223 protein-coding genes and 3 tRNA genes (1 of these 226 running past the window's edge) are annotated in these 220,631 nt (G+C 62.0%); 89 read left to right on the top strand and 137 right to left on the bottom strand.

What is annotated here, in order from left to right; genetic code table 11:
* Positions 1-100 precede the first annotated feature (100 nt).
* The gene (locus ACR42D_RS08950; protein ID WP_484566466.1) at positions 101-748 is read left to right on the top strand and encodes a lysophospholipid acyltransferase family protein; all 648 of its coding nucleotides are present in this window, start codon (positions 101-103) and stop codon (positions 746-748) included.
* Between the two features lie 98 nt (positions 749-846).
* Here ACR42D_RS08950 and gcvT read toward each other — a convergent pair whose 3' ends face one another.
* Entirely contained in the window at positions 847-1,932 is a 1,086-nt protein-coding gene (gcvT, locus tag ACR42D_RS08955; protein ID WP_484566467.1) for a glycine cleavage system aminomethyltransferase GcvT, read from the bottom strand.
* A 21-nt stretch (positions 1,933-1,953) separates the two neighbouring features.
* A complete protein-coding gene (locus ACR42D_RS08960) occupies positions 1,954-3,690 on the bottom strand; it encodes a hypothetical protein (protein WP_484566468.1) in 1,737 nt (578 codons plus the stop codon).
* A gap of 275 nt (positions 3,691-3,965) precedes the next feature.
* Between ACR42D_RS08960 and ACR42D_RS08965 the strand changes: the two genes are divergently transcribed.
* Both ACR42D_RS08965 and ACR42D_RS08970 read left to right on the top strand, forming a co-directional pair.
* Positions 3,966-4,169, top strand: coding sequence for a DUF6485 family protein (locus ACR42D_RS08965; protein ID WP_484566469.1), 204 nt, complete (start codon positions 3,966-3,968; stop codon positions 4,167-4,169).
* Positions 4,170-4,235: 66 nt separating this feature from the next.
* Positions 4,236-5,030, top strand: coding sequence for an inositol monophosphatase family protein (locus ACR42D_RS08970; protein WP_484566470.1), 795 nt, complete (start codon positions 4,236-4,238; stop codon positions 5,028-5,030).
* Here ACR42D_RS08970 and ACR42D_RS08975 read toward each other — a convergent pair.
* The gene (locus tag ACR42D_RS08975) at positions 5,027-5,563 is read right to left on the bottom strand and encodes an NUDIX hydrolase (RefSeq protein ID WP_484566471.1); all 537 of its coding nucleotides are present in this window, start codon (positions 5,561-5,563) and stop codon (positions 5,027-5,029) included. The two genes, ACR42D_RS08970 and ACR42D_RS08975, sit on opposite strands and share 4 nt — an antisense overlap.
* Positions 5,564-5,649: 86 nt before the next feature.
* Between ACR42D_RS08975 and rimI the strand changes: the two genes are divergently transcribed.
* The 5 genes from rimI (at position 5,650) to ACR42D_RS09000 (ending at position 8,565) form a co-directional block, all read left to right on the top strand.
* Entirely contained in the window at positions 5,650-6,105 is a 456-nt protein-coding gene (gene rimI, locus ACR42D_RS08980) for a ribosomal protein S18-alanine N-acetyltransferase (protein WP_484566472.1), read from the top strand.
* An 11-nt stretch (positions 6,106-6,116) separates the two neighbouring features.
* Entirely contained in the window at positions 6,117-7,319 is a 1,203-nt protein-coding gene (locus ACR42D_RS08985; protein WP_484566473.1) for a phosphoglycerate kinase, read from the top strand.
* Positions 7,316-8,071, top strand: coding sequence for a triose-phosphate isomerase (gene tpiA / locus ACR42D_RS08990; protein ID WP_484566474.1), 756 nt, complete (start codon positions 7,316-7,318; stop codon positions 8,069-8,071). The genes ACR42D_RS08985 and tpiA overlap by 4 nt, the downstream gene beginning before the upstream one ends.
* A 40-nt stretch (positions 8,072-8,111) precedes the next feature.
* Positions 8,112-8,462 carry a preprotein translocase subunit SecG gene (gene secG / locus ACR42D_RS08995; RefSeq protein WP_484566475.1) on the top strand — a complete coding sequence of 117 codons (351 nt, stop codon included), beginning with the start codon at positions 8,112-8,114 and terminating at the stop codon, positions 8,460-8,462.
* Positions 8,463-8,478: 16 nt separating this feature from the next.
* Positions 8,479-8,565, top strand: a tRNA-Leu gene (locus tag ACR42D_RS09000).
* Between the two features lie 201 nt (positions 8,566-8,766).
* On the opposite strand, the gene ACR42D_RS09005 is transcribed toward ACR42D_RS09000, so the two are convergent.
* On the bottom strand, positions 8,767-9,399 hold the full coding sequence (locus ACR42D_RS09005) for a substrate-binding periplasmic protein (protein ID WP_484566476.1): 633 nt from the start codon (positions 9,397-9,399) through the stop codon (positions 8,767-8,769).
* Positions 9,400-9,837: 438 nt separating this feature from the next.
* A complete protein-coding gene (locus ACR42D_RS09010) occupies positions 9,838-10,506 on the bottom strand; it encodes a nucleotidyltransferase domain-containing protein (protein WP_484566477.1) in 669 nt (222 codons plus the stop codon).
* Between the two features lie 397 nt (positions 10,507-10,903).
* Between ACR42D_RS09010 and ACR42D_RS09015 the strand changes: the two genes are divergently transcribed.
* Entirely contained in the window at positions 10,904-12,418 is a 1,515-nt protein-coding gene (locus tag ACR42D_RS09015) for a response regulator (RefSeq protein WP_484566478.1), read from the top strand.
* A 155-nt stretch (positions 12,419-12,573) separates the two neighbouring features.
* On the opposite strand, the gene ACR42D_RS09020 is transcribed toward ACR42D_RS09015, so the two are convergent.
* From ACR42D_RS09020 to ACR42D_RS09070, 11 genes are all read right to left on the bottom strand, one after another.
* Positions 12,574-13,527 (bottom strand): glycine betaine ABC transporter substrate-binding protein, encoded by a 954-nt coding sequence (locus ACR42D_RS09020; RefSeq protein WP_484566479.1) that lies wholly within the window; start codon positions 13,525-13,527, stop codon positions 12,574-12,576.
* 82 nt (positions 13,528-13,609) lie between these two features.
* Positions 13,610-15,094 (bottom strand): betaine-aldehyde dehydrogenase, encoded by a 1,485-nt coding sequence (gene betB / locus ACR42D_RS09025; protein WP_484566480.1) that lies wholly within the window; start codon positions 15,092-15,094, stop codon positions 13,610-13,612.
* A gap of 7 nt (positions 15,095-15,101) precedes the next feature.
* On the bottom strand, positions 15,102-16,745 hold the full coding sequence (betA, locus tag ACR42D_RS09030) for a choline dehydrogenase (RefSeq protein WP_484566481.1): 1,644 nt from the start codon (positions 16,743-16,745) through the stop codon (positions 15,102-15,104).
* A gap of 20 nt (positions 16,746-16,765) precedes the next feature.
* Positions 16,766-17,542, bottom strand: coding sequence for a FadR/GntR family transcriptional regulator (locus tag ACR42D_RS09035; protein ID WP_484566482.1), 777 nt, complete (start codon positions 17,540-17,542; stop codon positions 16,766-16,768).
* 232 nt (positions 17,543-17,774) lie between these two features.
* A complete protein-coding gene (locus tag ACR42D_RS09040) occupies positions 17,775-18,209 on the bottom strand; it encodes a GNAT family N-acetyltransferase (RefSeq protein WP_484566483.1) in 435 nt (144 codons plus the stop codon).
* A 201-nt stretch (positions 18,210-18,410) separates the two neighbouring features.
* The gene (locus tag ACR42D_RS09045; protein WP_484566484.1) at positions 18,411-18,707 is read right to left on the bottom strand and encodes an AzlD family protein; all 297 of its coding nucleotides are present in this window, start codon (positions 18,705-18,707) and stop codon (positions 18,411-18,413) included.
* Complete coding sequence (locus ACR42D_RS09050) at positions 18,694-19,368, bottom strand: AzlC family ABC transporter permease (RefSeq protein ID WP_484566485.1); 675 nt, start codon at positions 19,366-19,368, stop codon at positions 18,694-18,696. The genes ACR42D_RS09045 and ACR42D_RS09050 overlap by 14 nt, the downstream gene beginning before the upstream one ends.
* Before the next feature lie 21 nt (positions 19,369-19,389).
* On the bottom strand, positions 19,390-21,477 hold the full coding sequence (locus tag ACR42D_RS09055) for a tetratricopeptide repeat protein (protein ID WP_484566486.1): 2,088 nt from the start codon (positions 21,475-21,477) through the stop codon (positions 19,390-19,392).
* 482 nt (positions 21,478-21,959) lie between these two features.
* The gene (locus ACR42D_RS09060; RefSeq protein ID WP_484566487.1) at positions 21,960-22,238 is read right to left on the bottom strand and encodes a transcriptional regulator; all 279 of its coding nucleotides are present in this window, start codon (positions 22,236-22,238) and stop codon (positions 21,960-21,962) included.
* Between the two features lie 23 nt (positions 22,239-22,261).
* Positions 22,262-22,765, bottom strand: a complete 504-nt coding sequence (gene folK, locus ACR42D_RS09065; protein WP_484566488.1) for a 2-amino-4-hydroxy-6-hydroxymethyldihydropteridine diphosphokinase — start codon at positions 22,763-22,765, stop codon at positions 22,262-22,264.
* Entirely contained in the window at positions 22,762-23,928 is a 1,167-nt protein-coding gene (locus ACR42D_RS09070; RefSeq protein ID WP_484566489.1) for an LL-diaminopimelate aminotransferase, read from the bottom strand. Before ACR42D_RS09070 ends, folK begins: the two co-directional genes overlap by 4 nt.
* Before the next feature lie 206 nt (positions 23,929-24,134).
* Here ACR42D_RS09070 and xerD point away from each other — a divergent pair, with 206 nt between their 5' ends.
* The 10 genes from xerD (at position 24,135) to ACR42D_RS09120 (ending at position 36,358) form a co-directional block, all read left to right on the top strand.
* The gene (gene xerD / locus ACR42D_RS09075; protein WP_484566490.1) at positions 24,135-25,058 is read left to right on the top strand and encodes a site-specific tyrosine recombinase XerD; all 924 of its coding nucleotides are present in this window, start codon (positions 24,135-24,137) and stop codon (positions 25,056-25,058) included.
* 25 nt (positions 25,059-25,083) lie between these two features.
* Positions 25,084-27,771, top strand: coding sequence for a CBS domain-containing protein (locus ACR42D_RS09080; RefSeq protein WP_484566491.1), 2,688 nt, complete (start codon positions 25,084-25,086; stop codon positions 27,769-27,771).
* Between the two features lie 127 nt (positions 27,772-27,898).
* The gene (locus ACR42D_RS09085) at positions 27,899-28,387 is read left to right on the top strand and encodes an HIT family protein (protein WP_484566492.1); all 489 of its coding nucleotides are present in this window, start codon (positions 27,899-27,901) and stop codon (positions 28,385-28,387) included.
* 10 nt (positions 28,388-28,397) lie between these two features.
* A complete protein-coding gene (locus ACR42D_RS09090; protein WP_484566493.1) occupies positions 28,398-28,760 on the top strand; it encodes a LapA family protein in 363 nt (120 codons plus the stop codon).
* Between the two features lie 8 nt (positions 28,761-28,768).
* Positions 28,769-29,914, top strand: coding sequence for a tetratricopeptide repeat protein (locus tag ACR42D_RS09095; RefSeq protein ID WP_484566494.1), 1,146 nt, complete (start codon positions 28,769-28,771; stop codon positions 29,912-29,914).
* Between the two features lie 45 nt (positions 29,915-29,959).
* Positions 29,960-32,566 (top strand): DNA mismatch repair protein MutS, encoded by a 2,607-nt coding sequence (mutS, locus tag ACR42D_RS09100; RefSeq protein WP_484566495.1) that lies wholly within the window; start codon positions 29,960-29,962, stop codon positions 32,564-32,566.
* A gap of 3 nt (positions 32,567-32,569) precedes the next feature.
* Positions 32,570-33,016: a hypothetical protein gene (locus tag ACR42D_RS09105; RefSeq protein ID WP_484566496.1), complete on the top strand. Its 447-nt coding sequence runs from the start codon at positions 32,570-32,572 to the stop codon at positions 33,014-33,016.
* A 95-nt stretch (positions 33,017-33,111) separates the two neighbouring features.
* Complete coding sequence (lysA, locus tag ACR42D_RS09110; protein WP_484566497.1) at positions 33,112-34,350, top strand: diaminopimelate decarboxylase; 1,239 nt, start codon at positions 33,112-33,114, stop codon at positions 34,348-34,350.
* 47 nt (positions 34,351-34,397) lie between these two features.
* Entirely contained in the window at positions 34,398-35,138 is a 741-nt protein-coding gene (locus ACR42D_RS09115; protein WP_484566498.1) for an RsmE family RNA methyltransferase, read from the top strand.
* On the top strand, positions 35,135-36,358 hold the full coding sequence (locus tag ACR42D_RS09120; RefSeq protein WP_484566499.1) for a replication-associated recombination protein A: 1,224 nt from the start codon (positions 35,135-35,137) through the stop codon (positions 36,356-36,358). The genes ACR42D_RS09115 and ACR42D_RS09120 overlap by 4 nt, the downstream gene beginning before the upstream one ends.
* A gap of 69 nt (positions 36,359-36,427) precedes the next feature.
* On the opposite strand, the gene ACR42D_RS09125 is transcribed toward ACR42D_RS09120, so the two are convergent.
* Both ACR42D_RS09125 and ACR42D_RS09130 read right to left on the bottom strand, forming a co-directional pair.
* On the bottom strand, positions 36,428-37,699 hold the full coding sequence (locus ACR42D_RS09125) for a CgeB family protein (RefSeq protein WP_484566500.1): 1,272 nt from the start codon (positions 37,697-37,699) through the stop codon (positions 36,428-36,430).
* 4 nt (positions 37,700-37,703) lie between these two features.
* Positions 37,704-38,954: a glycosyltransferase family 9 protein gene (locus ACR42D_RS09130; RefSeq protein ID WP_484566501.1), complete on the bottom strand. Its 1,251-nt coding sequence runs from the start codon at positions 38,952-38,954 to the stop codon at positions 37,704-37,706.
* A gap of 103 nt (positions 38,955-39,057) precedes the next feature.
* Here ACR42D_RS09130 and ACR42D_RS09135 point away from each other — a divergent pair, with 103 nt between their 5' ends.
* From ACR42D_RS09135 to ACR42D_RS09160, 6 genes are all read left to right on the top strand, one after another.
* The gene (locus ACR42D_RS09135) at positions 39,058-39,735 is read left to right on the top strand and encodes a precorrin-2 dehydrogenase/sirohydrochlorin ferrochelatase family protein (protein WP_484566502.1); all 678 of its coding nucleotides are present in this window, start codon (positions 39,058-39,060) and stop codon (positions 39,733-39,735) included.
* Positions 39,722-40,534 carry a cytochrome C assembly family protein gene (locus ACR42D_RS09140; protein WP_484566503.1) on the top strand — a complete coding sequence of 271 codons (813 nt, stop codon included), beginning with the start codon at positions 39,722-39,724 and terminating at the stop codon, positions 40,532-40,534. The genes ACR42D_RS09135 and ACR42D_RS09140 overlap by 14 nt, the downstream gene beginning before the upstream one ends.
* Complete coding sequence (gene hemA / locus ACR42D_RS09145; RefSeq protein WP_484566504.1) at positions 40,531-41,901, top strand: glutamyl-tRNA reductase; 1,371 nt, start codon at positions 40,531-40,533, stop codon at positions 41,899-41,901. The genes ACR42D_RS09140 and hemA overlap by 4 nt, the downstream gene beginning before the upstream one ends.
* A complete protein-coding gene (locus tag ACR42D_RS09150) occupies positions 41,901-42,248 on the top strand; it encodes a hypothetical protein (protein ID WP_484566505.1) in 348 nt (115 codons plus the stop codon). The genes hemA and ACR42D_RS09150 overlap by 1 nt, the downstream gene beginning before the upstream one ends.
* A 1-nt stretch (position 42,249) precedes the next feature.
* Complete coding sequence (gene tilS, locus ACR42D_RS09155; RefSeq protein ID WP_484566506.1) at positions 42,250-43,260, top strand: tRNA lysidine(34) synthetase TilS; 1,011 nt, start codon at positions 42,250-42,252, stop codon at positions 43,258-43,260.
* A 95-nt stretch (positions 43,261-43,355) separates the two neighbouring features.
* Complete coding sequence (locus ACR42D_RS09160) at positions 43,356-44,021, top strand: adenylate kinase (protein WP_484566507.1); 666 nt, start codon at positions 43,356-43,358, stop codon at positions 44,019-44,021.
* A 309-nt stretch (positions 44,022-44,330) separates the two neighbouring features.
* Here the strand turns inward: ACR42D_RS09160 and secF are convergent, their stop codons facing one another.
* The 8 genes from secF to ACR42D_RS09200 all read right to left on the bottom strand — a co-directional run bounded on the left by secF (position 44,331) and on the right by ACR42D_RS09200 (position 52,693).
* On the bottom strand, positions 44,331-45,395 hold the full coding sequence (gene secF, locus ACR42D_RS09165; protein ID WP_484566508.1) for a protein translocase subunit SecF: 1,065 nt from the start codon (positions 45,393-45,395) through the stop codon (positions 44,331-44,333).
* A 10-nt stretch (positions 45,396-45,405) separates the two neighbouring features.
* On the bottom strand, positions 45,406-47,001 hold the full coding sequence (gene secD, locus ACR42D_RS09170; RefSeq protein ID WP_484566509.1) for a protein translocase subunit SecD: 1,596 nt from the start codon (positions 46,999-47,001) through the stop codon (positions 45,406-45,408).
* Positions 47,002-47,130: 129 nt separating this feature from the next.
* Positions 47,131-47,496, bottom strand: a complete 366-nt coding sequence (gene yajC / locus ACR42D_RS09175) for a preprotein translocase subunit YajC (protein WP_484566510.1) — start codon at positions 47,494-47,496, stop codon at positions 47,131-47,133.
* Positions 47,497-47,537: 41 nt separating this feature from the next.
* Positions 47,538-48,299, bottom strand: a complete 762-nt coding sequence (locus ACR42D_RS09180; RefSeq protein WP_484566511.1) for a GltB/FmdC/FwdC-like GXGXG domain-containing protein — start codon at positions 48,297-48,299, stop codon at positions 47,538-47,540.
* Positions 48,300-49,397 carry a class II glutamine amidotransferase gene (locus ACR42D_RS09185; protein ID WP_484566512.1) on the bottom strand — a complete coding sequence of 366 codons (1,098 nt, stop codon included), beginning with the start codon at positions 49,395-49,397 and terminating at the stop codon, positions 48,300-48,302. It abuts the gene before it with no gap.
* A gap of 11 nt (positions 49,398-49,408) precedes the next feature.
* Positions 49,409-50,695: an NAD(P)/FAD-dependent oxidoreductase gene (locus ACR42D_RS09190; RefSeq protein WP_484566513.1), complete on the bottom strand. Its 1,287-nt coding sequence runs from the start codon at positions 50,693-50,695 to the stop codon at positions 49,409-49,411.
* Positions 50,696-50,704: 9 nt separating this feature from the next.
* A complete protein-coding gene (locus ACR42D_RS09195; RefSeq protein WP_484566514.1) occupies positions 50,705-51,151 on the bottom strand; it encodes a 4Fe-4S dicluster domain-containing protein in 447 nt (148 codons plus the stop codon).
* A gap of 12 nt (positions 51,152-51,163) precedes the next feature.
* Complete coding sequence (locus ACR42D_RS09200) at positions 51,164-52,693, bottom strand: glutamate synthase-related protein (protein ID WP_484566515.1); 1,530 nt, start codon at positions 52,691-52,693, stop codon at positions 51,164-51,166.
* Between the two features lie 506 nt (positions 52,694-53,199).
* Here ACR42D_RS09200 and ACR42D_RS09205 point away from each other — a divergent pair.
* The 16 genes from ACR42D_RS09205 (at position 53,200) to proC (ending at position 68,252) form a co-directional block, all read left to right on the top strand.
* Positions 53,200-53,334, top strand: a complete 135-nt coding sequence (locus ACR42D_RS09205) for a symporter small accessory protein (RefSeq protein ID WP_484566516.1) — start codon at positions 53,200-53,202, stop codon at positions 53,332-53,334.
* Positions 53,334-54,941, top strand: a complete 1,608-nt coding sequence (locus ACR42D_RS09210; protein ID WP_484566517.1) for a sodium:solute symporter family protein — start codon at positions 53,334-53,336, stop codon at positions 54,939-54,941. The genes ACR42D_RS09205 and ACR42D_RS09210 overlap by 1 nt, the downstream gene beginning before the upstream one ends.
* A 254-nt stretch (positions 54,942-55,195) precedes the next feature.
* On the top strand, positions 55,196-55,654 hold the full coding sequence (dut, locus tag ACR42D_RS09215) for a dUTP diphosphatase (protein ID WP_484566518.1): 459 nt from the start codon (positions 55,196-55,198) through the stop codon (positions 55,652-55,654).
* Between the two features lie 17 nt (positions 55,655-55,671).
* Complete coding sequence (locus tag ACR42D_RS09220; RefSeq protein ID WP_484566519.1) at positions 55,672-56,880, top strand: acetylornithine/succinylornithine family transaminase; 1,209 nt, start codon at positions 55,672-55,674, stop codon at positions 56,878-56,880.
* A gap of 65 nt (positions 56,881-56,945) precedes the next feature.
* The gene (locus ACR42D_RS09225) at positions 56,946-57,173 is read left to right on the top strand and encodes a hypothetical protein (protein ID WP_484566520.1); all 228 of its coding nucleotides are present in this window, start codon (positions 56,946-56,948) and stop codon (positions 57,171-57,173) included.
* 80 nt (positions 57,174-57,253) lie between these two features.
* On the top strand, positions 57,254-58,114 hold the full coding sequence (prmA, locus tag ACR42D_RS09230) for a 50S ribosomal protein L11 methyltransferase (protein ID WP_484566521.1): 861 nt from the start codon (positions 57,254-57,256) through the stop codon (positions 58,112-58,114).
* A gap of 3 nt (positions 58,115-58,117) precedes the next feature.
* Positions 58,118-58,771 carry an endonuclease III domain-containing protein gene (locus ACR42D_RS09235; protein ID WP_484566522.1) on the top strand — a complete coding sequence of 218 codons (654 nt, stop codon included), beginning with the start codon at positions 58,118-58,120 and terminating at the stop codon, positions 58,769-58,771.
* 6 nt (positions 58,772-58,777) lie between these two features.
* Positions 58,778-59,884, top strand: coding sequence for a murein hydrolase activator EnvC family protein (locus ACR42D_RS09240; RefSeq protein ID WP_484566523.1), 1,107 nt, complete (start codon positions 58,778-58,780; stop codon positions 59,882-59,884).
* A 48-nt stretch (positions 59,885-59,932) separates the two neighbouring features.
* On the top strand, positions 59,933-61,216 hold the full coding sequence (locus tag ACR42D_RS09245) for a S41 family peptidase (protein WP_484566524.1): 1,284 nt from the start codon (positions 59,933-59,935) through the stop codon (positions 61,214-61,216).
* Positions 61,217-61,234: 18 nt separating this feature from the next.
* Positions 61,235-62,479 (top strand): divergent polysaccharide deacetylase family protein, encoded by a 1,245-nt coding sequence (locus ACR42D_RS09250; RefSeq protein ID WP_484566525.1) that lies wholly within the window; start codon positions 61,235-61,237, stop codon positions 62,477-62,479.
* A gap of 390 nt (positions 62,480-62,869) precedes the next feature.
* Positions 62,870-63,847 carry a flagellar motor switch protein FliM gene (gene fliM / locus ACR42D_RS09255; RefSeq protein ID WP_371385196.1) on the top strand — a complete coding sequence of 326 codons (978 nt, stop codon included), beginning with the start codon at positions 62,870-62,872 and terminating at the stop codon, positions 63,845-63,847.
* 327 nt (positions 63,848-64,174) lie between these two features.
* Positions 64,175-65,125, top strand: a complete 951-nt coding sequence (locus ACR42D_RS09260; protein ID WP_484566526.1) for an ABC transporter substrate-binding protein — start codon at positions 64,175-64,177, stop codon at positions 65,123-65,125.
* A gap of 130 nt (positions 65,126-65,255) precedes the next feature.
* Entirely contained in the window at positions 65,256-66,155 is a 900-nt protein-coding gene (locus ACR42D_RS09265) for an ABC transporter permease (RefSeq protein WP_484566527.1), read from the top strand.
* A complete protein-coding gene (locus tag ACR42D_RS09270; RefSeq protein WP_484566528.1) occupies positions 66,152-66,946 on the top strand; it encodes an ABC transporter ATP-binding protein in 795 nt (264 codons plus the stop codon). Before ACR42D_RS09265 ends, ACR42D_RS09270 begins: the two co-directional genes overlap by 4 nt.
* A gap of 80 nt (positions 66,947-67,026) precedes the next feature.
* Positions 67,027-67,449, top strand: coding sequence for a nucleoside-diphosphate kinase (ndk, locus tag ACR42D_RS09275; RefSeq protein ID WP_319584845.1), 423 nt, complete (start codon positions 67,027-67,029; stop codon positions 67,447-67,449).
* Positions 67,449-68,252 (top strand): pyrroline-5-carboxylate reductase, encoded by an 804-nt coding sequence (gene proC, locus ACR42D_RS09280; protein WP_484566529.1) that lies wholly within the window; start codon positions 67,449-67,451, stop codon positions 68,250-68,252. Before ndk ends, proC begins: the two co-directional genes overlap by 1 nt.
* A gap of 244 nt (positions 68,253-68,496) precedes the next feature.
* Here proC and ACR42D_RS09285 read toward each other — a convergent pair whose 3' ends face one another.
* The 10 genes from ACR42D_RS09285 to rsmA form a co-directional block, all read right to left on the bottom strand.
* Positions 68,497-69,156 carry an IS1595 family transposase gene (locus ACR42D_RS09285; protein ID WP_484566530.1) on the bottom strand — a complete coding sequence of 220 codons (660 nt, stop codon included), beginning with the start codon at positions 69,154-69,156 and terminating at the stop codon, positions 68,497-68,499.
* Positions 69,157-69,285: 129 nt separating this feature from the next.
* Positions 69,286-70,239, bottom strand: a complete 954-nt coding sequence (gene cbiB / locus ACR42D_RS09290; protein ID WP_484566531.1) for an adenosylcobinamide-phosphate synthase CbiB — start codon at positions 70,237-70,239, stop codon at positions 69,286-69,288.
* 50 nt (positions 70,240-70,289) lie between these two features.
* Entirely contained in the window at positions 70,290-72,041 is a 1,752-nt protein-coding gene (rpoD, locus tag ACR42D_RS09295) for an RNA polymerase sigma factor RpoD (protein WP_484566532.1), read from the bottom strand.
* A complete protein-coding gene (gene dnaG, locus ACR42D_RS09300; protein WP_484566533.1) occupies positions 72,028-73,785 on the bottom strand; it encodes a DNA primase in 1,758 nt (585 codons plus the stop codon). The genes rpoD and dnaG overlap by 14 nt, the downstream gene beginning before the upstream one ends.
* Positions 73,786-73,807: 22 nt before the next feature.
* Positions 73,808-76,105, bottom strand: coding sequence for an endonuclease MutS2 (locus ACR42D_RS09305; protein WP_484566534.1), 2,298 nt, complete (start codon positions 76,103-76,105; stop codon positions 73,808-73,810).
* A 17-nt stretch (positions 76,106-76,122) separates the two neighbouring features.
* Entirely contained in the window at positions 76,123-76,569 is a 447-nt protein-coding gene (locus tag ACR42D_RS09310) for a GatB/YqeY domain-containing protein (protein ID WP_484566535.1), read from the bottom strand.
* Positions 76,570-76,572: 3 nt separating this feature from the next.
* Entirely contained in the window at positions 76,573-76,773 is a 201-nt protein-coding gene (rpsU, locus tag ACR42D_RS09315) for a 30S ribosomal protein S21 (RefSeq protein WP_484566536.1), read from the bottom strand.
* 183 nt (positions 76,774-76,956) lie between these two features.
* Positions 76,957-77,127, bottom strand: coding sequence for a hypothetical protein (locus ACR42D_RS09320; RefSeq protein ID WP_165610760.1), 171 nt, complete (start codon positions 77,125-77,127; stop codon positions 76,957-76,959).
* Positions 77,128-77,141: 14 nt separating this feature from the next.
* Positions 77,142-77,414: an HU family DNA-binding protein gene (locus ACR42D_RS09325; RefSeq protein ID WP_371385184.1), complete on the bottom strand. Its 273-nt coding sequence runs from the start codon at positions 77,412-77,414 to the stop codon at positions 77,142-77,144.
* Between the two features lie 273 nt (positions 77,415-77,687).
* Positions 77,688-78,473, bottom strand: a complete 786-nt coding sequence (gene rsmA, locus ACR42D_RS09330; protein WP_484566537.1) for a 16S rRNA (adenine(1518)-N(6)/adenine(1519)-N(6))-dimethyltransferase RsmA — start codon at positions 78,471-78,473, stop codon at positions 77,688-77,690.
* Between the two features lie 113 nt (positions 78,474-78,586).
* Here rsmA and ACR42D_RS09335 point away from each other — a divergent pair, with 113 nt between their 5' ends.
* The 14 genes from ACR42D_RS09335 (at position 78,587) to dapA (ending at position 92,311) form a co-directional block, all read left to right on the top strand.
* The gene (locus ACR42D_RS09335) at positions 78,587-79,108 is read left to right on the top strand and encodes an adenine phosphoribosyltransferase (RefSeq protein WP_484566538.1); all 522 of its coding nucleotides are present in this window, start codon (positions 78,587-78,589) and stop codon (positions 79,106-79,108) included.
* A gap of 12 nt (positions 79,109-79,120) precedes the next feature.
* On the top strand, positions 79,121-79,870 hold the full coding sequence (gene mtnP, locus ACR42D_RS09340; RefSeq protein WP_484566539.1) for an S-methyl-5'-thioadenosine phosphorylase: 750 nt from the start codon (positions 79,121-79,123) through the stop codon (positions 79,868-79,870).
* 3 nt (positions 79,871-79,873) lie between these two features.
* Positions 79,874-81,223 (top strand): amidohydrolase, encoded by a 1,350-nt coding sequence (locus tag ACR42D_RS09345; protein ID WP_484566540.1) that lies wholly within the window; start codon positions 79,874-79,876, stop codon positions 81,221-81,223.
* Positions 81,224-81,352: 129 nt separating this feature from the next.
* Positions 81,353-81,640 (top strand): PxxKW family cysteine-rich protein, encoded by a 288-nt coding sequence (locus ACR42D_RS09350; protein ID WP_338666914.1) that lies wholly within the window; start codon positions 81,353-81,355, stop codon positions 81,638-81,640.
* Between the two features lie 100 nt (positions 81,641-81,740).
* A complete protein-coding gene (locus ACR42D_RS09355; protein ID WP_484566541.1) occupies positions 81,741-82,964 on the top strand; it encodes a M20 family metallo-hydrolase in 1,224 nt (407 codons plus the stop codon).
* Between the two features lie 15 nt (positions 82,965-82,979).
* A complete protein-coding gene (gene mnmG, locus ACR42D_RS09360; RefSeq protein WP_484566542.1) occupies positions 82,980-84,863 on the top strand; it encodes a tRNA uridine-5-carboxymethylaminomethyl(34) synthesis enzyme MnmG in 1,884 nt (627 codons plus the stop codon).
* A gap of 131 nt (positions 84,864-84,994) precedes the next feature.
* Positions 84,995-85,816 (top strand): hemolysin family protein, encoded by an 822-nt coding sequence (locus tag ACR42D_RS09365; RefSeq protein ID WP_484566543.1) that lies wholly within the window; start codon positions 84,995-84,997, stop codon positions 85,814-85,816.
* Between the two features lie 3 nt (positions 85,817-85,819).
* Complete coding sequence (lnt, locus tag ACR42D_RS09370) at positions 85,820-87,337, top strand: apolipoprotein N-acyltransferase (RefSeq protein ID WP_484566544.1); 1,518 nt, start codon at positions 85,820-85,822, stop codon at positions 87,335-87,337.
* Positions 87,337-88,456, top strand: a protein-coding gene (prfB, locus tag ACR42D_RS09375) for a peptide chain release factor 2 (protein ID WP_484566545.1) whose coding sequence is annotated in 2 segments (ribosomal slippage) — positions 87,337-87,411 and positions 87,413-88,456 — 1,119 coding nt in all. Because the reading frame shifts where the segments join, the coding sequence is not laid out codon by codon here. Before lnt ends, prfB begins: the two co-directional genes overlap by 1 nt.
* On the top strand, positions 88,434-89,285 hold the full coding sequence (locus tag ACR42D_RS09380) for a GGDEF domain-containing protein (RefSeq protein ID WP_484566546.1): 852 nt from the start codon (positions 88,434-88,436) through the stop codon (positions 89,283-89,285). The genes prfB and ACR42D_RS09380 overlap by 23 nt, the downstream gene beginning before the upstream one ends.
* A gap of 12 nt (positions 89,286-89,297) precedes the next feature.
* The gene (locus ACR42D_RS09385; RefSeq protein ID WP_484566547.1) at positions 89,298-90,107 is read left to right on the top strand and encodes a MinD/ParA family protein; all 810 of its coding nucleotides are present in this window, start codon (positions 89,298-89,300) and stop codon (positions 90,105-90,107) included.
* 137 nt (positions 90,108-90,244) lie between these two features.
* Complete coding sequence (locus ACR42D_RS09390; protein ID WP_484566548.1) at positions 90,245-90,520, top strand: HU family DNA-binding protein; 276 nt, start codon at positions 90,245-90,247, stop codon at positions 90,518-90,520.
* Position 90,521: 1 nt separating this feature from the next.
* On the top strand, positions 90,522-91,382 hold the full coding sequence (locus tag ACR42D_RS09395) for a UshA-like (seleno)protein family 2 (RefSeq protein WP_484566549.1): 861 nt from the start codon (positions 90,522-90,524) through the stop codon (positions 91,380-91,382).
* A 47-nt stretch (positions 91,383-91,429) separates the two neighbouring features.
* Positions 91,430-92,311, top strand: coding sequence for a 4-hydroxy-tetrahydrodipicolinate synthase (gene dapA / locus ACR42D_RS09400; RefSeq protein ID WP_484566550.1), 882 nt, complete (start codon positions 91,430-91,432; stop codon positions 92,309-92,311).
* 174 nt (positions 92,312-92,485) lie between these two features.
* Here the strand turns inward: dapA and ACR42D_RS09405 are convergent, their stop codons facing one another.
* From ACR42D_RS09405 to ACR42D_RS09475, 15 genes are all read right to left on the bottom strand, one after another.
* A complete protein-coding gene (locus ACR42D_RS09405; protein ID WP_484566551.1) occupies positions 92,486-93,202 on the bottom strand; it encodes a PEP-CTERM sorting domain-containing protein in 717 nt (238 codons plus the stop codon).
* A 359-nt stretch (positions 93,203-93,561) separates the two neighbouring features.
* Positions 93,562-94,482 carry a manganese-dependent inorganic pyrophosphatase gene (locus tag ACR42D_RS09410; RefSeq protein WP_484566552.1) on the bottom strand — a complete coding sequence of 307 codons (921 nt, stop codon included), beginning with the start codon at positions 94,480-94,482 and terminating at the stop codon, positions 93,562-93,564.
* Positions 94,483-94,817: 335 nt separating this feature from the next.
* Positions 94,818-95,492: a PTS sugar transporter subunit IIC gene (locus ACR42D_RS09415; protein WP_484568457.1), complete on the bottom strand. Its 675-nt coding sequence runs from the start codon at positions 95,490-95,492 to the stop codon at positions 94,818-94,820.
* Positions 95,493-95,518: 26 nt separating this feature from the next.
* Complete coding sequence (locus ACR42D_RS09420; RefSeq protein ID WP_484566553.1) at positions 95,519-95,983, bottom strand: PTS sugar transporter subunit IIB; 465 nt, start codon at positions 95,981-95,983, stop codon at positions 95,519-95,521.
* 10 nt (positions 95,984-95,993) lie between these two features.
* Positions 95,994-96,431 carry a PTS sugar transporter subunit IIA gene (locus tag ACR42D_RS09425; protein WP_484566554.1) on the bottom strand — a complete coding sequence of 146 codons (438 nt, stop codon included), beginning with the start codon at positions 96,429-96,431 and terminating at the stop codon, positions 95,994-95,996.
* 2 nt (positions 96,432-96,433) lie between these two features.
* The gene (gene rapZ / locus ACR42D_RS09430; protein WP_484566555.1) at positions 96,434-97,315 is read right to left on the bottom strand and encodes an RNase adapter RapZ; all 882 of its coding nucleotides are present in this window, start codon (positions 97,313-97,315) and stop codon (positions 96,434-96,436) included.
* Positions 97,316-97,333: 18 nt separating this feature from the next.
* Positions 97,334-97,783: a PTS sugar transporter subunit IIA gene (locus tag ACR42D_RS09435; RefSeq protein WP_484566556.1), complete on the bottom strand. Its 450-nt coding sequence runs from the start codon at positions 97,781-97,783 to the stop codon at positions 97,334-97,336.
* 2 nt (positions 97,784-97,785) lie between these two features.
* Positions 97,786-98,328 carry a ribosome hibernation-promoting factor, HPF/YfiA family gene (hpf, locus tag ACR42D_RS09440; protein WP_484566557.1) on the bottom strand — a complete coding sequence of 181 codons (543 nt, stop codon included), beginning with the start codon at positions 98,326-98,328 and terminating at the stop codon, positions 97,786-97,788.
* Between the two features lie 36 nt (positions 98,329-98,364).
* Positions 98,365-99,774 (bottom strand): RNA polymerase factor sigma-54, encoded by a 1,410-nt coding sequence (rpoN, locus tag ACR42D_RS09445; protein WP_484566558.1) that lies wholly within the window; start codon positions 99,772-99,774, stop codon positions 98,365-98,367.
* A gap of 237 nt (positions 99,775-100,011) precedes the next feature.
* Positions 100,012-100,737 carry an LPS export ABC transporter ATP-binding protein gene (lptB, locus tag ACR42D_RS09450; protein WP_484566559.1) on the bottom strand — a complete coding sequence of 242 codons (726 nt, stop codon included), beginning with the start codon at positions 100,735-100,737 and terminating at the stop codon, positions 100,012-100,014.
* Positions 100,738-101,607, bottom strand: a complete 870-nt coding sequence (locus tag ACR42D_RS09455; protein WP_484566560.1) for an LptA/OstA family protein — start codon at positions 101,605-101,607, stop codon at positions 100,738-100,740.
* A complete protein-coding gene (lptC, locus tag ACR42D_RS09460) occupies positions 101,591-102,208 on the bottom strand; it encodes an LPS export ABC transporter periplasmic protein LptC (protein WP_484566561.1) in 618 nt (205 codons plus the stop codon). Before lptC ends, ACR42D_RS09455 begins: the two co-directional genes overlap by 17 nt.
* On the bottom strand, positions 102,209-102,733 hold the full coding sequence (locus ACR42D_RS09465; RefSeq protein WP_484566562.1) for a KdsC family phosphatase: 525 nt from the start codon (positions 102,731-102,733) through the stop codon (positions 102,209-102,211).
* Complete coding sequence (gene kdsA, locus ACR42D_RS09470) at positions 102,726-103,529, bottom strand: 3-deoxy-8-phosphooctulonate synthase (protein WP_484566563.1); 804 nt, start codon at positions 103,527-103,529, stop codon at positions 102,726-102,728. The genes ACR42D_RS09465 and kdsA overlap by 8 nt, the downstream gene beginning before the upstream one ends.
* Positions 103,530-103,532: 3 nt before the next feature.
* Positions 103,533-105,170, bottom strand: coding sequence for a CTP synthase (locus ACR42D_RS09475; RefSeq protein ID WP_484566564.1), 1,638 nt, complete (start codon positions 105,168-105,170; stop codon positions 103,533-103,535).
* A 173-nt stretch (positions 105,171-105,343) separates the two neighbouring features.
* On the opposite strand from ACR42D_RS09475, the gene ACR42D_RS09480 reads away from it, so the two are divergent.
* The 5 genes from ACR42D_RS09480 to ACR42D_RS09500 all read left to right on the top strand — a co-directional run bounded on the left by ACR42D_RS09480 (position 105,344) and on the right by ACR42D_RS09500 (position 108,787).
* Positions 105,344-106,159 carry a phosphoribosylformylglycinamidine synthase subunit PurQ gene (locus ACR42D_RS09480; RefSeq protein ID WP_484566565.1) on the top strand — a complete coding sequence of 272 codons (816 nt, stop codon included), beginning with the start codon at positions 105,344-105,346 and terminating at the stop codon, positions 106,157-106,159.
* A gap of 8 nt (positions 106,160-106,167) precedes the next feature.
* Positions 106,168-106,656, top strand: a complete 489-nt coding sequence (locus tag ACR42D_RS09485) for a nucleoside deaminase (RefSeq protein WP_484566566.1) — start codon at positions 106,168-106,170, stop codon at positions 106,654-106,656.
* A 76-nt stretch (positions 106,657-106,732) separates the two neighbouring features.
* Positions 106,733-107,128 carry a NifB/NifX family molybdenum-iron cluster-binding protein gene (locus ACR42D_RS09490; protein ID WP_484566567.1) on the top strand — a complete coding sequence of 132 codons (396 nt, stop codon included), beginning with the start codon at positions 106,733-106,735 and terminating at the stop codon, positions 107,126-107,128.
* A 198-nt stretch (positions 107,129-107,326) separates the two neighbouring features.
* Positions 107,327-107,422: transfer RNA gene (locus ACR42D_RS09495), tRNA-Ser, on the top strand.
* 198 nt (positions 107,423-107,620) lie between these two features.
* Positions 107,621-108,787: a histidine kinase dimerization/phosphoacceptor domain -containing protein gene (locus tag ACR42D_RS09500; RefSeq protein WP_484566568.1), complete on the top strand. Its 1,167-nt coding sequence runs from the start codon at positions 107,621-107,623 to the stop codon at positions 108,785-108,787.
* Positions 108,788-108,977: 190 nt separating this feature from the next.
* Here ACR42D_RS09500 and ACR42D_RS09505 read toward each other — a convergent pair whose 3' ends face one another.
* The 3 genes from ACR42D_RS09505 to ACR42D_RS09515 form a co-directional block, all read right to left on the bottom strand.
* Positions 108,978-109,295: a TIGR03905 family TSCPD domain-containing protein gene (locus ACR42D_RS09505; RefSeq protein ID WP_484566569.1), complete on the bottom strand. Its 318-nt coding sequence runs from the start codon at positions 109,293-109,295 to the stop codon at positions 108,978-108,980.
* 668 nt (positions 109,296-109,963) lie between these two features.
* Positions 109,964-110,152 (bottom strand): hypothetical protein, encoded by a 189-nt coding sequence (locus ACR42D_RS09510; protein ID WP_484566570.1) that lies wholly within the window; start codon positions 110,150-110,152, stop codon positions 109,964-109,966.
* 8 nt (positions 110,153-110,160) lie between these two features.
* Positions 110,161-110,412, bottom strand: a complete 252-nt coding sequence (locus ACR42D_RS09515) for a hypothetical protein (RefSeq protein ID WP_484566571.1) — start codon at positions 110,410-110,412, stop codon at positions 110,161-110,163.
* A gap of 438 nt (positions 110,413-110,850) precedes the next feature.
* On the opposite strand from ACR42D_RS09515, the gene ACR42D_RS09520 reads away from it, so the two are divergent.
* From ACR42D_RS09520 to ACR42D_RS09550, 7 genes are all read left to right on the top strand, one after another.
* On the top strand, positions 110,851-111,105 hold the full coding sequence (locus ACR42D_RS09520) for a hypothetical protein (protein ID WP_484566572.1): 255 nt from the start codon (positions 110,851-110,853) through the stop codon (positions 111,103-111,105).
* Positions 111,106-111,259: 154 nt separating this feature from the next.
* The gene (locus ACR42D_RS09525) at positions 111,260-112,069 is read left to right on the top strand and encodes a ZIP family metal transporter (RefSeq protein ID WP_484566573.1); all 810 of its coding nucleotides are present in this window, start codon (positions 111,260-111,262) and stop codon (positions 112,067-112,069) included.
* A 212-nt stretch (positions 112,070-112,281) separates the two neighbouring features.
* Positions 112,282-112,599, top strand: a complete 318-nt coding sequence (locus ACR42D_RS09530; RefSeq protein ID WP_484566574.1) for a DUF190 domain-containing protein — start codon at positions 112,282-112,284, stop codon at positions 112,597-112,599.
* Positions 112,600-112,731: 132 nt separating this feature from the next.
* The gene (locus tag ACR42D_RS09535) at positions 112,732-113,442 is read left to right on the top strand and encodes a DUF554 domain-containing protein (protein ID WP_484566575.1); all 711 of its coding nucleotides are present in this window, start codon (positions 112,732-112,734) and stop codon (positions 113,440-113,442) included.
* Positions 113,443-113,489: 47 nt separating this feature from the next.
* Positions 113,490-113,822, top strand: a complete 333-nt coding sequence (locus ACR42D_RS09540; RefSeq protein ID WP_484566576.1) for an MGMT family protein — start codon at positions 113,490-113,492, stop codon at positions 113,820-113,822.
* A 40-nt stretch (positions 113,823-113,862) separates the two neighbouring features.
* Positions 113,863-114,750 carry a DMT family transporter gene (locus tag ACR42D_RS09545; RefSeq protein WP_484566577.1) on the top strand — a complete coding sequence of 296 codons (888 nt, stop codon included), beginning with the start codon at positions 113,863-113,865 and terminating at the stop codon, positions 114,748-114,750.
* Between the two features lie 65 nt (positions 114,751-114,815).
* Positions 114,816-115,262 carry a DUF1499 domain-containing protein gene (locus ACR42D_RS09550; protein ID WP_484566578.1) on the top strand — a complete coding sequence of 149 codons (447 nt, stop codon included), beginning with the start codon at positions 114,816-114,818 and terminating at the stop codon, positions 115,260-115,262.
* Between the two features lie 65 nt (positions 115,263-115,327).
* Here ACR42D_RS09550 and ACR42D_RS09555 read toward each other — a convergent pair whose 3' ends face one another.
* On the bottom strand, positions 115,328-115,507 hold the full coding sequence (locus tag ACR42D_RS09555; RefSeq protein WP_338666950.1) for a ferredoxin: 180 nt from the start codon (positions 115,505-115,507) through the stop codon (positions 115,328-115,330).
* A gap of 162 nt (positions 115,508-115,669) precedes the next feature.
* Here ACR42D_RS09555 and ACR42D_RS09560 point away from each other — a divergent pair, with 162 nt between their 5' ends.
* Together ACR42D_RS09560 and ACR42D_RS09565 are read left to right on the top strand one after the other, a co-directional pair.
* Positions 115,670-116,392 (top strand): sulfite exporter TauE/SafE family protein, encoded by a 723-nt coding sequence (locus tag ACR42D_RS09560; protein ID WP_484566579.1) that lies wholly within the window; start codon positions 115,670-115,672, stop codon positions 116,390-116,392.
* Between the two features lie 169 nt (positions 116,393-116,561).
* A complete protein-coding gene (locus ACR42D_RS09565) occupies positions 116,562-118,766 on the top strand; it encodes a CHASE2 domain-containing protein (protein ID WP_484566580.1) in 2,205 nt (734 codons plus the stop codon).
* A gap of 131 nt (positions 118,767-118,897) precedes the next feature.
* Here the strand turns inward: ACR42D_RS09565 and ACR42D_RS09570 are convergent, their stop codons facing one another.
* Entirely contained in the window at positions 118,898-120,160 is a 1,263-nt protein-coding gene (locus tag ACR42D_RS09570) for an NAD(P)/FAD-dependent oxidoreductase (protein WP_484566581.1), read from the bottom strand.
* Positions 120,161-120,408: 248 nt separating this feature from the next.
* Here ACR42D_RS09570 and ACR42D_RS09575 point away from each other — a divergent pair, with 248 nt between their 5' ends.
* The 3 genes from ACR42D_RS09575 to ACR42D_RS09585 all read left to right on the top strand — a co-directional run bounded on the left by ACR42D_RS09575 (position 120,409) and on the right by ACR42D_RS09585 (position 126,557).
* Positions 120,409-121,827, top strand: a complete 1,419-nt coding sequence (locus ACR42D_RS09575) for a biotin carboxylase N-terminal domain-containing protein (protein ID WP_484566582.1) — start codon at positions 120,409-120,411, stop codon at positions 121,825-121,827.
* A 4-nt stretch (positions 121,828-121,831) separates the two neighbouring features.
* Positions 121,832-124,078, top strand: coding sequence for a carboxyl transferase domain-containing protein (locus tag ACR42D_RS09580; protein WP_484566583.1), 2,247 nt, complete (start codon positions 121,832-121,834; stop codon positions 124,076-124,078).
* 271 nt (positions 124,079-124,349) lie between these two features.
* The gene (locus ACR42D_RS09585; protein WP_484566584.1) at positions 124,350-126,557 is read left to right on the top strand and encodes an EAL domain-containing protein; all 2,208 of its coding nucleotides are present in this window, start codon (positions 124,350-124,352) and stop codon (positions 126,555-126,557) included.
* 400 nt (positions 126,558-126,957) lie between these two features.
* On the opposite strand, the gene ettA is transcribed toward ACR42D_RS09585, so the two are convergent.
* The 9 genes from ettA to ACR42D_RS09630 form a co-directional block, all read right to left on the bottom strand.
* Positions 126,958-128,640: an energy-dependent translational throttle protein EttA gene (ettA, locus tag ACR42D_RS09590; RefSeq protein WP_484566585.1), complete on the bottom strand. Its 1,683-nt coding sequence runs from the start codon at positions 128,638-128,640 to the stop codon at positions 126,958-126,960.
* A gap of 40 nt (positions 128,641-128,680) precedes the next feature.
* The gene (locus tag ACR42D_RS09595; protein ID WP_484566586.1) at positions 128,681-129,511 is read right to left on the bottom strand and encodes a thiamine pyrophosphate-dependent enzyme; all 831 of its coding nucleotides are present in this window, start codon (positions 129,509-129,511) and stop codon (positions 128,681-128,683) included.
* 15 nt (positions 129,512-129,526) lie between these two features.
* Complete coding sequence (locus ACR42D_RS09600) at positions 129,527-131,212, bottom strand: 2-oxoacid:acceptor oxidoreductase subunit alpha (protein ID WP_484566587.1); 1,686 nt, start codon at positions 131,210-131,212, stop codon at positions 129,527-129,529.
* A gap of 75 nt (positions 131,213-131,287) precedes the next feature.
* Positions 131,288-131,794, bottom strand: a complete 507-nt coding sequence (locus ACR42D_RS09605; protein ID WP_484566588.1) for a ferritin — start codon at positions 131,792-131,794, stop codon at positions 131,288-131,290.
* A 194-nt stretch (positions 131,795-131,988) separates the two neighbouring features.
* Positions 131,989-134,199 carry an SF1B family DNA helicase RecD2 gene (gene recD2 / locus ACR42D_RS09610; RefSeq protein WP_484566589.1) on the bottom strand — a complete coding sequence of 737 codons (2,211 nt, stop codon included), beginning with the start codon at positions 134,197-134,199 and terminating at the stop codon, positions 131,989-131,991.
* Between the two features lie 11 nt (positions 134,200-134,210).
* On the bottom strand, positions 134,211-134,816 hold the full coding sequence (recR, locus tag ACR42D_RS09615; RefSeq protein ID WP_484566590.1) for a recombination mediator RecR: 606 nt from the start codon (positions 134,814-134,816) through the stop codon (positions 134,211-134,213).
* 94 nt (positions 134,817-134,910) lie between these two features.
* The gene (locus ACR42D_RS09620) at positions 134,911-135,222 is read right to left on the bottom strand and encodes a YbaB/EbfC family nucleoid-associated protein (protein ID WP_484566591.1); all 312 of its coding nucleotides are present in this window, start codon (positions 135,220-135,222) and stop codon (positions 134,911-134,913) included.
* Between the two features lie 23 nt (positions 135,223-135,245).
* A complete protein-coding gene (gene dnaX, locus ACR42D_RS09625) occupies positions 135,246-137,108 on the bottom strand; it encodes a DNA polymerase III subunit gamma/tau (protein WP_484566592.1) in 1,863 nt (620 codons plus the stop codon).
* Between the two features lie 131 nt (positions 137,109-137,239).
* The gene (locus tag ACR42D_RS09630) at positions 137,240-138,163 is read right to left on the bottom strand and encodes a branched-chain amino acid transaminase (protein WP_484566593.1); all 924 of its coding nucleotides are present in this window, start codon (positions 138,161-138,163) and stop codon (positions 137,240-137,242) included.
* 218 nt (positions 138,164-138,381) lie between these two features.
* Between ACR42D_RS09630 and ACR42D_RS09635 the strand changes: the two genes are divergently transcribed.
* The 6 genes from ACR42D_RS09635 (at position 138,382) to ACR42D_RS09660 (ending at position 143,700) form a co-directional block, all read left to right on the top strand.
* Complete coding sequence (locus ACR42D_RS09635; protein ID WP_484566594.1) at positions 138,382-139,593, top strand: aminotransferase class I/II-fold pyridoxal phosphate-dependent enzyme; 1,212 nt, start codon at positions 138,382-138,384, stop codon at positions 139,591-139,593.
* A gap of 2 nt (positions 139,594-139,595) precedes the next feature.
* Positions 139,596-140,894 (top strand): homoserine dehydrogenase, encoded by a 1,299-nt coding sequence (locus tag ACR42D_RS09640; protein ID WP_484566595.1) that lies wholly within the window; start codon positions 139,596-139,598, stop codon positions 140,892-140,894.
* An 11-nt stretch (positions 140,895-140,905) separates the two neighbouring features.
* The gene (locus tag ACR42D_RS09645) at positions 140,906-142,099 is read left to right on the top strand and encodes a cofactor-independent phosphoglycerate mutase (RefSeq protein WP_484566596.1); all 1,194 of its coding nucleotides are present in this window, start codon (positions 140,906-140,908) and stop codon (positions 142,097-142,099) included.
* Positions 142,099-142,515: an acyl-CoA thioesterase gene (locus ACR42D_RS09650; protein WP_484566597.1), complete on the top strand. Its 417-nt coding sequence runs from the start codon at positions 142,099-142,101 to the stop codon at positions 142,513-142,515. Before ACR42D_RS09645 ends, ACR42D_RS09650 begins: the two co-directional genes overlap by 1 nt.
* A gap of 84 nt (positions 142,516-142,599) precedes the next feature.
* Entirely contained in the window at positions 142,600-143,385 is a 786-nt protein-coding gene (locus ACR42D_RS09655; protein WP_484566598.1) for an amidohydrolase family protein, read from the top strand.
* A gap of 93 nt (positions 143,386-143,478) precedes the next feature.
* Positions 143,479-143,700, top strand: coding sequence for a YgdI/YgdR family lipoprotein (locus tag ACR42D_RS09660; protein WP_484566599.1), 222 nt, complete (start codon positions 143,479-143,481; stop codon positions 143,698-143,700).
* Between the two features lie 46 nt (positions 143,701-143,746).
* Here ACR42D_RS09660 and ACR42D_RS09665 read toward each other — a convergent pair whose 3' ends face one another.
* The 14 genes from ACR42D_RS09665 to ACR42D_RS09730 all read right to left on the bottom strand — a co-directional run bounded on the left by ACR42D_RS09665 (position 143,747) and on the right by ACR42D_RS09730 (position 156,640).
* The gene (locus ACR42D_RS09665) at positions 143,747-144,208 is read right to left on the bottom strand and encodes a DsrE/DsrF/DrsH-like family protein (RefSeq protein WP_484566600.1); all 462 of its coding nucleotides are present in this window, start codon (positions 144,206-144,208) and stop codon (positions 143,747-143,749) included.
* Between the two features lie 46 nt (positions 144,209-144,254).
* Positions 144,255-144,725, bottom strand: a complete 471-nt coding sequence (locus ACR42D_RS09670; protein ID WP_484566601.1) for a MarR family winged helix-turn-helix transcriptional regulator — start codon at positions 144,723-144,725, stop codon at positions 144,255-144,257.
* Positions 144,726-144,840: 115 nt separating this feature from the next.
* A complete protein-coding gene (locus ACR42D_RS09675; RefSeq protein ID WP_484566602.1) occupies positions 144,841-145,551 on the bottom strand; it encodes an amino acid ABC transporter permease in 711 nt (236 codons plus the stop codon).
* 62 nt (positions 145,552-145,613) lie between these two features.
* Positions 145,614-146,375: a basic amino acid ABC transporter substrate-binding protein gene (locus tag ACR42D_RS09680; protein WP_484566603.1), complete on the bottom strand. Its 762-nt coding sequence runs from the start codon at positions 146,373-146,375 to the stop codon at positions 145,614-145,616.
* An 81-nt stretch (positions 146,376-146,456) separates the two neighbouring features.
* Complete coding sequence (locus ACR42D_RS09685; RefSeq protein ID WP_484566604.1) at positions 146,457-147,992, bottom strand: ABC transporter ATP-binding protein; 1,536 nt, start codon at positions 147,990-147,992, stop codon at positions 146,457-146,459.
* A gap of 4 nt (positions 147,993-147,996) precedes the next feature.
* Positions 147,997-148,914, bottom strand: coding sequence for an ABC transporter permease (locus ACR42D_RS09690; protein ID WP_484566605.1), 918 nt, complete (start codon positions 148,912-148,914; stop codon positions 147,997-147,999).
* 3 nt (positions 148,915-148,917) lie between these two features.
* Positions 148,918-149,979, bottom strand: a complete 1,062-nt coding sequence (locus ACR42D_RS09695; RefSeq protein WP_484566606.1) for an ABC transporter permease — start codon at positions 149,977-149,979, stop codon at positions 148,918-148,920.
* Positions 149,980-149,989: 10 nt separating this feature from the next.
* Complete coding sequence (locus ACR42D_RS09700) at positions 149,990-151,138, bottom strand: BMP family ABC transporter substrate-binding protein (RefSeq protein ID WP_484566607.1); 1,149 nt, start codon at positions 151,136-151,138, stop codon at positions 149,990-149,992.
* 128 nt (positions 151,139-151,266) lie between these two features.
* Positions 151,267-151,749 (bottom strand): xanthine phosphoribosyltransferase, encoded by a 483-nt coding sequence (gene gpt / locus ACR42D_RS09705; RefSeq protein ID WP_484566608.1) that lies wholly within the window; start codon positions 151,747-151,749, stop codon positions 151,267-151,269.
* Between the two features lie 58 nt (positions 151,750-151,807).
* Positions 151,808-153,259 carry a dihydrolipoyl dehydrogenase family protein gene (locus ACR42D_RS09710; protein WP_484566609.1) on the bottom strand — a complete coding sequence of 484 codons (1,452 nt, stop codon included), beginning with the start codon at positions 153,257-153,259 and terminating at the stop codon, positions 151,808-151,810.
* Positions 153,252-153,947 carry a TVP38/TMEM64 family protein gene (locus ACR42D_RS09715; protein WP_484566610.1) on the bottom strand — a complete coding sequence of 232 codons (696 nt, stop codon included), beginning with the start codon at positions 153,945-153,947 and terminating at the stop codon, positions 153,252-153,254. Before ACR42D_RS09715 ends, ACR42D_RS09710 begins: the two co-directional genes overlap by 8 nt.
* On the bottom strand, positions 153,944-154,906 hold the full coding sequence (locus ACR42D_RS09720) for a glucokinase (protein ID WP_484566611.1): 963 nt from the start codon (positions 154,904-154,906) through the stop codon (positions 153,944-153,946). The genes ACR42D_RS09715 and ACR42D_RS09720 overlap by 4 nt, the downstream gene beginning before the upstream one ends.
* Before the next feature lie 107 nt (positions 154,907-155,013).
* Positions 155,014-155,901, bottom strand: a complete 888-nt coding sequence (locus ACR42D_RS09725) for a motility protein A (RefSeq protein WP_484566612.1) — start codon at positions 155,899-155,901, stop codon at positions 155,014-155,016.
* A 16-nt stretch (positions 155,902-155,917) separates the two neighbouring features.
* Positions 155,918-156,640: an OmpA/MotB family protein gene (locus ACR42D_RS09730; RefSeq protein WP_484566613.1), complete on the bottom strand. Its 723-nt coding sequence runs from the start codon at positions 156,638-156,640 to the stop codon at positions 155,918-155,920.
* 206 nt (positions 156,641-156,846) lie between these two features.
* Between ACR42D_RS09730 and ACR42D_RS09735 the strand changes: the two genes are divergently transcribed.
* The 5 genes from ACR42D_RS09735 to ACR42D_RS09755 all read left to right on the top strand — a co-directional run bounded on the left by ACR42D_RS09735 (position 156,847) and on the right by ACR42D_RS09755 (position 160,935).
* Positions 156,847-157,449 (top strand): Maf family protein, encoded by a 603-nt coding sequence (locus ACR42D_RS09735; protein WP_484566614.1) that lies wholly within the window; start codon positions 156,847-156,849, stop codon positions 157,447-157,449.
* Between the two features lie 827 nt (positions 157,450-158,276).
* Entirely contained in the window at positions 158,277-159,014 is a 738-nt protein-coding gene (locus tag ACR42D_RS09740) for a substrate-binding periplasmic protein (protein WP_484566615.1), read from the top strand.
* Positions 159,015-159,301: 287 nt separating this feature from the next.
* Positions 159,302-159,730 (top strand): DUF2267 domain-containing protein, encoded by a 429-nt coding sequence (locus ACR42D_RS09745; RefSeq protein ID WP_484566616.1) that lies wholly within the window; start codon positions 159,302-159,304, stop codon positions 159,728-159,730.
* A 211-nt stretch (positions 159,731-159,941) separates the two neighbouring features.
* A complete protein-coding gene (locus ACR42D_RS09750; RefSeq protein WP_484566617.1) occupies positions 159,942-160,448 on the top strand; it encodes a DinB family protein in 507 nt (168 codons plus the stop codon).
* 64 nt (positions 160,449-160,512) lie between these two features.
* On the top strand, positions 160,513-160,935 hold the full coding sequence (locus tag ACR42D_RS09755) for a GNAT family N-acetyltransferase (protein WP_484566618.1): 423 nt from the start codon (positions 160,513-160,515) through the stop codon (positions 160,933-160,935).
* A 20-nt stretch (positions 160,936-160,955) separates the two neighbouring features.
* On the opposite strand, the gene ACR42D_RS09760 is transcribed toward ACR42D_RS09755, so the two are convergent.
* From ACR42D_RS09760 to ACR42D_RS09775, 4 genes are all read right to left on the bottom strand, one after another.
* Complete coding sequence (locus ACR42D_RS09760) at positions 160,956-161,525, bottom strand: class I SAM-dependent methyltransferase (protein WP_484566619.1); 570 nt, start codon at positions 161,523-161,525, stop codon at positions 160,956-160,958.
* Between the two features lie 71 nt (positions 161,526-161,596).
* Positions 161,597-162,085, bottom strand: coding sequence for an N-acetyltransferase family protein (locus ACR42D_RS09765; RefSeq protein ID WP_484566620.1), 489 nt, complete (start codon positions 162,083-162,085; stop codon positions 161,597-161,599).
* 101 nt (positions 162,086-162,186) lie between these two features.
* Positions 162,187-162,807, bottom strand: a complete 621-nt coding sequence (locus tag ACR42D_RS09770) for a CDGSH iron-sulfur domain-containing protein (RefSeq protein WP_484566621.1) — start codon at positions 162,805-162,807, stop codon at positions 162,187-162,189.
* 171 nt (positions 162,808-162,978) lie between these two features.
* A complete protein-coding gene (locus tag ACR42D_RS09775; protein WP_484566622.1) occupies positions 162,979-163,497 on the bottom strand; it encodes a GNAT family N-acetyltransferase in 519 nt (172 codons plus the stop codon).
* Between the two features lie 288 nt (positions 163,498-163,785).
* Between ACR42D_RS09775 and ACR42D_RS09780 the strand changes: the two genes are divergently transcribed.
* The gene (locus ACR42D_RS09780; protein ID WP_484566623.1) at positions 163,786-164,271 is read left to right on the top strand and encodes a phosphatidylglycerophosphatase A family protein; all 486 of its coding nucleotides are present in this window, start codon (positions 163,786-163,788) and stop codon (positions 164,269-164,271) included.
* A gap of 104 nt (positions 164,272-164,375) precedes the next feature.
* On the opposite strand, the gene ACR42D_RS09785 is transcribed toward ACR42D_RS09780, so the two are convergent.
* From ACR42D_RS09785 to cutA, 14 genes are all read right to left on the bottom strand, one after another.
* Positions 164,376-165,035: an IS1595 family transposase gene (locus tag ACR42D_RS09785; RefSeq protein WP_484566624.1), complete on the bottom strand. Its 660-nt coding sequence runs from the start codon at positions 165,033-165,035 to the stop codon at positions 164,376-164,378.
* Between the two features lie 196 nt (positions 165,036-165,231).
* Positions 165,232-165,786: a peptidoglycan-associated lipoprotein Pal gene (gene pal / locus ACR42D_RS09790; protein ID WP_484566625.1), complete on the bottom strand. Its 555-nt coding sequence runs from the start codon at positions 165,784-165,786 to the stop codon at positions 165,232-165,234.
* Positions 165,787-165,906: 120 nt separating this feature from the next.
* A complete protein-coding gene (locus ACR42D_RS09795) occupies positions 165,907-167,130 on the bottom strand; it encodes a protein tolB (RefSeq protein ID WP_484566626.1) in 1,224 nt (407 codons plus the stop codon).
* A gap of 89 nt (positions 167,131-167,219) precedes the next feature.
* Positions 167,220-167,609, bottom strand: a complete 390-nt coding sequence (locus ACR42D_RS09800) for an energy transducer TonB (protein WP_484566627.1) — start codon at positions 167,607-167,609, stop codon at positions 167,220-167,222.
* Positions 167,610-167,614: 5 nt separating this feature from the next.
* Positions 167,615-168,526, bottom strand: a complete 912-nt coding sequence (locus tag ACR42D_RS09805) for an energy transducer TonB (protein WP_484566628.1) — start codon at positions 168,524-168,526, stop codon at positions 167,615-167,617.
* A gap of 21 nt (positions 168,527-168,547) precedes the next feature.
* On the bottom strand, positions 168,548-168,964 hold the full coding sequence (gene tolR / locus ACR42D_RS09810) for a protein TolR (protein WP_484566629.1): 417 nt from the start codon (positions 168,962-168,964) through the stop codon (positions 168,548-168,550).
* Between the two features lie 9 nt (positions 168,965-168,973).
* Positions 168,974-169,678: a MotA/TolQ/ExbB proton channel family protein gene (locus ACR42D_RS09815; protein ID WP_484566630.1), complete on the bottom strand. Its 705-nt coding sequence runs from the start codon at positions 169,676-169,678 to the stop codon at positions 168,974-168,976.
* Between the two features lie 139 nt (positions 169,679-169,817).
* Positions 169,818-170,468, bottom strand: a complete 651-nt coding sequence (locus ACR42D_RS09820; protein ID WP_484566631.1) for a histidinol phosphate phosphatase domain-containing protein — start codon at positions 170,466-170,468, stop codon at positions 169,818-169,820.
* A 7-nt stretch (positions 170,469-170,475) separates the two neighbouring features.
* Entirely contained in the window at positions 170,476-170,970 is a 495-nt protein-coding gene (locus ACR42D_RS09825; RefSeq protein ID WP_484566632.1) for a bifunctional nuclease family protein, read from the bottom strand.
* Positions 170,964-172,310 carry a tRNA (N6-isopentenyl adenosine(37)-C2)-methylthiotransferase MiaB gene (gene miaB, locus ACR42D_RS09830; RefSeq protein WP_484566633.1) on the bottom strand — a complete coding sequence of 449 codons (1,347 nt, stop codon included), beginning with the start codon at positions 172,308-172,310 and terminating at the stop codon, positions 170,964-170,966. Before miaB ends, ACR42D_RS09825 begins: the two co-directional genes overlap by 7 nt.
* Before the next feature lie 74 nt (positions 172,311-172,384).
* Positions 172,385-172,972: an adenylyl-sulfate kinase gene (locus ACR42D_RS09835; protein WP_484566634.1), complete on the bottom strand. Its 588-nt coding sequence runs from the start codon at positions 172,970-172,972 to the stop codon at positions 172,385-172,387.
* 2 nt (positions 172,973-172,974) lie between these two features.
* Complete coding sequence (locus ACR42D_RS09840; RefSeq protein ID WP_484566635.1) at positions 172,975-174,057, bottom strand: phosphotransferase family protein; 1,083 nt, start codon at positions 174,055-174,057, stop codon at positions 172,975-172,977.
* A gap of 31 nt (positions 174,058-174,088) precedes the next feature.
* Positions 174,089-175,024, bottom strand: coding sequence for a carbohydrate kinase family protein (locus ACR42D_RS09845; RefSeq protein ID WP_484566636.1), 936 nt, complete (start codon positions 175,022-175,024; stop codon positions 174,089-174,091).
* 71 nt (positions 175,025-175,095) lie between these two features.
* Positions 175,096-175,425: a divalent-cation tolerance protein CutA gene (cutA, locus tag ACR42D_RS09850; RefSeq protein ID WP_484566637.1), complete on the bottom strand. Its 330-nt coding sequence runs from the start codon at positions 175,423-175,425 to the stop codon at positions 175,096-175,098.
* A 120-nt stretch (positions 175,426-175,545) separates the two neighbouring features.
* On the opposite strand from cutA, the gene nth reads away from it, so the two are divergent.
* Both nth and tgt read left to right on the top strand, forming a co-directional pair.
* A complete protein-coding gene (gene nth, locus ACR42D_RS09855; RefSeq protein WP_484566638.1) occupies positions 175,546-176,181 on the top strand; it encodes an endonuclease III in 636 nt (211 codons plus the stop codon).
* The gene (tgt, locus tag ACR42D_RS09860) at positions 176,181-177,299 is read left to right on the top strand and encodes a tRNA guanosine(34) transglycosylase Tgt (protein WP_484566639.1); all 1,119 of its coding nucleotides are present in this window, start codon (positions 176,181-176,183) and stop codon (positions 177,297-177,299) included. The genes nth and tgt overlap by 1 nt, the downstream gene beginning before the upstream one ends.
* 9 nt (positions 177,300-177,308) lie before the next feature.
* Here tgt and ACR42D_RS09865 read toward each other — a convergent pair whose 3' ends face one another.
* The 12 genes from ACR42D_RS09865 to lysS all read right to left on the bottom strand — a co-directional run bounded on the left by ACR42D_RS09865 (position 177,309) and on the right by lysS (position 192,805).
* On the bottom strand, positions 177,309-178,697 hold the full coding sequence (locus ACR42D_RS09865) for a YhjD/YihY/BrkB family envelope integrity protein (RefSeq protein WP_484566640.1): 1,389 nt from the start codon (positions 178,695-178,697) through the stop codon (positions 177,309-177,311).
* A gap of 82 nt (positions 178,698-178,779) precedes the next feature.
* Positions 178,780-181,935: an AsmA family protein gene (locus ACR42D_RS09870; protein WP_484566641.1), complete on the bottom strand. Its 3,156-nt coding sequence runs from the start codon at positions 181,933-181,935 to the stop codon at positions 178,780-178,782.
* Positions 181,928-182,827, bottom strand: coding sequence for a damage-control phosphatase ARMT1 family protein (locus ACR42D_RS09875; protein ID WP_484566642.1), 900 nt, complete (start codon positions 182,825-182,827; stop codon positions 181,928-181,930). The genes ACR42D_RS09870 and ACR42D_RS09875 overlap by 8 nt, the downstream gene beginning before the upstream one ends.
* 133 nt (positions 182,828-182,960) lie before the next feature.
* A complete protein-coding gene (locus ACR42D_RS09880) occupies positions 182,961-183,800 on the bottom strand; it encodes an LpxI family protein (protein ID WP_484566643.1) in 840 nt (279 codons plus the stop codon).
* A 16-nt stretch (positions 183,801-183,816) separates the two neighbouring features.
* On the bottom strand, positions 183,817-184,626 hold the full coding sequence (gene lpxA, locus ACR42D_RS09885) for an acyl-ACP--UDP-N-acetylglucosamine O-acyltransferase (RefSeq protein WP_484566644.1): 810 nt from the start codon (positions 184,624-184,626) through the stop codon (positions 183,817-183,819).
* Positions 184,626-185,084: a 3-hydroxyacyl-ACP dehydratase FabZ gene (gene fabZ, locus ACR42D_RS09890; protein ID WP_484566645.1), complete on the bottom strand. Its 459-nt coding sequence runs from the start codon at positions 185,082-185,084 to the stop codon at positions 184,626-184,628. The genes lpxA and fabZ overlap by 1 nt, the downstream gene beginning before the upstream one ends.
* On the bottom strand, positions 185,077-186,117 hold the full coding sequence (gene lpxD / locus ACR42D_RS09895; RefSeq protein ID WP_484566646.1) for a UDP-3-O-(3-hydroxymyristoyl)glucosamine N-acyltransferase: 1,041 nt from the start codon (positions 186,115-186,117) through the stop codon (positions 185,077-185,079). Before lpxD ends, fabZ begins: the two co-directional genes overlap by 8 nt.
* Before the next feature lie 3 nt (positions 186,118-186,120).
* Complete coding sequence (locus ACR42D_RS09900) at positions 186,121-186,636, bottom strand: OmpH/Skp family outer membrane protein (RefSeq protein ID WP_484566647.1); 516 nt, start codon at positions 186,634-186,636, stop codon at positions 186,121-186,123.
* 36 nt (positions 186,637-186,672) lie between these two features.
* Positions 186,673-189,396: an outer membrane protein assembly factor BamA gene (gene bamA, locus ACR42D_RS09905; RefSeq protein ID WP_484566648.1), complete on the bottom strand. Its 2,724-nt coding sequence runs from the start codon at positions 189,394-189,396 to the stop codon at positions 186,673-186,675.
* Positions 189,386-190,069, bottom strand: a complete 684-nt coding sequence (locus tag ACR42D_RS09910) for an ABC transporter ATP-binding protein (RefSeq protein ID WP_484566649.1) — start codon at positions 190,067-190,069, stop codon at positions 189,386-189,388. The genes bamA and ACR42D_RS09910 overlap by 11 nt, the downstream gene beginning before the upstream one ends.
* Positions 190,062-191,291 (bottom strand): lipoprotein-releasing ABC transporter permease subunit, encoded by a 1,230-nt coding sequence (locus ACR42D_RS09915; RefSeq protein WP_484566650.1) that lies wholly within the window; start codon positions 191,289-191,291, stop codon positions 190,062-190,064. The genes ACR42D_RS09910 and ACR42D_RS09915 overlap by 8 nt, the downstream gene beginning before the upstream one ends.
* 5 nt (positions 191,292-191,296) lie before the next feature.
* Entirely contained in the window at positions 191,297-192,805 is a 1,509-nt protein-coding gene (gene lysS, locus ACR42D_RS09920; protein ID WP_484568458.1) for a lysine--tRNA ligase, read from the bottom strand.
* 278 nt (positions 192,806-193,083) lie between these two features.
* Between lysS and ACR42D_RS09925 the strand changes: the two genes are divergently transcribed.
* Positions 193,084-193,159: transfer RNA gene (locus tag ACR42D_RS09925), tRNA-Asn, on the top strand.
* 131 nt (positions 193,160-193,290) lie between these two features.
* Here ACR42D_RS09925 and ACR42D_RS09930 read toward each other — a convergent pair.
* From ACR42D_RS09930 to ACR42D_RS10065, 28 genes are all read right to left on the bottom strand, one after another.
* A complete protein-coding gene (locus ACR42D_RS09930) occupies positions 193,291-193,713 on the bottom strand; it encodes a tail fiber assembly protein (RefSeq protein ID WP_484566651.1) in 423 nt (140 codons plus the stop codon).
* Positions 193,714-193,724: 11 nt separating this feature from the next.
* A complete protein-coding gene (locus ACR42D_RS09935) occupies positions 193,725-196,004 on the bottom strand; it encodes a DUF7483 domain-containing protein (RefSeq protein WP_484566652.1) in 2,280 nt (759 codons plus the stop codon).
* Between the two features lie 2 nt (positions 196,005-196,006).
* Positions 196,007-196,957, bottom strand: a complete 951-nt coding sequence (locus tag ACR42D_RS09940; RefSeq protein WP_484566653.1) for a phage tail fiber protein — start codon at positions 196,955-196,957, stop codon at positions 196,007-196,009.
* Positions 196,948-199,614 carry a hypothetical protein gene (locus tag ACR42D_RS09945; protein ID WP_484566654.1) on the bottom strand — a complete coding sequence of 889 codons (2,667 nt, stop codon included), beginning with the start codon at positions 199,612-199,614 and terminating at the stop codon, positions 196,948-196,950. The genes ACR42D_RS09940 and ACR42D_RS09945 overlap by 10 nt, the downstream gene beginning before the upstream one ends.
* Positions 199,614-202,265, bottom strand: coding sequence for a hypothetical protein (locus ACR42D_RS09950; RefSeq protein WP_484566655.1), 2,652 nt, complete (start codon positions 202,263-202,265; stop codon positions 199,614-199,616). The genes ACR42D_RS09945 and ACR42D_RS09950 overlap by 1 nt, the downstream gene beginning before the upstream one ends.
* 11 nt (positions 202,266-202,276) lie before the next feature.
* On the bottom strand, positions 202,277-204,250 hold the full coding sequence (locus ACR42D_RS09955; protein WP_484566656.1) for a hypothetical protein: 1,974 nt from the start codon (positions 204,248-204,250) through the stop codon (positions 202,277-202,279).
* A gap of 11 nt (positions 204,251-204,261) precedes the next feature.
* The gene (locus ACR42D_RS09960) at positions 204,262-204,711 is read right to left on the bottom strand and encodes a hypothetical protein (RefSeq protein ID WP_484566657.1); all 450 of its coding nucleotides are present in this window, start codon (positions 204,709-204,711) and stop codon (positions 204,262-204,264) included.
* Positions 204,712-206,940 carry a hypothetical protein gene (locus tag ACR42D_RS09965; protein ID WP_484566658.1) on the bottom strand — a complete coding sequence of 743 codons (2,229 nt, stop codon included), beginning with the start codon at positions 206,938-206,940 and terminating at the stop codon, positions 204,712-204,714. It lies immediately after the preceding gene.
* A 2-nt stretch (positions 206,941-206,942) separates the two neighbouring features.
* Positions 206,943-207,536, bottom strand: a complete 594-nt coding sequence (locus tag ACR42D_RS09970; RefSeq protein WP_484566659.1) for a phage connector family protein — start codon at positions 207,534-207,536, stop codon at positions 206,943-206,945.
* 56 nt (positions 207,537-207,592) lie between these two features.
* A complete protein-coding gene (locus ACR42D_RS09975) occupies positions 207,593-207,832 on the bottom strand; it encodes a hypothetical protein (protein WP_484566660.1) in 240 nt (79 codons plus the stop codon).
* Positions 207,833-207,866: 34 nt separating this feature from the next.
* Positions 207,867-208,043: a hypothetical protein gene (locus tag ACR42D_RS09980; RefSeq protein WP_484566661.1), complete on the bottom strand. Its 177-nt coding sequence runs from the start codon at positions 208,041-208,043 to the stop codon at positions 207,867-207,869.
* Positions 208,044-208,083: 40 nt separating this feature from the next.
* The gene (locus ACR42D_RS09985) at positions 208,084-208,911 is read right to left on the bottom strand and encodes a phage capsid protein (protein ID WP_484566662.1); all 828 of its coding nucleotides are present in this window, start codon (positions 208,909-208,911) and stop codon (positions 208,084-208,086) included.
* A gap of 153 nt (positions 208,912-209,064) precedes the next feature.
* On the bottom strand, positions 209,065-209,904 hold the full coding sequence (locus tag ACR42D_RS09990) for a hypothetical protein (RefSeq protein WP_484566663.1): 840 nt from the start codon (positions 209,902-209,904) through the stop codon (positions 209,065-209,067).
* Positions 209,897-210,151, bottom strand: coding sequence for a Bbp19 family protein (locus ACR42D_RS09995; RefSeq protein ID WP_484566664.1), 255 nt, complete (start codon positions 210,149-210,151; stop codon positions 209,897-209,899). Before ACR42D_RS09995 ends, ACR42D_RS09990 begins: the two co-directional genes overlap by 8 nt.
* On the bottom strand, positions 210,126-211,760 hold the full coding sequence (locus ACR42D_RS10000) for a portal protein (protein WP_484566665.1): 1,635 nt from the start codon (positions 211,758-211,760) through the stop codon (positions 210,126-210,128). Before ACR42D_RS10000 ends, ACR42D_RS09995 begins: the two co-directional genes overlap by 26 nt.
* Position 211,761: 1 nt before the next feature.
* Positions 211,762-212,877 (bottom strand): hypothetical protein, encoded by a 1,116-nt coding sequence (locus ACR42D_RS10005; RefSeq protein WP_484566666.1) that lies wholly within the window; start codon positions 212,875-212,877, stop codon positions 211,762-211,764.
* A 1-nt stretch (position 212,878) separates the two neighbouring features.
* On the bottom strand, positions 212,879-213,181 hold the full coding sequence (locus tag ACR42D_RS10010) for a hypothetical protein (protein WP_484566667.1): 303 nt from the start codon (positions 213,179-213,181) through the stop codon (positions 212,879-212,881).
* A complete protein-coding gene (locus tag ACR42D_RS10015; RefSeq protein ID WP_484566668.1) occupies positions 213,162-213,542 on the bottom strand; it encodes a hypothetical protein in 381 nt (126 codons plus the stop codon). Before ACR42D_RS10015 ends, ACR42D_RS10010 begins: the two co-directional genes overlap by 20 nt.
* On the bottom strand, positions 213,539-214,798 hold the full coding sequence (locus tag ACR42D_RS10020; protein ID WP_484566669.1) for a PBSX family phage terminase large subunit: 1,260 nt from the start codon (positions 214,796-214,798) through the stop codon (positions 213,539-213,541). Before ACR42D_RS10020 ends, ACR42D_RS10015 begins: the two co-directional genes overlap by 4 nt.
* A complete protein-coding gene (locus tag ACR42D_RS10025; RefSeq protein ID WP_484566670.1) occupies positions 214,761-215,291 on the bottom strand; it encodes a hypothetical protein in 531 nt (176 codons plus the stop codon). Before ACR42D_RS10025 ends, ACR42D_RS10020 begins: the two co-directional genes overlap by 38 nt.
* Positions 215,288-215,503, bottom strand: a complete 216-nt coding sequence (locus ACR42D_RS10030; RefSeq protein ID WP_484566671.1) for a hypothetical protein — start codon at positions 215,501-215,503, stop codon at positions 215,288-215,290. Before ACR42D_RS10030 ends, ACR42D_RS10025 begins: the two co-directional genes overlap by 4 nt.
* A complete protein-coding gene (locus ACR42D_RS10035) occupies positions 215,500-215,970 on the bottom strand; it encodes a hypothetical protein (protein ID WP_484566672.1) in 471 nt (156 codons plus the stop codon). Before ACR42D_RS10035 ends, ACR42D_RS10030 begins: the two co-directional genes overlap by 4 nt.
* Before the next feature lie 510 nt (positions 215,971-216,480).
* Positions 216,481-217,143: a tyrosine-type recombinase/integrase gene (locus tag ACR42D_RS10040; RefSeq protein WP_484566673.1), complete on the bottom strand. Its 663-nt coding sequence runs from the start codon at positions 217,141-217,143 to the stop codon at positions 216,481-216,483.
* Positions 217,144-217,317: 174 nt separating this feature from the next.
* Positions 217,318-217,734, bottom strand: coding sequence for a DUF5675 family protein (locus ACR42D_RS10045; protein WP_484566674.1), 417 nt, complete (start codon positions 217,732-217,734; stop codon positions 217,318-217,320).
* Positions 217,735-217,810: 76 nt separating this feature from the next.
* Positions 217,811-218,203: a hypothetical protein gene (locus ACR42D_RS10050; RefSeq protein WP_484566675.1), complete on the bottom strand. Its 393-nt coding sequence runs from the start codon at positions 218,201-218,203 to the stop codon at positions 217,811-217,813.
* 4 nt (positions 218,204-218,207) lie between these two features.
* Positions 218,208-218,993 (bottom strand): hypothetical protein, encoded by a 786-nt coding sequence (locus ACR42D_RS10055; RefSeq protein WP_484566676.1) that lies wholly within the window; start codon positions 218,991-218,993, stop codon positions 218,208-218,210.
* A gap of 1 nt (position 218,994) precedes the next feature.
* Positions 218,995-219,621: a hypothetical protein gene (locus tag ACR42D_RS10060; protein WP_484566677.1), complete on the bottom strand. Its 627-nt coding sequence runs from the start codon at positions 219,619-219,621 to the stop codon at positions 218,995-218,997.
* A 42-nt stretch (positions 219,622-219,663) separates the two neighbouring features.
* Positions 219,664-219,882 (bottom strand): hypothetical protein, encoded by a 219-nt coding sequence (locus ACR42D_RS10065; RefSeq protein WP_484566678.1) that lies wholly within the window; start codon positions 219,880-219,882, stop codon positions 219,664-219,666.
* A 77-nt stretch (positions 219,883-219,959) separates the two neighbouring features.
* Here ACR42D_RS10065 and ACR42D_RS10070 point away from each other — a divergent pair, with 77 nt between their 5' ends.
* Complete coding sequence (locus tag ACR42D_RS10070; protein ID WP_484566679.1) at positions 219,960-220,241, top strand: hypothetical protein; 282 nt, start codon at positions 219,960-219,962, stop codon at positions 220,239-220,241.
* 11 nt (positions 220,242-220,252) lie between these two features.
* Positions 220,253-220,631 carry the start of a hypothetical protein gene (locus ACR42D_RS10075; protein ID WP_484566680.1) on the top strand. 455 nt of this gene lie beyond the right edge of the window, so only the first 379 of its 834 coding nucleotides appear in the window; it begins with the start codon at positions 220,253-220,255; the stop codon falls past the right edge of the window.

Here is a 220,631-nt window from a genome sequence, read left to right on the forward strand (position 1 = left end):
AAGAATATATAACTCATAGACTATTTCACTACTTCTGGCCCCTTGCTCTTCGGGCCGCGAGCCGGTAGAGAAAGGAAAATCCGAAATCGAGTGACTCTGCATGAAAATACCGATTGATCCCGCCGCGTTCGCGCCCTTCATCGCCTGGCTGTTCAAGTTGTGGGTGCGGACTATCCGTTTCGAGCCGGCCGAAGGCAATACCGATTTCGTCGCCAGGAACGAACGCGGCGAGCCTACGATCCTCGCCTTGTGGCATGGTGAAATATTCCCGGTGACCGCTTTCGGCCATACCCTGACCTCGCAGGTGGTGACCTTCGTCAGCCAGTCCAAGGACGGCGAGGTGATCGCCCGGGTGTTGGAGCGTATCGGCCATACAACGGTGCGCGGCTCGAGCACTCGAGGCGGGGTACGGGCCCTGCTTCAGGCCAAGCGCGTCATGGACAAGGAAAACCGCATGGCCGTCTTTACCGTAGACGGGCCCAAGGGGCCCCGCCATAAGGCCAAGGACGGCATTATCTTTCTCGCCCAGCGGGCCGGTGCCAAGATCGTTCCCCTTCGGGCCTATCCCGTAAGCAAGAAGGTCTTTGAAAAGTCCTGGGACCATTTCGTCCTACCTCTCCCGTTCACCCGTTGTCCGGTCTATGTCGGCGAACCCATGGCCGTGACGACCGAGAAACTGACCAAAGAGGTTCTCGACCGCGAAACCGCCCGCCTCGAAGCCCGCATGCTCGCCCTCGGGCCGAAGTAGGGCAGATGCCTCCCGCGATTTCGCGGATTTTTAGCGCGAAAGAAAGCCCCCGGCTCGGTGAGCCGGGGGCTTGCGTTTTGTTGTTTGGGAGAGGGCGGTTATTCGGTCTTCACGCGGGCCGTGCCTTCCTTGTAGAAGGGCAGGGCCGTCTTTTTCGCTTCCAGCTCGGCGCGGGCGGTCTTGATGATGAAGGTGTCCTTGTCCGCGTCCTCGGCCCGCACGTAGGCCAGGGCGATGCAGTGGCCCAGGCTCGGGGCGAAGGAGCCGCTGGTGATGATGCCGGTCTTCTCGCCGCCGGGCAGGCAGACCTCGTCGTTGTGCCGGGCCGTGCGGCGGCCTTCGATGGTCAGGGGGATGAGGGTCTCGTCCACTCGGCCCAGGCCGGACTTGCCGATGTATTCGGACTCCTTCTTGAGGAAGAAGCCGGCACCGGCCTCCACCGGGGTGCGCTGCTCGTCCAGGTCCTGGCCGTACAGCGGATAGCCGATCTCCAGGCGCAGGGTGTCGCGCGCGCCCAGGCCGACCGGCTCCACGCGCTCGTCGGCCATGAGCTTTTCCCAGATCTCCAGGGCCTTGTCCGAGGGCAGGTAGAGCTCGTAGCCCAACTCGCCCGTGTACCCGGTGCGGCTGACTATCATCGGGAAACCGAGGGCTTCGGTCTGCTCGAAATTGAAATATTTCAGATGATTCCACTTGGAGCCAAAGAGGTCGTTGAGCACCTCCAGGCTTTCCGGGCCCTGCACGTCGATCTTGCCGGTTTCGTCGCTGATGTCCGTGAAGGTCAGTCCGCCGGGCAGGTTGGCCGCAATGTGGTCGAAATCCTTCTGGCGGCACGCGCCGTTGACCACGAGCATGTATTCGTCCTCGGCCAGGCAGTAGACGATCAGGTCGTCATTGATGCCGCCCGAGGCGTTGAGCAGGAATCCATAGCGGCACTTGCCCGGAGCCAGCGTGTCCAGGTCGTGGCTGACGATCTTGTTCAGCCCGTCCTTGGCGCCCTGGCCCGAAAGCCTGAACTCGCCCATGTGGCAGATGTCGAAGATGCCCGCCTTTTCGCGGGTATGCTTGTGTTCGATGATGATGCCCTTGTACTGCACCGGCATGTCGAACCCGGCGAACGGGGCCATCTTGGCGCCGTTTTCCCGGTGCCACTGGGTGAGCGGGGTGGTTTCCAGGTTTTCCAATGTATGCTCCTTGCGGTGTTGCTATTGTCCCGAACCGGCTTGGCTCGACACGCGGGACTTCCGGATGGACCGGAACTCGTCGAGCAGCATGACCAGCTGTTGGTACAGTTTCTTTATGTCCCGCCCGTAGGGCGAGAGGTCTTTGTCGTCCTGTTGAACGTACTTGCGCAGCAGGTAGGCGTCGGACACCACATCGTTGCCGATGATCAGGATTTTGACGACCAATTTGTCGAAATAGTTGACGATCTCGAACTTGAGATCATTCAGTATCTCGTTCATCAGTTCCAGCATGCGCCGGTACGATATGGCCTCGCCCTTGTACTTGCGATAGCGCAAATCTTCAAGCACCCGGATCTTCCTCGCCTGCTGGATCTGGCCGTATCGGGACCATACTTCCTGGTGCAGGTCGTGCAGTTCGTTGAAAATCTTGTAGTTGTCCGGGGCCAGGAGGTAGGCGTCCAGGACGCGGACCAACTGCGCGTAGTAGTCGTCCGAGTAGTCCACGATGCGATGCATGTGCTTGGAAAGCCAGACAAACAGCACCTTGAGGCGGTTCTCGTGGGTCTCGGTGTTCTCGATCAGTTCCTGGCGTTTGTAATTCACCGGGATACGGTACTCGCCGCGCACGATGTCGTTCAGCCGGAGGAGCATGTTGCGCACGTTCTGGATGATGTTCATGCCCTCGATGATCCGCCCGGTGACCGGGTGGATGATCTCCTGCCGGAGCACGGACAGGGCGCGGTCCTCGCGCACGTTGCGGGCGTTGTAGTCGTGCTGCTGGTAGGAAACCCGGAGGATGACCACGCGCTTCTTGCGGTCGATGAAGAATCCCTGGTCATCGAGGACCTCGCACAGCTCCTTCTGGTTCTCGTTGACCTGGATCAGGGCGATCTTCTCCACCTTGGGATATTTGATGGACCGCCTGGGCGTGCCCTTGGGCGGCGACATCAGGGTGGTGATGGTCCGGTCGCTCTGGCCGAGCACGCGGACGATGAACCGCTCGTGCTGGCGCAGCAGACGGATGGCGAACATGGCCGAGGAGGTGCGCCGCTCGGAAACGATGGGGAAGCCGTACAGCTCCATCATGAACTGGTACACGAACAGCCGGTTGCACTCGTAGAGCAGGTTGTTGCCCGGCTTGAATTTGCCGATCTTGAGCCCGAACTGCTTGAGCTCGCTGTCCAGGTTGGAGGGCAGGGAGGCGTACACCCCCTGCAGAGTGAACTCCCCGGCCGAGTTCAGGGCCAGGACGTGCGCCCGCTCCAGTTGCAGCAAAAAGGGCAACATCCGGTCGTAGTCCTGGATGGAGCAGATATCGCAGGAACCGAACTTGTTCAGGAATTCCGGATGATACCGCTTGGGAAGACGGCTTAAAAAGGTGCGGATATTGGTGCTTCGGGCATTGTCCTCCACCGCGCAGGCATCCTGCACCTGCATCTCCTCCCAGTCCGAAGGCGAGTGCAGGGCGTCGAACTGGAATATCTCCTGAAAGGAGTTGAGCAGCCGCTCGAAGACGACCATGGAGAAGCCGGGCAGGTTCTTGTGCTCGTAGAGATCGACCTCGAAGGAGGGGAGCAGCTCCCGGGCCTCCACCAGGGGGTAGTCCTGCTCCTCGAAATAGGGCCGCAGCAGGCAGTGCTTGATGTGCTCGTAGTCGATGAACTCCTTGAGCTCCTCAAGGGTTTCGAGTCTGATGCGGGATTTCTTCTTCCCTTTTCTCTTGTAGCCAGGAGCCTGGCTGAATGCTTTTTTCCACATTGAAAGCGGTTCCGGGTCGAGTCAGAGGAGGAGAGGGACAGGGCCTCATGTGATCATCGTATATGTCTATACCCATCCGCCATGAAATACAATGATTAGCGCATTATAATCACATCCAACAGCCTTTGGAGGCGCACGGCCTGATCAAAGCGTCACGAATCGCCGATTACGAAACAATGGGCCTGAATTATTGACTCTCTGCCCGCTGTTGGCTAATGTACGCAGGCTGTTGAGGCACAATCGAACCGTACGTTTCCGTGACCAGAGGGGTCGTCATGAAGAAGAAGGACCAATGCCCGCGATCGAAAATCAACGAGCAGTATTGTACCTGCACCTATAATTGCGACAAGCACGGCATCTGTTGCGAATGCCTGCATTATCACCGGCAGCGGGGCGAGCTGCCTGCCTGTTATTTCACCAAGGAAGAGGAAAAGACCTATAACAGGTCCGTGGAATTCTTCATCCAGCGCCGGGCCTGAGCCCGCGCGGCGGCACATTTTCAAGGGCGGTCGAGACCGCCCTTTTTTCTTTGAGGAGCAACGCATATGACCGGTGATTTCGACGCCACACGCGTCATGAAAGGGCTGGCCGCCATTGCGGACAAGGCCGGAGACATCGTTCGGGAAGGCGCGGCCCACGGGCGCACGATCCGCCACAAGGGACGCATCGACCTGGTCACCGAGACCGACCTGGCCGTGGAGGCCATGCTCAAGACCGAGCTGGCCACGCTCCTGCCGGGATCGGACTTCCTGGCCGAGGAGACGGCCAAGGACACGGAGCCCGGCGAGCTGACCTGGATCATCGACCCGGTGGACGGGACCACGAACTTCGCCCACGGCCTGCCTTTTGTGGCCAATTCCATCGCCCTGTGGCGTCGCGATCGGGTGGTGCTGGGCATGGTCAACATGCCGCTCACGGGCGAGCTGTTCTCCGCTGTCCTGGGGCAGGGGGCCTTTCTGAACGGCCTGCCCATTGCGGTGACCGGCGAGGCGGACCTGGAGCAGTGCGTGCTGGGTACGGGGTTTCCCTATGACATAGACACGCACTTGGAAGATATCCTCAAGAACCTGAAGACGTTGCTACCCATGACCCAGGGCATCCGTCGGGCGGGCGCGGCGGCCGTGGACCTGGCCTTCGTGGCCTGCGGGCGGCTGGACGGTTTCTATGAGCGCGCCCTGAATCCCTGGGACACGGCGGCCGGGCTGCTGCTCATCAACGAAGCGGGCGGCCGGGTGACCGAGTACGACGCGGACGTGCCGTACACCTTTGATTCAAGTTGCATCCTGGCCACCAACGGCCGGATTCACGGAGAGTTGAGCGGGCTGCTGACCCGGGATTAGGCCGGGACCAGGAAGCCGGATTCCCAGAGGATGACGAGGTTGGGCGTGAGCAACTCGCGGAATTCCTTGATCAGGCAGGTCAGCTCCTCGCGCGAGTAGTAGAATCCTTCGGAGACCGCGTCGGCGTTGGGAATCACGGGCAGGGTGTTCTTGGTCACTTCGAACAGGGAGACGTGTTCGAAGCCGGTTTCCGGCCCTGCGGGCAGTTCCCGGACGAGCTGGGGGTGGTCGATCTCCAGGTTCAGTTCTTCCCTGAGGGCGCGCACGGCCGCGTCAAAGGTGGATTCCCCGGCCCTGGGGTGGGTTCGGGCGGAGATGTCCCAACGTCCGGGAAAGAACAGCTTGTTGGGATTGCGTTTTTGCAGGAAGATCTTTTTTTCGGGATTGAAGACGAGCACCTGCACCGAGCGGTGCATCAGCAGCTGCCGGTGGACGCTGCGCTTGGAAAGCACGGCCAGCGGGCGGTTGTCCCGGTCGATGACTTCGACCAGGTGATCCGAGTCGCGTTCGAGGTTGTCTTGCTGAGAGGTCATAAGCGCAGGCTCTTTTTTTTGTCGTACGAATTCTGTATACACGCATTGTTTCAACATATCCAGCCCCATATGGCTGCGGAGGCGCGATGAGGGACGAGGTGGTCGAGTTGGGAGAACCGGATATCCGGGATCTCATGGAGCTCGAAGCGTTGTGTTTTGCCTACCACTGGACCAGGGAGCAGTTTCTGCTCGGACTGGAAGGGGAGGCGTTCAAAGTGATCGGCGTGCGCCGCGACGGCGTGCTCGCCGGGTACATGGCCTTTTCCCTCATTGCGGACGAGATGGAGATACTCAATCTGGCCGTGCACCCCGATTACCGCCGGCAGGGGCTGGGCGAGACGCTGCTGGCCAGGAGCCTCGAGATCAGCGAGGCCAACGGCACCACCAAGAGTTTTCTGGATGTAAAGGTTTCAAACGATCCGGCCTTGGCTTTGTACCGCAAGTTCGGATACAAGAAGATTGGCGTAAGGAAGAAATACTACCCGGACACCAAGGAAGACGCCCTGTTGCTCCGGTACGACTTTCCACAACACGAAGCATGAGGATTTGACGTATGCTGTTTATCGATCAGGTTGATATCGCTGGTAAAAAACTGCTGTTCAGGGTGGACTTCAACGTCCCCATCGAAGACGGCGTCATCACCGACGACAACCGCATCCGGGCGGCCCTGCCGACCATCCAGTACGCCCTGGACAAGGGGGCCTCGGTCATCCTCTGCGCGCATCTGGGCAAGCCCAAGGGCAAGGTCGTGCCCGAGCTTTCCTTGGGGCCGGTGGCCAACCGCACCGGCGAACTGCTCGGCAGGGGGGTGGCCCTGGTGCCGGGCCGCATCGGCGACCAGGCCGTGAAGATGGCCGCCGACCTTGCGCCGGGCCAGGTGATCATGCTCGACAACCTGCGCTTCAACCCCGAGGAGACCGGCAAGACCCCCAAAGAACGGGGCGATTTCGGCAAGCTGCTGGCTTCGCTGGCCGACGTCTACGTCAACGACGCCTTTGGGGTGGCCCATCGCGAGAACGCCTCGGTGGTGGACGTGCCCGGGCACGCCAAGGTCTGCTGCGCCGGATTTCTGCTCAAGCGGGAGTACGAGTACCTCGGTGAGGCCCTGAAGGACCCAAAACGGCCTTACGTCTGCGTATCGGGCGGCGCCAAAGTGTCCACCAAGCTGGGAATATTGAACAACCTGCTCGGCAAGGTGGACCACATCATCATCGGTGGGGCCATGGCCAACACCTTCCTGCTGGCCAAGGGGTACGACGTGGGCCAGTCCCTGGTGGAGCCGGACCTGGTGGACGCCGCGGCCGAGATCATGGCCAAGGCCGAGTCCATGGGCTCGGTCCTGCATCTGCCCGTGGACTTCCGCTACGCCAAGACGCCCAAGGCCAAGCAGGCCGAAGGGGAGTGCAGGGCGGACGCCATTCCGTCGGACGCTCTGGTCCTGGACATCGGGCCCGAGACCATCGCCGACTTCGTGTCCGTGCTGGAGCGGGCCAAGACCGTGGTCTGGAACGGTCCCATGGGCTTGTTTGAAACCACGGCGTTCGCCAAGGGCTCGCTGGCGGTCTGCAAGGCCATCGCCGGGCTGGAAGACGCCCTGACCATTGTCGGCGGCGGCGACACGGACGCGGTGGTGCACATGATGCAACTTGACGATAAATTTAGCTTTATTTCGACAGGCGGCGGTTCTTTCCTGGAATTCCTCGAAGGCAAGGAACTCCCGGCCTTCAGAGCTTTAAAGGAGTGCATGAACAAATGAAAAAGTTGATGGCAGCCAACTGGAAGATGTACAAGACCTGGGACGAAGCCCGGTCCACGGCGGAGGAACTGGTCGGCCTGGTGGCGGACAAGCTCCCGGCGGACCGCGAGGTGCTCGTGTTCCCGCCGTTCACCGCGCTCAAGGCCGTGGGCGATGTGTTCGGGCCTGCGGTCGGCTTCTCGGCCGGGGGCCAAGACTATTATATACAGGAAGAGGGCGCCTTCACCGGCGAGATCGCTCCGAAGATGCTCAAGGATGCGGGCGCGTCTTACGGGCTGACCGGCCACTCCGAGCGCAGGCACGTGCTGGGCGAGGACGACGAGTGCGTGGGCGCCAAGACCGCCTACGGGCTCAAGGAAGGCCTCAGCGTCATCCTGTGCATCGGCGAGCTCATCGAGGAGCGCAAGGCGGGCCGCGTCCACGAGGTGCTTGAGCGCCAACTGCGGGCCGGTCTCAAGGACGTTCCCAAGGACATTGATCCCGAGCGGTTGTCCGTGGCCTACGAGCCCGTCTGGGCTATCGGCACCGGCGAAGTGGCCGGACCGGCGGAAATTGTCGAGGCGCACGATTTCACCCGGAAAATTCTCGTTTCCATCTTCGGCGAAAAAGCCAATGAAATGAGGATATTGTATGGTGGAAGCGTCAAGCCGGGCAACTGCTCGGAAATTATTGCGCTTGACAATGTCGATGGAGTATTGGTAGGAGGCGCGAGCTTGCAGGGACAAAGCTTCAGCGAGATCGTACTGGCTTGATTTTGCAAGCGGAAAGAAGTTTTAAGAAAAGGGATTAATTGTGGAAAACATAGTCTTGGTCATCCATATTTTGGCTTGCATCTTTTTGATCGGCGCTGTAATGCTTCAGTCCGGTCACGAGGGGATGGGAGTCATCTTCGGCGGCGGTAGCAGCACGATGTTCGGCAGCACCGGCGCGGGCGGTCTCCTGGTAAAGGTAACCGCTGGACTTGCAACGGTTTTCCTGCTCACTTCCCTCGGATTCAACATCCTCAAGGGGAACAGGGTTTCCGCCGAGGACTCCATCATGCTGCAGCAGAACGCTCCTGCGGCGGAGACCGCGGCTCCGGCCGAACAGGCCAAGCCCGGTGTGACCTTCAAGGATACCGGAGACGACGCCAAGAACCAGTAGGTTCAACGCATATCGTGCCGAGGTGGTGGAATTGGTAGACACGCTGTCTTGAGGGGGCAGTGGAAGAAATTCCGTGGGGGTTCGAATCCCCCCCTCGGCACCACGATAATAAAAGGGTTGTAGCTAACAAGCTGCAACCCTTCCTCTTTTTGGGGAGAGGGGAGGAAAGGCCGTTTCATCGTGCTGACTCGGCACCGTTTGCCCAATACCTCCAAATTCTTAGTAGTCGGCATTGTCTTAGATTGACTCGACGAAAAAAGCGATCACCTTCATATTTCCATCTCCTTCTCCCTCTCCATCGCAACTAGTGCGGTACCCTCTTAGTTTCATTCGCATCAGTGGCCCTTTCGATGAGTGCGTCATAAGTACCGTCGTATTTCATGGCCCGCAATGTCTCCGCCAAGGGAGTGACAAGCTCTTTATGCTTACGGTTAAGGTAGGCATAAATCTTCAATGAAGCCAGGGGAGGTTCAATCTTTCGAATGTGGGTGATGTAATGCTGGCTTGAATTCAGAAGGTCGTCCATTCCAACTGAAGAGCCTATGCTTATGTCTGTCCTGTTCGCATCAAGAAATTGTAATAGTTGTTTGTGTGTGCTCAATTCCTGCACCTGTTTCGCATATTTGCTGGCCATTCTTGTGGCAAAGATAGACCCTCTGAGGACAGCCACTCGATATCTTTTTAGATCGCTCCACCCATTTGGAAGTTCGATGTTCCTGTTGGTATATGCACAGGTGTAAATAACCTGTTGAACTTCTGGAATTCGGATAAGGTTGTTGTAGGTCTGATCGATCCCTTCGATTCTATGCGCCTCTCCGTCGGTGAGCCCCTCGTTGGACATTTGAAGTGAACGTTTACCTGGGTAGGAATGCAATTGGAATTCGTAACCCAGCCTTTTGAACGCTTCGTGCAGAATCAGAAATGTGCGATCGAACATTGGACTTCCCTCTCTGACATGTGTCGAAAAGACCAGTACTTGCTCAGCGGCTTGGGCAGGCTGAGCAAGGAGGGAAAACGCCCACAAAACATAATAAATGTAATGTCTTATGCTGGACATGCCTGATAATAGCATACATTTTTCAAGCGGTACACCATGAACGGCTTGCCGAAAGGGGAAATCACTTACCTGTGGGCGAGACTCGTTTGGTGGTGCCTGCCTCTAGAACTTAAAGCCGTTAAGGTTCAATACCATACACAGAAGAAATTGGAAGCGCATGAGAAAAGGGCCGCACATTGAGCGGCCCTTTTCTTTATAAATCATAGCGGTACAAATGATTCGCCCATTTTCTTGTCGATGGCATCTTGCGGGCTTTAGCCGCCCCGCACGCTGTCCCCTGCGGTCTGCTCTCTTTTCCTATTCCTGGAGATGCAGGGGTCAGACCTTGCGCATCACATCCCGGCACCAGCCGAGGAGCAGTTCAAAGGCCTGTTGCTCCGAATGAATCTCCAGCCAGCCGGGGAAATCCATCCCTGCCTCGACGATCTCCCGTCTCGTTCCCTCCAGGCATTGAATCAGTTCCCCCTTGGTCGAACAGTATTGGCCGGAGTCCAGATAATGGACCACCTGCATGAGGAAGAAGGCGGATTTGAAGGCCTCCTTCAGGATGACAGGCCTGGCTTCCTTTTCGGCATAGAGATAGCTGTGGGTCAGCATGTGGAGGAGGGCGGATGCGCTAACGCGCGCCCCATAGTGGACGTCCTCGCGGCTCACGGGCGGCAGATAGTCGTCCAGTCTGCCGAAATGGTCGGTCGTGTCCTTGCCGAAGGCGAACAGTTCATGGGGCGGCCAGGCAGAGAACTCTTTGATGCCGCAAAAAAAACCGCATGCCTTGCGCCCCTCGGGCATGGCGTGGACAATGGCGCGGTAGGCGTCCAGGTCGGCCGTTTCAACAGTGTCCAACAGGACGACCAGGTCGATGTCGCTCGCTTCGGTGGCCTCCCCACGGCGATAGCTGCCCTGCAATCCGAGATAAAGCAATCGATCCCCGAACGTGTCCCGCAGGAAGGGAAGGACGTCAGACATCCAGGTCTTTGCTTCAATCATGTAGCACTCCTATGGGTAACATGTTGCGATGGTGTACCAAGAGTCGCTTTTTCGCGCCAGCCAAACATGTCTTGGCTCACGGAGATCATCACCTTTCCCGGCGCAGCACCCGCGAGGGGGATGCAGCCGTTTTTGGAAAGGATTTCATCAAGTTGCTGCCTTCAAGACTCTGTTTTGGAACATTTCCTGCTCATATTGACAAGCCATTCTCACAATGTGGCGTTTAACCATTTTTAATGATTGGTTAACTTGGCTAGAAGAAAAGGACGTCAACGGCTGTTCACTCCGGCTGAACCTGGTACACGTTGCAAAAGGCAACAGCGCCGTGATCCCTGACGACCGCGAGCACGCCGTAAACAACCGCCTGACGGGATCAGGCCCAAGCCACGGGTACACCATGACTGCCATTACAATTTTCAACGGATGTTTTTGCGATGCCCGGCCAGTGGTCGAGCGCGTGGTGGAAATCACCGGGTACCGCCTGGTTGAGGACCGGGAGATCATTGCCGATGCCGCCCGTCTTTCCGGGTTGAACAAGGCGATGTTCGCCGGGATGATCGGCGCGCGGAGGGATGATTTCGGCATGACCGGGTCGGAGCGAAACCAGGTTGTCAGTTGGTTGCGGTATGCCGTGGCCCGCAAACTGAAAGCTGAAAAAAATTTGGTGTTTTGGGGATTTACAGCATTGCTCACCCCCCGTGATTGCGCGAGCATTCTCCGCGTCTGCCTGGTCAACGAGACCAACGACCGGCTGTGGGCCGCCTGCCGGGACGGCGAGCGCAGCGAACCCGAGGCGCGTGAGTTCATGGACATGGACGACCGGGTTCGCGGGGAGTGGGTCGTGGGTGTTACGGATTGCAACGATCCGTGGTCCGAAGTCCTGTACGACATGATCGTTCCCGTGGGGGGACTCGGGGTCAGGCAGAGCGCGTACCTCATCGTCGAGCAGCTGGCCAACGTTGCGGTCCGGGATTCGGCGGCCAGTTGGGCGCGCGTGGAGGACTTCCGGCTGGCTGCCGAGGCGCAGGCGGAACTGGCGCGGTACGGGCACGACGTGGCCGTGTCCGCACGGGCCGGAGCTTTGACCCTGAGCCTGGAGAGCCATGACTCGACCCTCAAGAACGGCACCCGCTGCCTGTTCGACAAGGTATCCGAACTGAAAGGGGTCAGGGGCGTGGAGATCGGCACGGGCCAGCGCTACAACCCCAACGACGTCTTCCAGCGTGCCGCGCTTGTTCGTCCCTACTGCGTCGAGGAATCTTTGGAAGATGCATCGTGCCTGTCGGTCCACGACGAGGATGCCGCTTTGGCAGAGGCCATCCGCGCACAGCTTCCCTACGAGACATGGGGCGTGTCCGTGTTCGTCAGGGACGGCTTCGTCTCCCTGGCCGTCAACGACCACGGGAAGTTGCTGGACCGCATGGCCCGGCGCGTCTGCGGGCTGGTTGCGGATATCGACGGCGTTTTGAGCGTGGAGTTCGGCGTGGGCCGGGAATACCACCGGGGCGCGGCCTGCGCCCGAGTCCGCCTGGAGCGGTGCATGGCGCTGCTCGCGGACGACAAGCGCAAGTTCCTCCCAACCCTGTCCCCTCGTTTGCGGCGAGGCGACGAGCCGGGAGCCTTTGCCCTGTATGACGGGAGAAGCGCGTTTTATACCATGGATGAGCACGAGCCCGAGGTGGTCCTGCTCGATATGCCGGTTTCGGACGGGACCGACGTATTGCGGCAGTTCAAGCTGGATCACCCGGAGACCGAGGTCCTGGTCCTGTCCGACCGGGGAGCGGAGCAGGACCGTGAAGCCTGTCTGAGCCTGGGGGCTTTCGCCTGCCTGAATAAGCCGGTGAACACCGCCGCCCTGAGCGAGACCATCCGGGCCGCCTGTGAAAAGTCGCGGTCGATTTCCTTTCCGTAGTCCAGGCGGCTATTCCTGACACCACACGGAGATGTTCGGCTATCGAATCGGTAGAATACTGTCGCTCATGCTCGCCTCGTGATCAGGCTGTAAAAGTAAAGAAAAAGGGAACCGCGCTCGCGCGGTTCCCTTATGTTTGCAGCTGTGAAGAACGGCTACGCCTTGGAATCCAGATACGCTTTGAAGGCGGGCGCGCCGGGCTTGCCGTCCGTTGTGGTCACGTCGTCCAGCCACTTTTCGTATATCTCGGGGTGCGCCTTGAGCCAGGCAAGTCCAGCCTTGGTCAAGCCGATGGACGCGTCCTTGTGCACCAGGGTCATGATCTGGTTCATCATGGACACCGAGAAAGTCATGTTCTTGAACAGTTTCGCCACGTTGGGACGATCCTGCTCAAGCCCCTTGCGGATGTTGGTCCACACGGTGGCGGTGCCGTCGTTCGCCCCGAAGGTCGCATCGGTGCTGCCGGTCAGGTAGGTCATGTCGATACGCTCGTTCATGCTGTGCGGGGCCCAGCCGAGAAAGACGATCCATTTGTGGTTGGCGGCATCGGCCTGGACCTGGGAGAGCATGGCCACCTCGCTGGACGCGACAAGCTTGAACCGCCCCAACCCGAACATGTTCTTGTCGATCATGTCCTGGATGATCTGGTTGCCGTCGTTGCCCGGTTCGATACCGTAAATCTTCCAGTCCAGCTTGTCGCCGAACTTGGCGATATCGCTGAAATCCTTGAGCCCGGCCTGGGCGCAGAACGTGGGTACGGCCAGGGTGTACTTGGCCCCGGGCATGTTGACCGCGTATTGGATGACCTTGCCGCTCTTGAAGAATTTGTTGGCGATGGTGGCCATGGAGGGCATCCAGTTGCCGAAAAACACATCGGCGTCTCCGGTCGACAGGGCGGAGTAGCTGATGGGCACGGAAAAGACCTTGTTCTCGGCTCGATACCCCAGGCTCTTGAGAACAGCGACCGCGATTTCGGACTTGATGGTCACGCCGGTCCACGAGACGCTGGCCACGGTGATCTTGTCGGCGGCGCGCGCGGGGACGGTGGAGCAGAATATGGTTGCGATGACGAGAAAGGCGACGGCGAGCCGCCTGAAGACGGAAGACATGAAACCTCCTTGGTTGGGATTGCCGGGAGCGGGCGGCCTCTCGAGGCCGGTCCGTTCCCTGCGCCCGGAGCGGACGACTTGATTATTGGGCCTTCACGCCGAACCAATTGAGGGCTTGGGTGGCGTGGTTGCGGTATATGTGTTTGACCTCGGTGTATTCCTCAAGGCCGATGGCACCCAGTTCTCGGCCCAGGCCGGACTGCTTGTACCCGCCCCAGGGGGCCTGGACGAAATAGACGTTGAAGTCGTTGGCCCAGACAGTGCCGAAGCGAAGTCGCTTGGAGACCCGCTCGATGCGGTCGGGGTCACGGGTCCAGAATCCGGCGGACAGGCCGTAGATGGTGGAGTTGGCGCGTTCGACCGCTTCGTCTTCGGTGGTGAACCGCTCCACGGTGATGACCGGGCCGAAGACCTCCTCCTGGACGATGCGCATGTCGTTGGTGCAATCGGTGAACAGGGTGGGAAGGTAGAAGAAACCCTTTGCCAGCGCGGGATCGTCCGGCCGTGAACCGCCGAGCGCGAGGGTCGCGCCTTCCTTTTTGGCGATGTCCACGTACCCCTCGACCTTGGCCAGGTGTTCGGCGGAGATGAGCGGCCCCATCTGGGTTCCCTCGTCAAAGCCGTTGCCCACCGTGATGTTGGCCATGCGCTCGCTCAGGGCCTTGACGAACCGGTCATGTATGCCGTCCTGGACCATGACCCGCGCCCCGGCCGAGCAGATCTGCCCGGCATGGAAGAAGACCCCGTTCAGGGCGTAGTCCACGGCCAGTTCCAGGTCCGCGTCGTCGAAGATGATGTTCGGGTTTTTGCCGCCCAGTTCCAAGGCGACCTTTTTCACGTTCCCTGCGGCCGCGCGCATGATGGTCTTGCCCGTGGAGATGCCGCCGGTGAAGGAGATGAGGTCCACATCGTCGTTTTCGGACAGTTCCGCGCCCACTTCCGCGCCGGGACCGAGGACCGTGTTGACCACGCCGGGGGGGAACCCGGCTTCTTCAGCCAGTTCCGTGACCTTGAGGGTGGTCAGGGGGGTGATTTCGCTCGGCTTCATGACGATGGTGCATCCGGCGGCCAGAGCGGGGGCCATCTTCCATGAGGCCTGGAGCAGGGGGTAGTTCCACGGCGATATCTGCCCGCAGACCCCGACGGGTTCGCGGACCAGCGTGCTGGTGGAGTCGGGGTTGGGCGAGGCGATGACCTGGCCCGCGTCCTTGTCGGCCAGTCCAGCGAAATAGCGGAAGATGCCCGCGATATCGTCCATGTCCCAGCGGCTTTCCTCCACGGTCTTGCCCGTGTCCAGGCTCTCCAGGCGGGCCAGCTCTTCGCGGTCCCGCTCGATGAGGTCCGCCAGGCGAAAGAGCAGACGGCCTCGCTCGGCGGCGGGCGTCTGCGGCCAGCCGCCTTTGTCGAAGGCGGTCCGGGCGGCCTTGATGGCCGCCCTTGCGTCTTCGCGGGTCCCCTCGGGCACGGTGGCGATGATCGCGCCGTCAAAGGGGTTGATGATCTCGCGGGTCGCGTCCGCAACGCTTTTCACCCATTTGCCGTCTATATATAGCATGCTTTTTATCATTGTTAACCTACTGTGATTCCGAATGTTGATAAAACGGAGCGTGTTCCGGGGGCAGGGGCGTGTTGCCGAGGATGATGTCGGCTGCTTTTTCCGCGATCATCATGACCGGGGCGTATATGTTGCCGTTGGTTACGTAGGGCATGACCGAGGCGTCCACCACGCGCAGACCTTCCACGCCGTGGACTCTCAGCTCGGGGTCGGTCACGGCCATGTCGTGGGTGCCCATGGCGCAGGTGCAGCTCGGGTGGTAGGCGGATTCGCCCTCGCGAGCCACGAAATCAAGGATTTCCTCGTCGGTCTGGGCCTGGGCGCCGGGGGCGAGTTCCTTGCCGCGCAGTTCGTCGAATGCGGGCTGAGTCATGATCTCGCGGGTCTTGCGGATGGCCTCCACCCATTCCCTTTTCTCCTGTTCTGTGGACAGGTAGTTGAACAGGATGGACGGATAGTCGGCCGGATCGGAGGACTTGAGCTTCACGTGGCCGCGCACGTCGGTGTTCATGGGGCCGACATGGACCTGGTAGCCGTGGCCCTCGTTGGGGGCGGAGCCGTCGTAGCGGATGGCGATGGGCAGGAAGTGGTACTGGAGGTTGGGGTATTCCACTCGGTCGTTGCCCCGGATAAAGCCGCCCGCTTCGAAATGGTTGGTGGCCGCCTCGCCCGTGCCCCCGAAGAGCCATTTCATGCCGATCCACGGCTGGTTGTACCATTTCAGGCAGGGGAACATGGAGACCGGCTGCTTGCAGGCATACTGCACGTAAAGCTCCAGATGATCCTGGAGATTCTCGCCCACGCCTGGCAGATCGTTGACCACGTCGATGCCCAGGGCGGACAGCTCGCGGCCGTTGCCAATGCCGGAAAGTTGCAGCAATTGCGGTGAATTGATCGCACCGCCGCAGGAGATGATCTCGCCGCCGTAGGCCTTGAAGGTACGCTTGCCGCGGGTGTATTCCACACCCACTGCGCGCTTGCCTTCAAACAGAATGCGCGTGGTCATGGCCTTGCACTTGACGGTCAGATTGCGCCGGTTGCGCACCGGGTGGATATAGGCCCGGGCCGCGTTCCAGCGGCGGCCTTTATAGGTGTTGCGGTCGAACTTTCCGAATCCTTCCTGCTGATAGCCGTTGACATCCTTGGTCACCGGGTAGCCCGCCTGCTGCACGGCCTGGAAAAAGGCGTCGAAGAGCGGGTTGTCGCACTCGGGGGTGGTCAGGTAGAGGGGGCCGACTGCTCCCTGGTACTCGTCGGCACCGGCGGTGCGGCACTCGAAACGCTTGAAGTAGGGCAGGCAGTGCGCATAGTCCCAGTCCTCCAGGCCATCCTCTCTGGCCCATTTCTCATAATCCATGGCATTGCCGCGGATGTAGATCATGCCGTTGATACAGCTCGATCCGCCAAGGACCTTGCCCCTCGGCTGGTAGATGCGCCGGTTGTGCATGTGCGGCTCGGGTTCGGACTCGTACCACCAGTTGTAGGTCTTTCCTGCCAGGGGGTAGGTCAGGGCCGCGGGCATATGGATGCGGAAATCCAACTTGAAGTCGGGCAGCCCGGCCTCCAGAACCAGGACCTTGTTCTTGGGATTGGCGCTCAGGCGGTTGGCCAGGACAGAACCGGCGGAACCTCCGCCAACAATTATGTAATCGTAATGTTTCATGTAATCTGAACTCGTTGAATTTAAGGTTGGTCTTCCTGCAGGAACTCGGCATCCTGCGGGGACATGCCGTTTTGGGCGATGCACTGCCGAAGCAGGATGTAGTGGTGGCTGATGAAGCCCAGGGCGCGCATGAGTTGCCCGTCGCGGAGGGCACGGGCCGTGTCGCTCCAGTTGGCCGCAGCCCGTTCACGGAATTCCGGGTTCTGGTAGAGGGCGTAGTCGTGAGAGCTGAAGCCCATCTGCAGGGCGTGCATGACCCACTCGAAGAGCGGGTTGCGGGCCATGCGGGCGAGCATGATGTTCAATTGGCGGTCAAGTTCGCTGGTCACCAGCAGGTCGGGCTCTTCCTCCCGGAGCAGGATTTCGAGGCGCATGGCCTCCTCGAGCAACTCCTCCTTTTCCTTCTGTGTGCCGTGGGCCAGGGCCAGCTTGGTGATGGTCCGGTCCATGGTCTCGCGGAACTCGATCAGCCTTTCCGTGTCGATCGGGTGCTGCTTCAGGAAAAGGGCTAGTGATTCTGAAACATTGGTGACATCCAGTTCTCGGACATAGGCCCCGCCCTTTGCGCCTTTGCGGACCTCGAGAAGCCCTTTCTGTTTAAGGATCTTGATGGCCTCTCGGACAACGCCTCGGCCCGTGCCGAACTGGGACTGCATTTCCCGTTCGCTGGGCAACCGTTCTCCGGATGGCAGCCTGCCGTCCACTATGGCCGCCTCGATCTGCAATGCGACTTCTTCACTCGCCCGTCCTGCCTGAACGGGCAAAAAAAGCGATGAGGTGTTCTTGGTAGTGCTCAATGGTCGTACCTAATTTGGTTTTTGTTGGATTTTGCAGCTGCAAAAGGGCATTTAATGCCGATTTGGTAGGACCATTGTAGGCGATCTTTTTTGATCTCGTCAAGGGTGAATCTGAAGCGGTGTGGGATGATTGTCGAAGAAATGAGGATAAAATGGCGAAACTGTGGGGCGCAATGGCCAATTGCGAACGGAAAGGAGGGGAGAGAGTAAGGAAGGCTGAGAGCTGCTGGAATCAGCGCAGTGCCATGTGGAGCAACGGGAAGGGGTTGCCCTGGCCATCCAAAGGAGAGCGGTCCACGATCTTGAAGCCAAAATGCTCGTAGAAGCCCAGAGCCTGCGGGTTTTGTTCGTTGACGTCCACCCGGTTTACGCCCAGCCGGTCTACTGCCAGGCGGCACAAGGCAGTGCCGACGCCCTGGCCTCTGCTGTCCGGCGCGACGAAAAGCATCTCCAGATTCCCTTCTGCAACGCCGCAGAATCCCTTTATCTTCCCGTCTGCATCTCGGGCGCACCAGAGTTCCACGGCTTCGAAATACTGATCCCGTATCAGTGGACGCAGAGACAGGATGTCTTCCTCGGTCAGAAAGTCGTGGGTCGCGCGGACAGAGGCTTCCCATACGGAGATCAGTTCGGGGTAATCCTCTTTACCGGCCTTTTCTATGCACATGCGTGCTTCCTCGCTGATTTGAATTTGATTCCGTAGGGGAGGGGGACTTTTTGGGCATGATCGTAATCATGGCAATCAATGCCTCTCTGAGGTAGAACAGTGGAAATATAGCAGGCTTTGTATCGTCATTAGCATTGCGTGATGTTTCATTTTCACGGCAAGAAGTGGTTTAGACGCGATAAAAATCCCAGTCAGGCCTGATCACAAGAAATGGCGCAGGACCGCCAGGGAGCCGACGCCCGCGACCAGGGACAGGGGCATGTTTCGGAAACGCAGGGCCACGAGCAGAGTAATGCCCGAGGCCACTGCCTCGGCCGTGCCCACGGCAAAGACCAGCGGGGCGAGCAGGGCGGTCAGAATGGAGCCCGGAAGGCGGGACAGGCACGCCTCCACCCGTTGATTTCCCTGGACCAAACGCACCAGCCACGGCCCGCTGATGCGGGTCAGATAGGTCACGGCGGCCATGCCGAGAATGGCGATCAGACTATCCATCCGCATGGTTACCCCACAGGCCGGTCAGGCTTCCGGCCAGGCCGCCTATCACAATATACCACTTGCCGGGCAAGAAATGGTTGACAACCAAGGCGGTTACGGCGGCCACAACCCAGGGCGGGATGTCCCCCCTGCCTTTCCATAGCCCGGCCAGCAAGGAGATGAACACGGCAGTGAAGGCGAAGTCCAGGCCGAACGCCTCAGGATCGGGTATGACCGCTCCGGCCAGCCTGCCGGTGATAGTCGCCGCCATCCAGGCGGCCCAGATAAGCAGCCCGCAGCCCAGGAGGAAACTCAGGTCGGATTTGCCACGGCTCACGGCTCCGTACGTCATGGCCCAACTCTCGTCCGACAGCAGGAAGAGCAGGGGGAGGGTGGATCTGGCGGGGAGCCCGCGCATCCAGGGCGTCAGGGAGGCGCTCATGAGCACATGGCGCAGGTTGACGATGAATGTAGTGAAAATCAGAGCGGTTACAGGCAGCGGGTGGAACCACATGTCCAGGGACACGAACTGGGATGATCCGGCAAAGATCAGGCCGCTGGACAGCACAGATTCGGCCATGGTCAGTCCGGCCTGGCGGGTGAGCAGACCATAGACCATGCCGTAGGCGAATACGCTGAAGGCCACCGGCAGGGCGCGCAGCGCGCCCTGCCGGACGGATTCCAATGTCAGTCGCCCGTTCACGGCTTAGAACGGGTAGACGAGCGTGCTCTTGTCCTCGTCCTTTTCGCCCATCTTTTTGTCGATGGCTTCGATGCGCGCCTGGGCGGCCACGCGCTGCTCCTTGCGGGAGGCGTTGCGCACCACGGTGCCGAGCAACCGCTTAGCGGTCTCGTATTTGCCGCGCTTTTCATAGATCAGCGAGGCGCGATACATGGCGGTCAGGCACCAGATGTTTTCCTGGGGGTACTGCCACGCCAGTTTAAGGTAATAATCCAACGCCTTGTCCGGGTTGCGCATGGCCTGTTCGCCCTCACCGAGCCAAAACAGGGTCTCGGCCTGCAGGGCCGTGGTCATGGTAGCCCTGGCATCCCACATGGCCAGCAGCTCCTTCTGCGCGGTCTCGTATTCCCGGCGCTGCTGGTAAAGCAGGGCCATGCGCAGCCGGGTCATCACCGGCACGGGTTCGCCGGTCTTGGCCATTTCCTGATAGGTTTCAAGCGCCTGTCCCTGATGTCCGGCATCGAGTTCCAGGCGGGTCTTGATGTCCAGCCAGGCCGTGCGCAGTTCGGGCGGCAGGGCGGGTTCGTCGATGCGGTTCAGGTAAAAGGCTCCGAGTTGCAGGTCTTTGGCTCTGACCGCGTCGTCGGCCAGGTAGATCAGGCTGCGGATGCCAAAGGAGGAGTCGTCGAACAGATAGGCCGCGCGTTTGGCCAGTTCCGCACTCGGCTTGGCCGCGAAGCGTTGCTGCCAGTAGGCCAGCAGTAGGAGGCGGTCCAGAGGGTTATCGGCGGACAGATTCTTCAGCTTGTCCGAGGGGGCGGCGGTCCAGAAGGGGGCCTCGGTCTCGGGATTGGCGTTCTCGCCGGCGGCCCCGGAAAGGGCGGCCAGAACCGGGTACAGGGCAAAGGCCTGGGCCGGTTTTTCGGGCAGGACGTTGTTCAAGCTCTCCTTGAAGGACAGCATGCCCGCCAACCGCAGACAGATAGGAAGCGTCTTCTTATCTATTGAATTCCAGGTGGTTGCAGAGACATGCTCATTGCCGCCCGAAAGAGACAGGGCCAGTTTGAAGTTGCGCAGCAGGGTCGCGGTCTGTTCGGAGATGAGCATGGAGCCGAGTTCGTTGTCGATGGCCTTTTCCGCTTCCTCCGGAGTCATGGTCAGGATGTTGTTGCGGAATTTGGTCCAGGCCGCCGAGTCCGGGTTGCCCAGGAACCATTCGCTGCGCGATTTGGAGTAGGGGGCCAGGACGTTGCCCGCCCAGAAGGCGTGCGCTTTGAGGTAGTTGCCGTTGATAAATACTTCAAGGTTTTCAGGAGTGTTGCCACTGCTAAGAAAGTCGAGGATCGAGGACCAGAATGTGCGTACCGTCTCGTTGGATATCTGGGTAACAAAACCGGCTGCCTCTTCGAATTTTTCCAGGGAAACTGAAGCCATGGCGTGGGCGATGAGCTGCGTGTCCGTGGGTTGCACCAGAGACGCAACGGGCGCGGTGGTATCGCCGGACTTCATGCCGGAAGGGTTCCCGGCAGACAACTGCTCGGGATTCATGATAAAATTGACCTTATTCCAAAATTCGTTGTCCCACACTTTGCGGCCCACGCCCAGAATCATGTCCAGGGCTTCCTTCTGAGAGTCCCGGGAAAGGGTGTGATTGGCCAGATAGGACCAGTACATCTTGAGCCAAACGTCGTGCCAGATGGATTCCAGGGCGGGTTCGCGTTTGAAACGGGCGCGGATTTCGCCGTCCGACAGGTACTTGGTGGCCTGGGTATACCAGAGAACGGCCTTGGTCAGGTCCCCGAGAGCCCGGTGGGCCTGGCCGCCCAGCCACAGGCGTTCGGCCTCGTTCTTTCCTTCAAAGGCTGGTGTCATCTCTATGATTTCAAGGGTTTTATCAGGGGAGTTGAGATTCAGGTAGACTTGAGCGCGTTTGAGCACGGCCTCGGGCGTGTCCGAGGCGGACTCGTGGGCATATTCCTTTTCCAGACGGTCCCAGGCCCGATAGTGCTCAAGCCATTCCTGAAAGGACTGTTTTTCCGCGGCAAGGGCAGGGTTCAGTCCGGCCAGGGCCATAAAAACGGTCAGAAGCGAAAACGCGATGCGTGATTTCATTTTTCCTCAAATCGGCCGTAACGGCCTTTTTGTCTGTTTGTGATGGGGCATCCTTACCAGCCGCGAAAAAAATGCTCAATGGGAAGCATGACCGTTTCATCCAAAGTTTGCGTTCTCAACGTCGAAATCCTCAAGCGGCGTGAAATCAGGAAGGGCAAAAAAACAACGGTGACGATTGGGCTGTTTTGGCTTCTCGTTGTTAAAAGTTTACATAATTTACATTATGAGACAAATATATAACATCTCAAAATAGTGAGATAAATTTCTTAAAGTCTTAAAAACTGAGCAATCCAATCGGCGCTTACGATGGCTTTCCGATGCCCCGTTTCGGCTTGGCCTGCGGTAAATCGCCTGTGCCGCGTTTCCGGGGTTTAATCGATGTGGAACTTCGTCTTTGGGCGCCAAACGGCCCACGTGCGAAATTTGGGCGAGAAAAAAGGCCCTGGTTCGGGCCTTTGAATTGGTCTTTGTGGCTGGAGCGCCTATTCTTCGTCGTTTTTGGGGATTGAAGCGCCGATCCGCTTCAGGTATTTGTCCCGGCATTCGTAGGAACAAAACACGTGGACCTTGTCCCCTTCCCGGACGCGGATGTCGCCGTCCTTGTCAACGTAGGTTCCGCACGACGGGTCCTTGACCATTTCGCCGGAGGCCACCTTCTGCTTGAAGGATTTGTCTTTTTGCATGTCCTTCTTGCGCTTGTCGCCCATGAAGAGCTTGTAGACCAGAAACAGTGCAGCGGCGATGACCAGGAATTTGAGCATGGGAGCCTCGTTGGTTTGTTTTATCAGGAGTCCTGCCAGAGCTTGCGCCCTTCCTGCCGGTAGTTGATGGCTGCCAGGGCCTCATCCACCGTGGTCCCGTCCGGGAACACATAGTCCGGGGCGATCTCCTTGAGCGGCACGAGCACGAACGCCCTTTCCTTGGCGCGCGGATGCGGCAGGGTCAGGAAATCCATGTCCATGACGGTGTCGCCCCAGGCGATGATGTCCATGTCCAAGGGCCTCGGGCCGCCGGGCACGGCCCGGGTCCGGCCCATCTTGGCCTCGATGGCCGTGCAGGTGGACAGGAAACCGGGCGGCGACCAGATTTCGGCGTCGATCTCGAGCTCGATGATCTGGTTGGTGAACCACGGCTGATCCTTGATCTCCCCCTGCGGTTCAGTCTCGTAGTAGTCCGAGACCTTTTTCAGGCGGATATCGTCGCCGTAGTCCTCAAGCAGGACCAGGGCCTCATGCAGGTTGTCTTCGGTGTCTCCCACGTTCGAGCCGAGGCTCACGTAGCAGATCACAGTTTCGAAATTCTGGATACGGCCTCCTCGAGCTTGTCGTTGTGCACGGTCAGGGAAATGCGGAAGTACCCTTCCCCGGGGGTGCCGAAGCCGTTGCCGGGAGTCAGAACCACGCCGGTCTTCATGAGCACGTTGGTCACGAAATCAGCGGACTTGTACCCTTCCGGCACGTTGCACCACAGGTAGAAGGAAGCACCCGGCACGCGGTGCTTGATGCCGATCTTGGTCAGGGCGGCGCTGACCACGTCGCGGCGCTCCTTGTAGATGGCCCGGAATCCCTCGGCAAAGGGCTCGCCCTGCCTCAGGGCGGCGATGCCGGCTTCCTGAACGGCCTGGAAAATGCCGGAGTCCACGTTTTCCTTGATCTTGCCAAGGCCCGCGATGAGGCTCTTGTTGCCCACGGCCATGCCGATGCGCCAACCGGTCATGTTGTAGGTCTTGGACAGGGAGTGGAACTCGATGCAGACGTCCTTGGCGCCCTCGCATTCCATGATGGAGAGGGGCTTGTTGTCCGGATCGTAGTAAATTTCGGTGTAGGCCGCGTCGGAGACGACGATTACGTTGAATTCCTTGGCCTTCTCGATGAGCTTCTCGTAGAAGGGCTTGGTCGCCGTGGCCGCGGTCGGGTTGTTCGGGTAGCAGACGAAGATCATCTTGGCCTTGGCCCAGGTCTCGTCGGAGATGGCGTCCAGGTCCACCAGGAAGTCGTTCTCCTCGAGCAGGGGCAGGTACTCCACCCTTCCGCCGGCGAACTCGGTGGCGATGCCGTAGACCGGATAGTTCGGAGTGGCCACCAGGACCGTGTCGCCGGGGTTGACGTAGGCCAGCGGGAAGTGGGCGATGCCCTCCTTGGAGCCGATCAGGCTGACGACCTCGGTCTCGGGATCCAGGTCCGCGTTGAAACGCTCCTTGTACCAGTCGGCCACGGCCTGCCGGTAGGCCAGCATGCCGACGTAATCCGGATAGCGGTGGTTTTTGGGCTTCCTGGCGCTCTCGTACAGCGCCTCGATGATGAACTCGGGGGTGGGCAGGTCGGGGTCGCCGATACCCAGGCTGATGATGTCCATGCCCTTCTTGGCGACTTCGGCCTTGGCCTTGTCGATGGCGGCGAAAAGATACGGAGGCAGCGCCGACAGGCGGTCGGCCAACTTGAATTCAGACATGTAAGGTCTCTCCTTGAATCCGATATTGAAGCACTTTCATAATGGGGGCATGACCCTGTGTCAATGCGAACCATTGCGCTTTGACCCTCACCTTGTTAGCAAGGATGGAGGCAGCCGTGCTCGGTTTCCATGCAGTGTGGCAGATACCTTTTTCCCGTGGATATTATCCAATACTTTAATAGTATCAAACCGGTCCGGCAGAGATCATGGCGCGCCCTGAAAAAGAAAAAAACATCAATGAGTACAGCCACCCGTGGGTGGACAGGTATCTTGAGCACCTGCTGATTGAGAAGGGGCTGTCCGAGAACAGCCTGACCGGCTACGCCAACGACCTGGGGTCCCTGCTCGCCTTTCTTGAGGACAAGTCCTTCGCCCTGAAGGATCTGACGGACAAGACCCTGTTCCTCTACCTGACCCATCTGCGGGCGCGCGGCCTGAAGAGCCGCTCACTGGCCCGGCACCTCTCCTCCCTGCGCGGGTTCTTCGCCTTCGCCGTGGGTGAGAAATGGTACAAGGAGGACCCCGGCCAGCTTCTGGAAAACCCCAAGCTGCCGCGCAAGCTGCCGGAATTCCTCAGCCGCGAGGAAATTTCCCGCGTCCTCGCCCTGCCCGACACCTCCACCCCGCTCGGCATGCGCGACAAGGTCATGCTGGAGCTGCTCTACGCGGCGGGGCTGCGGGTGTCCGAGCTCATCGGCATGAAGGTCCTGGACTACGACCCGCAGGTGGGCATGCTCAAGGTCTTCGGCAAAGGGTCCAAGGACCGGCTCATTCCTATCCATTACACGGCTCAGGATTATCTCAACCGTTACCTGGAGTTCACCCGCCCCGGCTTCAAGCCGCGCGAGGACTTCATGTTCCTGAACCGTTCGGGCAAGGGGCTGACCCGCCAGGGCGTGTGGAAACTAATCAAGAAATACGCCGAGGCCGCCGGCATAAAGCGGTCCATCTCGCCGCACACTTTCCGCCACTCCTTCGCCACCCACCTGCTGGAGGGTGGCGCGGACCTGCGCACCGTTCAGATACTGCTGGGACACGCGGACATCAGCGCCACCGAAATCTATACCCACGTCGAGGCCAACCGGCTCAAGACCCTGCACCGGAAATTCCATCCGCGATCAACCATGTGATCATCGCAACAACGCAGAATACAAAATGAAAAATAAGCAGGAAAAGATACATGCCCCGACCGTGATCACGGCGCACGCCAACGCGGATTTCGACGCCCTGGGGGCCATGGTCGCGGCCAGCAAGCTCTATCCCGAGGCCGTGCTCATCTTCCCGGGCAGCCAGGAGTCCAGCCTGCGCAACTTCTTCATCGAGAGCACCACTTATCTCTTTAATTTCAAGGCCTTCAAGGACATAGATCCCGGGTCCGTGGAACTGCTGGTGGTCGTGGACACCCGCCAGCGCTCGCGCATTCCCCATGTCCGGCCCGTGCTGGACAACGAGGGGCTGCGCATCCATCTCTACGACCACCACCCTGACAGCGAAGAGGACCTGCCCGCCGAAAAGAGCGTGGTCCGGGACTGGGGCTCCACCACGACTATCATCGTGCACGAGATCAGGGAGCGCGGCCTGACCCTGAACATCGAAGAGGCCACCCTGCTCGGTATAGGCATCTACGAGGACACCGGCTCCTTCGGCTTCAACACCACTACGCCACACGACTTCGAGGCCGCGGGCTGGCTCAAGTCCCAGGGCATGGACATCGAGGTCATCACCGAACTTCTGTCCCACGAGTTGTCCGCCGAGCAGGTCACCTATCTCGGTGAATTGTTCAAGAATGCCAAGACATACGACATCCACGGCGTGGACGTGGTCATCACCGAGATGTCCACGGACAAGTTCGTGCCCGACTTCGCCCTGCTGGTCCACAAACTCATGGACATGGAGAAGATCAAAGTTGTCTTCGCCCTGGGCCGCATGGCCGACCGTATCCATCTGGTGGCCCGGTCCAGGAACCCGGACGTCAACGTGGGCCGCATCTGCGCGTCCCTGGGCGGCGGCGGGCACGACGCGGCGGCCTCGGCCACGGTCAAGGACCGCACCCTGGCCGAAGTGCGCGACGACCTGTTCGCCCTGTTCTACTCCCAGATCAATCCGCAGATCGTGGTCGACTCCCTCATGTCCCGGCCGCCGGTGGTCATTGAGGGCGATAAGGCCATGGCCGACGCCCTGGAGCTGATGAGCCGCTACGGGCTCAAGGATGTGCCCGTGGTGGAAAAGGACAGCATGCGATGCATCGGCATCATCGGCCAGCAGATCGCGGACAAGGCCGTCTCCCATCACCTAGGCGGCGTGGCCCTGAGCGAATACATGACCCGGACGTTCGAGACCGTGGAGTCCAAGACAGATCTCTATCGGGTCATGGAGATCATTCTGAACAACCGCCAGCGCATGCTGCCCGTGGTCGAGAGCGGCGAGCTCATCGGGGTCATCACCCGCACGGACCTCATGAACATGCTTATCGAGGAGCCGGCGCGCATTCCCGACTCCCTGATGCCGGACCACCGCAGGGAGCGGAACATCGCCGCCCAGGTCAGGAACCGGCTGCCCCAGCGCATGCTCGACCTGCTCAAGGAGGCGGGCGAACTGGGCGCGGAGATAGGCTGGGAGGTCTATGCGGTGGGCGGTTTCGTGCGCGACATCCTGCTCGGGCGGCCCAACCTCGATCTGGACCTGGTGGTCGAGGGCGACGGCATCGCCTTTGCCAAGCGGTTCGCGGACCGGCTCGGCGGGCGGGTCAAGGCGCACTCCAAGTTCAAGACCGCCGTGGTCATCCTGGACGACGGCCAGCGGGTGGACGTGGCCACGGCCCGGCTTGAATACTACGAATATCCCGCCGCCCTGCCCACGGTGGAGCTATCTTCCATTAAAATGGACCTGTACCGCCGCGACTTCACGGTCAACGCCCTGGCCCTGCGCATCAATCCCGGCCGCTACGGTCAGCTGGTGGACTTTTTCGGGGCCGAGCGGGACATCCGCAACCGGACCATCCGCGTGCTCCATTCCCTGAGCTTCGTTGAGGACCCCACCCGTATCCTGCGGGCCATCCGCTTCGAGCGGCGCTTCGATTTCCAGATCGGCGGCCAGACCATGCGGCTGATCAAAAACGCGCTCAACCTCAAGCTGTTCAGCAAGCTCTCCGGGCCCCGGGTCATGCACGAGCTGCAGTTGATCATGGACGAGGAGGACCCCCTGGCCTGCCTGCTGCGCATGCAGGAACTGGGCATCATGGAGGCCATCCATCCCCTGCTTTCCCTGGATAAGGAGCGCATCCAGATCCTGACCGAGCTGGTCAAGGTCCACAACTGGTACAAGCTCCTCTACCTGGACCCGGAGGTGGTCCCGTGGAAGCTCTACATTCTGGGCATGACTGCGGGCATCAAGCGGGACAAGATCAGCCAGGTGACCCGGCGTCTTCATTTTACCCAGAAGGAGGAGCGGGACTTCTTCCACCTGCGGGACATGATCGGCGAGGCGCTGATGAAGCTCATGGGCTGGAAGGAAGGGCGTTCGCGCCTGAGCCGGTTGTACAGGATTCTCCATCCCATCCCGGTGGAGGGCATCCTGTTTCTTATGGCGCGCAGCCGAAAGGAGTACATCAGGAGAAATATTTCACAGTATCTCGCACGGTTGCAATATATTCAGATCGAGGTCAACGGTAAGGACCTCAAGAACATCGGCATCGAGCCCGGGCCCATCTACACGGCCATCCTGGACAGGCTGATGACCGCCAAGATCGACGGCCGCGCCGAAACCCGGCACGAGCAATTGAATCTGGCGAAAAAATTGAATAAGGAATTGTCGGCGAGCTTCGAGGGAGAGAACGGAGACTAGACGCTTTCCCCTCTTGCCCTCGGCTGGCAAGCCGTGTAGAAAATCAAGATGTTGGTTAGTGTGCGCGGCCATCCCGGCATTGGGCCGGGAGACTGCGACCGTCGTGAATCGAAAACGGAAGTGGATCATGGATGTTTTGTGGGCGCCCTGGCGTCTTGAATATATTCTCGGACCCAAGCCCGAGGAATGCGTCTTCTGCATTCCCGAGCACACGGACGAGGACGAGGAGCGGTGCATCCTCGCCCGTGGCGAGCATTGCTTTGTGGTCATGAACAAGTTCCCGTACAACAACGGGCACCTCATGGTCACCCCCTACCGTCACGTGAGCAACCTGACGGACCTGACTCTGGAAGAGTCCAACGACTGCATGTTATGGTTAAGGCGGAGCGTCCAGGTGCTGGAAGACGCCTTCACCCCCCACGGAATCAACATGGGACTCAATCTGGGCGAGGCGGCCGGTTCCGGCATCGCCCAGCACATGCATTTTCAGATTGTTCCCCGTTGGAACGGGGACGCTTCGTTTATGGCCGTCTTCGGCGAGACCACGGTCATCCCCGAACACCTGTCCTCAACCTACAGCCGCCTCAAGCCGCTGTTTGATGCAATCACCGCTTAAGGAGAACCGCATGCGTTTTATCAAGGTCCTGTTTCTGTTAGCACTTTTCGTCTTTTCCATCTTTTTCTTCAGCCAGAACAACGATGTCCTGCTGCAGGAACTGACGCTGATCCTCGATATTCCCTATGTGGCCACCCTGCACTCCATTCCCCTGCCCTTCGGCTTTTTGATCCTGCTCGCCTTTGTGGCCGGCTCGCTGCTGACCCTGATCTATTTCGCGGTGGACAAGTTCCGCGGCGCCTCCAAGCTCAAGGAATGCCGCACCCGCATGGCCAGCCTGGAGCAGGAGCTCAACTCCCTGCGCAACATGCCCATCAGCGAGGAGCCCTCCTACGCCTCCGCCAGCGAGACCAAGGAAGAGGACAGCCTCTAGGCAACGTCATGGGCTGGAACCTCTTCAACCGCAAGAAGGCGCAAAGCGCCCTCCTGGACCGGGTCCGCTTGTCGGGCAGCGGCGAATCTCCGCCGGTGCAGGACACCCGCGCGGCCATCGAGGAGCTCAGCAAGGTCGTCCAGAACGACCCCGAAGCGGTTGAAATCTACCTCGCGCTCGGCAGCCTGTACCGTTCACAGGGCGAGATCGAGCGCGCCATCCAGATCAGAAACAGCCTTATCGTCAGGCCGGGCCTGGACCGGGAGTTCAAGGCCCGCGCCTGGTTCGAACTGGGCCGTGATTTCCGGCGCGCCGGGTTCCTGGACCGCGCGGAAAAGGCCTTCCACGAGGCCCGCTCCCTGGGGCAGGACCCCATCTCCATCCATAGGGAGATGGCCCGGCTCACGGCCGAGCGCGGCGACTACGAAAAGGCCGCCGAGTCCTACGGCCAGCTCGATCTGCCCCTGCCCCAGGCCCACTTCCTGGTCCGCCTGGCCAAGGACCGTTTCACCGAGGGCAATGTCTCCCAGGGCAACCGCGCCCTGCGCCACGCCATCCGGGCCTATCCTGGCTCCGTGGAGGCGTGGCTTGAGCAGATGACCCAGGCCTACAAGGCGGGCAACGCGGGCAAGATCGGCGACGTCCTGGCCCAGGCCCTGGAACACCTGGCCCCCGAGCTGCGCTTCGTCCTGTTCGAAGGACTGCTGCTGGCCCTCGATCAGGCGGAAAAGGCCCGGGTCAACTCCTTCGGCGAGGAGACCGAGTGGTCCAAGGCGTGTCCGGACGAGAAGGTCGTCGAGGTGGTGGTGCCCATCATCGAGACCCAGGAGCCGGACGTCCTGCTGCTCTACTACGGGGCCATGCTCCTGCTGCGGGTCGAGGACACGGACAACGCCCGGTCCTGGTTCGAAAAGGCGCTCATGCTCAACGCCGATTTCTGGCAGGCCCGGTTGGAACTCTTCGATCTTTCCAGGGTCGACCAGACCCTGACGCCCTTCTTCAAGGAACAGCTTTCCTTTTTCCTCGGCCGGGCCCGTCGGGTCCGGCGATTCTTCTGCCGCCACTGCGGCCTGAAGCGCGACCAGATATTCTTCAACTGCCCGCGCTGCCACAGCTGGCATTCCATTGCCTTTCGAACCGACATCACCGAATAAAGACACCGCATCAAAGATCTCGTGGCACAAAGAAAACTGACTCCCATGCTCGAGCAGTACCTCCGTTTCAAGGAGGAGAATCCGGGCTGCCTTCTGTTCTTCCGCATGGGCGACTTCTACGAACTGTTTTTCGAGGACGCGGAGACCGTGTCCAGGGCGGTCCAGATCGCCCTGACCAGCCGCAATCCCAACGATGAGAACCCCATCCCCATGTGCGGCATGCCCCACCACTCGGTGGAGCCGTACCTGAGCCAGCTGCTCGACAAGGGATACAAAATCGCCATCTGCGATCAGATCGAAGATCCCAAGGAAGCCAAGGGGTTGGTCAAGCGCGACGTGACCCGCGTGCTCACGCCCGGCACCGTGGTCGAGGACTCCAACCTCAAGTCCAAGGCCAACAACTATCTGGGCGCGTTCTACTGGGACAGCGCCAAGGACGCGGGCGGCATCGCCTGGCTGGACTTCTCCACGGGCCAGTGGTCCGGGCTGTACAGCCGCAAGGAGCCGGAGCTGTGGCAGTGGATGGTCAAGATCAACCCGAGCGAACTGCTCCTGCCCCAGGGCGTCAAGGTCCCGCCCCAGTTCGGCGACCTGTCGGGCCAAGTCACGGGCGTGGCCCCCGGCACCTTCTTCGACCTGGCCGGGGCGCGCAACCGCATCCTGGAAGCCCAGCACGCGGTCGACCTGGACAGCCTCGGCCTGGCGGGCAAGAACGAGCTGGTCCGGGCGTGCGGTGCCCTGCTCACCTACCTGGACCAGACCCAGAAGGGCGAGTTCGGGCACCTGGGCGAGTTCAAGCCGCTCAACCTCGGCAAGCACCTCCTGCTGGACGAAGTCACCGAGCGCAATCTCGAAATTTTCCGGCGGCTTGACGGCAGGGCCGGGCTCGGCACCCTGTGGCAGGTCATGGACCGGACCATGACGCCCATGGGAGGCCGCCTGCTGGAGGCCCGTCTGCGCCAGCCGTGGCGCAACCTCGCGCCCATCGAGAAGACCCAGGAGTGCGTGGCATTTCTGTTCGAGCGCGACCGGTTGCGCGCCGACATCCGCCACGGCCTGGACTCGGTCTACGACCTGGAGCGGCTCTCCACCCGCATCTTCCTGGGCCGGGCCAATCCCAAAGATTTCATCGCCCTGCGCCGCAGCCTGTCCCAGCTTCCCCTGCTCCACACCCTGCTTAGCGGGGAGAACCTGGAGGCGGCCCCGGAACTCAAGCGCATAGCGGGCAAGTGGGACGCCATGGACGACCTGTGCTCCCTGCTCGACGCGGCTCTGGTGGACAGCCCCCCGCCCGTGATCACGGACGGCGGCCTGTTCCGCAAGGGGTACGACCCGGTGCTCGACGAACTCATCGAGCTCAACGAGCACGGCGAGGACCGGCTCAAGGCGCTGCACCAGGCAGAGTTGGCCAAGAACGACATCCCCAAGCTGAAGCTCGGCTTCAACAAGGTTTTCGGCTACTATTTCGAGGTCTCCAAGGCCTACAAGGGCCAGGTCCCGGAACACTTCATCCGCCGCCAGACCCTGGTCAACAGCGAGCGCTACATCACCCCGGAGCTCAAGGAGATGGAGGATCGGATCATCTCCGCATCCGAAGAGCGCAAGAGCCTGGAATACAAACTCTTCCAGGAGCTGCGCGAGTGCCTGGCCAAGGCCCGCGCCCGGTTCCTGTTCATGGCCGACGTGGTCGCCTCCCTGGACTACTGGCAGGGGCTGGCCGAGGCCGCCCGGGTCAACGAGTGGACCCGCCCCGCCCTGCACGAGGGGCTCGACATCGAGATCGAACAGGGACGCCATCCGGTGGTCGAGGCGGCCATGGGCGCGTCCAATTACATCCCCGGCGACCTGCGCATGGACGAGAGCCGCCGCATCCTGCTCATCACCGGCCCGAACATGGCCGGTAAGTCCACAGTGCTGCGCCAGGTGGCGATCATGACCATCATGGCCCAGATCGGCTCCTTCGTTCCGGCCACCAGCGCGCGCATCGGGCTGGCGGACCGCGTCTTTTCCCGCGTGGGGGCCTCGGACAATCTGGCCCAGGGCCACTCCACCTTCATGGTCGAGATGACCGAGACCGCGCGCATCCTCCGGCAGGCCACCAAACGGAGCCTGGTCATTCTGGACGAGATCGGGCGCGGCACCAGCACCTACGACGGCCTGTCCCTGGCCTGGGCCGTGGTCGAGGAACTGTCCACCCGGGCGGGCGGCTCGGTGCGCACCCTTTTCGCCACCCACTACCACGAACTGACCAGCCTGGAAGGCAAGATCGAGGGGCTGCGCAATCTGAACATCGCGGTCAAGGAGTGGAAAGGGGATATCGTGTTTTTACGCAGGCTTGTGCCCGGCCCGGCCGACCGCAGCTACGGCATCGAAGTGGCCAAGCTGGCCGGGGTGCCCCGGCCCGTGGTCGAGCGCGCCCGGGAAATCCTTGCGGAACTCGAAGAAAAATCGCAGGATAGCCAGGCTGGCGGGGCCGTGGACCGGGCGTCACAGACCCTGCTGCCCGGCTTTGGCGCGCCGCCCATCAAGGTGGACCGCGAGCTGTGCGAACACCCGATCATCACCCAGCTCACGGACCTGGACGTGGACGGCATGACCCCCATCCAGGCGCTGATGCTGCTCAATCAGTGGAAAGACATGATCAAGGACTGACCCATGCGTAAATCCGTAGCCGTCACCACCCTGCTCCTCTTCGCCTTGGCCGTGCTGGCTGGGTGCGCCCTGGGCCGCAAGCAGTGGCCCGAGGCCTCCAAGAGCGAGGACCGGTTCACCCTGAAGCTCATGGACGGCGAACGCATCGACGACTGCCTGGTCCTGCAGGTGGCCGTGTCCGGCGCGGTGGAACGTCTGTGGCGCGCCAGCGTGCTTTACGAACCCGTGGGCGACGAAGAGGGCCAGGGCTGCATCGGCTGCCCGTTCGTGCCTCGCGAGGCGAAGCATTTCACCCGCGAACAGGAAGGATTCGATCTGCAGGGCAATGTCCTGAGGCTGAGTATCTGCGGGCTCGAGCCCGGCGTGGAATACCGGTTCCGGGTGTCCGGCAAGAGCGAGATCCCGACCATGGCCATGCAGTACACCGACGTGTACATGGCCGAGCCGTGAGCCGGGCGTTCCGTTTTATATTACAAAAGTATTGGATGATATCGTTTCATAAGGCGTATTGATCCCCATACATCTTTATCAGGAGATCGAATCATATGCATCATTTCGAACATCGGGACGGCGTGCTGTTTGCCGAAGAGGTGAGCGTCACGGATCTGGCCAAGCAGTACGGCACCCCGCTCTATATCTACTCCGCAGCGACCTTCAAGCGCCATTTCAAGGCCTTTGATTCCGCCTTTGACGAACTGGACCACCTGACCTGCTTCTCGGTCAAGGCCAACTCCAACCTGTCCGTGCTCAAGATGCTGGCCCGGGAAGGCGCTGGCATGGACATCGTGTCCGGCGGCGAGCTCTATCGCGCCCTGCAGGCCGGGGTGGACGCCAGCCGTATCGTCTATTCCGGCGTGGGCAAACGCGACTCCGAGATCCGAGACGCCCTGGAGGCCCGCATTCTCATGTTCAACGTGGAATCCCTGGCCGAACTGGAGCGGATCAACCAGGTGGCCGGGGAAATGAACACCACCGCGCGCGTCAGCTTCCGCATCAACCCGGACGTGGACCCGCAGACCCATCCGTACATCTCCACCGGCATGCAGAAGAACAAGTTCGGCCTGGACATCGACCTGTCCATGGAGGCCTACAAGCGGGCCGCCGAGCTCGAAAACATCGAGCCCGTGGGCATGGACTGCCACATCGGCTCCCAGCTGACCTCCCTGGACCCGTTCCTGGAGGCCCTGGACAAGCTGCTGGCCTTCCACGCCCGGCTCAAGGATCTCGGCATCGAGATCAAGTACCTCGACCTGGGCGGCGGCCTGGGCATCCCCTACAACGAGGAGGAGCCGCCCCACCCCGCCGAGTTCGGCAAGGCGCTCAGCGACAAGCTCAAGGGGCTGCAGCTCAAGGTCATCCTGGAACCGGGCCGGGTCATCGCGGGCAACGCGGGCATCCTGGTCACCGAGGTGGTCTACACCAAGTCCAACCCGACCAAGAATTTCCTGATCGTGGACGCGGCCATGAACGACCTGATCCGCCCCAGCCTGTACGGCTCCTACCACCGCATCGAGGAGGTGGAGCAAAAGGGCCGCGATCCCAAGGTCTATGACGTGGTCGGCCCCATCTGCGAGTCCGGCGACTTCCTGGCCCGCGACCGCGAGCTGCCTGCGGTGGAACAGGGCGAGTGTCTGGTCTGCTACTCGGCCGGGGCCTACGGCTTCACCATGTCGTCCAACTACAACTCCAGGCCGCGCGCCTGCGAGCTCATCGTGGACGGCGACAAGGTCATTGTCGCCCGCAGACGAGAGACGTATGATGACCTCATAATGAACGAACTCTAGCTCAATCGGCCGGGGGTTCGCCCCCGGCCTTTTTTTCGGATCCGACCATGCCGCGACTGAACACCTTTTTTCTGCCCCCGGACCAGTGGCCCGCCCGCGCGGGCGATATGGTCCGTCTGAGCGGGCCCGAGGCCCGGCACATGGGCACCATCCTGCGCACCGAAAAGTCGCAGACGGTCCGGCTCTTCGACGGCCAAGGCCGCGACGGGCTGTTCACGGTGCGCGACATCGCCAAAAACCGGGCCGATCTCGAGGCCGTGGAACTGGCCGAGCACCCTGCTCCCAAGGGCGGCCTGACCCTGGCCATCGGCTGGGGCAAGTCCAAACGGCGTGACTATCTTCTGGAAAAAGTCGTTGAACTCCAGGGTAATGGCGTGATCTTCTGGCAGGCCGCACGCAGCCAGGGCGGGCTGCCCGACGATCCCAAGGCGACATGGAACGAGAAGTTCGTCCAGTCGGCCAAGCAGTGCGGGGCCGTGCGGCTGCCCGAACTCGATACCGTGTCCGGCGGCGTGGACGGGCTCCTGTCCATGGCCGGGGATTTCGACCATTGCTACCTGGCCTGGGAGGCCGAGGAGGCCACCACGCCCCTGTCGCCCGGCATGCTTTCCAAAGGGCGCACTCTTGTAGTAATCGGACCGGAAGGCGGCTTCGACCCGTCCGAGGCGGACAAGCTGATCAAGGCCGGATTCGGCCCGGTGACGCTCGGATCCTCGATCCTGCGCTGGGAGACCGCCGCCGTGTATTGCTTGAGCCTCGCCATGTTCGGCGCACAGGATAAGTCATGAAGCTGGAAATAGAAGAAAGCCAACCACTTGCCGACAGGATTCGTCCGGCAACCATGGACGATTTTGTGGGCCAGAGCCACATCCGCAACCGGATCGACGCCTTTGCCCAGTCCAAGCGCATGCCCAGCCTCCTGCTCTTCGGCCCGCCCGGATGCGGCAAGTCCACCCTGGCCCTGCTCCTGGCCCAGCTGACGGGCAAGAAATACCTGCGGGTCAGCGCGCCCGAGGCAGGGCTGACCGCCTTGCGCAAGATGCTGCCCGGACAGGAAATTCTTATCCTCGACGAGTTGCACCGTTTCTCCAAGGCCCAGCAGGACTTCTTTCTTCCCATCCTGGAGAGTGGCGAGATCACCTTGCTGGCCACCACCACCGAGAACCCCTCTTTCAGCGTCACCAGGCAGCTGCTCTCCCGGCTGCACGTCCTGCGCCTGCGCCAGCTCAGCCGCGAGGAGCTGATGGGCGTGTCCCACCGTGGGGCCCAGGAACTGGGCGTGGAACTCGAGGAGGAGAGCCACAAGATGCTCGCGGCCATGGCCGGTGGCGATGCGCGCACCTTGCTGAATTTGCTTGAATATACGGCGGAATTGCCCAAGGAAAGGCGCTGCCCCGAGTGTCTGCGGGAGTCCCTGCCCGAGATCGTGGTCCGGGGCGACCGTGACGGCGACTCGCACTACGAACTGGTCTCGGCCATGATCAAGTCCATCCGTGGCTCGGACCCGGACGCCGCCCTGTATTACCTGGCCTGTCTTTTGGAGAGCGGCGAGGACCCGCGGTTCGTCACCCGGCGGCTGATCATCTCGGCCACCGAGGACGTGGGACTGGGCGACCCGTTCGCCTTGAACCAGGCCGTGGCATGCCACCAGGCGGTGGAAGCCATCGGCATGCCCGAAGGGCTCATCCCCATGGCCCAGACCGCCGTGTATCTGGCCCTGGCTCCCAAGAGCAATTCCACCTACGCCGCCTACCGTACCGCCCAGAAAGAGGTCCGGGAGAACGGGCCCCTGGCCGTACCCCTGCACCTGCGCAACGCCACCAGCTCCCTGCAGCGGGAATGGGGCTACGGGCGCGGCTACCTCTACCCGCACAACTTCCCCAAGGGATGGGCGGACCAGGACTACCTGCCGAGCGAACTACTGGGCCGCAAGTTCTACCACCCCAAGGATCAGGGCGAGGAGCCCAGACTCGGGGCATGGCTGCGACAGTTCAAAAAGCAGCGATAATTTCCACAATGAAAAAGCCTGGTTGAAAACTCAACCAGGCTTTTTCTTCATGAACCGCTTTAAACTTTTTCAGGACTGTTTTTTGTACAGTTTCCGCCACTCGTCCAGGAAGAGGATGGCCGTATCCAGGTCGTCCAGCCTGCCCTGCTGCTGGCGGACCGCCCAGACCAGGTCTTCGAAGGCCACGTCCTCGGGCAGTCCCAGCCGGGCCAGGAGCGCGCGGATGTCCGCCTGCAATTCGGGCGGAAAGTCCTGGCCGAAGACCGGGGATCCGGCCCGCTGTTTGGGCCAATCCGGAATCCGCTCGGCCGTGAATTCGAGCAGGGTGCGCATGCGCTGCGCATAGGTATGGTCCTTGAGGGCCCGCGTCCGCGCCCGCTCGGCATAGGCCTGGCACTCTTCGGGTCGTGAGGAAAAATATTCAATTTTATCGATGAGCTCTTCAATGGACGAGAAGGTCGCCAACTCGTCTTCAGCGAACGCCTCGTCCATGAGGGTGCGTTTGTCCACCAGCTGGAACGCGCCGCAGGCGGCCAACTCGAAAGTGCGCGGGTTGACGAAGTCGCCGAAGGTGACCAGCTCGTCGGCCTGGATGGACGAATGGAGGTTCAGGTTGATGGCGGTGGCGTTGAAGATCTTCACGCATTCCTCGGGGGTTACGCGCGCGCCCTTGAGTTGGAGCAGCGGTTCGAGCACGTGGTCGCCATCCCACTCCGTGCCCCAGACCTTGAAGTCGAAATTGATCAGTTCGTGAAACGCCTTGCGCCGGTTGGGGTAGCCCGCGCCCATGAACGAGACCTCGGAGCCGAACTTGCGGCGCTCCACCGGGCCCAGCTCCATAGGTCGGTGGAAATCCGGCTGGGCGGCCAGGGGCAGGTACAGGGCGTTTTCCTGGCCTATGGCCGCAAGATCTTCGAAGAACTTGCCTTTCTGGATCACGGCAAAGACGTCGTACAGGGGCGCAAAGGACTTCCAGTAGGTGAACAGGTCGTGGTCTTCCACGAACCACATGGCCGTGGCCACCCCGTCTCGCCGAAGCCGTTTCAGGGCCTGCGGGTTGAGCGGGGCCTGGGCCATGGCCAGAACCAGGTCCGGCTCGAAGGTCTCGACCTTGGCCAGTACGGCCTGGCTGACCACGTTCAGGAAGGAATTCTGCAAGTAATCCAAACGGTCCGTTGTCACCTTGAGGTCGTTCATGGCGGTGTAGGCCGGGTAGAAATCCGGGGCCTCGAAGACCTCGGCCAGGTGCCCTTCCTGCTTCAAGGCCGAGGCCACGTACCGGCCGATGGGCAGGGAGCCGCCGTAGAGCGGCAGAACGACGAGAATACGCAACGTTTCCATAAGGTTATTCCTGTGCCCCTGCGGGCTTTTCAGCTGTCATCCAGTCCTTTTCCCGGTAGAGCTGCTGGGCGAAGGCGTGTTCCAGCCGGTCGAAGCGCGGCTCCGCCCCGGTCAGGTGGTGGAGAAGAAAATCGCGCAGCACGGCCCGCCTGGGCGCGTCCGCGTCGGTTCCGGCAAAGGGGGCGTAGGTTTGGCCCAGTCCGTCGAACCCGGAATGCAGGGCCAGAATCCCGTCCGGCGCGTGTTCGGCCTTACCCGTGACCAGGAAGCGGCGGAATCCGGGGGCCGCGAACCCGTTCAGGCATCTGACGTTTTCCCGGCAAGGCGCGCTCTCCAGGCACGGCAGACAGTCGGTCACCCCCTGGTAGACCGTATGCCCGAGCCCATACGGGCCGGTCTCGAAGCACCAGGCAGAGGACAGGAAAAAGGCGGCCACCGGCGTGCCCAGGTGGGCGGCCAGATGCATGGTCCCGGTGTCCGGGGTGATCAGCAGGTCCAGCCCGCCGACGATGTCCACGAGCTGGCTCCAGTCCGTCTTCCCGGCCAGATTCCCGGTCACGGATTGCAGGTTCGCGGGCAGATCCTTGGTCACGGCCTGCCCTGCCGCGCGTTCCGCCTTTCCGCCCAGGAGGACGATGCGCCCGGTCTTGCGCGAACCGGCCATGGCGGCCGTGATCTGCGCGAGCAGCGGCGCGGGCAGGGAGCGGCGGGACTCGCGCCCGGCCAGGACCACGCCGATGCCGCCGCCCTTGGGCGTGGCCTCGGGGTTGACCATGGGGGCGGGCAGCATGTCCGGACAGTACGCGCCCCAGAAATCCACCAGGTTCATGCCCAACCGGCGGAAGCCGGACCAGCGCATGGCCATGGCGGGCCACCGGCCGGTGATCTCCTGGCCGTTATGCCAGGCGTACCCTTCCACCTTTTGCGGATCGAACAGGGCGGCTAGGCGGAAGTTCAGGCCCGAGAAATTGAGGTTGTAGACGGTCTCGAAGTCCGTGGCCGCCAGCTCGGCGAACACCCGGCGGTTGTCCAGGAGCATCCTGAGCGAGGCCTCGCCGTCGCTCAATCCTGTGGCGTGGGCCGTGATCGGGTGCAGGACGGCGCCGGGATAGACCAGCCGGGCCAGGGGAGCCAGGGAAGCGTCCAGGCACAGGTGGACCGTGGCCTCGGGGCGTGCCGCAAGGGTCGCAAGCAGACGCTTGGTCTGGATCAGGTCACCGAACCGGGCGAGTTGTATGACGAGGTAATTCTTCATGTTGTATCGCGCGCGTCAAAACACTAGCCTAATTCCTGTGATTCTTGCAAGAACCGGGCAATTTCCCATTTTACATGATAGCGCGCATTGGTTATCAAGACGCATGCGATATTACCCCATCTTCGTGAACCTGGAAAACAAGGGCTGCCTGGTGGTCGGCGCGGGCGAGGTCGGCAAGCGCAAGATCCAGTCCCTGATCGATTCCGGGGCTGGTCACGTGACCATCATCGACACCCGCGAGCCGGGATCGGAGTTCGATTCGGTCACGGCCCTGCCCAACGTGGATTTCCATTGCCGCGAGTTCGCGGACGCGGACCTGGACGGCAAGTTCCTGGTTATCGCCTGCACCTCCTCCGAGGAGGTCAACTGGCGCATCAGCAATCTGTGCCGCGACAGGGGCATTCTGTGCAACATCGTGGACCAGCCCGAGAAGTGCAGCTTCATCGTCCCTGCGACGGTGAAGCGCGGGGATTTGACGGTGGCCATTTCCACTGCGGGCCGCAGCCCGGCCATGGCCAAGCGCATCCGTAAGGAATTGCAGGAGAGTTTTGGCGACGAGTACGCCAACCTGCTGACCGCCATGGGCCGCATCCGGCCGCTCATGCTCTCTCTGGGGCTGACCACGGCCGACAACACGGCGGTCTTCCGCTCCCTGGTCAATTCCACACTGCTCGACGCCATGAAGGGTCACGACCTTGACGCGGCCACGGAAATTCTTAAAGAATCGTTGCCCGACCCGTTGCACGACAACATCCCGGAGTTGCTTGATGGGCTTGTTTGAATCGCTCCATATCGTGATCATCGCGCTCTACGCGCTCGGCACAGTGCTGTTCCTGACCTCCCTGTTCACGGAGAACGACAGGCTCAAGCGCATCGCCATCTGGCTGGCCGTCCTCGGCTTTTCCTTCAATACCGTGGACCTGGCGCTGACCCTGAGCCGTGATCCGGCCGCCTTGAGCGGCGGCAATTTCTATTTCAACATCATCGGCTGGTGTGCGCTGGCCCTGTATTTCTTCCTCTGGTGGCGACTGCGCCTCGAATACCTGGCCATCACCGCCCTGCCGTTCGCCCTGCTGCTGTTCATCGCCTCCCTGGCCCTGGGCGGCATCCGGGTGGTCTGGCCGCCCAGGCTGACCGCCCTGTTCTTCGGACTGCACATCGGCTCCCTGGTGCTCACCCTCGGCGCGTTGATGATGGCCTTTGGCGCGGGCGTGGCCTTTCTCTATTACAACCACAAACTCAAGACCAAGGAAGGGCTGTCGGCCATGGGGAACGCGGTCCCCTCGCTGGACAAGTTCGACACCGTCAACCGCTGGGCCGTGCTGATCGGGTTTCCGCTCTACACCCTGGGCATTTTCTCCACCTTCAGCTGGTATCTGATCGCCCCGTTCAAGCCCTTTGCCTGGGATATCATGAAGATCGGCTCCCTGGCGGTCTGGTTCCTCTACGCATTTCTCTTCCATCAGCGCGTGGTGCTCGGCTGGCGCGGACGCAAGCCGGCCATCCTGGCCATCTGGGTCTTTGCCGGGATGTGCGTCTCTCTCATTCACCACGCCATCACCTTCAGGGCGGCACCATGAACAAGCAGATAATCCTCTTAGGCCTCAACCATCGCACAGCGGGCGTGGAAGTGCGCGAGAAATTCGCCCTGACCGACGTCGAGAATTTCGAACAGGGCCTCATGGCCCACTGTCCCGTGCAGGAATGTATGGCCCTGTCCACCTGCAACCGGGTGGAGATCGTGGCCGTGGTCAGGAAGGGGCCGGTGGCCGAGGCCATGGACGCCGTGATCCAGTACTGGGCCGGGATATGCAACGGATCGGCCGAATTGCTGCTGGAGAACATCTACCAGTACTCGGACCTGGAGGCGGTCAGGCACATCTTCACCGTGGCCTCGTCGCTGGACTCCATGGTCATGGGCGAGCCGCAGATCCTCGGCCAGCTCAAGGACGCCTACCGGTCCGCCGTGGACAAGGGAACGGCCAAGACCATCGTCAATCGGCTGCTGCACAAGTCCTTTTCCGTGGCCAAGCGCATCCGCACCGAGACGGCCATCGCCTCCAGCGCGGTGTCCATCAGTTATGCCGCCGTGGAGCTGGCGCGCAAGATCTTCGGCGATCTCAAGCCCACCAAAGCCATGCTGGTCGGCGCGGGCGAGATGGCCGAACTGGCCGCCATGCACCTGCTGCGCAACGGGGTCAGGGAGATCATCATCGCCAACCGTACCCTGTCCCGGGCCAAAACCCTGGCCGCGACCCTGGGCGGCGAGCCCATCCAGATCGAGACCATGCCGGACCGGCTGCACGAGGTGGACATCGTCATCTCCTCCACCGGCTCCCCGGTGTCCGTGATCAAGGCCAAGGACGTCAAGGCCGTGCTGCGCAAGCGCAAGAACAAGCCCATGTTCTTCATCGACATCGCGGTGCCGCGCGACATCGACCCGGACGTCAATACCCTGGACAACGTCTACCTCTACGACATCGACGACCTCAAGGAAGTGGTGGACGAGAACATGGCCCAGCGCCAGGAAGAGGCGGGCAAGGCCCGCGCCGTGGTGGATCTCGAGACCGAGACATTCGGCAACTGGCTCAACTCGCTGAACATCCAGCCCACCATCGTGGATCTGGTCGGCAATTCAGAGGAAGTGGCCATGCGCGAGCTGGCCAAGACGCTCAAGAAGATCGGCCCGGTGGACGACACGACCCGCAACGCCCTGGAGCGGCTGGTCCTGTCCATCGCCCACAAGTCCCTGCACGAACCCATCTGTTTCCTGAAGCGCCGCACCCAGGAAGAGGGTTCGGCCGAGCGGTTCATCGACCTGGCCCGGCGCATGTTCAACCTGGACGACGAGTCCGTGCCGGACAACGCCCACCTGGACCGCAAGTCGGCGTCCTGTGCCCCGGAAGACATCGAGCAGTACATCGAAATTTCGAAAAAGGAACAATAATGCGCACCTATCTCGTAGAAGACCTGAGCGACAAGGACTACCAGACCGTCACCAAAGCCTTTGATGAACTCGGTCTGCGCGGCTCCATCGACGGCATCTACTATCTGCCCCTGCCCGAAGGCCTGCTTCAGGGCGAACAGAAGGCGCATCTGGGCGAATGCGGCCCCTACTTCATGGCCCTGGAGGCCGTGGAATCCCCGGACCAGAACAGCCTCCGCCTGGAGCTGCTCGTCCGCGCCCGGAACAAGATCCGCTGTTCCTGCGTGTCCTACGCCGACTCGGCCCAGCGCAAGCACATGATCGAATACCTCGACCAGTTCATCGAGGAGCTGGAAGTCTCCGTGTAGCATGACCAGCGCGCCCGCCGACATCCCGCAGACCCTGCAGGACCTCCTGCCCAAGTGGGCGCATTTCTGCCTGTACGTGGGCCGTTTCGTCGAAGAGGAACTCGCCGTCGACCTGGAAGGACGCCGCGTCCTGGTCGGCCTGTCCGGCGGGGTGGACTCCACCGCCCTGCTCCTGGTCCTGCACTATCTTTCCAAGCGCGTCGGCTTCACGGTCGGCGCGGTCCATCTCGACCATCAACTGCGCCCGGAATCCGCCGGGGACGCCCAATTCGCCCGCTCCTTGTGCGAGAGCCTCGGTATCGGCTGCTCGGTCGAGTCGCGCGACGTAGCCCTGCTGGCCGAGGAACGCGGCGTGGGGCTCGAAGAGGCCGGGCGCGAGGCGCGTTACCGGCTCTACGCCGAGCTGCGCGAATCGGACGGCTACGACTATGTGGCCCTGGGCCACCAGCTGGACGACCTGAGCGAGGACGTGCTCATGCGTCTTATCCGGGGTACGGGCTGGCCTGGCCTCTCCGGCATGCCCGGCTTTGACCCCGAGCGCGCCCTGATCCGCCCCCTGTTGCTCATCCCCAAGTCCACGCTCAGGGCGTTCGTCACCCATGTGGGCGTCGGTTGGCGCGAGGACGCGACCAACGCCGACTCGTCCGTGACCCGCAACCGCGTACGCAACGAGATTCTGCCGCTCATCGAGAAGGAGAACCCGGCCTTCTGGCAGTCCGTGGCCCGGCTGTGGCGCATCGGCCGTGTGGAACAGGATTTCTGGGGCGGCCTCGAATCAGGGGCTTGTGAAAATCTGGATAATGCCCGCCTTAAATCCCTGCACAAGGCCGAACGGCTACACCTGTACAAGGCGTGTCTGGACCGTCTCGGACCGGGCCAGGCATTAGCCGACACTTTGTTCAAGCTGGACGAGGCCTGGCGGGAAAAACGCAATACCGCGGTCTTCCAGTTTCCCGGCGACAAGACCGCCACAATCACCGCGTCGGGCGTGGTTTTCTCCTCCAAGCATTGACTTCCGGGCTGGCCCGGTATAAGAGCATGTGATCTTTTGCACAATGTGTCGGAATGGCCAGTCGGCATTTCGCTTTTTTATCATCAGGAGGAATTATGAATATTCTGATTTTCGGCCCCAACGGCTCCGGTAAAGGCACCCAGGGCGACATCGCCAAGGATAAGTACAAACTGGACCACATCGAGTCCGGCGCCATCTTCCGCAAGCACATCGGCGGCGGCACCGAACTGGGCATGAAGGCCAAGGAGTACATCAACAAGGGCGAACTGGTTCCTGATGATATCACCATTCCCATGGTCCTGGACGTGCTCTCCAACTCCAAGAGCGGCTGGCTCCTGGACGGTTTCCCCCGCTCCCTGGTTCAGGGCGAAAAGCTCTGGGAAGCCCTGCAGAAGGACGGCGTGAAGCTGGACTACGTCATCGAGATCAAGCTGCCCCGCGAGATCGCCAAAGGCCGTATCATGGGCCGTCGTCTGTGTGAAAACAACCCGAACCACCCCAACAACGTCGGCATCCCGGCCATCGCCCCCGACGGCGACAAGTGCCGCGTCTGCGGTGGCGCCCTGACCGCCCGCCAGGACGACCAGGACGAAGGCGCCATCGACGTCCGCCACAACATCTACTACGATGAAGAGACCGGCACCATGGCCGCCTGCAACTACTTCAAGAATCTCAAGGATGCCGACTTCAAGTACATCGAACTCGACGGCGAAAAGTCCATCAACGAGATCAAGGAATACCTCATCAGCCAGCTCGACTAGCCGCTGATTGATCGCCTATAAAAAGCCCCTTCAGCTTGCTGGAGGGGCTTTTTTGTTGCCCCCGCCCCCCTCTTTCCCTTCACTTTCTGTATGCGCGTTCGCGCGTGTGGTGCGTGAAGACAGAGTGTGCTTCTGTGATAATAAACCAGTACCAACGCCCTACCCCGCGAAGCGGCCACAATAAGTTTTGGAGATTCTTAAGAACCTTTTCCAAAAGGTTCTTAAGCCGTCGGAGACGCCCGCCGACGAGGCGCAAAAAAGGGAGCGGCCTTTGGCCGCTCCCTTTTTTTATAGCATATGACGAGCCGGTTAGGCTTCGGCTTCCGTCTCCCGGACTTCGCTGGGGCCGAATCCGTAGAGGATGGGGCTGGCCACGAAGATGGAGGAGTACGTACCCACGGTGATGCCGATGAGCAGCGCCAGGGCGAAGTCGTGGATGACCGAGCCGCCCATGACGTACAGGCAGAGCACGACCAGGAGCGTGGTGCCCGAGGTCAGGATGGTGCGCGACAGGGTCTGGTTCACCGACAGGTTGATGATCTTGCCGAAGGACAGCTTGCCCTGCTTGGCGAGCGTGTTCTCGCGGATGCGGTCGAATACGATGATGGTATCGTTGAGCGAGTAACCGACGATGGTCAGCAGCGCCGCGATGATGGTCAGGTCGAACTCCTTGTTCATGATGGAGAACAGGCCGACCGTGATCATCACGTCGTGTATCAGGGCCACCACCGCGCCCAGGGCGTAGTTCAGCTTGAGGTACCAGCACAGGCCCAGGGTGATGACCAGGGCGGCCAGGATGAGCCAGGCCATGTCCAGGCCGAGCAGGCCTATGCCGTAGACGCCGCCGGCCAGGGCCGCCGCCATGACCGCGGCCGCGGTCCAGCGCTGCTCGAACCGGCCGGAGATGTACACGGCGATGAGCAGGACCGCGTAGAACAGGGCCTCAAGGGCCTGGGAACGGAGGTCCGCGCCGACCTTGGGGCCGACCATTTCGAGGCGTTGGATCTCGAAGCCCGCCTTGAGGTTGTCGGTCAGGGCCTGGTTGATCTTGGTCCGGACCTCTTCGGACGTGATGCTCGAGGAGGAGGTGCGGATCAGGTACTCGTGGTCGCCTTCCAGGCCGAGGGTCTGAACGACCAGGCCGGGCAGCTTGAGTTCATCGACCGCGTCCTTGACGTCGCCCACGCCGATGGCCTTGTCGATCTTCACCTGGACGATCATGCCGCCCGCGAAGTCGATGCCGTACTTGGGGCCGCCCTTGAGAGCCAGGGAGCCGAGACCGGCCAGGATGAGGACCGCCGAGATGATGAAGGCGATCTTCCTGATGCCGATGAAGTCGAGATTGGTATCGGGTTTGATTATTTGAAGTCCCATTATCGTTCCCCTAGATGCTCAGCTTCGCGTTGTCGGCGCGGTGTTTCAGGTACATATCGAACAGGATGCGCGACACGAAGATGGCCGTGAACATGGAGGTGATGATGCCGAGCGTCAGCGTGACGGCAAAACCGCGGATCGGGCCCGTACCGAACTGGTACAGGATGATGGCCGCGATGACCGTGGTCACGTTGGCGTCGAGGATGGTCAGGGTGGCCCTGCCGTATCCCTCTTCCACCGCCTGCCTGGAGGACAGGCCGCGCCGGAGTTCCTCGCGGATGCGTTCGTAGATGATGACGTTGGCGTCCACCGCCATACCGATGGTCAGGATGATACCCGCGATGCCCGGCAGGGTCAGGGTCGCGCCGAACGCGGCCAGGCCGCCCATGATGAGCATGATGTTCAGGACGAGCACGATGTCCGCGACCACGCCGCCGAAACCGTAGTAGATGACCATGAAGGCGAGGACCGCGGCCATGCCCACCATGGCGGACAAGATGCCGTTGTTGATGGATTCCTGGCCCAGGGACGGGCCCACGGCGCGCTGTTCGAGGATGGTCACGGGCGCGGGCAGGGAGCCGGCGCGGAGCACGACCGCCAGGTCGCGGGCCTCTTCACGGGTGAAGTTGCCGGTGATGGAGGCCTTGCCGCCGGAGATGCGCTCGCGGATGACCGGCGCGGAATAAACCTCGCCGTCTAGGACGATGGCCATGCGCTTGTTGACGTTGTCCGTGGTCAGGTCGGTGAAGATCTTGGCGCCGCGCGCGTTGAAGGTCAGCGAGACGTAGGCGTTGTTCCACTGATCCAGGCGGACCTGGGCGTCGGACACGTACTCACCGGTCAGGACAGCGTCCTTCTTGAGGACGATGGGCGACTTGGTGTAGCTGCCGTTGGGCTGGCGGTGCAGGAGCTCGGAGAGCTCGCGGCCCGGGGCCAGGATGCCCTGCTGCGCCTTTTTCACATCGGCCGCGTCGTCGACCATCTTGAATTCGAGGTGCGCGGTCTGCCCGATGATGTTGATGGCCCGCTCGGGGTCCTTCAGGCCGGGCAGCTGGACCTGGATGCGGTTGCCCTGCTCCTTGCGGATGTCCGGCTCGGCCACGCCGAACTGGTCGATCCTGTTGCGCATGGTCTTGATGGCCTGATCCATGGTCAGCTTTTCGATCTCGGCGCGATACTTGGCCGGAACGGACAGGACATACTTGACCTTGTCGCCGTCGAGCGGTGTGCTCTGTTCGATGGCGAACGGCGTATAATCCTTGATCACGCTCTCGAAGGCGTCCTTCTGTTCGGCCTTGATGAGCGTGACTTCGATTTCGGTTTCATTCAGGACGGTCGGGCGCAGGACGTAGACTTCCTGCTCGCGGGCGGACGCCTTGAGGTCGTCGCCGAGGCGGGCCAGGTTGTTGTCCATGGCCGTTTTCATGTCCACGCCGAGGGTCAGGTGGATGCCGCCCTTGAGGTCGAGGCCGAGGTTGATCCCGTTGCCCGGCAGAATCTTGCCGAGGGCGGAGTCCTTGACCCCGGGCAGGGACGGGAGCATGAAGGCCAGCCCCACGAATACGATCAAGAGAGCGAGGATGGCTCTCAAACGCAAACTTTGCATGAAATCTCCCTGTAATACAAACTGGTTGCTGCCTTCCTGAGGGTTCCGCCGACAAACGCAAGCGCGGACCGGGCCACGTTATGCGTGTGGTCCGATCCGCACGGAAGTCTCAGGTACGGGTGCAAGAACCTACTTCTTCTTTTTGTCCGTCGCGGGAGCGGCGCCGCCGTTCTTGTCGGCAACGAAACCGCGCTTGATGACGACGTCGACGCCCTTGGCGATCTCGATGGTTAGGTTGTCGCCATCGATGTCGGTGATGGTTCCGAGGATGCCGCCGTTGGTCCAGACCTTGTCGCCCTTGCGCAGGTCATCCAGCATGGCCTTGTGGGCCTTCTGCTTTTTCTGCTGGGGGCGGATGAGCAGGAAGTAGAAGATGGCGAACATCAGGATCAGCATGGGCAGCGGGCCGCCCAGGATGCCGCCGAGGCCGCCCGCCTCGCCGCCCCCGCCGCCAACAGGTGCGCCCAGGGCGTAGGCTACAGAATCGAAGAACATAGGTTCCTCCAAAAGAGTTAGTGGTGTATCTTCCCCGCCGTTTAGCAAGGGACGTATAGGTTACCGTACGGCCTGTGCGAAAACGGACGAATTTTCACGAAGTTCTCGCTTAAAATTGCCTTGCTGTCCAGCTTCAATTCCTTGGCGTATTCGTTGACCAACCCTTCGATGACCTCGAGGTCGTCGGAGTCCACGGGGGTGGCCGTCAGCCCGGGACCGAGCTGGTCTTCGGGAACGGAACCGCGGACGTAGATCACGCCGCCGTGCATGCCCGTTCCGAGACTCCGTCCCGCAATGGGCGCATCAGGCTTATCAGAAAACATACCCAAGAGCAAAATAATTCCACCGGCCATATACTCGCCGAGGAAGTCTCCGGCCTTGCCGCCGACCACGATCTTGGGCTGGTGCTCCAGGTACGCCTTCATGTGGATGCCGACGCGATAGCCCACGTCGCCCTTGATGAAGATCTCGCCGCCGCGCATGGCGTAGCCGATGACGTCGCCGGCCAGACCCTCGATGATGATCCGGCCGTTGTCCATGGTGTTGCCCACGCCGTCCTGGGCGTTGTTGTGCACGCGCACCTTGGGGCCGCGCATGAACGCGCCCAGGTCCTGTCCGGGGACGCCGTAGATATCGAAGTTCAGGTCGCCGTCGAGCGCGGTGGCCAGATAGCGCTGGCCGTTGCACTCCTTGATGATGAAATCGGTCACGCCGTCCGCGACCAGGGCGCGGATTTCCTCGTTGAACTGCTTGTAGTACGTCCGCCCTGCCCACAGGGTCTTCTGCTTTCTCTTGGCTGTCATCTAATCCTCCAGGTCCACGATGACGGGTTCGCCCGCCTTGGGCATCCAGACGCGGTCCAGTTCGGGACAGACGTCGCGCACGGCCGACTCCTCGCTCGACATGAAGACCATGTCGTCCTTTTCGGCCACCAGGAGGGGCCGCAGCTTGATGCGGTCGTTGAGGCCCATGAGCCGGGTGTTGTCCGTCACCAGGATGGCGAACGGGCCGTTGAGCATGGCCGGTCCGTAGGTGGCGCGCAAGGCGGTGTAGAGCTGCTTGTCGTCCTCGTCCATGCGCTCGATCTCGTCCCAGAAAGGCGGGGCGAAGACCTTGGCGGCCATCTCCCAGGACAGGCCGTGCTTGCGGATGAGCATGTCCAGCTCGTAGGCCACGACCTCGGTGTCGGTCATCATGGTGCAGAGGTAGTCGTGTTCGCACAGGTAGCGGCGGTTGATGCCGTAGGAGGATATCTCGCCGTTGTGCACGATGGACCAGTTCAGGATGGTGAACGGGTGCGCCCCGCCCCACCAGCCCGGAGTATTGGTCGGGAACCGGTTGTGGCCGGTCCAGATGTACGCCTTGTACTCCTCCAGGCGGAAGAAATCGGCGATGTCCTCGGGGAAACCCACGCCCTTGAAGGCGCCCATGTTCTTGCCCGAGGAGACCACGAAGGCCCCGCCCACAGTGGTGTTCAGCTTCATGACCACGGCCACCACGTAGTCCTCTTCCGGCAGTTCACGGAACTCGTTGGCCGGTTTTTCGGGCACGGTCACAAAGTAGCGGTTGAACTTGGGCGGATTGGGAATGGCCAGGGTCCGGCGGGTGGGGATGGGCTCGTAGAAGTGCAGGTCGAAGTATTGCTTGAGCATCTCTTCCGAGCCCTTGATGGCCGCGTCGTCGTCGCACATCATGTGGAAGCAGTACTTCTCGGCGTGCTCGGGGTAGATGCCGTAGGCAGCGAAGCCGCCGCCCAGGCCGTTGCCCCGGTCGTGCATGCAGGTCATGGCCTGGATGGGCATGTCCCCCGGAATCAGGCCCCGCTTCTTGTTGATCACGCCGAATATCCCGCAGCCGGAGATATCCTTCTGGAAATCATAATATCTTTCAGGTGCTTTCATGGCATTGTCCTTTAGTCGGGTTCGACGACGCCGGGGTTCCAGGTTTCCTTGAAGAACTCGTCCGGCCACATGAGCACGTCGGGCGCACCGGCCAGGATCTGTTTCTTGGCGTCCTCGGGAACGGCCATCTGGAACTTGACGAAGGCGGTGTACATGCCCGCCATGTCGATGTCGCCCACCAGCACGTAACCGACCAGCCGGTCGTTGTGGAAGACGAGCTTGCGGTAGCTTTTCTTCTTCTCGTCCAGGTACACGGCAATGTCGTAGGTCTCGTCGCCCTCGGGCGGGTTGACCGTACCCACTGAGATGGTCGGCAGCCCGTAGAAGGAAATGGAGTTCATGGACAGGGAGCCGGTGAAGGGAACGTCCTCGCCGGTCATGTTCTTGCCCGCGCAGAAGCCCTGATTGTAGGCGTTGGTCCAGATGGGGATGACCCGGTCGTCGCCGAACAGCAGGTCCTTGGCCTGGGCCACGTCGCCCGCCGCGAACACGTCCGGCGCGCTGGTGCGCATGTGGTCGTCCACCTTGATGCCCCGGTCCACCGCGATCCCGGCCTCCTTGGCCAGGTTGTAGTTGGGGACCACGCCGATGGCGATGACCACCACGTCGCACTGCAGAAAGTCGCCGTCGGTCAGGTGCACGCCCTTGAGGTTGCCGTCGTGGTCGCGCTGGATCTCCTTGGCGGACACCCCGCAGCGCACGTTCAGGCCGACCTCGGCCAGGCGGGTGCCGGCCAGGGCGGCCGCGTTTTCGTCAAAGGCCAGGCTCAGGATGCGCGGCGAAAGTTCCAGGATGGTCACGTCCACGCCCCGGTCGAACAGGGATTCGCCGGCCTTGAGGCCGATGAGTCCGCCGCCGATGACCACCGCCCTCTTTATTTCCTTGGCCTTGGAGATGAGCGTGTGGGCGTGGGCCAGGTTGGTGAAATTGTACACGTCCGCCCCGTCGGAGCCCGGAATGGGCGGGGTGAACGGGATGCCGCCGGTGGCGATGAGCAGGTTCTCGAACTCGACGCTCTCGCCCTTGTCCGTGGTCACGGTTCTGGCCTTGGCGTCGATGCCGGTGACCTTGGTGCCGAGCATCAGGGAGACGTTGCTCTTTTCGTAGAACTCCCGGGGCCGCAGGGCCAGCCGGTCCGGGCCGATCTTGCCCGCCAGCAGGTAGGAGATGAGCGGACGGCCGTAGGCCGGGGCGTCTTCGGCCCCGATGACCAGGATCTCGTTTTCGGTATCGACCTTGCGGATGCCCTCGATGGCGCCGATGGAGGCGATGCCGTTGCCGATGATGACGTATTTCATGGTCGCTCCCTACCTCTCCTCGTATTTCAGGGCCTGGTTCGGGCAGGCGGCCACGCAGGCCGGGCCTTCCTCGCGCCCCTCGCACAGGTCGCACTTGACGATCTTGTTCTCGTTCGGATGCCGCTTTATGGCCCCGTACGGGCAGGCCATCAGGCAGGACCAGCAGCCCACGCATTTCTCGCGGTCGTAAACCGTGCGGCCCGTCTCCGGGTCCTTGTGCAGACCGCCGGAGATGCAGGCGGCCACGCAGGACGGCTCGTCGCAGTGACGGCAGGAGATGGCCACGCAGATGTCGCCCTTCTCGAAGACCTTCTTGCAGGCGGTCAGCCCGTCCTTGCCCTGCTCCTCCCGGAAGGCGATGATCGCGTCCTTGGACTTGGAGTGGGCGGTGATGCAGGCCACTTCGCAGAGGTGGCAGCCGATGCAGTATTCCTTGTCCGGATAGACTCTCTTCATGATGTCCTCCGTTTAGCGACCGGCATGCTTGATGCCGAGGATGTCGAGTTCGGTGTCGGAAAGGCCGATGCCCCTGAGCTTGTCGCGGTTGCCGCGCAGGGATTCGATGGAGTTCAGGCCCATGCCGCCGAGCATCTCCTCGATCTCGTGGCCCCAGGCGTGGATCAGGTTGGAGAGCTTCTTGGCCGCGATGTCCGGGTTCTGGCGCTTGGACAGCTTCGGATCGTTGGTGGCGATGCCCCACGGGCACTTGCCGGTGTAGCAACGGCCGCAGATGGTGCAGCCCACCGCGATCAGCGTGGCCGTGCCGATGTACACGGCGTCCGCGCCCAGCGCGATGGCCTTGATCACATCTCCGGAGCAGCGGATGCCGCCGGCAGCCACGATGGACACGTTGTTGCGGATGCCCTCGTCGCGCAGCCGCTGGTCCACCTGGGCCAGGGCCAACTCGATGGGGATGCCCACGTTGTCGCGGATCATGGCCGGGGCCGCGCCCGTGCCGCCGCGCATGCCGTCCACGGTGATGATGTCCGCGCCCGCGCGGGCGATGCCCGAGGCGATGGCGGCCACGTTGTGCACGGCCGCGATCTTGACCGAGACGGGGGCCTTGTATTCCGAGGCCTCCTTCAGGGCGTAGATCAGCTGGAGCAGGTCCTCGATGGAGTAGATGTCGTGGTGCGGGGCCGGGGAGATGGCGTCGGAGCCGATGGGGACCATGCGGGTCTCGGACACCTTGTCGTTGATCTTCTCGCCGGGCAGGTGCCCGCCGATGCCGGGCTTGGCGCCCTGCCCCACCTTGATCTCGATGCCCGCACCCGCCCGCAGGTAGTCGCGGTGCACGCCGAAGCGGCCCGATGCCACCTGCACGATGGTGTGCTCGCCGTATTTATATAAGGACTTGTGCAGGCCGCCCTCGCCGGTGTTGTAATAGGTCCCGCATTCGGTGGCCGCGCGGGCCATGGCCCGGTGCAGATTGAAATTGATGGCCCCGAAGCTCATGGCCGCGAACATGATCGGCACGTCCAGGGTGAGCTGCGGGGTGAGCTTGGTCTTGAGCGATGTCTTGCCGGTCTTCTGGTCCGTCTTGAGTTCCAGCTTGCGCGGCTTGGCGCCCAGGAAGGTCTTCAGCTCCATGGGTTCGCGCAGCGGATCGATGGACGGGTTGGTCACCTGGCTGGCGTCGAGCAGCATGCGGTCCCAGTAGACCGGGATGTCCACCGGGGACCCCATGCCCGCCAGCAGCACCCCGCCGGTGTCGGCCTGCTTGTAAATGTTCTGCAGGAACACCGGGCGCCACAGGCTGTTCGTCCGGAAGTCCGAGCGCTTCTTGACGATGTTCAGGGCCGCGGTCGGGCAAAGGGCCTCGCAACGGTGGCAGCCGATGCACTTGGTGTTGTCGTGCATGACCTTTTGCCGGGCTTCATCCCAATAGTGAGCCTCGTACGAACACTGGCGGACGCAGACCTTGCAGTTGATGCACAGCTCCGGGTCCCGTTCGATACAGAACTCATGGTAATTCTTGTTGATGGGCTGAAAAAGCAAGACAGGTAACCTCTCTCGTTAGTTGCCAAAAAAGTCATCTTGCGGGCAAGATGATCGGAGCGGGCCTCCGCGACTTTCACAATTCGGGCAATAATACCGAACAGCAAAGGGGTGTCACCAAAACACATCATCCTATTATCTGTCAAGATAAGTTTCAACATATTGAATTTACAGGAAATGTATATATTTGCAAAGCGTCTCGAACGATAGGCTGAACGTATTGATCCGGCGAGACCGGTCCCGCCCCCTCTCTCCGCTCGTTGACTCCGGGTTCCCCTTGACTTTCGCAGGGTTCCCGGCTAATAAGTCCTCCATGCAAACGCACCAGAACCGCATCCGTTTCTTTTTCTTTTTTAGCTTTCGCTTTTTTAGAAGCGCCTGCGGTTTCGAGGTGTGCGTGTAGCTGACCAATAGTTTCATACACAACCAGGGCCGCAGGCGACAAGCTTGCGGCCCTTTTTATTTGCGGCCCAAGCGCTTGAGACCCGCAACCGAGGGGCAAAATCATGATGCTTGGATTGGGGAGTGTGGAGATCGCGCTGGCCTTCTGGCTGTCCGTGGGGGCCACGGTTCTGTGCGTCGTTTACGGAATTGTGAACTGGAACAACAAGGGCACCGACAAAACCGGAGGGGGCAAGTAATGACCGGTAAACTCATCGGCGTCCTCATCTACCTCGGGATTATTTTTTATCTCGGCTACCGGGCCTGGCTCAAAACCCGGGAGTCCACGGACTACATGCTCGCCGGACGCAGCATGAACCCGTTCGTCCTGGCCATGTCCTACGGGGCGACCTTCGTCTCCACCTCGGCCATCGTCGGTTTCGGCGGCGTCTCGGGCATGTTCGGCATGTCCCTGCTCTGGCTGACCTTCCTGACCATCTTCGTGGGCATCTTCGTGGCCATGGTTTTCTTCGGCAAGCGCACCCGGCGCATGGGGCTGGCGCTCGACTCCCACACCTTCCCCGAATTCCTGGGCAGGCGGTACGGCTCCAAGTTCATCCAGCAGTTTTCCGGCGTGGTCATCTTTGTGTTCATCCCGGTCTACGCGGCCGCCGTGCTCATCGGCATCTGCCGCATGCTCGAGGTGGCCTTCCCGGCCGTCACCTACGGCGTGTGGCTGCTCATCGTCACCGCCATCGTGGCCGTGTACGTGGTCACCGGCGGGCTCAAGGCCGTCATGTACACCGACGCGTTCCAGGGGACCATCATGGCTGTCATGATGCTCATCCTCATCGTCACCACCTATAGCTTGCTCGGCGGTGTGACCGAGGCCCACCAGGCCTTGACCGACATGGTGGGCATGATCCCGGCCAAGCTGGCCAAGGGCGGCCTGACCGGCTGGACCACCGGGCCGAACTTCCAGTCGCCCATCGGCCTGACCGTGTACACCACCATCATCTACGGCGTGGGCATCGGCGTGCTGGCCCAGCCGCAGCTGGCCATCCGCTACATGACCGTGCCCTCCGACCGCGAGCTCAACCGGGCCGTGGCCATCGGCGGCGTCTTCATCCTGCTCATGACCGGCGTGGCCTTTGTCACCGGCGCCCTGTCCAACGTGGTTTTCTTCCAGAAGTTCGGCAAGATCGCCATCACCATGGCCGGGGGCAACTTCGACTCCATCATCCCGCTGTACATAGACAAGATCATGCCCGGCTGGTTCTCCGGCCTGTTCCTGGTGGCCATGTTCGCGGCGGCCATGTCGACCATGAGCTCCCAGTACCACGTGGGCGGCACCTCGCTCTCCCGCGACTTCCTGGAGCAGTACGTGACCGTGGGCAACAACGGCTCGTCCATGAAGCTCAACCGGCTCGGCGTGACCGTGGCCATCATCGCCACCCTGGTCTGGGCCTGGCTGCTGCCCGGCGGGGTCATCGCCCGCGCCACGGCCTTCTTCTTCGGCCTGTGCGCGGCCTCGTTCCTGCCCATCTACGTGCTCGGCCTGTACTGGAAAGGCATGACCAAGACCGGGGCCAAGGTCTCCATGGTCGGCGGTTTCTGCTTCTCCATGTTCTGGCTGCTCTTCATCCATGTGAAGGAAGCGGGTTTCATCGGCCTGTGCCAGGCCATGTTCGGCAAGGCCACCCTGGTGGCCGACGCCGCGCCCGGCTCCTGGATGTGGCTCATGCAGTGGGTCGACCCCAACGTGGTCGCCCTGCCCGTCTCCCTCGTCCTGGCCGTGGGCGTCAGCCTGGCCACTCGACGAATCGAAGAGAAGCACCTGGAACTCTGCTGGGAAGGGCTCTGCTGATCCGTGGTTGAATGATGTGATCACAAGGCGCCGTTCCGGAAGGGACGGCGCTTTTTTTGTTACGAATTTTGGAAGAATTTTATTGGGAAAGCCGCTTCGCGGCGATGTCGGGTGACTTCGCCTCCGGCGGGCAGGGGCTCGCACCCCTGCACTCCTTTAGGCACCTTCGGTGCGGACTGAGGACCGTTTATTGACAGTTGCTTTTGAAGCGAACATAAACAACCATTCGTTCAACACAAGGATAGAGACGCACAATGAACAAGATCGACGTGAACGTGAAGTTCCTGCATGAGGTTTGGCAAGAAAATGAACTGGCCTACGCCACCGAACATTCGGCGGGCCTGGACCTGCGCGCCTGCATCGACGCCGACGAGATCGAGATCGGTCCCGGCGAAAAGGTCGCCATCCCGGCGGGCGTGGCCATCGAGGTCCGCGAACCCAGCGTGGCCGGATACGTGTTCTCCCGCTCCGGGCTGGGCACCAAGGAAGGGCTGACCGTCAGCCAGGGCGTCGGCGTCATCGATCCGGACTATCGCGGGGAGATCAAGGTCTCACTGCTCAATACCTCGGGCGAGGTGCGACGAATAAGGCGCGGACAGCGCATCGCACAACTGGTCTTCATGCCCGTATTCCAAGCGATAATCAGCCCGGTGGAGGAACTCGGACAGACCGCGCGCGGCGCGGGCGGGTTCGGCTCCACAGGGAAACACTAATAGCAGAGAGAACGAAAATGTCCGATACATTCGAAGCGATAAAAGAACGGGAATCCAACCTGTTATGCAATACCTACGGCCGCTATCCCCTGGCCGTTTCCAAGGCCAAGGACTGCCGGCTGTACGACCTGGACGGTAATGAGTACCACGACTTTCTGGCGGGCATCGCCGTGTGCTCCCTGGGCCACAGCCGCGAGGACCTGGCCGAGGTCATGGCCGAGCAGGCCCGCAGGATGGTCCACGTCTCCAACCTCTTCTACCAGGAGCCCCAGCTCGACCTGGCCGAGAAGCTGTTGTCCACCTGCGCGGCGGGCAAGGTCTTCTTCTGCAACTCCGGGGCCGAGGCCAACGAGGGGGCCATCAAGCTGGCCCGCAAGTACATGCACACCGTACGCAACGAGGACCGGCACGAGATCATCACCCTGGAGAAGTCCTTTCACGGCAGGACCCTGTCCACGCTGACCGCCACCGGCCAGTTCGGCCCCATCAAGGACGGCTTCAATCCGCTGCCCGAGGGATTCGTGACCGTGCCCTTCGGCAACGTCAACGCCCTGCGCGGAGCCATCAACGCCCACACCGCCGCGATCATGATCGAGATGGTTCAGGGCGAGGGCGGCGTGCGCCCCCTGCCCACGGACTACGTCAACGACATCGTGGCCCTGTGCAAGGAAAACGGCGTCCTGCTCATCGTGGACGAGGTCCAGACCGGCGTCTGCCGCACCGGCCGGTTCTGGGCGCACCAGCACTACGGCATCACCCCGGACATCTTCACCTCGGCCAAGGCGCTGGCCAACGGGTTGCCCATGGGCGCGGTCCTGTGCACCGACGAGGTGGCCAAGGGATTCACCCCCGGCTCCCACGCCACCACCTTCGGGGGCGGGGCCGTGGTCTCGGCCGTGGCCGCCAAGGTCGTGGACATTATGCTTGAAGAGAAGATGGCCGAGCGCGCCCTGAAGATGGGCGGGTTTATCGCCGAACAGGTCGCCAAGCTCAAGGAAAAGCACCCGGAGACCATTGCCGGGACGCGCGGCCTGGGCCTGCTCTTCGGCATCGAGTTGGCCAAGAACGGCCCGGAGGTCTGGAAAGGACTGCTCGAGCACAAGATGGTCTGCAACCTGGCCCAGGGCACGATCCTGCGCCTGGTGCCGCCCTTGACCGTCACAGAGGACGACGTTCTGGCCTTCATGGACGCCCTGGACGAGGTCCTCGCCTCGGTGGAGGCGTAGCCGGGAGGCGGTCGGCTTGACCGTCCGGAGGGGAAGGCGTATTCTTTGATTTGAGGTATCAAGTCATGAGCGGCGTCGCCCCCATAGGATCCACGCCCGAGTACCTGTTCCGGCGCGAACACGAACTGGAACAGCAAAAGGAGCTGGAAAAGGTCACCCGGACCGAGCAGCCCAAGGATGAGGTCAAATCCGTGCCCGAAGTTAAGTCGGACGCGGCGCGGCAGGCCGAGCAGGCTACCCTCTACGACTTCCGGTATACGGGCAAAGGCTCGTTCATCGACAAGGTATTCTAGTTTGGCTTATTGATGGCGCAACCATTCAAGGCCGGGGCATGTTCCCGGCCTTGTCATATTACAAGGAAAGGACCCGCTTCATGTCCACCCTGCTGAAAATCGAATTCACCATCCCCGAACAGACCGCCGACGAGGCCGGGGTCTTCATCGCCTCCAAGGTCCCCCACGGCTGGGAGGAAACCCCTGCGGGCGATGGCCGCAAGATCACCCTGTACCTGGAGGACCACCCCCTGGGCCACGAAATGGTCAAGGAGTTCCAGACCCGCTTTCCCGAGTCGGACGTGACCTGGTCCGAGCAGGAGTCCGAGGACTGGGCCATGGCCTGGAAGGACTTTTTCGTCCCCGTCAATTGCGGGGAATCCTTCCGCATCTATCCGCCATGGCTGGACGACGGGGACAGCGAGCACACCCACATCGTCATCGAGCCCAAGATGGCCTTCGGCACCGGTCATCACCCCACCACCTCGCTCTGCCTGGCGACCATCGGCAGGCTGGTTCAGTCCGGGACCATCGCCGGGGGACAGACCTTCCTGGACCTGGGCACCGGGTCCGGCATCCTCGGCATCGGCTTGTCCAAGCTCGGCCTGACCGGCATCGGTCTGGACATCGACCCGCAGGCCGTGGTCTGCGCCGTGGAGAACCTGGAGGCCAACGGCGTGTCCGACGCCATGAGCTTGGCCGTGGGCTCCATCGACTGCGTGGAGCAAGGACGGACCTTCGACCTGGTGGTGGCCAACATCCTGTCCGGGCCGCTCATCGAGATGGCCGGGGAGATCATCCCCCGGGTCAAGCCCGGCGGCTCCCTGGTCCTGTCCGGTATCCTGGCCGACAAGCAGTCGGACGCGGTGGCCGAGGCGTACGCCCGGCGCGGCCTGGGCGAGCCCCAGCGGTTCGTCGAGGGCGAGTGGATTTGCCTGGTCTGGGAAAAACTGGGGGATTAGCCCATGGGGCTGAACGGTATGCTCATGGGGATGTATGAGGCCATGCTGGCCGAACTCGGTCCGAGCAAGTGGTGGCCGGGCGAGACCCCCTTCGAGATCGCCATCGGGGCCATCCTGACCCAGAACACCAACTGGAAGAACGTGGAAAAGGCCCTGGACAATCTCAAGGACGCGGGCGTGCTCGAGGCCGAACCCCTGTACGAACTGTCCATCCCCAGGCTGGCCGAGCTGATCCGGCCCGCCGGGTACTACAACGTCAAGGCCAAACGGATTCACAACCTGCTGCAATTCCTCAAGGATGAAGCGGACTTCGACCTGCTTTCCCTGAAGGACCGGGAGCTCTCGGAGTTGCGTCCGCAGGTCCTGTCCATCAACGGCATCGGCCCCGAGACCGGGGACTGCATCCTACTCTACGCCCTGGATTTCCCGACCTTCGTGGTCGACGCCTACACGGCCCGGCTCATGAGCCGCCACGGCCTGGCCTGGGAGGACATAGACTACCATGGGCTGCAATCCATTTTCATGGACGCCCTGCCGGAAGATGTGGCACTGTACAACGAATATCACGCCCTCATCGTCCGCGTGGGGGCGAACTGGTGCCGGAGGAAAGCCGGTTTGTGCGACACCTGCCCCCTTCAACCTTTCCTTGAACAATAGGCTCGCATGCGAAAATTTCTCGTCCTGACAGTATGTTGCATCCTGCTGTTTCCGGTCCTGGCCCGTGCCCAGGCTCAGGACGAGGTCTTGAGCGAGTCGCTGCAGAAGGAACACCAGAAGGCGGACGAGAATGAACGCAAGGTCAGGGCTTTGACCGAAAAGGCCGGGCAGATTTCCACTCGGTTGTCGGACATCGAGGACGACGTCAAGCTGCTCAAACGGCGCGTCCGGGACCAGGAAGCGATCCTGACCGACATCCGTAAGAGCGAGCGCCAGGCCGAACAGGACCATTTCACCCTGGAAAAGGAGAAGGAGCGCATTACCCTGGAGTTGTCCGGGCTCATGCGCACCCTGTGGCCGGTGCATTTGCAGAATGTCCGTTCGCGCTTCGAGGGCGTGGAGGACTGGGCCATGTTCGACCGCCGCTTCAACTGGCTGGCGGACATCTATGAAGCCACCAACCGCAAGCTGGACGAGGCCAGGGCCAATTCCGAGAAGATCGCCCTGAACCTGGAGAACCAGCGCCAACTGGCCGAGGAGGCCGAAAGCCAGCTGGCCCAGGTGAACCAGAGCAAGGACCGCCTGCTCCGCAACCAGTACGCCCTGCGCAAGAATCTAAAGAAAATCAACAGACAGAAGGAGAATGCGGAGGAGGAGCTGACCGGGATCCTGGCCACCATCGAGGACCTCAAGTACCAGCTCCAGTCGCAGAAGACCAAGCGGTTCGCCCTGTACAAGCGTACTCTGCCCTGGCCGGTGCAAGGCCGGCTGGAGGCCGGGTTCAACCTCAAGGCCAAACCGCCGGTGCGCGGCCTGTCCATCGGGGCCGCGGACGGCAGCACGGTGCAATCTATATTTTGGGGCAAGGTCGTGCACAACGACACCCTGCGCGGATTCGGGCACGTGGTCATCATCTACCACGGTTATAATTACTACAGTCTTTACGCCTACTTATCCGATACGTTTGTACGCAACGGACAGGAGGTGGAGAAGAACGAACCCCTGGGCACAGTAGGCTATTTCCCCAAACTGGATGGGCCTGGCCTGTATTTTGAATTGCGTTTTCATCAAAAACCAATTAACCCAGAAACTTGGTTAACAGCCCTGAGATGAATTGTCGTTAACCCAACACATTAGGACTCCGTTATTCGGGAGGCATTCATGCGTGTAACGCTTTGGATAGTCACTTTTCTGCTTCTGTTCACCCTTACCGTCGCTCCGGTCCAGACCATAGCGGCCAAGGGGGACCAATTCGAAGCGCTCAAGACCTTCTCGCAGGTGCTCGACCTGGTTGAAAGCAACTACGTCAAGCCCGTAACCAAGAAGGATCTCATCGATAATTCCATCAAGGGCATGCTCGAAGAGCTCGACCCCCACTCCACCTATCTCTCTCCCGAGGACTTCAAGGACATGCAGGTGGACACCGCCGGCAAGTTCAGCGGCATCGGCATCGAGATCAGCATGGACCAGGGACGCATCATCGTCGTCTCGCCCATCGAGGACACCCCGGCCTACAAGGCGGGCCTGTTGGCGGGCGACATCATCATGGAGATCGACGGCGAATCCACCCAGGAAATGACCCTCATGGACGCGGTCAAGCTGATCCGGGGCGAAAAGGGAACCACCGTGTCCCTGCTCATCCTGCACAAGGATTCCAACAAGCCGGTTGAAGTGGCCATCGTTCGCGGGACCATTCCCGTCGTCAACGTCAAGACCCAGTCCCTCGAGGACGGCTACCTCTACCTGCGGCTGACCAAGTTCCAGGAGTCTTCCACCAAGAACCTGCGCGAGGCCATCACCGAGTACCAGAAGAAGCATCCCCTCAAGGGCATTGTCTTCGATCTGCGCAACAACCCCGGCGGCCTGCTGAACCAGGCGGTCTCCGTGTCCGACACCTTCCTGCAGGACGGCACCATCGTCTACATCCAGGGCAGGGACCCGGCCAACCGCAAGGACTTCTTTGCAACCAAGAGCCCGGACGACGTCAAGGTGCCCATGGTCACCCTGATCAACGCGGGTTCGGCTTCGGCCTCCGAGATCGTGGCCGGCGCCCTGCAGGACCGCAAGCGCTCCCTGATCGTGGGCGAACGCTCCTTCGGCAAGGGTTCCGTCCAGCAAATCATCCCCTTGTCCGACGGTTCCGGCATCAAGCTGACCACCGCGCTCTACTACACCCCCAGCGGCCGTTCCATCCAGGCCAAGGGCATCGATCCCGACCTGCGCATCCCCTTCGAGGCGCCCCGGGAAGATGAAAACGAAATGCGCGACCGCTTCACGGTGCGCGAAAAGGACCTGAGCGGCCATCTGGAAAACGGCCAGAAGACCGCCAAGCGCAAGAAGGACGAGGACGCGGAAAAGGCCAAGGACATGCTGGCCCGCGACAACCAGTTGCGTTTGGCCCTGGAGCTGGTCAAGAGCCTGCCCCGACTGAAGGAAATCCAGTAGGGAGGCCGGACCGCGCCCATGGACGATCGCGCTCCCGACAACAAGACGGAAGAAAAGACCGGGTTCGATGGATTCCTCAAGCGAATCTATCGGCCCGGTCCTCTCATTTGCCTGTTCACTCTCGCCTTCCTGGCCCTGGCCGGGTTCGGCTGGATGGCCCTGAACGCCAAGACCCCGCCGCCCCAGGTGATCGCGCCCGTGGCCGAGGAACGCAAGGCCGAGCCCGAGCCCGACAAAACCCCGGACAAGGTCTATGAAGAGGCCACCTCCGACATGGAAGACCTGGTCAAGCAGGCGGATCTGGCCCTCATCGAGACCATGCGCGACCTGGGCCTCAAGATGCGCGACCTCGACCTGGTGGACGTGGAGCTGCGCCAATACGAGGAACGCGGCTACCACTATCAGGTGCTCCAGTTTCCCAAGGTCACGGACCGGAACCGGTTCCTGGTCACCCTGCGCAAGCGGCTCTACGAGCGGCTCCCCGATGCTGTGCTGCTGGATAACGGCGACACCGAGGCGGCCATCGAGATCAACGGCATGCGCACCCACCGGCTGCTGCTCGAAGCCACGCCGCAGATCATCGCCCTGCCCGAGGCCAAAGGGCCCAAGCTGGTGGTGGTCATCGACGACGTGGGCGAGAACTACGGTGTGCTCAAGGGGCTGGCCGGGCTCGACCTGCCCCTGACCTTCGCGGTCTGGCCCCACGCCAGCCACACGCGGGAATGCGTGGGGCTGATCTCCGGCACCCATCACGACCTGCTCGTCCACTTTCCCATGGAGCCCATGGGCTACCCCAAGGTAAAACCCGGCGACGACGCCCTGTTCGTGTCCATGACCGGCGACCAGATCCGGCAGCGCATCGAGGCGAACCTTGAGCGTATCCCCGAGGCCATCGGCGTGAACAACCACATGGGGTCGCGCTTTACGGCCAACGGGCCGGGCATGGCGGTGGCCCTGGCCGAGTTCAAGCGCCACGGCCTGTTCTTCCTGGACAGCCTGACCTCGGGCAAGAGCGTGGGCCGGGCCACGGCCAAAAACGTGGGCATCCCCTTCTACGAGCGGGACACCTTTCTGGACAACGTCAAGGACGTGAACGCCATCCTGCTCCAGCTGCGCAAGACAGAACGGGTCGCCAAACGGCAGGGCCGGGCCATAGCCATCGGCCACCCCTACCGGCAAACATTGGCCGCCCTCAGGCAGTGGCAGGACAGCCGGGACAAGTCCATTCAGGTCATTCCCCTGTCGAAACTTTCCACTCAATAGCCCTCCGTCCAGGCGGTTTTCGGCTTTGATCGGCGGGATCGTTGCCCCCTGCCCATTGCGCTGTCTTGTTCCTGCCGCGTGAGCACCATATCGATCCGGCGGATTTTATCAGACTGAATTTGTTGAAATATTCGAACATGCTGATATTGATATTTGACTATTTCCAGCACTTGTTTAAACAATCTCACGTAAAATCGGGCGAAAAATCCGCCGAATCGTTGCCAGAGGCACCCATGGCACGGTATGTACCTGTATAAGGAATTTGGGAAATCGGCCGATAAAAAACAGACGGGACGGCCCGTTTTTTGCTAACTCTTTAGCGAAGTTCAATTTTCCGGCACCAGCCGGTCAAACGGGCCGTAAGATCGGCGAACAAGAGGCTTTGTCCAGATGAGCAAAATCCTCGAACAAGATGAAGTTGATGCCCTGCTCCGGGGCCTTTCCGGAGGGGATGTCGAGACAGAGACCGAGATACCGGAGGACGATACCGGGGTAGTCTCGTTTGACCTGGCCAATCAGGACAGGATCATTCGCGGCCGCATGCCCGTGCTCGAGATCGTCAACGACCGGTTCGCGCGGTTGTGCACCAATGCGCTGGCCAACACCATGCGCAAACGGGTGGACATCAACCCCATTTCCATCGACATGTCCAAGTTCGGCGACTTCATGCGCTCCCTGCCGGTGCCGACCTCCATATCCATCTTCAAGATGGACCCCCTGCGCGGCAATGCCCTGCTGGTGGTTGATTCCCGCCTGGTCTTCGCCCTGGTCGAGAACTTCTTCGGCGGCGCGGGCAGCCAGCCCAAGGTCGAAGGCCGCGACTTCACGCCCATCGAGCAGGCCATTGTCGAGCGCGTGGTCAAGATCGCCCTAGCCAACATGGAGGAGTCCTGGAAGCCGGTACACGAAGTCCACGTGGAGCTCGTCCGTACCGAGGTGAACCCCCAGTTCGCGGCCATCGTGCCACCGTCGGATGTCGTCATCGTGGTCACCTTCGAGGTGGAACTGGAGAATGCCATCGGCTCGCTCATCGTCTGTCTGCCCTACGCCACCATGGAGCCAATCCGCTCGAAACTGCACGCCTCTTTCCAGTCCGAACGTCTGGAAGTGGACCACGTCTGGATCAACCGTTTCAAGGAGCGGCTCATGGAGACGCCCGTGGAAATGGTCGTGCGGTTGGGCCGGACCACCATCTCCGGCCGCCAGCTGCTCTATCTCCAGGAGGGCGACATCATTCTGCTCGACACCGACGAGGACGAGCTCCTCGAGGCCGAGGTCGAAGGCGTGCGCAAGTTCCAGGGGCTGCCCGGCCGGGTCAAGGGCAACAAGTCCTTCAAGGTCATCAAGGAAGAGGAAATCCGTTTCTGATCCCGTCCGTTTCACACGCATTTCAAAGGGCCGCTTCGCGCGGCCCTTTTTATGAAAAGTGATTAAAATCAGATGATGACGCCGCTTTGCGGATTTTGTCGTGTGATTTCGCCTCCGGCGGGCAGCGGCAGCTCTTGGCGAGTCTTCGAGCCCTAGAGATGGCGACAGCAGCGATAGGGTTCGCACCCTTGCATCCCGTGTGTGCGCCTTTGGCGCGGGGGGAGTAATTCCTATTGTTGACCGTTCCCAAATCAAAATGCCTTGACGAAAAGTGTGCCGTGCGGTCAAAGTTCCCTTTTGAAAAGCACTTCGAGGAGGAGTTTTCCCATGAAAAAGATATTGTTGTTCCTGGCGGCCGCCCTGCTGGTCGCCTCCACCGCCTTTGCCGGCGAGAAGTACGTCGTTTCCGTGACCCAGATCGTGGAGCACCCGGCCCTGGACGCCATGCGCCAGGGCGTGGCCGACCGTCTCAAGGAAAAGGGCATTGATTTCGACTACAACGTACACATCGCCCAGGGCAACATGGCCACCAACACCCAGATCGTCGGCCAGATCATCGGTGAACGCCCGGATGTAATCCTGGGCATCGCCACCCCCGGGGCCCAGGCCTGCGCCCAGAAGATCCACGACACGCCTATCGTCTTCACCGGCGTGACCGATCCCGTCACCGCCGGGCTGGTCAAGGACCTCGCCAACACCAATGGCAAGAATATCACCGGCATGTCCGACTTCAGCCCCATGGACCGCCATGTGGCCCTGATCCGGGAGCTCGTGCCGAACGCCAAGACCATCGGCATCATCTACAACTCGGGCGAGCCCAACGCCGTGCCCATCCTGAAGGCCCTGAAGGCGGAGGCCGCCAAGGTCGGCATCAACGTGGAGGAAGCGACCATCGCCAACTCCAGCGGCGTGTACCAGGCGGCCAAGAGCCTGGTCGGCCGGTGCGATGCGGTCTATGTGGGCACCGACAACACCGTTGTCTCGGCCATCGAGTCCGCCGTGAAGGTCTGCGAGAACAACAAGCTGCCACTCATCGTCGGCGACGTGGACTCCGTGGCGCGCGGCGCCGTCGCGGCCGAGGCCGTGGATTATTACAAGATGGGGCTGCAGACCGGCGACATGATCGCCCGCATCCTGGTGGACGGCGCCAAGCCCGCCGACATGCCCGTGGAATTCCTGCATGATCTCAACCTGCACGTGAACATGAAGGCCGCCAAGGCCATGGGCGTGACCGTGCCCCAGTCCGTGCTCGACCGGGCCAACAAGGTCATCGAGTAAACACGAAACGCATTTGCCAATCGTGCCCATAAACGATACAAGGCGCGTTGCTTCATCAACGCGCCTTTTTCTTTTTTTTCGCCGGACCCGTCAGCCGCTGTCCGGCTCGGTAACCATTTAGGATTAGTACATGACTCTCTACGCATTTTTCGGCGCCATCGAGCAGGGGTTCGCCTACGGCCTCATGGTCATCGGCGTGTACCTGACCTTCCGGGTGCTCGATTTCCCGGACCTCACCGTGGACGGCAGCCTGCCGCTGGGCGCGGCCGTCTCGGCCGTGGCCATCACCTCGGGCTACTCCCCGCTGCTGGCCATCTTCATGGCCGCAGGAGCCGGGTTCCTGGCCGGGGCGGCCACAGGCATCCTGAACACCAAGTTCAAGATTCTCCACCTGCTCGCCTCCATCCTGACCATGATCGCGCTCTACTCCATCAACCTGCGCATCATGGGACGGCCCAACATGGCCCTGCTCGGGCAGGACACCGTGGTCGACTGGTTCGTGAATTTCACCAACATGCTGCCCCAGCACTCCACCCCGCTGCTCTTCGGCCTGATCTGCTTCGCCGTGGTCATCGTGCTCATCTGGTTCCTGCATACCGAGGTCGGCCTGGCCTTCCTGGCCACCGGCGACAACAAACAGATGATCACCAGCCAGGGCGTGAACACCGACAACGTCATCATCTTCGGCGTGGGACTATCCAACGCGCTGGTGGCCGCCTCCGGGGCGCTGGTGGCCCAGAACCAGGGCGCGGCAGACGTGAACATGGGCGTGGGCTCCATCGTCGCGGGCCTGGCCTCGGTCATCGTCGGCGAGACCGTGTTCGGGGACAAGACCATCACCCGCGCGCTCATCGCCGCCCTGCTCGGCTCGGTGCTCTACCGCGTGGCCATCGGTCTGGCGCTCGGCCTCAAACTCGGCTCGTTCGCCATCACCCCCAGCGACCTGAACCTGATCACCGCCATCCTGGTGGTCTTCGCCCTGGTCATGCCCAAGATGAAGCGCCAGTTCCTGGCCGGGAGGTCCAAATGATCTCCATCTCCAACATCACCAAGGCCTTCAACCGGGGGGACGTCAACGAGGTCACCGCGCTCAACGGCGTGAACCTCGAGGTCAAGGACGGCGACTTTATCACCATCATCGGGTCCAACGGCGCTGGCAAGTCCACCTTCCTCAACGCCCTTGCCGGTTCGTTCCCCGTGGACTCCGGCAAGATCGTCCTGGACGACCATGACATCACCAAGTGGCCGGAACACAAGCGCGCCTCCCTCATCGGCCGGGTCTTCCAGGACCCGCTGCTCGGCACCTGCGGCGGGGCCACCATCGAGCAGAACCTGGCCATGGCCAACAAGCGCGGCAAGTCCCGAGGGTTGTCCTGGGGCGTCAAGGGCCGCGACCGCGAGTTTTTCCGGGAAAAGCTGTCCATCCTCGGCCTCGGCCTCGAAGACCGGCTCAAGGCCCATACCGGCCTGCTCTCCGGCGGCCAGCGCCAGGCCCTGACCATGCTCATGGCCACCCTGGTCCGCCCCCGCCTGCTGCTGCTCGACGAGCATACCGCAGCCCTGGACCCCAAGACCGCAGGCATGGTCCTGGACCTGACCGACGAGATCGTCGGCTCGCTGAACCTGACCACCCTCATGGTCACTCACAACATGAAACAGGCCATCACCATGGGCAACCGGCTGATCATGTTCCATCGGGGACAGGTGGTCCTGGACATCGAAGGCGAGGAAAAGAAGAATCTCAAGGTTGAAGACCTCCTGGAGCGTTTCTCGCGCCTGCGCGGAGACGAGGGGGTCTCAGACCGGATGTTGTTGGGTTGAGGCCGGTGCGGGCCGATATCCATATGCTGGCAAATTGCTGCCGACACGTATAAGACAGTAACAGACAAACGGAGGCATCCATGGCAATCGAAAAGACCTTTTCCATCATCAAGCCCGACGCGGTCGAGCGCGGCCTCATCGCCGAGATCCTGAAAATGATCACCGACTCCGGCCTCAAGATCAAAGGCATGAAGATGATCCACATGGACCGCGCCAAGGCCGAAGGCTTCTACGCGGTGCACAAGGAACGCCCCTTCTTCGGCGAGCTGGTGGACTACATGATCTCCGGCCCGGTGGTGGTGTCCTGCCTCGAGGGCGAGAACGCCATCGAGAAGTACCGTGCCCTCATGGGCGCGACCAACCCGGCCGATGCCGCTCCCGGCACCATCCGCGCCGCCTATGGCCAGAACATCCAGAACAACTCCTGCCACGGTTCCGACGGTCCCGACACCGCCAAGACCGAGGTGGCCTACTTCTTCAACGACGACGAGTTGGTGGGATAATGACAAAGAAAATCGGGTTCATAGGCGTAGGCAACATGGGGTCGGCCATAGTCAAGGGGCTGGCCTCGCGTGACGACATCGAACTGCACGGGGCGGACTTCAACAAGGTCAACCTCGAACGGCTCAACAAGGAACACGGGCTCATCATCCACGAGAGCGCGACCGACCTGGCCAAGGCGTGCGATTACATCGTCCTGGCCGTCAAGCCGCAGCACGCCGAACCCGTGGTCAAGGAGTTGACGCCCCAGCTCGACATGAGCAAATGCCTGACCGCGATCTGCGCGGGCATCCCCCTGTCCACCTACGAGGAGTGGACCGAGGACCGCTGCCCCGTAGTGCGCATCATGCCCAACACCCCGGCCCTGGTCGGCCTGGGCGTGTCGGCCATCTGCCTGGACAACGAAAACCTGACCGATGAGATGAAGGCGTTCGTGCCCGAGCTCTTCGCCTCCATCGGCCAGACGCACGTGCTACCGGAAAAGCTCTTCGACGCCTTCACCGGCGTGATCGGCTCCGGCCCGGCCTATGTCTTCTACTTCATGGAAGCCATGATAGAGTCCGGCGTGGCCCTGGGCCTGACCCGGCCGCAGAGTGTGGAGATGGTCAAGGGCTTGTTCCTTGGCTCCGCCACCATGGCCGACCAGAGCGAACACTCCGTGTCCGAACTGCGCGAAATGGTCACCTCCCCCGGTGGGACCACCATCCGCGCGCTTATGCACTTCGATAGGCAGGCCCTCAAAGGCGACATCATCGACGGCGTCTTCGAGTCCTACTACCGCAGCATCGAACTCGGCGACCAATAGCGAATAATAATCGGGGGGAAGGGGGAGAAAACCCTTTGAAAAGGGTTCTTCTCCCCCTTCCCCCCGTACCCCCTAACCCCCTCTTTCCCAAACTTTTTGTGTGCCTTCGGCAAGGGCGTGCGTCAGCGGATGCGTGTCTTTTTTTGCGTATGGCTATGCAGAACGTACCGAGAAGCAGCACGTACATCGGCCTCGCTCCTCACCGCGCGTAGCGACACAAAAAGTTTGGGGCTGACATAGATAACTATGCCGCGTTGTGCCTTTTTATCCATTTTTTCAGGATAGATAACTGCTCTTTTGGGGAGCCGTAATTAAACCTGAATTCGCACTCTTTCAAATACAGCCAAAAATACTTGCGAGGAATACCGTTGTACTTCCTCAGATGGCGCTTACTTTGGTTCCAGAAGTTCTCAATGCCGTTGATATGGTTATGCCCATCAACATAGCGTTTGAGATGATTAATACGATAGTGTTTAAATTCAGACACATCGAGCACCTTGTAGGATGACAAACCATCCGTATACACCACGCTGTCAGGCTGAACCTGCAAGTCGATTATCCCTTTCAAGGTCTTGGTTTTAGTGTCGGGGATTATTTCAGCGTACACCATCCCATTGCGCTTAAGAATGCCAAATACTGGGACTTTACCAGCAGCCCCCCGCCCTCGAATGCCACGGCGATAGCCGCCAAAATAACTCTCATCAACTTCTACCTCTCCGGCAAACATCTCAACGGAAGGCATCTGCTCTGCGATAATCTTCCGTAATCTCTGATAAAAAGTGATCGCGGTGTTGCGGTTTACACCTACCAGTTCACTGGCTGTGCGGGCTGGGGTGCCAGCAACGAAATGCTCAATCAGACGACCGGATATATGAGCCGACAAACGCGATCTTTTTAGCCTCATAGTCCCCCCTAATACGACGAGAGATCTATGTCAGCCCCAAAAGTTTTGAAAAAGGGAGGGATGGGGGTTCGGGGGAAGGGAGGGGAAAACTTTCTCAAAAGTTTTCCCCTCCCTTCCCCCGATTCGCCGTCAGGCGAACAACAATCGGATCAACCCGAGCACGGGAATGAGTACCAAAGCAGCCAGGAGGCCGGTCCTCGCGGTCAGCCTGAACAGCTTGCGAAGCTTGGCGTGGTCCCATGCGGCACCTGCCGGGCCGAGCTCCGGCTTGTCCTTGATCTTTCCGAAATAGACCGTGGGACCCCCCATCTGCCCTTCGAGAAGCCAGGCCGTGGCGGCCATGGGGTAGCCAGCGTTGGGGCTCTCCATCTTGCGGGCGTCGTCGCGGTAGCGTCCACGGGCGGTGGCCGCCTTGAGGCCGAGCCGCTTGCCGGCCAGGAACAGGAAAAAGGCGGTCAGCCGGGCCGGGATCCAGGCCAGGATGTCGTCGGTCTTGGCCGCGCCCTGACCGAGCTGGATGTAGCGGTCCGTGCGGTAGCCCCACATGGAGTCCATGGTGGACACCGCCTTGTAGGCCCACAGTCCGCCCGGGCCGAAGAGCGCGAGGTAAAACAGGGGCGCGGTGAAGCCGTCGTTGAGGTTCTCGCTGACCGTCTCGGCCAGCGTGCGGCGCATGGCGGGCGCGTCGAGCGTTGCGGTTTCGCGGCTGACGAGCATGGACAGCGCCGTGCGTGCCGCGGGCAGGTCGCCGGAATCAATGAGTTCGGCCACCCGCCGGGCGTCCTTGAGCAGGCAGCCCAGAGCCAGGCCCGCGTAGGCGAAATAGAGGGCCAGGAGCGGACCGAGAGACGGGATGGCCGTGAGCCGAGTCACGAGGAACCAGGCTCCCCAGGCGAAGAGGAGCACGGTTCCCCACCCTGCCGCACGGAGATTGACGCCGGTACGGCGGGCGGCCGCCTCGAAGAGATCAAGCCCCTTGCCGATGAGACGGACCGGGTGCGGCCAGCTGGCCGGATCGCCCACGAGCCGATCCAGGATTACGGCCAGCGCGGGAATGAGAAAGACGGCGACAGGATGTTCCATTGGATAGAAAAAGGGCCGGGAAGAGAGTCTCTTCCCGGCCCTGATGGTCTTTAGTTCTCGAAGTAGGACCGAAGCAGCGCGCTGCGCACGGGATGGCGGAGCTTGCGAAGAGCCTTGGCCTCGATCTGGCGGATGCGTTCGCGGGTGACGTTGAAGAGCTTGCCCACTTCCTCGAGGGTGTGGTCGGACTTCTCGCCGATGCCGAAACGCTTGCGCAGGACCTGCTCCTCGCGCGGGGTCAGATCGGACAGGACCGAGGCGATCTGCTCGCTGAGCTTGGTGGAGACCACTTCCTCGGCAGGCGCGGTAGCCTTCTTGTCCTCGATGAAATCGCCCAGGCTGGAATCTTCCTCGTCACCGATGGGGGTCTCGAGGGAAATGGGTTCCTTGGCGATCTTGAGGACCTTCTTGACCTTCTCCAGCGGGTAGTCCATGCGCTCGGCGATCTCCTCCGGAGACGGGTCGCGGCCGAGCTCCTGTACCAGGTAGCGCGAGGTGCGGATGAGCTTGTTGATGGTCTCGATCATGTGCACCGGGATACGGATGGTCCGGGCCTGGTCCGCGATGGCGCGGGTGATGGCCTGGCGGATCCACCAGGTGGCGTAGGTCGAGAACTTGTAGCCGCGCTGGTATTCGAACTTGTCCACGGCCTTCATCAGGCCGATGTTGCCCTCCTGGATAAGGTCCAGGAACTGCAGACCGCGGTTGGTGTACTTCTTGGCGATGGACACGACCAGGCGCAGGTTGGCGCGGATGAGCTCCTGCTTGGCCTGCATGGCGGTCCGGTTGCCGGATTTGATGCGCCACAGGACTTCTTCGAGGTCGTGCACCGAGTGGCAACACTTGTCCTGCAGGCGGTGCATGATCTCCAGCTTGCCCGCGAGCATTTCCTTGAAGGAGAAGAACTCCTCCACGGTCATGCCCAACTCGGTGGACGCGGCCACCGGATTGATCTCGCGGTCGTCCACCTGCTTGAAGAGCTCCTCGATCTCAGCCTTAGTCTTGCCCACGGACAGGACGTAGGCGGACAGGTCGCGCTGGCAGTTGTGCATCTGGCGCACGTAGTCGTTGACCGTCTCGATGATCCGGTCGATGAGGGTCTTCTCCAGCTTGATGTCGCGCAGCCGGGTGACGATCTCCTCTTTATAGCTGAGGATTTCCTGCTGCACGCCGTACACGCGCTTGTCCAGGCAGGCGCAGTAATCGAGCTTCTCGTAGATCTTCTTTTTCTTGCCGTAGAGTTTCTTGACTTCGGCGAGGAGGAAGATGACCCGCTGGCGCTGGTTCATCTCGTCTTCGGAGGGGTCGTCCTCTTCGATGGTCTTGACCACGTCCTTGAGCTTGATGCGACCGTCTTCCAGGTCCTCGCCCACGGAAATGAGTTCCTCGACGGCCACAGGGACCTCCACCAGGGAGTAGAGGACATCCATCTCGCCGTTTTCGATCTTCTTGGCGATGACGACCTCGCCCTCGCGGTCCAGGAGCGGCACGGCGCCCATTTCGCGCAGATACATGCGCACGGGGTCGGTGCTACGCGAGGCGTACTCGGTGGAATCGTCTTCGTTATCGTCGAATTCCAATTCCTTGTCATCATCGTCGTCGACCAGCTTCTTGTCGGAATCTTCCGAATCGACAAGGGCGATATCCATCTGGTCGAAGATGGCGTGGATTTCCTCGAGCTGGTCGGGGCTGTTGTAGTCGGAAGGCAGGGCCTTGCTCAACTCTTCGTATGTCAGGAATCCCTTTTTCTTACCTTCGGCGATAAGAGCTTTGATCTGTTGGATTTCCTTAATGTTGCTCATTATCCCTCCTACGAGACTTCTTCAGGGCCAAGAGTTCCAGCGCGCGCTTGTTGTCGCCGCTTTCGTACGCTTGCCTGATAGACTCGTTGAGCTGGCGATTATCCAAATCTGTTAACCCGCGTTCAATCTGCTCGCAGATGTAAACCCACTCATTCAGCAATTCCCGGCCAGAAAGGACTTTCGTATGCAATTCCTCGCGGCACTGGATGTAAAAGCCCTTTTCCTGTTCGTTCAGCAGGCTCGTAACTTGGCCTTGCTGCGTTGATTCGAGCTTGTTCCACAGTGCCTGCGCCCATGGGGTGCGAAGAACCTGGGTCATTCCCCTTTTGGCCAGTTCCGGCACATATTCCGGGTACTGGATAGAAAACCGTAAAAAATACCGATCATCCGTAAAGTCCTTGCCCACGCCCATACCCGGCTGCTGCTGTTGCTCGACCCGTTGCGTCTGCCGAGGCTGATGCTTTGGATTGCGCTGTTGCGGAGTGCCCACACCCGCGTCGCGCCTGAAATCAGCCTCCGACAGTCCGAGCCCGCTCGCAATGCGAGGCAGGTAGAACGCCCGCAAGGACGCGTCGGACAATTCCGACAAAAAACTCTTGGCCCACGCCATGATGTCCCTGGGGGCGTACTCCTCCCGCAGGGTGTTCATGCAAAAAGTCAAACCGTCCGGGGCCTCGCTCATGCAGGCCTCGAATCCTTCCGCTCCCTTGGTCTGGAGCAGGCTGTCCACGTCCTCGCCGTCCGGCATGAGGACCACCTTGCAGGCCACGCCCTGGAGCAGGATCATCCTGCTGGACTTCATGGCCGCTTTGCGCCCCGCTCCGTCGCCGTCGAAGACCAGGTCGACGCGCGAGCAAAATCCGGCCAACCTCTTTACCTGATCCGCCGTCAGGGCCGTGCCCAGAACGCCGCAGGAGTCGGTGTAGCCGAACTGATGGAGCGATATCACATCCATGTATCCTTCGGTCAGGATGGCCCGCTTGGTGCGGGTCATGGTGGACCGGGCCAGACTGAGCCCATACAAGTGGTCGCCCTTCTTGTATATAGGCGTATCCGAGCTGTTCAGATACTTGGGTTCTCCATCTGTAATTATTCTGCCGCCAAAAGCAATAACCCGACCCGATAAATTTTGAATGGGAAAGATCAATCTTCCACGGAACCGGTCGTAAATATTACCTTTTTCATTTTTTGACAAGAGTCCGGCCTCAACCCCCAATTCCGGGTTGCGGCCCTTGCTCTTGAGAAAATTGTCCAATCCGTGCCAGTCGTCGGGCGAATAGCCCAGACCGAACTTGGTGATCATCTCCGGGGTCATCCCCCGGTTGGTCAGGTAGCCGCGGCAATGATCCCCGGAGGCCAGGGACAGATTGCGCTGGAAAAACTGGTTCGCCTCGTCGTGCATGTCGAGGAGAATCTGCTTCTTTGCCTTGCGCTCTGCCGCGTGCGGGTCGTGCGGCACGTGGCTCAGTTCCACCCCGCATTCGGCGGCCAGCTGTTCCAGGGACTCCCGGAATTCCAGCCCGTTGATGCGCCCATAGAAATCGATGACGTCGCCCGAGGCCTGGCAGCCGAAGCAATAGAAGAAGCCCTCATCGTCGTTCACGGACATGGAGGGCTTGGTTTCCTGATGGAACGGACACGCGCCCATCCACCGGCCCGAAACCGGTTTCAGGTCAACATACCGGCGCACTACGTCCGAGATATTGATCCGGGCCTTAACGGCCTCGATACCACTTCTGTCCACCAGACGCCTCCGGGCAAAGCCGTTACTTGAGCGTTACCTCGGTCATGCCGTCCCCGCCCCGGTCTTCAGGGGCCAGGGAAAAATTCTCCACAGCGGGATAGTACTTCAAAAATTCGTGCACCTCGCGACGCAGCGCGCCGGTTCCCCGGCCGTGCACGATCTCGAGCCTGCCCGCGCCCTTGCGCAGGGCCGCGTCCATGGCCCGTTCCAGTTCGCTGATGGCCTCGTCGGCCCGATGGCCGCGCAGGTCCACCTCGACCACAAGGTCGCTCGGAGCCGCGGCCTTGGTCCCCGTGGGCTGGGACATGGGGCGTGAAGCGGTGTCGGCCGGGCCGAGATGGTCGGCCTTGACCCACATGGCCACGCCGCCGATATCGACCTTGGCCTGCTTCTTTTTCTCGTTGATTTCCAGCACGGTACCCGACTTGTTCCATGCCAAATACGACACTTTTTTGCCCGGGACAATATCCGAGAAGGAAAACACGGGTTCTTTTTTGCGCTCGGGCGCGATGTCTTCGATGCGCAACCGCGCCTGGTGGAGCTTCTTGCGGGCCTCTTTCTGGCCGATGCGCTCGGTTTTCCACTGCTTGACCACGTCCTGAGCCTTGGACTGGACCTCTTTGAGGATTTTGGTGCGCTCCTTCTCGAATTTATGTTCGAGATTGGCCCGCTTCTTTTCGATGCGCACGCGCTCGTCTTCGATGGCGTCCAATTCCGCCTCTTTCTTCACGGCCATGGCGTTGAGGCGATCCAGCACGGCGGAGGTGTCGGAACCGTCCAGCAGGAGATATTTTTCGGCCCGCTCCAGGATGGCGGCGGGCAGGCCGTGCTCGCGGGCCACGTCCAGGGCGATGGACGCGCCCACCTGGTCATAGGCCAGCCGGAAAAGCGGTTTCTTGGTGGACGGGTCGAAGAGCACGCTGGCGGCACGCACGCCCTTGGTGGCCATGGCGTAGGCCTTGAGTGCCGGAAAATGGGTGGCCGTGAACGCGGTGGCCCGCTTTTCCAGCAGGGAGTCGATGACCGCCTGGGCCAGGGCCGCGCCCTGTGTGGGATCCGTGCCCGCACCGAACTCGTCGAGTATGAACAGGGAATGGTCGTCCACCTTGTCCCAGACCCGCTTCAGGTACTGGATCTGGGCGGTGAAGGTGGAGACGTTCTCCTCCAGGGATTGCTCGTCGCCCATGATGACGAAAATGTCGTCCCACAGGGGCAGGCTGCTGCCCTCGGCGGCCGGGACCGGCAGGCCGGAAAAGGCCATCAGGCCGATGAGGCCCACGGTCTTGAGGCAAACGGTCTTGCCGCCCGCGTTGCCGCCGCTGACGATCATGGCTTTTTGCCCGTCCAGCAGCTCGATGTTCACGGGGTGGACCGATTCGTCGGTCAGGGCCAGAAGCGGATGGCGGGCCTTGAGCAGCTTGGGAGCGCCCTCCTCCGTGACCTCGATGGTCCTGCCCGCGTAGGCGTCGGCCAGGCGGACCTTGGCCATGAGCACGTCCAGGGTGACCAGACCGTCATAGGCCTCGCGGACCTCGTCCTGCTCCTGGCGCACCAGGCCGGTGAGGTATTGCAGGACCTTGTATTCCTCGGCCCGCTCCTCGCGCTTGAGTTCCTGGAGCTTGTTGTTGGTCTCCACGAGGAAGAGGGGCTCGAAGTAGCAGGTCTCGCCGGTCTGCGAGTAATCGTGGATGATGCCCTTGGTCTTGTTCTTGAAATTCGCTTTGATGGGCAGCACGTAGCGGTCGGACGAGACGGTCATGAACTCGTCCTGCATGGCCGCGCCCAGATTTTCCTGGAGAATGAAGTCCTTGACGCGCTTGGTGCAGCGCTGATGAATGGCCCGGATTTCCTGGCGCACGGACATCAGGTTCGGGGAGCTCTCGTCCTTGATCTGCCCTTCGGCGTCCAGGCAGCGTCCTATGCCGGACACGGTCTTCTGCGGCCAGCCATAGTTGAAGAGTTCTCTTTCCAGCACGTCCCAGCCGCGCCCCTCGAAACCGGCCAGGGATTCGCGGGCGTCCTTGGCCAGGTCCAGGAGGACCTTGAGCGCAAACAGCGCGTCCTGGTCGAGCACGGCCAGTTCGCTGTCCAGGTGCGGGAAAATACCGCCCAACTCGGGGAAGGCGCGCATGCGGAACCCCGACTCGCCCACCCAGGACGCGCCCTGCTCGAACAGGGTTCCTGCCCGGCGGACGGACTCAAGGGTGTCATAGGGATGGATGGCAAGACACGCGGCGGCCCCGGGTTCGGATGTGGCGAAACCGGACAATGCCCCGAGAATCTTGGGGAACTCCAATACCTGGAAAGTTCTGGACTCCATGGATGAACCTTGGAGAGTTAGGAGAGCTTGGACCGGACCAGTGCGCTGGCCTTCTTGCCGTCCACTTGTCCCGTGTACGCGGCGAGCACGGCCTGCATGACCTTGCCCATGTCCGCCATGGAGGACGCCCCGAGATCGGCGATGGCCTTGTCGATGGCGGCGGAAAGCTCCTCGTCGGACAGCTGCTTGGGAAGATAGACTTCAAGAGCGGCGAGTTCGTCGGCTTCGACCTTGGCCAGGTCGTCCCTTCCCGCCTTGGTGTACTGATCGAAGGAGTCCTTGCGCTGCTTGACCTGCTTGGCGATGAGGTCGAGCACAACCTCGTCGGCCAGAGCATCGCTCTTGTCCTCGACCATACGGTTTTTAATGGCCGTCTTGAGATGTCTCAAGACGGCCACTTTTACCGTAGCTTTGGCCTTGTAGGCCTCTATGTAGTCTTTGTCTATTTGCTTTGACAGACTCATAATCTACATGGTGCGCATCTTGCGCATTTTTTTGGCGAGCCTTTTCTTGGCGGCAGCTTTCTTTTTCTTCTTCTGCACGCTGGGCTTCTCGTAGTGCTGGCGCTTCTTCAGTTCGGACAGGATTCCGGCCTTCTCCACCTGCTTCTTGAAGCGGCGCAGAGAAACGTCGAAATTGTCGTTGTCGTCAAAATACACTCCGGGCAATGAAAATCACCTCCTCGGTGAACCGCCCGCTCATATGGCGGGCCAGCGAAATAAGAGACACTACATATATACAAAAAAGAGAAAAGGCAACCATTAAATCCAGGCAAATCTCAAAAACGCGCCACGTAAAAAGGCCTGCCCGGCAGTACCCGGACAGGCCCTTCGATGCATTGTATTCAGAGACTAATGATCAGCCTTTTTCGCGTCGCGCAGAGACTGCAGGACCGTAACCGCCAGGGCGACACCGATGACGCCGAGGACGATGTACAGGACACCGAAAAAGACGAAATGGTCGGGCATCCACCAGGGAAGATCCATGGGCAGCGGACTGTGAACGGTTTCACCGTGAATCATCGCATTATCTCCAATTATTTAACAGCGTCCTTCAGGATCTTGCCGGGACGGAACTTGACAACCTTGGTCTCGGGGATCTTGAGTTCGAGACCCGTGCGGGGGTTGCGGCCGACGCGGGCTTTGCGGAGTTCCACGACGAAGGTGCCGAAACCGGTCAGGGTCAGCTTGCCTTCGGAAACCAGGGTGCTTTCCACGGTCTCCAGGAATGCGTTCAGGGCGCGTTCGGCGTTCGCCTTGGTCAAGTTGGCCTTTTCCGCGATTTTGACAACCAATTCTGCCTTTGTCATCAGTCCTTCCTCCTCGGTGAAATATTACCTGATGGTATTTGTTAAAGCGCAGCCAGAGCACAAAACGACTTACACTTTGTTTCCGTCATCAACTCACCCCTTGGCCTTTAAATGAACTTTCGTCCCGTGTCCAGCCCGAGTGCTGAAAAAAAACGAAAAAACCTACGCTATATGGCGCTTCCGGGACTTTTGCCCCCCTATTTTTTGGGGTGCGAAATGCGCTTTTCCAGTACTGGTGGTCAGGTATTTTATAGGTCTTTGTGAAAAAATGTACTAATATATTAAGGAAAGTGTACGAAATTGCGCCGGAGTGAGGCTCTCCGGGCGCGCCGAGGGGCTGACGCCCTCATCCTGGAACCACTGCTCCACTTCCGGGGTCATGCGTTTCTTGAGGATGGTGGAGATTTGCTTGCGCCGTTGCTGGAAGAGCATCTTGATCAGCCCGGCCAGCTTCTCCGGGGCGGCCGGCCGGTCCTCAATCGGCAGCGGGTCGAAGCGGACCACGGCCGAGTCGACCTTGGGGCGCGGCCGGAAGACGGTGGGCGGCACCTTGAACAGATAGCGCGTGTCGCAGAAGTTGCGGACCCAGGCGGTCAGTCCGCCGAAGGCCTTGGTGCCGGGCTCGGCGGTCAGCCGCAAGGCCACCTCGTGCTGGACCATGAAGACCGCCCTCTCCAGGGTCTCCACCCGGCTGACGATATCCCAGATCAACTTGGAACCCACGTTGTACGGGAGGTTCCCGATGATCTTGCACGGCCCGGTTCCGTTCAGGTCCGCCCAGGGGAACTTGAGGGCGTCGGTCCGGACCACGTCCAGTTCCGGCCAGCGGTCCTCGAGCCGCCCGGCGAGGTCGTCGTCCATCTCCAGCACGCGCAGACGGCGCGCCCCGACCTCGGTCAGGTGCTCGGTCAACGCCCCCTGCCCCGGACCTATCTCAATAATATAGTCCTCGGACGCGGGGTTGAGCGCGTCCACGATCTTGCGGCAGATGTTGGGGTCGGTCAAAAAATTCTGGCCCAGGCTCTTTTTGGCCCGGTGCTGTCCGTCTTGTTGCGCCATGTGCGTTCTCCGTCGTCAGGGGATAGCGGAACCCGGTGCGGCTGGCAACAGCATTGACACGATCTCCCGGGAAAACGTATGAATCCCCGGTATTCATTCAATGAGGAGGATTCATGAATCTGCGCCATTATGTCCGGGACATCCCGGATTATCCCAAGAAAGGGATTACCTTTTTCGACATTACGCCCATTTTGAGCACGCCCAAGGCCTTCCGCCACGTCATCGACCAGTTGTACGAGAAGTACAAGGACAGCGGCGCGGACAAGATCGTGGCCGCCGACGCCCGGGGCTTCATCTTCGGCGCGCCCCTGGCCCTCAAGATGGGCATCGGCTTCGTGCCCATCCGCAAACCCGGCAAGCTGCCCTACAAGAACCGCTGCGTGACCTACGACCTGGAGTACGGCTCCGACACCCTATGCATGCACGTGGACGCCATAGATGAGGGCGACAAGGTCCTGATGATCGACGACCTGCTGGCCACGGGCGGCACGGCCGAGGGCATGGTCAAGCTGATCCGCGAAGCGGGCGGCGAGATCGTGGGCGCGGGCTTCGTCATCCAGCTCTCCTTTCTGGACGGCGACGAGGTCATGCGCGCGGCCGGCGTGAAACATGATTTTCTCATTGAAATCGACTAACAGGGAACGACCATGAGCAAAATAGGAATCATCGGCGGCAGCGGCCTGGACAACCCGGACCTGTTGCAGGACGTCCGCGACGTGGAGATGGGCACGCCCTACGGCAAGCCGTCCGCCCTCCTGCAGGAAGGAACCATCGCGGGCCGGGAAGTGGTCCTCCTCGCCCGGCACGGCCGGGCGCACACCATCCCGCCCACCTTCGTCAATTACCGGGCCAACATCAAGGCCCTGAAGGACGCGGGCTGCACGCGCATCCTGGCCACCACGGCCTGCGGCTCCCTGCGCCAGGAGATCGAGCGGGGCCATCTGGTCATCCTGGACCAGTTCATCGACTTCACCCGGCGCAGGCAGGTCTCCTTTTTCGACGAGTTCGAGCCGCACTGCGCGGTGCACACGGCCATGGCCGATCCCTTTGACGCCGACATGCGCGGCAAACTGAACGCGGCCTGCGACCGGCTGGGCCTGGCCCACCACAAGAGCGGCACGGTCATTACCATCGAGGGGTCGCGTTTCTCCACCCGGGCCGAGTCCAACATGTTCCGCCTGTGGGGCGCGGACGTCATCAACATGAGCGTGGCCCCGGAGTGCATCCTGGCCAACGAGGCGGGCATTCCGTATGCCGCCGTGGCCATGAGCACGGACTACGACTGCTGGAAGACCGACGAAGCCCCGGTGACCTGGGAGGAAATCCTCGATGTCTTCAAGAGCAACGTGGAAAAGGTCACCTCCCTGCTCGTCGAAGTGATCAAGGACCTGGACTAAGCCATGGTATCCCCCGCTACCGCCGATTCCGCGCCCCGCGCCTGCGATCTGCTGGTCCGGGCCGACGCCCTGCTGACCCAGGACGACGCCCGGCGCGTCCTGACCGACGCCGCCGTGGCCATAGGCGACGGCCTGGTCCTCGAGGTCGGCGGCTACGCCGAACTCGACGCCCGATACGAGCCCGCCCAGCGGCTGGACATGTCGGGCAAGATGCTCATGCCCGGCCTGGTCAACGGCCACACCCATCTGCCCATGTCCCTGCTGCGCGGCTTTGCCGACGACCTGCCGCTCATGGAGTGGCTGGAGGGGCACATCTGGCCCGTGGAGGCGAAGCTGGACGAGGACCTGCTCGGCATCGGCGCGCGGCTCGGCTGCGCCGAGCTCATCCGCACCGGATGCACGGCCTTCCTGAATGGCTATTTCCATGAACAGGTCACCGGCGAGGCTGCCTCGAACTGCGGCCTGCGCGCGGTCCTGGGCGAAGGGTTCTTCGCCTTTCCTTCCCCGTTCTTCCCCACGGCCGAGGCCTGCTGGCAGGCCATCCGCACCCTGGAGGAGCGTTTTCGGGACGACCCGCTGGTGCGCACGGCGGTCACGCCGCACGCGGCCTTTACCGTGCCGCCGGAGATTCTGGCGGCCAGCTTCGAACTGGCCGAGTCCCTGGACATCCCCTGGCAGACGCACCTGGCCGAGTCTCCGACCGAAACGTCGGTCTGCCTGGGCAAGTACGGCATGCGCCCGGTGGAAATCCTGCGCCGGGAGGGGCTGCTCTCGCCGCGCGTGACCCTGCACCACTGCGTGGACGTGGAGGAAAAGGAGATCGCCCAGCTGGCCTCGTCCGGGGCCAACGTGGTCCACAATCCGGCGTCCAATCTGAAGCTCTGCTCCGGCATGTCTCCGGTGCAGGCCATGCTCGACGCCGGGGTCAACGTGGGGCTGGGCACGGACGGTGCGTCGAGCAACAATCAGTTGAACATGTTCCGCGACATGGGGCTGGCCGCACTCATGGGCAAGGTCCGCCACGGCGACGCATCGGCCGTGAACGCCCAGACCGCCCTGGACATGGCCACCCGCAATTCGGCCCGTTGCCTGGGCTGGCCCGAACTGGGCCGGATTCAGGCCGGACACCCGGCGGACATGATCGCCCTGGACCTTTTCTCCCCCAACCTCATGCCCGTGTTCAACCACGTGTCCCACGCGGTCTACGCGGCCACGGGCATGGAGGTGTGCATGACCATGGTGGCGGGCGAGGTATTGTACCTGTACGGCGAGTTCAGAACCCTCGACGTCAGCGGCCTGCGAAAGGAGGCCGTGCGCTGCGCGAAGTGGGTTCGGAACGCTTCCGGAAAATGAAAAATTAGAGCAAAGAACTTGACAACACCCGCCCTGGGTGCATATCGAAGTCTGCTCTTGCACCGAAATGAAATTACGTATGCCGCTGGCATCCTGTGAGCCGCATTATTTTTAGGAGGAAGGCACGACATGGCCAAGAAAAAAGGAATCGTTTCCCTGGAAGGCGCCGTCAAGACCGATGCCGGTCTGACCTACAAGGGCGTCGTCATGGAACCCATCGTTGAAAAGTGTGAAGGTTGCGAGCGTATCGTTCCCTTCGAGGGAGAGAACTACTGCCCGACCTACGCCCAGCCCGCCCGCAAGTGGGCCGGCGGCGTGTGCAACTTCGCCACCCACGTGCGTGCCGAAGTGGACAAGACCGGCAAGGTCAAGGTCAACCCGCTCAAGGCCTCCAAGCGCGCCGCGCGCGGTCGCTAGACCACAGCAAGCAGGAAAGGCGGGGCGTTGTCCCCGCCTTTTTTTGTTTGTGTGATCCGATTTTTGGGCTAGCTTCATCGAAAACGCAATCGGAGGTCCCATGGACGCGCTCTTTTCCGAACTGGACCGCCAGACAGAGGCGGTCGTCGAACTGCAGACCAAACTCACGGCCATTCCGGCCCTCGGTCCCCGCAACGGGGGCGAAGGCGAAAAGGCCAAGGCCGATTTTCTGATCGGCCATCTCAAAGCCATGGGCATCGAGGACATCCGCGAATACAACGCTCCGGATTCCGATGTGCCCTGCGGGTACAGGCCCAACATCGTGGCCGTCATCCCCGGCAAAAACACGGAAAAGACCCTGTGGGTCATCTCCCACATCGACGTGGTCCCTCCGGGCGACCTCGACCTGTGGAACTCCGATCCCTACGTGGTCCAGCGCGACGGCGACACCCTCATCGGGCGCGGCGTGGAGGACAACCAGCAGGGCATGGTCTCCTCGCTGCTGACCGCCCAGGCCCTGCTCGACCTGAAGATCACCCCGGAGATGAACTACGGCCTGATCCTCGTGTCCGACGAGGAGACCGGCTCCGGCTTCGGCTTGGACTACATAGTCCGCGAACACGCGGACCTGTTCCGCGAAGGCGACCTCTTCCTGGTCCCGGACTCGGGCGAGCCAGCCTCGGAAATGGTCGAGGTGGCCGAGAAGTCCATGTTCTGGATCAAGGTCACGGTCATCGGCAAGCAGTGCCACGCCTCCACCCCGGCTCAGGGCGTCAACACCATGTTCCCGTCCGCGGAGTTCATTCTGCGCGTCAAGGAGCTGGAGACCCTGTATCCGGCGGAGGACACCCTGTTCAACCCGCCCCGCTCCACCTTCCAGCCGACCATGCGCGAGGCCAACGTGGCCAACGTGAACACCCTCCCCGGACGGGACGTGTTCTACGTGGACTGCCGGGTCATGCCCGAGTACGACCTGAACGACGTGCTCGGCACCATCAAGGGCATGGGGGCCGAGATCGCCGCCAAATATGGCGTCACCGTCGAGTGCGAGCCGATCATGTGGGAACAGGCCGCTCCGGCCACCCCGGCGGACAGCGAGATCGCGGTCCGGACCATGGCCTCCGTGCGCAAGGTCTACGACAACAATCCCCGCACCGTGGGCGTGGGCGGCGGCACCGTGGCCGCGTTCCTGCGCCGCAAGGGCCACAACGCTGTGGTCTGGTCCACCCTGTTCCACAACGCGCACCAGCCCAACGAGTGGTCGTCCATCAAGAGCACCATCGGCGACGCCAAGGTCATCGCCGACATGCTCCTAACCAGGTAGCGCCGCAGTCCGTTCATGCAGAACAAGACCCCGTTTCCGGCCGAGTTCGACCTCATTGTGGTCGGCGCGGGCCATGCCGGCTGCGAAGCCGCCATGGCCTCGGCCCGGCTCGGCCTGAAGACCCTGCTGCTGACCATCAATGTGGACCGCATAGGGCACCTCTCCTGCAACCCGGCCATCGGCGGCCTGGCCAAGGGCCATATGGTCAAGGAGATCGACGCGTTGGGCGGCATGATGGGGCTGTGGGCCGACGCGGCGGGCATCCAGTTTCGCATCCTGAACACCCGCAAGGGCCCGGCGGTCCGGTCCAGCCGCGCCCAGATCGACCGAGCCCGGTACATGCAGGTGGTCCAGGCGTCCGTGTTCGCCCAGGAGAACCTGTGGGTCTTCCAGGACACGGGCTCGGCCGTGCTCACCGAGAACGGCCGGGTCAGCGGCCTGCGCAGCGAGCTGGGCGAGATATTCCCGGCCCGGGCCGTGCTCCTGACCACCGGCACCTTCCTGCGCGGGCTCATGCACATCGGGCTGGAGCATTTCAGCGGCGGGCGCATGGGCGACCCGGCGGCCAATTCGCTGTCGGCCAACCTGCGCGAGTTGGGCTTTACCCTAGGCCGTCTCAAGACAGGCACCACCCCGCGCCTTTTGCGCGACTCCATCGATTTCTCGGCCATGCAGGAGCAGCCCGGCGACGATCCGCCCGTGCCCTTCAGCTTCCGCAACAAGACCGTGCCCATGCCGCAGGTCTCCTGCTGGCTGACCTATACCAACGAGGCGGCCCACGAGGCCATCCGTTCCGGGTTCGACCGCTCGCCCATGTTCACCGGGATCATCGAGGGTACCGGGGCGCGCTACTGCCCGTCCATCGAGGACAAAGTGGCCCGGTTCCCGGAAAAGGACCGGCACCAGATTTTCGTCGAGCCCGAGGGGCTGGACAGCCCGGAGATGTACCCCAGCGGCATCCCCACCAGCCTGCCGTTCGACGTGCAGAAGAAGATGATCCGGGCCATCAAGGGCTTGGAAAACGCCCAGATCGTCCGGCCGGGCTACGCCATCGAATACGATTTCGTCCCGCCTACCCAGCTGCGTCCCACCCTGGAGACCAAGGCGGTGGAGGGGCTCTACTGCGCGGGCCAGATCAACGGCACCTCTGGCTACGAGGAGGCCGCCGCCCAGGGGCTATGGGCTGCGCTCAACGCGGCCTGCAAGCTGCTTGGCCGCGACCCGTTCCTGCTCTCACGCGATCAGGCGTACATGGCCGTGCTGGTGGACGACCTGGTGACCAAGGGGACCGAGGAGCCCTACCGCATGTTCACCTCCCGCGCCGAGCACCGGCTGCTGCTGCGCGAGGGCAACGCGGACGAGCGGCTGACCCCGATGGGCCGCGACCTGGGATTGGTGGACGACGCCCAGTGGGCGCTCTTTTCGGCCAAACAGGAAAAACTTCAAGCAACGCTTGAGGCCATGCACTCCATCAAGGTACGTCCCGACGCGCCCACCCGCGAACTGCTGGAATCCATCGGCGCGTCCGTGCCGGGCAAGGCCGTGGAACTGGCCGCCCTGCTGCGTCAGCCGCAGATGGATATCGAACGGCTGAACGTGTTTTATCCCGAACTCGTCGCGCTGGACCAGGAGGTCCTGCGCGAGGCCGAGGTGCAGGTGCGCTACGAGGGCTACCTGGTCAAGCAGGAGGAACTGGTGGCCAAGTTCAAGTCCCTGGAGGACAAGGTCCTGCCCGATGACCTGGACTATGCGGCGGTTTCCGGCCTGACCCGCGAGGTGGTCGAGAAGCTGACCAATATCCAGCCCCGGACCCTGGGCCAGGCCGGACGCATCTCCGGGGTCACGCCCGCGGCCCTGTCCTGCCTGGAGATCCACCTGAAAAAACTCGGCCTATCGTAACACTCCCCGCCGCTTCGTTTGTTGACAGGTTCTCCCAGTCTGTCTAAATACATGAATATTGACACAACGTTCGCACGGCAGCGGGCCTGCGCCCGCCCATCGTTTCTGCAACCGTTTCAAGGAGTCTGGTCTTGGACGAAGGATCCGACAGTCGATTTCGCAATATATTCAAGAAAATATTCGGCAATAACGACCATCAGATAGAGGAGCACATCCTCGAAGCTCGGGCCGACGGCGAGTTGGAGAGCCATGAGGTCTCCATGCTCCTGAACGTGCTCGGCCTGGACCAGAAGCTGGTCGAGGAGATCATGGTCCCGCGCACGGACATGGTCTGCGCAGACGCGTCCAGCACCGTCAAGGACGTGGCCGAACTCATCGTCAACCAGGGCGCTCACTCCCGCATCCCCATCTACCAGGACAACAAGGACCACATCTTCGGCCTGGTCCATGCCAAGGACCTGCTCGAGCCCCTGCTCAACGGCGAGGTGGACAAGTCCGTGCTGGACCTGCTGCGTCCCGCCTTTTTCGTGGCCGAGGACAAGCCCCTGGACGAGGTCCTGGCCTACTTCAAGAAGGAAAAGCTGCACATGGCCGTGGTCCAGGACGAGTACGGCGGGACCTCCGGCATGGTCACCATGGAGGACGTGCTCGAAGAGATCGTCGGCGAAATCTCGGACGAATACGACGACCAGCGCCCCGACGAGATCCAGGACTATTCGGACGGGACCTTCATCGTCTCCGGCCGCGCCCCGCTCGAGGACGTCAACCGCAAGTTCGCGCTGGACCTGGAGAGCGAGGAAGTGGACTCCATCGGCGGCTACTTGGCCGCCCTGGCCGGGCGCATCCCGCTGCAGGGCGAGCTGTACACCTTCTCCGGCTGGCGGTTCGCGGTCATGGAGGCCGACGAACGCCAGATCTGGACCATCAAGGTCGAACCGCTGGGGAAAGTGTAAATCGTGTATCAACTGGTTCTTCTCGCGACGTTGGGGGCCTGGATCGGGTTCGCCAACCCGCTCTTCCATTTTCCGCCGGCCGTGCTGGCCTTCCCACTGGGGCTGGCCTGGATCGGCCTGTGCGCCGTGTCCGGCCGCAAGGCCCTGCGCTTCGGCTGGCTGGCAGGGACCCTGGCGGCCACGGGCTGCTTCTACTGGATGGTCATCCCGGTGCAGATATACGGCGGCCTGCCGTGGTTCATCGCCCTGCCCTGCCCGGTGCTCCTGGCCGCGGTCATTGGCCTGTATTTCGGGCTGTTCGCCTACGGCATGCATCACGCGGCCAAGCTCATCGACGGCGTGCCCCTCTGCCTCCTGGCCGGGATCGCCTGGGCGAGCATGGAGACGCTCATGGGCACCCTGTTCTCCGGGTTTCCGTGGATGAACCTGTCCTCGGCCTTCGCGGCCTGGCCCTTTGCCGTGCAGGGAGCGTCCGTGGTCGGGGCGTTCGGCTTGTCCGGGGTGTTTGCCGCCCTGGCCGTGGCCGTGCTGCTCTGCTCCACCTATCGCGGAGCCCTGTTCCTGGCCGTGGGGCTGGGGGCGCTGATCGTCGGCTTCGGTTTTTACCGCGTGTCCACCTTTGACGTGGGCAACCAGGACTTCATGGTCACTCTGGTCCAGGGCAACGTGGACCAGGGGCTGAAATGGGACCCCGCCTATCAGGCCGGAACCATCAAGAAATACGCCAAGCTGACCGTCGAGGCCGAGGCCGTGCACCATCCCAAGGTGGTGGTCTGGCCCGAAACGGCCATGCCCTTCTATCTGCAGGACCAGACCCCGTACCGCAAGGCGCTGGAAACCCTGGCCCGCGAGACCGCCACCCCGATCATCACCGGCTCGCCGGCCTACCACGTGACCGACATGAAGACCCGGGCCTACGACCTGTTCAACCGGGCCTGGCTCATGGATTCCATGGGGCTGACCACCCAATACTATGACAAGGAGCACCTGGTGCCGTTCGGCGAGTACATGCCGTTCGCCAAGTGGGTGCCCTTCAAGCAGCTGGTCCAGGCCGCGGGCAACTTCAAGCCGGGCGTGGACAACAGGCCGCTCAAACTCAACGGCGTTGCGCTGGGCATGCTCATCTGCTATGAAGCGATCTTTCCGGACCTGGCCCAGCAGCAGGTGGAGCGCGGGGCCAACGTGCTGGTGAACATCAGCAACGACGCATGGTTCGGCAACACGTCCGCGCCGGGCCAACACCTCGACCTGGCCACCATGCGGGCCGTGGAACAAGGCCGCTGGCTGGCCCGCTGCACCAACACGGGCATCACCGCGTTCATCGATCCGGTGGGCCGCGAGGCCGCCGTGGGCAACCAGTTCCGGGCCGAGAGCCTGAGCATGAAAATCGCTGCCCTTACGGCCAAGACCGTGTATCATCGCATCCACGGCTGGTTGAATATCTTCATCTACGTGATGACCGTGGCCGCCTTCGGCTTCATCGCCTTTGCGGCCAGACGAAATAAAGGAATCATTGAATAATGTTGGAATACAACGAACTGAAAGCCGCCTCCTCGGACCTGATCGAACAATACGAATCCCTCTGGGGGCGTCTTTGACTACGCCGAGACCAAGACGCGTCTCGACGAGATAGAGACGGAACTCTCCAAGCCGGGAGCCTGGGACAATCCCGAGGCCCTGACCCCCATGCTCAAGGAAAAGAGCCAGCTCTCCACCAAGCTTGAAATGTACGACGGGCTGTCCGAAGCGCGCGACGACCTGGACGCCTGGCTCGAACTGGCCCACGAGGACCCCGAGGAGGAATCCCTGTCCGCCCTGAACGCCCAGGTGGCCCTGCTCCGCGAACGGCTGGCCGGGACCGAACTGGCGACCATGTTCGCCTTCGAGCACGACAAGGGCAACGCCATCCTCGAAATCCACCCCGGCGCGGGTGGCGTCGAGTCCCAGGACTGGGCGGAGATGCTCCTGCGCATGTACAACCGCTACGCGGAGCGCAAGGGATTCAAGGTCAGCCAGCTGGATTATCAGGCGGGCGACGAGGCCGGGCTCAAGTCCGTGACCCTCCAGATCGAGGGGCTCTTCGCCTACGGGCTGCTCAAGGGCGAGACCGGCGTGCACCGGCTGATCCGCATTTCCCCCTTCGACTCCTCGGGCAGGCGGCACACCTCGTTCGCCTCGGTGGACGTCTACCCGGATATGGACGACGACATCGAGATCGAGGTGAAGGACGAGGACCTGCGCATCGACACCTTCCGGTCCAGCGGGCCCGGCGGCCAGTCGGTGAACAAGACCAGTTCGGCCGTGCGCATCACCCACATACCCACGGGCATCGTGGCCCAGTGCCAGAACGAGAAGTCCCAGCACCGGAACAAGGCCACCGCCCTGCGCCTGGTCAAGGCCCGGCTGTACGAACAGGAATTGAAGAAGATTGAGGAAAGCCGCAGACAGGATTACCAGGCCAAGGACGCCATCGCCTGGGGAAGCCAGATACGGACATACACTCTGCAACCGTATCGTTTGGTCAAGGACCACCGATCCAACAGCGAAAGCGGCAACGTGGACGCCTTCCTGGACGGCGATCTGGACGAAATGATCCGAAACTACCTATTATTCATCCATGCCCACGGACAAAAAAATTAAGTTCCCCGAGAACGAGCTCGCCTCGGAACTCACCACGCTCCAAGAGGAGTTGTGCGAGTATTCCAAGGGGGTAGGTGAAAACCTGGACCAGGCGGTTTGGGTCTTTCGGCTCATCCAGGGAGTCAGCAACGAGGAATGGGAGTCCATCGCGGCCAGGCGCGACCTCGGCCAGTGGCTCTCCCTGCCCATCAACGGCGACGCCTACCCGCATCTGAGGCGGTTCCAGGAAACCCTGGAGCGGCTCGCCTACCAGACCGACCACGACCCGCTCACCGGGCTGGCCAACCGGCGGGCCTTCGACCGCATACTGGACATCGAAATCGAACGGTCCAAGCGCGCTCACACCCCGCTCTCCCTGGCCATCTTCGACCTGGACGACTTCAAGCGGGTCAACGACACCTACGGCCACCAGAAGGGCGACGAGGTCCTGAGCACCTTTGCCCGGCACCTCAAGGCGACCACCCGGCGTTACGACCTGGCGGCCCGCTTCGGCGGCGAGGAATTCGCCCTGATCATGGCCGGGTCCGGCCTGGTCAAGGCGCAACGCCTGTTGAGCCGCCTGCTCAACGAGTTCAAGCAGATCAAATTTACCACCCCGGACGGGGACGAAACCTTTCACGTCACCTGTTCCGTCGGGCTTACCTGCTACAAGGGAAGCGTGAACCTCACGGACAAGGAACTGATCGAACTGGCCGACGGCGCGCTCTACGAAGCCAAGGCCGCAGGCAAGGACCAGGTCAAGGTCTCCAGGCTCGCGTTCGCGGACAACGTCCCCAACGAGACCCTGGTGCACGCCAACGAAAAGCAGTTCCTGTTCGGCGGGAAATAACGGAGACGGACCATGAATCAGAACACGACACTCAGTCTCTCCATCATGAGCGGCAAGGGCGGGGTCGGCAAGACCAACATAGTGCTCAACCTGGGCTACGCCCTGCACGCAATGAACATAACGTCCATGCTCATGGACTGTGATCTCGGGCTGGCCAACCTCGACGTCCTGCTCGGCATATCCCCGGACCGTAACCTGCACGATCTGCTGCAGACCGGCGTGGACGCCGAGGACGTGCTCGTGCCCATTGAGGACGGCTTCGACATGCTCCCGGCCACCAGCGGCGTGCCCGAACTGGTGGAGATGGACGAGGACCTGCAGGACATCCTGTTCAAGAAGCTCATCCACATCGCGGGCGAATACGACTTCCTCATGCTCGACCTCGGCGCGGGCATCAGCCACACGGTCCTGTCCCTGGCCGCCCTGACCCAGCTGCGCGTGGTCGTGGTCACCCCGGAGCCCACCTCCCTGACCGACAGCTACGCCATGATCAAGGTTCTGGCCACCCAGCACGACATCAAGGACTTCCTGGTCCTGGTCAACCAAGCCACCAGCGCCAAGGAGGCCAACCAGACCTTTGACCGGCTCAATGCCGCGTGCATGAATTTCCTGAACATCGAACTGCGCAACCTGGGCTTCGTGCACCAGGACCGCACCCTGGTCGAGTCGGTCCGCCGCCAGACCCCGCTCATGAAATTCGCTCCGCAGGCCACGGCCAGCAAGGATATTGTCGGCATCGCCAAGAAGCTCATCCGGTACCGCGAGGACAACCGCGAGCGCATCGCCGGCCGCCCTATTCTGAAGGATTTTCCATCGGAATGAAATTCGAGAAATAATGGTTGACGAAAAGAGTTATTTTTCGGCATAGTTAGTGAGAATTTCGGGACTGATTCCTTTTTTGTTACCTCACAGGTCCAATATCGGAACCTGCGGGAAACATATGTTTCAGGGGGAACATCATGAATAAGAGCGAAATGATCAAGGCTCTGTCAGAACAGAAGAAAATGCACGTCGACGAGGCCACCAAGGTGGTCGGCGCCTTCGTGGACTCCGTCAAGGAAGCCCTGCTTCGGGGCGACCGCGTGGAGATTCGCGGTTTTGGCAGCTTCAAGATCAAGGACTACGAAGGGTACACCGGACGCAACCCCAAGACCGGAACCGTCGTCCAGGTCAAACCCAAGAAACTTCCTTTCTTCCGTCCTGGTAAAGAGTTGAAGGAATACATCAACCAGTAGGATGCGACGACTCACATATTGCCTGTTTCTGGCAACATTGATCCTTGTGTGCGGCGACGCCCGGGCGCAGGGGCCTGTTCTGACCATCCTTTACTCGGCAAATACGTATGGCACGGTGAAGCCATGCCCTACCTGAGGCGGCAAGACCCTCGGAGGGGTGGCCCGTCGGGCCACGTATTTTATGGACAATCAACATATCGACGCACCCAGGCTGCTGGTCTCCGGCGGCTGGGAGTTCTTTCGTCACAACGGCAACCCCGGGCTGGCCAAGACCATGGTCGCCCTGAGCAAGGCGTTCAACGCCATGCATTACGACGTGGGGCTGCTCACCGCCAGGGAAGCCGAGGCCATGGCCGAGGACAATGTCCCCCGCTGGCCGTGGCAGAAGACGGCCGAGGAAGAGCCGTTCACCGTGCTTGAGATGGCAGACGGGCGCAAGGTAGGCTTCCTGCGCTACCCTTCCCTGCCCCAAGACGCCGACGGGCCGTCCAAGACCGTGCTCGCCGGACTCTCCAAGGAGATCAAGGCGTACCGGGACAAGGTGGATCTGCTCATCGGGCTGTGCGACTGGGGCTGGGTGGCCGAAAGCGACTACCTCAAGTCGAACCCGGCTCAGGTCCCGGACATGCTCTTGGGCAGCGGCAGCGGCTCCGGCATCAACGGGCGCGTCCAGGCGGACGGCCGCTGCCTCTGGGTCAGGCCCTACGACAAGGGCCGCAGCCTGGCCGAAGTGAAGGTCCTGCAATGGCCCGAAAGAGAAAATTCATTTGCCTGGCAAGAAGCGAAGAATTATACATCGACTTCCATAGGCATGAACGACGAGATCGAGGATAATCCGGAGATAGATGCCCTTTTCCAATAAAACGGCAATTTTTTCGGATGGATATTATACTTCAGGAGGAGATGACGATGGAATTACGAGGAGCTTTCACCGCTCTCTCGACGCCCTTCAAGGATGGCGAGGTCGACGAATCGACCTATCGCGATTTCATTGAATGGCAGATCGAGCAGGGTATTGACGGCCTGGTGCCGTGCGGCACCACCGGCGAAGCGGCGACCATGTCCCACGAGGAACAGGGACGGGTCATCAAAATCTGCGTCGAGCAGACCAAAAGCCGTGTGCCGGTCATCGCCGGAGCCGGGTCCAACTCCACCAAGGAAGCCATCGAGCTGACCAAGATGGCCAAGGACGCCGGGGCCGACGCCACCCTGCAGATCACGCCCTACTACAACAAACCCACGCCCGGCGGCCTGGTGGCCCACTTCAAGGCCATAGCCGAAGCGGCCTCCCTGCCTATGGTCATCTACAACGTGCCCGGACGGACCGGCCTGAACTGCCTGCCGTCCACGCTCAAGATGATCAAGGACGCCGTGCCCGAGGCCATTGCGGTCAAGGAAGCCACCGGCAACCTGTGCCAGGGCGCCGAAGTTGTCGAACTCTGCGGCCGCGACTTCAAGCTGCTTTCCGGCGACGACTTCACCGCCCTGCCCCTGCTGGCCGTGGGCGGCGTGGGCGTCATCTCCGTCATTTCCAACATCATGCCCAAGGCCATGAGCGCCATGTGCAAGGCGTTCTTCGACAAGGACCATGAAAAGGCGCTCGAACTGAGCCTCAAGATGGCCCCGGTCAACCGGGCCATGTTCATGGAGACCAACCCGATCCCGGTCAAGACCTCCCTGGCTATGATGGGCATCTTCAAGGACGCCCAGTTCCGCCTGCCCATCGTCCCCCTGCAGGACGAGAACAAACCCAAACTGGAAGCCGTGCTGAAAACCGCCGGTCTTTTGTGATATCCAAGGCCTCGGCTCACAGCCGGGGCCTTTTTTCGTCATCTCCCGAAAAAGGGACGGCTCCTGGCCGTCCCTTTTTCAATTCCGTCTCCTTCCTGGCCCGCAGTCCGGCAATTCCCAAAAAGAGAGGCGTCCTTCGCGAAGGACGCCTCTCTCATTTGTACGGCTATCACTCTATCTTGCCGATCTTTTTCTTCCAACCGCCAGCAAACCGGCAATACCCACACCGAGCAGAAGGAACGTAGACGGCTCGGGAGTGGGAGTCGGTGCGTCGACCACGCCTACATTGTCCCATAACACCGTATATTCCTGAGCTTCGGACGTTTTGGTATTTAAAATGATCTCATCGATTATCGTGGGAAGGAAAAGGGAAGAGCTGTATACTAGAGAATTATTGATGTAGTAGTCGATGGAGCTGCCGGTGACGGCCATTCCCAGTGAATACCAGGCGTCCTGGACCGTATAATCCAGTCCGACCGCGACCCAATGATTCAGGTCCCATACATGGAATCCGTAGCTGTCGGTCAGATTGTGCCAACTGATGATCGGCCACCCGGTCGCACCGCCGCCGCTCGAGGTTCCCCATATGCCTGCACGCATATCATGCCAGCCGGCGTCAACGAACAGGTCGCCGATGATCATTTTCCCTATTGCGGGCGTATCGATGACTGTCTTTTGACCTTTGGTCTGATAAAATTCCTGGCTGGGTACGGGAGGCGCGATTCCGATGGCGAGACGGCCGTCCGGAGTAGTCTTGAACTCGTCGGGAGCGGTTCGGTCGGGGGACCATGCCGAGAGTTGGGAGTCATCATCAAAGGTAAAAACGCTGGCGTTGGCCATGTTGGGAATCAACAACATGCAGATGACAAGTGATAATAAAATTTTTTTCATAGGGGTCGCCTTTGGGTAAGAGTGACCAGGACCAAATGTCATTTGACAACGTATTCACAAAGCAAGGCATGTGCCAAATACAACCCCTATGTATTTCAATACATTGATTGACTCGAACTAATCAAATTGTCGGCAGGGCTTACACAATAACGCTGTTGTCGTTGGTAAATTTTACACTTCTTTGGCCAAGACTACGGAATTCAAAACGCAAAACAAGGAAAGCGGGCAGGAGGGTTGAGAGACGAAAAAACCGAGTCCAATCTGTCGTGTCATTCAACATTGATCGAAAAGGCAAAGCAAAGGCCCGCCAGCACAACGCTGGCGGGCCCGACTTTGCGCACTAAATCAGCTGTTACAGCTTAGCCTTCGAAGGCCTTGATGAAGTTGGGGGCGACCTGCTTCTTGCGGCTCATGACGCCGTCCAGCCAGACCGGCTCGCCCTTGGTGGCGATGCCGAAGGCCTTCTCGACGACGGAAGGATCGTCGGAGGCGATGAGCATCTCGGAGCCTTCCTTCATGATGTCGGTCAGGAGCAGGAAGACGGAGTGACGGCCGTCGGCCTTGACCTTCTCGATCTCAGCCTGCAGGGCGTCCTTGTGGGCGTCGAGCATGGACAGGTCCACGACTTCCAGCTGGCCGATGCCGACCTTGTTGCCGGACATGTCGAAGTCCTTGTAGTCGCGGAAGACCAGTTCGCTGGCCGGAGCGCCGTCAACGGCGGACTTGACCTTGAACATCTCCATGCCCAGAGCCATGACGTCGCTCACGCCGGCGATCTTGGCCAGGGCTTCGACGGCGGCCTTGTCGGCGTCGGTGCAGGTCACGGACTTGAACATGACGGTGTCGCTCAGGATGGCGCACAGCAGGATGCCGGCGATGTTGGCCGGGATCTCGACGTTGTAGAAGTCGTACATGGACTTCAGCACGGTGGCGGAACAGCCCACGGGCCAGACCCACATTTCCAGCGGACCGGCGGTGGTGATGTCACCCAGCTTGTGGTGGTCGACGACGGCAAGGAGCTCGCCCTTGTCCAGATTGTCGATGGTCTGGGAAATGTCGGTGTGGTCGACCAGGATGATCTGCTTGTCGGTGGCGTCGGTGACGATCTCGGGAGCGGCAAAGCCGAACTTCTCGAGTACGAAGGCGGTCTCCGGAGCGATCTCGCCCTGGGTCACGGCCTTGGCCTCCATACCACGTTTGCTGTACAGGTCGGCGGCACCGATCGCAGAAGCGACGGTGTCGGTATCGGGATTCTTGTGTCCAACAACCAAAATAGCCATATCAAGTCCTCCTAATTGAATTATCCTGTATAAGGAAATTAAGCATCGAAAACAGAATGTGACAGATATCACAAAGCATATCCGCTGCCAAGCTAAAAGCGCAGTCCGAACGAGAAAAGGATGAAAAGAATATCGCCCGTAGCCGGATCGCCATCAAACCGCCACAAGCCGCGTTTCCCAAGGGTTCCTGCGATTGCAGCCAAGCCGATTCGCCCCGGGCGGAGGCGCGTCGAGCGCGGCACGGCCGTTCGCGACAATGTGAAGATGATCCCAAGCCCCCTTCCCTGTCCGCGCGGCCACGTGGGATGTCGGCCCGCACCGGGCGAAAACGGCTTCTACAGGGTAGGCAGGAAACGGTACATGGCGAAGAGGACGACGCCGACCGCCAGAACGGCGTAGGCCCGCTTAAGGCGAAGGGCCATGAGGCCGCCGAGGGAGGCGGCCACCCAGAGGTGTGCCCAGGTGACGCCCAGGTTCGAGAAAATGGTTGGATGCGCGGAAAAGACGAGTTCGAACCCCTGCTTGAGGATGAGCACGGCGACCAGGAAGGAAGCCCAACTCATGACCAGCCCCCGGGCCATGGAGCGCAGGATGAGCGCCCCGGGCAGGTGTTTGGAGTCGGGATTGCGGGCCCAGTTGAGTAGCGCGTTGTAGCTCCCCTGTTCCCGTTCGCGCAGCCATCCTTCGACCTTTGTGCCGATCCAGGCCAGCGGCATGCTGGCGAAGAGCACGAACATGATCCGCGACGGTTGGTCCAGGCCGAACCAGGTGGTCAGGGTCAGGGCCGCGAAGGTGGCCGCCGTGAGCTGGGGCGGGATATAGGTCCCGGCCGGGATGAGGTCGAGCCAGAAAAGTTCGAAGAAAATGGCGATGTACAGGCTGGTGGTATACTCGCCGGTGGCCGCGCCCCAGAAGAAGCCGACCACCAGGGGGCGTTCAAGCAGGCCGATGCTCAGGGACGAGCGGAACTGGGAAAAGAGGGCAAAAAAAAAGCGACCATGGCGAACCAGGCGTAGGTGTGCTGAACGACCATAACCTAGAACCTCACCTGCACGGGGTCATTGGGCACGCACCGGAAGTCCAGCTCCACGCCCTTGCGGTTCAGGTGGCGCAGGCAGGTCTCATCCTCGTCGGACAGGGCCACGCTCGGGGAGACCTGGCGCTTGCCCGGGCTGTAATGGACGTTGCCGATGTTCAGGACGTGGAAATCGAACCCGGAGTCAAAGGCGCGGCGGGCGTCGGCGCAACTGGAAAAGAGGATGATGGAGTCGTGCTCGCCGGGTACGGAGAAGAGCCTGGACACGGTCGCCGAGACCTCTTCCACGGTGACAAACGAGCTCTTCACGGCCTGGGGAATGGCCAGGGACATGATCTCCTGCTGGAGGATGTCGTGGGCCAGTTCGTCGTTGGCCACCACAACGTTCTTGGCCCCGGTGTACGGCAGCCACGTCTCGATGATCTGGCCGTGAATCAAGCGGTTGTCGATACGAACGAGAGTCACGGCATCATACCTATTTCTTTGCTTTTTTGCGCAGCATCGCCCCGGCAACCTTGATCCCCTGCTGGCCCGCGTTCATGACCTTGTCGGCCAGTTCGGGCAGCGCCATGGACCGGGCCTGGAGGGCCGCCACGACCATGGGGAGGTTGACGCCGGTGATGACTTCAAGATTTTCCGACTTCATGAGGGAGAGGGACATGGTTGTGGGGGAACCGCCGAACAGGTCGGTCAGAGCCAGGACGCCCTTGCCCTGCTCCAGGGAATGGATGGCCTTGCGCACACCTTCCAGGGTTTCGTCCACCCCTCTGTTCACGTCCACGCCCACGGCCAGGCAGTTTTCCTGCGGGCCCATGACCGTTTCCGCGGCCTGGAGCAGGGTCTCCCCGAAGGTCCCGTGGGTGACCAGCACCACGCCGATCACGCCGTCCTTTTTGTCAGTCTTTGCAGCCATGTCTAACCGAGTTCCATGTGTCGATGTTCGATCGAGGCAGCATACCCTTTTTCCTTCAGGGTTGCCAGTACCGACTCGGCCACGGAAACCGAACGATGGCGGCCGCCGGTACAACCAAGGGCCAGGGTGATCCTGTAGCGCCCTTCGTCTGCGTAAAGCGGTAAAATATAGAGCAGAAAGTCATGAAACCGTTTGATGAACCCTTGGCCCGTGGGATTGCCCAGGACATAGTCGGCCACCGCCTTGTCCAGGCCGGACATGGGGCGCAGGGACTTGTCGAAATAGGGGTTGGGCAGAAAACGGAGGTCAAAGACCAGGTCGGCCTCGGACGGCACGCCGTACTTGAAGCCGAAGGTGATGATGTGCACCCGCATGCCCATGCTCACGTCTTCCAGGGACGACCACTTGGTCTGGATGACCCGGCGCAGGTCGTGGATGGAATAATCCGTGGTGTCCAGGACCAGGACCGCCCCGAGGCGCACCGGCTCCAGGAGCTTCTTTTCCATCTCCAAGGCCTGCTCCAGGCCGAGGTTGCGGCTCTCCAGCGGATGCGGACGGCGGGTGGTGGCGTAGCGCCGGACCAGCTCCGCCATCTTGGCCTCGAGAAACAGGACCTGCGGAGTGATGCCGAGTTGGGCGAATCCCTCCTGGGCCTTGCTCCAGCCGTCCACGAACTCGAACTGGCGCAGGTCCATGCCCAGTGCCAGGCCGCGGTATTTGGTGTCGAAGGAGAGGATGAGGTCGGCCAGCTTGGCCGACATCTCGGACGGGAGCCCGTCGATGCAGAAGAATCCGAGGTCTTCGAAGACCTTGAGCGCGGTGCTCTTGCCCGAGCCGGAGAGTCCGGTGACGATCACCACCGGGAAAGGGTTGGTCGAGGTCAACGGAATTCGTCCATTCGGTTACACGCTTTTGAGCAGGGTCCAGAGACCCTCGAGGTCATCGGCCGACAGGAACGCCTTGCGGAATTCCTCGTCCTTGAGGAGACGGGAAATCTGGGCCAGGACGCGCAGGTGCATGCCCGCCACCTGTTCCGGGGCGAGCACCAGAAAAAAGATGGTGCACGGGCTGTGGTCCAGCGCCTCGAACTCCACGCCTTTGCGGCTGCGGCCCACGACCACGATGACCTTTTCCAGGTCCTCGAGCTTGCCGTGGGGGATGGCGATGCCGTCCCCGATGCCGGTGGAGCCGAGCCGTTCACGATCGAGAAGGACACGGACCGCATGGTCCGTGTCCATCTCTGGATATTGTACGCCCAGGGGGGCGACGAGTTCATTCAATACGTCCGACTTGGTCTCGGACTCGAGTTCGGGAAGGATCAGTTCCTTCGCCAGGTAATCACTGAGTTTCATGCTTAGTTTCCGGGGTCGATGAGGCCGTAATCGCCGTTCTTTCTCTTGTATATCACGTTGACGCCGTCAGTCTCCGCGTTGAGGAAGACCAGGAATTCGTTGTCACGGGCATCCAGCTGCATGGCGGCCTCGTCCACGGACATGGGCTTGGGCTCGTATGCGTCGGTGCCGACGATGGTGGGCGCTGAACCGGGAGCGATGTCCTCGTAGGACAGGTAGTTCATCTGCACCATTTTATTGGGACGCGCCTGTCTGGGGCGGTTCTTCATCTTTTCGCGCATCTTGCGCAGCTGGGCTTCCAGCTTGTCCAGGACCATGTCGATGGTGGAGTACATGTCCTCCGAATCTTCATAGGCCGAGATATGTATGCGATCCGAGTTCAGGATCACGTCCGCCTTGTGACGGAACTTGTCGACCAGCAGGTTGACCTGGAGATCGGCCTCCGCATCGGAAACGTATTTCGCTACCTTTTCAAAACGCTTTTCCGCGTAACCCTTGAGGTGATCGGAAGGCTCGAAGTTCTTGAAAGTGAAGCTGATGTTCATACGCTGCCTCCTGGTTGAGAGTGCTTCAAGCAGACTTTAGAAGTACTGCTTTCGTTTTGAAGACGAAGGAATGCCCATGGCCGAGCGGTATTTGGCGACTGTACGCCGGGCGATGTTCACTTCCAGCTTCTCCTGGAGGATCTCGCCGATTCTCTCGTCGCTGAGCGGTTTCTTCGTGTCTTCGTCTGCGATCATTTGCTTGATGAGCGCCTTGACGCTCTCCGAACCCACCTGGGACCCGTCGTTCAGGTCCAGGGCCGAGTTGAAGAAGAACTTCAGCTCGAATATGCCGTGAGGCGTCGAAACATACTTGTTGGTCGTAATCCGGCTCACGGTGGATTCGTGCATCTCGATGTCTTCCGCCACCTCCTTGAGGATGAGGGGTTTGAGCTTTGTCACGCCCTCCTCGAAGAATGCCCGTTGGAAGCCGACAATGCTCTCAACTACTTTATACAAGGTTCGCTGCCGCTGGTACAGACTTTTCATCAACCATGCGGCGGAACGCATCTTTTCCTGAAAATATTCCTTCTCCTTGTCGGCCGCGCCCTTCATGGAATCCATGTAGAACGTGTTCATCTGCAGCCTCGGCATGCCGTCCTCGTTGAGGATGATGACGAAGTCTTCGCCGTACTTGTAGACGAACACGTCCGGGCTGACGTAGTGCGGCTCGGTGCTGGAGAAATTGGCGCCGGGCATGGGATCGAGCGTCTGCATCAGGTCGAGATACGACTTGAGCTCATCCATGGTGATCTTGAACTTGCGCGCCAGGGGCTTGTAGCGGTTCTTCTCCAGATCCTCCAGGTGATCGGTGACCAGGGAGACCAGGATAGGATCGTCGTACCCGAGGACCTCCATCTGGACCAGCAGACATTCCTGCGGGGTGCGGGCGCCCACGCCGACCGGGTCCAGGTGCTGGATACGGTGCAGGACGGACTCGATCTCCTCCTCGGAGGCCTGAACCATGGCGGCCAGCTCTTCCAGGGTGGCCTGCAGGTAGCCGTTGGCGTCGAGATTGCCGAGGATGACGTCGCCGATGGCCAGTTCGTGCTCGGTGAAGTTGGACAGGCGCATCTGCCAGTTCAGGTGCCCTTCCAGCGAAGGCTTGGAAGCCAGGCGGGCCTCGAAGGACATGCCCTCTTCGGGCATCTCCATGTCGCGGGACAAAGCCTGCTTGGAAGTGGAGGAAAACTCGCCCAGGTAGTTCTCCCAGTCTGCGTTGCGGACCAGTTCCTCTTCGGCCTGGGATTCGGTCAGGACTTCCGCCTTGTCCGGGACCTCGGTATCGGTCTCGGTCTCATCGAGGAAAGGATTCTCCAACAATTCCTGCTGCACCGTCTCCAGCAGTTCAAGCCGCGACAATTGCAGCAGCTTGATGGCCTGCTGCAACTGGGGCGTCATGACCAGTTGCTGTGAGAGCTTGAGCTGTTGCCGAAGTTCCAATCCCATGATTCACTGCCTGCTTGAGGTTGTGTTTATCGGTTGCCGGATACAGAAATTTTTTTTCGGCCACCTGACATTTTTTCCGATTCAATTATGCCACAGTGAATTAAAGGATGCAACACAATTGTGTTAACACCCTGTATCTATTGATAATTCTGCGTGCATATAATGATATGAAAAAAGTGTACCAACCTTTGGGTACGGTGTAAATCGGGAAAGAGGAAAAAAAGACGGGAACAGGGATTAAAGCCGGAAATCCTCGCCCAGGTAGATCTGCCGGGCGCGACTGGATTTGACTATCTCGGACGGGGCCCCTTCCAGGATGACCGTCCCCTCGTAGACCAGGTAGGCCCGGTCGCAGATATTGAGCGTCTCCCGGACATTGTGGTCCGAGATGAGGATGCCGATGTCCATGGACTTGAGCACGGAGATGATCTCCTGGATATCGATAACCGCGATGGGATCGATACCCGCGAACGGTTCGTCCAGGAGGATGAACTGCGGGTCGAGGATGAGCGCCCGGGCGATCTCCAGCCTGCGTCGCTCGCCGCCGGACAGGAACATGGACGCCTGGTCCGCCAGCTTGGTGATGGTGAACATCTCCATGAGTTCGTCCGCCCTGGCCCGTTGCTGCCGCGAGGTCATGGAGGTCTGCTCCAGGATGATCTCCAGGTTCTGGCGCACGGTCAGCTTCTTGAAGATGGAACTTTCCTGGGGCAGGTAGCTCACCCCCAGGCGGGCCCGCTCGTGCAGGGGCTTGTCCGTGAGCACCTGGCCGCCCAGGGAAACCACCCCGGTATTGGGCTGGACGATGCCCACAAGCATGTAGAACGTGGTCGTCTTGCCCGCGCCGTTGGGGCCGAGCAGGCCGACCACCTCGCGGGCGTCGAGCTTGATGTTGATACCGTGTACGACCTCTTTCTGGCCGTACCGCTTGGACAAATTGGTAGCGCGAAGACCCTCGGCCATCTATTGCACCTTCAGGTTGCCGGGGGTCATGAACACCGCCTTGACGCGCTGCTTGCCGCCGATGACCTCGGACCGGTCGTCCTTGATGTGGAAGTTGATGACCTCGCCGGTCAGGGAGTTGGGGCCGTCCTGGAGCTTGGGATCGCGCTCCATCTTGAGCAGCTGCGGACCCACCATGTAGGTCAGCAGGCCGCAGGTCCCCTCGGTGGTCCCCTTCTTGGCCCGCACGTTGCCCTCGGCCACGATGCGGTCTACGCTGTCGGCGGAGAATTTCTTGTCCGTGCTGGATGCGAGATAGGCCGAAAGCCTGTCGGCCCACAAGGTCAACTCGCCGTGGATGGCGACCACGTGGCCCACGAAGGAGATGACCTTGCCGGTCTCGTCATAGGTCATGCGGTCGGAGGTGATCTTCACCGGCAGACGGCTCGGGTCCACGCCCACCGGGATGGGCGCGGGCGGTACCGCTGCCACCGGGGCCTTGACCTCACCCTCGCCGGAATCCTTCTTGGGGGCCGGTGCGGGCACAGGCGCGGGAGCGTGCTCGGCCTTCTCGACCTTGACAACCTTGAGGTACTTGGCGTTGGCGTAACCCACGGCCTTGGCCTGGTCGCGGTCCTTCTCGCCCAGCTCGAAAACGGCCAGCCAGCCGTTCTGGGGGAAGTCGGTCCGCACCCGCTGCCCCTTGGTCAGGGTGACCACGTGCTCGGCCCCGGGCCTGGGCGCCTTGCGCACGTTCAGGTTGACCGTGGCCTCGCGTACTTCGCCCCAGTCCTGGGCCATGGCCCGGGCCGGAACCAGCAGCAGGGCCAGCATCAGCAGCATTCCCGTCAGGCGAACCGTTTTCAGCAACGTCTTATTCCTTGTTTTCATTCAAAGGACTCCTTCCCAGCCCTTCGGGGGCCAGCAGCGCTTCCACGCCACCGGCGGCCACCATCTGTCTCGTGACCAGGTCGATCTCCAGGGCCTTGGCCTGGACGGTCATGTCCGGACGGCGTACGGTGACGCCGCCTTTGAGATATACCTTACCTATTGCGCCGACATAATCAAGGTACTGTGCGTCCAGGGCCATGTCGCCGAACCGGCCGCTGACCCCGTCGTACAACGACAGGTTGTCGTTCGCCTGATCCACCTCGCCCCGGTCGGCCTGGACATAGACCTCCTGGCGGTCGTCGCCGAAGTAGGCGGTCAGCTGGGGAAAATCCACGGCGATGATGCCGAGCTCCTGGTTGTACTTGGCGCTCTTGGCCAGCAGCTTCCAGTTCATGCTGCCCTCCTTGCCCTGGACCAGTTCGATGTCCTCGGCCGAGACGTCGGCGTCGGCGAACATGTCCTTGCGGGAGACGGGCGCCTGCTCGGCGGTATCCTGGTCCTCCAGGATGGGGTCGGAGAAAAAGAGCGCGTTGACGCCCAGACCGAGAAGCAGCCCCAAGGCGAAAATGACGAACAGAACCAGAGCCGGGCGCCCTCTCATCTAGTCCACCCAACGGCTCAGGGCCTGTTCCTTGAGCCCACGAGCCTCGAGGATGAACGAAATGGCCTCGCGAACCGCGCCCTGCCCGCCATGGCGGGTGGACATCCAGTCTGCGGCCTCGATCACCTCGGGCACCGCGTTGGGCACGCACAGGGCCAGTCCGGCCCGGCCCATGACGGCCAGGTCGATCCAGTCGTCGCCCATGTAGGCGGCCTCTTCCGGGGCGACCCCGACATCTTCGCACATCTTCTCGAACAGGGGGAGCTTGCGGTGACGGCCCGCGTAGTAGTGCTTGATGCCCAACTCGCTGACGCGCTTCTCCACCGGCTTCTGGTCCAAGCCGGTGATGACCCCGATCTCCAGGCCCACGGCCTGGGCCAGCTTGATGCCGAGGCCGTCCTGCACGCTGAACCGCTTCATCAGGATACCGTCGTCACCGTAATACAGCCCGCCGTCGGTGAGCACGCCGTCCACGTCGAGCACCAGCAATTTGATATTCCGCGCCAGGGCGGTCGCGTCAGCCACGGTTGATCTCCCACAGGGCCAACAGCCTCTTCAGCAGGGTTTCGACCTCGGCCAGGGGCAGGGAATTGGGGCCGTCGCACAGCGCCTTGTCCGGGTCCGGATGGACCTCCATGAACACGCCGTCCGCGCCAGCGGCCACAGCGGCCGAGGCCAGCACCGGGACGTATTCGCGCTGCCCGCCCGAAGCGCCGCCCAGCCCGCCGGGCAGCTGCACCGAATGGGTGGCGTCCATGATCACCGGGACGCCGAAGGCCCGCATCTGCGGGATGGAGCGCATGTCCACCACCAGGTTGTTGTAGCCGTAGGTGGAACCGCGCTCGGTCAGCCAGACCTGGTCGTTGCCCGCCGCGCGGAGCTTGTCGACCACATTCCTCATGTCCCAGGGGGCCAGGAACTGCCCCTTCTTGACGTTGACCACCCTGCCCGTCTCGGCGGCGGCCACCAACAGATCGGTCTGGCGGCAGAGGAAGGCCGGAATCTGCAGGACGTCCGCCACCTCGGCCACGGGCGCGGCCTGTTCCGGGTGGTGGATGTCCGTGACCACGGGCAGCCCCGTGGTCCGCTTGACCTCGGCCAGGATATCGAGCCCTTCTTCCATGCCCGGGCCCCGAAAACTGGTCAGCGAGGTCCGGTTGGCCTTGTCGAAGGAGCTCTTGTAGACGATGGGGATGTCCAGCTTGGCGGCCAGCCCGGCGAGCACGTCGGCGGTCTGAAGCGCTATCTCCCTGGTCTCAATGGCACAGGGTCCGGCCAGAATGAACGGGCCGGACCGGCTGGCGGTATACAGGTCTGCCATAGGCTACTTCTTGGCCTTCTCGTCTTTGGATGCCTTGATGAATTCCCGGAACAGCGGATGCGGCTTCATGGGATTGGACTTGAATTCCGGGTGGAACTGGCAGCCCAGGAACCACGGATGATCGGGCAGTTCCACGATCTCCACCAGGGACTCGTCCGGGGCGGTGCCGGAAAGGACCATGCCGTTGGCCTCGAACTGCTCGATGTACTTGTTGTTGTACTCGAAGCGATGACGGTGCCGCTCGTCGATGTTCGCGGTCTTGTACGCTTCGAAGGCCTTGGTGTCCTTCTTGAGCTTGCACGGGTAGGAGCCCAGGCGCATGGTGCCGCCCTTCTCGGACTCCTCGCAGCGGGTCTCGGTCTTCTTGGTCCTGAAATCGAACCATTCCTTCATCAGGTAGATGATATTGTGCGGGGTGAGCTTGTCGAATTCCTCGGAGTTGGCCCCTTCCAGGCCGATGACATTGCGGGCGAACTCGATGCAGGCGCACTGCATGCCCAGACAGATGCCGAAGAAGGGAACCTTGTTCTCGCGGGCGTACTTGATGGACAGGATCTTGCCCTCGATGCCGCGCGAGCCGAAGCCGCCGGGCACCAGGATGCCGTCCAGGCCCTTGAGTTTCTTCTCCACGTTGGCCGGGGTGACCTTCTCGGAGTTGACGTACTCCAGCTCCACCTTGACGTCGTTGGCCACTCCGCCGTGGATCAGCGCCTCGTGCAGGCTCTTGTAGGCCTCGGTCAGGTCCACGTACTTGCCGACGATGCCGATCTTGACCGTCCCGGTGGGGTTGTCCAGGCTGTGCACGAGATTTTCCCAGGGGGCCAGCTCCGCGTTCTTGGCGGGCAGCTTCAGGAGGATGGCGATCTTCTGGTCGACACCCTCGTTGTAGAATTCGAGCGGAACCTTGTAGATGGAATCCACGTCCACGCCGGTGAACACGGCGTCCTGATCCACGTCGCAGAACAGGGCGATCTTCTTCTTGAGGTCCTCGGGCAGCTCCACCTCGGAGCGGGCAATGATGATGTCGGGCTGGATACCCACGGAGCGCAGTTCCTTAACCGAGTGCTGGGTGGGCTTGGTCTTCAGCTCGCCGGCGGCCTTGATGTACGGGACCAGGGTCAGGTGGATGAACAGGACGTTCTCCTTGCCCAGGTCGTTCTTGAGCTGGCGGATGGCCTCCAGGAAAGGCTGGCCCTCGATGTCGCCCACGGTGCCGCCGATCTCGATCAGGGCCACGTCCTCGCCGTTGGGCAGGTTGATGACCGCTTCCTTGATGGCGTCGGTGATGTGCGGGATGACCTGCACAGTGCCGCCCAGGTAGTCGCCGCGGCGTTCCTTCTGGATGACGGAGTTGTAGATGGAACCGGAGGTGTAGTTGTTCTGCTGGCTCAGGGCGGTGCCCAGGTAGCGCTCGTAGTGGCCGAGATCGAGGTCGGTCTCGGCGCCGTCGTCCGTGACGTACACCTCGCCGTGCTGGAACGGATTCATGGTGCCGGGGTCGACGTTGATGTAGGGGTCTAGCTTCTGAATGGTGGCTTTAAGGCCGCGAGCCTGGAGAAGTGCGCCGATGGATGCCGCGGCCAACCCCTTGCCCAGAGAGGAAAGAACACCACCGGTAATAAATATGAACTTGGTTTTCATACGTCAGAAAGCCCCTTGGTTATGCTTGAATTATAAGGATATATCATAGCCGATCTCATCCGCCGGCCATGTTGACTGTCGTGCGTCGGACACGTATGTTCCCGCCCAGCACGTCGTTGCTTCGCAAATTTTGCAGGGTAATGCGACAAAGTCAATATGAAGAGGAGATTTTCATGGCCCGCGTCAACGCACTCGTCATCACCGGATACGGCACCAACTGCGAAAAGGAATCCGCCTATGCCCTGCAGCAAGCAGGGGCGGATAATGCCGATATCGTTTACTTTTCCGATCTCGCAGCGGGCCATGTCCGCATGGACGACTACAACTACCTGCTCTGCCCGGGCGGATTTCTCGACGGCGACGACCTGGGCGCGGCCCAGGCCGCGGCCCTGCGCTGGCGGTGGTCGAACGACGCGGACGGCCAGCCCGTCCTGGATCAGCTGAAAAAGTTCTTCGAAAAGGGCGGCATCATCCTCGGCATCTGCAACGGCTTCCAGCTGCTGTGCAAGCTCGGCCTGCTGCCGGGCATCGGCGGCCGCTATTTCGAACGACAGGTCTCCCTGTCCTACAACGACTCCGGCCGGTTCGAGGACCGCTGGGTGCGCCTGAAGACCAACCCGGCCTCGCCCTGCGTGTTCACCAAGGGCATCGAATACCTGGACGTGCCCATCCGCCACGGCGAGGGCAAGATCATCCCCATGGACGACGCCACCTTCCAGGCCCTGCAGGACGAAAATCTCATCGCGGTCCAGTACGTCCACCCCGAGACCAACGAGGTGACCCTGGAATACCCGTACAATCCCAACGGCTCCCCGCTGGGCATCGCCGGGCTGACCGATCCCACCGGCCGTATCCTGGGCCTCATGCCCCATCCCGAGGCGTACAACCACAAGACCAACCATCCGTCCTGGACGCGTGGCACCGATCCGAACATCCCGCTCGGCCTGACCATGCTCGAAGCCGGGGTGCGCTACCTCAAGGAGCGGTAGCCCCGGCCATGGCCGCCCCCTCCGCGCCCCAACCGCCCGCCGGGACCACCTGGCGCGACCTCATGGACGTGGCCTTCGGCGAGGCGTGCAAGGCCGGAAAGGCGGGAGAGGCCCCCATCGGCGCGGCCCTGTTCACGCCCACGGGCACCCTGCTCGCCTCGGCCCACAACCGGCCCATCGCCACGCACGACCCCACGGGGCACGCGGAGATCCTCTGCCTGCGCGAGGCGGCCCGGGTCATGGGCAACTACCGGCTGCCGGACACGATCATGGCCGTGACGCTCGAACCGTGCCTGATGTGCACGGGCGCGCTCATCCACGCCCGGGTGGCCGGAGTGGTCTTCGCGGCCCGGGACGAACGCGCCGGGGCCCTGGTCTCCAACCTGGAGGGCTGCTCCCTGCCTTTTACCAACCATCGGCTGTGGACCGTGGAAGGCGTGATGGGCACCGAATGCTCCACCCTGCTCAAGCGGTTTTTCCTGGAACGGAGAAAATAGGACCGCCCCCTTTACAACCGGGCAATCCGCCTTATTTTCTCATATTCAGACCCATTCATCCATTCAGGAGAGACATATGATCATCGCACTGCCCACCCGCGAAGGACTTATCGACGACCATTTCGGCCACTGCGACCACTACACCCTGGTGACCGTTGAGGATAACCGGATCGTTTTCAGCGAACGCATGGATTCCCCCCAGGGATGCGGCTGCAAATCCGACATTGCCCCGGTCCTGGCCGGACGCGGCGTCAAGGTCATGCTCGCCGGCAACATGGGCGAGGGCGCGCTGAACATCCTCAGGAAGGCCGGCATCCAGGTGGTCCGGGGCTGCTCCGGCCCCATCGAGGACGTCCTCGACAAATGGCTGTCCGGCGAACTGAAGGACAACCAGATCACCTGCGACCACCACGACTGCGACCATCACGAGCACGAACCCAAGCCCGTGCTGACCAAGCTCAAGCCGCTCTAGGCCGCCCCTGACGAATTACTGTCCACACGAAAGCCCCTGAACGATCCCGCTCGGGGGCTTTTCGCATGCCTGGGCCGCGCCCTTCCGGCTCTCTCCGAGCAGAACCGCCCTCCTATCCGCCTGCAAATGCCAAAAGGTGCTTGCCACTTGCCGCGAGTCTGTTTATATACCCACTTCACATTGGCGCTAGCCACCCAAGGAGAGGTAGCGAAGTCCGGCCGTAACGCGCTCGACTCGAAATCGAGTTGGCGGTGAGTAACCGTCACGTGGGTTCGAATCCCACCCTCTCCGCCAGAACTCATAAGAGGTCAGCACACAAGCTGGCCTCTTTTTTTATTGCATTAGGGGTTACGTCTTATTGCTGCATAGATAAATGAACGTCCACACGGCGAATTACCAGGCAATTTTACCAGGTTGAATAATTGGGTTGTTCTGGTATAGTCTGCTCCGCTAAGGGAAGGATATAACCGAGAGAGCTCAGGGGTGGGCCAGATGCACGAGGATTCCGGTAGCGGATACGTTATTTCCCGATTGCGCAGGTTTGACGACAAGGCGGTTTTCGTCAGGGCATCGTCGCGGTCCAAGCCCGATATTCCCGCTGAGACCAAAGAGAAATGGCAGCGGCTGGTCAACCATGTGGCCACGGCCCTGCGCCAGCCGCATGCGCTCATCACCAGGCTGGACCAGGACACGCTGTACGTCTTCCTGCACAACGAGACCGAGGACACGACGTTCATCAAATACGACAAGTTCCCTTTGGGGCTCGGCGTGTATTGTGAAACCACGCTGAGCGGCAACAGCGTGAATTTCGTGCCCGATTCGCTCAGCGACGAAGGGTGGAAGGACAACCCCAGCGTGGAATTCTCCCTGATTTCCTACATCGGGGTCCCCATCCGCTGGCCGGACGGCGAACTGTTCGGTACCCTCTGCGCCCTGGGCGACAAACCCATGGCCGGTGATCAGGCCCTGCTCGAGAACATCGCCCTCTTCAAGTCCGTAGCCGAGACCGACCTGCAACTACAGTTGGAAAAGCAGGAGACGAGCAGCCACAAGCGGCAGTTCGACACGGCCATCAGCGAAGTGCACCACCGAGTGAAGAACCACCTGAACATCCTGTGTAGCCTGATCCAGCTGGACCTTGCGTGCGATCTCTCCAAGGAGGAATTCGTCGCCTACCAGAAAAAGCTGACCAGCCAGATCAGGGGCGTGGCCGAGCTGCACACCCAGCTCGCCTACAATGGCCACGAATCGGTGGAGCTCTCGGCCTACATCAGCAGGATGATGGACAACTGGGTCAAGGCCGCCCCGAACCGGAAGGTCAGGCTCAAGGCCTCGCTGGATGAGATGGAGATATCCGGCGACCGGGTCGTGTATTTCGGCATGCTGCTCAACGAACTCGTGACCAACTCCTTCACCCACGCCTTCGGCCCGGACCACCCCGACCCGGCCATCGCCCTGACTCTTGAGGACCTGGGCGAGACCTTCCGCTTCACCTACAGGGACAACGGACCGGGGTTCCAGGCCGAGCCCGGCATCTGCCAACCGCGATCCCTGGGCATCACCATGCTTTTCGAATTAACCGAAGACCTGGGCGGCAAGGTGACCCAGGAAGCAGGGCCCGGCACCTCGTTCGTTTTTGTCCTGCCCAAACACTTGTGATGGGCACCCGGTCCGACAAGATCCGACAAAGGTGATTCGAGGCCCATGGCCCCAGGCCTACTGGGACGCGACGTCCTCACCCCGCTGCCCAAAAACCAGACAGGCTCTATGACCAACAAAGAAGCCCCGAGTCATTCAACCCGGGGCTTTTTCATGTTCCCGTTGGAGGGAAACGGCAAAGCTTGCTGCATTAAGACCGCTGCTTTGCCTTGTACTCCTGCAGAGCGTGGCAGAACTGGTCCATGCAGGAGGTGGACTTGGAGCCGCAGGTGATGCCGCTGAACCGATCCAGGACGAAATCGACGTTCATGCCTTCGATCATGGCGGCGATGGCCTTGAGGTTGCCCTCGCAGCCGCCGCAGAAGTTGACGTAGTCAATGCTTCCGTTGTCCACGATAAAGTCGATTTCCTTGGTGCAGACATCGGCTTCGGGGACGAAGTGCTCTACTTGGGCGCGGCCGCGCGGAACGGATAGCATCGGGGCAGTCTGGTGATTGGCGTTATCCATTGTATTCAATCCATTTTTCTTTAAGATTCAGACCGGATCATCCGGCTACGGAACAACTCGTCTCTCCCTTCGGACAAAGACGATTCCTCAAGGCAATTGCGGGAACACGCTGCCAATCGACGCAAACGATCAAGCAAAACGGTCCGATACCATGGGCCCGAAACATTGGGCCTGACGCGTTCCCGTTGTGGAGAGGGGAGGTTTCGAACCTCCAGTAAAATACCCCCCCCAACACGGCCATCCTTAATTGTGATTTTTTTCCCAATCAGGACATAATTTTCATGCAAACAGGACAGACGCATGTTTTGGACTCTCTCCATCAAACGGCGTGGGGAGGGGGATTCCCCCGTTCACCGGGGAGTGACCTACAAAAACTCAAAACGCATGTCAAACCCCAATTGTGAAACATGGAACATTTATTCCTCCCAATTGGGCAGGTAATTGTCGCACACCCGACATTTCGCCCCCAAAATGGCTAGTAATAGCACAAATAATCAAGAGGTTATGTACTATTATGCAAATCCATAAAATTTTCGGATAATCGGCAAAAAAAGCCCACTGAAACGCGGGCCGCCCTCCCCTTCGCACAAAAAAACCGACCGAACTCAGCGTTCGGCCGGCTATTGCTTGTCATCACGATATGGGATAGGCGACTTGCGCCCCTGCGGTCATTCTACGGTATCGGGACGGAAGTTGAGCAGTCTGCCGTACCCCTCATCCCGCATGAAGTGTTCGATGGCCTTCTTGATGGCGTCGGGCGTCTTCTGGTCCGTCATGGCGATGTAGGCCTGGAAGGCCCGCCACACGGCGGTATCCATCCCCCTGACGCTGATGATCTGGGTATCCTTGTCGTTCATCCTTCCCCCTATTTCTCGGGCGGCCAATCTATGCCGCGTTCCTGTCCGTAGCGCTGGTTCAAATGATCGATGACTTCGGCCGGAATCCTGGAGAAGACATTGTCCATGTCCGCAACCATGTCTTCACGCCTGTTCTCGACCAACAGCCCATGCTGGTCGAGGAGCTGACTGTACAGGATGTAGAGCCATTCGCTCATCCTGCAGGCCGGTTCTTCCGGCTTTTCCCCAACGTTCTTGGGGAATTCGATGACCTTTCCCATCTATACGCCTCCAATGAGGTTTTTTGCCCCTCGCCGGAGCCGTCCCGCTGTCGAAAACCGGTTCGGGAGGTTGGAGGGAAAAGTTCTCCACATGAGAACATATTGGACTCATATATCTTTTTATTCTCTCATCGTCCACCGGTCAAGTTCTTTGACCGTTCGTAAAAAAGCGCAGGCCCGGTGCCGGGGCTTTGCTTTTGGAGCCGGATACGGTATCGGAAACTTGATCGCATGATGGCTGCTCGCTGTTTCAGGATCGATTCCCTTGGTGCGCCCGACAGGCACGCATTCGGGACAGGAACCGTCATGATCATTCCTCTCCTCTCCGGCTCCCCGTTTCCGAATCTGCCGTTGTCCCGCCCTGCCGGGGGATCGTATCGCGCCCCTTCAAGTTGAAGCGAGCGCGCCTCCTTCACCCAACACACAACGGAGACAACCATGGACCCGTATATCGCGGCGACCAATGGCGTGGTCATGCTCATCCTCTTGATTCTGTTGCTTGTTCTGCTCTTCTGCCTGATTTTCGCCCCGCTGTTCATCTGGAAATGGACCAAGGCCACCAAGAACGAAGTGAACCGGCTCAACGCCAACATCATCGTGCTCGTGACCATGCTCAAGCGGTGGGAAAACCGTTACCTTTTGGTGGACGGCGAGCAGAGCCCGGACCATAAGGAGGAACGGGTTCACAGGTAGACGGCGCTCCGGAACGGCCGCGAACGGAAGATTGCGTATCGCACATGGAATTAATACTTGTCCCATGGGCGCAGAGGTCTTAGGTTTTTCAGGTCACAGCAGTATCGCGCACACTGCCCTGCCCGAACGGCCTAAGCAAAAGGAGTCTTTTCGCATGGACTGGTTCATGGAACAGAACGCCGTTTTCCAGGCATTCCTGGCCACCTTGTTCACCTGGGGAGTGACCGCGTTGGGCGCGGCCCTCGTCTTCACGGCCAGGGACATCTCCAAGAGGACGCTCGACATCATGCTCGGCTTTGCCGGGGGAGTGATGATCGCCGCCAGTTACTGGTCGCTGCTGGCCCCGGCCATCGAGATGTCAGGCTATCTGGGCGACTTCGCCTTTGTCCCGGCGGCCGTGGGCTTCGTGCTCGGCGCGGCCTTCCTGCGCCTGGTGGACATGATCCTGCCTCACCTGCACCTGAACGCGCCCATGTCCGAGGCCGAAGGCATCAAGACCAGCTGGCGGCGCAGCACCCTGCTGGTCACGGCCATCACCCTGCACAACATCCCGGAAGGCCTGGCCGTGGGCGTGGCATTCGGAGCCGTGGCCGCCGGGCTCGACTCGGCCACCCTGGGCGGGGCCATCTCCCTGGCGCTGGGCATCGGCATCCAGAACTTCCCGGAGGGCACGGCCGTGTCCGTGCCCCTGCGGCGCGAAGGCATGTCACGCACCAAGTCCTTCATGTACGGTCAGGCCTCGGGTATGGTAGAACCCATAGCCGCCGTGCTCGGCGCGGCGGCCGTCCTCATGGCCCGTCCCCTTCTGCCCTACGCCCTGGCCTTTGCCGCCGGGGCCATGATCTTCGTGGTGGTGGAAGAGGTCATCCCCGAATCCCAATCCTCGGGCAACGGGGACCTGGCCACCATGGGCGTCATCTTCGGCTTCACCTTGATGATGATTCTGGATGTGGCCCTGGGGTAGGGAAAAGCCCGTATTCGTCAAAGGAATATACAGCTATTCCAATGAGATGTAAGCATATAGTTCTTATGGGAAAGAAATAGTTGAGTCCCGCAACAGTCGGGTGTAGCCTCCTGTAACTTGGGCGGGACACCTTCCCCCCGGCCCGTCATGAACGACTCCCGTTCTCTCCCGACGGACCCGTATACAACACATTCACTTTCAGGTTTGATGCGATGCAAGGATATCTTGTTACCTTTTTTACCCAGCAGAACCGCGTGCACAAAGACCAGCCCGTGGCTTCGTGGATCGTCGATGAGGCCCGGCGTCTGGGCGTACGTGGCGCGACCCTCTTTTCCGGCAGCGAAGGATTCGGCCACGACGGCCGCTTCCATTCGGACAACTTCTTCGACCTCGAGGACGCGCCGGTGCAGGTCGCCCTGGCCCTGACGCAGGATGAATGCGACAAGCTCATGGCCCGATTCACGGAAACCGGCCTGCGCGTCTTCTACACCAAATCAGAGATCGAATTCGGCTTCACCTCGGACAGTTGACCTCGCCAACCTTCCCCTCCTGATTCGGCCATGTTTCCGCCGCGTCGCACCCGACGCAGGGCGAACACCTGTTTTTCATTCTTTTTCACCGCAACCGGACGCCGACATAGCGCCCGGAGTAAGGATTTTTATATGATTGGTCCCTTGGTAAACGGAACGGCATTGGTCGTCGGCAGCATCGCCGGAGCGGTTCTCGGCCCTAAACTCAGCATGAATCTCCGGGTCAAGATGCCCATGGTTTTCGGCTGCGCCTCCATGGGGCTCGGCGTGGCCATGATCGTCAAGGTCAAGTTCCTGGCCCCGGTGGTGCTGGCCCTGGTGGTCGGCTCCGTGCTCGGCGAACTCATCCAGTTGGAATCGCTGATCCAGAAGGGCGCGGGCAAGACCCGGAAGCTCATCGACAAGATGGTCCGGCCCAGCGGCGACCTGAGCCAAGAGGAATATCTGGACAAGTTCGTGGCCCTGCTGGTCCTCTTCTGTTTGAGCGGCACCGGCGTGTACGGATCCATGAGCGAAGGCATGACCGGCGACCCCACCCTGCTCATCGTCAAGGCCATCCTCGACCTGTTCACGGCCCCGATCTTCGCCTCGACCATGGGGTTGTCCGTGGGTATCCTGGTCATCCCGCAGCTGGCCATCCAGGCCATGCTCTATTATGCCTCGGCCCTGATCATGCCCCTGACCACCCCGGACATGCTGGCCGACTTCTCGGCATGCGGCGGTCTGATCATGCTGGCCACGGGCTTCCGCATCTGCGGCATCAAGCAGTTCCCGGTGGCGAGCATGATCCCGGCCCTGCTCCTGGTCATGCCCCTGTCCTATCTCTGGGCGCGGCTGTTCTAGCCTCCCGCGCCTTGCCTTCGGGGCACCCGGCGGTTTATCAGGTCCCAATGGCTTCACCGTTCACCCAAAAAATCATCGAGACCATCCGGGCCATCCCCGAGGGGTGCGTGACCACCTACGGCCGCGTTGCCGCCCTTGCGGGCAACCGCAGGGGCGCGCGCCAGGTGGTCCGCGTGCTGCATACCAGCTCGCGCACGGAGAATCTCCCCTGGCACCGGGTCATCAACCGTGAAGGCCGGATATCCCTGGGCAAACTCCAGGGATACGACGAGCAGAAACGCCTTCTCCTGGCCGAGGGCGTACGCTTCGACGCGACGGACCGCATCGACCTCGACCGCTTCGGCTGGCCTCCCACGGAGGCGACGCCCCCGGACGCATAGCGATTGCCAAGCGGTCAGGGTTCGACTATTTATCCCGTTTATGCTCGGCAACCGTCCACTGGGGTTCCTTTTCGCTCTGCTCGCCGTGACCATCTGGTCCGGCAACTTCCTCATCGCCAGCGGATTCGTCAACGACATCCCGCCCGTGACCCTGGCCGCCCTGCGCTGGCTCACGGCCACGGCCGTCTTTCTGCCCTTTGCGGGAAAGGATTTGCGGCGCGACATGCAGGCCCTGCTCGACAACCGCCTCGAATTGACCGTCGCGGCCCTGACCGGCGTGACCCTGTTCAACACCCTGGTCTACGTCAGCGCACGGACCACGGACGCGGTGAACATGGCCCTGTTCGCCTCCACCACCCCGGTCTTTGTGGTCATCCTGGCCCGCATCTTCCTCAAGGAGCGCATCTCCCTGCTGCGCTGGGCCGGGCTGGCCGTGGCCATCGCCGGGATGCTGACCATCGCCACCCGGGGTAACCCGGACGTGCTCGTTAACCTGACCTTCCGCGCCGGCGACATCGTCATGCTCGTGGCCGGATTCCTGTGGGCCGTATATTCGATCCTGGTCAAACGCAAGTCCGCAACCATCAGCCGGAACGCCTACCTCGGGGCGACCTTCCTCATCGGCACCGTCCCGTTGGTCCCGGCTGCGCTCATCGAACAATGCTTCGCCCCGGCCTGGACCTTCACTCCGGCCGTGCTCGGCGCGGTCCTGTACATCGGCGTCCTGGCTTCGCTGGTCGCCTTCTTCCTCTGGAATTCCGCCATTATGCACATCGGCCCGGGCAACGCGGCCCTGTTTCAGTACTTCATGCCGGTGTTCAGCGGCATCGGGGCCTGGCTGCTGCTTGGCCAGCCCGTGACCGTGGTCCACGGCGTGGGCTTCGTGCTCATCTTTTCCGGCGTGGTCATGGCCACCCGCCCGCGCTGATCAAGGCCCGATTCCCCCCGGAAAATGGTTGCCTTTTTATCCGGTTTCACAATAGATTGAAGTCCATGAAACAGCTACTTGTGACCACCCTCATCGCCGTCTCCCTGGCCGCCTTCTCCGCCTGCTCCACCAAAGTCCCGGACCTGGGCATGGCAAACGGCAAATTCGCCATCTGCCCGGCCGGAGTCGACTGCGTTTCCTCGCAGGCCACCGACGCGGAGCATAAGATAGCCCCGATCAAGGCCACGGGCGATCCCGGCAAGGTCATGGTCGACCTGGGCAAGGCCGTGGAATCCGTTTTCGGCGGCAAGGTCCTTTTGTCCGAGGGCAACTACCTGCGCGCCGAGTTCAAGAGCAGTATCCTGCGCACCATGGATGACGCCGAATTCTACTACGACCAGCAGGCCGGTCTGATCCAGGTCCACGCCCTGTCCCGGGGCGAAGTCCTGGATTTCTCCGACAGCCGCGACCGCATCGAAGAGGTTCGGGTGTTTTTTTACGGCATGCAATAGCCGGTGCAAAAGCCGCAAAAAAAGGCCGCCAATATTGGCGGCCTTTTTTTGTGCCAGGTAATGCGCTACTTGGAGATAGCCTCATTGGGGCAGGTCTCGATGGCCTCGTCCACGCAATCAAGGGTGGAGTCCGGGGCGATGACAGTGGCCTTTTCTCCGTCAGCATCCATCTCGAACACTTCCGGACAGATTTCAACGCAAGACTCACAACCGATGCACTCATCCTGATCAATAACAATGGCCATAACTCAACCTCCTGAGATACTGGAATTAGTTAAACAGGGATTTCCATTTGTAGATACCTATACCCCGCGAGCCAATTTGGTGGCAACTGTTTTTACGGCCAAATTGAAGGGTTGCGAATCCATCGTTGGCAGCCGGAGGCAAATGCAGTAGTTATCCTGCCCATGCCCGAAACCATCGCCATCATATCCATCGTGCTCGCGGCCGCCTTCCTGCAGGGGCTGACCGGGTTCGGATTCGGGCTCATCGCCCTGCCCCTGCTGGGTTTCTTCCTGGATATCAAGACCAGCGTGCCCCTGATGATCCTCCTGGCGGTGATCATCAGCATCTACCTGAGCCTGCGCCTGCGCAAAAGCATCGATCTCAAAAACGCTTTCACACTGCTGGCGGCCAGCCTGGCCGGTATCCCGCTCGGGGTCTACGCCCTCAAGCAGATCCCCACCCGGGGGTTGTCCCTCTGCGTTGGCGTGATCATGGTTGTCTTCACCAGCTACCAGTTCCTGGCCCGTCCCGAGCCGAGAAGCTTCGGCAAACGACTGACCGTGCTGGCCGGGTTCTGCTCCGGCGTGCTCGGCGGCAGCCTGGGCGTGGGCGGTCCGCCGGTCATCGTCTACACCGCCCTCCAACCCTGGACCAAGGACCGGGCCAAGGCCACCCTGGCCTGCTTCTTCGCCCTGTCCGGGGTGGCCGTCATCGCCACCCAGGCCGTGTCCGGCATGATCACGGACGAGGTCCTGCACCTCTACGGCCTGTCCCTGCCCGCCCTGCTGGCCGGCATATTTCTCGGGACCAAGGCGTACGACCGCCTCTCGGACAACGGCTACCGGCAACTCGCCATGGCCCTGGTCTTTTTGCTCGGCTGCATGATGCTCTACCGCAATATCTAGCCTCCCCTGTGCTCCCAACCATACTGAATATCGTTCATTTTTCTCATCATAACCGTCCTTCGCGCCGCCCGCCGGACGATTTTATAACCGATGTCGCTCGTTTTCCTTTATATGCGAATGGTTATCTGCGATAATAAGGAACACGTACAATCAACCACGGTCGGAAGTCATGCTCGAGCTGTTGAAACGATTGTTCAAGAAGGACCAGCTGATACTCCTGGGGGCGGGGTTGTCAGTGACGGTCATCATGGTCGCGCTGTACATCAACCAGCCGAAGTTCCTGCATCTGCTCAATCTGAAGATCTACGACAACTATCTCCGCCAGTATCACCAGCCCGCCGCCACCCGGGTCCCGGTGATCATCGATCTGGACGAGAAGAGCCTGTCCGAATTGGGCCAGTGGCCCTGGCCGCGCTACCGGGTGGCCCTGCTGCTCAAATACCTGACCTCCTACGGAGCCGTGGCCGTGGCCTCGGACATCATCTTCAGCGAACCCGACCGGACCTCGCCCGCGATCATGAAGCAGGACGTCAAGCGGGAGCTCAACATCGACATGGACTTCAAGGGGTTGCCCAAGGACCTCATGGATTACGACCGGCTCCTGGCCTACAACCTCAAGGGCGGCCCCTACATCCTCGGCTTCGACTTCAGCCGCACCCCCGTGCCCGACCACGAATGCCGGGTGCGGCCCGCCAAGGTGGCCGTGCTCTCCCCGCCGGACGCGCCGCCCCCTGACAACTTCCTGCCACAAGCCAAGGGAATGATCTGCCCCATCCCGGTCCTTGCCGAAGCGGCTCCCGAGAGCGGCTTCATCACCATCACCCCGGACCTGGATTCCGTGTACCGCCGCGTGCCCCTGCTCTACAGTTTCGATGGGCAGTATTATCCCAGCCTGGCCCTGGCCACCCTGATGCAGGCCACGGAAAGAAAGAACATCGTCCTCAAGATGTCGCCCGTGGGCATAGAATCCATCCGCTTCAACAACATGGTCATCCCCACGGACGGCCAGGGCCAGATGCTCATCAACTACCGGGGCGGCATGCGGTCCTTCGAATACATCTCGGCCTCGGACGTGCTCAACCGCAAACTCCCCCCCGGCTACCTCCGCGGAAGGATCGCGTTTATCGGCACGTCGGCCTCGGGCCTGAAGGATATCCGGGCCACCCCCCTCGACCCCGGCTTCCCCGGCGTGGAGGCCCACGCCACGGTGGTGGACAACATCCTCTCCGACCAACTCCTCTCGGTCCCGGACTGGGCTCCGGGCCTGGAGTTCCTCGGCATGCTGGCGGGCGGGCTGGCGACCACCCTGCTGCTCATGTGGGCCCGCGCCTCCTGGATCATCCTCCCCGTGCTCTGCATGGGCGGGACCATGTGGTACGGCTCCGTGTTCTTCTACCAGGAACAGAAGTTCTTCATATCGCCCATGTACTCCTACCTCACCCTGGGCCTGACTTTCATCACCCTGACCCTGATCAAGTTCTGGCGCGAGGAGATCGCCAAGCGATACATCCACGGGGCCTTCGCCCACTATCTCGCCCCGTCGGTCATCTCCCAGATCATGGAAAACCCGGAGGCCCTGTCCCTGGAAGGCCAGGAAAAGGAGATCACCATCCAGTTCTCGGACGTGCGCAACTTCACCTCCCTGTCTGAAAAGCTTTCCCCCACCCAGGTCACCAACCTCCTCCACGACTACCTGACCCCCATGACCCGGATCATCACCGAGCACGAAGGCACCCTGGACAAGTTCATCGGCGACGCGGTCATGGCCTTCTGGAACGCCCCCCTGGACATAGAGAACCACCAGGAGAAGTCGCTGCAAGCCGCTCTGGCCCAGCAGCGCAGGCTCGAGGAACTCAACCAGGTCTTCCTCGAAGAATTCGGTTTCACCATCGCCGTGGGCATCGGCATCCACTCCGGCCCGGTGCGCGTGGGCAACATGGGGTCGGAAGACCTGTTCGACTACACCCTGATCGGCGACAACGTGAACCTGGCCTCGCGGCTGGAGGGGCTGACCAAGTACTACGGGCAGAAGCTGGTGGTCAGTCAGGCCATCAAGGACGCCTGCGGGGACGGCTACTACTTCCGCATCCTGGACAACGTCCGGGTCAAGGGCAAGAAGGAGCCTGTGACCATCTACACCGTGTACTCCAATGAAGAGGCGCAGGCCCGCAAAGCCGAGCTGGAACTGTATGCGCAAGCACACCAAGCATACGTGAACCGGGACTTCGCAAGCGCTGAAAGACTCTTCCGCGAACTGCGCGACACAGGGGCGGAACCGGTTCTCTACGATCTGTACATAGAACGGTGCGAACACCTGAAGGACGACCCGCCCGATTGCCACTGGGACTGTGTGTTCACGCACAAGACGAAATAGCGAGCCCCCGCCCCCTATCCCCTTCTTCTCCCAAATTTTTTGTACAATTTTGCGGAGACGGCCATCTTTTTCCGGAGACAAAAAAAGACCGCCCACCAGGGCGGCCTTTTGCCATTCGTATGGATACCCCGTTAGGGGTTGTTCATCATGGCCTCGATAAAGCTGTCGGGCCACAGCGCCGGGGAGGGATCGCCCTCCATGAGCCGCTCCTTGCCCTCGGCGTCGAGTTCGAAGGCGTTCTTGATGAAGCTGGTGTAGAACCCGGCCGCGTCGATGTCCCCGATGAGGATGCACCCGGCCAGAACGTTGCCCTTGAAGATCAGCTTGCGGTAGACCGATTTCTCGCGGTCCAGGTACACGGCGGTCTCGAACCGGTCGTCGTCGGCCAGGTTGGTCTCGCCCACCGAGATGGTCGGCAGCCCGTAATACGTGATGGAGTTCATGGACAGGCCGCCGGAGTACAGGGTCTTGGCCCCGGCCATGTTCCGGCCGGCGTTGAGGCCCTGAGAGTAGGCGTTGGGCCAGATGGGACGGACCGTGTACTCGCCGGTCAGCAGGTCCTTGGCCTCGGCCACGTCGCCCGCGGCAAAGACGTCCGGGTCCGAGGTGGCCATGTAGTCGTCCACGCGGATGCCCTGCTCCGTGGCCAGCCCGGCCTGAATGGCCAGCCCCATGTTCGGGCGCACGCCCGCGGCCACGATGACCACGTCCGCCGGGACCATGCCCTGGTCGGTCTCCACGCCTTTGATGGTGCCGTCCTCGTAGCGGACGATCTCCTTGGTGGCCGTTCCCTGCATGAAACGGATACCGTTCTTCTCCAGGTGGCCGACGATGAGCTCCCCGGCGGTCTCGTCGAAGTAGGTGCGCATGATCCGGGAGCGGACCACGATGGTCACGTCCACGCCCTTCTCGGCAAACCCCTCGGCGGCCTTGAGCGCGATGAGCCCCGCGCCGATGACCACGACCTTCTTGACTTTGTCGACCAGCTCCTTGAGGGTCTCGGCGTGGGCCACGGTGGTGAAGTTGTGCACGCCCGGACCTTCGATGCCCGGCAGGGCAGGCTTGACCGGGGTGCCGCCCGTGGCCAGCAGCAATTTGTCGTATTTGACCTTGTCGCCGCAGTCGAGAACCAGGACCTTCTCCTTGGCGTCCACGGACAGGACGCGGGAGCCGAGGCGCATGGTCACCTGGTTGCGCTCGTAGAATTCCTCGGGGCGGAACGGCAGGGTATCGAACTTGATCTTGTCGGACAGGTAGTAGGAGATGAGCGGACGGCCGTAGGTCGGCACGGCTTCGTCGCTGATGATCGTGATCGAACCGGTCTGGTCGTGCTGGCGAATGCCCTCGATGGCGCCGATGGCTGAAACGCCGTTTCCTACAATAACGTAATCCATACGGAATTCCTCCTGGTCCGATTCTCAACGCGTTGACAATTCTGACAAACAGAGGCCGTCAAAAGTTGCCGGACCGATTTTCTACACATTTTTTAGTAAAAAATCCATACATAATAATTTAAACGGTTGTTTCATGATAACAATTTGATTTTATTTGTAAAACACCATTTTAAAAGATTTGCAAGATAGAGGAAGAAACGCTATTTAGGGCACCGCTAAAACCACACCAGAAAACGAGAATATCAAACGTGAGCATAGACGGACACAAGATACTCATCGCCAACAGGGGCGAGATCGCCGTACGGATCATGGAGGCATGTTCCGATCTCGGCCTGCCCTTCGTGGCCCTGTATACCGAAGAGGACTCCCAGTCCGGCCACCTGGACGTGGCCCGCAGGCTGGGCGGAGAAAAATCCCTGTACCGCATCCACAACTATCTCGACGCCGGGGACATCCTGTCCGTGGCCGACGAGGCGGAGGCCACGGCCATCCATCCCGGATACGGATTCTTTTCCGAGAACTACCGGTTCGCCCGGCGCGTGGTCCAGCGGGACCGCCCCATGACCTTCATCGGCCCCTCCTGGGAGGTCATCCGGGATCTGGGCGACAAGATCAACACCAAGCGCATCGCCCGCACCCTGGGCGTGCCCACCGTGCCCGGCTCGGACCGGGCCATATATGATGAATTGGAAGCCGAGGCCATCGCCGAGAGCCTCTTCGAGTTCCAGGCCAAGATGGGCATTAAGCGGCCCGTGGTCCTGGTCAAGGCATCGGCGGGCGGCGGCGGCATGGGCATCGACGAGTGCGAGGACATGGCCCGTTTCCGCCAGACCTACCGGCGCATCCGCAACTACTCCCTGCGCACCTTCAACGACGAAGGCGTGCTCATCGAGCAGCGCGTGTTCAATTTCAACCACCTGGAAGTGCAGATCGTGTCCGACCGGTCCGGGACCAACCCGGTCCACTTCGGCACCCGCAACTGCTCGGTCCAGTCGCCCGGCCTGCAGAAACGCATCGAGGTGGCCCCCGGCTTCTGGCCCCGGGGACTCTCCTACACCTTCGACGCCGGGAAGCTTCTGGACGACATCACCGGCTACTCCCTGTCCATCGCCAAGGAGATCAAGTACGACAACGTGGGCACCTGGGAGTGGATCGTCACCCCCAACGGCGAACCGTTCCTCATGGAGGTGAACACCCGCATCCAGGTGGAAAACGGGGTGTCGGCCCGCATCAGCTCGGTCAAGGGCGACCGCGACGTGAACCTGGTCCGCGAGCAGATCCGCATCGGCCTGGGCGACCCTCTGGGCTACACCCAAAACGACGTCTCCTTTGACGGCGTGGGCATCGAATACCGGCTCATCGCCGAGGACACCGCGAGCGGCTTCGCCCCCTGGGTGGGCAAAATCGAGGAACTCAATTGGCCCCGGCAGGACTGGGTGAAAATGCACACCCACGTGCCCACCGAGCGGACCTACCAGATCCCCACCGAGTACGACCCCAACCTGGCCCTGGCCATCATCTGGGGTAAGGACCTGGAGGAAGCCAAGGCGCGCGGACTCCAGTTCCTGAACGAGCTCAAGCTGAACGGCTCGGACTCCGCCGGCGGGGGCATGAAGTCGAACATCCCCTTCCTCATCGAAAAAACCGCCAACCTGCTCGAATTCTAAGCCTATGAATATAGAAAAAACCCTGCAGGCCCTACTGGGCCGGGTCAATTACGCCCGTGACATCCTGGGCAACAAGTCCCGCCCCGAGCTGGACGCGTTCGCCACGGAGATCGGTGGATTCCTGGAAAAGAACGCCGACCTTTCCGAGGAGCAGGCCCTCCGGGCCGTGGAGTCCCTGGAAAAACGGCTGTCCGCCATGGAGGCGGCCATCGACACCCAGCTGACCGCCATGGACAAGGTGCGCATCGTCCGCCACCCCCAGCGGGCCAGCCTCAAGGACATCCTCGAGAACGTCTACGACAACTACACCGAGATGGGTGGCCAGGACGAGCACTCCATCGACCCCGGGATGCTCATCGCCCGTGCCTACATCACCCGTCGGCGCGGCAAGAAGATCATCAACCAGCCGGTCATGGTCGTGGGCCAGGAAAAGGGCCACGGCGAGGAGTTCCGCAACGGCGGCTCCATCAAGCCGTGGGGCAACTCCAAGGCGCTCAAGTACATGAAGGTCGCGGCCAGGGAACAGATTCCCATCCACGCCTACGTGAACACGCCGGGCTCCTACCCCATCGAGGACTTCCCGGGCGCGGCCCAGCAGATCGCCGAGAACATTTACGAAATGGCCGGGCTCGACGTGCCCATCGTGGCCATCTTCTCCGAGGGCGGCTCGGGCGGCGCCGAGGCCATCGGCATGGCCGACAAGCGCCTCATGCTCTCCCACGGCTACTATTCGGTCATCTCGCCCGAGGGCGCGGCCGCCATCGAGGGCCGCATCCGGGGTTCCGAGCGCGCCCCTGCCGAGCTCATCGAGTCCTGCGCCATGGCCCAGCGGATCACCGCCCAGGACAACCTGGCGAACGGCTACATCGACGAGATCATCCAGGAACCGCCCCTGGGCGCGCGGGCCGACCACTTCGACTTCTTCAAGCAAGTCCGCGAGCAGGTCATCCGCGCCACGGACGAGGTCGCCCTGAACGTGCGCGGCGTGCGCCTGTTCCGCGCCGTGGCCCTGCGCCACTTCAAGAAGAACACCGACGTCATCGTGCGCTGGTCCCTCAACGAGAAGGCCCGCGAACGCCTGGTCGCCAAACGGTTCCGCAAGTACCGCCGCCTGGCCCAGCACGCATACAAGGACAACCGCTCCCTGCTGGACAAGCTCAGCGCCACCAGTTCCGGGCTGGTCTCCAACACGGCCAGCCTGATCCTGTACGGGCTGATCAAGCCGTTCAAGCACCGCGTTGAGCGCATCGTGGAGGAGGCATCGGACGAGATCCACGTGATCACGGCCAAGTTCGACTCCGTGTTCCGCAGCCTGCTCAAGAAGGTCGGCGTGAAGCCGGGCATGGACAAGCAGAAGGAAATGGAGCTGACAGGACTGTCCCAGGCCGAGCCCGAAGCGCCCGCCCTGGTCAACGACAGCGACTACGTCAGTCCCCAGGCCTTGCAGGACCGCGAGATATCCTGCCCCCACGCGAGCAAGCGCGGCTGCCTGGATATCTGGGCGCGGGACCTGTTCACCGACTATGCCGGGGTCTGCCCCAACTGCGGGTACAACTTCCCCATGGAATACCAGTGGTATCTCCACAACGTCTTCGACCGGGGCTCGGTGCGCGAGTTCAACCACGATATCGCCTCGGGCAACCCGACCAACTTCCCCAACTTCGAAGCCCGGGTCGAGGCGGCCAAGAAGAAGACCGGCCTGGAATCCAGCTGCCTGACCTTCAACGCCAGCCTCGAGGGGCTGCGCGTCACCTGCGCCACCCTGGTGGCCAACTTCCGGGGCGGCTCCGTGGGCGCGGCCGAGGGCGAAAAATTCATCCGTGCCCTGGAACTGGCCCAGACCAAGCACCAGCCGTTCCTGGCCTACATCCACGGCACCGCGGGCATCCGCATCCAGGAAGGCGTCAACGGGCTGATTCAGATGCCCAGGGTGACCATGGCCGTGCGCCGCTACATCGAGGAAGGCGGCCTGTACATCGTCCTGTACGATACCAACTCCTACGCAGGCCCGCTGGCCTCGTTCCTGGGCTGCTCGCCCTACCAGTACGCGGTGCGCTCCTCGCGCATCGGCTTCGCCGGTCCCGGCGTCATCAAGGAGACCACCGGCCTGGAGATTCCGCCCAACTACCACAACTGCTACAAGGCCCTGTCCAGGGGCCACATCCAGGGCGTGTGGAGCCGCAAGGACATCCGCAAGAACCTGCATCAGGCCTTCCTGACCATTGGCGGGCGGAACCTGTACTATCGCTAACTCCTTCCCACGGTTCGACAAAACGAGGCAGCCCCCGAGGCTGCCTTTTTTTGTGCCCTGAAACAAAAGATTCGGGAACATGTCACGAACCGGTAACAACCGAACCCGAAACGCATGTAACAGATTTCAAGCGCATGTCACCTGGCGGTGCCTGCATAGCCGATCATACGGCGAACGGTGATGACATTCCATCCATGCAACCTCGTCAACCTACTCGATCCGCCCTCGCAGCCACAGGGGAACGACGATGCACAAGGGACTTACTGCAGATATGCTGACCAATCTTCCCACAGGGGCCCTGTTGACCAGGACCCTCGTATTGATCACCATCCGGGACTACGCCAAGCTCAGGGAGATGTACGGACAGAGCTTCGTCGACCTCCTGGAAAAGGAGCTCGGCGACTCCCTGGCGTCCACGGCGGCCGGGAACAACGTCCGCAAGCTGCGCATCATCCGCCCGGCCTCGGGCAAGGCCGCGTTCATCGTTCCCCAGGACACGAACCCTGCGGACATCGCCTACGAATACAAGACCCAGGCCCAGAAGGACCTGGAACCGACCATGCTCCGCCATACCGGCCTGGGCATCGACCTCGGCATGGGCTTCGCCCCGGTCTCCTGCACCGAGGACGACTGCCAGTGGGATGCGGCCCTGAGCAAGGCCCTGGCCACCGCCCGGCGCATGGAGAGCCGCCCCCTGGACATGAACGAGCTGTCCATCACCGGCCGGTTCAACACCATCCTGGTCCAGGGCTGGGTCTCGGCCCACTACCAGCCCATCCTCGATTTCCGCACGGACACCATCCTGGGCTGGGAAGCCCTGGCGCGCGGCCCGGAAGGGTCCGCCTTCCGCTCCCCGGTCATGCTCTTTCAGACCGCCGAGGAGCTCGGCCGACTGTTCGCCCTGGAAAAGCTCTGCCGCGAGGCGGCTATCCGCAATGTGGGCGAGCTCAAGGACGGCCAGAAACTCTTCCTGAACATACACCCCAAGACCATGGCCGACCCGGCTTTTTCTCCCGGCCAGACCCTGGAACTCATGGAAAAGTACGGGCTGACCCCGGACAACGTGGTCTTCGAGATCACCGAGCAGCACTCGGTCCAGGACTTCGATCTCTTCTACCGGACCCTGGCCCACTACCGCAGCCAGGGATTCCAGATCGCGGTGGACGACGCGGGCGCGGGCTACGCCGGCCTGACTCTCATCGCCGAACTCCAACCAGACTACATCAAGCTCGACAAGTCGCTCATCGACGACATCCACAAGGACCCGGTCAAGCGCGCCTTGGTCGAAACCACGGCCGTGTTCGCGGACAAGATCGGCTCGCGGATCATCGGCGAAGGCATCGAGAGCCGCGACCAGGCGGTCTGTCTCAAGGACATCGGCGTGCACTGCGGCCAAGGCTATTTCCTGGCCCGCCCGGCCGCGCCCAAGCCGGACGTCAACGAGGAATGCCGCCATCTCAAGACCGTGGGCGACATCGCCAACAACATCATCTGCTCCCCGCCCGTGGGCGACCTGGCCAAGGCCCCCCACGCCGTGGAGCTCTCCTGCTTGGTCTCCACGGCCCACGATTTCTTCCGCAAAAACGACACCTTCACCAATATCGTGGTGGTCCGCGACAACGTGCCCAAGGGGCTGGTCATGGAGTACCACCTCAACCGCCAGCTCTCCTCCCAGTTCGGCATCGCCCTGTACCACAAGCGATCCATCGACGCGGTCATGGACAAGAGCCCGCTCATCGTGGACGTGGACATGCCCGTGGAGCAGGTCGCGCGAACGGCCATGAAACGTGAGCACATCAAGGCCTACGACGACGTCATCGTGACCAAGAAGGGGCTGCTCTACGGCGTGGTCACGGTCCAGGACATGCTCAACGTCCTGGCCAAAATCCAGGTGGAAATGGCCAAGGGCACCAATCCCCTGACCGGCCTGCCCGGCAACGTGGCCATCGAACAGGAGGTGGAGTCGCGCATCAAACAGAAGCGCCCCTTCTCGATCATCTACGGCGACCTGGACCACTTCAAGGTGTACAACGACACCTACGGGTTCAAGAACGGCGACCGGATCATCAAGCTGGCCGCGGACATCATGTCCTGGGCCACGCGCAAGCACGGGCCCAGCGACGCCCGCCTGTGCCACATCGGCGGCGACGATTTCGTGCTCATCACCCCGCCCCACGCGGTACACCGGCTGTGCAAGTCCATCACCCGCTGCTTCGGCCGCCTGGTCAAGAACTGCTACTGCCTCGAAGACCAGCAGCGCGGCTGGATTCAGGCCAAAGGCCGTGACGACAAGGAACGCAAATACCCCCTGGTGACCATCTCGCTCGGGGTCATCGAAATCGACGGCCCCTGCTCCCTCATGGAGATCGGTGAACGCGCCGCACACATCAAGAAATACGCGAAATCCATTCCCGGAAACTCCGTGGCCATCGACCGCAGGCCCGCCATCGGCAAGGTCGACCCGGCCGTGTGCAAATGATTTTTTATTAAAGCAGGACTTGAAGACCGCTACGCGGTAATAACTGAAAGAGTTCGCCTCCGGCGGCCGGGGCGCTGCCCCGAACCCCGCTTAAGAACCTCTTGAAAGAGGTTCTTAAGAATCTCCAGAACTTTTTGGCGCTCGCTTCGCTCGAAGCCGTGCGAACGAGGTATCCAGCCGTATCCTTTTCTTACCAGCAGACAACCACCCAATAACCAAAATCCTCGCCCCCTACCTCGCGAAGCGGCACCAAAAAGTTTCGGAAGGGAGAGAGGATGGGCGGTCGGGGGAAGGGGAGAGGGAAACCCTTTCCTCAAAGGGTTTCCCTCTCCCCTTCCCCCGGCCGCCGGAGGCATAAACCCAAAAAGGGGCCGGTTAAACCGGCCCCTTTTTGGGTTAACTATCGAGTGAGTTTACGGAACTTCAACCGATGCGGCTGGTCGGCGTCCGCGCCGAGACGTTTCTTGCGGTCCGCGTCGTAGTCGGAGTAGTTGCCTTCGATCATGACCACCTTGGCATCGCCTTCGAAGGCGATGATGTGCGTGGCGATGCGGTCGAGGAACCAGCGGTCGTGGCTGATGACCAGGACGCAGCCCGCGAAGTTTTCCAGGCCGTCTTCCAGGGCGCGCATGGTGTTGACGTCCAGGTCGTTGGTCGGTTCGTCGAGCAGGAGCACGTTGGCCCCGGATTTGAGCATCTGGGCCATGTGCACGCGGTTGCGTTCACCGCCGGACAGGACGTCGACCTTTTTCTGCTGGTCCTGGCCCGCGAAGTTGAAGCGCGAGCAGTAGGCCCGGGCATTGACCTCGCGGTCGCCGAGCTTGATGAACTCCGCCCCGCCGCTGATGATCTCGTACACGGTCTTGCCGGGCGTCAGGGAATCGCGGTTCTGGTCGGCATAGGCCAGCTTGACCGTGGCGCCGAGGGTCAGGGTTCCGGAATCGGGCTGTTCCTGGCCCACGATCATCTTGCACAGGGTGGACTTACCCGCGCCGTTGGGGCCGATGATGCCGACGATGGCGTTGGGCGGCAGGATGAAGCTGACATCCTCCATGAGCAGCTTGTCGCCCATGGACTTGGTCACGTTCTCGGCCACGACCACCTGCTTGCCGAGATGCGGTCCCGGCGGGATGTAAATCTGGAGATCGTCGGCCAGACGCTCGGCCTCGTGGGAGAGCATGGACTCGTAGGCGTTGATGCGCGCCTTGGACTTGGCGCGGCGGCCCTTGGGGGACATGCGGATCCACTCCAGCTCGCGCTCCAGGGTCTTCTGGCGGTCGGCCTCCTGCTTGCCCTCCTGGGCCAGCCGGTTCTGCTTCTGGTCCAGCCAGGACGAATAGTTGCCCTTCCAGGGGATGCCCCGTCCCCGGTCGAGTTCGAGGATCCAGCCCGCCACGTTGTCCAGGAAGTAGCGGTCGTGGGTCACGGCGATGACGGTGCCGGGGAAGGAGGACAGGAACCGTTCCAGCCAGGCCACGGAATCCGCGTCCAGGTGGTTGGTGGGCTCGTCCAGGAGCAGGATGTCCGGGGCCTGGAGCAGCAGGCGGCACAGGGCCACGCGGCGGCGCTCACCGCCGGAGATGACCGACACCGGGGCGTCGCCCGGGGGGCAGCGCAGGGAGTCCATGGCCATTTCGAGCTTGGAGTCGATGTCCCACGCGCCCTTGGCGTCCATGAGTTCCTGGACCTTGCCCTGCTTTTCGATCAGGGCGTCCATCTCCTCGGGCTCCATGGGCTCGGCGAACTTCTCGTTGATGGCGTTGTATTCGTGGACGATGTCCATGATCTCGGAAACGCCCTCCTCGACCACCTCGCGCACGGTACGCGTATCGTCGACCAGGGGTTCCTGTTCGAGATAGCCGATGGTGTAGCCGTCCTTGACCTGGATTTCGCCCTCGAACTGATTGTCCACTCCGGCCAGGATCTTGAGCAACGACGACTTGCCCGAGCCGTTCAGGCCGAGCACGCCGATCTTGGCGCCGTAGAAATAGGACAGGGAGACGTTCTTGAGAACCTCCTTCTGCCCGTGACGCTTGGTCACCTTGTACATGGAGTAGATGATCTTTTCCGCTTCGTTGCTCATGGATGGACCTCGTTGAAAGTGGATTTCGTAAGCAGCCGCTTTAGGTATACGACTGCAAGACCGCTTTCAAGTCGTTTTTGTCGTAGCCGTGCTCGGCCAGACGGCCGCCGTGACCGAAGACCGGCTTGTCCTCGCGGTAGATGACGCCCAGCGGGATGCGGTCGCCGAACTCCTCGCTCAGAGTCATGGCCGCCGTCCAGTCCGTGGGATCGTGATCCTTGAGGATATAGGTGCGCTCCTTGTACCAGGCAAAGGTGTTGACCTTGTTGAAGGAGACGCAGGGCTGGAGGATATCCACCAGAGAGAAGCCCTTGTGGGCCATGGCCTCCTTGATGATCGCGACCAGGTGCTCGGGCTCGCCGGAAAAGGCGCGGGCCACGAAGCTGGCGTGCATGGCCACGGAGGTGGCCACGGGGTTGAACCCGTCGGACCGGTTGCCCTCGGGCTGGGCCTTGGTCACATGGCCGCGCGCCGAGGTCGGGCTGGCCTGGCCCTTGGTCAGGCCGTAGATCTGATTGTCGTGCACGAGCACGGTCAGGTCCATGTTGCGCCGCAGCGCGGCCAGGAAGTGGTTGCCGCCCTCGCCGTAGCTGCAACCGTCGCCGGAGGTGACGATGACCGGGATTTCCGGGTTGGCCATCTTGATGCCCTGGGCCACAGGCAGGGATCGCCCGTGCAACCCGTTGAACATGTTGCATTTCATGTAGTGCGGCAGCTTGGCCGCCTGGCCGATGCCGGAGGATATGATGATGTCGTGGGGGGCGAGGTCCTGTTCGGCCAGGGCCTGCTTGAGGCATTTTATGATGGAAAAGTTGCCGCAGCCCGGACACCACGCGGTCTCGAATTCGCCGTAATCTTCGATGGAAACCATTGTCTGCTCCCTGGTCTAGAGGATGTCGGAGAGGCCCTTGAGGACGTATTCCCAGGTCATGGCCCGGCCGTCGTATCGCAGGATGCGGTCGGACATCATGAAGCCGGTCTCGCGGGCGATGAGCTGGGCGAACTGGGCCGTGGCGTTGCCTTCCACGGCGATGACCCGGCCCGCGCCTTCGAGGAAGTCCATGAACTGCTCCTCGCGCAGGGGGTAGACCTGCTTGAAGTGCAGCACGGCCAGGGACTGGTCGCCCTCGTAGCGGTCAAGGGCCTCCAGGCAGGCGCCCAGGTTGGCCCCCCAGCAGACCAGCAGCGCGTCCGGCTTGTCCGCGCCGTAGTAGTCCGGGCCGATGACCTCCTCGAACAGGCCGGATTCCTTGCGCAGCCTCTTGGAGTTCATGGCCACGCGGACCGCCTTGTCCTCGGATATCTTGGAGTTCTCGTCATGGGTGTGGGAGTCGGCCCGGACCAGGGCCTTGGAGAAACCGGGAATGAGGCGCGGGGAGATGCCGTCGTCGGTGACGACGTACCGCTTGTACTCGCCCTCATTCCATTCCAGCAGCGGCGCGGCGACCTCGGGGAGATCGTCCAAGTCGAACGGTTCCACGTCGCGGAAGCAGTCGGCCAGGTATTGCTCGGACAGGACGAAGATCGGGGTCTGGTAGGTCTCGGCCAGGTCGAAGGCCCGGTGGGTCAGATAGAAGCAGTCCTCGGGCGTGGCCGGAGCCAGGATGGCCCGGGGGAACTCACCATGGCCCGAATAGAGAACCAGATTGAGGTCCGCCTGCTCAGTACGGGTGGGCAGTCCCGTGGCCGGGCCGGGACGCTGAACCACCACGCAGACCAGCGGGGTCTCAGACACGCCGGCCAGGCTGATGGCCTCTTCCATGAGGGCGAATCCGCCGCCGGAAGTGGTCACCAATGCTTTGGCCCCGGCGTAGGAAGCGCCCAGCGCCATGTTCATGGCCGCGATTTCGTCCTCCACCTGCTCATACTGAAGCCCCAGAGGCGCGCCCTTGGCGATCAGGGTCATGGCCACCCCGGTAGAGGGAGTCATGGGATAGAAGGAGACGAAGTTGCAGCCCGCGGCCAGGGCGCCGAGGCCGATGGCCTCGTTGCCATTGAGCATCATCCGGCCTTTGGGGCCGCCGGGCTTGATGTCGCAGAAGAAATCGTGGTCCTGGTCCGAGACCCAATGGTAGGCCTTGCGCAGGACGTCGAGGTTGGCCGCGACCACCTCGTCGCCCTTCTTTCCGAAGGTCTGCTTGAGCAGCTCTTCGAGGATGTCGAGATCGAGGTTCACGGCGCGCCCGAGCACGCCGAGCATGGCCGTGTTGTTGAAAAGCGGTTTGGGGGAGAGTTCCTTGTAGGGAATGCGCAGCGCATTGAGCCCCTCGGTGTCGAGGTCGGCCCCGGCCACGACCAGGCCGCCCTTCCCCACGTCGTCCAGATGCTTTTCCAGGGTCTCCGCGTTGAGGGCGGCCAGGATGTCGATATTCTCGGTTCCCCCGAGAATATCCTCTTCGCCCATGCGGATGGCGTAGGTGTTGTGGCCGCCGCGCACCCTGGACATGTAGCGCTGGGTCACCAGAAGATGAAGTCCCGCCCTGGTGATGGCCTTGGAAAGCAGCTGGCCGATGGTGACCAGCCCCTGACCGGCCGCGCCGCCGATAACGATGTTTATGCTTTTTTCAGGCATGTCGTCCCCTGGTTGTGGGTGAAAAAAAGGCCGGAGGGAACGGTTGGCGCCCTCCGGCCGGACATGTTCGGCTGATTATGCGTTGGTCGGCGGGGTGAACACCCTGGTGCCGAGATCGCGGTCGAGCATGAACAGCCCGCCGCCATCGCCCACAAGCTTGAGCTTGCCGACCACATCGCTGACGGTGTCCTCTTCCTCGACCTGCTCGGAGATGAACCACTGCAGGAAGATGCCCACGGCGTGGTTGCGCTCGTCCACGGCCAGGTTGGCGATGTCGTTGATGCGCGCGGTCACGCCCTTCTCGTGCTCCAGGGCCTCCTCGAAAGCGGCCAGCGGAGATTCCCAATCATGCTGCGGAGCGTCGATGTTCCCGAGCTTGGCATGGCCGCCCGCCTCGTTGATGTAGTTGAAGAAGCGCATGGCGTGGAACATCTCTTCCTGGTACTGGGCGTACATCCAGGCGGAGAACCCGGCCAATCCCTCGTTGGAGAAGTGGGAGGCCATGGAAAGGTAAATATGTGCGGAATAGATTTCCCAGTTCATCTGCGCGTTGAGCGCGTCTTCCAGTTTCTCGCTGAGCATAACGGACATCTCCTTGACTTAGGTGTTCTCATATGGGTGGACAAGGCGTGCTCGCGCCATTGCCCCGATTGAAGACAATAATCATCATAAGCGAAAAGACCAGAGTATGTTACACCATTTTTTAGGAGGTTTTGCAACCACCCTGCGGTGTCGGCAAGATGCCCTTCCGGTCGGAGGGAGGGGCGGCGCGGCGGCTAGTAGAGCCGGTTTTCGTCGAAGATGGCCCGCAACCGGTAGGCGAGATGGGTGTTGCGGTTGCCCGAGGTGGCGTTGTTCAGGCCGATCCTAAAGGCCCGGTCCGAGCCGATGAGCACGGCCAGTTCGCGGGCGCGGGTCAGGCCGGTGTAGAGCAGGTTGCGCTGCAGCAGCAGGAAGTGCTGGGTGACGATGGGCATGACCACGGCCGGGTACTCGCTGCCCTGCGACTTGTGCACGCTGACCGCATAGGCCAGGCCGAGCTCGTCCAGGTCCGAGGATTCGAAGTGGACGTGGTTGCCGTCGAATTCGACCATGAGTTCGTGGCTGTCGGTATCGACCTCCACGATCCATCCCAGGTCGCCGTTGAACACTTCCTTGTCGTAATTGTTCTTGAGCTGGATGACCCGATCGCCCTCGCGGAAGGTGGCGAACTTGCGCTTGAGCTCGCGCACGCCCGGCCCTTTCGGATTGAGCCGCGCCTGCAGGGCCGTGTTCAGGGCCTGGGTGCCCACGTCGCCCTTGTGCATGGGAGTGAGCACCTGGATGTCGCGCAGCGGGTCGAGCCCGTAGCGCTCGGGGATGCGCTCGCAGACCGAGTCCAGGATGAGCTTCTGGACCTTGATCGGGTCCTCCTGCGGAATCCAGTAGAAATCGGCCTCGGGGGGCGGGCACGGGTGCTGGCGCGGGAATTGGCCCTCGTTGATGCGGTGGGCGTTGACCACGATGAAGCTCTCCTGGGCCTGGCGGAAGATGTGCGTCAGCACGGCGCACGGCACTTTCCGGGAGTCGATCAGATCGCCCAGCACGTTGCCCGGCCCCACGCTGGGCAGCTGGTTGACGTCGCCCACCAGGATCAGGCGGCAGGTGTGCGGCAGGGCCCGCAGGATGGAGACGAAAAGCTGGGCGTCGACCATGGAGGCCTCGTCCACCACCAGGACGTCGGCCTTGAGCTTCTGATCCTCGCAGTAGTGGAACCCGCCCTCGGGCTGGAACTGGAGCATGCGGTGCACGGTCTTGGCCGGATGCCCGGTGGCCTCGGCCATGCGCTTGGCTGCCCGCCCGGTGGGCGCGGCCTGCATGATCTTGAGGCCCAGTTCCTTGAGGGTCAGCAGGATCGCCTTGGTGATGGTCGTCTTACCCGTGCCCGGTCCGCCGGTGATGATGAAAACCTTGTTGGAGCACGCCTCGAAGACCGCCTCGCGCTGCTCGTCGGACAGGTTGAAGCCGAGCTTGTCCTCGACCTTGGGCAGGGTCTTGTCGATCTTCTTGCGCGAAATGGGCGTGGGATGGCTGATGAGCTGGTACAGCCGCTGGGTGGTCTCGTTCTCGTAGTGGAAGAAGTACATGAGATAGACCGCCTCGGAGATGCCCTGCTCTGACAAATTCTCGATGCGGATGCGCTTCTTCTCCTCCAGCCCGAACAGGGCCAGCTCCAGCTTGTCGTAGTCCGTGGTGTCGAGCATGCGGGCCACATCCTCGAGCAGCTTGGGCTTGGGGATGAACAGGTGCCCGTTACGCTCGCAGGAGGTCAGCATGGTGTAGGCGATGGCCGCCTCCAACCGCTGCGCGCAGTCCGGGGCGAAGCCGAGCTTCATGGCCATGTGGTCGGCGGTCTTGAAACCCACGCCCCGGATTTCGTAGGCCAGGTCGTAGGGGTTCTCCCGCAGCTTGGCTTCGGCCTGGGCCCCGTAGAGATGAAATATCTTGCCCGCGAAGGTGGTCGGCACCTGATGGGACTGGAGAAAGACCAGCAGGTTCTTGATCTCCCGCTGGCGGCCCCAGGACTCGATGATGTCCTTGAGCTTGTTCTTGGAGATGCCCTTGATCTTGAGGAGCTGGTCCGGGTCGTCGTCCAGCAGGTCCAGGACGCCGATGCCGAATTCCTCCACGATGAGGGTGGCGGTCTTCTCCCCCACACCCTTGATGGACGACTGCAGAAAGCGGATGACCCCGTTCTCGGTGGCGGGCCGGGCCTGCTCGAAGGTGGACACCTCGAACTGGCGGCCGAACTTGGGATGCACGATCCACCGCCCGGCGAGGTTCAGGGTCGCGCCACCGGCCAGTTCGCCCAGGGTGCCGACGATGGTGAGCTGGCCCGGCTCGTCCTTGGCCCGGACCCGGACGATGGCGTAGCCGTTCTCTTTGTTGTGATAGATGGTGCTGACGACTTCGACGTCGTTCAACTGGCTGAGATTTTCGTCGCTCATGGGATTCCCGGTTACATCTTCTGCCGATGAACCAGGGACTGCTTGAGGGTCTCCTTGTCCATGAACTTGACTTCGGCCCCGATGGGAATGCCCTGGGCCAGACGGGTCACCGAGACGCCGGGGAACTCGGACTCCACCAGATTCTTGACGTAGGAGGCCGTGGCCTCGGCGTCCAGGGTCGCCCCCAGGGCCAGGATCATCTCATCAAAATCGCCGGTGGCCAGCCTGCGCCGCAAACGGTCGATTTCCAGCTGACCCGGGTCAATGCCGTCCAGCGGGGACAAGAGACCGCCCAAGACCAGATACTTGCCCCGGTAGATGCCCATCTCCTCCATGGCCAGGAGCGCGTCCCATTCGGGCACCAGGCAGATCTGCCCGGTGTCGCGGGAGGTGTCGGCGCAGATGGCGCACGGGCTGGATTCGGCCAGGCAGGCGCAGTCCTCGCAAAGACAAAGCCGCTCGCGCAACTCGATGATGGACTGCCCCACCCCGGAGGCCCGTTCGCGGGGCATCTTGAGCAGGGTCAGGGCGATGCGCAGGGCGGATTTGGGGCCGATGCCGGGCAGGCTCGACAGTTGATCGACCACTTCCTTGAGCGGTCCGGGAAGATTCTGCAATGCGACTCCTTGAAGAAAAGCGGCCGTCCAAGGGCGAACGGGCGGCGCGGACGGACATCCGGGCCGCCACAATACGCCGGACAGCGGGCGAAAACTAGAACATGCCGGGGATGGACAGGCCGCCGGTCACGCCCTTCATGGCCTCTTCCATCATATCCTTGGACTTCTTGAGGGCCTCGTTGGCCGCGGTCATGACCAGGTCCTGGAGCATCTCCACATCCCCCGCCTCCATGACGGACGGCTCGATGCGCACCTCGGTCACCTCCTGGGAGCCGGTGACTTTGACGGTGACCATGCCGCCGCCGCTGGACGCCTCGACCTCCTTGGCCTTGAGCGCGTCCTGGGCCTCGGTCATCTTGCGCTGCATGATCTGGGCCTGACGGAGCATTTCGTTCATGCCTTTCATTATATTCTCCTCGAGTCGTATACTTATTGTTTTCTGTGACTTACCGAAAGCATCTGGGCGTTGAAGGCCTCCATGACCCTGATCACGCCGGGATGATTTTCCGCCTCTTCCATGAGTTGCCTGTCCGATTTGGGCTCGGCAATATCGCCTGTTTCCACGCGAACCTCAACCGTTGGGCCAAAAAATTCCCTGGTCAGCCCGTCCAGGGCCTCCAGCGTGGATTTCTCCTTGAGCTGCGCGCACATGGTCCGGGTCCGGCAGACGATCTTGAGCCCGTCCTTCTCCCGCTCTCCCTTAGTCAGGTGGAGCATGGACACCTTGACTCCGGCTTCGCCGTTGCGCGCCTCCACGAACTTGAGGAAGCCGTCCCAGTCCCGGGGGCCGGGAATGGACGCGGCCGTGACGCGCTGCGTCGCGGACTCGGACAGGGGCGTGGCGTCGGACGGACCTACAGGCTCGGGTTCCGGCTCGGGCCGGGCCGGGGGCGCGGACTGCGCCCTGGGCGGCGCGAAGCCGGATCCGCCGGGCTCGCGCGCCTCGTAGTGCGGCGGCTGGCCCGAGCGCGTGGGCGGCGCGGTCTGCGGCTGCATGGGTTTCGGTGGCGCCGATTGCCTGGGCGCGGCCTGGGGCGGCGCGAATTGCCTGCCGCCCGGGGGCATGCCCCCCTGCCCGCCCGTCATGCCCGGACCGCCCTGTACCGGGCCTCCCCGGGTCGGGCCGGATTGCCCGCCGCCCCCCATGGGGGGCTTGGACGCACCGCCGGTGCGCGGTCCCATGGACTCCAGGTTGATCAGGTCCGGCAGGCTGGTCAGGTTGAGCAACAGCAGTTCCAGCGCCAGGGCCGGTTCCAGGCTGGTCATGACCTTGCGCTGGCCGTCCAGGGTCATCTGCCAGCAGGCGTGGATGTGGGCGGCCTCGAACTTGTTCGCCCAGTCCAGCCAGTTGGCGGCCTCCTCGCCGGACAGGCCGAGCAGAGGCAGCGCCTCCTCGCCCGCCTGGCGGAGCAAAAACATATTGCGCCAGCAGTTGGTCAGCTCGCGCAGGAAGAAGCCGAGGTCGAGCCCCTGGTCCAGAACCTGGCGCAGGACGTGGCCCACGGCCACCAGGTCGCGGGCGTGCATGGACTCCATGAGCCCGAAGAAGACGTCCTGGCCCGCCAGACCGAGGAAGCCGCGCACGTCGGCCTCTTTCAGCACGTCCTCGCCCATGGCCAGGGCCTGGCCGAGCAGGGACATGGAGTCGCGGACCGAACCCGCGCCGCGCTTGGCGATGATGGACAGCGCGCCGGGCTCGTACTTAAGCTCCTCGAGATTCATGATCTTTTCGAGGTGGGCCACCAGTTCGGCCTGGGGCAGCATCTTGAAGGTATAATGCTGGCAGCGGCTGACGATGGTGGCCGGAAACTTGTGGTGCTCGGTGGTGGCCATGATGAAGGTCGCGCGCGGCGGCGGTTCCTCCAGCGTCTTGAGCAGCGCGTTGAAGGCCTCCTTGGTGAGCATGTGCGCCTCGTCGATGATGAACACCTTGTAGCGGCCGTCGATGGGCGCGTAGCCGATGTCCTCCTTGAGGCGGCGGGCGTCGTCGATGCCCCGGTTGGACGCGCCGTCGATCTCGATGACGTCCGGGGCCACGCCCGCGGTGATCTGGCGGCAGTGGTCGCACTCGTTGCACGGCTCGCCCGTGGGCGCGTTCACGCAGTTCAGCGCCTTGGCGAAGATGCGGGCGATGGTCGTCTTGCCCACGCCTCGGGTGCCGGAAAAGAGATAGGCGGGCGCGATCTTGTCCTGGGCGGCCGCCCGGGAGAGGATGGATTTGACCGCCTGCTGCCCCGCCACTTCCTCGAAGGTCTGGGGACGATACTTGGCCGTGAGGTTCGATGTGCTCATGGGTGTGCCTGGGGCTGTGGCGCGGAATCGACAATTGCCCGGAATAGTGGATGAAAAAGGGGGAAACCCGACAATCCGCGCCGGATTTCCCCTTACTTACCAGATGATGGACCGGTTTTCTAGACTTTCTATTAAACCTGGTAGCGGTGCAGCCAGTGCTCGTAGTCCGGGTTCTCGCCCTTGACGATCTTGAAGAACTCGGTCTGGAGCAGCTTGGCCACCGGTCCGGCCGCGCCGTTGCCGATGGTCCGGCGGTCCACCGAGCTGATCGGGGTGAGTTCGGCGGCGGTGCCGGAGAAGAAGACCTCGTCGGCGGTGTAGATCATGTCGCGGGTGATGGGCTCCTCGCGGACCTCATAGCCCAGATCCCCGGCCAGGGCGATGATCGAATCGCGGGTCAGGCCGCCGAGCACGCCGTCGGTGTGCGGGGTGTAGATGACGTCGTTGAGGACCATGAAAATATTCTCGCCCGAGCCTTCGGACACGTGGCCCGTGGTGTCGAGCATGATGGCCTCGTCATAGCCGTCGGCCACGGCCTCGGTCTTGGCCAGCACGGAGTTGACGTAGTTGCCCGCGGACTTGGACTTGGTCATCATGACGTTGACGTGGTGGCGGGAGAAGGAGCTGACCTTGACCTTGATGCCCTTTTCCAGCGCGTCCTCGCCCAGGTATGCGCCCCAGGGCCAGCAGGCGATGATCGTCTTGATCGGGTTGTTGCCGGGATGAACGCCCATGGCGCCGTCGCCCACGAAGACCAGGGGCCGGACATAGGCGCCGGCGAGCTTGTTGCGCTTGAGGGTCTCGATGGTGGCCTCGCTCAACTCCTCGGCGGGATACGGCAAGTCCAGGCCGAGAATCTTCGCGGAATTGACCAGGCGGACCATGTGCTCTTCCAGGCGGAAGACTTCAGAGGAGCCGTCGCCGCACTCGTAGGCGCGGATGCCCTCGAAAACGGCGGTGCCGTAGTGCAGGGCGTGGGTCAGGACGTGGACATTGGCCTCGTCCCAGGGAACCTGTTTGCCGTCGAACCAGATGGTTTCGGATTTCTGAACCATGAAAAATCTCCTTATGTATTTCGGCCTTCGGCCGGATATATTCCTGATGAAAGATGGACGCTAAAAAAAACCGGCAGTGAGGTCAAGACACAACCGCCGGGTCAGTGGTTGCACCCCTTTCCGCAGCCGACAATATCGGTCATTTTCATTTTGACAGTGCACACCGCGCAGAGTAAGAAAATTCCCTTGTACTAATACATTTTGAGGAGTTTTTCGCCATGTCCAAGTTTGCGAGAGTCGATCGACTGCCCCCCTATGTGTTCGCCCAGGTCAACGAGCTGAAGATGAAGCTGCGCCATGCAGGCGCGGACATCATCGACCTGGGCATGGGCAACCCCGATGTGCCCACCCCCAAGCCCATTCTCGACAAGCTGGCAGAGGCTGCATACAAGCCCGGCAACTCCAAGTATTCGGCATCCAAGGGAATCAAGGGCCTGCGCAGGGCCGTTCAGGACTGGTACTACCGCCGCTTTGATGTCACGCTCGACCGCGACAACGAGATCTGCGTGACCATGGGCGCCAAGGAAGGGCTGGCTCACCTGGCCCTGGCCATGCTCTCCCCCGGCGACGTCGTCCTGGCTCCGGATCCGGCCTACCCCATCCATCCGTACGCCTCGATCATCGCGGGTGCGGACGTGCGCCGTGTGCCCATCGGGCCGGGCCAGGATTTCTTCGAGAACCTGGAGACGGCCATCCGGCACACCTGGCCCAAGCCCAAGGTGCTGATCATCAATTTCCCGCACAACCCGACCACCCAGTGCGTGGAGCTGCCCTTCTTCCAGCGCATCGTCGACTTCGCCAAGGAAAACGGGCTGTACGTCATCCACGACCTGGCCTACGCGGACTTCGTCTTCGACGGCTACGTGGCCCCGAGCATCATGCAGGCCGACGGCGCCAAGGACGTGGCCGTGGAGTTCTTCTCCATGACCAAGAGCTATTCCATGGCCGGCATGCGCGTGGGCTACTGCGTGGGCAACCCGGAAATGGTCAACGCCCTGACCCGGATAAAGAGCTACCTCGATTACGGCATCTACCAGCCCATCCAGATCGCGGCCGCCTGCGCCCTGAACGGCGACCTCGACGACTGCCCCAAGTTCACCCGCGAGGAGATGGACCAGGCGGTCAAGGAGATCATGGCCGTGTACCAGGACCGGCGCGACGCCCTGTGCGAGGGCCTCAACCGCATCGGCTGGTGCGTCACCCCGCCCAAGGCGACTATGTTCCTGTGGGCGCAGATTCCGGAGGAGTTCCGGCCCATGGGGTCCGTGGAGTTCTCCAAAATGCTCCTGCAGGAAGCTGAGGTGGCCGTCTCTCCCGGCCTCGGTTTCGGACAATACGGCGACGACCACGTGCGTTTCAGCTTCGTGGAAAACCGCCACCGGACGAACCAGGCTGTGCGCAACTTGCGCAAATTCTTCTCAAAGGGGTAATCATGGATGTAATCAGACTCGGTCTCGGCGGATTCGGAACGGTCGGCTCGGGCCTGGCGAAAATACTGGATATGAATGCCGGACGCATTGAAAAGCGGCTCGGCAAGAAAATAGTGATCTCCAAGATCCTGGTCAGGGACCTGGCCAAGAAGCGGGCCTTCGATCCGGGCCCGGACGTGGTCTTCACCGACGACCCGGACGCCCTGGTCAACGACCCGTCCGTGGACATCGTGGTGGAGCTCATGGGCGGCCTGGACACGGCCAGGGACCTCATGCTCAAGGCGTTTGCCGCGGGCAAGCACGTGGTCACGGCCAACAAGCACCTGCTCGCCGAGCACGGCCTGGAACTCTTCCAGGCCGCGGCCGACAACGCGGTCGGGCTGCTGTTCGAGGCCAGCTGCGCGGGCGGGATTCCCATTGTCCAGACCCTCAAGGAGAGCCTGGCGGGCGACGAGATCGTCAAGATGCTCGGGATCATGAACGGCACGGCCAACTACATCCTGTCCGAAATGACCACGCGGGGCATGGACTTTTCGACCGCCCTGGCCGACGCCCAGGACCTGGGCTACGCCGAAGCGGACCCGACCTTCGACATCGAGGGGTTCGACACCGCCCACAAACTGTGCGTGCTCATCCGCATGGCCTACGGCGTGGACTACCCGCTCTCCGAGCTGTCCGTGCAGGGCATCACCAGCGTGACGCCCATGGACATCGAGTTCGCCCGCGAGTTCGGCTACCGCATCAAGCTGCTGGCCCACGTCATGGACGTAAACGGCCGCCTGGAGGCGGGCGTGCACCCCGCGCTGGTGCCCTACACTTACCTGCTGGCCCGGGTGGGCGGCAACTACAACGCCGTGCGCCTGGAAGGCAACGCGGTGGGACCGATCATGCTCCACGGCCAGGGCGCGGGCGACCTGCCCACGGGCTCGGCCGTGCTGGCGGACATCATGAACCTGGTGCGCAAGATCAGCGACGGCTGCACCGGCCCGGACAACACCGGCTTCCACAACCAGGCGATCCCCAAGGCGAAGATCCTGCCGCCCGAGGAATCCGAGTCCAAGTACTACTTCCGCTTCACCGTGGCCGACCGCACCGGCGTCATGGCCGCCATCACCCGGTCCATGGCCGACCACAACGTGTCCATCGCCCAGGCGGTGCAGAAAGGCGAATCCGGGGCCGAGGGCATCCCGCTGGTGATCATCACCCACGAGACCTCGGCGCGCGACGCGGACGCGGTCCTGGCCGAGATCGACGCCATGGACTTCACGGTGGAGCCCTGCGTCAAATTCCGAATCCTGTAAACGGACCATACATGAAACTTCTCTATCTCATCGCGGACGGCATGGGCGGCTGGCCCCTGGACGAACTGGGCGGCAAGACCACCATGGAGGCCGCCGTCACGCCGAACATGGACGAACTGGCCGCCACCGGCTCTGTCGGCCTGGCCCAGACCGTGCCCGAGGGCATGGCCCCGGGCTCGGACGTGGCCAACATGGCCCTGCTCGGCTTCGACCCGGCCACCTACCACACCGGACGCGGCCCCATCGAGGCCGCCGCGCAGGGGCTCGAGCTCGGGCCGGACGACCTGGTCTGGCGGCTCAACCTGGTCACGGTCTCCAAGCTGACCATCGACGGGATCATGCGCGACTACTCGTCGGGACACATCGCCTCGGAGGTTTCCCGACCCCTGGTGGAGAAACTCCAGGAAAAGCTCGGCAACGAGACCTATACCTTTTATCCCGGCATCCAGTACCGCCACCTGCTGGTCCAGAAGGACGGGGCCCTGACCGACGACGCCAAGCTATTCATCAACCCGCCTCACGACATCACGGACAAGCCGGTCAAGTTCGACCTGCGCGCCTTTTCGCGCAGCCCGGACCTGTGGGACCTGCTCTTCGAGGCTCACGACCTGCTGGCCGACCGGACCGTGAACCGCTCCGCGGCCAACTCCATCTGGCCGTGGGGCCAGGGCCGTCCGCTGAACCTGCCGGATTTCAAGCAGACCTTCGGACTCGACGGCGCGGTCATCTCGGCCGTGGACCTGATCAAGGGGCTCGGCTTCGCCTCCAATATGGCGGTGGTCGACGTGCCCGGCGCCACCGGCCTGCTCGACACCAACTACGAGGGCAAGGTGGAGGCGGCGCTGAACTTTCTCAAGGACCACGACTTCGTCTTCGTGCACCTGGAAGGCCCGGACGAGTGCGGCCACGGCGGCAGCGCCAAGGACAAGGTGGAGGCCATCTCCCGGTTCGACGCCCGCATCGTCGCTCCCCTGCGCGAAGCCCTCAAGGACGAGGAGACCGCCTGGATCGTGACCTGCGATCACTTCACGCCCATAGCGGAGAAGACCCACACTACGGACCCGGTGCCCTTCATCCTCAACGGGCCTGGCTGCGCGCCGTCGGGCGTGGACGGCTTCAGCGAAAAGACCGCCGCCTCGGGCCTGAAACTGGACAAGGGGCACGAACTGCTGGCCCACGCCCTCAAGACCTTCGGGATGAAGTGATGACGCCCAAACCGTTTCCCGAACGCGACGGCTGGTACACGCACTACGTGTCCTACGGCGAGACCGACGCCATGGCCGTGGTCTATCACGCGGAGTACCTGCACCTGTTCGAACGCGCGCGCAGCGCGTTCATGCGCGAGACCGGCATCAGCTACCGGGTGGCCGAGGAGCGCGGGGTCATGCTTCCGGTGCGCGAAGCCAACTGCCGCTACCGCACCCCCATCCGCTACGACGAACGCATCCACGTGCGCTGCGGCATCTCCAAATGGGGCCGTGCCTCGGTGGAGTTCGCTTACGAGATCTGGAACGACGACAAGGCCGTGCTCCACGCCACGGGCATGACCGGCCACGCCTGCGTCAACCTCAAGGGCAAGCCTGTGGCCATCCCGGAATGGTTGAAGGCATTATTTCAATAACCACTTCGGATCGTAACATATTTTTTTGTTTTTTGATTCAAACAACCGTTTACACCCCCGGACCTCTCCGGGTAGGCTCTCGCCATGCGAATAGACATACACACCCACGCCTTCCACAATAAGATCGCTGAGAAGGCGGTGGACCACCTGGAGGACCACTACGGCATCACCCCGGTGGGAACGGGCCGGGCCGACGACCTCATCGCTCGCCTGGACCGGGCCGGTCTGGACAAGGCCGTGGTCCTGGCCGCCGCAACCTCACCCCGACAGGTGATCCCGGCCAACAACTGGGCCATCGAATTGCAGAAGACCGCGCCCAGGCTGATCCCCTTCGGCACCCTGCATCCCGGCTACGACCGCAACGCCGAAGAGTTGGAACGGCTGGCTAAGAACGGCATCCGAGGCCTCAAATTTCACCCCGATTTCCAGGGGTTCCGCATGGACGACCCCGCGTTCTACGATCTCATGGAGCTGGTGGACGAACGGTTCATCTGCATGTTCCACGTGGGCGACGACCTGCCGCCCGACCTGAACCCGTCCTGCCCCAGGAAGATGGCCGCCCTGCGCAGGGCATTCCCCAAGCCGGTCATGATCGCGGCCCACATGGGCGGCCTCAAGCAGTGGGAATACGCCATGGAACATCTGGCGGGCCTGGACGTGTACGTGGACTGCTCCAGCGTGATGGATTTCGTGGACGACGACCTGCTGAAGCGGCTGGTGGCCGCCTTCACCCCGGACCGCATCCTCTTCGGCAGCGACTATCCCTTGTACGACGCCGGGGACGAAATCAAGCGCATCACCGAGCGTCTGCACCTGTCCGAAGAGCGTCTCGACGCTTTTTTGAACCGCGCGGGCAACCTTTTCAGCTAGAAAAAGCCATTTTTCCCATTTTGGCGTTGATAAACGAGCCGATTCAGGGCTAGGATAACCGCATTGCTTCACCAACGTTTTCCGGAGTTCAGCATGTCCGCACTGTCGAGACTGCTCGCCGCCTGCATCCTGGTACTCGGCCTGGCGGCCTGCATGACCACTAGCTACAAGATCACCACCACGAGCGGGCAGATTTACATCGCCCAAGACCATCCCGTTTACGACGTGAACACGGACACTTACGTCTTCACTGACGAGAACGGGCAAGAGGTGAAACTCGGCAAGCAGGAGATTCAGCTCATCAAGGAGCAGTAAGCCTTGAAGCAAAAAGCCCCGGTTGAAAACCGGGGCTTTTTGCGTCCTAGGTGAACAGGCACGGGTCGCATTCTCCGGCGTACTTGATGAACTCCTCGGCGGTCCAGACCTCCACTCCTTCCACAAAGTCCTCCTGCTTGAGCTTCATCATGGACATGGTCATGTGGCAGGCCACGAACCTGACCCCTTCGATCTGGGCCATCTCGAACATCTCGGCCACGTCCGGAATGTTGGCCTCGTTCATCCACTTCTTCATCATGCTGGTGGCCAGATGCGGCATTCCGGGAATGGCTCCCATGGTCCCTTCCGGGTAGTACTTCAACTTCTCGATACCGCCGTGCTTGAGCACGTCCATGCCCATGAAGGTGTAGAAAATGGTCGCGCCGTTGCCGAGCCTGACCGAGTTGAGCGCCATGACCAATGCGGGCATGGCCCCGTCCAGGGTGCCTCGGGAGGTGATGAAGGCGTGCTTCTGCTTCATCCCGCCGGTTTTGGCTTCTTCGGACATGACATCCTCCTAATTGTTAATGACATTAACTATTCCCTCAAAAAAATCAGTCCATCATATCTTTGGCCGACTTCATGTGCCGGGACAGCAGGGACAGGGCCTGGAGCAACGCACCGCGCTGCTCTTCGCTGAACGCCTCCAGCACGGTTTCATGCACCTCGAAGCGGAACAGCGCGATCCTCGCCAACAGCCGCGCTCCTTCCGGGGTTACGGACAGAAGCTTGACGCGCGAGTCCGCCGGGTCCGTCATGGAAGCCAGCAGTCCCCGTTCCACAAGGGACGAGACGAGCTTGGTCACCCTGCTCTTGGCCACGTTCATCCGGTAGGCCAAGGTCTTGGCCGTCAGGTAGCGCTCTCCCTCGAAGAGCATGAGGCAGCGCAACTCGGCATCGGGCAGTCCGAACCGTTCGCTCTGGTATTGCAGCCGCTCCTGGCAGCACTGGAAGATGTCCGCCACCAGGTGCTGGAATTCGGCCACGTCGCGCTTGGGTATGCTGGTATCGCTTCTATTGTTCATGGTATTAACCATATTCATTCCCTCCAAATTGTCAATCTCCGTGACCACAGACCATGAAAAAGCCCCTCCTCGCCGAAGCGCGGAGGGGCTTTCAAGGGCTCCGTACAAAGGGGGGTTATCCCAGGTCCGGGACGGCCCCCTTGTCCTCTCGCGCCCCGCTGCCTGCGGACAGCTTGCGTTCCAGGATGTTGAACAGGCGCGAAAAGCCGAAGGTCAGCGTCAGATAGATGCAGCCCACGCCCACCAGGAACGGCACATAGGTGTAGTACCGTGCGCCAAGGACCTTGGCGGTGAACATCAGTTCGGCCACGCCGATGGTCGAGATGAGCGACGAGTCCTTGAGCAGAACGATGAGCTCGTTGCCCAGCGGCGGAATCATCCGTTTGAGGGCCTGGGGCAGGATGACGTGGAACATGGACTGGGTGTGGGACAGCCCGGTGCCGCGCGCGGCTTCCATCTGGCCCTTGTTGATGGACTGGATGCCCGCGCGGATGATCTCGGCGTTGTACGCCCCGCTGTTGATGCCCAGCGCCACGATGCCGGTGATCAGCGGGTCCGGGGTGAACCCGTCGCCGGTGGCCAGCATGTAGAGCTGCGGAAAACCGAGGTAGAAGAAGAAAATCTGGAGCAGCATGGGGGTGCCCCGGATGACCTGGATGTAGGCGTCGGCGAGCACCCGTATCTGGACGCGGCGGCTGATGCGTCCGGTCCCGGCCAGGATACCCAGGACGAGCCCCAGTGCCAGGGCCCCGAAGGTCACCTGCAGGGTGATCCAGGCCCCGTTCAGGAGCATGTCCTGGTGTTTGAATAGGAGGGAAAAATCCATCGCCTTAACTCCTGGAGAAAAAAGGGCCGGGGACGCACGCCCCCGGCCCGGTTGCTGCTAGACTAGAGATTCCACTTCTTGACGATGGCGGCGTAGGTGCCATCCGCCTTGACTTCCTCCAGCGCCTTGTTCAGGGCCTGCAGCAGGTCGTCGTTGCCCTTGCGGGTGATCATGGCGAATTCCTCGTAGGACAGCGGCTCGCCGCCACGCTTGAACTTGCCCTGCTTGACGAACTCGTCGGCCACGGAGATGTCGGCGATGACCGCGTCCGCGACTTTGTTGTTCAGCATCATGAAGGCGATGTTGTAGCTCTCGGGCTTGACCACTTCCGCCCCCTCGATCTTGTCGGCCTCCTGCTCGCCGGTGGTGCCCAGCTGGACCGCGATCTTCTTGCCCTTGAGGTCGGCAGCGGATTTGATATCGGAGTCGTTGCGGACCACGATGACCTGACCGCTGGCGATGTAAGGGGCGGAGAAGCTGACCTGTTCGGCGCGCTCGGGAGAGATGGAGAAGCCGGACATGCCCATGTCCACCTGGCCGCTCTGGGTGGCGGTGACGATGGCCGCGAAGTCCATGGTCACCCACTTGACCTTGATGCCCATCTTGGCGGCGATGGCGTTCAGAAGGTCCACATCGAAGCCGACGCGCTCACCGCTGTCGCCGATGGCCTCAAACGGGGGGTAGTCCGGGGAGTTGCCCACAGTGATGACACCCGCTTCCTTGACCTTTTCCAGGGTGGTTGCGGCCTGGGCGAAGGTAGACAGCGTGAACAGCGAAATGATCGCGACGAACGCGAGCATCATGCGCATTTTGTTGAACTTCATATCTTTCTCCTTGCTGAACGGTTAATGGGATCAATTCGGTCGGGAAACCGGGAAATTCATTTTCTTTCGCGGAAGGCCGGGCTAGTCGACGATACCGGCCATGAGCGGGCCGACCTTGCGGGCGACGTCCTTGTCCGAGTTGTCCAGGACGCCCAGGATCTTGCCCCGGTAGATGACCGCCACGCGGTCGGCCAGTTGCAGTGCCTCGTTAAGATCGCCGGTGACCAGGAGCACCCCGGCCATGGACCGGGTCTCGAGCAACCGCTTCCAGACCTCCTCGGTTGCGGACACGTCCAGCCCCTGGGTGGGCTGTTCGGCCACGATGAGCTTGGGCTCGCGGTAGAGCTCGCGGGCCAAGACGGCCTTCTGCAGGTTGCCGCCGGACAGCTGCCAGGCCAGGGCGTGGATGCGGCCGGGCCGGATGTCGAACTTCTCGATGAGTCGGGTCGTGTGCTTGGCGGCCTTCTTCTTGTCCAGCCACAAACCCTTGGCGAACCCCTTGCGGGTGGTCAAAAGCAGGTTGTCCACCAGGTTCTGGTTGGGCAGCGTGGCCAGGCCGAGCCGGTCCTCGGGGATGTAGCACATGGACCGGTTCCAGGTGGATTCGGCGAAGAACTTGCGCCACGGCTTGCCCATGATGAAGACCGTGTCCAGGGGCGGTTTGGTCAGGCCGGTGACAGCCTCGACCAGCGCCTTCTGGCCGTTGCCCGCCACGCCCACGAGGGCCACGATCTCGCCCCGGCGCACATCCAAATCCACCTCGGTCAGACCGAGCCCGGTCAGGTTCTTGACCTCCAGGACCTTGTCGCCGATCTCGGCGGGCTGGCGGTCCACCTCGAGCAGGACCTCCTTGCCGACCATGCGCGAGGCCAGATCCGCCTTGGACTCGATGGATTCCGGGTCCAATTCGCCCTCGATGCGGCCGCGCCGCAGGATGGCGATCTCATCGGCCAGGGCGATGACCTCCTCCAGCTTGTGCGAGATGAAGATGATCGCCTTGCCCTGCTCGGTCATACGCCACAACGCCTCGAAAAGATTGCGGGTCTCCTCCGGGGTGAGGACCGCCGTGGGCTCGTCGAAGATGAGGATGCGGCTCTCGCGGTACAAAAGCTTGAGGATCTCCACCAGCTGGCGCTCGCCCATGGACAGCTCGCAGATGCGCGCGCCCGGGTCGATTTTCAGCCCGTAGCGCTCGGCCAGATCGCTGACGCGCCGCTCCATCTCGTGCGGGGAGACGAAGAAGCCCCCTTCCTGGCCGAGCAGGACGTTCTCGGCCACGGTCATGGAGTCCACGAGCATAAAGTGCTGGTAGACCATGCCGATGCCCGCCCGGATGGCGTCCTTGGAGGAGGTGAAGCGCACGGGCTCGCCGTCCACTTCGATGTACCCCTCGTCCGGCTTGTAGCGGCCGGCAAGCATGGACATCATGGTCGACTTGCCCGCGCCGTTCTCGCCGAGCAGCGCCTTGATGCGGCCCGGGTAGACGTCCAGGGTGATGGCGTCGTTGGCCAGGACCTTGCCGAACCGCTTGGTCAGCCCTTTGAGGCCGACCAGAGGCCGCGTGCCCTCTGGGATGGGTCGGGTGCGCACCGGCCGGACGAACATCTGGTCTGTCATCGCCCTACCCCTCCGGCTCGATGTTGGTGCCCAGTGCGGCGGGCGCGTCGATGCGGCGGCCCCGCCAGGCGGACAAGATCAGGACCAGGATGGTCAGCAGATACGGCAGCATGAGCAGCAGGGAGGACGGCAGGTGCGTGCCTGCGGCCTGAAGCCGCAACTGGAAGGCCATGACCCCGCCGAAAAGGTACGCGCCGACCACGGCCCGGCCCGGACGCCAGAAGGCGAAGATGACCAGGGCCACCGCGATCCAGCCGCGTCCGCCGGACAAGCCGTTGGTCCACAGGTGGGTGTAGGCGAGCGACAGATACGCCCCGCCGAGGCCGACCAGGAACCCGCCCGCGATGACCGCGAAATAGCGCAGCCGGATGGGCTTCAGCCCCGCTGCGGCGGCTGCGGCGGGCATCTCGCCCGTGGCAGCTACGTGCAGGCCGAGGCTGGTCCGTTTGAAGAAGAACCAGAACACGACCGGAATCACGAAGGAGACGTAGACCAGCATGTCGTGCTTGAAGAAAATTTCGCCCAGGACCGGAATCTGCGAGAGCAGCGGAAAATCAAACGGGTCGAAGCCGGGCGCGGCCAGGCCGACGTACGGTACGCCGAGGAAATGGGTCAGCCCGCCGCCCAGGATGGTCAGGGCCAGGCCGGAGACCACCTGGTTGCCCAGGCAGGAGACGCAGACAAAGGCGTGCAGGGAAGCCATGACCATCCCGGCGAAGCCGCCCGCCAGGAAGCCGAGCCACGGCGAGCCGGTCATGAAGCTGACCCAGAAAGCGGCCAGGGCGGACACGGCCATCATACCTTCAACGCCGAGATTGAGCACCCCGCCCTTCTCGGTCATCATCTCGCCCAGGGTGGCGTACAGGATGGGGGTGCCGGACTGCACCGTGGCCGCGAACAGCGGTATGAGGAAATCCCACATGGCCTACTCCTGCCTCGGCTTGCGGACCAGTTTGTAGGTCAGGAAAAACTGCCCGGCCAGCACGGTGAGCAGGATGATGCCCTCCATGATCGTCCCGAAGGCCGCCGGGATCTGCAATTTGAGCTGCATGTTCTCCACCCCGACCCGTAGCGCGGCCAGGAGGAAGGAAGCGAAGGCGATGTTCAGCGGCTCCAGCCGGGCCAGCCAGGCGACCACGATGGCGGTGTAGCCGTAGCCGACCATGAGGGAGGGCTGCAGCCGGTTGAGCACGGCCGAGGTCTCCACGCATCCGGCCCAGCCGGCGAACCCGCCGGAAAGGCCCATGACCAGCAGGACGAGCATGCCGTAGCGGATCTTGGCGTAGCGGGCCACGCGCGCGCCCTCGCCGCTGGCTTTCAGCTCGAAGCCGATCCGGGTGAAACGCATGAAGCCCCACAACCCGATGCCCACGACCACGCAGAAGACTATGCCCCAGTGCACGCGGCTGCCCGCGATGCCCGGGATGATCGCCCCTTGCGTGAACTCGGGGGTCATGGGGAAGCCGAAGCTCGCCGGATCCTTCCATACGCCGAAGACCAGATAGTCCAGGAGCAGGATGGCGATGTAGTTGAGCATCAATGTCGAAATGATCTCGTTGACCCGCAGCTTCAGCCGGAGCACGGCCGGGATCAGCGCCCAGATGCCGCCCAGGATGAAGGCCATGATGAACATGAGCGGCAGGAGCGCGTACCGGGGCAGGTCGGGAAAGGCCAGGGCCATCCAGGTGGCTCCGATGGCCCCCAGGGCGAACTGCCCTTCGGCTCCGATGTTCCATATCTGCATGCGGAAGGCCACGGCCACGCCCAGCGAGCAGAGGAACAGCGGGATGGCCTTGAGGAGCACGTCCTCGATGGACCAGACATTGCCGAAACTTCCCTGCCACAGCACGGTCATGCCGTACAGGGCGTCCTTGCCCTGGCCCTTGAGCAACAGGGCGCTGAGCACAAGGGAAAAGAGCAGGGCGCCCAGGAAAACAACCAGGGCGCCCCACTTCCAGGGTTCATCTCTTTTTCTGATCTTCAGCACGGTACCCGATCTAGTTGGTGGTGCCGACCACGCCTTCCACGAACCAGTCCATGCCGAGCAGCGCGCCGTCATCCGGGGTGGTGCCCTCGGCGATGACCACTTCACCGGCCTGGTTCTTCAGCGGACCGGTGAACACGGTGTCGTTGCCTGCCATGAGCTCGGCCTTCTTGGCGTTGACCATGGACTTGACATCGTCCGGGACCATGGAGCCCATGGGCGCGATGTCGACCACGCCGTCCTGCATGGACCACCACATGGACTGGTCGCCCTTCCAGGTGCCGTTGCGGACTTCCTCGATGGTCTTCACGTACATGGGGCCCCAGTTCCAGATGGCGGAGGTCAGGTTGGCCTTGGGCGCGAAGGAGGCCATGTCGGAATTGTAACCGATGGCGTAGGCCCCTGCTTCCTGGGCCGCCTCCTGGGCCGCCGGGGAGTCCTGATGCTGGGTGATGACGTCGCAACCGGCGTCCAGCAGGGACTTGGCGGCGTCCTTTTCCAGCGCCGGGTCATACCAGGTCTTGGTCCAGACCACGTGAACCTTGACATCCGGGTTCGCCTGGCGGGCGCCGATGGTGAAGGCGTTGATGCCGCGAATGACCTCGGGGATGGGGAAGGCGGCCACGTAGCCGAGCTTGTTGCTCTTGGTCATGGAACCGGCGATCAGGCCGGTCAGATAACGGGCCTGGTAGATGCGGCCGAAGTAGTTGCTGACGTTGGCGCCCTTCTTGAAACCGGAGCAGTGCATGAACTTGGTGTCCGGAAATTCCTTGGCAACCTTCATGACCGGGTCCATGTAGCCGAAGCTGGTGGCGAAAATGACGTCCATTCCCTCGCGGGCCATGTTCCGCAGCACGCGTTCGGAGTCCGCGCCTTCGGGCACCGACTCGGCGAACTTGGTGGTCACGTCGGGCAGCGCGGCCACGGCCTGGCGGCCGAGATCGTGAGCGTAGGAGTAACCGGCGTCGCCCACCGGGGAGACGTAGATGAAACCGGCCTTGAGGACCTTGGGCTCTTCGGCGGGCGCGGTGGCCTGGGCCTCTTCAGTCTTGGCGGGCTCCTCGGCCTTTTTCTCTTCCTGCGGGGCTTCACCGCAGGCGAAAAGGGACAGCGCCAGCAGCAGGGCCGCGGGCAAACCAATCAGTTTCAGCAGTTTCTTCATGAGGACCTCTCCGTTAGCGGTTAAATATCAAAAACGCATATCTCAGCTACCAGTATCGGGCAAGACCCAATTTCGCTGAGGCGGCGCTAGCGACCTGCAATATAACGTTATTTATTTTGCCCGAAAACCTATTCCGAGACCTGGACGATAGGTTCCACGAACTGGGTGCCGGCGTCCCAGGGAAAGAGTATCCAGGTGTCCTGGCTGACCTCGGTTATGAAGGTGTCCACCGTGGGGCGTCCGGCGGGCTTGGCGTAGACCGTGGCGAAGTGAGCCTTGGGGACCATGTCGCGAGCGATCTTTGCGGTTTTGCCCGTGTCCACGAGGTCGTCGATGAGCAGCCAGCCCTCGCCTTCGCAGTCCACGCCCTTGAGGATGCTGGCCTCGCCCTGGTCCTTCCAGTTGTACGAGGACAGGCAGATGGTGTCGATGAGGTGGATGTCCAGCTCCCGGGCGATGATGGCCGCGGGGACCAGCCCGCCCCGGGTGATGGCCAGGATGCCCTTCCACGGGCCCCTTTCCACCAGCCGCCAGGACAATGCGCGGCAGTCGCGGTGCAATTGTTCCCAGGAAACCGGAAACATCTTCTGGTATCGGCTCTTGTCTACCATGGGGGAATTCTCCTTGCGCGATGTCGGAACGTCGGGCTTCGTACCCGTGTCCGGACAATTAATCAAGGGTGCAGGCCCTGCCTTTGTAATCAAAGAGGAAAGAGAGCGCCTTGCGGACCCTTGGCGAGAACAGTTTGGCGGACAGGACGCGCCCCGCCACGCGCTTGTTGATTTCGGCCAGGGTGGGATACGGCATGACCGTGGAGGCCAGGGCGGACAGCTTCACCCCGCCGCCCAGGGCGGTGGTCCACTGCCCGGCCAACTCGCCCGCATGGAGTCCGACGACCTGCGCGCCCAGCGGCTTCTCCCTGTGGTCGAGGATGAGCTTGACCTTGCCGTCGATCCGCCCTTCGGCCCGGGCTCGGTCGTTGTCCGCAAAGGGCTCCTCCCAGACCCTGTACTCCACGCCCGCGGCCGCTGCGCGCTTCTCGTTCATGCCCACGCTGGCCAACTCCGGGTCGGTGTAGGTGCACCAGGGAAGCTTTGAATAGTCCGCCTTGCGCGGCAGCCGAAAGACCGCGTTGGACAGGACGATGGAGCCCTCGTATCCGGCGGCATGGGTGAACAGGTAGCGCCCGAGCACGTCGCCGCAGGCGAAAATGTGTTTTTGCGTGGTGCGCAGGCGCGCGTCCACCTTGACCCCGCGCCCGGCCAACTCCACTCCGCAGTTCTCCAGCCCGAGGCCCTCCACGCGCGGCATGCGCCCGGCGGCCACGAGCAGCTTTTCGGCCCGGACCGTATGCGGCCTGCCGTTGCGGGTGAAGACGATTTCCACCTCGCCGTTGACCCGGCGCACCCCGGAGGTGGCCGCGCACAGCTCCACGGTCACGCCCTCGGCCTCGAGCGCGCCCCGAACCACCTCGGCCATGTCCTCGTCTTCCAACGGCAGCAGCTGGCAGTTGCGCTGTACGATGGTCACCCTGGTCCCGAGACGGGCGAAGGCCTGGGCCATCTCACAGCCGATGGGGCCGCCGCCGATGACGGCCAGGGAACCGGGCAGCCTGTCCAGGCTGAAGAGGTCCTCGTTGGTCAGGTAGTCCACGTCCTCAAGCCCGTCGATGGGCGGCGCGGCCGGGCTGGAGCCCGTGGCCAGGACCCAGAACCGGGCGGACAGCCGCTCGCCCGAACAGTCGACCACATGCTCGTCCTCGAAACGCGCCTCGCCGAAAAGGACCTTGACGCCCAGCCCGCAGAACCGCTCCTCGGAATCGTGCTTCTGGATGGCCGCAATGACTTCCTGGATGCGGCGGTTGACCGACCCCATGTCCACGGGCGGCAAATCCACCTCGGGCAGGCCGTAGCGCGCCGCGCGGCGCATGTCGTGATAGACCGCCGCCGTGCGGATAAGGGTCTTGCTCGGTACGCAGCCGGTATGCAGGCAGTCACCACCGAGCGAGGGCCTGCGCTCGATGAGCACGGTCTTCACGCCGAGTTGGGCGGCCCCGGAGGCCACGGTCAGCCCGGCCGCCCCACCGCCGATCACGCCGATGTCATAGTCGTATTCAGCCATTGTTCCTCCGCTTCCGGTACCAGCCGAGCGCCTTCTTCACCGCCAGCGGGAAAAGCCCCAACGCGGCGAAGGACAGGATCAGGCTCGGGGAAAGCAGCCCGGACAGGGAATCGAGCCGCCCGAGCTCCTTGCCCGCGTTGACGTAGACCACCGTGGCCGGCAGCATGCCCACCTGGGAGACCCAGGCGTAGGAAAGCAGGCGCATGGGCGTAAGCCCCATGAGCGCGTTGACCACGAAAAAGGGAAAGATCGGGATGAGCCGCAGGGTGAAGAGGTAGAAGATCCCCTCCTCCTCCACGCCCCGGTCGATGCGCGAAAGCTTGTCGCCGAACCTGCGCCGGACCGAATCCCGCAGCACGTAGCGCGACACCAGAAAGGCCAGGCACGCCCCCAGGGTGCTGGCCAGCGAGACCACGACCACGCCGACCCACAAGCCGAACAGCGCCCCGCCCGCCAGGGTGACCACGGTCGCGGCGGGCAGCCCCAAGGCGGCCACGGTCACATATATGAGGAAATACGCGCCGAGTACCAGGAAGGTGTGGACCTCGTAGAGGTTCCGGAATTGTTCGCGCGACTGCTTGAGGTAGTCCAGGGAGAAGAAACGGCCGAGATCGAACAGGAAATAGGCGGCCACGAGCCCGGCCAGACAGGCCGCGACAAGTATCTTTCTGGCCGCCCCCCGGCTCATGCGCCCTCGCTGTGACCGGCCAGCATCTGCGCGCCGAAAAAGGCCGCGCCGAACAGTCCGCTCGCCTCGTTGGCGTTGAGTTTGACCGGAACGGTATGCAGGAAATCCTGGTACACGTGCGAGTTGTGGAACTCCTCCATGAACTCGGGAATCCGCACCAGCATGGGATTCTTGGCCGCCACCCCGCCCGCTATGAACAGGCCGCCGGTGGTCATCAGCCCGATGGCCCAGTTGCGGCACGCTCTGGCGTAGAACCGGGCATACCACCGGGCGGTCTCGCTGTCCGGGCTCAGCTTGGCGGAAATCTCCTTGGGGGTGAGGTTCTCGCCGGTCAGGAAGCGGTGCACCAGTTGCAACCCCAGCCCGGTAACCACGGAGTCGCCCTCCGGCCAGTTGCGTCCGCTCTCCATACGGTTGAACTCCGAGTATTCGGCCTCCTTGAGCCCGACAAAGGGAAAGGCCATGTGCCCACCCTCGGACGGCAGGGCCGTCCACGTGCCGCCGGTCTTGAGCAGCGCGGAATAGCCCAGCCCGGTTCCGGCCCCGATGACGCCGATGGTCTCGCTCTCAACCGACTCTCCGGCCTGGATGACCAGGGCGTCGTCCACGGCCGAGGTGCGGCAGGCATAGGCCTGGGCCGAAAAATCGTTGATCAGGCGCACGGCGGGCGTGCCGAAGTCCACCTCGCGCAGGTCGATGCCCCACGGCGCGTTGGGCAGATGCGGACAGGTGACACCGTGGTACACGGCCCCGGCCGGGGCCAGGACGGCGGCGCTGAACGAGCCCGGCCGCACCGGGAAATCGCTGTCCCAAAGCTGCTCGACGAGCTCGGGAAACGTCCGCGCTCCGTGGGTTTCCAGCCAAATGGAATCCAGCATTTCGAGGCCCTTGCCCCGCGCCTCGAACAAAGCGAACCGACTGTTGGTGCCGCCGATGTCGGCGGCCAGAATCTTGGCCATGCGCCCTTCTCCTCCGTGGAACGCACCCTATCACAAACGGCCGAAAAAAAAAGGAGCCCGAAGGCCCCTTTCCCAGCTGAATCGACCGCTTCAGCGGCCCGTTTCTATCAGGCCGCCTCGCTGGCCTTTTCCATGCCGTCCTGGCCGGACGTTCCGGCCGATTCCGCCATGTCGGCAAGTTCCACGGGCTGGTGCTTGCGCTGCACGTACTTGCGGGTGATGCGGCGCAGGGTCTCGGTCTTGCCCTCGCGCTCGGCGGGCGACAGGAACGAGGCCAGCTTGCGCTCGAGCTTGTAGGAGTTCTGCTCCTTGCTGATGGCCACGATGCCCTCCATGACCAGTTTCTGATTGAGCAGCTCGGCCCTGGTGGAATAATTGATGTTCTCCGCAATGGGCGAGAACACCAGGTGGGACAGGATCAGACCGTACAGGGTGGAAATGAAGGCCACCGGGATATTCTTGAGGATCACGGCGGTGTCGTTGATGCCCATGAGCAGGCCGATGAGCCCGATGACCGAACCGGCCACGCCAAAGGCCGGGGCCGTGCGGGCCAGGGTCTGGAAAAAACGCTCGCTCTGCTGGCGGCGCAGATTGAAGAAGGCCATCTCCGCATTCAGGCACTCGCGGATCTCGTCCTCCTTGTAGTTGTCCACCAGCAGGCAAAGGCCGCTCTTCAGGAACGAGCTGGTCGCCTTGTTGGCCGAACGTTCCAGGGAGAGCACGCCGTCCACCTTGGACTTGACCGACAGGTCGAGCAGGGTGTTGACGATCTCCTCGGCCGTGGTCCGGCCGTTGGCGTAGACGTTCCTGGCCACGGCAAAGGCGTTTTTGACGTGCCCCACCGGGTAGCTGATGAGCATGGCCGCTGTCAGGCCGGAAATGACGACCAGAAAGGCCGCCAGATTGAAATACGCCCCGGCCGCTCCGGTGAGCAGGAAGCTGCCCGCGAAAATGGTCAGGCTCAGGCCGATGCCGATGAAATTTTTTCTACCCATGAATGCCTCCGATCGATCAGCTGTTGTTGGAAATGACGATTTCGACCCGCCGGTTCAGGGTCTGGTTGGCCGCCGAGGTGTCCGGCAGCTCGGGCTGGTACGCTCCCCGGCCGGTAACCACCAGCCGCTTGGGTTCGATGCCGATGCGGTTGATAAGCTGGTCGGCCACCCCCGTCGCGCGTTCGGACGACAGGGTGAAGCTCTGCGCCCCCTGCGCCTCGCTCTGGTCCGCGAATCCGATGACGTGGACCAGCCCCACGCTCAGCCGGACCAGGTCCCCGATCTCGTCGAGGTAGGCGGCGGACTCGGGCTTGAGTTGCCCGGAATTGCCGTCGAAGAACAGGTCGCCGCGCAGGGTCACGCGCACCCTCCCCCGAGCCTCGCGGACCACGGTGATGCCGTTGGTCCGTGAGCGGTACAGGACCTCGTTCTCGGCCATGCGGACCACGTCCTGGGACCCGCCGGTTGCGGTCCGGCTGGCGATCTGCCCGATGAGCCCGATAAGCGGATCGAGCGCGTTGGCCGACTGGGCCTTCTCCGCCGTCTGCCTGCTGAACAATATTTTCACGTCCTGCCGGGTGCTGGCGTAGATGAACAGCACGGCGAAGAGCACGAACATAACCATCATCAGGTCGGACCAGGGCACGGCCCAGTCGTTCGCCCCACGGGCCGGGTCCTCCCCTTCCATCTGGTGGAACGAGGTGAATCCCGAGTCTATTTTCGTATCCGTCTTCTGCATTGTCGCTCCCGCGTTCTCGCACGCACGGTCTGTAATTCCCGCGCGCACGGTATGAAGCAAAAAACCTGCCACGAAGACAATCGCCCGGAATAACCGGAGAAGTTACAACGAGCGTCGGTTCGTGAACGCTCCTTTCGGAGAGGAACCCGCTCCGCCGTCAAGAGTCCGTCGTTGACGCGGGCCGGGATATGGGGAACATTCCGGGCATGCAAAAAGGCCCCTTCCACAACCGCTCCCCCCTTGTCCTGGCCTCGGGTTCACCCCGCAGGCGCGAACTTCTGTCCGACCTCGGGCTGACCTTCGACGTGCGCCCGAGCCCGCTCGAGGAGCCCCTGCCCGAACCGGGGGAGCCGCCCGCCCACTACGTCCTGCGCATGGCCGAGCTCAAGACACTGGATGTAGCCGCCCACTTCCGGGGCGCGACGATCCTCGGCGCGGACACCGCCGTGGTCCTGGGTGACCGGATCATGGGCAAGCCGCAGTCCAAGCTCGACGCCCTGGAGATGCTGACCACCCTGTCCGGCGCGACCCACCAGGTGGTCAGCGGATTCTGCGTGGTCCTGCCCGACGGCCAGACCGTGTCCGAGGCCGTGAGCACGGACGTGGACATGCGGCAGTCCTCCGAAGCCGAACTGATGAGCTACATCGAGACCGGCGAGCCCATGGACAAGGCCGGGGCCTACGCCATCCAGGGCGTGGGCACCTTCCTGGTCACGGCCATACGCGGTTCCTACACCAACGTGGTCGGCCTGCCCATGGCCCGCGTACTGGAAGTCTTGTTATCTTGGGGAATTGTCGTTCCAAGGTAAGGCTGAAAAGTCGTAGCCGAGCGATATTATCCAACCTATTCCCACCGGGGAAGGTGGAAACCCCACACAAACGCTGGAACATCACCATGTTTTCCCTATCTGGGATAAACCAGTCCAACGAGGTGTGCGTCCATTGGACCAAGGCTTTGAAGTGGATTCCGGACCGTCGTCGCGCTTGATACGTGTCGGCTGCGTGCGATTCAGGGTGGTCTTTACAAGAACGCCCCCTGTTCCCGCGTAATTCTCCATCCGCCTGACCTGGCTTTCTTACCACGCCGCCTCGTCGAACTCCGTCAGGAGTTCGGACCTACGGCAACCAAAAGGCATCGCCCATAAAGCCATGGACCACGCTTAGTTTGGTCGGACCGCCCTTCTTGTCGCTTCCCCCCCTTTCGACAGCGCGGAACGGAATTTGGCGTTCACCATAGCGCACCCAGTTTGCACCGATTTTTTAAACTCTCATGCGGAGTTAAGCCTGATTGACAGTCTTTGGCCCGTATATAACCCGGCCGGAAGATGCACGAGATACCGCCTGAACATCGCGCGGAGGATTTAGACTCTGGTTCAGTGGGGCGGAGCCAAGGGGAGGGGGCAGAAAATCATGTCGAGTTTATTGCTCCAAGTAATTTACTATGTTAAAAATGATTTAAAGCGAAAAAAAGCTAACATGCTTCTGAAACGCTTCTTACCATCAAAAGACAATAAGCATTAACAACCGAACCTGCTCAAGTCTAATACCAGGAAACGAAAAAGCGGGTTATCGGTTCCACCTCGCTACGATGAAACTTAATCGAAAGGGTGAAAAAAGAATGAGCTGTCAATGGAAGATGAAATCGTTCAAGATTTTACTAATCATCCTATTACTTGGTTTTACGACAACCGCGACAGCTCATAAACTGACTATCTTTGTCGACAACTGGCCTCCATATAATTTCAGTAAAGATGGCAAGATCGTTGGAATCAGTACCGAATTGATAGAGCTTGCATTGCAGAATGCCGACATTCAATACGAGCTGGTAATATATCCTTTCAAAAGAGCTTTTCTTACTGTGCAGAAAACACCTGACACTATGCTCTATACCGTAGCGAAAATTCCGCAACGCGAAGATTTGTTTGCATGGATTGGCCCCCTACATCCAAGAAAAGTATATCTTTATAAGCTGAGACATCGAACCGACATACAAATTAACAATGTAGAAGATATTAAGAAGTATCGTACCGGAGTCCTTTCGGGGGGGTCCGTTGAACAGTTCTTTATCTCCCATGGCTTTGCGACCGAGAGCTATGATTTGGTCAGCAAATCTATACAATTATTGAAAATGTTGATTGCGGAACGAATCGACCTTATCCCAGGAGACCCCTTGGATCTGGCATATCAATTGAAGGAATTGGGATATGACTCTTCAATGATTGAAACCTCATTTTTTCTCGCTGACGAGGGTGGTTACTACATGATAGCAAACAAGAATACTTCAAAGGCAACTCTCGCGAAGATACAGAAATCATTGGAAGCGCTCATGGCTACGGGCATCAGAGATGAAATTATAAATAAATATGTGAAGTAAGGTAAACCTCAACATGGGAAGTGCCGTTTCCTGCCGAGAACACAGCTTCCGCCAGCCTTGCGAACCCCACCACCTGCACAACACTAATATAAATTACTACGGATAGTTATAGAGCAATGCAGCCCTCGCCCTGGCGGCAAAAATCCAAAGCCGGTAACGGGGATTCTCCGATTGTCCCCCGTCTTCCGGCCTGACGATTCAGCCGCCTCTGTCGCGAGTGGCCCTTGGAGAGGAACCAACAGGGCATAGACCCGTTAACCGCAACGTTTATAAGCGGAAAAATTCAAATGCCGTATCCCCAAGAGTATCAAATCGCGACAATGGTCTTTACCGATTTTCTGGGTGAGGTGAAGACGAATGCGTCTTTCCAGACAAGGCATATGGCCTACACGGCGGCGCAAGGTGTATTCAACGTTTTCAGGAGAAGACTGAGCCTTGGGGATGCGATCCGCTTCTCCAATCTCCTGCCAGCGGGAATCAGGGCTCTTTTCGTGGCCGACTGGGATCCGGATGAAGAGCGGAAAGAGTTTCAAGAGCGGGAGAAAATGCTTGCGGAGGTCAGCCGGTTGCGTCCCGAACATAATTTTTCCTTCCTGACTGAAGACGCGATACGGGATGTCGCCCGAGCTCTCCGCAACCATGTTGATTGCGAAAAGCTCGATACCATGTTGCATACATTTCCAAGAGGCGCGGTTGCGTTCTGGGAAGCCGATTGATCTTTTCCGGCGACTTCCCCGATGAGTCGGACCAAGGATTCAGGAATATTGATAGCGCAACTCGAGATTATTGATCGCTTCTCGCGGCCAAAAGGGTTGCAGTTCCGGTCTGTTCGGATATCATCCTACCGGGCACGCACTGATGCCGGAGCCGCGAGCGCCGTGGCCCCAAATGTTCCACATAATGACTCAAAGGAATACGGAAGCCGCCATGAACGATACCTCGGAACAGACCGTCAAAACCATTCTCCAAGCCCTCGAAGGGTCGATGACCATCTTCCCGAATTTGCTCCGGTCCATCCCGGCCGAGTCCCTGGACAGCAAACGCAGGGAGGGATTCTGGTCCCTACGCGAACACGCCGCCCACCTGGCCGAGGTCCAGCCCATGGCGTTGGAACGGATGCGGCGCATCCTGACCGAGGACGTGCCCGAGTTCGTGCCGTTCATCCCGGATCAGGAGGAGAAGGCCGATAAGCCGCCCCTGCCTCCGGTGGAAGAGATCATCACCAGATTCAAGGCCGGGCGTAAGCAACAGCTCGATATGCTGAAGAACGTCTCCCCCGAGGACTGGCAACGGACCGCCGTCCATCCCGAATACGAGCAGTACGGCCTGTTCATCTTCGCCCGCCACGTCCTCATGCACGACCATTGGCACATGTACCGGATGGAGGAACTGTGGCTGACCAGGGACGAATACCTGTCCCGGCTTGAAGGATAATAAGACCACGAACAATGCCGCCAGCCGCTCTTTGCCGGGCATGACGGATAACCAAGGAAGATAAATGGATTTACGTTTTGAAAGCACCTGTGCGGGCGTGGACTGGCAGGTCGTCGCCGATATCCTGAAAGAGGTCGGCATGGCTCACCACGCGCCCGAGGTGCACGCCAAGGCATTTAACGCGAGCCACACCACGGTGTTCGTCTATGACGGCGACAGGCTGATCGGCTTCGGCCGGGCCCTATCGGACGGCGCGTATCAGGCGGCGGTCTACGACTGCGCGGTACTCCCGGAATATCAGGGCCACAGGCTCGGGACCAGGATCATGGACGCCGTGCTGGAGGGCGTGGGCGACTGCAACGTCATCCTGTACGCCGCACCCGGCAAGGAAGGCTTCTACGAAAAGCAGGGTTTCAGCCGGATGAAGACCGGCATGGCGCGGTTCGCCAACCCAATGATCATGCGCGAGAAGGGCTTCATCGATTAGCCGCCCTTCCCGGCCGCGCACTACTTCTTGATATAGCGCGCGAGGTAGGTGAATTCGCCCAGATCGACCAGCGCGTCGCGGACGAATCCGTGGGGCGCGGTCAGCCGATCGGCGTCCTCCGGGCCGATGCGCTTGTCCGGGTCCGACGGGCCCGGCCCCTGGGCGAACTTCTTGAACTCGATGAGCGCGAAGACGCCGCCGGGCACCAGCACCCGGCAGACCTCCTCCATGAGCCCGGGCCGGGTCGCCTCGGGCAGGTCGTGCAGCACGGTCGCCATGAACGCCGAGTCCACCGAGCCGGTGGGCAGATTAAGTGGCTTGGAGAGGTCGGCCACCTTGGGCTCGACATTGCCCAGCCCTTCCTCGCGCGCGCTCTCGGCCAGGGCGGCGATGCCGTCCTCCCACAGGTCCAGGGCATAGACAAGGGAGCCCGCGCCCAGCCTACGGGCCAGGGCCAGGGTGTAGTTCCCAGCGCCGCAGCCGAGATCGAGGTACGTGGCCCTCGATCCGACCATGATGTTGTCGAAGGCGAGATCCTGATCGATGTGGTCGATGCTGCTCTTTCCGGCAGCCTTGGGCTTCACGTCCATGGGTGCTCCCTCTCAAGCGGTCGATTTCGGCCCAGGATACGCTTTGAGGCGGACGGCGTCAAAAGACCGGCTTACGGATTGACGTGTTTGCCCAGGATGGACAGGCTGTAGCGATTGCCGTCCATCTCGGCGATGTCCGGCAGCTCGCCCCAGGTCTCGAAACCGAAGGAACGAAACAGCCGCATGGACCCTTCATTGTGGGAAAAGATATAGGCCACCACGGACCGGATGCCCAACTCCGGGGTCATGGCCAGGGACTCCTTGAGCAGCCGCTTACCCAGCCCCTGCCGCCGGTATTCCGGCCCGATGTAGATGCTGATCTCGGCGGTACGGTCATAGGCCGGACGTCCGTAAAAGGACTCGAAACTGACCCAGGCCGCCACCTCGCCGTCGATGCGCTCGACCATGATGGGCCGCTTGCCGGGCACGTGATTATTGAACCAGGCCCGCTTGGATTCCACGCTGACCGGCTCGATATCGGCCGTTGCCAGGCGCGTTGGCACCGTGGAGTTGTATATGTCGACGATTTTCGGAAGGTCTTTGTCGGTGGCGGGCTGCATGCACATACTCCTTGGTTTCCCGGCCGTGGCCGGTGGTGATCGGCGAGAAAGATAATAGCCATTCACCCGACACGCAAGGATTGATGAGCCCCCTCCCGATATCAGCCTTGAAACCCGTTCTCCTCGTGCGAGCCGTCGCACAGCGGCTTCTTTTTCGACCCCCCGCAGCGGCACAGGACATAGTGATCGGCCATGGGCAGCAGTTTGTCCGAAAGCTGGTCGTCGATCAGATCCACGCCGCCCCGGGTGTGGACCGGTCCGTTCCTCTCGATGACGATCTCCGGCTTGTCGAAGAAATTCGTATAATGCACACCCTCGATCATGTAGGTCAACGCGCCTGACGGGCACTTGCGGATGGTGGCGACGATTTCCTCCACAGACGCGCCGTCCGGCTCGTAGATGGGCGCTTCATGGGTTCCGAACACGGTTTCGAGCTCTCCGCAAAATCCGGCTCCCATGCACATGTAACGGTCGTAGACGATGGTGATTTCCTCGCCCTCGTAGTATTCCAACGGCCCCTTGGCCGAGTCCTCGCGCGTGCCCGCGAAACCGACTTTAGCGTGGGAGCCGTCGCACATGGGCTTGGCCCCGGACTCGCCGCAACGGCACAGAGAATAGACCCGGGGGACCTCCACCGCCCCGCCTTGCGCATCGGTCAGCGGCATATCCACGGACATTAGCGGGCTGTATTGGCTCAGGACGATCTGGCTTCGCTTCTTCATGGGGCCTCCGTGGGTTTACGGCATCATTGCCAGCCCATTCCTACCACATGGAATGCGGTTTGCGCACGTCCCGATGCGAAAAACGTGTGGATGTCGCCCCGCCGTCACCCGCTGCCCGCAAAAAAGGAGCGGACCTCCCGGCCCGCTCCTTGATTCAAACTCCGTTCGCGATCACTCCCCGGCGGTCACGAGGAAAGCCGGATCGGAACAAATAGCCCCTTGGGGCTCCCGTCCGTCAAAGGAGACGGCCAGGACATACTCCTGCGGCACGCCTTCCATTATGAGCCCCGGCCGCCCGCGGAAGCCGAACCGCCCGTAAAAGGCCGGGTCCCCGACCAGGACCACGCCGTACACGCTCCGATTCCGCATGATGTCCAGGGCTTCCCGAACCAGGGCGGACCCGACTCCCCGCCCCTGCCGGTCGGGCGAAACGCCCACCGGGCCGAGCATGTACCAGCCCGTCCCGTCCCGGCCCACGGAGGCCGGGGACAGGGCCACATGGCCCGCCACTTCACCACGGTATCCGGCCACCAGCGACAGACTCAAACGGCCCGATCCGCGCAGAGCGTCGACGATCAGGTGTTCGGTGGGTTCGGCTCCGGGAGCGTGCTGGGGATGGTTGCGGAAGGCCGCGTATTCGACCTCGCGGATGGCGGCGATGTCGCCAACTGTTTCCAAGCGTATATGCATCTTCATTTCCTGTTGTTGTAGTCCATGAGATAAGACCCGCGCCCCGTGCGGACGCGTCCCTCAATCGATTCCGCCCGGCCGGAATCGGCCCCGTGGGCGGGGATGGAGCTAACGAACAAGATCCGAAAGCGATAGCTTCAAACAGTCTCCTGCGGTGGTTGGGCGGCCGCCGGAATGGTGCCGCCGGGACATCGGACCGATACCCCCACCTCATGCGCCCGTCAAGACCATTGCCTGCGGCCGCTTTTCCGATTATCAAGGCCCTAAACCGCAGCCCGGAGTCCTTTCATGTCCGCATCCAATCCACTCGACAAGCTGGCCCTCGCCGTGGCCACCCTTGGTCCTGTCGGCCATTTCCCCAAGGCCCCCGGCACCTGGGGCTCCCTGGCCGCCACTGTGGCCGCGCCCTCACTCTTTCTGACCCTTTCCCTGCCCTGGCGCGCCGCTGTGCTCATCGGCGTCTTCCTCGTCGGCACCTGGGCCTGCGGCCGGGCCGAGACCATCATGGGCAAAAAAGACCCCGGCTGCGTTGTCGTGGACGAACTCTTCGGCCAGTGGCTCGCCCTGTTCTTCTTCCAGGCCATGCCCCTCTGGTACCTGGCCGCCGCCTTCGCCCTGTTCCGCGTCTTCGACATCCTCAAGCCCTGGCCCGTCCGATGGGCCGAAACAGCCTTCCCCGGCGGCTTCGGCGTCATGATCGACGACGGCGTGGCCGGACTCTACGCCATGGGCTGCCTGCATCTGCTCGCCTATCTTGTTTCCATGATCGGGTAGGGGGAATGCCTCCGGCGGCCGGGGCTCTGCCCCGGACCCCGCCAGAGAACCTTTTAGAAAAGGTTCTCTGGACTCTCCAAAACTTTTGGGGCTGACATAGATAACTATGCCGCGTTGTGCCTTTTTATCCATTTTTTCAGGATAGATAACTGCTCTTTTGGGGAGCCGTAATTAAACCTGAATTCGCACTCTTTCAAATACAGCCAAAAATACTTGCGAGGAATACCGTTGTACTTCCTCAGATGGCGCTTACTTTGGTTCCAGAAGTTCTCAATGCCGTTGATATGGTTATGCCCATCAACATAGCGTTTGAGATGATTAATACGATAGTGTTTAAATTCAGACACATCGAGCACCTTGTAGGATGACAAACCATCCGTATACACCACGCTGTCAGGCTGAACCTGCAAGTCGATTATCCCTTTCAAGGTCTTGGTTTTAGTGTCGGGGATTATTTCAGCGTACACCATCCCATTGCGCTTAAGAATGCCAAATACTGGGACTTTACCAGCAGCCCCCCGCCCTCGAATGCCACGGCGATAGCCGCCAAAATAACTCTCATCAACTTCTACCTCTCCGGCAAACATCTCAACGGAAGGCATCTGCTCTGCGATAATCTTCCGTAATCTCTGATAAAAAATGATCGCGGTGTTGCGGTTTACACCTACCAGTTCACTGGCTGTGCGGGCTGGGGTGCCAGCAACGAAATGCTCAATCAGACGACCGGATATATGAGCCGACAAACGCGATCTTTTTAGTCTCATAGTCCCCCCTAATACGACGAGAGATCTATGTCAGCCTCAAACTTTTTATCGCTCGCTTCGCTCGAAGCCGTGCGAACGCATTGCCTGATCCCAATCCGCAGTCATCACCGTCCCCCCTTCCCCCGGCCGCCGGAGGCAAAAAAAAACGCCGCCCACATGGGCGGCGTTTTTTTACGTTGGCAATATTTTCGCCGGTCTATTTAACCACGAATTCGTCGCGGCGGTTCTTGGCCCAGGCAGTTTCGTTGTGGCCGGGATCCACGGGGTATTCTTCACCGAAGCTGACGATCTTCATGCGTTCGGGCTCCACGCCGAGGATGACCAGGTGTTCGTAGGCGGCGCGGGCACGGCGCTCGCCCAGGGCGAGGTTGTATTCCTCGGTGCCGCGTTCGTCGCAGTGGCCTTCAATGACCACGTTGACGCCATCGAACTTGCGCAGGATGGTGGCTTTCTGGGCCAGGATGGAGCGGGCCTCGTCACTGAGTTCGTAGGAATTGAAGGCGAAGTGGATGGTTACGCTGGTCAGTTCCTGGACAGCCTCGGCCTTGGCGCGGGCCTGAGCCTCGACGGCCAGGTTGCCTTCATCGATATCCGCCCCCTGCTGCTTGGGCGGAGTCCACTGGGTGTCGTCCTTCACTTCGACCTGACCTTGGGTCGGCTCAGTGGTTGTGGATTTCTTTGCGCAACCGGCAAAGAGAAGAAGGGACAAGGCCATAAGGGCCACAATACCGACATACCATTTGATTTTCATGCTCACTCCTTGATAGAGCCGTCGCTCGGCTTCATTTACAGTAACCCGAGAGCGCTCGGTTTTCGCACATTTTACGGTGTACCTTTTCCCAGACAAAAATCAACCCAGAATATATTACAATCACCACTGCAGAGAGGTGTCCCAGGCGGGCGCGAAAGCGGCTCCCTTACCAGTGGATATCTTGCGCGGCGCGTCTCCGTGCCGGGTGGACAGATACAGTTGATACTGACCGGTCCGGCTGGAGGCGAAGGCCACGAAATAACCGTCCGGGCCAAACGCCGGATACTCGTCGTTGCCAGGGCCGAAGGTCAGCTGCTTTTCCCGCCCGGTCTCGAGATCGTGCAGGAAGATGCGGTGTCCATCGGAAGTCTGATGGGTGTAGGCCACGTACCGGCCGTCCGGGCTCAGGCACGGATGGGTGTTGTACTTGCCGGTGGTGGTCACGCGCCGGACCTGGCCTGACTTCATGTCCAGCAGGTAGATATGCGGATTGCCCGCCCTGCCCGAGGTGAAGACCATCTTGGACCCGGTGCGGTCGAAGCTCGGCGAGACGTCGATGTACGGGCTGGCGGCCAGTCGCTTGCCGACCTTCAGGGACTTGCCCAACTCGTAGATATTGGTCGTCCCGTTCAGATTCAGCGAGGCGTAGAGCACGTCGTTCGGGCCGTAGACCGGGCTGATGACCGTGTCGCCCAGCCCTTTGGCGATGCGGCGGATCTTCTGCGTCTTGTTGTCGTAGATGCACAGCTCATGGCGTTCGTTGCCGATATGGGTGAAGGCCAGCTGGTCGCCGTTGGCGGACCAGGCCGGGCTGAGGTTGAACCCGCCCAGATCGGTGATCTGCGTAAGCCCCCTGCCCTGCGGCAGGACGGTGAAGATCTCCTTGGTCTTGCCCATTTGCTTGACGAAGGCGATGGGCGAATCGAAGAACCCCTTCTTGCCGGTCAGGGCCTCCAGAAAGGCGGAACAGAACCGGTCGGCCACCATGGGCAGTTTGTCGTCCACATCGCGGTACGCCTTGCCCACGACCCGGCGACCGCTGAAGGTCTCGTACACGCGGGCCTCAAGATACTGGCCGTTCCAGCCGGTGGTCAGGCACAGGTCCACGCGGGCCAGCTGGAAGGGCTTGAAATCAATGTCCTGGGAGGTCACCCCGCGGCTCGGGTCGCCGCCGAGCAGCGAGCTCGCCGGGACCAGCTTGAGGAACGGGATGTAGGCCAGGTCGTTGGACACCAGCTCCGCGAACGCCTTGGCTGCGGCCTGAGGCACGGGCTGCCCGTCGAGCCCCTTGGGCGGGAGCAGGGTTAAATTGACCATCCGCTGGCCCGGGCCGTGGATGTCCACGGTTCTTGTTCCTTGGGCCGACGCGAACACGGCCATGAAACAAATGAGAACAAATGAGGCAAAAAATGTAGTTATCTGTTTCATACTATCTACTCTGATGTTTCCTGGCTGTTGAATATAATACGTAAACGCCGGTAGCGCTCATTTATCGGCTTCGCGACAAACTCGGTTTTCCGGATGGCGTGAAGGACGGAATAGTCGAAGAGAGAATTATCAGAAGAGTTCAAGAGCTTCGAGGAAAGAATCTTGCCATCTTCCGCAATGGTAATCTCGACGGTAGCCTTTATATTGGGATCTTCTGGGAATACTGGATACTGCCAATGCCTTCTGATGGCGTTCGCAACGACAAGGGCATAGAACGCTGAAATATCCCTGTCGGAAGAATGGGTGTCCTCCGCAATGGGGGCCTGGGCAAACGACGGCACAGCCATAAGGCAACTGAAGAGAATTAATGAAGAAACAGTCGTTATCCACTTCATGCCGTTTACTCAAATAGTTCCTGACTGTTAAAATTGATTCTGAATCGCCGATCTCGTTCGGTAGGCGGTTTCGTCACGTATTCGGTTTTCTTGATCGCTTGAAGAGTCGAAGTGTCGAAAATGGGATTATGTGAGGATTCCACAATTTCCGAAGATAAGATCTTGCCATCTTCCGCAATAGTTATCTCAACGACCGTCAACAGGTTATCATCCCTTGTCACGGCATAATTCCAATTTTTCTTAATGGCCAAACTGACTTGCAGATCATAAACTTCAGTCAAACCGGACCCTATGCCTCCCACCGTGCCGCCTTCCCGGCCGCCGGGCTGCCCGCCGTGAGCATAGACGTCGCTACCCTCCTGCTTCTTCAGGGCGGCCAGTTCGCTGGCCAGAGCGCTCTGCTTGGCCGCTTCCTCGCGCTTGGCCTGGGCCTTGGCTGCGGCCATCCCCTCAGCCAGCAACTGCTGGGCCGTCTTCTCGGGCTTGGGTTTCGGCTTGGGCGTGGGCTTCGGTTTGGGTTCCGGTTTGGGTTCAGGCTTCGGCTTAGGCTTGGGCTCTTCCTTCTTCTTGACCACGGTCTTTTTCTCGACCTTCTTGGGGCTGATGTCCTTGACCTCGGGCTCAGGCTCCGGTTTGGGCTCAGGCTTGGCTTCCACCACAGGCACGGGCTTGGCTTCGGCCTGTTCCGGCTGGGCCTCCACCACAGGTACGTCCGGGGCCTTGGCCGGGGTCTCGGCCTTGGCCTGCACCTTGACGGGCGGGCCGGACGGAGGCGGCGCCAGGGAGATCAGGTCCACGTTGTACACGGGCCGGTCCGTGTTCACACGCGTGGCCGTATAGTTCACGCCGTAAAGCGCGAAGACCAATATGCCCGCGTGAAACAAAAGGGAAAAGAGAAAACCGAGGCCCTGCCGCATGTCTATATCAACTCTGGAGATTTACTTGTTTTTGTCTTGCTTGGGCTGTTCGGCCACAATGCCGAGCCTGTCGACGCCCGCAGCCTTGATCTCGCCCATGACCTGGACCACGGTGCCGTAGGGAACCTCTTTGTCCGCGCGCAGGAAAAGCTGCTTTTTCTGCTTGGTCACCAGCCGCTGGATGTATGTCTGCAGCTCGTCCAGGGCCACCTGGTACTCGTCCAGGAAGATCGCACCGTCCTTGCGCACGGTCAGGACCAGGTGCTCGGAGTCCTGGGGCAGGTTGCGGACCGTGCGCGTGGTCGGCAGGTCCACCTCCACCCCCTGGGTCATGAGCGGGGCCGTGACCATGAAGATGATCAGCAACACCAGCATCACGTCCACGAAGGGCGTGACGTTGATCTCGTTGAGGAAGCCGCCGCCGGTCTTGATCGCCATGGCCCGCTCCTAGGCCCGCTCAGGCTTATCGGCCCAGGCGATCTCGCGCTCGGCGCGGTTCAGGAAGGCCCCGGCGAAGTCGACCATGCCGGACTCGACCTCGTTCAGTTTACCCAGGAAATAGTTGTAGAAAATGGTCGCCGGGATAGCCACAAGCAGCCCGATGGCCGTGGCGATGAGCGCCTCCGAGATGCCGGGCGCCACCGTGGCCAGGGCCGCGGACTGGGCCAGACCGATGGAGTGGAACGAGTGCATGATGCCCCAGACCGTGCCGAACAGGCCGATGAACGGGGCCGCGTTGGCGCAGGTGGCCAGAAACGGCAGGTTGCGGGTCAGGCCGCGCATCTCCTTGGAGATGCCCTGTTTGAGCACGCGCCGCAGGGTGTCCTTGACCAGCAGCCGTTTGCGCTCGCGGTTGACGTCGGCCTTTTCCAGCAGCCGGAATTCCTTCACGGCCAGGGACGAGACCCGGGCCAGGGGCGAGTCGTCCTTGTCGCCCAACCCCTTGATTCCCTTGGATAGATCCCCTGCAGCCACAAAAGCGTCGTAGCCCTGGATGACCTTTTTGCGGGCCGTGCCGATGGAAAAGAACTTGAAGAAGATGATGGTCCAGCTCCACAGGGACATGCACCCCAGGAAGATCATGACCAGCTTGACCGCCAGGGTCGCCCCGGCCAGCAGGGACAGGATGGAGTTGTCGGGCAGAAAGTTCATGGTTGCACCTTTTCGGGTCTATGGGCCGTCGGGCCCGCTTCATGCGAAGAAAGCCGGGCCTCGAGCTCGCCTCGGCTTTCCTGTATTCCTTTACGTGCCTACGCTTTCCTGGGCACGGATGTGCGACAAAACGGCAAAATCATTTCATGCACCGCTGCACGATCTCCCACGCGTTGGCCTCGGTCTGCCGGTATTCGTCCACCGTCAGGCCCGCGCCCAGAGCGATGGTCCTGCGCAGGTCTTCGCCCACCAGGTCGCGCGGGGCGTGGGCATCGTTGTTGACCACGAGCTTGGCCCCGTGCTTACGGGCCATGGCGGCCACGTGGCCGTTTGTGTAGCTGTGCCCGCCGCGCGTGGTGATCTCAAGCGCGACGCCTTTTTCCACGGCGAGCTTGACCTCCTCGTCGGTGATCAGGCCGGGATGGGCCAGGATGTCCACGCCCGCCTCGATGGCCGCCAAGTTGGTGCCAAGGGCCACGGGCTCCACCGGGGTCTCGCCGTGCATGACCACCAACTGCGCCCCGGCGTCGCGCGCACTCTTGACCATCTCGGCGATGAGCGCGGGCGGCACGTGGGTCAGCTCGACCCCGGCCAGGACGTTGATGTCGAAGAAGTGCCCATGTTTCTTTACGAAACGCAGCACGTTTTCGAGGATGTGGTAGGTGGTCGCCTCGTCCGCGTGGTCGGTCATGCAAAGGGCCTTGTAGCCCAGCACTTCGGCCCGGCGGACGAGTTCGGCGGGGATCAGTTCCCCGTCGCTGAAAATGGTATGGGTATGCAGATCGATCATGCGGTGCCTACATCTTGTATTTGATGTCGTCTTCGGAGAGTTTATCCAACTCTTCCTGCCACTTGTCGGCGTTCTCTGTCTTAATGACCGTTTCGGGATGGTCCGGGAACGCGCCCCCGGCCTCCTTGAGGACCGTCTCGCCCGCAAAGATGGGGCATTCCGCGCGCACGGCCAGGGCGATGGCGTCCGACGGGCGGCTGTCCAGCCGCAGGGTCTCCTCCCCGGCCGAGACCACGACCTCGGCGAAGAAGGTCCCGTTCTCGATGTCGGTGATCTCCACGCGATTGACCGTGCCGCCCATGGAGCGGATGGTGTTGAGCAGCAGGTCGTGGGTCATGGGCCGGGGGAACGGCACCTTGTTGATGGCCATGGAAATGGCCATGGCCTCCATGGCCCCGATCCAGATGGGCAGGACCCTGGTCTCTTCCTCGTCCTTGAGGACGATGATCGGGGACTTGCCCGCCTCGTCCACCGCCAGTCCGAATATCTCGACCTTTACCACGGCTCGCCCGTCCTCTCTCCCACCAGGGAGTGTTTCTTGGCTTCCACTATCTTCACCGGGACCATCATGCCGGTCAATCCGGCGGTCTCCGCCATGGAGACGTTGACGATCCGCCCGGCCGGGTCGCGCCCCTTCCAGGACACGGCGTCCCCGTCCTGCATGCGGCTCAACCCTTCAATGAACGCGTCGGTCCGCGCGCCCACAAGATTCTTTAGACATTTTCTAGTAATATTATTTTGCAGAGTCTGCAAGCGCAGCAACCGCTCGGAAGCCTCTTCGGCCGGGACCTTGGGCTCCATGTTCACGGCCGCCACGCCGGGCCTGTCGGAATACTTAAAGGAAAAACTCGACTCAAAACCGACCCGCTCGACCATGTCCAGTGTCCGCTGGAAATCCTCCTCGGTCTCGCCGGGAAAGCCCACGATGAGGTCGGTGGTCAGGCTGATGTCCGGCCTGGCCGCGCGCAACCCGTCCACGATGGAGAGGTAACGCTTGATGTCGTACTTGCGGCGCATGGCCTTGAGCACCCGGTCCGAACCGGCCTGCATGGGCAGGTGGAGCGAGGGGCACAGGTTCGGCAACTCGCCGAAGGCGCGGATGACCTCCTCGGCGATGTCCTTGGGGTGGGAGGTGGTGAAGCGCAGCCGGTCCAGGCCGGGAATGGCGGCCACGGAACGCAGAAGCTCGGCGAAGCTGACGCCCACCCCGCCCTTGTCCAGGCCGAAGCTGTTGACGTTTTGTCCGAGCAGGGTGATCTCGCGCACGCCGCTCTCCACCAGCGAGCGGCACTCATCCAGGACGGCGTCCGGGGTGCGGGATTTCTGGCGGCCCCGGGTATAGGGCACGATACAGTAGGCGCAGAAGTTGTCGCACCCCTGCATGATGTTGACGAAGGCCTGGCGGGATTCATCGACGGCCACAGGCGCGTCGGGCTGCTCGCGCTCCTCGTACAGGGTCACGAAATCGAGCAGGGCCGCGCGATCCTCCTTGCCCGCCGCGATGCGCTCCAACGCGTTGGGCGCGCCCGCGATGCCGTCCGAACCGAAGACCAGCTTGACGAAGGGGAAGCGCTCGAAAAAGCCGCGCCCGACCTGCTGGGCCACGCAGCCGCCCACGGCCGCGAAGACGTTCTCGTCTCGCGCAAGGTGCGCGGCCACCCGGCCGAGTTCGCTGTAGACCTTCTGCTCGGGCTTGTCGCGCACGCTGCAGGTGTTCAGGATGTAGACCTGGGCGTCCTCGTCGCCGGCCTCCTCCCACCCCCTGCTTTCCAGGGCGCGGGCAAGCCACTGCGAGTCGTGGACGTTCATCTGGCACCCGAAGGTGGTGATGTGAAATTTCATATCTGTTCACCCGGCCACAAGGCGGCCGGTCCTTTTCGTTTCAGGCCGATATTTCGGCACGGTTAAGGGGGCAATTAAACACTGGCGAGCCAGGTGTCTACAAAGTGCAAGGTTTTTCTCAACGTCTTTTCCCTGGTCAGTTCGGTGTTGTCGACGACGAACTCGGCCAGGGGGTCCCGCTCAAAGGGGACATCCACCCCGACAACATCACCCAACCCATCGAAATCACGCCCTGTTTCCTTGCGCACAAGGGCCTTGCGATAGAGGTCCGCCATGACCTTTCCGGCGGGCCGGGCAGCCTCCCGCGCCATGGCCGTTTCCAGGTCGCATGCAACGAAGATTTCGGCGAACCGAAATATTTTTTTTCGGGCGACGCGGCGCATGGCCACCCGGTGGGCCGAGCCGTCCATGATCACGTTGCACCCCTCGCGGACCAGCCCGGCGGCCTCCTCGACAAACATCCGGTAGGCCGCCTCGCGCTCCTCGGGAGTGTACTCGGGTTGCGGGAAATAGGCCTTGCGCCGCTCGTCCATCTGCAACAGGACCGCGTCCACGCCGCGGCTTCGCAGCGCGTCGCGCAGGCCGCGCGCCAGGGTGGACTTGCCGCTGCCGGGCAGACCGACCACCCAGATCGCCCAGCCTTCCCCGCTCCGGTCGGCCATGGCTACTCCAGGTACCGGTTGACGTGTTCCCAGTCGAAGACCTGGTCTTCGAGGACATTGGACACGAAGTTGAACAAACGGCGACGCACCGGATCGGGGTGGTCGGGATACCACTCGGGCGAGGCGATGACCAGGCCGCGAAAGACGCAGAACGGGGCCAGGACCTCCAGGACTTCGGTGTCGCCGGTGCGCTCCAGGTACTCCCCGAAATAGGCCGTGTACAGTTCCTTGAAGGGGCCGTCGAGCTTCTCGTGATCGTACAGGGACCAGAGCAGGTAGTTGACGGCCATGGAGGCCAGGTCGCCGCCCGGCTCGCCCCACTCGCCCCGGCTGCGGTCGAGCACGGAGAAATCCCCGTCGTCGGTGACCAGCACGTTCCACGGATGGAAGTCCCCGTGCACCGCGCTCAGCCGGTGGGCATATCCCTTCAGCTTCCAGCGCCAGTCGATGAGCCGCCTCTCCAGGGCCTGAAAACGGTCCGGGCCGAAAAACGGGTAGTCCCGGGGAAAGGCCTCGTCCACCAGCCCGAGGATGCATTCGCTGGCCCCGAGCAGGTTGCGGATGCGTCGGGAATACAGGGGCGGGTCGTCGAGCTTCTCGGCGTGCACCCCGGCCAGCCAGCGGGCGAACTCGCGGGCCGTGTCCAGGTCCCGGTCGAGCAGGCCGTTTTCGCGGATGCGCTCCAGGTCCAGGAAGTAGTCGTGCCCTTGAAGCTTCTCGTTGACGATGAAGAACTCCTTGGGGTCGTTCACCGGAATGAGCGCGTCCGAGCCGTCCACATAGCCCAAGCCGAGGGGATGGACGTGGCGGGCCATGCGGGCCGAGGTCTCGTACTGGAACATGAGGATGGCCGCCCGGTCCCAGTAGAACTGGTGGCCGTACTTGTCGCCTTTCATGACCGAGAACACGGCCTCCCGGATCGCCCCGCCTGCCTGAAAACGGACAAGAAGGGGCTTGCCGTAGCCGAACCCCTTCATGCCCTGGGCGTCGAGGCTGCCGATGTCGCCCGCGCCCAGAAGCCGGACGTCGTCGCCGTACACGCGCCGCAGATACGTTTCGATGGCCTGGACCTTGAGTTCGATCATGTCGCCCTCCCCGGCCCTGTCGGGCCGTAAGCTAGGTCAGTGATCCGAAAACCGATTCGTAACGCTCGGTGAATTCCTCCAGGGTGAAGGAGTGCTCCTGGGTGCCCTTGAACTCCACCGCATAGGTGGCGCAGGTGGCGCCCAGCTTGCAGGAATCGGCCACGCTCTTGCCCAGGCACAGCCCCTTGAGCAGTCCGGCGCGGAAGGCGTCTCCGGCCCCGGTGGGGTCGAGCACTTCCTTTGCCGGAACCACGCCGATGGTGGTGTCGCCGTCCTTGCAGCTGACCATGGAGCCCTGTTCGCCCAGGGTGGTGATCAGGTAGCCCACCTGGCCGACGATGTCCTCCTTGGACAGGCCCGTGGACTTCATGACCATCTCCAGTTCGTAGTCGTTGACGATCAGGATCTCGGCGCCGTTGATGGCCGCCTTGAGGTTGTCGCCGCCCAGGGCCGGAATCTGCTGGCCCGGATCGAAGATGTAGGGGATGCCGTTCTCCCGGTAGTATTTCGGATGATCGACCATGTCGCTGATGTTGCCAGGAGCGATCAGGCCCATGGCGTCGGACGGGTCGATGCGGCTCATGTCGTACTGACTGGGATATTTCATGGCCCCGGGGTTGAACCCGTTGATCTGGTTGTCGGACATGTCCGTGGTGATGTAGCACCCGGCGGTGAATTCCTGCTCGATGGTCCGGATGCCGTCCAAGGCGATGCCGTACTGCTGCAGCCGCTCGTCGTATGGGCCGAAGTCCTTGCCCACCTGGCTCAGGATGGTGGATTTCTCGCCGAGCAGGGAGAGGTTGTAGGCGATGTTGCCGGCCGTGCCGCCGAAGCGCTCGACCAGTCCGTCCACCAGGAAGGAGACATTGAGAATATGTATCTTGTCCGGCAAGATGTGATTGGAAAACTTGTCGGGGAAAGTCATGATGCGGTCGAAGGCCAGGGACCCGGAAATGTAGATCTGCATGAATACTCCTTGAAACAGATTCGGTTGACCGGAACCTACGTGCATGCCCGTCACCCTGTCAACGGGGGCCCTTATTCCTTAACCGCTCCGGCCGTTTCGGTTCTGATCCAGTCAAGGAAATCCGGGTTGCCGCCGGTGATCGCCAGGGAGACCACGCACGGGACCTCGTAGCCATGGGCAGCCTTGACCGCCTCGGTCAGCGGCTCCACCAGTTCGTCGCGGGTCTTGGCGATGAGCACCGTTTCCGCGCCACGCTCCACCTTGCCCCGCCACCAGTAGATCGAGCGCATGCCGGGCAGGATGTTCACGCAGGCGGCCAGACGGTTCTCCACGAGCATGGTCCCGATGGTTTCGGCTTCGGCCTCGTCCGCGCAGGTTATGTAGATGAACGACTTGGACATGGGTCCCTCCATTTGTATGGATGATACATGGTTCGCCAGAGGACGCAACCGGGGGGCGGAAAGTTTGGCGCTTGAGCCGAGCGGCCGCAGGTGCTAACAAGCCTCCGACACGGAGTACATATGAACAAAAAAGAACGCGCAGCCGAGATTTTCGACCGTCTCTCGAAACGGTACCCTGCCCCCAAACCGGCCCTGGACTACACCACGGCCTGGGAACTGCTCGTGGCCACGGCCCTGTCCGCCCAGTGCACGGACGAACGGGTGAACAAGGTCACCCCGGTCTTCTTCGAGCGCTGGCCGACGATCAAGGACGCGGCCGAGGCCGATGTGGCCGAGATCGAGGACGTGGTCCGCTCCACCGGATTCTTCCGCAACAAGGCCAAGAACATCAAGGCCGCGGCGAAGCGGATCATGAGCGAATACAACGGCGAGGTGCCCCGGACCATGGCCGAATTGATCACGCTCGGCGGCGTGGCCCGCAAGACCGCGTCCATCGTGCTGGCCAACGCGTTCGGCGTGAACGAGGGCATCGCCGTGGACACCCACGTCAAGCGGCTGGCGTTCCGCATGGGGCTAACCTCCAAGACCGACCCGATCCCCATCGAAAAGGACCTCATGCCCCTCTTCCCGCAGGAGACCTGGGGCGACGTCAACCACCTCCTGGTCTTCTTCGGCCGCGAGGTCTGCCCGGCACGCAAGCCCCAATGCGCCCTCTGCGAACTTTCCGACATCTGCCCGAAAAAGGGAGTCAAATAATGACCAAGCCCGGCGATTTCACCATCCACGCCACGGACAACCTGGCCCGGCGCGCCACCCTGAGCACAGCCCACGGCGACATCCAGACGCCCATCTTCATGCCGGTCGGCACCCAGGGCACGGTCAAGAGCCTGACCCCGCTCGACCTGGAGGAGATGGAGGCCCAGATCATCCTGGGCAACACCTACCACCTGTACCTGCGCCCCGGCGACGAGCTGGTGGCCCGACGCGGCGGCCTGCACAAGTTCGCCAACTGGAAGCGGCCCATCCTGACCGACTCCGGCGGGTTCCAGGTCTTCAGCCTGGAGGGTATCCGCAAGCTGTCCGAGGAAGGCGTGGAGTTCCGCTCCTACATCGACGGCTCCAAACATTTCTTCTCCCCGGAAAAGGCCATCGACATCCAGATGAACCTCGGCTCGGACATCATGATGGTGCTCGACGAGTGCGTAGGCTACGGCAACGACCGGGCCTACACCGAGAAGTCCCTGGAGATGACCACCCGCTGGGCCAAGCGGTGCCGCGCCCACTATCCCAAGGGCAGCGGAGGCCAGATCATGTTCGGCATCGTTCAGGGCGGTTTTTACAAGGACCTGCGCGACCGCAGCCTGGAACAGCTGCGCGAGATCGACTTCGAAGGGTTCGCCATCGGCGGCCTGTCCGTGGGCGAGTCCACGGAGGAGATGTACGACATCCTGCACCATATCGCGCCCAAGCTGCCCCATGAAAAGCCACGCTATCTCATGGGCGTGGGCACCCCGCTGGACATCCTGGAAGGGGTCTCGGCGGGCGTGGACATGTTCGACTGCGTCCTGCCCTCGCGCAACGCCCGCAACGGCACCCTGTTCACATCAACGGGCAAGGTCAACATCAAGCGGGCGGAATACGCCGAGGACGACTCGCCGCTGGACCCGAACTGCGGCTGCTATACCTGCCGCAACTTCACCAAGGCGTACCTGCGGCACCTGTACATGGCCAAGGAGCTGCTCTCCTACCGGCTGAACACCTACCACAACCTCTACTTCTACCTGGACCTGATGAAGCAGATCAGAAAGGCCATCGAGGAAGGCACCTTCCGCGAGCTCAAGGCGAAATACGAAGCGGCCTACGGCCAGCGGTAGGAAGCTCGGTCAGGAGCGCTGCGGGCAGCGGCCCGCCTCGTCCTCCGGGACGATGTTGAAGACCGCTCCCGGATATTCCTCGGCGCACTGCAGCAGGGTCATGTTGGCCTCGCTGTTGGCCGTGGCTTCGCCCAGGCCACCCAGTATGCGGTCCAGGAAGCCGTACTTCTGGTCGAACTCGGCGAATACCCGCTGCTCCCCCTCCATGTTCACGGCCCGGATGACGTCGAGCACGCGCACGTCCGTCAGCTCTCGGGCCGGGGCATAGACCTCGCACCCCGGCACCTCGGCCGGGACGGTGTAGCCCGCCTGCTGCAACACGTGGAACAGATCGGAGACCAGTGTGGCCGGAGCCATGAGGCCGTCGGAAATCTCCTCCACGGACGGCAGCGGGCTGCCCTCGTGGAACCGTTTGGCCAGCACGACCATCATCAGCACCGCGATCTTCTGCCGCTCGTAGGGCGTGGCCGAACCGAAATAGCGCTGTCTGACGAAGGAATTGATGTTCTGCCAGGCATGGCTGACCTGGGCCCCGAGCAGCACGATGACCCAGCTGAGATAGATCCAGACCAACAGCAGCGGCAACTGGGCGAAACTGCCGTAGATGGCGTTGTACTTGACCGCCCCGATCTGCCAGTTGATGTACAACCATTGGGCCATCTGCCACAGCACCCCGCCGACCGCGCCGCCGATGAGCGCGGCCCGGACGCGCACGCGGGTGTTGGGGATAAAGGCGTACATCATGGAAAACGCCATGATGATCAGCAGGTAGGGAACGGCCTTGAGGAAAACGGACTCCAGGTAGCCGATCGCCTGGAGGCTCATCAGCCTGGAGATGAAATCCTGGTTCTGCAAGCTGAAGTTGAAGCTCGAGGCGATGAACAGAAATATCGGACCGAAGAGGATGATCGGGAAGAAGTCCGTGATCCTGCGCCAGGCGGACCGCCCCTTGTCCACGCTCCAGATGACGTTGAAGGCCTTCTCGATGGTCCCGACCAGGGAGAGTACAGTGAGGAGGAGCGTGATCACGCCGACCCATCCCAAGGCCTGGACGTTGGTCCGGTCGATGTATTCGATGATCTTGTCCGCCACCTCGGGCTGGCCCGTGGTCAGGTGCAGGATCAGGTCGCGCATCTTGCCGGTGTTCTGGAAGCCGAACCCCTTGGAGATGGAAAAGGCCACGGCCAGGAACGGGACGATGGACAGGATGGTGGTGAAGGTCAAAGCCGCCGCGCGGATGATGGTTTGGTCCTTCACGAAGCTGAGGAACACGAGATAGAGCAGGCGGCAGGAGCCCCGCCAGGTGCGCACCAGGTACGAGGTTTCCGGGGTGTTGCGCTCCCATATGCTCTCCACCAATTGCCTCTTCAGCTGTATCGCCTTCCTCGCCAGACTCATTGACCGCTCCACCTTGGAATGAAGTTCCACACAGGTTGTCGTTTACACCCGCCCCATGCGCGCAGGCAAGCCCGCCGCCAAATCAAAACAGATCACGTAAAAACTCAAAGGATTTCTTGGGCAGGCTCAGGATGTTCAGCACCGTGTCGTTGACGATCCTGCCCGTGGGCACCGACACCTTAGGGTCGGTCAGCTTGCCGGTCAGGCGCAGGGTCACGCTCGGTACGGCCACGAAGTCGTTGCGGATGGACAGGTCGATGGAGTTGGCGGGCAGGCTGAAGCCGCCCTCTCCGTAAGCCTGCAACACGGGCGGCGCCTCGAGCCGGAAATTCTCGAGGGTGAACACGCCCTGCTTCACCACGGCATCGGAGGAGGCCCTGCGAAAGACCGTGCGCCCGTCGGTCTTGCGCTGCACGTCCGCGCCGATCTGGTTGGACCGGTTCGGTTTGGCCTGGACAAGCTGGTGTTCCCAGCCGGTGAACTTGAACGAGCCGTTGGTGATCCGCAGCGAGGCCGTGCCGTTCAGGTTGGCCAGGATGTCGTCGTCGGTCCGTCCCACGCTGCGCAGGTCCGCCTTGATGTCCGTCTCACCGCGCAGGTACTCGCGCTCGGCCATGTCCTTCATGAACGGGCCCGCCTGCATGTTCTCCACGTTCAGGAGCAGGTGCAGATCCAGGGCGTTTTCGTCCGCCTTGCCTTGCAGGTCCGCCGCAAGCTTGCCACCGTGGAGCCTGCCGCGCACATCGGTCAGATGGATGGCCCCTTGGTTGGCGCGGACAAAACCCTCCAGCGATTCGCTGCGGATGCGGGCCAGGGTGAACTCCTGGAAATGGACCTTGCCGTTGAGCTTGAGGTAACGGAGAAATTCCAGAGGCAGATTCGTGGGCGTGGATTCGGGCTCCCGGCCCTCGCGGATCTCGCTCAGAGTGGGGGCCGGCGCGGGCGCAAGATACCGGTCCAGGTTGAAGGCCCCGGCGGCCAGGGAAAAGGCGAACAGGGGATGCCCGTAGCCGGTGGCGACCACATGGCCCTTGACCGGAGTGCCGTCCAGTTCACCGCTCAGGTCGCTCAGGGTGAACCCTTCGCCGTCCGCCTTGAACTGCGCCTTCGCGGACGCGTTTCGCAAAGCATCGGCGTCCTTGGTGCGGATGTTCTCGCCGGTCAGCAGATAGATGATCCGTTTGGGGTCGGCCTTGTCCACGGACAGGCTGCCCTCCACCCGGCGGTCCTTGGCCCTTCCGGCCAGCCGCGCGTTGCCCGTCAGCGTGGTTTCCAGGGTCTGGACCACACCATCGGCCAGCGACACGCTGCCCTTGCCCGAGTTGAAGGCCACGGTGGTGGCGAAGTTCAGCCGCCTGGCCGCCTTGGGCAACAGGGGCGAATTCAGATAGCCGTTGACGGCCATGCCCGGGCTCCTGGCGCCGAGTTCGTCGACGGTGGTGGAGAACGGCCCCTCGGCCGTGGCGTTGAGATTCTCCAGGTCTCCGGCACCGCGCAGCTTCACGCCCACCGACAATATGGAATTCCAGACACCCTTGGCCCCCCTCCCGTCGGGGCGGACCTTCACTTCCAGGTCGGCCTTGGAATACTCCAGGGAGAGCGGTTCGCCCCTTTCCCGTTTGACCTCCGCCCTGCCCCGCCCCATGGAGAGCCGGACAAGGCTGGTGAGGTGCTGCAGGATGTAGATGGAACGGACCTCGGGCGGGCAGGACATGGACGGGACCGAAAATTCCAGATGGGCCGTGGCCGGTCCGTCGAAACGCACCGGGGTGCGGTGCAGGAACTCGAAACCGCGCCGCTGGGACTCGGCATCGAGCACGCCTTTCAGGGCCATGGTCGGCTCGCCCTTCCCGCCCTTGCCCAGGACCACGGTCAAGCTCCCGCCCAGTGAGGCCATGCCCTCGCGGATAGCCCCGGCGTCAAAGGCGATGCCCTTGTCCGTGGCGGCCACATTCAGGCGGATGTCCGAGACCAGGGTGTCCAGGACGTCGAAGCCGTCCGCCCGGATCGTGCCGCTTCCCCGGAAAGCCCGGAAGAACGGCAGGCTGAAGTCGTCCCAGACGAACGGGGTGCCGGTGGCGAACAGGGGTAGATAGTGGTCCAGGTCGATAGTGTTGGCTCGCAGGGCGAAATCGAAGACCGGACGGGTCCAATCCTTGAAGCCGCATCGGCCGCGCACGGTGATGTCGTCCAGGGTCAGGATGAGGTTGTCGAAGCTCGCCCCGTCCTCGGTGACGTGCACGTTGGCGGCCACTGCGCTGCTGTTCAGTCCGTCCACGTCCTTGATCGGCAGGTCCGGGGCGTAGCGGGCGATGAGTCGGCGCGGCACGAAGGGATGCACGGTGACGTGCCCGCTGAAATCCACCCCCTGACTCAGGTCGCCGGAGGTCACGTCGCCCTCGGCGCGCAGGCCGAACAGGCTGGCCTTGAAATCATCGAAGGTCACGGTCCGCTTGTCCCAGTCCAGGTCCACCTTGGCGATGAATTCGCCGGGCTCGGCCTTCGCGGGCAGAAAATCGCCGTACACCTTGGCCTGGACGCTGGCCTGGGAAAAGACCGGCGGTGTGCCGTCGTCCATGACCCGGACCATGCCCTTGAGGACCAGGTCGGCTTTGATCCCCTGGTCGGCCCAGGAGAAGTCGCTCTGTACCAGAAACGGCACGTCCTCGCCTAGGGAGACGGTCCCGGTGTGTATGTCGATGCCGGAAAGCCGGTACTCGGTGCCCGCCATCTCGTCGCGGAACAGGATCTCGGCGTCCGCGATCTCCACGCTTTCCACGGCAAAGGTCCATTCCTGTTCCGAACCCGCGCCGGATGCGCCGCGTCCGGTCCGCTCCACCAGGGACTGCCAGTTGAATACGCCCGCCTTGTTGCGGACCACGACCCCATCCAGCCCGAGGAACTCCAGGGAATCCACCTCGATATCCCGGGACAGGAGCGGAATGACCCGCACGCTGATGGCGATTTCCTCGAACCGGGCGGCGGAGCCGCCGCCGAAGTCCGGGTCCTCGCCGATGGTCAGGTCCTCCACGGTCAGGGCCAGCCGGGGCCAGACCGCGATGTCCAGGTCCCCGCCAAGGGTCACGGGTCGGGCCAGAACGCTCTCCAGCGTCTGGGTGAACCGGGCGCGGAATTCGCCGGTATCGATATAGTAGGATGCCCACAGCAGTACGGCGGTGCAGACCAGAACGAGAGCCACCAGGCACTCGACCAGGATGCGCGGCAGCCTTTTAAGCATGCTCTTCCCCGTCCCCGTTGTCCCGGCGTTCGCGGACGCTCATGCACAGGGCGCTGGCCCCGAACTCGAGCCCGGTCTTGCGGGCGATACGCGGGCACTTGACCTTGAAGGCGCAGAACACGCCGGGCCAGAGTCCGTGCAGGGCCTCGAAATTGCCCTGTCCCTTGCTCAGGATGACGTCGCTTCGGCGCATGCGCTCGATGAATTCCTCGGTACATCGGCTCAGGACCGTACCGGGCGTGTCCACGCCGGACTCCACCACGTCGCACAGCTCGGTCATGCCCACGGTCTTCGCGTCGGCCATGGTGGCGTCGTTGAGCACAGGCCTGGAGCGGACCGCGTAGGTCACCTCGCAGCCGAGCCGGTTCAATTCGCGGACCAGCAGGGTGTCCAGGACGATCTCGCCGGTGTTGTCGCCCAGGATGAGCACAGACGCACCCCGGACCAACCGTCCGCGCAGCTTTCCCAGCACATCCGGGGACACGGATTCGGCCACTTCGGCCAATTCCTTTTCCAGATCGAAATCCAGCTCCACGCCCCGGTCAATGTAGTTGCCGATGATGGCCAGCTCCAGGGCCAAGCCAAGGGGATCGCCTCCGTTACGCTGGGCTTCCACCCTCTTTCGAAGGGACGGCAGTAGCCCGAGGACGAAGTCGTTGGCCTCCCGCTTGTCCTGCGCGTACAGGTCGGTGCATCCGGAAACTTCGCGAACCAGTTCGGCCAGGCGGCGGGCGATGGCCGGCGGCGGCTCATCCATGTCCAGCCGTGGCAGGAGCGCCTCCCACCGGGTCACGATCTCTTCACGAAGCGCGGGGTCGTCGGGGCAGGCGATTAACGCCTCCCTGACCGCCATTTTCCTGAAGCAGGGCATGCATTCGAGGGCAGTATCCATGGGGCAATCCGTCTTTGAAAAGGCAATTAAGGAGCCGTGGCGATTATGGCCACCCATAACACCATGACTTCAAAGAGTAATCGCACAACGCCCCGCCATTGGCAAGACGACTTGAGGAAACATAAGGAAGATGTCAGGAAGATTCGGAAAAGGAATCCGGGGTCAGGCCGACCACGGTGATGCCCGCCTTGTCGGCGAACTCGATGGCCGATTCGCGGTCGAAGAACAGGCTCTTGCCCGCCTCCACGCCCAGGCAGGTGGCCTTGCCTTCCGCCATGATCTTGAGGGTGTCCAGGCCGAGGCTCGGCAGGTCCACTTCCTTCTGCTGGCCGGGCTTGAAGACCTTGACCACCGTGCACTCCGGGCCGCCGTAGGAAAATCCCCGGCGCAGGGTTTCGTCCGTGCCCTCCAGGGCCTCAACGGCGGCCACGATGCCCTCGCGGACCACCACGCACTGGCCCACATCAAGGCGGCCAAGCTCCTTGGCGATGTTCCAGGCGAACTTGAGATCGCCCCACTCCCGTTCGTTGGGCTGGCGGCGGGTCATGACCCCTTCGGGCGAGAGCAGGTCCGGCATGTATTCGTGGGCCGGAACCACGGTCATGCCCTCCTTCTCGAACTCGCCGGCGATGACGCCGAGCAGCGCCGAGTCGCCCTTGTCCTTGCGGCCGAGAATGAGCTTGATGGCCCGCATGTCCAGATGACGGATATCCATGACCTTGGGCTTCTCGATGGTCCCGGCCATGATGACCTTGTCCACCTTCTCGCCCTTGAGGTAGTTGATCAGCTGGTTGAGCTTGCCGAGCTTGAGTTCCCGGAAGACGTCGGCCAGGGGAACGACGTCCATATTGGTGTGGCCCGTGAATCCGGCGACCACGAGCCGGTGGCCCCTGGCTTTGACGCCACGGGCCACCAGGACGGGAAACTGTTTGCCTCCGGCTATGAGGCCGATGGTGCTGACAGGCTCGGTCATGCCGCTCCGCAAGAGGTTAGTGGCCGTTGGAGCAGCGCTGCTTGTGATCGGGCACCACGCCGTTCTTGCTCTCGCGGATGAAGGAGACGAGGCGGTCCACCTGGGGGATGCCCTTGATCTCCTCTTCCACCTGAGCCAGGCTCTGTTCCTTGGTCAGGCCGGAGCGGAAGATGATCTTGTACGCCTTCTTGAGAGCCTTGCAGGCTGCGGAGTCGAAGCCGTTGCGCTTGAGCCCGATGAGGTTGGGACCGAAGAGCATGCCCCGGACGCCGTGGGCCAGCATGAACGGAGGCACGTCGAGCTTATAGCCGCTGGCTCCGCCGAGGAAGGAGTATTCCCCGATGCGGATGAACTGCTGCACGGCGGACATGCCGGAGATGATCACGTTGCGCCCCACCTCGACGTGGCCCGCCAGCTGTACGGCGTTGGCCAGGATGACGTGGTCGCCGATCTTGCAGTCATGGGCGACGTGCGAATAGGCCATGAACATGCAGCCGGAACCGATGACGGTCTCCTGCACGCCCTGCACCGTGCCCCGGTGGATGGTCACGCACTCACGGATGATGTTGTTGTCGCCGATGCGGGTAAAGGTCTTCTCGCCCTTGAACGCCGCATGCTGCGGTTCGCCGCCGATGACGGCGTGGGGATGGATATGGTTGTTCTTTCCGATTTCGGTATTGGCCTGGATGACGCAATGGGCCTCCAGGAAGGTGCCGTCGCCGATCTTGGTGTCGGCTCCCACAACGACGTACGGGTCGATGCGGACATCGGCTCCCAGTTCCGCCGAAGGATCGATAACGGCGCTGGGATGGATCTGACTGGACATTACATGTCCCCCTTGTTGGCGATGGCGGCCGAGAATTCGCCCTGGCAAGTCACCTGACCGTCCACTTCGGCGATGCCGCGCATCTTCCATATGTTCATTTTTTGTTTCTCGAAATGCACATTCAGGATCAGCTGATCGCCCGGAACCACCGGCCTGCGGAACTTGACCTTGTTCAGCCCGGTGAACAGGAAGACCTTGTCCCCCAGGGGCTCGTCAAAGGAGTGCATGACGAAGACCGCGCCGGTCTGGGCCAGGGCCTCCAGCTGCAACACGCCGGGCATCACGGGCAGCCCGGGGAAGTGCCCCTGGAAGAACTCCTCGTTCATGGTCACGTTCTTCATGGCCTTGAGGCGGACGCCCGGCTCGTATTCGAGCACCCGGTCCACCAGCAGGAAGGGATAGCGATGCGGGAGCATCTCCATGATCTTGCGTATATCGAGTGGGAATTGATTACTCATCACTCACTCCGGCGGCCGCTTTCAGGGCGGCCAGTTCTTTCTCCATTTTCTTCACCCGCTTGAAGAGATCGGGCAGCTTGGGCATGCACACGCCCATGGCCTTGAAATAGCTCTTGGCCGAGATGGCCGGGCTGCCGGCCATCTTCGCGCCGGGCTCAACGTCGCCGAGGATGCCGCTCTGGGCGGCGACCATGGCCCCGTCGCCGATGCTGACGTTGTCCGGCACGCCGGTCTGGCCCGCCAGGACCACGCCGTTGCCGACCACGGTGGAGCCGCCGATTCCGGTCTGCCCGATGATCAGGCAGTGCTCGCCGATCTCCACGTTGTGGCCGATCTGGACCAGGTTGTCGATCTTGGTGCCCCGGCGGATGCGGGTGGTGTCCAGTGCGGCCCGGTCGATGGCCGTGTTGGAGCCGATCTCCACGTCGTTCTCGATGGCCACGGTCCCGATCTGGGGGATCTTCATGTGCCCCATCGGGGTCTGGGCGTAGCCGTAGCCGTCGCCGCCGAGCACCGCGCCGGGCTGGAGAATGACGTTGTCGCCCAGCGTCAAACCGCCCATGACCACGCAGTTGGGGTAGAGAATGCACCCCTTGCCGATGACGGTCCCCTCGCCCACATAGGCTCCGGCAAAGATGACGGTGTCCGGGCCGACGACGGCCCCCTCGCCCACGAAGGCGAAGGGATAGACCGTAGCGGACTCGGCCACGTTGGCGTCCGGATGGACAAAGGCTAGCTCATGCACGCCCGCAAGGCACCCCTGGGGACGCGCGAACACGTTCACCACCCGGGCCAGGTCCATGTACACGTTCTCGCTGACGAGCGCGCTCGGGACCCTGTCGGCATAAGAGCCGGATGTGAGGACACATCCGGCCTTGGTGCTTTCCAGCTGGTGCAGATACTTGGGATTTACCAGGAACGACAGATCGTCTGGCCCGGCTTTTTCCAGGGTGTTCACCCCGGCTATATCCCTATCCGCACCGGTGTACTCCAGGCCGATCTGCTCGGCCAGGGCGGACAGCTTGATGGACATTAACTACTTTCCGGCTTTTTTGGACTTGTCCAGTTCCTTGACAAGCGCATCCGAGATGTCCAAGCCGTCGGCCATGTAGGCCAGGCCGGGGGTCTGCTTGTCGAAGGCGATGGTGTAGCCGTGAGACTTGCAGTAGTCCAGAACAACCTTTTCAAGCATCTTCAGGACCGGCTTGCCCAGCTCGTTCTGCTCGGCCTGGATGGCCTTCTGGTAGACGGAAAAATCCTCGTTCCAGTCACGGCCGCGACGACGCAGTTCGGTGACCTTGTCCTGCAGGACCTTGCCCTGGAAGGCGTTGCTGTCGATCTGCATCTTGAGCTTCTCGAGGTCCTCGCGCTCCTTCTTGAGCTGCTCGCCGCGGGCGGTGAACTTGGCGTCGAGCTTGTCACGCACTTCCTGGCCGTAGGCGGATTTCTGCATGACCTCCTTGGTGCTGAAGACCGCGATCTTGGTTTCGGCGAAGGCCGCGGCCTGAAGCAGGAAGACGAAGCAAATGGTGAACAGACAGATCTTTTTCATTGTATGACTCCTTAACTGATTACTAGCGATGTCAGGTTAAAACTGTTTGCCCATGATCAGCTCGATGGTGTGCACCTTCGAGTCGACCAGGTCATCCAGGGCATAGGCGTAGATCACGCCCACGGGCCCGATGGGGGAATACCAGTTGATGCCGGCGCCGACGCTCTTGTACAGGCCCAGCGAGGGTTCGGTCACGCCGCCGCGTTTCACGGATTCGAACCACTGCTCCCCTTCCTTCCAGGAGTTACCGGCATCGAAGAAGCCCAGGGCCGTAATGCCGAGCTCCTTGCTGATGGGACGCTTGAGCTCCAGGTTCGTGTAGAAGGCCTTGTCGCCACCCAGGGCCGCGTCGGAATTGGGGCCTTCGGTAGGCGTGATCAAGTAGTTGGAATAACCACGGACCGTGTACGCGCCGCCGAGCTCGAACCGCTGCGCGGTGGGCACGTCGTCCCCGCCGAAGTTCTTGTGCAGGTAACCGGCCCAGAACTTGGAGTGGAAGACAACCTCTGCGAGGACAGGCTGCCACCAGTCGAACGAACCGGTCAGCTTGATGAAGTCGTCGGTGCCGCCGAGGGGGCCGCCGCCGAAGCGCAAGCTCATCTTGGTCGTGGTGCCCGAGGTCGTGTTCTGGAAGTTGTCGCGGGTGTCGCGCGTGATCTGGCCGCCGACGACCGAAGCCAGATGCGAACCTTCGTCGCCCTTGATTTTCCTGGAAGCGCGGGACTTAACGTCTTTGATATCGTAGGACTCCAGGTTGTAGTCCCACTTGAGCTTGGTATATTCGCCGACGGGGTAGAAAAAGTTCACCGTGCCGCCGGTGCCGTCGATGGAGTACTGCGAGTAGTCGGTCGACCGGTTGTAGAGCTTGACGCCGAAACCGAGGTCGGTGTCATTGATGTGCGGGTTGGTGAAGTGCAGGACGTACTCGGTGCTGGAACCGCCGATCTGGCCGTTGAAGCCCACGTCGTAGCCCCTGCCGAAAAGGTTCTTTTCAGATATCTCGCCGCCGAAGAAAACGCCGTTATAGGTGGAGTAGCCCACGCCGCCGCTAACCTTGCCGGTGGCCTTGTCCTTGACCTTGACCACCAGGTCCATCTCCTCGGGGTTGCCCGTAGGCACCGGGGCGATGTCGACCTTCTCGAAGAAATCGAGGTTGGTCAGGCGCTGGCTGGAGCGTTTGAGCTTCTCGCCGCTGAACTGGTCGCCATCGGCCAGGCGCATCTCGCGCAGGATGACGTTGTCGCGGGTGACCGTGTTGCCTTCGATGAGCACGCGGCGGATATGCACACGCTGGTGCTTGCTGATATTGTAGACGACGTTGACAATCTTGGTCTCGGGGTCGTCGTCGAGCTTCACGCCCACGTCGGCGTAGGCGTAGCCGTAATCATTGTAGTAGGCGGTCAGGGCCGAGATGTCCTTCTGCAGGACAAGCCGGTCGAAATATTCGTCCTCGGCCTTGAGTTCGTCGATCTTGGTCACCTGGAGGAGTTTGTCCGGCTCGTCCAGCAGGTCGCCGGTGAAGGAGGTATTACCCATCTTGTAACGGTCGCCTTCCCAGACCTTGTAGATGACGTCGATGCCGTCGTCCTTGATATCCACCTCGGGCTGGCCGACCTTGGCGGTCAGAAAGCCCTTGGACTGGTAGTAGGCCATGATGGCGGCGGCGTCGCGGTCGAGGAGCTCCTCCTTGAGCACGCCGGAGTCGTCGATCCAGGAAAGCCAGCCACGTTCCTTGAGGGCCAGGACGTCCTTGATGTCGTCCGGATCGAGCTGCTTGGCGCCGTCGATGATGACATGCTCGATATAGAGCTGCGGGCCCTCGTCGATGACGAAGGTCAAACGGGCGATGCCGGTGCCCGCATCCTCGATCTCCTGGGTGACGTTGGCCTTGTAGTATCCTTCCTTGCGGTACATCTCGCGGATGACGCGGATATCGTCGGACAGGACCTTGGGGTTGATGACGCTGCCCTTCTTGGTGGACACTGCCTCGAGAATGTCCTCGGAATCGATCTCCTTGGCCCCGCGCACGCCGATGGCCTGGATGCGCGGTTTCTCCTTGACCACGAAGACGACCTTCTTGCCGTCCTCGACATCGTCGACTTTGACGCTAACATCATCAAAGTAGCCGAGATCATAGATGTTCTTCAGTGCAGTGTTGATGGACTTGGCGGTGATCATGTCACCTTTCTGCATGGTCATGCGCATCAGGACCACGTCCTTGTCCAGGACTTTGGTGCCCTCCACGTCGATCTCGGACACGATGTCCAGGCGCAGGAGGTCCATGCGCATGCGGTCCACCAGGGCGTCCACCGCAGGCAGCAGATTGATCAGCCCCTGCTTGGTCACGGAAAGCTTCTTGCCCGGGTCCTTGGCGTAGGCGTCGACCAGGCGGGCGTCGATGGTCAGATTCTCCCCGATCTGGTTCAGGGAGCCGTAGACGGAAAACTGCGCCCCGGCCAACAGGGCGATCTCGCGCGCCTTGTCCGGGTCGAATTGGGCGTATCCCTTGTCGGTCACGATCCGGCCGACCTCTTCGGGAGCGATGACCTTGAACCCGGCCTCCTTCAGCCGGTCGTTCAGCAGCTCTGGCAGGCTGTCCTTGAGATAGCTCAAGTCGTCGCCCGCATTGACCTCGAAGGGCAGCACGGCGACGGAAACATCCTGGTTGAGCTTTTCGGCGGCATGGCCCGTTCCTGCGGTCAGGACAATGAAGACGACGAACATCCCCATCGCCAGGCCGCGAGCGAGATTACTGAGCATAGAGTTCTCCTGAACGCAGTTCGAAGCGCCGATGCATCATCGCTGCGAGTTCCGGATTATGTGTAACGACAATAAAGGTCATACCCAATTCATTATTCAGTGAGGTCAACAGCTGGCCGATCCTGGCGCCGTTTTCCTCGTCGAGATTGCCCGTGGGCTCGTCGGCAAGAAGGACCTTGGGACGAAGAAGAATGGCTCGGGCGATGGCCGCCCGCTGCCGCTCACCGCCTGACAGGGTCGTTACCTTGTGTTCGAGCCTGTGCGCAAGTCCTACCATATCGAGGGCCTCTTTCGCCATGCGCAACCCCTGGCTGCGCCCCTTCCCGGCGATGAAGGCGGGCATCGCCACGTTCTCCAGCGTGGAGAATTCGGGCAGAAGGTGGTGGAACTGGAACACGAAACCGATTTCCTTGTTCCGCAACTCCGCCCTGTCCCGATCGCCCAGGGTGCCGAGATCGACACCGTTCAAATAAATCTTCCCGTCGGTCACGGTGTCCAACGTTCCGAGCATGTGCAGCAACGTGGTCTTGCCGGACCCCGACGCCCCCAGGATGGCCAGGGACTCGCCCCGGGAGATTTCCAGGTCGACACCACGGAGTACGCGGACCACTTCGGACGGCCCGTCGAATTCCTTACTGACGTCAATCAGTTGGTATATCGCCTCCCTACTCATAACGCAAGGCCTCCGACGGGCTCAGGCCCGCCGCCCGCCGGGCGGGATAAATGGTGGCCACGAAACAGAGCAGGAACGCCGCTGCGCCGATGGTGAACAGGTCGAGCGCCTCCAGTCGGACCGGCAGGTAGTCCACGGGGTAGACATTGCTCGGCAGCTTGATGAACTGGTACTCCTTGAGCAGCAGGCTGAGCGGCACCCCGATGAGGAAACCTATGAGCGTCCCGGCCAGGCCGATGAACGTGCCTTGGAACATGAAGATGTTGCGGATGGTCTTCTTGTCCGCGCCCAGGGACATGAGCACGGCGATGTCCTTGGTCTTCTGGATGACCAGCATGACCAGGGTGGTGACAATGGAAAAGGAGCCGACCAGCACGATCATGGCCAGGATGATGAACATGGCCGTCTTCTCGAGTTCCAACGCAGCGAAAAGATTGGCGTTCATTTCCTGCCAGTTGCGCACGTAGACCGTGAACGAGGAAATCTTGTCGCGCAGATCGCGCGAAATCGCCTTCACGTTGTAGACGTCGTCGACGCTGATCTCGAGCCCGGAGACGAGGTCGCCCTTGAAGCCGAGCAGCTGGCGCGCGGCCGGGATGCTGACGTAGCCCATGGAGGAGTCGTATTCGAACATGCCGGTGCGGAAGATGCCGGCCACGGTGAAACGGCGCACCTTGGGCGTGAACCCGGCCGAACTGGACCGCCCCGAGGGCGACAGCAGATTGACCAGGGACCCTTCGGTCAAACCAAGCCGCTTGGCCAGCTCCGAACCGATGATGATCCCGGGAAAGTCCCCTTCCTCGCCGAGGCGGGAAACGCTGCCGCTGACCATGTCCTTGGAAAGAGACAGGACCGAGGACGAGGTGGCCGGGTCGATGCCGCGCAGAACCACGCCCTTGACCCCGGTGCGGGTGGAGAGCATGACCTCGGAATAGACGAAGGGCGTCACACCCGTGACGCCCGGAACCTGTTTCGCCTCGTCGGCCAGTTCCTGGTAGTCGCTGATCCCGCCGCGCATGGACGTGACCAGTATGTGCGCGTTGACGCCGAGGATCTTGTCCCTCAGGTCGGTCGAAAACCCGTTCATCACCCCGATGACCACGATGAGCGCGCCCACGCCGATGGCCACGCCGCAGACGGCGAACAGCGATATGACGGAAATGAACGACTGCTTCCGCAGGGCGAACAGGTATCTCAGTGCGATAAAGGTCTCAAACCGCATAGACCCTACCCGGCCTCCGGCCTGAGCAACGGGAAGAGGATGACCTCGCGTATGGAGGCGGAGTCGGTCAGCAGCATGACCAGCCGGTCGATGCCGATGCCCTGCCCGGCCGCAGGGGGCATGCCGTATTCCAGGGCGCGGACGTAATCCTCATCCATGAAGTGGGCCTCTTCGTCGCCGGCCTCCTTCTCCTGAACCTGGACCTCGAAGCGGCCCCGCTGGTCCACGGGATCGTTCAGCTCGGAAAAGGCGTTGGCCAGCTCGCGGCCGGTCATGAATAGCTCGAAACGGTCGGTTATGTCGGGGTTGTCCTCGTTTCTGCGGGACAACGGCGATATGTCGGTCGGGTAATGATAGATGAAGTGGGGCTGGACCAGCTTGGGCTCGACCAGGATGTCGAAGAGCTTGGCCTGGAGCTTGCCGAGCTTCTCGCCGTCGACAACCTTCTCGCCCTTCTCCTTCACCATGGCCGCGCATTTGTCGTAGTCGGCATAGACCTCGGGGGAAACCCCGCCGATCTTCTCCAGCGACTCGTGGAACGGCATGCGGGTCCAGGCGCCCACGGACAGGTCGATCATCTCGCCCTGGTACGGGACCACGGTCGAGCCGGTGACCTTCTGGGCCACGCGCGAGATCATCTCCTCGGTCAGGTCCATGAGGTCCTCGAACGTGGCGTAGGCCCAGTAGAACTCGAGCATGGTGAACTCGGGGTTGTGCCGGACCGAGATGCCCTCGTTGCGGAAGTTGCGGTTGATCTCGTAGACCCGCTCGAAACCGCCCACCAGCAGACGCTTGAGGTAGAGCTCAGGCGCGATGCGCATGTAGAGCTTCATGTCCAGGGCGTTGTGGTGGGTCTCGAAAGGCTTGGCCGTGGCGCCGCCGGGGATGGCCTGCATCATCGGCGTCTCCACTTCCATGAACCCCTTCTCGTCCAGGATATTCCGCAACTCGCGGATGATCGCGGTGCGGGCCTGGAAGATCTCCTTGGTCCGGGGGGTGACGATGAGGTCAACGTACCGCTGGCGGTAGCGCGTCTCCACGTCCTTGAGCCCGTGGTATTTCTCGGGCAGCGGCCGCATGGACTTGGTCACCAGCTGGAAATGCCTGGTCTTGACGGTCAGCTCGCCGGTCTTGGTCCGGAACAGGGAGCCGGTCACGCCGACGATGTCGCCGATGTCCGTCTTCTTGAAGAGCTGGTACTCGTCGGAACCCAGTTCGTCGCGTGCGGCGTACACCTGGATGCTGGCGCTGGTGTCCTGGATATGGAAGAAGGTCACCTTGCCGAAGGAGCGGTACGAGACCACCCGCCCGGCAATGGTGAACTCCAGATCCGTGTTCTCAAGGACCTCGCCGTCGGTTTCCCCATACTCATTCCAGATGGACTGGATCTCCGTATCGCGACGGAAATTGTTGGGGTACAGGGCGATGCCGCTATCCATGAGCAAACACGCTTTTTCCACGCGCGTCTTGATGACGGAATTGAGTTCGTCCTTGGCCTGAAGGGCCTCGAGCATGGGCATGAACCGGTCCGCGAAAGGCGACTTGGTTGCCAGCTTAATTTTCTTTGCTTTCTTAGTATCTTGTCCCAAAATTTGCTTCCCTGTCTCTCCAAAAATCTAGAAAAATGCGAGAGACGTTGATTCCGTAAGCCATATAACGGATGCCGTCAAGAAAATGGGAACCTTAGCCCCCGGCAAAACCTTATTTGCTTTTTCCTGAAAAAGTCTACGATTTTTGCTTGACCCCCCGAAACGATTTGTTTAAACACTCTCTCGCTTCGACGGAAAAATGTTCCCCAGTAGCTCAATCGGCAGAGCGGGTGACTGTTAATCACTAGGTTCGCGGTTCAAGTCCGTGCTGGGGAGCCAAGAAAATCAAGGGCTGGTAAGGTGCAACACCTTACCAGCCCTTTTCTCGTTTCCGACAAATCGGGACGAATCGGACATTTTTGGACGGTGCTACCGTCCAAAAACCGTCCGAAATCTGAGGGGGCTTCTTCCTACTCGGGCCACGCCACCGTCAGCGGAAATCCCTCTTGCTGCGGCACATCGCGCCACGCCTGCCGCTTCGTTGCCCACACCGCTTTTTCCTCGTCGGTCAAGGGAGCATCAACCAACTGGGTCCAGTCGCTGTCGGCCAGCAGCCGGTCGCGCTCGTTCCTGACTGTTACCGCCGCCGCCTCGTCACGGGCCGCCCCGTCCACCACGGCGCTGACCGCGACCTCGCGGTAAACCAGGTCCTCGCCCTTGGTCCATTCTGTCTCATAGACGGTGAACGGATCACGCTTTAGAGGCATGGCCTCGTTATAACCCAGCTCGTCCCGTTCGGCCCTGGTCAGGTCCGCAAAGTCACGGATGTACCCGGCGTATTCCACGCGGGCCGGGGGATTTTGGCGATAGGTTCCGTCAGGGTATTTCCACATGGTTCTTCTCCTTAGAAAGCATTGTTGTATTTTGAATTTCCCTTGACGACGAGGCCTGTGTGGGCCGCGCCGTCCTGATTCACGTATGCGGATGTCGTAATCAGCTTGATACCCCGGCTGGTGAACACAAAATTCCCGGTGGAGTACCATGCTGACGACTCGGTGGTCGTCCACCATAGGTCCACCGGATTTTCCGCATTGGCGGTGGGGGTAGCCACCTCCCAATATGCGGTTGAGGCCGTGTTGCGGACGCCGAACATGGTTAGAATCTGGCAGCCCACGTCGCAATACGGCCCGTCTGCGCTCCCGTTGCCTACGTATTCGGCCAGGGCGTACAGCCACGACTCAGCAAACAGGTAGGCTACGAAGGTTGCACCTGCATGATTTACGGAGGTATATGTACCCAGCGTGATCTCCGTATCTGTCGGTTCGGTGTTGTTCCATGCAGTGGCGTTTGTCGCTGCTGCCGCCGGGCCGTCGATGTACATGAACTTGGTAGCCGTCGTGGTTTCCGTATACGTTATCCAGCTGTGGCTGACGCTTCGGCTTCTACAGACGAACCAAATAGGCTTGGCCGCAAGGTCATGGGCAACCGTTCTTCCGGCCACGCCGTCGCCGGTGTACAGTTGGATATCGAAACCGGACTCCGGCGAGGCCCGGAACACGAAGATCTGGTACGTCGTCCCATCCAGTAACATGCTGTCCGGTATGGATATTGTGGATCCGGATACGGTAATGGGGTCCGTTGCCGTGTATTCAGACAGTGTTCCAGGGCACAATGAGTATTTGTTAAGTCCACGTTTGGTGTCTAACCACTTGGACGCCTCCCTTCCGTTTGCCCGCAGGATAATGAGCCAATCCGTATTTTCCGCGTCCCAATCGACGGTGACGGTATTGTCTTCGCCTGTCCCGGCAACGATCAGGGACTCATGGAAGTATTCAGACGGATTGCAATCCACCGGCTCGGGCCTGGACGCGTCGCACACGGGTTGAAACCCTCCGGGTGCGCCATGCAGCCACGTTGTTTCGGGGAAGTAGAAGTGAATAGGGCAGGTTGTGCCCCCACGCCCCCCGGCGATGAAGTACACCCTTCCATCCGGCGTCCACGTGCCCGCCGCGTGTGTGGTGTCACCGGCAATGATTTCGGCGTCCGTTGCCCCGTTCTCCCAGGTATCGTTTTTGCCGAACCACACCGCGCCAATATCCATATCAAGGGCAATGCGGACCCTGTCGGCATTGGTGTACCCGGTGCCCCACGTCGTTGACGTGTTATTCGTTTGCAGAAACGAACCAAGGCTTGACGAGTGCCAGCCGTATTCGTCGGCAAAGTATCCCGGATAGTATTGCCTGTCCGCATGCTTGGACACGCCGAGTACAATTTGCGAGGCGTCCACGTCCTTGGAGAACTCTGCATACCACTTGCCGGAAGACACCCCAATAGTGGCCTTTGCCCCGCCGTTTGAGTAAGTGCCGTTCCAGGTCGTGTTGCCGTCCGAATACGCGCCGGGATAGACCCCGAGACTGTTCAGAGTCGCGTGATTGTTCGTCGGCGTGTCCACGGATTGCACAGCCGTACCTGCGGCCAGAATGTGGTCGTTGCCATTACCGGAGGAGTCCTCACCAATCACAGCGGCGTTAGAGAATGACAACCGGCAACCATAGGTTCCGTAGCCAGCCGGGGCAACTGCGGTCGGAACCCACAGGCCGGGGACCTTCGAGGAGAACTCCCCGGACTCCAGAGACGTATAGCCGTCGAGCAGTATGAACTCGGCAATGTACCCCGAAAAGGGATAGGTACCGGCGTGGAAGCCACCAACGTGGTGGTAGGCGTTCTCGTAGTTTACAACGCAGGTGCGATCAAGCTCGTAGTACGTCTCCACGGCAAAGGCCGATACGTCCTCGCCGTTTACCCGCAGCTTTATCCTATCGGAGGCCGTGGGCAATGTGGTGTCCACCACTACTTGCACATGATACCAGTTCGTACAGTCCACGTAGGCGGCGTGTGTAATCACGTTACAGCGTAGACTACCTGCATACTCCTGAAAGTTAAGGTACCCAGCGGAATCAAGAAACAGCGATGTATAAATGTTCGTAGCAGTCGAGGCCGTGAACAGCATTTCCTGTGCTCCGAGACGCCCGCGCTTGAACCACATGTCTATGAGGTACTGCTTGTTGTTCGACGTTGCCGCGTTCTGTCTGTATAGGTTGGCACCCTCGAATACAGCGGAGTAGTCGATGCCTACACCGTAGACACCGACAACACTCCTCACTTCTTTGGGGGTTAGTCCCATAGTTATACCTCCACGTTCTGCAAGGACACGATGGTTTTGCGCGCGTTGTACTGTTCCACGGCGATGCGGATCTCCCCGGCGTCCGGGCGCGGGGACGGCAGGGAACCGTCGCTCTTGTAGCTCGCGGCCAGGGACAGGGCGTTGCCGCCGGGGTAGATGTGGAAGACGTAGGTCCCGTCATAGGGCAGGGATACGTCGCTGAACAGACTCGCGCCGGTCAGGGTCCAGGCCACGTGGTTGCGGGCCACGTCCAGCCCGGACAAGTCCGGTCCCGAGTGGATCTGGACATCGTCGCCGTAGGCGGCACGCAGCAGGCCGGGCCGATCCGCCTTGAGCAGGGCCGCGTCCGCGGGCTCGGCTCCCAGCGCCTCCAGCGCTTCCTCAGGCGTTTCCGCCCCGGTCCCGCCCTGCCCGATGGACAGCGGCAGGACCACCATGCCGAAATCCGTCAGGTCGCGGTTCCCCAGCTCGTCGGTGCTGACCCAGTAGAGCACCTTGCCCGCCTCGGGCTCGGGTACCATCAGATCGGCCAGGGCCGACGTGTCCGCCAGCTTGAAGCACTTGGACAGCGCCCGCCGGTGCTGCTGGTCGATCATGATCCCCAGGTTGATGTCCGTCTCGAACACCTCGGCGGGCAGCCGGTCGTCGTCGATGTACCGGCTCAACTGGGTCAGCGGCACCACGCGCTGCATGAGGATCTTGCTCCCGGCGGCGCGCCCGGCGTTGAAGACAACCTTGCCCGTCCTGGCCTCGTCGTCCGTGTGCTCCAGCGTCCAGTCCGAGCCCTCCTCCTTGACCGTCCAGGCAATGGCCCCGTCCGGCCCGGCCACCCCCTCGTAAACAGTCATGTGCGAGGCCATGTAGACGGGAAAGTCGAACACGAACTCCGTCTGGCCCTCGGTGGCCGTGTACCGGATCTCGCTCTTGTCGTCGGTGATTTGCATTATCGCCATCCTCCTCCGCGTTTGATGTGCGTTGACGGCGGGGAAATCATTTCCTGGCCGTTTTCCTTTTTCAGCCGCCGTTCCATGCGCCGCAGGTATCCGGGCGTGACCATCTCCTGCAGGTGGTAGAGAATCAGGTAGTCGAGCGGCAGCCGCGTGTACCATAGATTGATGAACGGCGTGTTGTTCTTGGCGAAATGGAATGCCCGGGCCATGGACGGCGGGTCCCCGTGCACGGTCTGCATGACCATCTTCACCAGGTCGTCCGCCGTGTTCGGGAAAGGCCCCTCCAGCGTCTTGAGCGGGCTCGATCCGAACCGGTCGAACTTGTTCAGCAGGAAGTCGCCGTAAATGCCCGCGCCGCCGCCCTGCATGAAGGCCGCGCCCCATGTGCCCACGTCTGTGATATCGCGCGGCTCACGCCCTTTGGCGATATCCTTCATGGTCATGGCCAGGTAGCCGAGCACCGTGCTCGACGCGATCAGGTGCGCCAGCCCGCCCACGTCCAGCTTGCCGCCCGGCGCGCCGCGTAGGTGGGCCATGAGCTGACGCTGGGTGAAGGCAATGGGAAAGGACTTGAACTGCATCATGAACCGGGCGGCCTCGCCCCACACCGTGCCCGGCTGCATCCCGGCGGTCTGCCAACGCCGGGTACGCTCGTCCGGCACGATGACTCCGTAGTTGGTCTCGTCCAGGAAGTACGCGCCCAGCTTGTCCTCGATCTCGGCCCGGGCCTGTTCGCGCATGGCCTTGCGGCGGCCGTGGATGTTCATCTCGATGTGCTGCCGGTAGGCCGGATCGTTGGCGGGCGTGTCGCCGCCCCGGCCGTTGTTCTTCTTCAGCCACTGGTCCTGCAGGTACGCCTCGTATTCTGCCAGCCTCGGCGCAATGTAGGCGTCCACCGCGTCGTCGGAAAGCAGCTTGGCCGCCTCGGGCGTCAGGTACTTGCGCCCGTCCACGTCCGCCTGCTCCAGGGCGCGCACCGCGTTCCAGGTCCGCTCATCTATGCCGTGCTGCAGCAGATTGGCCTTGAACCGCTCGGACAGCCCGTTCCATCCCTCTTTGGTGCGCATGGCCATGTGCGCCGAACTCATCATGGCGAACGTCGTCCGGTTCCGCTCGGTCCAGTCGGTCAGCCCGGACAGCTTAAAGAATATCTGCTGCGCCCGGCTGAACTTGCCGCGCACCTGATCCTCGGCCATGAACCGCGAATGGATGTCACCCAGCATTCCGTCGAACCCCACGCCAAGCAGGTAGGCGATCTCCTTTTTCTCATGGTCCAGCTTGCCCTCGAACAGTCCGCTGACCATGCCCGCGTACCCCTCAAACAGCGGCACGCCCTGCACGCGCAGCCGGGCGGCAGACGTGGACAGATCGGTCACCGAGGACATGACCGCCATGCCCAACTTGGCTAGCGAGGTCCAAGTGCGGAAGGCCGAACCGGCTTTGGCCCCGATATGGTTGTGCGGCCGGTCCGCCCGCCCGGTCACCAGGTTGAACCCCATGGCGATGGGGCTGTTCACCTGGTCCAGGCTGCGCGGCAGCTTGCCGGACTGCTTTTTCTTCTGCTGGTCGGTCAGATTCGGATCGTCCCAAATCTTCTTGTCCAGATGCTGTATGTACCGCTCCATGAACGCTTGTGGATTCGGCCCCATGAACTCCATGGCCGCCGCGTTGGTCGCGTTCTCGCGCAAATGGTACATTATGGAATCAAACACGTTGCCCGTGCCGAACGCCTCGGCGTACTCCATCCACTTGGCCGCGTCCTTGAAGAACAGCGCCCGGTGCTGGTTGGCGAGCTGCCGGGCCAGGTTGGCCGGGCCGCTCAGAGCCATGTTCCGCCAGTCGGTCATGGTCGCCACGTCCACGCCGCGCACGATCTTGTTGTAGATGGTCTCCAACGCCTCGTTCACCTGTGCCGGGGAGAGCTTGCCGAAGGTCCTCTCCATGTCCAGCAGGTCGTTCTTGACCAGGAAATTCCGCCACTCGTCCAGGCCCGCCCCCATGACCTTGGCCGCGTCGTGCCGCTGCGGCACCCAGTTGCGCAGCCGCTTCACGTCGGCCCCGGCGTTCTGCACCCGTCTCCGGGACAAATCGGCCACGTCGGACAGCACCTGAGCCAGCCACTGCGCGTCCTTGTTCCCGGTGACCAGCTCGCCCTCGTCGATGTGGAACATCTCCGTGGTCACGTCGTTCAAAAACTGCTTGTCGCCCCGGATGAGTTTGAGCACGTGCGGCCGCTCGCCTTCGATCATGGACAGGATCTTGCCCGCCCAGCGCTGCTCCAGGTCGGCGCGGCGCGCGGACACCGACGCCCGGCTGCCCTCGAAATTCGCGTGATGCCCGAGCAGCACCGCGTCCAGGGCCTGGGCATAGGTCAACCCGCCGTTGCGCCGCAGCCCCTCCACCTGGGCGTCGAACTTTTCTCGGGCAATGATGTTCTTGAGCAGTTGCCGATGGTCGCGAATGGCCGATTCATGGGCCGCCTCGCCAAACCCCTGGGCGATATGCTCCAGCTCCACGTCGGCCCGGTCCACGCCCAGCTCGGCCTTTAGCCGCTCCCGCTGGTCCAGCATGGACTGCATGATGTCCATGGCCGTGTTGTCGTCCACACCGGCGCGCGCCATGATGTCGGCCACGCAGTTGTCCACCTGATATCTGGGCATTACATGCCTCCTTGAATGATACACCGCACGGCCGCGCGGAATGCCTCGGAAAGCCTGCCCGCCTCTTCCACGCCGCGTTCAGCGGTCTTGATCCCGGCCAGGTCCTCGTCGGTCAGCCGACCGGCTTCGGCCAGGGCCTGCACGTCCTCCATATCCAGGGCCATGGCCTCGTCCGCCTCCATGGCGTCCATGGGGTCCACCGCCTCGCGCTCGGGCCGCTCCACCCGCCAGTCCAGCCGCTCGGCCGGGGGATGCTCCCCGAACCGCTCGGCCAGGATGCGCGACAGCCCTTCCCCGGCCTCGGCCAGGTCCGCCCCGTCGAACAGGCGCACCAGCGCCCGCCCGTCCGGCAGAAACTCCACGGCCCCGTTGCTTTGCCCATTCACCGAAAACCGCTGCGGCCCGGATCGGGTCACGGACGGCGGCCCGTCCATGGTCCAGCGCACCGCGTCCTTGACGATCCGGGCGATGTCCTCGTCGGTCATGGCCACGTCCACGCCCCGGGTGCGCAAGAATTCCGCGAACCATTCCTTGATCCGTTCCCACATGGACTTTTCGAGCCCGTTCAATTCGCCGCCCACCGCGACCTTTTCACCGATGCGGGCCAGCATCTCCTCGGCCGCCTCGCGGCGGTGGGCCACGCGTTCGAAGTCCAGCCCGTACTGCTGGCGGATGCCGTCCAACTCATCCGGCCCGAAGTGCTCGAACACGCCGTCCAGCAGGGCATTGAACCGCGCGTCGTCGCCCACCAGCCCGCGCAGCCCGTGGTGCACCCCCTGCTCGTGCATCCACAGGGCCACGGCATGGGCCTCGGACTCCAGCGCGTCGGCCACGAGATACACGGTCTTGCCGTCCGAAACGCCGCTCACCCCGCCGGTCATCCGCCGTTCCCGGTACCGGGCCCGGATGTGCTCGGGCAGGTCGCGGAAGGTATCCACCACCACAAGCGGCAGGGCATTGGCCGCACGGCTCTGCAACCGCTCCACGGCCTCGCGCGCCGCAACGGAATCCGGGTTGCCTTTTCCGTGCCCATCGCTTATATTGAGTTTGTGATCTTGGTGGGTGGGAGCGCTCCCCGTATCCCCGCCCGGATCGGTAGACTGGGACGCTTCAGGTTCAACCCCCTTCTTTTCCATATCAATCCATCGCGCCCATTCGCTCTTACCCTTCCTCTCCTTGTTTGGAATCTTGGTCTGCAATTCCAACGGTTCAAGAAAGGTCTTCTTGTAGGCTATGACCGTATCCCAGATATCCTTGCCCAGTTCTTCATCGACATATCGCTTGAAGAAGTAGAACTTTTCCCCATCGGTCTGGGAAATCACAACTTTAAGATCTTTATTATGAATTGTTTCAGGCAGTGTTCCGACATATTTTTGCCGCTTGGACTGTTTCGTGAAATGCTCATAATCAACTCCACTCCAATCCTTGGTCGGCGACAGCAGAATTCCTTCCGGGAAAAGCTGATCAGCAATTCCCTTTACAACCTCTATATATTGATTCGGATCATCATATTTTAATCGTATGATCTTTTCCGGCTTCAACGTATCAAAATACGCTTTCATGACCTCCCGGTCTTTCAGACTGAAATCGGTCCCCGTGTCCTCGTACTCCACCCGGATCTTCCCGGTGTCGTCATAGAGCACCTTCTTTGCGAACCGTATGCCCTCCCCGTCGGTCCCGCCCACCTCGATGTCCGCGATATGCCGCCGCAGCCACCCATCGGCGTCCATTCCCTGCGCGGCGGCCAGCCCGTCCAGGTGCGCCAGGAACGTCTCGGCCCGGTCCGCGCCCAAGCCCGCCCCGGCCAGCCGTTTCCGAGCCGCGTCCCGGTTGAACTGCCCGGCCTCGACCACGTCCTTGAGAATCGGCCCCACGTCCACCGGCCCGCCGTCGCCGATGTCCAACGCCCCCTTTTGCAGGGCCCGCAGCACCGCGTCCTTGGTCTCGCCCCGGAAATGCTTCCACGCCCCGTGCGTCCCGCCGAAGAGCATGCCCACGCCCGTGCCCAGCATGGTGTCCACGGCGTAGTCGGCCATAGTGATGTCCTCGCCGCGCCTTTTCAGGTCCGCGCCGATGACCGGATTGAACACCAGGTTCCCGGCCCCGGCCTCGATGCCGGACGCCAGCATCCGCCCGCCCACGGACCCGAACCGGGCGAGCATCTTGAGCTTGGCCGCCTGTCCCAGGAACGGGATGAAATTCACCGGATCGGTGAGTCCCACGCCCATCTGCACGCCGAACCCGGCCACCTTCTGGGCCGTGGTCTGCTTGGCCAGGATCTTGTCCCGCTCCCGCCGTTCGTCGAACTGCTCGGCCAGTATCTTCGCGCGGACAGGGTTCATGCCGTCATCCCACTCGATGCCCTCTCGATAGAGATCGGATGCCTTCCAATCCTCTTCGGACATGGGGTCCACGTGTCGGCTGTCTCTCCACCACGTCTTGCCGGAGGCGTCGGTGTGCCACCCGGCCCGGTCTCCGTATTCCCTTGCTTCCGCCCACTGCACTTCCAGGGCTTGCTGCGCCCGCCCGAGCACGTTCCAGTCCCAGGCCGCGCCGATGTTCGCGTTGACGGCCTCGGACCACGTCGGATCGCTGGCCGCCAGGCTCAGGGCCATGTCGCGCTCGCTGGCCGGTTTGTCTTTCGGTGTCATGAACGGCATGGCTACTGCACCGTCCTGCCCATATCGAGCGCGGCGCCGTAAACGGTGTCCGCAGCCGCCGACGCGGGCAGGGCCGCGATACCGCTCAGCTCGTCATAGGTCACGACCCGGATCGGCGTGTTCAGGGTCCCGTCCACGGTCATGGCCCGGCCGCCGTGGGGCAGCACCAGCACGAACCCGTCGCCGTCCTCGGAGTTCTTCCAGATACCGTGGCGGAAGGCTTGCATCTGCGGCGGCAACGCGGCGCGTACGGCCCGCAGCCTGCCCGCCACATCGTCGGCGTCCACATCCTTGGGCGTGTGGATCATCATGTCCTCGTCAACGGCCACGTTGAATCGCTTGTTCCATGCCGCGTCCATGGCCTCTGCCGGGTTGCCCGACGCCAGGGCCATCTTTTTTGTCACCTCGAAAAGCTCCTTGTTCAGGTCGTTCCACTTCGGGTCGCCGGTCACGTTGTAGAGTTGTCCGAACAGATTGCCAGGCCCCGCGTAGTACGCCTCGGAAACGTCCTTCCTGATGTCCTTGGCCCGGGCCGGGTCCACGGCGATGTCCGATTCCTTGACCGAGGCGATATCCAGCGCCTTGCGCCCCAGCACCGGGTCGTCCAGGTACATCTCGGCCAGGAACGTCTGCCCCAACCCCAGCCCGGCCTCGCGCAACGCCCGGCGCGAATACTCGCCGTACCCTTCCAGTTGCTGGAGCAAGGCCGCCTTGCCGTCGCCGTCCGACCGCTCGAATTGGTCCTTGATCCCCTTGGCCTGGGCCACGGTCAGCACCTTGGGGTCCGGGTTGCCCAGTTCCCGCTGCCGGTCCAGGGACGCCTCAATGATCAACGGCTCCAGGTCCTCGTCGGTCATCCAGGAGTCCCCCGCCGTCCGGGCCCGGCGCTCGGCGTCACCGCGCACGAACCCGGCCGGGTCCGCCTGGAACGCCTTGGCCTTCTGGGTCACTATCCCGGCGGCACGCTGATAGGTTTCCATGCCGATCCGGTACCCCTCGCTGCCCGGCTCGGGCCGCATCGCCTGCACCGCCGCCATCTGCGCGGCGAAAGGCTGGTCCTTGACCGCATCCAGCACGTTCCACACCGTGGCCGCCCCGGAAAACTGCGCCCGGTATTGCGCGGCCGCCGCCGCGCCCCGCTCGCCCAGCCCGGACAGCTCGGCCAGCATGTCCTCGGTGCCGTCCATGGGCACGCCCTCGGTCATGGCCGAGGCCAGCGAATCCTCCAGCCTCGGGGCCAGGGCCTGCATCCTGTAGGACTGGTGTTCGGCCACCGCCCGCGCCCGCTCCCGAGCCACGGCGTAATGCCGGGCCTCAAGCTGGCTGACCTGCTCCGGGCTCAGGTCCATATACGGCTGCGGATCGAACGCCCCTTCTCCGGTCGTCGCGTTCCACGCGCGCCGGAACTTCACGCGGTCCGCCGCCCCCTCGCGGATACGCGAGAACTCGCCCACGGACATGAACGGCCGGATCGCCTCCAGCCGACCTTCCCAGAGCGCCTTCGCCTTCTGAAAGTCGTCATCCGTCTTGGCCTGAATCATGTGGTTCAGATATTCGTCCGCGTCCTCGTTGAACTGCGCCACCCGGTTGGCCGAGTCGCGTTTGGTCACGACGGCCTTCCACTTGGCCGCGTCCGTCTCCCCGGCCAGGTCGAACCGCTCGCGCAGCCGCTTCTGTACACGGTTCGATTTGCCTTCCAGGGTCCGCTCGGACAGGTCCCGGACCCTTTCCGCGCGCCGCTGCGACAGCGTGGCCAGGTCCTGGTCCTCCTCGAATTCGGCGTCCAGCCCGTTGAGCCCCTTGGCAAACGCCAGCACCCCGGAATGGTAGTCGTCCTCGTCCTGGCGCGCGGCCATGCCTTTGGCCAGTTCGCGCAGGCCGTCGCCCAGGTCGGTCGCGCCCGAGGCCGGGGCGCCGGCGGATCTGGGCGTCTCCGACGGGCTGAAACCCTTGGCGTTGAACGGTTTGATCTCCACGGCTCCCTCCTTTAAAACAGGCCCAGCATGTCGGCTGCGCTCTTGAGCAGCGACCCGCTGGCCTTGAGGTATTTCTGGCGGCTCGTCGCCGCGCCGACCCGGCCGTAGTCCGCGGCCTGGCTGCGCAGGCCTTCGGCCTTCCGGCGGGTCGTCCGCTGCCGGTTGCCGCGCTCCAGTTCCATCTGGGCCAGGGTGTCGGCCATGATGTCCATGGCCGACCCGCTCAGGGCCGTGTTGCTCCCGGCGATGGCCGACAGGTTCGCCCCGGTGCGTTGCCGCGCCTCCCTGTCGAACTGCCGGATGTCCATGGCCCCGGCCTCCTCGGTTTCCTTGGCGTCGTCCAGCGCGGCCCGCCGGTTTTGGGAAGCCGTCCGCCACGCCGACTGGGCGTCGGACACGTTCCCGAACAGGTCCAGAGCGGTGGCCCCGCCGAAAAGCGCCTTGGCAAAATTGTTGCTCATCTAGTTGTCCTCCACGGTGAAAAACCTGTCGATCCGCAGCACCTCGCACGGGGTGGGCGAATCGTGATAAATGTACATGTCCGGGCAAACGGTGGAGAACGCCCCCTTGAGCGGTTTGGTGATCTCCCCGGTGTAGAGCGGCGTCGGCTTGCCCAGGACGCGGTTGGACTTGCCCAGGGACGCCCGGTCGAGGTCGTCCAGGGACGGCCCGTAATGCACGTCCATGGACTCGTGCACGAGCAGGTTCATCTTCTCCAGCCGCTTCCGCTTGCCGTGGCTCGAGCCGCTCCTGACCTCGAACTCGCGCCGCGCCGGGGCCATGTACCCATGGTAGCCCAGCCCGACGGATACCTTGGAAGCCGGATACTGCAAGGTGACGCTCCCGCCGCTGACCACCTGCTCGGGGTGCACGGCCCCGTCGGCCAGGATGCGCACGGTCTCGCCCTCCAGGTGGCCCAGGCCGGACAGGGTGTCCGTTGGCTCCCCGTCGTAGGTCAGGCCGCAGTCCACGAAAAAACACGCCTTCTGCCGCTCCAGCACGTCGGCCTCGTCGAGCCCGCCCTGGTACTGCCGATAGCCGATGGTCAGCCGCTCGATGGACCGGAACACGGCCCCGTTGATGGTCCGCTTGACGCGCATGTACAGGTGGTCGCGGTCGTCGCTGCCGGGGATGACGCAGATGGACTCGACAAAGGCGTTTCCGGCCGCGCCCCCGGCGATGGCCACCGGGTAGCACCCGGTCACGTTCTCGGCCGCGTCGTGCAGCATGCACACCAATGTACCGTCCTTGAGCAGGAACCACAGGTAGGGCGTCGGCTCCTCCTGCAGGGCCATCTCCTTGACCCCGGCCTCGAACAGGGTCCCGCCCAGCCGCGACAGCAGCTGCTCGGTCAGGGCGTCGTTCTCGAAGCGGTACTGGAGCCGGTAGACCTTCTTGCCGTTCTTCTGCACGAACACGGTGATGGGGCCGATGCGCACCGGATCGATGTCGGCGGCCTTGACCCCGCAGTCCAGCCGGAAGGTGCCGTTGCTCGGCGTGATCGGCTCGTCCGAGGTGGTCACCAGCCGCCACACCCCGCCGCCGGTGAACAGCACCAGGTACTGGGACCAGGCAAAGGAGAAGATGGGGTTGATCTGGTCCGAGCCGCCGATGGTCTTGGAAAACCCGAGTTCGTCCGTGACCTCGGCCAGTTCGTTGGTGGGGCCGAAGTTGTAGATGTTGATGTCGTTGCTCTTGTAGACCGTCTGCGGTTCGGTGGGCGTGGCCGCCGCCGCGAAGGCCTGGTTGATGAAGCCCACGTTGGACGGGTAGCCGGTGGTCTCGGACCAGGCCCCGAGCCACCACACTTCGGTGGCCCCGGCCGCGCCGAAATCCTGCTTGATGTCCACGGTCACGTGCGTGGAATCGGTCACGGCCGTGATCACGCCCCAGCCCACGGTGAATCCATCCACGGCCGTGCCGTGGCGCATCCGGATATGCCGCCCCACGTCGGTGGACGCGAACGGCTCGTTGCCCGTCCCGCTGGCCGTGACCGTGGCCGTGCCCGTGGTCCTCGAAGGCGTCAGCTTGTGGTCGTCCTCGGTGTTGACCGTCTGGTACGGGCCGTCCTCGGCCTCGAAGTCGGCCCGCCGCCACTCGTCGTGGTCCAGGCGGGAAAGGGTCTGGATGGGGTGCGCCCCGTCGGCCAGAAAGGCCACGTCAGCGGACTGGGTACGGTTCAGGGCGGCCACGTTGTCCGCCGAATAGTCGTTGGAAATCTCGTAGGCCGCGCCAGCGGCCCAGGCCGTCCAATACTCCTGCCAGTCGGCGGCCGCGCCCGGCTCGTGGTCCGTGTCGTGGGCTTTGACGCAGCGGTAGAGCGCCTCGTTGCGGGTCCGGTAGTCGTCCACGGCGTAGGATTTGCCGGAGGCCCAGGCCTCGGCCCCAGCCACGTCCTTCACGATCATCCCGTCCCCGTAGACGAAACGGATGGCCCCGGGGTCCACGTCCAGGACGTATGCCTGGTCCGAGTTGAACACGAACGGCAGCAGCCGCCCCTCTTTCTCGTGGTCGCGCACCGGGGCGATGAACCGTGTTCCGCCCCGGAAATAGGCCGGACCCTCGACCCGGGCCAGGAAATTCAACCCGGCCTGCAAGGCGCGGGTGCGCGGCTCGATCTGGTTCTGCCCGTCCAGGGACGGCGACACGACCCCGGCGTTGAAGGATTCCTGAATGACCGGATACTGCATGGCTACCCCCTGAACCCGGCCACCCAGCCGGACACGTCGCGCACGGGCGGGGCGGCCTCGTCCGCGTCAATGGCCCGGCCGCTGCGCAGGGTGGAGGTGTAGAAGGCCAGCATGTTGTCCTGCATGCCGCCCTCGCCCACGCCGGGCGCTATCTGCGCGGCCAGCCGGTAACTCAGGGCGTTGACGAACAGCGGGTCGAACCGTTTGGCGTCCTCGACCAGCTGCACGCCGGTGATGTAGACGGGGCCCGGCTCGTCGGTCAGGATGCAGCCGCCCTCCTTTTCCCAGCTGCCCGCCTCGCGCAGCTCTGTGCCGTCCGCCCCGAACACGCCGACCACGCGCAGACAGTCCTGGGGCAGCTTGTAGGCGTACCCCCAGCCGAACACCGGGTCGTCCGTGTCCGACGGCCCGCCCAGGTTCCAGCGTTTGAGGGCGAACCGCCACGGGTAGGCCCGCAGCACCTCCTTGAGCACCGGCGTCCAGTGCATGCGGCACTGCAACGCCTCGGTGGAGCTTTCGGTCAGCACGTTGGCGATGGGGTCGGTGATCTTGAGCAGCGACAGGGCCAGGTTGCATATCTGCGTATCGGGCTGCATGGCAGGCTCCAAAAGGCGGGGACCCTCGGCCCCCGCCGGTTGTTCATTGCTTTCGGCTAGGAGCCGTTGACCACGGTGGCCGGGTTGACGCCGCTGACCAACAGGAGATCGACGGCCGCGTTGCCGCCGGTCTTGGCCAGGATGATGTCGCCGACGGCCAGGCCGTAGTCGGTCTCGGCAGCGCCGAAGTAATCCGAAGCGACGACCGTGGCGACGGCGTCGGGCGTGGTGTAGGTGTACAGGTTGTCGCCGGGATACCCGCCGACAAGCCGCAGTTTGGTCTTATCGTAAGCCATGGCTTATCTCCTTCCGGCAAAAGCCGGGAATGGGTTACTTGGCGGCCTTGTCCAGGGATTCCTTGAGCGCATGGATGCGCTCAAGGCCGGGAACGCGGCGGCCTTCGTCCTTGACCTTGCCGAAGTACTGGTCCAGAAAATCGACGATCTCCTTGACCGGATCGCCCAACGTGACGGGCGTTTCCTTGGTTTTGGCCTTCTTCTCGCTCATATTCGCTCTCCTTGGGGTTTGGCCTCGGGGGCGGCCGCGACTAGGCCAGGCCGCCGTTGTCGAGGCACTGGATCTTGACCACGCCCTCGGAGTCGATCAGCACGCCGCCCAAGCTCATCTTGTTGTTGACGAACCAGGAGTCGCGCTCCTCCTCGTACTTGGTCTTGAGGACGATGTCGGAAACCTCGCCCAGGCCCACGGCCCGCTTGTGCCACATGAAGCAGGAGCGGACGGTGCCGGACAGGGGCAGGCCGGTGTGGTGAATCCAGGTCATGCCGCGCCAGGTCTTGGCCTCGGTGTTCTGGAGCCACGGCTTTTTGTCGCCCACGTATTCGGCCTTGGCAAAGGCGTCGATGCCCATGAGCTCCTCCCACTGGACGGAGCCGACGGCCGCGAAACGGTCCACGTTGGGCACGGTCTTGTCGTTGAGCCTGATCAGGCCGTTCTGGACCAGCGACAGGCCGAACGCGGTGGTGCCGTCGCCGACGATGTTGTCGGTCAGGGCCATCTGGTTAAGGACGAGTTCATCGACCTTGCGGCCGCAGGCGGCGGCACCGGCCTCGGCCAGGGCCGTGCGGTCGTCGATGTTGGTCATCATCAGGTCGAAGTCGTCGACCCAATCCGGGGCGTACCAGTTTTCCATGGCCGCCGTGACGCGGGTGTGCTCGACGTTCATGGCCGGGATGATGCCGTGGCGGGTCTTCTGCACGGCCTTGCCCTTGCCGATCTTGGGGAACTTCACGGTGTCGCCCTTCACACCGGTCTTGAGGAAAACGGTTTTGCGCAGCAGGGCCGCACCCTGCTGGTACGCATGCTTCAGGTCAGCGGAATACTCCGTGACGAACACATTGCTGATGGTATCGGACATGGTGTCCTCCAGGTTTATTCGTTAAACAAAACGCCTCGGAACGATTCCGGGTGTCCCGTTCGATGAAACCGTGGAGGGTGTCCGCGCGGGCGGGCCTCCGGTCCCTTCGGGGCCGGGCGGCAGGATAACGCCCCTGCCGCAGGGCGGTTGATGCTAGTTGTTTTCCCGCTGATGCTCGGTCAGCCGCTTGGCGTACTCGTGCACCTGCTGGACGTAGTTGTCGTCGCGCATGTCGGGGTCCCTGTAGCGGGGGTCGCCCTTCATGGCGACGAGCGTGTTCATGTTGGGGATATCGGTCCCTGTGCCGATCTTGGGCACCTGCGCCAGGTCCCCCTCGGCCAGATACTTGGCGCCCAGGTTGTACAGGTCGCGCACCAGCGGGGCCTGCTCGGTCCACCGGGCGTCCTCAAGCATCTGCAAGGTCTCCTTGGACAGCTCGGAGGCGAATCGCTCGGCCACGTTCTTCCTGTAGTCGAACTCGTCGCCCCACTCGCCTTCCAGGGCGTCCATGTTCTTTTTGACCTCGGCATCCCAGGCCTTGTAGGCGGCCTCCTCCTCGGCGGCGAGTTGCTGGCCCAGCCCGGAGATCAGCCCCTGCAACGCCTGGGGCGGGACCTTCTGGCCGTATGCCATCTCGACGAACTTGGGCATCATCGCGCCCTCGCCCAGTTCGGGCAGGTTCAGGGCGGCCACGTACTCGTCCAGCGAGCCGGGCACGCCGGACAACTCGGCCAGGCCCGCCCGGAAGGCGGCCACCTCGTCCTCGCTCGCCCCTTCGCCCGGGGGCACCAGGCCCTGCGGCCGCTGCCCGGCCATCCTGGACAGATTGTCCATGCCCTTGAAAAATTCGTCCTGGCTCTTGTACTTGGTCACGAACCCGGCGTCCCGGTAGGACTCGGGCACGGAGTCCAGCCAGTCTCCGCCACCGCCGCCGTCAGCGGGGGGCGTGTCCTGTACAGGGGCCTCGGGGGTGGGGATATCGGCATCAGCCATGGGTGTACTCCTTGGGTAAATCGTTGGGGTCGAGGTTTATGAGGTCGAGGATTTCGAGCGCCACCTGGCGCTTGCCCTCGTTGATCATCATCTGCCGGTCGGAAATTCCCTCGCCGCACAGCGGGCGGGTCAGGCAATACCGCTCGGCCATGTCGGCCAGCACGCGGCGGCCCTCGTCGCTGTTGAAGACCCGGCGGTACGCCTCCTGGGCCGCCTTCCGGCTACTGTATCTGCGCAGGGCCCACATTGCCGCCTCCCATCTTCGCCGCCATGTCCACGCCCTGCTCGGCCAAAGCCATTTGCTCCATGGCCTGCTGTCGCGCGGCCCGCTCCTCGCGCCGGTCGTCCACGGCCTGGCGGTCCCGCAGCAGCTTGGCGGGCGGGTTCCACTGCTTGACACCGGCCAGCAGCGCCTCGTCGTCGTCCAGGAAGTCGAACACCGGGGACTCCCCGAAGCTCATGCGCTTCTCGGCGAGGAACCCGGCCAGCTCGTACACGCCCTGGATGGCCTCGGTGTCCGCCCCGTGCTGGAGCAGCAGGAACAGGGGCGAGCGCATGCCGATCTTGAGCTTGGTCAGCCCCTCGGGCGGCTCGGGCAGGTCGCCGCGCCGGACCAGGATGAACAGCCCCCGGATCATCACCGGGCGGATGAACTCCTGGAAGAACCGGCGCAGCAGCGGCGCGATCTGCTTGACCTTCTCCAGCTTGCGCATCTGCCGCTCGCCCAAAGTCACGTCGCTCTTGATCTCCTCCATCTCGAAGGCCCGCACCGCGAAATACCGGCGCAGCTCCTCTTCCTTGATCTGGATCTCCGCGCGCCCCCAGCTCGGGTCGCCGCCGCCCGGCACCTCGGCGATGGGCGGCGCGCCGCCGGTGTTGAACAGATTGCTGTAGCTGATGGTCCCGGGCTTGAAGGTCACCGACCCGGACCACCCGCTGTCGGCCGCGATCAGCGCCGGGTTGACCCGCTTCTCGCCCGAGGTCAGGGTGGACACCTCCATGACCTGCAAGGCGTGGCCCGTGCCCAGCGCCTTCATGGCCTGAGACCGCCCGGCCAGTTCGCCGAAACTCTTGGACCCGCGCGGGACCATGAACGGAAACTCGTAGTAGCCCTTTTCCTGGGCCACGTGCCTCTCCTCGGCCAGGATCCAGTACTCGGCCCACGGCGCGTTGAGCACCCCGCCCTTGCCCGCCGACAGGTCCTCGCGCGGGATGACCACGTGCAGATAGGCGAACTTGTGGTCCGGCTCCTTGCGCCCGAGTGCCTCCAGCACCGGCTTGCCCGCGTTTTGGCCGAACTTCTGCCGGGCCTGGCGGGCGGTCAGTTCCACGCGGCCCATGGCCGTGTCCACCTCGCCCTCCTCGTTCTCGAAATAGACGTACTCGAACGGGCTGCGCGTGGAGAAATGGAACGGGGCCCTGCGCCCCTCGCGCATGAAGGTGTTGGAGATCCCGGCATAGAGCAGGTCCACGATGGCCTCGTGGGACTGGATGTCGAAGTTCGACTCGTTCAGCCCGGCCATGACCGCCTTGGTGGCCGTCTGGCACCACGCCTTGTTCGCGCTGTCCTCGGCCTCGTATTCGTCGTCGGGGAGAAACTCGGCCCACGGCGCGTCCGGGGGCATGGTCTCGGAGTGGATGCCTGCGGCGGCCACGTCCAGGGCGTCCTCGGGCGTGCCGTTCCAAACCGACTTGTGCCGCTTGTCGCCCTCCACCCCGCGCATCTCCATTCTGGCCTTGCGCGGCTTGAATATCTCGGCGCACTCCTTTGCATGCGACCGCCACGCGGCGGCGTCGCTCCGGGCCTTGGCCTCGCGGTCGATCAGCTCCTGAATCCTTTCTTCGCTCAACGCCATGTCATGCTCCGTATAGTTTGCGGAAAATCCTGTCCGGCCCGTCGGTCAGCCCCATGGGGCCGGTCAACAACAGCGACTGCCGCGTCCGCCGCGCCACCGGCTTGGCCGTCCGGGCCGAGGGCGCGGGCCGGGCCTTCTTGCCCGGCTGGGCCTTGCCCACCCCGAACAGGGCCGAACGCTGCTTCGTGTCGCTCCCCAGCATCCCGGACACCGGATTGCCGTCCACCCGCCCGGCCACCGCCGCCTGCCCCCGGGAGTTCACGGACGGCTTATCTTTCCCGTACAGGCTGTCGGTGATCTCGGTATTCGTCTTGAGATTGTCCAGATCGTTTAGAAATCCGACACCCCCCAACGCCGTAGGCCCGGTAAGCGCCATGGAGAGTAGGGAGGCAACAGGGGCTGCGATATCGAGGGCTGTTCCGAGTTTGTCTTTTACGGCATAACCATTCTCATCGACCTCGGTATTACCTGTAGAAAGGCTTTTCGCCCGATTACTCCACTTCCCCTTTTCCACATCCTTCTCCGCCTCCTTCATGGAGTAGGTCCGGTTCTTCCCGGTGACCGCATCGAGCAGGCTCCCCTTGATGCCCCTGTTCGTGTGGAACTCCAGCGTGTTCCAACTCAGGGACTTGGACCCCTTCGGCTGCTGAAACGTTCCCAGGTGCGGATCGACCCGCTGCGCCTCCAGCATGTTTCTCCCGGTTTCCATAACCTTCCCGTATTTGAGCCCGGTGTTGAACGCATGGGTATACTGCGCCGCGTTCACGGCCTTATCCTTGTCGATGTCCTCCTGCATTGCGGCAAACGAGGCCACAGGCGAGATCTTCCCGGCCCACATTCCCGGAGCAACCGTGGGGGCCTTGTTCTCAGGCGCCGTTACAGGCTTGTTCTGCACGTTGGCCTCGGGCGCGCCCATGGTCCCCTTCCCGCCTTTTCCACCGGAGCCTCCAGCGTAGTTGGAAATATTGCTGCCCGCGCTGATGGCGCCCCGGTTGGCGTCGCGCCCCTGGCTCGCGACACTCCCCTTGCCGTGCCCGAAGCTGTACCCGCCGAAATCACTGGATGCGGAATTCTTTCCGCCCGACTTGTTGCCGCCGATGCCGCCGCCTCCACACATGCTAGTTCCCTCCGAACAATGTTTTCAGCGAGACCGACGCCGGGGACCCGAGCCCGGTCGCGCCGGTCAACCCGGTGGCCCGCTGCCTGGTCTTGGCCGCCATGGCCCGCTGCCGCTTCTCGGCCGCTGCCGCGTCCGCCGCCGTGTCGTCCACGGCACGGGGCGCGCTCGACACCTTGGGTTCCTTCCGCATCAGCCCGGACGCCGCCGTGGCCACGCTCCCGGCCGCGGACAGCCCGCCCAAAATCTTATCGAAAAAGCCCATGTCATCGGGCAGGAAACTGCTACCACCGCCGCCGCACATGGCAATCCTCCAGAGATTGATATCCAAAACACACGACCTCGAACCCCATCAGCCCGACCATCTTCGGAAAATTCACGTCCGCCGGGTCACTGCTGGCCACCTTGGCCACCACGGCCCCGCGCTCCCGGCAGTATCGCCGCAGGGCGGGCACGTCCCTGCGCCGCAGCTCGCGCAGCGCGGGCACGGAAAAGCCCGTGATCCGCCAGTACAGCCACGCCTCCCGGTTGCCGTCCCGAAAGGCCACGCCGCCCACGGCGTACACGGCCCCGTCCGGCCCGACCATCTCGAACCAGCGGTACGCCTCGTCGCAGTACTCGTGCCCGGCCAACTGTTCCGGCTGTTCTTCCACCCACCTGATCATGCATACCGCTCCGGCAGTTTGACGTTGGACGGCGGGCGGAACCCCACCGCAGAGTAGCGGAACGAGTCCGCGCCGTTGGACGACCAGTCGTGCAGCGGCTTGTTCTTGAAGCAGCTGTTGATCTCGTCCCACTCCCGCTGGTAGGCCCACAGCGCCTTGAGCCCGCGCTCGCAGTGCTCGGAGTCGAACCAGCTTGCGTGGATGGCGTTGCGGGCCGCCTCGATGCCGTCCGCCACCGGGATGTTCGGGCAGATGTCGAACCGGATGCCCAGCTTGAGGGCCGTGTCCCAGCGGCTCGAACCGCTGCCGCCCCACTCGCGCACCTTGATGTCGTGCGGCCCGATGTGCTGGCCGTAGTTGTACCCCTTCTGCTGGAGCACCTGCGCGTAGTGCGGCAGCCCCTCGCCGCTCGACTCGTAATAGTCGATGTACCGCCGCTCCCCGGCGGGCCCGGCGCGGTGGTACTGGAAAAACCAGATGGCCGTGGAGTCGTGCACCCCGAGGTCCCAGGAGGTATGGACCAACAGGGCCGGATCGTACGGCACCCGCGTGACCCGACCGGCCGCCTTGGCCTTGTCGAGCAGCTTGCCGTAGTACGAGCCCTTGGACATCAGCACGGGCTCGCCGAGCCAGACGTGGCGGTACTCGTCCTCGTCCTTGGCCCGGCACGCCTCCATCTCCTCGCGCAGCACGTCCGGGAACCACGGGTTGTCGCAGTAGTTCACCTGGACCACCAGCGAGCGGAACGGCGGGTCGTTGGCGATGAACTCCTGGTAGATCACGCCCATGATGGACTCGGGGTTGAACGACAGCCAGATTTCCGACCCGTCCTTGCGAAGGGTCGGCTTGAGGATGCGCCACGACCGTTCGGACACGGCCTCGGCCTCCTCGATCCAGCAGATGTCCACGCCCTCGAAGGACTTGATCTGCTCCGGGTTCAAGCGCAGGCCGGAAAAGATGAACAGGCTGCCGTTCACGCCGCGTATCTCGCTCTCGGTGGACACGAACAGGTGGCGCATGCCCATGCGCCCTATCTCGTCGTCCAGCAGCCGCTTGACCGAATCCTTGATGGACTTCTGGATCTCGCGGGCGCACAGGACGCGCAGCGGCTTCTCGGCCGCCTTGAAAATCAGGGCGCGGGCAAAGCTGCGGGACTTGGCCCCGCCGCGCCCGCCATGAAACACCTTGTAGCGATAGGGGCGGAACAGCCCCTGGAACTTACTCGGTATCTGCAATTTCACCTGTCTCGGTTCCATCTTCCGCATCCACGAATTCAACTTTGTACACAGACTGCACCGGGCCGCCGTCCGCCCCGGTCAGTTCGATATTCTTCACATTCGGCCACCGCTCCGGCGCCCTGCTCTGCAAGTAGGTGGTGATCGCCTTCACGTTGGGCGGCACCTGCTTGGTCCGCTCCTCGGTCAGGACCATTTCCCAACCGACAATTTTGCCGTCGTCATCGACCACCGGGTCCCGCTCGTACTTCTTCTCCCGGTAGCGGAACCCTTTGATCAGCTTGACCAGGCACCGCTCCGCCTCCTTCACCGTGTACAGGTCCTGCCCTTCCTGGATGGCCCGCTCGAACTCCGGGTGGGCCTTCATCCAGTCGGTCACGGTCCCCTTGCCGACCCCGAAAATCTTGGCCAGCTTGGCCTGGCTGAACCCGCCCCAGCGGATCATCTCCCGGGCCTGCTCGCAGAATGCGGCCCTGTACTTCGTCGGCCTGCCGCCTTTATCCCTGCCGCTCATCGCTTCGCGTAGTAGACGACGGCGGCGACCACCCCCAGGACCAGCACGTTGACCAGCACACGGATGGTGGTTTTCTTCGCCGTGTCGAAACTTTCACAGAGATCATTGATGAATTCGTGGTGCCGGACGTGGGTCGGGCCGTCGATGATGTTCGCGGCCCGCAGCTCCTCGCGCACGGCCTCGCGCACGGCATCCTTGATTTCCTCGTTCATTTCACCGCCTTGGCCCGGCCGAACGCGGGCACCGTCCACTCGGCGCTGCGCCCGATGAAATAATAGCCGTAGACGAAGTTCGCCATGTCCACGAGGGACTTGAACTTCGTCGAATCAACGCCGGGCACGTACAGCCCGAAGACGATGGCGCAGGTCAGCACCAGCAGGCACAGGGGGCGGACGTTCTTGGACAGCCGCGAATCGGACTTCATGTCCGCCTCGTGGCGCCGGGTCAGTTGCTCCTGAATCCCCTGCTCAAAGCTGGCCCACGCGGCCTGGAACTTGAGTTGATAGTCCTGCTCGGCCTTGAGCCGCTCCAGGGCCGTGGCCGGGTCGGCCTCGCCGGTGATGGACTGGGCGATGGACACCGCCTTGTCCGCCACGTCGCCCGCCTTGTCGCCGCCTATCCAGCGCACGATGGACGGCACGACCGTGGCCAGCCCGGTGATGATGCTGATGGGGTCCAATCCCTACCCCCGAAATCCTTCGGACCGGCCCCTGACGGCCCTCTTGCCCGGCAATGCTCCCATGACGCCCTCCTTGCTGTTTCCCCCGGTTCCGGCCCGGCCGCCGACAACGGCGACCGAACCGGCAGGGAATGGGGTAGACACATGCGGCCCAAGCATAACCCCGCAAAAAGGCCCAAAACAGAATCCGACAGTTTTGGGCCTCATATAGACAGTTTTCGGGCAACATTAGCTATTGACAGGTTTTTCAACCTCCGCTCGTTCCCGCGTTTGAGGGGGAAACAAGATGTTTATTCTTGGTCCTTGTTTCCCTCCATTCCGGGGGAAGATGTTTGTCAGCCTGGAGAATACACCACAAAGCGAGATCGTCAGGCCGGGCATGCCATGGGCCTTTGCCGTCGATCTTGAAGGCCGGGAGCCCGTCCTCCCTGACGAGAGCAGGTATATCCGCACGAGTTTTTCCTATTGCGGAGGCAATCTTGGACCCGCCGCAGATCAAGTAAGAGAGACTCATGCCGCGCACCCTCCGGGCAGCTTGCCGAACTGCCCCGTGTTCGCGGCCTTGGCCGCCAGTTGCGGGCGGATCCTGAAGCTCAGGTACCGCTGGCAGGCGTCCACGGACTTCCACCCCCCGGCCCTGGCCGTCTCCAGCAGCGCGTCGGCGTGGATGCCGTCCCGCGCGGCGGCCTCCAGGATGGCCTCGAACGTGTTGTTGGCGAATGTCTTACGCATGGAGTGGGTCCCGATCTTGCCGTCCATGCCCAGGTGCCGGGCCGTGGCCCGCAGTATCTGCCACGCCCGCTCCCGGCTGATGGCCTTGTTCCGGCCCTGTCTGGACCGAAACAGCATGGTCCCGGGATGGTAGTACCCGGCGCTGCGCAGGGCCATGACCTGCGCCCTGATGGCCAGCCGGTCGTCGTCGCCCATGACCACCTGCCGCGTGTCCCCGGTCTTGGGCTGGACCACGATCAGCCAGCCCGGCACCTTGCCCCCGCGCCACACGTCCCGGACCCGCAGCCCGAGCATCTCGGAGATGCGGAACCCGCAGCTCACGCCGAGCACGAACAGACATATCTCCCGGAAGTTCTCCGCCCTGGAAAACGTCTCGGTGATCGAGCGCACCTCCGCGCCGCTCAACGGGCGGCAACCCTGCATCGGGTTGGTTGACAACATCCTGCTACCTCGTTGTTTTTTCCGTTTGCACGACCGTTCGGAAACCCCTGCCGCCGACTCCATGGCCACCGGCCCGGATTTTCAGCCTTTGCGCCAGGCCGCCGATCCAGACCGTGCGGACGCTCAGTGCCAGTTGACTACGCCTTGAGTTTCATTATTGGTCAGAATGTGAAACTAGGCCGCCCGGACCAGCCGCGCAGCTTCCACGATCCCCAGCCGGAACTCGGTCAGCCCGGAGCACGCCGCCAGGAACCGGCCAAACGTCGCGCCCGAGTTGAGCACCGCCCGGTTCCCGTGCAGCTTGCCCTCGCGCTCGCCGAGCAGGATGCACCCGGCCGTGTCCTCGATCACGTTCCCGGCGTGGAACAGGATGTGGTCCCGGCCCGGCACGTCCAGGACCTCGAAGGTCCGCCCGAAACGGGGCGAGTCCACGATGGAGCACAGGTATTCCCCGGCCGGGATGCGGCTCACGTTCCGGGCGTTGCCCCGGTCCATGGGCTCCAGGGTCGAGGCGAACGGCCGCCCGTCCACCAGCAGGACCCCGAAAGTCCCGTCCCGGTCCTCGTCGTATCGAATCAGCGTCGCTTGCATCAGCGCCCTCCATTGTGCTTCGGCGGCCACCAGGTCGTGGAACGGCGCGCCGAGTTGAAAAAGTTTCAACGGGTGTCTAGTTCCGGCAGCCACGGCAGTTCTCCACGGCCGCCTTGAGCGCCCGCAATCCCGAGTAGCCCAGCTCCACCTGCCTGCGGATTTCACGCCCCAGAGGCCCCTCGCCCTCGTACCGCCTGGGCGCGAACGACTCCTGGTCCTCGCCCTGCCGCTGCTTCCAGGTCGCGTGGATGCCCTTGATCGCCTTGGCCCAGTTCCTGGGCGGCTTGTCCATGTCCCGGAACTGCTCCAGCACGTAATCCCAGGCCTCCACCGGCAGGTACTGGCACTGCCTCCACACGTCGTCCTTGAAGTCCTTGCCCGGCACGTCCTTGACGAACGCCCGCCACATGGCCGGCCACACCTCGGAAAACTTGTCCCAGCGCTTCTTGATCTCGGCCGCTTCGTTCATGGGGTCACCTCAGTTCGGGCGGCAGGTCGTCTTCCCGGCCGCGTTGCTTGATTTCGTCCTCCCACCCCGCGCCGTTCAGCCACGTGGCCGGATGCGGGATGAAGTCCTTGCCGTCGCTCCCCCGCCAGTGGTCCGCGGCTATCTGGGCCCGCAGCGCTTCGATGATCACCGCCGCGTTCACGCCCTTGATCCGCTTCCACGCGGCCCAGGCCCGTTTCTTGTGCCGCTTGACCGGGTAGACCTCCCAAAATTTCTCAAAGGCCCCGGTGTATCCGCCGCCCCCCTCGGGGGGCTTTGGGGGGGTCTCTTTTTCCTGCTCCTGTTCCTGCTCCTGTTCCTGCTCCTGATAAGGCATACTCTTGCGGAAGACCTCGGGTAAGGCTTTCCGGAAGGCTTCGGGCATGGTTGCCGCATACTCTTTAACATGTTGGAGCAATTGGAAAAACATCTCGCATTCCGGGAGCAGTTCCAGGGCCTTTTCCCACGCCTTGACCACGTTCGGGGACTCGGGCGGGTTGTGCTTCAGGAAGTTCGGCAACCACAAAAAACTGTGCTCCTCGGTGTGCTTGACCATGCCCCTGGAACAAGCCTCCTGAAAGGCTTCCCGAAAGGCTTTCGGAGTCCATCCGAGTTCGCAGCACAACCCCGCCGGATTGGCGCGCATGGCGCCCAGCGCGGTCATGTGCGGATGCGTCAGCAGAAAGAAGAAAACCAGCTTGCCGTTGTCGCTGAGTTCGTGGAACTTCTTGTCGTTCCAGATGAATGGGGAGACTTTACGGTATTTCGCCACGTCACTTCCCCGTCAGCTTCCGCCACAATCCCCTGAAGATCGCCCGCCAGTAGCCGCCGCCCTTGGCCGCCTCGGCCGCCCGCGCGTCGGTCGCGTCCGGGCGCGCGGGCTCGGGCGGGCCAAAGCGCACCCCTTCCCCGGCCGCCCGGCTCTCGGCGTACTCCCGGGCATAGATCAGCTGAAAGTCCAGGCAGAGCTGATAGAGGTATTCCACGTGCGCGGCCACCAGCTCGGGCGGCTTGTTCTCCACCCCGGCCTGGATCGCGTCCGACACGGCCCGCATGAGCCGCTGCGAGGCCAAGCTGGCCGACCACGGCCCCGGCTCCCGCGCATCCCGCGCCACCCGCACCCCCAGCCCCTGCTGGGAAAGCCGCACCGTGATGATCCGCGCCGCGTCCAGGGCCAGCTCCCGCCCGGCCGCGCCCTCACGCATCAGCTTGTCGCACACGTTGAGCACGTGCTGTAGCGGCCCGTTCTGCGCCTCGGCCGTCTCCGGCCTCCGGGCCCACCGGTACGCCTGGTTCCGGGTCTTTTTCCCGCACACCTCGCCCACCAGGTTGGCCCCCAGCAGGTCGTTCGCTCCCCTCTGCCACTCGTGCGGCCAGGCCGCCACAGTGATTCCATGCATGTGTGTCCCCTCACGGTCTCGAAGATTTAGAGTTAGGATGGGTCAGGCCGCGTTGCCCCGGCTCTCGTCGGAAACCAGCAGCAACGCCAGCCTGTGCGTGGGCCCGGGGAACTCCCCCCGCTTCAATGCCTCCCGCCGGGCACGGCGGTAGCCGCTGGAATGCTTGTATCCCAACATGCATCCGGCGTTGGTGTGGTTTCCGTATTTCGCCTTCAATCGATCGATGATTTGAGCAACGGGCATATTGTCTTTCATACGCATACAATAGATCAATCCGATCTACTGGGTCAAGACAGATATGATAATTAATAAATAGATCCAAAAGAGCTATTTACTGAATGATGAAAATAGACTTGTCACAAGCGTTTGAACGCGCCCTGGTGGACCTCGTTTGCCAATTGGCGGAAGATCAAGGGCTGAACTACGCCCAGTTCGCCAAAAAGGCTTATGGCGACACCTATGACGAACAAAGCGCCGTGGTGAAGTGGCGCCGGCAACGGAGAGAGGACAACCCGCAATCCGTGTCCATCGCCAACGCCTACCTGCTGGCCCAGGGCCTGGGCATGGAGTTGCCCGACCTCATCTTCAGAACCCAGGCAAAACTCAGAATGACAGAATAAGGACCCCCGTCATGCGCACCCCGCTCACCTACCGCCCCCTCATCCCCCTGCTCTTCGCCTTCTTATTCCTCCCGGCCTGCGCGTCCAAAACCCCGCAGGCCGGCGCGCTCAAGACTCCACAGACGCAACAGGAGTGGACCGACGCCACCAACGCGCTCATAATCAAATGCGTGTGTGACAACGACGATGACGCCTGCAAAGACTTCAGGCGGCTGAGAGCCCAATATGAAGAAGCCCACCCATGCCCCTACACCGCCGTACCGAAAGCGTGGATGGAAGAGTTTGAGCGACACCTGCCGAGCACCCCCAACGAGGATTTCCCGGAAGCGGACCAGTGGATTGCGGAAGCTCAAAGAAACAATTACGGAGATTGCCGTACACGGAGTAGCA

The sequence above is a fragment of the Pseudodesulfovibrio sp. lm2024 genome (assembly GCF_051175575.1).
GTDB lineage: Bacteria > Desulfobacterota > Desulfovibrionia > Desulfovibrionales > Desulfovibrionaceae > Pseudodesulfovibrio > Pseudodesulfovibrio caledoniensis.

What these genes read in the sequence shown, in the direction of transcription:
- ACR42D_RS09565 (WP_484566580.1), top strand. Translation starts at nt 116,562, where the DNA reads ATGCTCGAGCTGTTGAAACGATTGTTCAAGAAGGACCAGCTGATACTC.
- hpf (WP_484566557.1), bottom strand. Translation starts at nt 98,328, where the DNA reads ATGAACATCAGCTTCACTTTCAAGAACTTCGAGCCTTCCGATCACCTC.
- ACR42D_RS09115 (WP_484566498.1), top strand. Translation starts at nt 34,398, where the DNA reads ATGCCGCGACTGAACACCTTTTTTCTGCCCCCGGACCAGTGGCCCGCC.
- ACR42D_RS09945 (WP_484566654.1), bottom strand. Translation starts at nt 199,614, where the DNA reads ATGCCCAGATATCAGGTGGACAACTGCGTGGCCGACATCATGGCGCGC.
- ACR42D_RS09285 (WP_484566530.1), bottom strand. Translation starts at nt 69,156, where the DNA reads ATGAGGCTAAAAAGATCGCGTTTGTCGGCTCATATATCCGGTCGTCTG.
- ACR42D_RS09320 (WP_165610760.1), bottom strand. Translation starts at nt 77,127, where the DNA reads ATGATTCACGGTGAAACCGTTCACAGTCCGCTGCCCATGGATCTTCCC.
- ACR42D_RS09070 (WP_484566489.1), bottom strand. Translation starts at nt 23,928, where the DNA reads ATGTCTGAATTCAAGTTGGCCGACCGCCTGTCGGCGCTGCCTCCGTAT.
- ACR42D_RS09570 (WP_484566581.1), bottom strand. Translation starts at nt 120,160, where the DNA reads ATGGATTACGTTATTGTAGGAAACGGCGTTTCAGCCATCGGCGCCATC.
- kdsA (WP_484566563.1), bottom strand. Translation starts at nt 103,529, where the DNA reads ATGGCAGACCTGTATACCGCCAGCCGGTCCGGCCCGTTCATTCTGGCC.
- rimI (WP_484566472.1), top strand. Translation starts at nt 5,650, where the DNA reads ATGAGGGACGAGGTGGTCGAGTTGGGAGAACCGGATATCCGGGATCTC.
- ACR42D_RS09125 (WP_484566500.1), bottom strand. Translation starts at nt 37,699, where the DNA reads ATGGAAACGTTGCGTATTCTCGTCGTTCTGCCGCTCTACGGCGGCTCC.
- ACR42D_RS10050 (WP_484566675.1), bottom strand. Translation starts at nt 218,203, where the DNA reads ATGAACGAAGCGGCCGAGATCAAGAAGCGCTGGGACAAGTTTTCCGAG.
- ACR42D_RS09755 (WP_484566618.1), top strand. Translation starts at nt 160,513, where the DNA reads ATGGATTTACGTTTTGAAAGCACCTGTGCGGGCGTGGACTGGCAGGTC.
- ACR42D_RS09515 (WP_484566571.1), bottom strand. Translation starts at nt 110,412, where the DNA reads ATGGGAAAGGTCATCGAATTCCCCAAGAACGTTGGGGAAAAGCCGGAA.
- ACR42D_RS09265 (WP_484566527.1), top strand. Translation starts at nt 65,256, where the DNA reads ATGACTCTCTACGCATTTTTCGGCGCCATCGAGCAGGGGTTCGCCTAC.
- ACR42D_RS09940 (WP_484566653.1), bottom strand. Translation starts at nt 196,957, where the DNA reads ATGGCGATAATGCAAATCACCGACGACAAGAGCGAGATCCGGTACACG.
- ACR42D_RS09620 (WP_484566591.1), bottom strand. Translation starts at nt 135,222, where the DNA reads ATGAAAGGCATGAACGAAATGCTCCGTCAGGCCCAGATCATGCAGCGC.
- mutS (WP_484566495.1), top strand. Translation starts at nt 29,960, where the DNA reads ATGCTCGAGCAGTACCTCCGTTTCAAGGAGGAGAATCCGGGCTGCCTT.
- ACR42D_RS09765 (WP_484566620.1), bottom strand. Translation starts at nt 162,085, where the DNA reads ATGCAGCCCGCCACCGACAAAGACCTTCCGAAAATCGTCGACATATAC.
- ACR42D_RS09635 (WP_484566594.1), top strand. Translation starts at nt 138,382, where the DNA reads ATGTCCAAGTTTGCGAGAGTCGATCGACTGCCCCCCTATGTGTTCGCC.
- ACR42D_RS09015 (WP_484566478.1), top strand. Translation starts at nt 10,904, where the DNA reads ATGACTGCCATTACAATTTTCAACGGATGTTTTTGCGATGCCCGGCCA.
- ACR42D_RS09245 (WP_484566524.1), top strand. Translation starts at nt 59,933, where the DNA reads ATGCGTGTAACGCTTTGGATAGTCACTTTTCTGCTTCTGTTCACCCTT.
- ACR42D_RS09800 (WP_484566627.1), bottom strand. Translation starts at nt 167,609, where the DNA reads ATGAAGTGGATAACGACTGTTTCTTCATTAATTCTCTTCAGTTGCCTT.
- ACR42D_RS09605 (WP_484566588.1), bottom strand. Translation starts at nt 131,794, where the DNA reads ATGCTCAGCGAGAAACTGGAAGACGCGCTCAACGCGCAGATGAACTGG.
- ACR42D_RS08985 (WP_484566473.1), top strand. Translation starts at nt 6,117, where the DNA reads ATGCTGTTTATCGATCAGGTTGATATCGCTGGTAAAAAACTGCTGTTC.
- ACR42D_RS09260 (WP_484566526.1), top strand. Translation starts at nt 64,175, where the DNA reads ATGAAAAAGATATTGTTGTTCCTGGCGGCCGCCCTGCTGGTCGCCTCC.
- lpxD (WP_484566646.1), bottom strand. Translation starts at nt 186,117, where the DNA reads ATGTCCATCAAGCTGTCCGCCCTGGCCGAGCAGATCGGCCTGGAGTAC.
- xerD (WP_484566490.1), top strand. Translation starts at nt 24,135, where the DNA reads ATGGCGCGCCCTGAAAAAGAAAAAAACATCAATGAGTACAGCCACCCG.
- ACR42D_RS09750 (WP_484566617.1), top strand. Translation starts at nt 159,942, where the DNA reads ATGAACGATACCTCGGAACAGACCGTCAAAACCATTCTCCAAGCCCTC.
- ACR42D_RS09310 (WP_484566535.1), bottom strand. Translation starts at nt 76,569, where the DNA reads ATGAGTCTGTCAAAGCAAATAGACAAAGACTACATAGAGGCCTACAAG.
- secD (WP_484566509.1), bottom strand. Translation starts at nt 47,001, where the DNA reads ATGCAAAGTTTGCGTTTGAGAGCCATCCTCGCTCTCTTGATCGTATTC.
- cutA (WP_484566637.1), bottom strand. Translation starts at nt 175,425, where the DNA reads ATGTCCAAGTCGTTCATCTACATAACCTGCGCGGACGAGGCCGAAGCC.
- ACR42D_RS09095 (WP_484566494.1), top strand. Translation starts at nt 28,769, where the DNA reads ATGGGCTGGAACCTCTTCAACCGCAAGAAGGCGCAAAGCGCCCTCCTG.
- ACR42D_RS09485 (WP_484566566.1), top strand. Translation starts at nt 106,168, where the DNA reads ATGGCCGCCCCCTCCGCGCCCCAACCGCCCGCCGGGACCACCTGGCGC.
- ACR42D_RS09535 (WP_484566575.1), top strand. Translation starts at nt 112,732, where the DNA reads ATGATTGGTCCCTTGGTAAACGGAACGGCATTGGTCGTCGGCAGCATC.
- ACR42D_RS09560 (WP_484566579.1), top strand. Translation starts at nt 115,670, where the DNA reads ATGCCCGAAACCATCGCCATCATATCCATCGTGCTCGCGGCCGCCTTC.
- ACR42D_RS09005 (WP_484566476.1), bottom strand. Translation starts at nt 9,399, where the DNA reads ATGTTCGATCGCACATTTCTGATTCTGCACGAAGCGTTCAAAAGGCTG.
- ACR42D_RS09220 (WP_484566519.1), top strand. Translation starts at nt 55,672, where the DNA reads ATGTCCGATACATTCGAAGCGATAAAAGAACGGGAATCCAACCTGTTA.
- ACR42D_RS09335 (WP_484566538.1), top strand. Translation starts at nt 78,587, where the DNA reads ATGAATCTGCGCCATTATGTCCGGGACATCCCGGATTATCCCAAGAAA.
- ACR42D_RS08965 (WP_484566469.1), top strand. Translation starts at nt 3,966, where the DNA reads ATGAAGAAGAAGGACCAATGCCCGCGATCGAAAATCAACGAGCAGTAT.
- ettA (WP_484566585.1), bottom strand. Translation starts at nt 128,640, where the DNA reads ATGAGCAACGAAGCGGAAAAGATCATCTACTCCATGTACAAGGTGACC.
- ACR42D_RS09380 (WP_484566546.1), top strand. Translation starts at nt 88,434, where the DNA reads ATGCCCACGGACAAAAAAATTAAGTTCCCCGAGAACGAGCTCGCCTCG.
- ACR42D_RS09555 (WP_338666950.1), bottom strand. Translation starts at nt 115,507, where the DNA reads ATGGCCATTGTTATTGATCAGGATGAGTGCATCGGTTGTGAGTCTTGC.
- ACR42D_RS09105 (WP_484566496.1), top strand. Translation starts at nt 32,570, where the DNA reads ATGCGTAAATCCGTAGCCGTCACCACCCTGCTCCTCTTCGCCTTGGCC.
- lysS (WP_484568458.1), bottom strand. Translation starts at nt 192,805, where the DNA reads ATGCTCGAGGCCCTTCAGGCCAAGGACGAACTCAATTCCGTCATCAAG.
- ACR42D_RS09055 (WP_484566486.1), bottom strand. Translation starts at nt 21,477, where the DNA reads ATGAAATCACGCATCGCGTTTTCGCTTCTGACCGTTTTTATGGCCCTG.
- ACR42D_RS09530 (WP_484566574.1), top strand. Translation starts at nt 112,282, where the DNA reads ATGCAAGGATATCTTGTTACCTTTTTTACCCAGCAGAACCGCGTGCAC.
- ACR42D_RS09160 (WP_484566507.1), top strand. Translation starts at nt 43,356, where the DNA reads ATGAATATTCTGATTTTCGGCCCCAACGGCTCCGGTAAAGGCACCCAG.
- ACR42D_RS09240 (WP_484566523.1), top strand. Translation starts at nt 58,778, where the DNA reads ATGCGAAAATTTCTCGTCCTGACAGTATGTTGCATCCTGCTGTTTCCG.
- ACR42D_RS09585 (WP_484566584.1), top strand. Translation starts at nt 124,350, where the DNA reads ATGCTGACCAATCTTCCCACAGGGGCCCTGTTGACCAGGACCCTCGTA.
- ACR42D_RS09985 (WP_484566662.1), bottom strand. Translation starts at nt 208,911, where the DNA reads ATGTCCGATACCATCAGCAATGTGTTCGTCACGGAGTATTCCGCTGAC.
- ACR42D_RS09520 (WP_484566572.1), top strand. Translation starts at nt 110,851, where the DNA reads ATGGACCCGTATATCGCGGCGACCAATGGCGTGGTCATGCTCATCCTC.
- gpt (WP_484566608.1), bottom strand. Translation starts at nt 151,749, where the DNA reads ATGGTAGACAAGAGCCGATACCAGAAGATGTTTCCGGTTTCCTGGGAA.
- fabZ (WP_484566645.1), bottom strand. Translation starts at nt 185,084, where the DNA reads ATGAGTAATCAATTCCCACTCGATATACGCAAGATCATGGAGATGCTC.
- ACR42D_RS09455 (WP_484566560.1), bottom strand. Translation starts at nt 101,607, where the DNA reads ATGAAAACAAGGAATAAGACGTTGCTGAAAACGGTTCGCCTGACGGGA.
- dut (WP_484566518.1), top strand. Translation starts at nt 55,196, where the DNA reads ATGAACAAGATCGACGTGAACGTGAAGTTCCTGCATGAGGTTTGGCAA.
- ACR42D_RS08975 (WP_484566471.1), bottom strand. Translation starts at nt 5,563, where the DNA reads ATGACCTCTCAGCAAGACAACCTCGAACGCGACTCGGATCACCTGGTC.
- ACR42D_RS09880 (WP_484566643.1), bottom strand. Translation starts at nt 183,800, where the DNA reads ATGACCGAGCCTGTCAGCACCATCGGCCTCATAGCCGGAGGCAAACAG.
- ACR42D_RS08960 (WP_484566468.1), bottom strand. Translation starts at nt 3,690, where the DNA reads ATGTGGAAAAAAGCATTCAGCCAGGCTCCTGGCTACAAGAGAAAAGGG.
- tolR (WP_484566629.1), bottom strand. Translation starts at nt 168,964, where the DNA reads ATGGCGATCAAGACCGGCGGCGGCTTCCTCAACGAGATCAACGTCACG.
- ACR42D_RS09080 (WP_484566491.1), top strand. Translation starts at nt 25,084, where the DNA reads ATGAAAAATAAGCAGGAAAAGATACATGCCCCGACCGTGATCACGGCG.
- ACR42D_RS10005 (WP_484566666.1), bottom strand. Translation starts at nt 212,877, where the DNA reads ATGTGTGGAGGCGGCGGCATCGGCGGCAACAAGTCGGGCGGAAAGAAT.
- ACR42D_RS09740 (WP_484566615.1), top strand. Translation starts at nt 158,277, where the DNA reads ATGAAATCGTTCAAGATTTTACTAATCATCCTATTACTTGGTTTTACG.
- ACR42D_RS09970 (WP_484566659.1), bottom strand. Translation starts at nt 207,536, where the DNA reads ATGCAGCCCGATACGCAGATATGCAACCTGGCCCTGTCGCTGCTCAAG.
- ACR42D_RS10030 (WP_484566671.1), bottom strand. Translation starts at nt 215,503, where the DNA reads ATGAACGAGGAAATCAAGGATGCCGTGCGCGAGGCCGTGCGCGAGGAG.
- ACR42D_RS09475 (WP_484566564.1), bottom strand. Translation starts at nt 105,170, where the DNA reads ATGAAAACCAAGTTCATATTTATTACCGGTGGTGTTCTTTCCTCTCTG.
- lptC (WP_484566561.1), bottom strand. Translation starts at nt 102,208, where the DNA reads ATGAGAGGGCGCCCGGCTCTGGTTCTGTTCGTCATTTTCGCCTTGGGG.
- ACR42D_RS09010 (WP_484566477.1), bottom strand. Translation starts at nt 10,506, where the DNA reads ATGATTGAAGCAAAGACCTGGATGTCTGACGTCCTTCCCTTCCTGCGG.
- ACR42D_RS09735 (WP_484566614.1), top strand. Translation starts at nt 156,847, where the DNA reads ATGCAAAAAGGCCCCTTCCACAACCGCTCCCCCCTTGTCCTGGCCTCG.
- rpoD (WP_484566532.1), bottom strand. Translation starts at nt 72,041, where the DNA reads ATGAGCAACATTAAGGAAATCCAACAGATCAAAGCTCTTATCGCCGAA.
- ACR42D_RS09655 (WP_484566598.1), top strand. Translation starts at nt 142,600, where the DNA reads ATGCGAATAGACATACACACCCACGCCTTCCACAATAAGATCGCTGAG.
- ACR42D_RS09185 (WP_484566512.1), bottom strand. Translation starts at nt 49,397, where the DNA reads ATGAAAGCACCTGAAAGATATTATGATTTCCAGAAGGATATCTCCGGC.
- ACR42D_RS09120 (WP_484566499.1), top strand. Translation starts at nt 35,135, where the DNA reads ATGAAGCTGGAAATAGAAGAAAGCCAACCACTTGCCGACAGGATTCGT.
- ACR42D_RS09040 (WP_484566483.1), bottom strand. Translation starts at nt 18,209, where the DNA reads ATGTGCATAGAAAAGGCCGGTAAAGAGGATTACCCCGAACTGATCTCC.
- ndk (WP_319584845.1), top strand. Translation starts at nt 67,027, where the DNA reads ATGGCAATCGAAAAGACCTTTTCCATCATCAAGCCCGACGCGGTCGAG.
- ACR42D_RS09820 (WP_484566631.1), bottom strand. Translation starts at nt 170,468, where the DNA reads ATGATCGATCTGCATACCCATACCATTTTCAGCGACGGGGAACTGATC.
- ACR42D_RS09550 (WP_484566578.1), top strand. Translation starts at nt 114,816, where the DNA reads ATGAAACAGCTACTTGTGACCACCCTCATCGCCGTCTCCCTGGCCGCC.
- ACR42D_RS09730 (WP_484566613.1), bottom strand. Translation starts at nt 156,640, where the DNA reads ATGCAGAAGACGGATACGAAAATAGACTCGGGATTCACCTCGTTCCAC.
- ACR42D_RS09600 (WP_484566587.1), bottom strand. Translation starts at nt 131,212, where the DNA reads ATGCCTGAAAAAAGCATAAACATCGTTATCGGCGGCGCGGCCGGTCAG.
- ACR42D_RS09980 (WP_484566661.1), bottom strand. Translation starts at nt 208,043, where the DNA reads ATGAGCGAGAAGAAGGCCAAAACCAAGGAAACGCCCGTCACGTTGGGC.
- ACR42D_RS10020 (WP_484566669.1), bottom strand. Translation starts at nt 214,798, where the DNA reads ATGGAACCGAGACAGGTGAAATTGCAGATACCGAGTAAGTTCCAGGGG.
- ACR42D_RS09700 (WP_484566607.1), bottom strand. Translation starts at nt 151,138, where the DNA reads ATGAAGAAACTGCTGAAACTGATTGGTTTGCCCGCGGCCCTGCTGCTG.
- rsmA (WP_484566537.1), bottom strand. Translation starts at nt 78,473, where the DNA reads ATGGCGCAACAAGACGGACAGCACCGGGCCAAAAAGAGCCTGGGCCAG.
- ACR42D_RS09975 (WP_484566660.1), bottom strand. Translation starts at nt 207,832, where the DNA reads ATGGCTTACGATAAGACCAAACTGCGGCTTGTCGGCGGGTATCCCGGC.
- ACR42D_RS09150 (WP_484566505.1), top strand. Translation starts at nt 41,901, where the DNA reads ATGCGCACCTATCTCGTAGAAGACCTGAGCGACAAGGACTACCAGACC.
- ACR42D_RS09645 (WP_484566596.1), top strand. Translation starts at nt 140,906, where the DNA reads ATGAAACTTCTCTATCTCATCGCGGACGGCATGGGCGGCTGGCCCCTG.
- ACR42D_RS09195 (WP_484566514.1), bottom strand. Translation starts at nt 51,151, where the DNA reads ATGAAGAGAGTCTATCCGGACAAGGAATACTGCATCGGCTGCCACCTC.
- ACR42D_RS09540 (WP_484566576.1), top strand. Translation starts at nt 113,490, where the DNA reads ATGGCTTCACCGTTCACCCAAAAAATCATCGAGACCATCCGGGCCATC.
- mtnP (WP_484566539.1), top strand. Translation starts at nt 79,121, where the DNA reads ATGAGCAAAATAGGAATCATCGGCGGCAGCGGCCTGGACAACCCGGAC.
- ACR42D_RS09720 (WP_484566611.1), bottom strand. Translation starts at nt 154,906, where the DNA reads ATGGCCAAGATTCTGGCCGCCGACATCGGCGGCACCAACAGTCGGTTC.
- ACR42D_RS09840 (WP_484566635.1), bottom strand. Translation starts at nt 174,057, where the DNA reads ATGATCGAACTCAAGGTCCAGGCCATCGAAACGTATCTGCGGCGCGTG.
- ACR42D_RS10070 (WP_484566679.1), top strand. Translation starts at nt 219,960, where the DNA reads ATGATGAAAATAGACTTGTCACAAGCGTTTGAACGCGCCCTGGTGGAC.
- ACR42D_RS09685 (WP_484566604.1), bottom strand. Translation starts at nt 147,992, where the DNA reads ATGACAGACCAGATGTTCGTCCGGCCGGTGCGCACCCGACCCATCCCA.
- miaB (WP_484566633.1), bottom strand. Translation starts at nt 172,310, where the DNA reads ATGAAATTTCACATCACCACCTTCGGGTGCCAGATGAACGTCCACGAC.
- pal (WP_484566625.1), bottom strand. Translation starts at nt 165,786, where the DNA reads ATGAAAATCAAATGGTATGTCGGTATTGTGGCCCTTATGGCCTTGTCC.
- ACR42D_RS09775 (WP_484566622.1), bottom strand. Translation starts at nt 163,497, where the DNA reads ATGCATATACGCTTGGAAACAGTTGGCGACATCGCCGCCATCCGCGAG.
- ACR42D_RS09995 (WP_484566664.1), bottom strand. Translation starts at nt 210,151, where the DNA reads ATGTGGGCCCTGCGCAGATACAGTAGCCGGAAGGCGGCCCAGGAGGCG.
- ACR42D_RS09910 (WP_484566649.1), bottom strand. Translation starts at nt 190,069, where the DNA reads ATGAGTAGGGAGGCGATATACCAACTGATTGACGTCAGTAAGGAATTC.
- ACR42D_RS09490 (WP_484566567.1), top strand. Translation starts at nt 106,733, where the DNA reads ATGATCATCGCACTGCCCACCCGCGAAGGACTTATCGACGACCATTTC.
- ACR42D_RS09425 (WP_484566554.1), bottom strand. Translation starts at nt 96,431, where the DNA reads ATGGCTGCAAAGACTGACAAAAAGGACGGCGTGATCGGCGTGGTGCTG.
- ACR42D_RS09650 (WP_484566597.1), top strand. Translation starts at nt 142,099, where the DNA reads ATGACGCCCAAACCGTTTCCCGAACGCGACGGCTGGTACACGCACTAC.
- ACR42D_RS09660 (WP_484566599.1), top strand. Translation starts at nt 143,479, where the DNA reads ATGTCCGCACTGTCGAGACTGCTCGCCGCCTGCATCCTGGTACTCGGC.
- dnaX (WP_484566592.1), bottom strand. Translation starts at nt 137,108, where the DNA reads ATGAGCACATCGAACCTCACGGCCAAGTATCGTCCCCAGACCTTCGAG.
- ACR42D_RS09130 (WP_484566501.1), bottom strand. Translation starts at nt 38,954, where the DNA reads ATGAAGAATTACCTCGTCATACAACTCGCCCGGTTCGGTGACCTGATC.
- ACR42D_RS09870 (WP_484566641.1), bottom strand. Translation starts at nt 181,935, where the DNA reads ATGCTTAAAAGGCTGCCGCGCATCCTGGTCGAGTGCCTGGTGGCTCTC.
- ACR42D_RS09915 (WP_484566650.1), bottom strand. Translation starts at nt 191,291, where the DNA reads ATGCGGTTTGAGACCTTTATCGCACTGAGATACCTGTTCGCCCTGCGG.
- recD2 (WP_484566589.1), bottom strand. Translation starts at nt 134,199, where the DNA reads ATGAGCGACGAAAATCTCAGCCAGTTGAACGACGTCGAAGTCGTCAGC.
- ACR42D_RS09410 (WP_484566552.1), bottom strand. Translation starts at nt 94,482, where the DNA reads ATGGCTATTTTGGTTGTTGGACACAAGAATCCCGATACCGACACCGTC.
- tgt (WP_484566639.1), top strand. Translation starts at nt 176,181, where the DNA reads ATGACCAAGCCCGGCGATTTCACCATCCACGCCACGGACAACCTGGCC.
- ACR42D_RS08950 (WP_484566466.1), top strand. Translation starts at nt 101, where the DNA reads ATGAAAATACCGATTGATCCCGCCGCGTTCGCGCCCTTCATCGCCTGG.
- fliM (WP_371385196.1), top strand. Translation starts at nt 62,870, where the DNA reads ATGAGCAAAATCCTCGAACAAGATGAAGTTGATGCCCTGCTCCGGGGC.
- ACR42D_RS09345 (WP_484566540.1), top strand. Translation starts at nt 79,874, where the DNA reads ATGGTATCCCCCGCTACCGCCGATTCCGCGCCCCGCGCCTGCGATCTG.
- yajC (WP_484566510.1), bottom strand. Translation starts at nt 47,496, where the DNA reads ATGTTCTTCGATTCTGTAGCCTACGCCCTGGGCGCACCTGTTGGCGGC.
- ACR42D_RS09020 (WP_484566479.1), bottom strand. Translation starts at nt 13,527, where the DNA reads ATGTCTTCCGTCTTCAGGCGGCTCGCCGTCGCCTTTCTCGTCATCGCA.
- ACR42D_RS09845 (WP_484566636.1), bottom strand. Translation starts at nt 175,024, where the DNA reads ATGCAGATCTACATTTCCGGGTCCCTGGCCTTCGACCGCATCATGACT.
- ACR42D_RS09085 (WP_484566492.1), top strand. Translation starts at nt 27,899, where the DNA reads ATGGATGTTTTGTGGGCGCCCTGGCGTCTTGAATATATTCTCGGACCC.
- ACR42D_RS10015 (WP_484566668.1), bottom strand. Translation starts at nt 213,542, where the DNA reads ATGATCAGGTGGGTGGAAGAACAGCCGGAACAGTTGGCCGGGCACGAG.
- ACR42D_RS10065 (WP_484566678.1), bottom strand. Translation starts at nt 219,882, where the DNA reads ATGCGTATGAAAGACAATATGCCCGTTGCTCAAATCATCGATCGATTG.
- ACR42D_RS09305 (WP_484566534.1), bottom strand. Translation starts at nt 76,105, where the DNA reads ATGGAGTCCAGAACTTTCCAGGTATTGGAGTTCCCCAAGATTCTCGGG.
- prmA (WP_484566521.1), top strand. Translation starts at nt 57,254, where the DNA reads ATGTCCACCCTGCTGAAAATCGAATTCACCATCCCCGAACAGACCGCC.
- ACR42D_RS09815 (WP_484566630.1), bottom strand. Translation starts at nt 169,678, where the DNA reads ATGAACTTTCTGCCCGACAACTCCATCCTGTCCCTGCTGGCCGGGGCG.
- ACR42D_RS09250 (WP_484566525.1), top strand. Translation starts at nt 61,235, where the DNA reads ATGGACGATCGCGCTCCCGACAACAAGACGGAAGAAAAGACCGGGTTC.
- ACR42D_RS09350 (WP_338666914.1), top strand. Translation starts at nt 81,353, where the DNA reads ATGGCCAAGAAAAAAGGAATCGTTTCCCTGGAAGGCGCCGTCAAGACC.
- ACR42D_RS09480 (WP_484566565.1), top strand. Translation starts at nt 105,344, where the DNA reads ATGGCCCGCGTCAACGCACTCGTCATCACCGGATACGGCACCAACTGC.
- ACR42D_RS09435 (WP_484566556.1), bottom strand. Translation starts at nt 97,783, where the DNA reads ATGAAACTCAGTGATTACCTGGCGAAGGAACTGATCCTTCCCGAACTC.
- ACR42D_RS09545 (WP_484566577.1), top strand. Translation starts at nt 113,863, where the DNA reads ATGCTCGGCAACCGTCCACTGGGGTTCCTTTTCGCTCTGCTCGCCGTG.
- ACR42D_RS09725 (WP_484566612.1), bottom strand. Translation starts at nt 155,901, where the DNA reads ATGGGTAGAAAAAATTTCATCGGCATCGGCCTGAGCCTGACCATTTTC.
- cbiB (WP_484566531.1), bottom strand. Translation starts at nt 70,239, where the DNA reads ATGGAACATCCTGTCGCCGTCTTTCTCATTCCCGCGCTGGCCGTAATC.
- ACR42D_RS10045 (WP_484566674.1), bottom strand. Translation starts at nt 217,734, where the DNA reads ATGCAAGCGACGCTGATTCGATACGACGAGGACCGGGACGGGACTTTC.
- ACR42D_RS09785 (WP_484566624.1), bottom strand. Translation starts at nt 165,035, where the DNA reads ATGAGACTAAAAAGATCGCGTTTGTCGGCTCATATATCCGGTCGTCTG.
- lpxA (WP_484566644.1), bottom strand. Translation starts at nt 184,626, where the DNA reads ATGTCCAGTCAGATCCATCCCAGCGCCGTTATCGATCCTTCGGCGGAA.
- ACR42D_RS09950 (WP_484566655.1), bottom strand. Translation starts at nt 202,265, where the DNA reads ATGACACCGAAAGACAAACCGGCCAGCGAGCGCGACATGGCCCTGAGC.
- ACR42D_RS09385 (WP_484566547.1), top strand. Translation starts at nt 89,298, where the DNA reads ATGAATCAGAACACGACACTCAGTCTCTCCATCATGAGCGGCAAGGGC.
- hemA (WP_484566504.1), top strand. Translation starts at nt 40,531, where the DNA reads ATGAACAAGCAGATAATCCTCTTAGGCCTCAACCATCGCACAGCGGGC.
- ACR42D_RS09960 (WP_484566657.1), bottom strand. Translation starts at nt 204,711, where the DNA reads ATGAGCAACAATTTTGCCAAGGCGCTTTTCGGCGGGGCCACCGCTCTG.
- ACR42D_RS09935 (WP_484566652.1), bottom strand. Translation starts at nt 196,004, where the DNA reads ATGGGACTAACCCCCAAAGAAGTGAGGAGTGTTGTCGGTGTCTACGGT.
- dapA (WP_484566550.1), top strand. Translation starts at nt 91,430, where the DNA reads ATGGAATTACGAGGAGCTTTCACCGCTCTCTCGACGCCCTTCAAGGAT.
- bamA (WP_484566648.1), bottom strand. Translation starts at nt 189,396, where the DNA reads ATGCTCAGTAATCTCGCTCGCGGCCTGGCGATGGGGATGTTCGTCGTC.
- ACR42D_RS09745 (WP_484566616.1), top strand. Translation starts at nt 159,302, where the DNA reads ATGCCGTATCCCCAAGAGTATCAAATCGCGACAATGGTCTTTACCGAT.
- mnmG (WP_484566542.1), top strand. Translation starts at nt 82,980, where the DNA reads ATGCAGAACAAGACCCCGTTTCCGGCCGAGTTCGACCTCATTGTGGTC.
- lptB (WP_484566559.1), bottom strand. Translation starts at nt 100,737, where the DNA reads ATGGCCGAGGGTCTTCGCGCTACCAATTTGTCCAAGCGGTACGGCCAG.
- ACR42D_RS09135 (WP_484566502.1), top strand. Translation starts at nt 39,058, where the DNA reads ATGCGATATTACCCCATCTTCGTGAACCTGGAAAACAAGGGCTGCCTG.
- ACR42D_RS10010 (WP_484566667.1), bottom strand. Translation starts at nt 213,181, where the DNA reads ATGTGCGGCGGCGGTGGTAGCAGTTTCCTGCCCGATGACATGGGCTTT.
- lysA (WP_484566497.1), top strand. Translation starts at nt 33,112, where the DNA reads ATGCATCATTTCGAACATCGGGACGGCGTGCTGTTTGCCGAAGAGGTG.
- ACR42D_RS09690 (WP_484566605.1), bottom strand. Translation starts at nt 148,914, where the DNA reads ATGTGGGATTTCCTCATACCGCTGTTCGCGGCCACGGTGCAGTCCGGC.
- betA (WP_484566481.1), bottom strand. Translation starts at nt 16,745, where the DNA reads ATGAAACATTACGATTACATAATTGTTGGCGGAGGTTCCGCCGGTTCT.
- ACR42D_RS09090 (WP_484566493.1), top strand. Translation starts at nt 28,398, where the DNA reads ATGCGTTTTATCAAGGTCCTGTTTCTGTTAGCACTTTTCGTCTTTTCC.
- ACR42D_RS09235 (WP_484566522.1), top strand. Translation starts at nt 58,118, where the DNA reads ATGGGGCTGAACGGTATGCTCATGGGGATGTATGAGGCCATGCTGGCC.
- ACR42D_RS09225 (WP_484566520.1), top strand. Translation starts at nt 56,946, where the DNA reads ATGAGCGGCGTCGCCCCCATAGGATCCACGCCCGAGTACCTGTTCCGG.
- ACR42D_RS09525 (WP_484566573.1), top strand. Translation starts at nt 111,260, where the DNA reads ATGGACTGGTTCATGGAACAGAACGCCGTTTTCCAGGCATTCCTGGCC.
- ACR42D_RS09325 (WP_371385184.1), bottom strand. Translation starts at nt 77,414, where the DNA reads ATGACAAAGGCAGAATTGGTTGTCAAAATCGCGGAAAAGGCCAACTTG.
- ACR42D_RS10000 (WP_484566665.1), bottom strand. Translation starts at nt 211,760, where the DNA reads ATGGCGTTGAGCGAAGAAAGGATTCAGGAGCTGATCGACCGCGAGGCC.
- proC (WP_484566529.1), top strand. Translation starts at nt 67,449, where the DNA reads ATGACAAAGAAAATCGGGTTCATAGGCGTAGGCAACATGGGGTCGGCC.
- ACR42D_RS09805 (WP_484566628.1), bottom strand. Translation starts at nt 168,526, where the DNA reads ATGCGGCAGGGCCTCGGTTTTCTCTTTTCCCTTTTGTTTCACGCGGGC.
- ACR42D_RS09180 (WP_484566511.1), bottom strand. Translation starts at nt 48,299, where the DNA reads ATGACAGCCAAGAGAAAGCAGAAGACCCTGTGGGCAGGGCGGACGTAC.
- ACR42D_RS09500 (WP_484566568.1), top strand. Translation starts at nt 107,621, where the DNA reads ATGCACGAGGATTCCGGTAGCGGATACGTTATTTCCCGATTGCGCAGG.
- ACR42D_RS09190 (WP_484566513.1), bottom strand. Translation starts at nt 50,695, where the DNA reads ATGAAATACGTCATCATCGGCAACGGCATCGCCTCCATCGGCGCCATC.
- ACR42D_RS09835 (WP_484566634.1), bottom strand. Translation starts at nt 172,972, where the DNA reads ATGGCCGACCGGAGCGGGGAAGGCTGGGCGATCTGGGTGGTCGGTCTG.
- ACR42D_RS09630 (WP_484566593.1), bottom strand. Translation starts at nt 138,163, where the DNA reads ATGGTTCAGAAATCCGAAACCATCTGGTTCGACGGCAAACAGGTTCCC.
- ACR42D_RS09355 (WP_484566541.1), top strand. Translation starts at nt 81,741, where the DNA reads ATGGACGCGCTCTTTTCCGAACTGGACCGCCAGACAGAGGCGGTCGTC.
- ACR42D_RS09665 (WP_484566600.1), bottom strand. Translation starts at nt 144,208, where the DNA reads ATGTCCGAAGAAGCCAAAACCGGCGGGATGAAGCAGAAGCACGCCTTC.
- ACR42D_RS08970 (WP_484566470.1), top strand. Translation starts at nt 4,236, where the DNA reads ATGACCGGTGATTTCGACGCCACACGCGTCATGAAAGGGCTGGCCGCC.
- ACR42D_RS09060 (WP_484566487.1), bottom strand. Translation starts at nt 22,238, where the DNA reads ATGCTCAAATTCCTGGTCATCGCCGCTGCACTGTTTCTGGTCTACAAG.
- ACR42D_RS09900 (WP_484566647.1), bottom strand. Translation starts at nt 186,636, where the DNA reads ATGAAAAAGATCTGTCTGTTCACCATTTGCTTCGTCTTCCTGCTTCAG.
- ACR42D_RS09270 (WP_484566528.1), top strand. Translation starts at nt 66,152, where the DNA reads ATGATCTCCATCTCCAACATCACCAAGGCCTTCAACCGGGGGGACGTC.
- ACR42D_RS09865 (WP_484566640.1), bottom strand. Translation starts at nt 178,697, where the DNA reads ATGAGTCTGGCGAGGAAGGCGATACAGCTGAAGAGGCAATTGGTGGAG.
- ACR42D_RS09710 (WP_484566609.1), bottom strand. Translation starts at nt 153,259, where the DNA reads ATGGCTGAATACGACTATGACATCGGCGTGATCGGCGGTGGGGCGGCC.
- ACR42D_RS09505 (WP_484566569.1), bottom strand. Translation starts at nt 109,295, where the DNA reads ATGGATAACGCCAATCACCAGACTGCCCCGATGCTATCCGTTCCGCGC.
- ACR42D_RS09580 (WP_484566583.1), top strand. Translation starts at nt 121,832, where the DNA reads ATGAATATAGAAAAAACCCTGCAGGCCCTACTGGGCCGGGTCAATTAC.
- tilS (WP_484566506.1), top strand. Translation starts at nt 42,250, where the DNA reads ATGACCAGCGCGCCCGCCGACATCCCGCAGACCCTGCAGGACCTCCTG.
- ACR42D_RS09045 (WP_484566484.1), bottom strand. Translation starts at nt 18,707, where the DNA reads ATGCGGATGGATAGTCTGATCGCCATTCTCGGCATGGCCGCCGTGACC.
- tpiA (WP_484566474.1), top strand. Translation starts at nt 7,316, where the DNA reads ATGAAAAAGTTGATGGCAGCCAACTGGAAGATGTACAAGACCTGGGAC.
- ACR42D_RS09930 (WP_484566651.1), bottom strand. Translation starts at nt 193,713, where the DNA reads ATGTGGAAATACCCTGACGGAACCTATCGCCAAAATCCCCCGGCCCGC.
- ACR42D_RS09875 (WP_484566642.1), bottom strand. Translation starts at nt 182,827, where the DNA reads ATGGATACTGCCCTCGAATGCATGCCCTGCTTCAGGAAAATGGCGGTC.
- ACR42D_RS09715 (WP_484566610.1), bottom strand. Translation starts at nt 153,947, where the DNA reads ATGAGCCGGGGGGCGGCCAGAAAGATACTTGTCGCGGCCTGTCTGGCC.
- ACR42D_RS09780 (WP_484566623.1), top strand. Translation starts at nt 163,786, where the DNA reads ATGTCCGCATCCAATCCACTCGACAAGCTGGCCCTCGCCGTGGCCACC.
- ACR42D_RS09770 (WP_484566621.1), bottom strand. Translation starts at nt 162,807, where the DNA reads ATGAAGAAGCGAAGCCAGATCGTCCTGAGCCAATACAGCCCGCTAATG.
- ACR42D_RS09205 (WP_484566516.1), top strand. Translation starts at nt 53,200, where the DNA reads ATGATGCTTGGATTGGGGAGTGTGGAGATCGCGCTGGCCTTCTGGCTG.
- ACR42D_RS09670 (WP_484566601.1), bottom strand. Translation starts at nt 144,725, where the DNA reads ATGAACAATAGAAGCGATACCAGCATACCCAAGCGCGACGTGGCCGAA.
- ACR42D_RS09640 (WP_484566595.1), top strand. Translation starts at nt 139,596, where the DNA reads ATGGATGTAATCAGACTCGGTCTCGGCGGATTCGGAACGGTCGGCTCG.
- ACR42D_RS10025 (WP_484566670.1), bottom strand. Translation starts at nt 215,291, where the DNA reads ATGAGCGGCAGGGATAAAGGCGGCAGGCCGACGAAGTACAGGGCCGCA.
- ACR42D_RS09965 (WP_484566658.1), bottom strand. Translation starts at nt 206,940, where the DNA reads ATGCAGTATCCGGTCATTCAGGAATCCTTCAACGCCGGGGTCGTGTCG.
- ACR42D_RS09510 (WP_484566570.1), bottom strand. Translation starts at nt 110,152, where the DNA reads ATGAACGACAAGGATACCCAGATCATCAGCGTCAGGGGGATGGATACC.
- ACR42D_RS09405 (WP_484566551.1), bottom strand. Translation starts at nt 93,202, where the DNA reads ATGAAAAAAATTTTATTATCACTTGTCATCTGCATGTTGTTGATTCCC.
- ACR42D_RS09140 (WP_484566503.1), top strand. Translation starts at nt 39,722, where the DNA reads ATGGGCTTGTTTGAATCGCTCCATATCGTGATCATCGCGCTCTACGCG.
- rpoN (WP_484566558.1), bottom strand. Translation starts at nt 99,774, where the DNA reads ATGGGATTGGAACTTCGGCAACAGCTCAAGCTCTCACAGCAACTGGTC.
- ACR42D_RS10040 (WP_484566673.1), bottom strand. Translation starts at nt 217,143, where the DNA reads ATGTTGTCAACCAACCCGATGCAGGGTTGCCGCCCGTTGAGCGGCGCG.
- ACR42D_RS09990 (WP_484566663.1), bottom strand. Translation starts at nt 209,904, where the DNA reads ATGGCTGATGCCGATATCCCCACCCCCGAGGCCCCTGTACAGGACACG.
- ACR42D_RS09210 (WP_484566517.1), top strand. Translation starts at nt 53,334, where the DNA reads ATGACCGGTAAACTCATCGGCGTCCTCATCTACCTCGGGATTATTTTT.
- ACR42D_RS09675 (WP_484566602.1), bottom strand. Translation starts at nt 145,551, where the DNA reads ATGGATTTTTCCCTCCTATTCAAACACCAGGACATGCTCCTGAACGGG.
- ACR42D_RS09595 (WP_484566586.1), bottom strand. Translation starts at nt 129,511, where the DNA reads ATGGTTTCCATCGAAGATTACGGCGAATTCGAGACCGCGTGGTGTCCG.
- ACR42D_RS09760 (WP_484566619.1), bottom strand. Translation starts at nt 161,525, where the DNA reads ATGGACGTGAAGCCCAAGGCTGCCGGAAAGAGCAGCATCGACCACATC.
- ACR42D_RS09390 (WP_484566548.1), top strand. Translation starts at nt 90,245, where the DNA reads ATGAATAAGAGCGAAATGATCAAGGCTCTGTCAGAACAGAAGAAAATG.
- secF (WP_484566508.1), bottom strand. Translation starts at nt 45,395, where the DNA reads ATGGGACTTCAAATAATCAAACCCGATACCAATCTCGACTTCATCGGC.
- ACR42D_RS09680 (WP_484566603.1), bottom strand. Translation starts at nt 146,375, where the DNA reads ATGAAGTTCAACAAAATGCGCATGATGCTCGCGTTCGTCGCGATCATT.
- nth (WP_484566638.1), top strand. Translation starts at nt 175,546, where the DNA reads ATGAACAAAAAAGAACGCGCAGCCGAGATTTTCGACCGTCTCTCGAAA.
- betB (WP_484566480.1), bottom strand. Translation starts at nt 15,094, where the DNA reads ATGATAAAAAGCATGCTATATATAGACGGCAAATGGGTGAAAAGCGTT.
- ACR42D_RS10060 (WP_484566677.1), bottom strand. Translation starts at nt 219,621, where the DNA reads ATGCATGGAATCACTGTGGCGGCCTGGCCGCACGAGTGGCAGAGGGGA.